136 protein-coding genes, 1 pseudogene and 1 riboswitch (1 of these 138 running past the window's edge) are annotated in these 163,620 nt (G+C 67.3%); of the genes and pseudogenes, 59 read left to right on the top strand and 78 right to left on the bottom strand.

The window, feature by feature from the left end:
• Nucleotides 1–156: 156 nt before the first annotated feature.
• Both hxlA and hxlB read right to left on the bottom strand, forming a co-directional pair.
• Entirely contained in the window at nt 157–780 is a 624-nt protein-coding gene (gene hxlA, locus ACFV4R_RS09405; protein WP_377202084.1) for a 3-hexulose-6-phosphate synthase, read from the bottom strand.
• Nucleotides 781–826: 46 nt separating this feature from the next.
• Nucleotides 827–1,426 carry a 6-phospho-3-hexuloisomerase gene (gene hxlB / locus ACFV4R_RS09400; protein ID WP_377202083.1) on the bottom strand — a complete coding sequence of 200 codons (600 nt, stop codon included), beginning with the start codon at nt 1,424–1,426 and terminating at the stop codon, nt 827–829.
• Nucleotides 1,427–1,556: 130 nt separating this feature from the next.
• Between hxlB and ACFV4R_RS09395 the strand changes: the two genes are divergently transcribed.
• Nucleotides 1,557–2,915, top strand: coding sequence for a LuxR C-terminal-related transcriptional regulator (locus tag ACFV4R_RS09395; protein WP_377202082.1), 1,359 nt, complete (start codon nt 1,557–1,559; stop codon nt 2,913–2,915).
• A gap of 59 nt (nt 2,916–2,974) precedes the next feature.
• Here the strand turns inward: ACFV4R_RS09395 and ACFV4R_RS09390 are convergent, their stop codons facing one another.
• Entirely contained in the window at nt 2,975–3,250 is a 276-nt protein-coding gene (locus ACFV4R_RS09390; RefSeq protein WP_377202081.1) for a hypothetical protein, read from the bottom strand.
• Nucleotides 3,251–3,528: 278 nt separating this feature from the next.
• Nucleotides 3,529–4,209, bottom strand: a complete 681-nt coding sequence (locus ACFV4R_RS09385) for a GntR family transcriptional regulator (RefSeq protein ID WP_377202080.1) — start codon at nt 4,207–4,209, stop codon at nt 3,529–3,531.
• A 122-nt stretch (nt 4,210–4,331) separates the two neighbouring features.
• On the opposite strand from ACFV4R_RS09385, the gene purU (ACFV4R_RS09380) reads away from it, so the two are divergent.
• From purU (ACFV4R_RS09380) to ACFV4R_RS09345, 8 genes are all read left to right on the top strand, one after another.
• Nucleotides 4,332–5,252, top strand: a complete 921-nt coding sequence (gene purU / locus ACFV4R_RS09380; protein WP_377202079.1) for a formyltetrahydrofolate deformylase — start codon at nt 4,332–4,334, stop codon at nt 5,250–5,252.
• A gap of 54 nt (nt 5,253–5,306) precedes the next feature.
• The gene (locus ACFV4R_RS09375) at nt 5,307–7,799 is read left to right on the top strand and encodes an FAD-dependent oxidoreductase (protein WP_377202078.1); all 2,493 of its coding nucleotides are present in this window, start codon (nt 5,307–5,309) and stop codon (nt 7,797–7,799) included.
• 2 nt (nt 7,800–7,801) lie between these two features.
• Nucleotides 7,802–8,473 (top strand): cyclodeaminase/cyclohydrolase family protein, encoded by a 672-nt coding sequence (locus tag ACFV4R_RS09370; protein ID WP_377202077.1) that lies wholly within the window; start codon nt 7,802–7,804, stop codon nt 8,471–8,473.
• Nucleotides 8,470–9,351 carry a bifunctional 5,10-methylenetetrahydrofolate dehydrogenase/5,10-methenyltetrahydrofolate cyclohydrolase gene (locus tag ACFV4R_RS09365; RefSeq protein WP_377202076.1) on the top strand — a complete coding sequence of 294 codons (882 nt, stop codon included), beginning with the start codon at nt 8,470–8,472 and terminating at the stop codon, nt 9,349–9,351. Before ACFV4R_RS09370 ends, ACFV4R_RS09365 begins: the two co-directional genes overlap by 4 nt.
• Nucleotides 9,352–9,546: 195 nt before the next feature.
• Nucleotides 9,547–10,866, top strand: coding sequence for a molybdopterin molybdotransferase MoeA (locus ACFV4R_RS09360; protein WP_377202075.1), 1,320 nt, complete (start codon nt 9,547–9,549; stop codon nt 10,864–10,866).
• On the top strand, nt 10,854–11,747 hold the full coding sequence (gene fdhD, locus ACFV4R_RS09355; RefSeq protein WP_377202074.1) for a formate dehydrogenase accessory sulfurtransferase FdhD: 894 nt from the start codon (nt 10,854–10,856) through the stop codon (nt 11,745–11,747). The genes ACFV4R_RS09360 and fdhD overlap by 13 nt, the downstream gene beginning before the upstream one ends.
• Nucleotides 11,748–12,115: 368 nt before the next feature.
• Entirely contained in the window at nt 12,116–13,522 is a 1,407-nt protein-coding gene (locus tag ACFV4R_RS09350; protein WP_377202073.1) for an MFS transporter, read from the top strand.
• Between the two features lie 249 nt (nt 13,523–13,771).
• Nucleotides 13,772–16,279, top strand: a complete 2,508-nt coding sequence (locus tag ACFV4R_RS09345; protein ID WP_377202072.1) for an FAD-dependent oxidoreductase — start codon at nt 13,772–13,774, stop codon at nt 16,277–16,279.
• Between the two features lie 65 nt (nt 16,280–16,344).
• Here the strand turns inward: ACFV4R_RS09345 and ACFV4R_RS09340 are convergent, their stop codons facing one another.
• The 3 genes from ACFV4R_RS09340 to ACFV4R_RS09330 all read right to left on the bottom strand — a co-directional run bounded on the left by ACFV4R_RS09340 (nt 16,345) and on the right by ACFV4R_RS09330 (nt 20,531).
• Nucleotides 16,345–18,696 (bottom strand): FdhF/YdeP family oxidoreductase, encoded by a 2,352-nt coding sequence (locus ACFV4R_RS09340; protein ID WP_377202071.1) that lies wholly within the window; start codon nt 18,694–18,696, stop codon nt 16,345–16,347.
• A 99-nt stretch (nt 18,697–18,795) separates the two neighbouring features.
• Nucleotides 18,796–19,416 carry an MBL fold metallo-hydrolase gene (locus tag ACFV4R_RS09335; protein ID WP_377202070.1) on the bottom strand — a complete coding sequence of 207 codons (621 nt, stop codon included), beginning with the start codon at nt 19,414–19,416 and terminating at the stop codon, nt 18,796–18,798.
• Nucleotides 19,413–20,531, bottom strand: a complete 1,119-nt coding sequence (locus ACFV4R_RS09330; RefSeq protein ID WP_377202069.1) for an S-(hydroxymethyl)mycothiol dehydrogenase — start codon at nt 20,529–20,531, stop codon at nt 19,413–19,415. Before ACFV4R_RS09330 ends, ACFV4R_RS09335 begins: the two co-directional genes overlap by 4 nt.
• Nucleotides 20,532–20,849: 318 nt before the next feature.
• Here ACFV4R_RS09330 and ACFV4R_RS09325 point away from each other — a divergent pair, with 318 nt between their 5' ends.
• The 3 genes from ACFV4R_RS09325 (at nt 20,850) to purM (ending at nt 24,105) form a co-directional block, all read left to right on the top strand.
• The gene (locus ACFV4R_RS09325) at nt 20,850–21,164 is read left to right on the top strand and encodes a hypothetical protein (RefSeq protein ID WP_091723422.1); all 315 of its coding nucleotides are present in this window, start codon (nt 20,850–20,852) and stop codon (nt 21,162–21,164) included.
• 104 nt (nt 21,165–21,268) lie between these two features.
• Nucleotides 21,269–22,951, top strand: coding sequence for an amidophosphoribosyltransferase (gene purF, locus ACFV4R_RS09320; protein ID WP_377202068.1), 1,683 nt, complete (start codon nt 21,269–21,271; stop codon nt 22,949–22,951).
• A complete protein-coding gene (gene purM, locus ACFV4R_RS09315; RefSeq protein WP_377202067.1) occupies nt 22,948–24,105 on the top strand; it encodes a phosphoribosylformylglycinamidine cyclo-ligase in 1,158 nt (385 codons plus the stop codon). Before purF ends, purM begins: the two co-directional genes overlap by 4 nt.
• A 79-nt stretch (nt 24,106–24,184) precedes the next feature.
• Here the strand turns inward: purM and ACFV4R_RS09310 are convergent, their stop codons facing one another.
• Together ACFV4R_RS09310 and ACFV4R_RS09305 are read right to left on the bottom strand one after the other, a co-directional pair.
• Complete coding sequence (locus tag ACFV4R_RS09310) at nt 24,185–24,943, bottom strand: VOC family protein (protein WP_377202066.1); 759 nt, start codon at nt 24,941–24,943, stop codon at nt 24,185–24,187.
• Nucleotides 24,944–25,175: 232 nt separating this feature from the next.
• Entirely contained in the window at nt 25,176–25,409 is a 234-nt protein-coding gene (locus ACFV4R_RS09305) for a DUF3073 domain-containing protein (RefSeq protein ID WP_377202091.1), read from the bottom strand.
• A gap of 281 nt (nt 25,410–25,690) precedes the next feature.
• On the opposite strand from ACFV4R_RS09305, the gene ACFV4R_RS09300 reads away from it, so the two are divergent.
• Complete coding sequence (locus ACFV4R_RS09300) at nt 25,691–26,398, top strand: septum formation family protein (RefSeq protein WP_377202065.1); 708 nt, start codon at nt 25,691–25,693, stop codon at nt 26,396–26,398.
• Nucleotides 26,399–26,435: 37 nt separating this feature from the next.
• Here ACFV4R_RS09300 and clpB read toward each other — a convergent pair whose 3' ends face one another.
• The 6 genes from clpB to ACFV4R_RS09270 all read right to left on the bottom strand — a co-directional run bounded on the left by clpB (nt 26,436) and on the right by ACFV4R_RS09270 (nt 33,427).
• Nucleotides 26,436–29,078 (bottom strand): ATP-dependent chaperone ClpB, encoded by a 2,643-nt coding sequence (gene clpB, locus ACFV4R_RS09295; RefSeq protein WP_377202064.1) that lies wholly within the window; start codon nt 29,076–29,078, stop codon nt 26,436–26,438.
• A gap of 272 nt (nt 29,079–29,350) precedes the next feature.
• On the bottom strand, nt 29,351–30,103 hold the full coding sequence (locus ACFV4R_RS09290) for a S1 family peptidase (protein ID WP_377202063.1): 753 nt from the start codon (nt 30,101–30,103) through the stop codon (nt 29,351–29,353).
• Nucleotides 30,104–30,271: 168 nt separating this feature from the next.
• Nucleotides 30,272–31,357 carry a sulfate/molybdate ABC transporter ATP-binding protein gene (locus ACFV4R_RS09285; protein WP_377202062.1) on the bottom strand — a complete coding sequence of 362 codons (1,086 nt, stop codon included), beginning with the start codon at nt 31,355–31,357 and terminating at the stop codon, nt 30,272–30,274.
• Entirely contained in the window at nt 31,354–32,229 is an 876-nt protein-coding gene (locus ACFV4R_RS09280; protein WP_377202061.1) for an ABC transporter permease, read from the bottom strand. The genes ACFV4R_RS09285 and ACFV4R_RS09280 overlap by 4 nt, the downstream gene beginning before the upstream one ends.
• Nucleotides 32,226–33,020: a molybdate ABC transporter substrate-binding protein gene (gene modA, locus ACFV4R_RS09275; protein WP_377202060.1), complete on the bottom strand. Its 795-nt coding sequence runs from the start codon at nt 33,018–33,020 to the stop codon at nt 32,226–32,228. Before modA ends, ACFV4R_RS09280 begins: the two co-directional genes overlap by 4 nt.
• On the bottom strand, nt 33,017–33,427 hold the full coding sequence (locus ACFV4R_RS09270; RefSeq protein ID WP_056080988.1) for a molybdopterin-binding protein: 411 nt from the start codon (nt 33,425–33,427) through the stop codon (nt 33,017–33,019). The genes modA and ACFV4R_RS09270 overlap by 4 nt, the downstream gene beginning before the upstream one ends.
• A gap of 132 nt (nt 33,428–33,559) precedes the next feature.
• Between ACFV4R_RS09270 and ACFV4R_RS09265 the strand changes: the two genes are divergently transcribed.
• Together ACFV4R_RS09265 and ACFV4R_RS09260 are read left to right on the top strand one after the other, a co-directional pair.
• Nucleotides 33,560–34,429, top strand: coding sequence for a DUF4031 domain-containing protein (locus ACFV4R_RS09265; RefSeq protein WP_377202059.1), 870 nt, complete (start codon nt 33,560–33,562; stop codon nt 34,427–34,429).
• Nucleotides 34,426–35,241 (top strand): 2-phosphosulfolactate phosphatase, encoded by an 816-nt coding sequence (locus ACFV4R_RS09260; RefSeq protein WP_377202058.1) that lies wholly within the window; start codon nt 34,426–34,428, stop codon nt 35,239–35,241. Before ACFV4R_RS09265 ends, ACFV4R_RS09260 begins: the two co-directional genes overlap by 4 nt.
• A 25-nt stretch (nt 35,242–35,266) precedes the next feature.
• Here ACFV4R_RS09260 and ACFV4R_RS09255 read toward each other — a convergent pair whose 3' ends face one another.
• The 3 genes from ACFV4R_RS09255 to ACFV4R_RS09245 form a co-directional block, all read right to left on the bottom strand.
• Nucleotides 35,267–35,563 (bottom strand): DUF4190 domain-containing protein, encoded by a 297-nt coding sequence (locus tag ACFV4R_RS09255; protein ID WP_377202057.1) that lies wholly within the window; start codon nt 35,561–35,563, stop codon nt 35,267–35,269.
• A 75-nt stretch (nt 35,564–35,638) separates the two neighbouring features.
• Complete coding sequence (locus ACFV4R_RS09250; protein WP_377202056.1) at nt 35,639–36,040, bottom strand: YccF domain-containing protein; 402 nt, start codon at nt 36,038–36,040, stop codon at nt 35,639–35,641.
• Between the two features lie 105 nt (nt 36,041–36,145).
• Entirely contained in the window at nt 36,146–36,757 is a 612-nt protein-coding gene (locus ACFV4R_RS09245; protein ID WP_377202055.1) for a phosphoribosylanthranilate isomerase, read from the bottom strand.
• A gap of 149 nt (nt 36,758–36,906) precedes the next feature.
• Between ACFV4R_RS09245 and ACFV4R_RS09240 the strand changes: the two genes are divergently transcribed.
• The 5 genes from ACFV4R_RS09240 (at nt 36,907) to ACFV4R_RS09220 (ending at nt 39,757) form a co-directional block, all read left to right on the top strand.
• Nucleotides 36,907–37,494: a HutD family protein gene (locus ACFV4R_RS09240; RefSeq protein WP_377202054.1), complete on the top strand. Its 588-nt coding sequence runs from the start codon at nt 36,907–36,909 to the stop codon at nt 37,492–37,494.
• 107 nt (nt 37,495–37,601) lie between these two features.
• Entirely contained in the window at nt 37,602–38,132 is a 531-nt protein-coding gene (locus ACFV4R_RS09235) for a ferritin (RefSeq protein ID WP_377202053.1), read from the top strand.
• A gap of 90 nt (nt 38,133–38,222) precedes the next feature.
• Nucleotides 38,223–38,288: riboswitch (guanidine-III (ykkC-III) riboswitch) on the top strand.
• 9 nt (nt 38,289–38,297) lie between these two features.
• On the top strand, nt 38,298–38,621 hold the full coding sequence (locus ACFV4R_RS09230) for a multidrug efflux SMR transporter (RefSeq protein WP_015938641.1): 324 nt from the start codon (nt 38,298–38,300) through the stop codon (nt 38,619–38,621).
• A complete protein-coding gene (locus ACFV4R_RS09225) occupies nt 38,621–38,998 on the top strand; it encodes a DMT family transporter (RefSeq protein WP_377202052.1) in 378 nt (125 codons plus the stop codon). Before ACFV4R_RS09230 ends, ACFV4R_RS09225 begins: the two co-directional genes overlap by 1 nt.
• A 132-nt stretch (nt 38,999–39,130) precedes the next feature.
• The gene (locus tag ACFV4R_RS09220) at nt 39,131–39,757 is read left to right on the top strand and encodes a nucleoside/nucleotide kinase family protein (protein ID WP_377202051.1); all 627 of its coding nucleotides are present in this window, start codon (nt 39,131–39,133) and stop codon (nt 39,755–39,757) included.
• 141 nt (nt 39,758–39,898) lie between these two features.
• On the opposite strand, the gene ACFV4R_RS09215 is transcribed toward ACFV4R_RS09220, so the two are convergent.
• Genes ACFV4R_RS09215 through betT (ACFV4R_RS09205) form a run of 3 tightly spaced genes read right to left on the bottom strand, consistent with a single transcriptional unit; the run spans nt 39,899 to nt 45,155 of the window.
• Nucleotides 39,899–41,482 (bottom strand): GMC family oxidoreductase, encoded by a 1,584-nt coding sequence (locus tag ACFV4R_RS09215; protein WP_377202050.1) that lies wholly within the window; start codon nt 41,480–41,482, stop codon nt 39,899–39,901.
• A gap of 2 nt (nt 41,483–41,484) precedes the next feature.
• On the bottom strand, nt 41,485–42,984 hold the full coding sequence (locus ACFV4R_RS09210) for an aldehyde dehydrogenase family protein (RefSeq protein ID WP_377202049.1): 1,500 nt from the start codon (nt 42,982–42,984) through the stop codon (nt 41,485–41,487).
• Complete coding sequence (gene betT / locus ACFV4R_RS09205; RefSeq protein ID WP_377202048.1) at nt 42,981–45,155, bottom strand: choline BCCT transporter BetT; 2,175 nt, start codon at nt 45,153–45,155, stop codon at nt 42,981–42,983. The genes ACFV4R_RS09210 and betT (ACFV4R_RS09205) overlap by 4 nt, the downstream gene beginning before the upstream one ends.
• Nucleotides 45,156–45,453: 298 nt before the next feature.
• Here betT (ACFV4R_RS09205) and ACFV4R_RS09200 point away from each other — a divergent pair, with 298 nt between their 5' ends.
• On the top strand, nt 45,454–45,756 hold the full coding sequence (locus ACFV4R_RS09200) for an antibiotic biosynthesis monooxygenase family protein (RefSeq protein WP_349034557.1): 303 nt from the start codon (nt 45,454–45,456) through the stop codon (nt 45,754–45,756).
• Nucleotides 45,757–45,892: 136 nt separating this feature from the next.
• A complete protein-coding gene (locus ACFV4R_RS09195) occupies nt 45,893–46,543 on the top strand; it encodes an MBL fold metallo-hydrolase (RefSeq protein ID WP_377202047.1) in 651 nt (216 codons plus the stop codon).
• Nucleotides 46,544–46,739: 196 nt separating this feature from the next.
• On the opposite strand, the gene ACFV4R_RS09190 is transcribed toward ACFV4R_RS09195, so the two are convergent.
• Nucleotides 46,740–48,635, bottom strand: a complete 1,896-nt coding sequence (locus tag ACFV4R_RS09190; protein WP_377202046.1) for a DEAD/DEAH box helicase — start codon at nt 48,633–48,635, stop codon at nt 46,740–46,742.
• 326 nt (nt 48,636–48,961) lie between these two features.
• On the opposite strand from ACFV4R_RS09190, the gene ACFV4R_RS09185 reads away from it, so the two are divergent.
• The gene (locus tag ACFV4R_RS09185; protein ID WP_377202045.1) at nt 48,962–49,768 is read left to right on the top strand and encodes an SAM-dependent methyltransferase; all 807 of its coding nucleotides are present in this window, start codon (nt 48,962–48,964) and stop codon (nt 49,766–49,768) included.
• A gap of 9 nt (nt 49,769–49,777) precedes the next feature.
• Here the strand turns inward: ACFV4R_RS09185 and ACFV4R_RS09180 are convergent, their stop codons facing one another.
• Complete coding sequence (locus ACFV4R_RS09180; protein WP_377202090.1) at nt 49,778–51,130, bottom strand: MFS transporter; 1,353 nt, start codon at nt 51,128–51,130, stop codon at nt 49,778–49,780.
• A 39-nt stretch (nt 51,131–51,169) separates the two neighbouring features.
• On the bottom strand, nt 51,170–52,501 hold the full coding sequence (locus ACFV4R_RS09175) for an MFS transporter (protein ID WP_377202044.1): 1,332 nt from the start codon (nt 52,499–52,501) through the stop codon (nt 51,170–51,172).
• A gap of 232 nt (nt 52,502–52,733) precedes the next feature.
• On the opposite strand from ACFV4R_RS09175, the gene ACFV4R_RS09170 reads away from it, so the two are divergent.
• Both ACFV4R_RS09170 and trmB read left to right on the top strand, forming a co-directional pair.
• On the top strand, nt 52,734–53,114 hold the full coding sequence (locus tag ACFV4R_RS09170) for a hypothetical protein (protein ID WP_377202043.1): 381 nt from the start codon (nt 52,734–52,736) through the stop codon (nt 53,112–53,114).
• Between the two features lie 178 nt (nt 53,115–53,292).
• Nucleotides 53,293–54,222, top strand: a complete 930-nt coding sequence (gene trmB, locus ACFV4R_RS09165; protein WP_377202042.1) for a tRNA (guanosine(46)-N7)-methyltransferase TrmB — start codon at nt 53,293–53,295, stop codon at nt 54,220–54,222.
• Between the two features lie 34 nt (nt 54,223–54,256).
• On the opposite strand, the gene ACFV4R_RS09160 is transcribed toward trmB, so the two are convergent.
• A complete protein-coding gene (locus ACFV4R_RS09160) occupies nt 54,257–54,703 on the bottom strand; it encodes a hypothetical protein (protein WP_377202041.1) in 447 nt (148 codons plus the stop codon).
• A 4-nt stretch (nt 54,704–54,707) separates the two neighbouring features.
• Entirely contained in the window at nt 54,708–56,288 is a 1,581-nt protein-coding gene (locus ACFV4R_RS09155; RefSeq protein WP_377202040.1) for a hypothetical protein, read from the bottom strand.
• Between the two features lie 138 nt (nt 56,289–56,426).
• Between ACFV4R_RS09155 and ACFV4R_RS09150 the strand changes: the two genes are divergently transcribed.
• Nucleotides 56,427–57,302: a DUF1206 domain-containing protein gene (locus ACFV4R_RS09150; RefSeq protein ID WP_377202039.1), complete on the top strand. Its 876-nt coding sequence runs from the start codon at nt 56,427–56,429 to the stop codon at nt 57,300–57,302.
• Between the two features lie 89 nt (nt 57,303–57,391).
• Nucleotides 57,392–57,880, top strand: a complete 489-nt coding sequence (locus ACFV4R_RS09145) for an SRPBCC family protein (RefSeq protein WP_377202038.1) — start codon at nt 57,392–57,394, stop codon at nt 57,878–57,880.
• On the opposite strand, the gene ACFV4R_RS09140 is transcribed toward ACFV4R_RS09145, so the two are convergent.
• Entirely contained in the window at nt 57,877–58,665 is a 789-nt protein-coding gene (locus ACFV4R_RS09140; protein WP_377202037.1) for a zf-HC2 domain-containing protein, read from the bottom strand. The genes ACFV4R_RS09145 and ACFV4R_RS09140 overlap by 4 nt on opposite strands.
• Nucleotides 58,662–59,162 carry a sigma-70 family RNA polymerase sigma factor gene (locus ACFV4R_RS09135; RefSeq protein ID WP_377202036.1) on the bottom strand — a complete coding sequence of 167 codons (501 nt, stop codon included), beginning with the start codon at nt 59,160–59,162 and terminating at the stop codon, nt 58,662–58,664. The genes ACFV4R_RS09140 and ACFV4R_RS09135 overlap by 4 nt, the downstream gene beginning before the upstream one ends.
• 178 nt (nt 59,163–59,340) lie before the next feature.
• On the opposite strand from ACFV4R_RS09135, the gene ACFV4R_RS09130 reads away from it, so the two are divergent.
• Complete coding sequence (locus ACFV4R_RS09130; protein WP_377202035.1) at nt 59,341–59,889, top strand: hypothetical protein; 549 nt, start codon at nt 59,341–59,343, stop codon at nt 59,887–59,889.
• Nucleotides 59,890–59,985: 96 nt separating this feature from the next.
• Here the strand turns inward: ACFV4R_RS09130 and ACFV4R_RS09125 are convergent, their stop codons facing one another.
• The 4 genes from ACFV4R_RS09125 to ACFV4R_RS09110 all read right to left on the bottom strand — a co-directional run bounded on the left by ACFV4R_RS09125 (nt 59,986) and on the right by ACFV4R_RS09110 (nt 63,321).
• Nucleotides 59,986–60,789 carry a hypothetical protein gene (locus ACFV4R_RS09125; RefSeq protein ID WP_377202034.1) on the bottom strand — a complete coding sequence of 268 codons (804 nt, stop codon included), beginning with the start codon at nt 60,787–60,789 and terminating at the stop codon, nt 59,986–59,988.
• On the bottom strand, nt 60,782–61,360 hold the full coding sequence (locus ACFV4R_RS09120) for an RNA polymerase sigma factor (protein ID WP_377202033.1): 579 nt from the start codon (nt 61,358–61,360) through the stop codon (nt 60,782–60,784). Before ACFV4R_RS09120 ends, ACFV4R_RS09125 begins: the two co-directional genes overlap by 8 nt.
• A 143-nt stretch (nt 61,361–61,503) precedes the next feature.
• Entirely contained in the window at nt 61,504–62,235 is a 732-nt protein-coding gene (locus ACFV4R_RS09115) for a protein tyrosine phosphatase (RefSeq protein ID WP_377202032.1), read from the bottom strand.
• 234 nt (nt 62,236–62,469) lie between these two features.
• Nucleotides 62,470–63,321: a hypothetical protein gene (locus ACFV4R_RS09110; protein WP_377202031.1), complete on the bottom strand. Its 852-nt coding sequence runs from the start codon at nt 63,319–63,321 to the stop codon at nt 62,470–62,472.
• A 216-nt stretch (nt 63,322–63,537) separates the two neighbouring features.
• Here ACFV4R_RS09110 and ACFV4R_RS09105 point away from each other — a divergent pair, with 216 nt between their 5' ends.
• Complete coding sequence (locus ACFV4R_RS09105; RefSeq protein ID WP_377202030.1) at nt 63,538–67,086, top strand: SNF2-related protein; 3,549 nt, start codon at nt 63,538–63,540, stop codon at nt 67,084–67,086.
• A gap of 174 nt (nt 67,087–67,260) precedes the next feature.
• Complete coding sequence (locus ACFV4R_RS09100) at nt 67,261–68,313, top strand: glycoside hydrolase (RefSeq protein WP_377202029.1); 1,053 nt, start codon at nt 67,261–67,263, stop codon at nt 68,311–68,313.
• Nucleotides 68,314–68,563: 250 nt separating this feature from the next.
• Here the strand turns inward: ACFV4R_RS09100 and ACFV4R_RS09095 are convergent, their stop codons facing one another.
• From ACFV4R_RS09095 to glnT, 8 genes are all read right to left on the bottom strand, one after another.
• Nucleotides 68,564–69,856 (bottom strand): ammonium transporter, encoded by a 1,293-nt coding sequence (locus ACFV4R_RS09095; protein ID WP_377202028.1) that lies wholly within the window; start codon nt 69,854–69,856, stop codon nt 68,564–68,566.
• 259 nt (nt 69,857–70,115) lie between these two features.
• Nucleotides 70,116–70,739 carry a helix-turn-helix domain-containing protein gene (locus ACFV4R_RS09090; RefSeq protein ID WP_377202027.1) on the bottom strand — a complete coding sequence of 208 codons (624 nt, stop codon included), beginning with the start codon at nt 70,737–70,739 and terminating at the stop codon, nt 70,116–70,118.
• 49 nt (nt 70,740–70,788) lie between these two features.
• On the bottom strand, nt 70,789–72,075 hold the full coding sequence (locus ACFV4R_RS09085) for an allantoate amidohydrolase (RefSeq protein WP_377202026.1): 1,287 nt from the start codon (nt 72,073–72,075) through the stop codon (nt 70,789–70,791).
• 11 nt (nt 72,076–72,086) lie between these two features.
• The gene (locus tag ACFV4R_RS09080) at nt 72,087–73,307 is read right to left on the bottom strand and encodes an FAD-dependent oxidoreductase (RefSeq protein ID WP_377202025.1); all 1,221 of its coding nucleotides are present in this window, start codon (nt 73,305–73,307) and stop codon (nt 72,087–72,089) included.
• Nucleotides 73,307–74,701: an FMN-binding glutamate synthase family protein gene (locus tag ACFV4R_RS09075; RefSeq protein ID WP_377202024.1), complete on the bottom strand. Its 1,395-nt coding sequence runs from the start codon at nt 74,699–74,701 to the stop codon at nt 73,307–73,309. Before ACFV4R_RS09075 ends, ACFV4R_RS09080 begins: the two co-directional genes overlap by 1 nt.
• A 9-nt stretch (nt 74,702–74,710) precedes the next feature.
• Nucleotides 74,711–75,460: a protein glxC gene (locus ACFV4R_RS09070; protein ID WP_377202023.1), complete on the bottom strand. Its 750-nt coding sequence runs from the start codon at nt 75,458–75,460 to the stop codon at nt 74,711–74,713.
• Nucleotides 75,448–76,356, bottom strand: coding sequence for a glutamine amidotransferase (locus ACFV4R_RS09065; RefSeq protein ID WP_377202022.1), 909 nt, complete (start codon nt 76,354–76,356; stop codon nt 75,448–75,450). Before ACFV4R_RS09065 ends, ACFV4R_RS09070 begins: the two co-directional genes overlap by 13 nt.
• A 41-nt stretch (nt 76,357–76,397) precedes the next feature.
• On the bottom strand, nt 76,398–77,831 hold the full coding sequence (gene glnT / locus ACFV4R_RS09060; protein WP_377202021.1) for a type III glutamate--ammonia ligase: 1,434 nt from the start codon (nt 77,829–77,831) through the stop codon (nt 76,398–76,400).
• Between the two features lie 399 nt (nt 77,832–78,230).
• Here glnT and ACFV4R_RS09055 point away from each other — a divergent pair, with 399 nt between their 5' ends.
• The 6 genes from ACFV4R_RS09055 to ACFV4R_RS09030 all read left to right on the top strand — a co-directional run bounded on the left by ACFV4R_RS09055 (nt 78,231) and on the right by ACFV4R_RS09030 (nt 84,520).
• Nucleotides 78,231–79,250 (top strand): VOC family protein, encoded by a 1,020-nt coding sequence (locus tag ACFV4R_RS09055; protein ID WP_377202020.1) that lies wholly within the window; start codon nt 78,231–78,233, stop codon nt 79,248–79,250.
• A 6-nt stretch (nt 79,251–79,256) separates the two neighbouring features.
• Complete coding sequence (locus ACFV4R_RS09050; RefSeq protein WP_377202019.1) at nt 79,257–80,219, top strand: fumarylacetoacetate hydrolase family protein; 963 nt, start codon at nt 79,257–79,259, stop codon at nt 80,217–80,219.
• The gene (locus ACFV4R_RS09045) at nt 80,216–81,250 is read left to right on the top strand and encodes a cyclase family protein (protein ID WP_377202018.1); all 1,035 of its coding nucleotides are present in this window, start codon (nt 80,216–80,218) and stop codon (nt 81,248–81,250) included. Before ACFV4R_RS09050 ends, ACFV4R_RS09045 begins: the two co-directional genes overlap by 4 nt.
• A 62-nt stretch (nt 81,251–81,312) precedes the next feature.
• Nucleotides 81,313–82,437, top strand: coding sequence for an FAD-dependent monooxygenase (locus ACFV4R_RS09040; protein ID WP_377202017.1), 1,125 nt, complete (start codon nt 81,313–81,315; stop codon nt 82,435–82,437).
• Nucleotides 82,434–83,510: an amidohydrolase family protein gene (locus tag ACFV4R_RS09035; protein ID WP_377202016.1), complete on the top strand. Its 1,077-nt coding sequence runs from the start codon at nt 82,434–82,436 to the stop codon at nt 83,508–83,510. Before ACFV4R_RS09040 ends, ACFV4R_RS09035 begins: the two co-directional genes overlap by 4 nt.
• A gap of 11 nt (nt 83,511–83,521) precedes the next feature.
• Nucleotides 83,522–84,520, top strand: coding sequence for a fumarylacetoacetate hydrolase family protein (locus ACFV4R_RS09030; protein WP_377202015.1), 999 nt, complete (start codon nt 83,522–83,524; stop codon nt 84,518–84,520).
• Nucleotides 84,521–84,552: 32 nt separating this feature from the next.
• Here ACFV4R_RS09030 and ACFV4R_RS09025 read toward each other — a convergent pair whose 3' ends face one another.
• Entirely contained in the window at nt 84,553–85,116 is a 564-nt protein-coding gene (locus ACFV4R_RS09025) for a DoxX family protein (RefSeq protein WP_377202014.1), read from the bottom strand.
• Nucleotides 85,117–85,244: 128 nt separating this feature from the next.
• Nucleotides 85,245–86,207 (bottom strand): LysR family transcriptional regulator, encoded by a 963-nt coding sequence (locus ACFV4R_RS09020; protein WP_377202013.1) that lies wholly within the window; start codon nt 86,205–86,207, stop codon nt 85,245–85,247.
• Between the two features lie 180 nt (nt 86,208–86,387).
• Between ACFV4R_RS09020 and ACFV4R_RS09015 the strand changes: the two genes are divergently transcribed.
• Nucleotides 86,388–86,525: a hypothetical protein gene (locus ACFV4R_RS09015; RefSeq protein WP_156368405.1), complete on the top strand. Its 138-nt coding sequence runs from the start codon at nt 86,388–86,390 to the stop codon at nt 86,523–86,525.
• Nucleotides 86,526–86,637: 112 nt separating this feature from the next.
• Here the strand turns inward: ACFV4R_RS09015 and ACFV4R_RS09010 are convergent, their stop codons facing one another.
• Nucleotides 86,638–89,328 (bottom strand): LuxR C-terminal-related transcriptional regulator, encoded by a 2,691-nt coding sequence (locus ACFV4R_RS09010; protein ID WP_377202012.1) that lies wholly within the window; start codon nt 89,326–89,328, stop codon nt 86,638–86,640.
• Nucleotides 89,329–89,704: 376 nt separating this feature from the next.
• On the opposite strand from ACFV4R_RS09010, the gene ACFV4R_RS09005 reads away from it, so the two are divergent.
• Entirely contained in the window at nt 89,705–90,790 is a 1,086-nt protein-coding gene (locus ACFV4R_RS09005; RefSeq protein WP_377202011.1) for a hypothetical protein, read from the top strand.
• Between the two features lie 70 nt (nt 90,791–90,860).
• Here ACFV4R_RS09005 and ACFV4R_RS09000 read toward each other — a convergent pair whose 3' ends face one another.
• From ACFV4R_RS09000 to ACFV4R_RS08990, 3 genes are read right to left on the bottom strand one after another with little or no spacing between them, the layout of a single operon-like run.
• The gene (locus tag ACFV4R_RS09000; protein ID WP_377202010.1) at nt 90,861–92,231 is read right to left on the bottom strand and encodes a glycosyltransferase; all 1,371 of its coding nucleotides are present in this window, start codon (nt 92,229–92,231) and stop codon (nt 90,861–90,863) included.
• Nucleotides 92,228–94,120 carry a polysaccharide deacetylase family protein gene (locus tag ACFV4R_RS08995; RefSeq protein ID WP_377202009.1) on the bottom strand — a complete coding sequence of 631 codons (1,893 nt, stop codon included), beginning with the start codon at nt 94,118–94,120 and terminating at the stop codon, nt 92,228–92,230. Before ACFV4R_RS08995 ends, ACFV4R_RS09000 begins: the two co-directional genes overlap by 4 nt.
• A gap of 45 nt (nt 94,121–94,165) precedes the next feature.
• The gene (locus ACFV4R_RS08990) at nt 94,166–95,569 is read right to left on the bottom strand and encodes a polysaccharide deacetylase family protein (protein WP_377202008.1); all 1,404 of its coding nucleotides are present in this window, start codon (nt 95,567–95,569) and stop codon (nt 94,166–94,168) included.
• 385 nt (nt 95,570–95,954) lie between these two features.
• Between ACFV4R_RS08990 and ACFV4R_RS08985 the strand changes: the two genes are divergently transcribed.
• The gene (locus ACFV4R_RS08985; protein WP_377202007.1) at nt 95,955–97,109 is read left to right on the top strand and encodes a chitinase; all 1,155 of its coding nucleotides are present in this window, start codon (nt 95,955–95,957) and stop codon (nt 97,107–97,109) included.
• 38 nt (nt 97,110–97,147) lie between these two features.
• On the opposite strand, the gene ACFV4R_RS08980 is transcribed toward ACFV4R_RS08985, so the two are convergent.
• The 8 genes from ACFV4R_RS08980 to ACFV4R_RS08945 all read right to left on the bottom strand — a co-directional run bounded on the left by ACFV4R_RS08980 (nt 97,148) and on the right by ACFV4R_RS08945 (nt 111,806).
• Entirely contained in the window at nt 97,148–97,771 is a 624-nt protein-coding gene (locus ACFV4R_RS08980; protein ID WP_377202006.1) for a hypothetical protein, read from the bottom strand.
• Nucleotides 97,772–98,177: 406 nt separating this feature from the next.
• Complete coding sequence (locus ACFV4R_RS08975; protein WP_377202005.1) at nt 98,178–99,182, bottom strand: dTDP-glucose 4,6-dehydratase; 1,005 nt, start codon at nt 99,180–99,182, stop codon at nt 98,178–98,180.
• A gap of 29 nt (nt 99,183–99,211) precedes the next feature.
• Nucleotides 99,212–100,597 (bottom strand): nucleotide sugar dehydrogenase, encoded by a 1,386-nt coding sequence (locus ACFV4R_RS08970; protein WP_377202004.1) that lies wholly within the window; start codon nt 100,595–100,597, stop codon nt 99,212–99,214.
• 472 nt (nt 100,598–101,069) lie between these two features.
• The gene (locus tag ACFV4R_RS08965) at nt 101,070–103,739 is read right to left on the bottom strand and encodes a LuxR C-terminal-related transcriptional regulator (protein ID WP_377202003.1); all 2,670 of its coding nucleotides are present in this window, start codon (nt 103,737–103,739) and stop codon (nt 101,070–101,072) included.
• A complete protein-coding gene (locus ACFV4R_RS08960) occupies nt 103,736–106,462 on the bottom strand; it encodes a LuxR C-terminal-related transcriptional regulator (RefSeq protein WP_377202002.1) in 2,727 nt (908 codons plus the stop codon). The genes ACFV4R_RS08965 and ACFV4R_RS08960 overlap by 4 nt, the downstream gene beginning before the upstream one ends.
• A gap of 273 nt (nt 106,463–106,735) precedes the next feature.
• Entirely contained in the window at nt 106,736–108,640 is a 1,905-nt protein-coding gene (locus tag ACFV4R_RS08955; protein WP_377202001.1) for a DUF2264 domain-containing protein, read from the bottom strand.
• Nucleotides 108,637–109,800 (bottom strand): LacI family DNA-binding transcriptional regulator, encoded by a 1,164-nt coding sequence (locus tag ACFV4R_RS08950; protein ID WP_377202000.1) that lies wholly within the window; start codon nt 109,798–109,800, stop codon nt 108,637–108,639. The genes ACFV4R_RS08955 and ACFV4R_RS08950 overlap by 4 nt, the downstream gene beginning before the upstream one ends.
• Nucleotides 109,797–111,806, bottom strand: a complete 2,010-nt coding sequence (locus ACFV4R_RS08945) for a heparinase (protein ID WP_377227107.1) — start codon at nt 111,804–111,806, stop codon at nt 109,797–109,799. The genes ACFV4R_RS08950 and ACFV4R_RS08945 overlap by 4 nt, the downstream gene beginning before the upstream one ends.
• A 152-nt stretch (nt 111,807–111,958) precedes the next feature.
• On the opposite strand from ACFV4R_RS08945, the gene ACFV4R_RS08940 reads away from it, so the two are divergent.
• The 6 genes from ACFV4R_RS08940 to ACFV4R_RS08915 are packed head-to-tail and all read left to right on the top strand — an operon-like array spanning nt 111,959 to nt 118,696.
• Nucleotides 111,959–112,972 (top strand): hydroxyacid dehydrogenase, encoded by a 1,014-nt coding sequence (locus ACFV4R_RS08940; protein ID WP_377201998.1) that lies wholly within the window; start codon nt 111,959–111,961, stop codon nt 112,970–112,972.
• A gap of 52 nt (nt 112,973–113,024) precedes the next feature.
• Nucleotides 113,025–114,305 (top strand): ABC transporter substrate-binding protein, encoded by a 1,281-nt coding sequence (locus ACFV4R_RS08935; protein ID WP_377201997.1) that lies wholly within the window; start codon nt 113,025–113,027, stop codon nt 114,303–114,305.
• A 9-nt stretch (nt 114,306–114,314) separates the two neighbouring features.
• Nucleotides 114,315–115,244, top strand: coding sequence for a carbohydrate ABC transporter permease (locus tag ACFV4R_RS08930; RefSeq protein WP_377201996.1), 930 nt, complete (start codon nt 114,315–114,317; stop codon nt 115,242–115,244).
• Entirely contained in the window at nt 115,244–116,176 is a 933-nt protein-coding gene (locus ACFV4R_RS08925) for a carbohydrate ABC transporter permease (RefSeq protein WP_377201995.1), read from the top strand. The genes ACFV4R_RS08930 and ACFV4R_RS08925 overlap by 1 nt, the downstream gene beginning before the upstream one ends.
• On the top strand, nt 116,173–116,922 hold the full coding sequence (locus ACFV4R_RS08920) for a hypothetical protein (protein ID WP_377201994.1): 750 nt from the start codon (nt 116,173–116,175) through the stop codon (nt 116,920–116,922). Before ACFV4R_RS08925 ends, ACFV4R_RS08920 begins: the two co-directional genes overlap by 4 nt.
• 13 nt (nt 116,923–116,935) lie before the next feature.
• Nucleotides 116,936–118,696 (top strand): beta-galactosidase family protein, encoded by a 1,761-nt coding sequence (locus tag ACFV4R_RS08915; RefSeq protein WP_377201993.1) that lies wholly within the window; start codon nt 116,936–116,938, stop codon nt 118,694–118,696.
• A 126-nt stretch (nt 118,697–118,822) separates the two neighbouring features.
• Here ACFV4R_RS08915 and ACFV4R_RS08910 read toward each other — a convergent pair whose 3' ends face one another.
• Nucleotides 118,823–119,317: a hypothetical protein gene (locus ACFV4R_RS08910; protein ID WP_377201992.1), complete on the bottom strand. Its 495-nt coding sequence runs from the start codon at nt 119,315–119,317 to the stop codon at nt 118,823–118,825.
• Nucleotides 119,304–121,304, bottom strand: coding sequence for a primary-amine oxidase (locus tag ACFV4R_RS08905; protein ID WP_377201991.1), 2,001 nt, complete (start codon nt 121,302–121,304; stop codon nt 119,304–119,306). Before ACFV4R_RS08905 ends, ACFV4R_RS08910 begins: the two co-directional genes overlap by 14 nt.
• A gap of 122 nt (nt 121,305–121,426) precedes the next feature.
• On the opposite strand from ACFV4R_RS08905, the gene ACFV4R_RS08900 reads away from it, so the two are divergent.
• A complete protein-coding gene (locus ACFV4R_RS08900; protein ID WP_377201990.1) occupies nt 121,427–122,017 on the top strand; it encodes a TetR/AcrR family transcriptional regulator in 591 nt (196 codons plus the stop codon).
• Between the two features lie 207 nt (nt 122,018–122,224).
• Nucleotides 122,225–122,401 (top strand): CsbD family protein, encoded by a 177-nt coding sequence (locus tag ACFV4R_RS08895; protein ID WP_377201989.1) that lies wholly within the window; start codon nt 122,225–122,227, stop codon nt 122,399–122,401.
• 90 nt (nt 122,402–122,491) lie between these two features.
• Here ACFV4R_RS08895 and ACFV4R_RS08890 read toward each other — a convergent pair whose 3' ends face one another.
• Nucleotides 122,492–123,094, bottom strand: a complete 603-nt coding sequence (locus ACFV4R_RS08890; RefSeq protein ID WP_377202089.1) for a DUF1345 domain-containing protein — start codon at nt 123,092–123,094, stop codon at nt 122,492–122,494.
• A gap of 255 nt (nt 123,095–123,349) precedes the next feature.
• Here ACFV4R_RS08890 and ACFV4R_RS08885 point away from each other — a divergent pair, with 255 nt between their 5' ends.
• Nucleotides 123,350–124,315, top strand: coding sequence for a helix-turn-helix domain-containing protein (locus tag ACFV4R_RS08885; protein ID WP_377201988.1), 966 nt, complete (start codon nt 123,350–123,352; stop codon nt 124,313–124,315).
• Nucleotides 124,316–124,318: 3 nt separating this feature from the next.
• Here ACFV4R_RS08885 and gdhA read toward each other — a convergent pair whose 3' ends face one another.
• Entirely contained in the window at nt 124,319–125,656 is a 1,338-nt protein-coding gene (gene gdhA / locus ACFV4R_RS08880) for an NADP-specific glutamate dehydrogenase (RefSeq protein WP_377201987.1), read from the bottom strand.
• 204 nt (nt 125,657–125,860) lie between these two features.
• Between gdhA and ACFV4R_RS08875 the strand changes: the two genes are divergently transcribed.
• Nucleotides 125,861–126,499, top strand: a complete 639-nt coding sequence (locus ACFV4R_RS08875; RefSeq protein WP_377201986.1) for an AmiS/UreI family transporter — start codon at nt 125,861–125,863, stop codon at nt 126,497–126,499.
• Here ACFV4R_RS08875 and ACFV4R_RS08870 read toward each other — a convergent pair.
• A complete protein-coding gene (locus ACFV4R_RS08870) occupies nt 126,492–127,982 on the bottom strand; it encodes an APC family permease (RefSeq protein WP_377201985.1) in 1,491 nt (496 codons plus the stop codon). The two genes, ACFV4R_RS08875 and ACFV4R_RS08870, sit on opposite strands and share 8 nt — an antisense overlap.
• Before the next feature lie 253 nt (nt 127,983–128,235).
• Here ACFV4R_RS08870 and treS point away from each other — a divergent pair, with 253 nt between their 5' ends.
• Nucleotides 128,236–130,530: a maltose alpha-D-glucosyltransferase gene (gene treS, locus ACFV4R_RS08865; RefSeq protein ID WP_056081249.1), complete on the top strand. Its 2,295-nt coding sequence runs from the start codon at nt 128,236–128,238 to the stop codon at nt 130,528–130,530.
• Here the strand turns inward: treS and ACFV4R_RS08860 are convergent.
• The 7 genes from ACFV4R_RS08860 to ACFV4R_RS08830 all read right to left on the bottom strand — a co-directional run bounded on the left by ACFV4R_RS08860 (nt 130,461) and on the right by ACFV4R_RS08830 (nt 138,525).
• Nucleotides 130,461–131,822, bottom strand: a complete 1,362-nt coding sequence (locus tag ACFV4R_RS08860) for an MFS transporter (protein WP_377201984.1) — start codon at nt 131,820–131,822, stop codon at nt 130,461–130,463. The two genes, treS and ACFV4R_RS08860, sit on opposite strands and share 70 nt — an antisense overlap.
• Before the next feature lie 26 nt (nt 131,823–131,848).
• On the bottom strand, nt 131,849–132,430 hold the full coding sequence (locus ACFV4R_RS08855) for a TetR/AcrR family transcriptional regulator (protein ID WP_377201983.1): 582 nt from the start codon (nt 132,428–132,430) through the stop codon (nt 131,849–131,851).
• Nucleotides 132,431–132,440: 10 nt separating this feature from the next.
• Entirely contained in the window at nt 132,441–133,022 is a 582-nt protein-coding gene (locus ACFV4R_RS08850; protein WP_377201982.1) for a sugar O-acetyltransferase, read from the bottom strand.
• A gap of 153 nt (nt 133,023–133,175) precedes the next feature.
• A complete protein-coding gene (locus ACFV4R_RS08845; protein ID WP_377201981.1) occupies nt 133,176–134,666 on the bottom strand; it encodes an aldehyde dehydrogenase family protein in 1,491 nt (496 codons plus the stop codon).
• A complete protein-coding gene (locus ACFV4R_RS08840) occupies nt 134,663–136,186 on the bottom strand; it encodes an alanine/glycine:cation symporter family protein (protein WP_377201980.1) in 1,524 nt (507 codons plus the stop codon). Before ACFV4R_RS08840 ends, ACFV4R_RS08845 begins: the two co-directional genes overlap by 4 nt.
• A 3-nt stretch (nt 136,187–136,189) precedes the next feature.
• Nucleotides 136,190–137,083 (bottom strand): 4-hydroxy-tetrahydrodipicolinate synthase, encoded by an 894-nt coding sequence (dapA, locus tag ACFV4R_RS08835; protein WP_377201979.1) that lies wholly within the window; start codon nt 137,081–137,083, stop codon nt 136,190–136,192.
• A 56-nt stretch (nt 137,084–137,139) separates the two neighbouring features.
• Entirely contained in the window at nt 137,140–138,525 is a 1,386-nt protein-coding gene (locus tag ACFV4R_RS08830) for a protoporphyrinogen/coproporphyrinogen oxidase (protein ID WP_377201978.1), read from the bottom strand.
• A gap of 168 nt (nt 138,526–138,693) precedes the next feature.
• Here ACFV4R_RS08830 and ACFV4R_RS08825 point away from each other — a divergent pair, with 168 nt between their 5' ends.
• Nucleotides 138,694–139,440, top strand: a complete 747-nt coding sequence (locus ACFV4R_RS08825; RefSeq protein WP_377201977.1) for a GntR family transcriptional regulator — start codon at nt 138,694–138,696, stop codon at nt 139,438–139,440.
• A 341-nt stretch (nt 139,441–139,781) separates the two neighbouring features.
• Here the strand turns inward: ACFV4R_RS08825 and ACFV4R_RS08820 are convergent, their stop codons facing one another.
• Genes ACFV4R_RS08820 through glyA form a run of 8 tightly spaced genes read right to left on the bottom strand, consistent with a single transcriptional unit; the run spans nt 139,782 to nt 148,947 of the window.
• Nucleotides 139,782–140,033, bottom strand: coding sequence for a hypothetical protein (locus ACFV4R_RS08820; protein WP_377201976.1), 252 nt, complete (start codon nt 140,031–140,033; stop codon nt 139,782–139,784).
• Between the two features lies 1 nt (nt 140,034).
• Nucleotides 140,035–140,931: a formyltetrahydrofolate deformylase gene (gene purU, locus ACFV4R_RS08815; RefSeq protein WP_377201975.1), complete on the bottom strand. Its 897-nt coding sequence runs from the start codon at nt 140,929–140,931 to the stop codon at nt 140,035–140,037.
• A gap of 3 nt (nt 140,932–140,934) precedes the next feature.
• Nucleotides 140,935–142,362: an L-serine ammonia-lyase gene (locus ACFV4R_RS08810; RefSeq protein WP_377201974.1), complete on the bottom strand. Its 1,428-nt coding sequence runs from the start codon at nt 142,360–142,362 to the stop codon at nt 140,935–140,937.
• Nucleotides 142,362–143,012 (bottom strand): sarcosine oxidase subunit gamma, encoded by a 651-nt coding sequence (locus tag ACFV4R_RS08805; RefSeq protein WP_377201973.1) that lies wholly within the window; start codon nt 143,010–143,012, stop codon nt 142,362–142,364. The genes ACFV4R_RS08810 and ACFV4R_RS08805 overlap by 1 nt, the downstream gene beginning before the upstream one ends.
• Nucleotides 143,005–145,947 carry a 2Fe-2S iron-sulfur cluster-binding protein gene (locus tag ACFV4R_RS08800; protein ID WP_377201972.1) on the bottom strand — a complete coding sequence of 981 codons (2,943 nt, stop codon included), beginning with the start codon at nt 145,945–145,947 and terminating at the stop codon, nt 143,005–143,007. Before ACFV4R_RS08800 ends, ACFV4R_RS08805 begins: the two co-directional genes overlap by 8 nt.
• Nucleotides 145,944–146,351, bottom strand: a complete 408-nt coding sequence (locus ACFV4R_RS08795; protein ID WP_091723585.1) for a sarcosine oxidase subunit delta — start codon at nt 146,349–146,351, stop codon at nt 145,944–145,946. Before ACFV4R_RS08795 ends, ACFV4R_RS08800 begins: the two co-directional genes overlap by 4 nt.
• Before the next feature lie 29 nt (nt 146,352–146,380).
• On the bottom strand, nt 146,381–147,601 hold the full coding sequence (locus tag ACFV4R_RS08790; protein WP_377201971.1) for a sarcosine oxidase subunit beta family protein: 1,221 nt from the start codon (nt 147,599–147,601) through the stop codon (nt 146,381–146,383).
• Nucleotides 147,598–148,947: a serine hydroxymethyltransferase gene (glyA, locus tag ACFV4R_RS08785; RefSeq protein ID WP_377201970.1), complete on the bottom strand. Its 1,350-nt coding sequence runs from the start codon at nt 148,945–148,947 to the stop codon at nt 147,598–147,600. Before glyA ends, ACFV4R_RS08790 begins: the two co-directional genes overlap by 4 nt.
• A 124-nt stretch (nt 148,948–149,071) precedes the next feature.
• Here glyA and ACFV4R_RS08780 point away from each other — a divergent pair, with 124 nt between their 5' ends.
• Nucleotides 149,072–149,740, top strand: a complete 669-nt coding sequence (locus ACFV4R_RS08780; RefSeq protein ID WP_377201969.1) for a GntR family transcriptional regulator — start codon at nt 149,072–149,074, stop codon at nt 149,738–149,740.
• A gap of 65 nt (nt 149,741–149,805) precedes the next feature.
• Here the strand turns inward: ACFV4R_RS08780 and ACFV4R_RS08775 are convergent, their stop codons facing one another.
• Together ACFV4R_RS08775 and ACFV4R_RS08770 are read right to left on the bottom strand one after the other, a co-directional pair.
• On the bottom strand, nt 149,806–150,180 hold the full coding sequence (locus ACFV4R_RS08775) for a VOC family protein (protein WP_377201968.1): 375 nt from the start codon (nt 150,178–150,180) through the stop codon (nt 149,806–149,808).
• A 76-nt stretch (nt 150,181–150,256) separates the two neighbouring features.
• On the bottom strand, nt 150,257–151,465 hold the full coding sequence (locus ACFV4R_RS08770; RefSeq protein ID WP_377201967.1) for an ROK family protein: 1,209 nt from the start codon (nt 151,463–151,465) through the stop codon (nt 150,257–150,259).
• A 91-nt stretch (nt 151,466–151,556) separates the two neighbouring features.
• Between ACFV4R_RS08770 and ACFV4R_RS08765 the strand changes: the two genes are divergently transcribed.
• The 7 genes and pseudogenes from ACFV4R_RS08765 to ACFV4R_RS08735 all read left to right on the top strand — a co-directional run bounded on the left by ACFV4R_RS08765 (nt 151,557) and on the right by ACFV4R_RS08735 (nt 160,361).
• Nucleotides 151,557–152,834 carry an ABC transporter substrate-binding protein gene (locus ACFV4R_RS08765; RefSeq protein WP_377201966.1) on the top strand — a complete coding sequence of 426 codons (1,278 nt, stop codon included), beginning with the start codon at nt 151,557–151,559 and terminating at the stop codon, nt 152,832–152,834.
• A 37-nt stretch (nt 152,835–152,871) separates the two neighbouring features.
• A pseudogene (locus ACFV4R_RS08760) lies at nt 152,872–153,812 on the top strand (carbohydrate ABC transporter permease).
• Nucleotides 153,809–154,696 (top strand): carbohydrate ABC transporter permease, encoded by an 888-nt coding sequence (locus ACFV4R_RS08755; protein ID WP_314214892.1) that lies wholly within the window; start codon nt 153,809–153,811, stop codon nt 154,694–154,696. Before ACFV4R_RS08760 ends, ACFV4R_RS08755 begins: the two are co-directional and overlap by 4 nt.
• Nucleotides 154,697–154,747: 51 nt before the next feature.
• The gene (locus ACFV4R_RS08750) at nt 154,748–156,466 is read left to right on the top strand and encodes a glycoside hydrolase family 13 protein (protein ID WP_377201965.1); all 1,719 of its coding nucleotides are present in this window, start codon (nt 154,748–154,750) and stop codon (nt 156,464–156,466) included.
• 2 nt (nt 156,467–156,468) lie between these two features.
• Nucleotides 156,469–157,245 (top strand): polyphosphate--glucose phosphotransferase, encoded by a 777-nt coding sequence (gene ppgK / locus ACFV4R_RS08745; RefSeq protein WP_377201964.1) that lies wholly within the window; start codon nt 156,469–156,471, stop codon nt 157,243–157,245.
• A 231-nt stretch (nt 157,246–157,476) separates the two neighbouring features.
• Nucleotides 157,477–159,393 (top strand): alpha-amylase family glycosyl hydrolase, encoded by a 1,917-nt coding sequence (locus ACFV4R_RS08740; RefSeq protein ID WP_377201963.1) that lies wholly within the window; start codon nt 157,477–157,479, stop codon nt 159,391–159,393.
• 110 nt (nt 159,394–159,503) lie between these two features.
• Nucleotides 159,504–160,361, top strand: a complete 858-nt coding sequence (locus tag ACFV4R_RS08735) for a prephenate dehydratase (RefSeq protein ID WP_377201962.1) — start codon at nt 159,504–159,506, stop codon at nt 160,359–160,361.
• Between the two features lie 26 nt (nt 160,362–160,387).
• Here ACFV4R_RS08735 and betT (ACFV4R_RS08730) read toward each other — a convergent pair whose 3' ends face one another.
• Together betT (ACFV4R_RS08730) and ACFV4R_RS08725 are read right to left on the bottom strand one after the other, a co-directional pair.
• Nucleotides 160,388–162,622: a choline BCCT transporter BetT gene (gene betT / locus ACFV4R_RS08730; RefSeq protein ID WP_377201961.1), complete on the bottom strand. Its 2,235-nt coding sequence runs from the start codon at nt 162,620–162,622 to the stop codon at nt 160,388–160,390.
• A 172-nt stretch (nt 162,623–162,794) separates the two neighbouring features.
• On the bottom strand, nt 162,795–163,620 hold the final stretch of the coding sequence (locus ACFV4R_RS08725; protein WP_377201960.1) for an FAD-binding monooxygenase. 1,073 nt of this gene lie beyond the right edge of the window; 826 of the gene's 1,899 nt are visible here — the last part of the coding sequence; its start codon lies off the right edge, out of view — the gene reads right to left on this strand; it ends in the stop codon at nt 162,795–162,797.

The raw sequence follows: 163,620 nt of genomic DNA, 5'->3' as shown, positions 1-163,620 counted from the left end.
CTCCTTCTTGGGGGGGGGGGCCTGCTCACAAAAAAATTTTTTTAATTGCCGTGGGCGGGCGGGGGCGGGGGGGGGGGGGCGCGGCCCGGCCCCCCCCCCGCGGGCCCCCCACCCCTGGTCCGCGCCCCCCCGCCGCCGTGTTGCGAAAGGAGTGGATCAGCTGATGGCAGCCAGGAGTTCCTTGGCTGCCAGTGCCGGGTCAGCTGCGCCGTAGATGGCGCCGCCTGCCACGGCCACCTCGGCACCTGCCGCCTGGACGGCTGCGATGGTGCTGGCCTTCACGCCGCCGGCCACGGAGAACGGCACCTGTGCTTCCTTGCCTGCGCGGAGGAGTCCGTCCAGGTCGAAACCGGGCTTTGCCTGCTCGTCCAGGCCGGCGTGGAACTCGATGAACGTGGCGCCCAGGGCGCGGGCTTCCCGTGCACGGGTGGCCTTGTCCGCCACTCCAATCAGGTCCACCACGATGCCCTTGTTGTGGGCCTTCGCGGCCTTGACCGCACCCGCAATGGTGGAGTCGTCAGCGCTGCCGAGGACGGAGACCAGGTCGGCGCCGGCCTTGAAGGCAATGTCGGCTTCCAGTTCGCCCGCGTCCATGGTCTTCATGTCAGCGAAGACGGTCTTGTCCGGGTGGGCTTCCTTGATGGCCGTCACGGCGGACAGTCCGGCCGCCTTGATCAGCGGGGTGCCCAGTTCGATGATGTCCACGTACTCGGCAACTTTGCCGGCCAGCTCGAGGGCATCTTCGACGGCGAGGAGGTCGATGGCTACCTGAAGTTTCATGTTGATCGCTTTCTTTTGGTGGGGTGTTGAAATCTTGGGACAGGGGCTATTCGAGGTTCGCGTGCCGCAGCCACAGCTCCTCGGCCGGGACGTCCGCGGTGTCCCACAGGGACTGGAAGAGGGCTTCGGTGGCCACGAACAGCGCTTGTTCGAACAGGCTCCCGGAGTACTGGCGGGACACACCGGAGCCGTGGTCCGTTTTCTGCTGTGCCGGGACAATGACCACGGCGTCGGCCAGCGCTGCGAGCGGAGAACCGGGGTTGGCGGTGAAGGCCGCGATCAGCGCCTGGGACTTGGCTGCGGTCTCGGCGGCCTTGACTACTCCGCCGGTGGTGCCCGAACCGGAGGCAACCAGCAGCAGGTCGCCCTTCCGGATGGCAGGCGTGGTGGTATCCCCCGCCACATGGACCTCAAGGCCCAGGTGCATGAGCCGCATCGCGGCCATCCGGAGCACCAGGCCGCTGCGGCCGGCGCCGGCAACGAAAATCCGGTTGCTGCGTTCCAGCAACCGTGACACCGCGGCCAGTTCAGCTTCGCTGATGGCCGCTGCGGTGTCCGTGATTTCTCCCAGTACCAGGGATAAATTGCTCGAGACCGCTTCCCGGGTTACTTCCAGCCCGGGCGCCGTCATGACAGTGGAATTCACGTGTCCTCCTTCAATGTGGGCCTGACGTCCATGGTTCCGTCATTGCCGGGTAGGCGTAACGCTGATTTGGGATGGTTATACCTACCCGTTCGGATAGTCAGTGGCGGAAGGAGTCCCGTACTCTGGCTGCATGACCCACACCTTGTCAGCCGGTCACACTGCTGCGCCCACCGGCCCCGCAACTCCGTGGCCGCTGCTGCAAGCCATAGCCCGGATCACGAATGCTCCGCTGTCAGGGATTGCAGAGCAGCTCCGCGATGCGGTGCGTCCCTTCGCAGGTGGCGATGCGCTGGTTATTTTTACCGAAGAGTGCACCGGCAGGCCCCAAAAGAAGGCCGGGAACGGGGACATCACCGCGGGTGTATCCATCACCGAACTGCAGCAGCTTCGGGAATCGCTGGCCGGCGCCGGGACCTGGGCCGGTGAGGCGAGGATCGCCGGGAAGGACCGCCCCGTCCTCGCCCTGACCTACCCGCCCAGCAATGCCCTGCTGGTGATCACCAACCCTGATACGCCCGCAGCGCCAGTCCCCGGGCCAGGGGACGGTCCCGGCGGCTCAGGCAGTTCAGCAGACAGTGCAGCAGGCAGCGGGGCCCTGGACATGGTCCGCTACCTGTGGGACCTCGCGGCCCGCCGCATCCAGGAGAAGGTCAGCGACGCGCCGCCGTCGTACCTCGTGGAATCCCGCGCGGCGTCGGCCGAACGCCTCAGGGTGACCAGTGAACTCGTGGACCTGCATTCGACCACCCTGGAGACGCTCCTGGCCGCGTCCCGGTCCACCTCCCTGGATGATGCTGCCGCGCGGGCAGCCGTCACCGACCTCGCCGCCCGGGCATTGGTGGAGCTCAGGACGCACAGCGACCGGACCGCGGAACAGATCGAAGAGCCCGTGGCATCGGCGTTCGAGCGCCTCCGGGACGATCTCCGCCCGCTGACCCGGCTGAGCGGCGTGGACGTCCAGTTCATTGAACCGCCCCTCAATGGCAGGGCGCTGCCCGGCGAGGTGGCCGTGGCGGCGCGTGCCATCGTGCGGGGACTGTTGTTGGCCATGATGGAGCAGCCGGAGGTGCGGCGGGTTCGCACGCAGTGGGACTGCGACGGCGAAAACCTGCTGGTCAGCGTCCGGGACGACGGCAACGGCGGACTGTCCACGGAGGCGCCCGCCATGGGCCGGCTGCAGCGGCGGGTGCAGGCACTGGCCGGGCGCATGGAGGTGGTTCTCCTGCCGGGGTGGGGCTCGGATATTTGCGTTGTGCTGCCGCTCGACCCGCCGGCCGCTCCGGGTGACGTCGCCGGCTGGAACCTGGCCGCCCGGGAACTGGAAGTCCTGCAATTGCTGGCTGCGGGTCAGCGCAACCGCAGCATCGCAGCAGCACTAACCATCAGCGAGAACACGGTAAAGTTCCACGTCCGCAACCTGTTCAGGAAGCTTGGAGTGGCCTCACGCTCCGAGGCGATTGCGTTGGCGCACAGCCGCGGGCTGCGGTAACCGGGAGAATTGCCGGGGACTCCAGGCGGGTTGGCCGCCAAGGCAGCTTCGGTGCCGGCCTAAACCCACATCTGGTAGCCGGTGCCCTTGTCGAAAAGGCGGCGGGTATCGGCGCCGGCGCCGGCGAGCCACAGGACCGAATCGTCGTCCGCGGCCTGGTCCACCACCCCCGTCGCCACATGCTCCCCGAGCAACCACACCTCCACGGTGTGTCCGGGAAGGCGGGCCCAGTCGGCCCGGACTCCCTGCACCGGCACGCTCTTGCCGCGGCCGTTCAGCCTTGCTTCGAGGGTGCTGCTTCCGGCATCTGCGACGGCGTGCACGCTGGGGTTCATCTCTTCCTCCGGGTAGTTTGGTCAGCCCTTACGGTCTCATTGATATTTTTTTGATATATCAATGTCATAAAAGTATGACCCGGGTCACACGGGGCGTCAACACCGTTCCGGAATGTCGGTGGCATCGGCAGGAATTGCGGCCCCGCCGCGCGCAGAACTGAGTGGCAGCGCGACGGCGGGGCGGGATGCTGTGGGTCCATGCCCTAAAGGTGCCTGACGGTCGGCGTGGTGGCGGGCATCCGCCGAAGGGAGTCCCACGGACCGGCTCAAGGAGGCGCTCAGGCGCTGAACAGTGCCTCACGGACGGCGCGCTCGAACCCACTGACGTGCACGCGCGCCAGATCGGCCGCACTGTCCTCATCGCCGTCGATGACCGCCCGCAGCAGGTTCAGGTGCTCATGCACATGGACCGACAGGTCCGGGAGGCGGTCCACCACCATGCACCAGATCCTCGTTGCCAGGTTGTCGTAGCGGATCAGGATGTCTTCGAGGTGGGGGTTGGCGGCTGCCGCATAAATGCTGTGGTGGACCCGGGAATCCAGCTGGAGGGTTTCCACCACGGAGGCTGCACTGACATCGAAGGCCTCAACCTCGGCCAAGATGTCCTTGAGGTTCGCCCGGATAGCCGGGGAGGCAACACGCGCTGCGCGCGAAGCTGCCAGGGGCTCCAGTTGCGCGCGGATCTCGGAGATGAACGAAAGGTCGGTCACGTCCACCCGGGTGGCGAAGGTGCCGCGCCGGGGGTAGGTCACCACCAGCCTGTCCAGCTCCAGCCGCTTGAGGGCCTCGCGAACGGGGGTGCGTCCCACACCCAGTGATTTGGACAGCGCGTCGTCGTTGAGCAGGTCGCCGGGCTTGATGTCCAGCATCAGCAGCCTGTCGCGGATGCTTTCATAGGCTACGTCCGCGAGCGATTTCCTGGCGGCATCTTCCGCGAGCGCCAAAGTTTCAATTGCCATCGCAGGACCTCTCCCCTAGAGCCGAAAAAACCTATTGACCTCACCCACCGACCAGTATACGCTGATCTCCAACCTAATATATCAGTACGCAACACAGGAATATATCTATAGAAGGAGGAGACATGACCCTGGTGGAAACAGCCTCATCGACGGCCCTCGGCGGGACCACGCTCACCGAAACGGTTGAGCAGCCGACGGATCAGAAATTTGTCCTGACCCTGTCCTGCGGCGAGCGAGCGGGCATTGTCCAGGCCGTGACAACCTTCCTGTTCGACCGCGGCTTCAACATTGACGAGCACCAGCAGTTCGATGACAGCCTCCGCGAAACGCTGCACCTGCGTACCGCGTTTTCAGGTTCGCCGGCCCACACCCGGGACACGCTCGAAGAAGAGTTCCGTCCCATCGCAGACCGGTTCGGCATGAAGTTCAGCTTCACCGACCAGACCCAGCAGCGCGTGCTGGTGATGGTGTCCAAGTTCGGGCACTGCCTCAACGACCTCATCTTCCGCTGGCGCGGCGGCACCCTGGGCGGTGACCTCGTGGCAGTCGTGTCCAACCACGAAACCCACCGCGCGATGGCCGAGGCCGCCGGCTTGCCGTTCATCCACATTCCCGTCACGCCGGACACCAAGGCCGAGGCCGAGCAGCGCCTGCTGGAACTCGTGGACGAATACCAGGCGGACCTGGTGGTCCTGGCCCGCTACATGCAGGTCCTGTCCAACGATCTGTGCCGTGCCCTGGAAGGCCGTGCCATCAATATCCACCACTCCTTCCTTCCCGGCTTCAAGGGTGCCAAGCCCTACCACCAGGCCCACGCACGCGGCGTCAAGCTCATCGGTGCCACCGCGCACTACGTCACCGCCGACCTGGATGAGGGTCCCATCATCGAACAGGAAGTCATCCGGGTTGACCACAGCTTCGGACCGGGCACACTGTCCACCGTGGGCCAGGACGCCGAGGCCCTGGCCCTGTCCCGCGCCGTGCGGTGGCACTGCCAGCACCGCGTCCTGCTGGACCAGACCAGCACCGTGGTGTTCCGCTAGCCGGCGCCGCACCCAGCACACAGCACATCAATGACTTTTCAGCAGGAGAACCACATGGAATCGACGCCACGCATTGTCATCATCGGAGCTGGCATTGTCGGCACGAACCTGGCGGATGAACTGGTCACCAGGGGTTGGAACAACATCACCGTCCTGGACCAGGGCCCGCTCAACATGCCGGGCGGCTCAACGTCCCACGCCCCCGGCCTGGTCTTCCAGACCAACCCCTCCAAGTCCATGGCACTGTTCGCCAAGTACACGGTGGAAAAGCTCCTCTCGCTGACCGAGGACGGCGTCAGCTGCTTCAACCAGGTGGGCGGCCTGGAAGTTGCCACCAACGAAACCCGCCTGGCCGACCTCAAGCGCAAGCTCGGGTACGCACAGGCATGGGGCATCGAGGGGTCCATCCTCTCTCCGGCCGAATGCAAGGAGCTCTACCCGCTCATCAACGACGAGGACATCCTCGGTGGCCTCCACGTGCCCAGCGACGGACTCGCCAGCGCTGCCCGCGCCGTGCAGCTGCTGATCAAGCGCACCGAAGCCGCCGGCGTGAAGTACCAGGGCAACACCACCGTCACGGGGATCGAACAGTCCGGCCGCCGCGTCACCGGCGTGCAGACGCCCGACGGCGTGATCCCGGCTGACATCGTGGTCTCCTGCGGCGGATTCTGGGGTGCAAAGATCGGCGAACTGATCGGCATGTCCGTGCCGCTACTGCCCCTGGCCCACCAGTACGTCAAGACCACTCCGGTCCCGGCCCAGCAGGGCAAGAATGAACTGCCCAACGGCGCACAGCTCCCCATCCTCCGCCACCAGGACCAGGACCTCTACTACCGCGAGCACGGTGACCGGTACGGCATCGGCTCCTACGCCCACAAGCCCATGCCCGTGGACCTTGACGAACTCGGCAGCTTCAAGCCGGACGAGATCAGCGAGCACAACATGCCGTCCCGCCTGGACTTCACCCTGGAGGACTTCCTCCCGGCCTGGGAGGCCACCAAGCAGCTGCTGCCCGCCCTGCGCGAAAGCGAAATCGAGGACGGCTTCAACGGCATCTTCTCCTTCACCCCTGACGGCGGCTCCCTGGTGGGCGAGTCCAAGGAACTGGACGGCTTCTTCGTTGCCGAAGCCGTGTGGGTTACCCACTCCGCCGGCATTGCCCGCGCCGTGGCCGAGTTGCTGACCACCGGCAAGTCCTCCATCGACCTGGGCGACTGCGACATCCACCGTTTCGAGGACGTCCAGCTGACCCCTGAATACGTCAGCGAAACCTCGCAGCAGAACTTCGTGGAAATCTACGACGTTCTGCACCCGCTCCAGCCCAAGCTGTCCCCGCGAAACCTGCGCGTCAGCCCCTTCCACGCCCGGCACAAGCAGTTGGGCGGCTACTTCCTGGAAGGCGGCGGCTGGGAACGCCCCTACTGGTTCGAGGCCAACGCTGAACTGCTCAAGGAGATGCCGGCAGACTGGCAGCCGCCGGCACGCGATGCCTGGTCCGGCATGTTCAGCTCCCCCATCGCCGCTGCCGAGGCCTGGAAGACGCGTACCGCCGTCGCCATGTACGACATGACGCCGCTCAAGCGCCTTGAGGTCTCCGGCCCGGGCGCCCTGAAGCTGCTGCAGGAACTGACAACTGCGGAAATGAACAAGAAGCCCGGAGCCGTCACCTACACGCTCCTGCTGGACGAGCAGGGCGGTGTGCGAAGCGACATCACCGTGGCCCGCCTGAGCGAGGACACGTTCCAGCTGGGCGCCAACGGCAACATCGACACCGCCTACTTCGATAGGGCAGCACGGCACCAGACCGCAAACGGCACCGCCGAAGACTGGGTCCAGGTGCGCGACACCACCGGCGGCACCTGCTGCATCGGCCTCTGGGGCCCGCTCGCCCGTGAGGTGGTGGGCGCGGTCAGCAGCGACGACTTCACCAACGACGGCCTGAAGTACTTCCGGTCCAAGCAGGTTGTCATCGGCGGCGTCCCGGTCACCGCCATGCGGCTGTCCTACGTCGGCGAGCTCGGCTGGGAGCTGTACACCAGCGCAGACAACGGCCAGCGCCTCTGGGATGCGCTGTGGAAGGCCGGCCAGCCCTTCGGCATCATCGCCGCAGGCCGCGCCGCTTTCAGCTCGCTCCGCCTGGAGAAGGGCTACCGCTCCTGGGGCACGGACATGACCACCGAGCACGATCCGTTCGAGGCGGGCCTGGGCTTCGCCGTCAAGATGGCCAAGGAGAACTTCGTCGGCAAGGCCGCCCTGGAGGGACGCTCGGAGGAAACGTCGGCGCGGCGCCTGCGCTGCCTGACGGTCGACGACGGCCGCAGCATTGTGCTGGGCAAGGAACCGGTGTTCTACAAGGACCAGGCGGTGGGTTACGTCACCAGCGCAGCTTACGGATACACGGTGGCCAAGCCCATTGCCTACGCCTACCTTCCCGCCGAGGTATCGGTGGGCGACTCGGTGGAAATCGAGTACTTTGGCCGCCGCATCGTTGCCACGGTGACGCAGGATCCGCTGTACGATCCCACGATGTCCCGGCTGCGCGGCTGACCATGGCCGAACAGCAAGCGGACAGCGCAGGTTCCCCCGGCCCGGCGTCGATAGGCGCAGAGACCATCAGCGGCTACCTCGCCCGGCTCGCCTCCCGGCAGCCGACTCCCGGGGGCGGTGCCGCTGCGGCCCTGCATGCTGCGCAGGGCGCCGCCCTGGTGGCCATGGTGGCCCGGTACACCACGGGTCCCAAGTATGCCGAACACGCGGCGCTGGTGGAGCGGATCACCAGCATCGCCGACGAACTCGCCACCGAAGCATTGCGGCTGGCGGATTCGGACGAGCAGGTATTCCAGGCGGTCATCGATTCCTACAAGCTCCCTGCCGACACGGAGGAACTGAAGGCTGCCAAGAGCGGTGCCATCCAGGCAGCCCTCGTCCAGGCTGCGCAGACCCCGGCACAGCTCATCAAACTCGCCGGTTCGGTGGTGCAACTCGCCACCGAACTGGGCGAGGTGGCAAACCCGAACGTCATCAGCGACGTCGCAGCAGCGGCGGATGCCGCCCGGGCCGCCGCAACCACCGCCAGGGTGAACATCGACATCAACCTCGTGGCCATCAAGGACCCGTCCGTCAGGTCGCTGCTGGCAGACCAGACGGATGGCCTCGCGGACAAGGTTGTTGCGGCAGCGGACAGCCTCGCGGCCCGGGTACGGGAAAGGATCCTTGGATGAGCACCTCGACCACCACAACACTGTCCGGAAAAGCGCTGGCCGGAGTCATCCGGCAACGCGCCCAGGATGAGGCCCGGGAACTCGAGCGGGACGGTGCGCATCCCTCCCTCGCCGTGGTCATCGCCACGGACGACGAGTCAACGCACTGGTATGTCCGCTCCATCGAACGGGCGGCCGAAGCGGCGGGCATCGGCTGCCGCATCATCGACCTCGGGCACGATGCCACCGAGCAGGTGCTGGCCAACGTCCTGCGGGACCTCAGCGCGGAGCCCTCGGTCCACGGGATCATCCTGCAGACGCCACTGCCGGCAGGAGTCCGGACCGATGCCCTGGTGGGCCTGATCCTGCCGGAGAAGGACATTGACGGCGCCAATCCGCTCAGCCTCGGCCGGCTTGCCGTGGGGCAGCCGGCCTTCGCACCCGCCACCGCCCGCGCCGTAGTCGAAATCCTCGACCACTACGACGTCCCCGTTGCGGGCCGCAGCGTGGCCGTGGTGGGCCGGTCCGCCGTCGTGGGCAAACCCCTGGCGCTGCTGCTGCTGGAACGCGACGCGGCCATCACCGTGTGCCACTCCCGTTCCGGCCCGCTGGAACGGCACACCAGGCAGGCGGACATTGTGGTGGTGGCCGCCGGAAGGACGGGACTGGTGAACGGCAGCCACATCTCGCCGGACACCGTTGTGGTGGACGTTGGCACCAACGTCCTCCCGGACGGCTCCCTGGTGGGCGATGTGGACGGGGCAAGCGTGAACGGCATCGCCGCCGCGCTGACCCCGGTCCCCGGCGGCGTCGGCTCGGTGACCACCGCGCTGTTGCTGCTGCACACGGTGGAGGCTGCCCGGCAGCAGTCGCCGGCCCAGCTTCTGGAAAACGCCTAGCGTTCAAAAAAGTGTGGACACGGCTCCACCACTGACCTAACATAACTGATATATCTTTAGTCGCAAGAATGAGATATCAGTCGCCCGTTGCTCGTAGACGGTGCTTCGATGGCCTGAAACCTGGGGAGGTATTCCTCGTCGAAGCACCGCTTACGGGCAACGGGCGTTTTCGCTTCAACTCCGCAAGGGGCATCCATGATGACGTTCACGCCCATCGCAGATCCCACGTCCCCAATGGCGGGGACCGGACTGCACTCGATCGATTGGCCGGAAGCCAGGCGCCTGGCCTACGACTGCGCAGGACCCCTCCCCTCCGTTCACGTTCCGCTCCATCAAGCGGCCGGGCGAACCCTTTCCAGCCCGGTGACCGCGTTGCAGGACCTGCCCCACTACGCCTCGTCGGCAATGGACGGCTGGGCACTGAACGGGGACGGCCCCTGGCTGCTGGCCGGCGGGCAGCAACCACTGGCGCCGGGCACGGCAGCCGTCATCGCCACCGGCGGCCTGGTTCCGGACGGCGCAACAGCGGTCCTCCGCAAGGAAAGCGGCCTGGTGGGTGAGGACGGGACGGGGTGCCCCGTCCTTAACGTCCGCGCCGACGCAAAGCCGGGCGAACCCCGGCGGGGCCAGCACGTGCGCCCTGCGGGGACCGAGGCGCTGGCCGGCGAAACCCTGATCCCCGCAGGCACCGTCCTCAACCCCGCGCACCTGGCCCTTGCTGCCGTGGCCGGCCATGACCAGGTGGAAGTGCAGTCACAACCTGTGGTTTCCGTCGTCCTGACCGGCTCCGAGGTAGTGACGTCAGGCATTCCTGCCCCCGGGAACGTCCGGGACACCTTCGGACCGCAGTTGGGCACCGTCATCTCCCAGCTGGGCGGCATACCGGGCCGGTTCACCCGCATTGGCGACTCGTTCGATGCATGGCTGGCGGCGCTGGAGGGTTCAGGTCCGGATTCGGCATCGCGGGCCGACGTCGTCATCACCACCGGAGGAACCGGCAAGTCAGGCACCGACCACTTCCGGGACGCGATGGCCGCGCTGGGCGGGCGCCTGCTGCTGGACGGAGTCGCCATGCGCCCCGGACACCCCGCGGTCCTGGCCGAACTGCCCGACGGCCGTTTCGCCGTCGGACTCCCCGGAAATCCCCTGGCCGCCATGATGGCCCTGGCCACCATCGGCGCCCCCTTACTGGCTGCCCTGGGAAACCAGCCCCTGCCTCAGGTCCGGCATGCCGCCTCCGGCAATGACTTCGGTCCCGACGGTGGCTGCACCGACGGGAAAGGACGGACGCGGCTCATCCCGTGCAGGTTCCTGTCCGGACTGGCCTTTCCCGTGGACCACACCGGCCCGGGCATGATGCGCGGCCTGGCGTGGGCTGAGGGCGTCATGGTTGTCCCTCCCGGCGGCGTCGAATCGGGTCAATCCGTGGCGGTACTGCCGCTTCCCTGGACCCCGGCGGCTGCAGCCACCACGGTGGCCACCGGCGCTGTAAGGAGCGCGCCTTGGCACGCATGACGCAGCGCCGCAAGATCCACCGCTTCCAGCTGGACGGCCAGGGCACCGAATATCCGGTCCGGTTCAGGGAGGATGTGGTCGCCGCCGAAGAGCCGCTGGAGATCCGGCTGGGCGGCCGTTCGTTCGCCGTCACCATGAGGACGCCGGGCGACGACTTCGACCTCGTGGCCGGCTTCCTCGTCTCCGAAGGTGTTATCCGGGACGGATCCGAGCTGGTCTCCCTGCGCTTCTGCGCCGGCGGTCCCGACGAGGTCCAGACCGTCAACGTCGTGGACGCCCAGCTGCGTCCGGACGTGCCCCTGCCCGAAACGATGCGGCACGTCTACACCTCCAGCTCGTGCGGCATCTGCGGAACGGAGTCCATAGAAGCGGTGCGGAAAACCCTGCACTACGATCCCTCCGTGGACCCGCTGAAGGTACCTGTCGACGCAATCGCGGCCCTCCCGGACAAACTCCGGGAAGCCCAGGCCGTGTTCGACAAGACGGGCGGTGTCCACGCTGCCGGCCTCTTCCGGCTGGGTGATGGCGAGCCTGAGCTGCTGTGCCTGCGCGAGGACGTGGGCCGGCACAATGCCGTGGACAAGGTGGTGGGATGGGCCCTCCGGCAAGGCCTGCTGCCCCTGCGCGGCACGGTGCTGCAGGTGTCCGGCCGGGCGTCGTTTGAACTCGTCCAGAAGGCCGCACTGGCCGGTATTCCAGTGCTCTCCGCGGTGAGCGCCCCGTCGAGCCTGGCCATCGACCTGGCGGTCGAAACCGGCCTGACGCTCGTGGGGTTCAGCAGGGGCCACAGCCTGAACGCCTACGCGGGCCGGGACCGGCTGGTCCGGCCCCGCGCCGTAACAGAAGACCTTCTCCAGGCAGGTGCCGCCCGGCAGGGCTAGCGCCCCGCGGCGCCAATTCGGGCCGGTCACTCCCCCGTAGCCAGGGGCTTGATTCGTGCTGCCCATTTTTGGGGCGCGCGCCGGTGCTGAACTCCGCAATTGCCGGCCGACATGTTCTTGACAACAGCTGTGACCTGGCGCACTGTTTTGTTGCATAACACGAAGCTTGTTGATCATCCCGGAACGAAAGCCTTCTCGAATGCGCGTACCCCCTGTTTCCGCGGCACATCCGCCGCGGCACCCGGGACGCGATCAATCACAACGAGAACCCGACCTGCGGTGGCCGCTGGTGGAGGACCCTGTCCCCCACGCCGCTCCCGCTGCGGCGAGCAGCCCGCTGCCGCAACAAAAACCCGAAGGAACTGTTGATGACAATCCAAGGTGGCAGCACCATCGATCAAACCAGAGCAGAAGCAACCAGCTCCGCGTTCAAACGCCGCTTCATGATTCGGCTCGTCGCTGTTTTCATCGGCGGGATGTTCCTTGACGGTTACATCCTCGGAATCATCGGTCCCGTCACCGGACTGATGCGGTCAGACCTTCAGCTCGACGCACTGTCCCTGGGCATGATCGCGGCCGGCCCGCTGGTCGGCATATTCGTCGGCTCCCCGCTGGCCGGCTGGGCTGCTGACAGGTTCGGACGCAAACCCATGTTCCTCGTGGACATGGGCCTGTTCCTGGCCGCCTCAGCGGCACAGTTCTTCGTAACCTCCGGCGACGGAGCCGTGATCCAGCTGGCCATCATCCGGTTCTTCATGGGCGTCGCGATCGGCGGCGAATACTCAATTGGCGGCCCCTTGCTGTCAGAGTTCTCCCCGCCAAAGCTCCGCGGCCGGCTGCTCGGACTGACCCTGGTGGCCTGGTACGTCGGCTTCATGATGGCGTTCATCATCGGCACGCTCCTGCACGACGCCGGCGCACCATGGCGCCTCGTCCTCGGCACCAGCACGATCATCGCAGCCGTCCTGTTCGTCGCCCGTATCGGCCTCCCCGAATCGCCCAGCTGGCTGATTACGAAGGGACGGCGTGAGGAGGCACTCTCGATTGCGCACCGGTACGTCGAATCGCGCCAGATGCACGAGAGCATCACCGAAGAGATAGATCTCAGGATGATCCAGGAAGCCCAGGCCGCGAAGAGCCGGAGCAAAATCAAGACCGCCTCCGTGGGGATGCTGTTCTCGAAGCAGTACTGGCGCACCACCCTCTTCACCTCAGGTTTCTGGTTCTGCGCCGTCACCCCGTACTTCGCCATCGCAACCTTTGCCGATGAGGTGCTCAACCAATTCGGCTTCGGCGGCGGCTGGGCCGGTGGAGTGGGCCTGTCCGCCCTTGCAACCGCGGGTGTTGTCACCTCGGTGCTCCTGATTGACAGGCTCGGCCGCCGGATCCTGACCGTGCCCGGGCAGTGGCTCTGCGCAGGCATCCTGCTGGTCATCGGCGTCTGGGCGGACGCACCGGCGATCCTCATACTCGTCCTGTTTTTCGCGTTCTCCTTCTTCAATGCCGGCTACACCACGATGACCCAGGTCTATCCTTCCGAGGTATTCCCCGGCCACCTGCGCGGCATCGGAACGGGCTTCGCTGCCGCCTTCAGCCGCATCGGCGCCGCACTCGGCACCTTTGCCCTGCCGTGGGCAATCAGCAACATCGGGATGGGCCCAAGCATGGTGGTAGCCGCCGCCGTCGCGCTGCTCGGCGCCGCCCTCTCGCAATGGCTTGCACCGGAGACGAAGGGGCGCACCCTCGCCGAGATCTCGGCGGACTTCTCCCACTGACCCTGGACTGCCCGAAACGGCCCGGGGGATGACCGGACCGTAAAGAAGTGAGGCCTTCGCCGCGTTTGCGGCGGGGGCCTTCTTCCTTGCCCCCCCGACATACTCCTGCCCGCTCCGCAACAAAGCAGGCAGCCCCTTGACATCTGATGTGAGCTGCGCCACCGTGTTGCATATGGTGATGTGCGTTGCTCATAGCGAAGCGACAGCGCAGCTCCCACTCAACACCGCCAACCAGGAGAACCACACGCCATGACCGCATCGCCCCGCGTCGTCATCATCGGAGCCGGCATCGTCGGCACGAACCTCGCCGACGAACTCGCCAGCCGCGGCTGGAACAACATCACCGTGGTGGAACAGGGACCGCTTGAACTCGCCGGCGGTTCCACTTCCCACGCTCCTGGCCTGGTGTTCCAGACCAATCCGTCCAAGACGATGACCGAGTTCGCCACCTACACGGTGAACAAGCTGCTCTCCCTGAGCGCTGACGGCGTCTCCTGCTTCAACCAGGTGGGCGGCCTAGAACTGGCCACCACGGAGGCCCGCCTTGAGGACCTCAAGCGAAAGCTTGGCTACGCCACCTCCTGGGGTGTTGACGGCCGCATCATCGACGCCGATGAATGCGAGAAGCACTGGCCGCTGCTCAACTCCGGTTCTTTGGCCGACGGCCGCCAGGTCCTGGGCGGACTGTTCGTTCCATCCGACGGCCTCGCCTCGGCGGCGCGCGCCGTCCAGCTCCTCATCGCCAAGGCCCGCGCGGCAGGGGTGACCTTCCGCGGCTCCACCACCGTGACCGGCGTCGAGCAGGCAGGCGGCAAGGTGACCGGCGTGCAGACGCCCGACGGCGTGATCCCGGCGGACATCGTGGTCTCCTGCGCCGGGTTCTGGGGCCGTGAACTGGGCAAGATGGTGGGCCTCAGCGTGCCGCTGCTGCCCCTGGCCCACCAATACGTGAAGACCACCCCGGTGGACGCGCTCAATGGCATCAACGACCTGCCCAACGGTGCCAGCAAGCCCATCCTGCGCTACCAGGACCGCGACCTCTACTTCAGGGAGCACGGCAACCGGATCGGCATCGGCAGCTACGCCCACAAGCCCATGCCGGTGGACATGGACCGGCTGCCCCGGGTTGGCGCGGACGAGATGTCCGACCACCGCATGCCGTCCCGGCTCGAATTCACCCTGGAGGACTTCGCCCCGGCCTGGGAGGACTGCCAGGACCTGCTGCCGGCACTTCACCAGGCCCAGATCAACGATGCGTTCAACGGCATCTTCTCCTTCACCCCGGACGGCGGCCCCCTCATGGGCGAGGCACCGGACCTGTCCGGCTTCTTCGTGGCCGAGGCCGTCTGGGTCACCCACTCCGCCGGCGTGGCCAAAGCCATGGCCGAACTCCTGGTCACCGGACACCCGGAGACCGACCTGCACGGCTGCGAGCTCACCCGGTTCGAAAAGGTCCAGACCTCCGATTCCTACGTCAGCGAAACCTCGCAGCAGAACTTCGTGGAGATCTACGACGTCCTGCACCCGCTGCAGCCCCGCGAATCCCCGCGCGACCTGCGCGTCAGCCCGTTCAACGTGCGGCAGAGGGAACTGGGTGCGTTCTTCCTGGAATCCGCCGCCTGGGAGCGCCCGCACTGGTTCGAAGCCAACCGCGGGCTCCTGGCGGAGCTGCCTGAGGAATGGCGTGCGCCCGAACGCGACGAGTGGGCCGCCATGTTCCACTCCCCCATCTCCGCCGCCGAAGCGTGGAAGACGCGCACCGCCGTCGGGCTCTACGACATGACGCCGCTGAAGCGGCTCTCCGTGACCGGCCCCGGGGCACAGGCGCTGCTGCACCGGCTCAGCACCGGCAACATCGCCAAGAAGCCCGGCGCCGTGACCTACTGCCTCCTGCTGGAGCACGACGGCGGCATCCGCAGTGACGTGACCGTCGCCAGGCTCAGCGAGGAGGAGTTGCAGCTGGGCGTCAACAGCAACGTTGACTTTGACTACCTCCGCGTGGAGGCCCGCCGGCAGTCGGCTGCGGATCCGGCCCAGTGGGCGCACGTCACGGACATCACCGGCAGCACCTGCTGCATCGGCCTGTGGGGCCCGCTGGCCCGCGAGGTGATGGGCAAGGTCAGCGAGGACGACCTGACCAACGACGGCCTGAAGTACTTCCGGACCAAGGAGATCACGGTAGGCGGCATCCCCGTCACCGCCATGCGCCTCTCCTACGTCGGCGAACTCGGCTGGGAGCTCTACACCACCGCCGAGTATGGCCTGAAGCTCTGGGACCTGCTGTTCGAGGCCGGCCAGGAGCACGGCATCGTCGCCGCCGGACGCGGCGCCTTCAACAGCATGCGGCTGGAGAAGGGCTACCGGCTCTGGGGCACCGACATGACCTCCGAGCACCACCCCTACGAGTCCGGCCTGGGCTTCTCCGTGGCCAAGGACAAGACCGGGTTCGTGGGCGCCGAGGCCCTTGCCCCGCGCAAGGAGCAGCCCGCCACCCGGGCCCTGCGCTGCCTGACGGTCGACGACGGCACGTCAGTGGTGCTCGGCAAGGAACCTGTCTACGTGGGCGGGGAAGCCGTCGGGTACGTCACCAGCGCCGCCTACGGCTACACCGTGCACAAGCCGATCGCCTACGCCTGGCTGCCTGCCGGCGTCGAAATCGGTGACGCCGTGGAAATCGAATACTTCGGCAAGCGTGTAGCGGCCACCGTCTCCGCTGAGCCCCTGGTGGACCCCGGCATGGAGCGTATCCGCGGCTGACAAAGCCTGCCAGCAGCAGAATGCCCCCGCTTCCTTCCGGAAGCGGGGGCATTTTTGCTGTGAACCTAGACGCTGCTCGCCTGCAGCGACGCGGACTCTTCAGCCACGGCCGCCTCGCCCTTATGCGGTTCAAAGCGGACGAACATGGCCTTGAAGCCGGGGGTGTTGGATTCGCGGGCCACGTTTTCCTTGTGGACCAGGGCGTTGGCTTCGGGGAAGTACGCCGCTGCGCAGCCCTTGGCGGTGGGGTAGGCCACCAGGCGGAACTTGTCCGCCCGGCGGTCAACCCCCTGGAAGGTGCTCACCACGTCCACGAGTTCCCGGTCCTGGAAGCCTTGCTCGGCGAGGTCCTCCGGGTGGATCAGGATGACGCGGCGGCCGCCGGAGACGCCGCGGTAACGGTCATCCAGGCCGTAGAACGTGGTGTTGTACTGGTCGTGGCTGCGGATGGTCTGCAGCACCAGGTGGCCGGCCGGCGGCGTCAGGTACTCCAGCGGGCTGACAGTGAACCGGCCACGGCCGATGTCCGTGGCGAAGGAGCGGGTGTCGCGCGGCGGGTTGGGCAGCACGAAGCCGTTCTTGGTCCGGACCCTGGCGTTGAAGTCCTCGAAACCGGGCAGGACGCGGGAGATGTGGTCGCGGATCACGTCGTAGTCCTCGGCCATGCCGCGCCAGTCAACGGAGTGGTCCTTGCCGAAGGTGGCCCCTGCCATCCTCGCCACGATCACGGGTTCGGAGAGCAGGTGCTCGGACACCGGCGTGAGGCGGCCCTGGGTGGAATGGACCACGGACATGGAGTCCTCCACCGAGAGGAACTGCGCGCCCTTGGGGTGCTTGTCGTCCCTGTCCGTGCGGCCCAGCGTGGGCAGGATCAGCGAGGTGCGGCCGTGCACAATATGGGAGCGGTTGGGCTTGGTGGAGATATGAACGGTCAGGCCGATGCGCTGCATGCCGGCCTCCAGGGCCTCGGTGTCCGAGCAGGCGAGCGAGAAGTTGCCGCCCATCGAGACGAAGACGTCCACCTCGTCGCGGTCGAAGGCCTCCATGGACTCCACGGCGTCGTGGCCGTGGTGCCGCGGGGACGTAATCCCGAACTCGGCATCGAGGGCCGCGAGCAGCCATTCCTTGGGCTTTTCCCAGATGCCCATGGTCCGGTCGCCCTGGACGTTGGAGTGCCCGCGGACGGGGCACGCGCCCGCGCCGGGCTTGCCGAAGTTGCCCTGCAGCAGCAGGACGTTGACCATTTCCTTGATGGTGTCCACGGAGTGCGGCTGCTGGGTGACACCCAGCGCCCAGCAGAAGATGGACGCCTTGGAGGCCAGCAGCATCCCTGCCACCTTTTCGATCTGCGCCCGGTCCAGGCCGGTGGCCTTCTCCGTCTCGTCCCAGTCCAGGGTGCGGCGGGCGTCGCGGTAGGCGTCGAACCCGTCAGTCTGCGCGGCGATGAAGGAATGGTCGACGACGGTTCCCGGGTTCTTCTCCTCGGCCTCCAGCAGCAGGTGGCCGAGCGCCTGGAACAGGGCCAGGTCCCCACCCACCTTGATCTGCAGGTACTCGTCGGCCAGCGGCGTGCCGCCGCCCACCACGCCGGACACCGTCTGGGGATCCCGGAAGTTGAACAGGCCGGCCTCGGGCAGCGGGTTCACGGCCACCACCTTGCCGCCCTTGTCCTTGCACTCCTTGAGGGCAGAGAGCATGCGCGGGTGGTTGGTGCCCGGGTTCTGGCCCACCACGAAGATGAGTTCGGAGTCGTGGATGTCGTCCAGGGACACCGTGCCCTTGCCGATGCCGATGGTCGGGTTCAGCGCGGAGCCGGAGGACTCGTGGCACATGTTGGAGCAGTCCGGAAGGTTGTTGGTGCCCAGGGCCCGCGCGAACAGCTGGTACATGAAAGCGGTCTCGTTGGCGGTGCGGCCTGAGGTGTAGAAAACGGAACGGTCCGGCGTGGTGGCACGGATGTGCTCACCGATCAGCTCAAACGCTTCATTCCAGGAGATGGGCGAATAGTGCGTCTCGCCTTCCCGGATCACCACGGGTTCGCTGAGCCGGCCCTGGTTCCCCAGCCAGTATTCGGTCTTCTCCGACAGTTCAGCAATGGAGTGCTTGGCCCAGAACTCGGCGCCCACGGTGCGGAGGGTGTTCTCCTCGGCCACGGCCTTGGCGCCGTTCTCGCAGAACTCGGCAGCCTTGCGCTTCTTGTCCGATTCAGGCCACGCGCAGCCCGGGCAGTCGAAGCCGCCGCGCTGGTTCAACCGCAGCAGGGACTGCGCCGTCCGGGTCACGCCCGCCTGTGCCACCGCACGCTCCAGCGCCACCATGACGGCCTTGACGCCCGCTGCTTCGGCTTTGGGCTTGTGGACCTCAAGCAGGTCCTCGTTGATGTCCGCCACCGGGGCGGGCTGCTTACCGAACTTCATCGTTCCAACTTCCTTACCGGCATATGTTGATCAATCGCTGATGGAGGCGTGCCGGGGGTTTTCCGGCACGCCTCCACTGCGCGCTCTTCTGGACTGCGCCTACTCCGCGATCTTGGCCAGGGTTTCCTGTTCGGCAGCGATGGTGGTGTTGTCACCGTGGCCGGTGCGCACCACCGTTTCGGCCGGCAGGGTCAGCAGCCGTTCGCGGATGGAGGTGAGGATGGTGGGGTAGTCGCTGTACGAGCGGCCGGTGGCACCCGGTCCGCCGTTGAACAGGGTGTCCCCCGTGAAAACTGTGCCTTCGCTCGCCAGGTAGAAGCACGTGGATCCCGGCGAGTGGCCCGGCGTGTGGATGGCCTTAAGCACCGCGCCGCCCACTTCGAACTCCTCACCGTCCACGTGGTACTGGTCCGGGGTGGCGTCCGGGTATTCCTGTTCCCAGAGGACCAGGTCCTCCCGGTTCAGGATGATCGGTGCGCCAACGGCTTCGGCGACCTCGCGGGCAGCGCCGATGTGGTCGTTGTGCGCGTGCGTGAGCAGGATGGCCTTGACCGTGCGGCCCTTGACCTGGTTGATGATCGCCGCGGCGTCATGTGGGGAATCGATGATCACGCATTCGGTGCCGTTGCCCACGATCCAGACGTTGTTGTCCACGTCCCAGGTGCCGCCGTCGAGCGAAAACGTGCCCGAGGTGACCAGGTTCTCGATGGTGACGCTCATGCGGCGGCCCCCGCGATTTCGGTACCGGCCTGGATTTCGACGACGGAGCGCAGGACCTTGCCCTCGTGCATCTTGCCGAAGGCCCCCTCCACCTGGTCGATGGTGATCCGCTCGGACACGAACGCGTCCAGGTCCAGGTTGCCCTGCTTGTAGTGGGACACGAGCATGGGGAAGTCGCGGGAGGGCAGGCAGTCGCCGTACCAGGAGGACTTCAGGGATCCGCCGCGGCCAAAGACATCCAGCAGCGGCAGTTCCAGCTGCATCTCCGGCGTCGGAACGCCCACCAGGACCACGCGGCCGGCGAGGTCGCGGGCGTAGAAGGCCTGTTTGAAGGTTTCGGGACGGCCGACGGCGTCAATCACCACGTCCGCTCCGTTGCCTCCGGTGAGGGCCTGGATGGCCGCCACGGCGTCTTCCTGCTTGGAGTTGACGCCATGGGTGGCGCCGAGGTTCTTGGCCATGTCGATCTTGTTGTCGTCGATGTCCACGGCGATGATCGTCGTAGCGCCGGCGAGCTTGGCCCCGGCGATCGCCGCGATGCCCACGCCGCCGCAGCCGATCACGGCCACGGATTCGCCGCGCTTGACCTCACCGGTGTTGATGGCGGCGCCGATGCCGGCCATCACGCCGCAGCCCAGCAGGCCCACAGCGGCAGCATCAGCCTCGGGATCCACCTTGGTGCACTGCCCGGCGGCAACGAGCGTCTTTTCAGCGAACGCGCCGATGCCCAGCGCGGGAGACAGCTCGGTGCCGTCCTCAAGGGTCATCTTCTGGGTGGCGTTGGCGGTATTGAAGCAGTACTGGGGCTGGCCCTTGGCACAGGCGCGGCACTGGCCGCACACCGCACGCCAGTTCAGGATCACACGGTCACCCGGCGCCACCTCCGTGACGCCCTCGCCCACGGCGCTGACCACGCCGGTGGCCTCGTGGCCCAGCAGGTAGGGGAAATCATCGCCAATGCCGCCCTGCTTGTAGTGCAGGTCGGTGTGGCACACACCGCAGGTCAGGATGTCCACCAACGCCTCGCCCGGGCCCGGATCCGGGACCAGGATGGTTTCCAGTGACACCGGAGCGTCCTTCTCACGGGCAATGACAGCTTGAACTTTGTGAACCATGGTTCTGTGTTCCTTTCCTGGATCCGGCCGGATCCGGTGAGTCGGCACCAGTTGCCAATCTAGCCGACACGGCAGGGTGGCTGCCCGCCGGCGACTTAGTCGGCATGCGCCGGGTGCATTGCGCATTACACAACACGGCGCACATAGTGCTACTAGAGAATATGACAGCGGCCACAGTTGGTGTCAATAGATATATCAGTCATACCGCTGGGCGGACAGTGCCGGGCCTCCCTCCCGGCGCGCTGCTTACCGGCGCCGGGCCTCCCAGCTCCGTGGCTGCATTACGCGCACCAAATCTCCGGCAGTAGGCTGGATGGCATGTCTTCGAACCAACCCCCCGCCGAGCGGCGCGAGGTAACCGTCCGCCGGGCCCCCAAATTCGTACCATTCCTGGTGCTGGGCGCACTGGTGGGCTTCGCTGCAGCTGCAATCGCGGCGTTCGGGGTTCCCGCGGATGAGGACTTCGATCCGGGCGCGGTTTTCGGCTTCCTCATGATCACGTTCGGCGCCGCCGGAGCCGTCCTTGGTGCGGTCCTGGCGCTGATCCTCGACCGCCGGAGCGTCCGCAGGCAGCAGCGCGTCGTCGTCGAATCCGTTCCGGACTCAGAACCGGACACCGACCCGCAGCCGTGACCCCCGCCACCGGCAGCACGCCCCGGCAACCGGGCGCGTGACGCTGCCGGGTCACAAAGGGGAGCGGGAAAAAGTCCTACCCCATGTCGTGCGATAATCGATCAGTGGCACGCGGCGATGGAAAACTTTCCCATGATCTTCTTCCCGGCGAAAAAGGCCCGCAGGACGCCTGTGGCGTCTTCGGCGTCTGGGCTCCCGGTGAAGAAGTAGCAAAACTAACCTATTACGGGCTGTACGCACTGCAGCACCGTGGCCAGGAGTCGGCTGGTATCGCTACCAGTGACGGCAAACGGATCAATGTCTACAAGGACATGGGGCTGGTGTCCCAGGTCTTCGACGAGACAACCCTGAACACCCTCACCGGGCACCTGGCCGTGGGGCACTGCCGTTACTCCACCACCGGAGCCAGTCACTGGGCCAACGCCCAGCCCACCCTCGGCGCCACTTCCACCGGCACCGTGGCCCTGGCGCACAACGGCAACCTGACCAACACCGCCGAGCTCAACGCCATGATCACTGAACGCAACGGCGGCCAGCTCACCGGCGAAATGAAGCAGGGCAACACCTCGGACACCGCCCTGGTCACGGCCCTCCTTGAAGGCGAGCCCGGCAAGACCCTCGAGGAAACCGCCACCGAACTGCTGCCCAAGATCAAGGGCGGCTTCTGCTTCGTCTTCATGGACGAAGGCACTCTCTACGCGGCCCGCGACACCTATGGCATCCGCCCGCTGGTCCTTGGCCGGCTGGAACGCGGCTGGGTAGTGGCCTCCGAGCAGTCCGCCCTGGCCACCGTTGGCGCCAGCTTCATCCGCGAGATCGAGCCCGGCGAATTCATTGCCATCGACGAAGAAGGCGTGCGCTCCAAGAAGTTCGCTGAGCCCACTCCGGCCGGCTGCGTATTCGAGTACGTGTACCTCGCCCGTCCGGACGCCGCGATTGCCGGCCGTTCCGTCTACGAATCCCGCGTGGAAATGGGCCGCCAGCTGGCCCGCGAAAACACCCACGAAGCGGACATCGTCATCCCCGTCCCGGAGTCCGGCACCCCCGCTGCCGTGGGATATGCCGAAGAATCCGGCATTCCGTTCGCACACGGCTTCGTCAAGAACTCCTACGTGGGCCGCACCTTCATCCAGCCTTCGCAGACGCTGCGCCAGCTGGGTATCCGGCTCAAGCTCAACGCCCTTGAGTCCGTGATCCGCGGCAAGCGCGTGGTGGTGGTGGACGATTCGATCGTCCGTGGCAACACCCAGCGGGCCATCGTCAGGATGCTCCGCGAGGCTGGCGCTGCTTCCGTGCACGTCAAGATTTCCTCCCCGCCCGTCCAGTGGCCGTGCTTCTATGGCATCGACTTCGCCTCCCGTGCGGAGCTCATCGCCAACGGCGCCACCATCGAGGAAATCTCCCAGGCCATCGGCGCCGATTCGCTGGCCTACATTTCCGAAGACGGCATGATCGACGCCACCCGCCAGCCCCGGGAACGCCTCTGCACCGCGTGCTTCACGGGCAAGTACCCGATTGCCCTGCCGGGTGCCGACAAGCTGGGCAAGAACCTCCTGGAACGCACCGACCTTGTCGGAAAGCCTGGCGGCCTGGCGCCGTCGCCGTCCGCCTTGCCGGGCGAAACCGCAGCCCTCGCCGTTGACTCGGACGAGGACCCTGCCGAAAAGGCCGGCGCTACCGGCTGCGATCCCGGTCCGGACTCCGAGTTTGAAAACCTGCTGACCGACGCCGACATGGTGCCAGACGTACACGCCGCCGCAGGCACTGACAAGAAAGAGTCCGTATGACTTCCGCAAACACCGCCGCCGGTTCCGCATCAGAGAAGGCAGGCATCACGTACGCCTCCGCGGGCGTCGATGTCGAAGCCGGCGACCGCGCCGTCGAGCTCATGAAGGGCGCCATCAAGGCGACCCACAACCCGTCGGTGATCGGCGGGGTGGGCGGCTTCGCCGGCCTCTACGACGTCTCGAAGCTGCTGACGTACAGGAAGCCGCTGCTTGCCACCTCCACGGATGGTGTGGGTACGAAGGTTGCCATCGCCCAGGCCATGGATATCCACGACACCATCGGCTTCGACCTCGTCGGCATGGTGGTGGACGACATCGTCGTGGTGGGCGCCGAGCCGCTCTTTATGACCGACTACATCGCCTGCGGCAAGGTGGTTCCCGAGCGCATCGCCGGCATTGTGCGCGGCATCGCTGCCGCCTGCTCCGTGGCCGGTACCGCCCTGGTGGGCGGCGAAACCGCGGAACACCCCGGCCTGCTGGGCGAGCACGAATACGACGTTGCCGGTGCAGCCACGGGCGTCGTCGAAGCAGATGCCCTCCTCGGACCGGACCGCGTCCGCGCGGGCGACGTTGTGATCGGCATGGCCTCCTCCGGCCTGCACTCCAACGGCTACTCGCTGGTCCGCCGCGTGATCAACCACGCCGGCTGGGCCTTGGACCGCCAGGTCTCCGAGCTGGGCCGCACCCTGGGTGAAGAACTGCTCGAACCGACCCGCGTCTACGCCGCCGACTGCCTGGACCTGGCCCGCACCTTCCCGGTCACCGGCGCTGCAGCGGTCCACGGCTTCAGCCACGTGACCGGTGGCGGCCTCGCCGCCAACCTGGCCCGGGTCCTGCCGCAGGGCCTCGTGGCCACCGTGGACCGCGCCACCTGGGAACTGCCGGCCATCTTCAACCTCGTATCCGAACTCGGCAACGTGCCGCTGGCCGATCTGGAACGCACCCTGAACCTGGGCGTGGGAATGGTGGCCATCGTCTCCCCCGAAGCAGCGGATGCCGCCGTCGCGCGTTTGAACGAACGTGGGCTGCCGTCATGGGTGATGGGCACCGTCGCCGCAGACTCGGATTCCATCCTGAAGTCCGGCCCGGACTACGTCCAGGGCGCCAAGGGCGTGGACGGCGGCGCAGTCCGCATGGTCAACGCCTACGCCTAAATCCCCCATCGAGTGCTCCGTACCTGCCCTTGAAGCCTCAAACGGCAGTTACGGAGCACTTGATGCGTTAAGAGGCGCTTTAGACCTCCAGCAGGCTGAATTCGCCGCCCTGCGGGTCGCGGATGGTGGCCGGGCCCTCGCCGGAGCCGTCGTCCGGTTCCACGAGGACTTCGCCGCCCGAATCCCTGACCGCCTGCACGGCGGCGCTGAGGTCCGCCACGCCAAAGTAGATCTGCCAGCCGGCCGGTCCCTCGTCCGGCGCCACCCCGGCCACCTCCGTGCCGTCCAGCATCAGTGTGCTGTACGTGCCGCCGTCGTCCTGCGGGTACTCCGTGACGTCATGCCCAAACAGGTGCTGGAAGAAACCGATGGCGGCCTGGGGCTCAGGGGTGAGCAGCTCGGCCCAGGACAGTGCACCGGGCCCGTTGTACCGTCCTGAGCCGCGGTGTGTTCCGGGCTGCCACACTCCGGTGGTGCCGCCGCCCGGCGGGTCCACGAAAACCATGGTGCCGGTGTCCCCCACCTCTTCGGGACCGAACTGCACGGCACCGCCGGCGTGGACCGCTTCGCTGGCTATGCTGCGCGCGTCCTCCGCGGCCAGGTAGACGTTCCACTGGGCAGCCGAACCAGGCGCCTGCATGGGGCTCTGCGGCGCGATGGTGGCCACCACGTCGTCGCCCAGGAAGGCCATCGCGTAGCTGCGGCCGTCAGGAGTTGGGTGGTCCTCGAAACGCCACCCGAACACCGCTGCGTAGAACTTCTTGGCGGCCCCGACGTCCGGCGTCTGAACGTCAGCCCAGCACGGGGCACCCTGCGGGTAGGTGTTTACAGTTGGCATGGGACCAACGGTACACGGACGCCGGTGGGAAGCCCCGGCCGCTTTCCACGCAGTGTCCGGTCGGTATGCCGTGGTATCGAACGGCAATCCCGGCGAGTGGCAGAGGAATAGTAATTGATGACGACGACGGAAAGGCCCGCGGGCACGCACTGTGAAGAGGCGTACCCAAACGGGCCTTGTGACCGAGGTCAGCAATAATGGTGCTGCAAAAGAATTCGCTCAGCGGTGGCGACTAGCCGATGCGACGGGTGTCTACCTCGTCGTCGTCATCTTCCAAATCATCCGCGTACTTATCCACATAAGCCGAATAGTCCGGTTCCACCGGCTCATTGGCGTAATGGCTCGTTGCACGACTGCCTGGGCCCGTCAGCTCACGCTGAAGTGCCGAGTAGTCAGTGTTCGGGGAATAGTACTTAATATCCCGAGCCTGCTTGGTAGCTTTTGCCTTTTGACGGCCGCGCCCCATGGCGTGACCCCCTTTTGTACTTGGACCGGAGGTGGTCACCTTGGCTATCGGTGAGGCCCCGGAATGTTTGGTCAATTTGTCGTACACCTAGATTACATGCTTTCTGCGGCCCCTGCTTGCCGCCCGACGCGCTCCCGTGGGCGTTTGGGTTACCATTCCCCGGTCCGCCCGCGGGTTTCCGGGTTTTTTCTTCGGTAGAGTCGCTTCAGGCAGCTGCCAAAACCTTTCGGACAGCGGGTTTTTGCAGTACTGACGCGACGACAACGCAGGAGGATGCAGCCGTGAACCCCCAGGACGTCCCGCCGAAACCAGCCTCCCCGCCAACGGCCGGCATTCCCCGGGTAGACGCCGCCCCCGCTCCGGCATCCGTGACGTGGCCCGCGCAGCCTGCCGAACCCGGACACTCGGCCTCCGGAGCCGCCGACTCCACCCCCTCCGGCGCCACCGCTCCCAACCGGGCACCCAGGGCGAAGGCCCTGTGGAAGACACTCTTCGCCGTCGTACTGATTGCCGTGGTGGGCGGCCTCGTGTGGCTGGGCCTGTGGCTCAACTCTGGTGCGGCTTCCCAGGAGGGCCAGGGCGGCCAGGCTGGAGTCCTGGAAACCACCCCCACACCGCGGGCGACGCCACTGCCGCTGCCGAGGGACGGCGTGAAGCCTGCCGACTACGCCGTGGGTGACTGCTTCAAGGACTTTGACCCGGAATCCCTGGCCTCAACCGCGGTGCCCTGCGACACGGGCCATTCCGCGCAACTGGTGGGCGTTTTCCGCTATCCCGCTGGTGAGCGCTACCCCGGCGCAGAAACGCTGAAGGCAAAGGCCTTGGAGATCTGCCAGGCCACCAAACTGGGCCCTGCCGCCAATAACTTCCAGCTCAACTACCAGCGCAGCTTCCCCAGCAGCACCAGCTGGGACGCCGGGGACCGCAGGGCGGATTGCTACGTGACCGCCCCGAACGGCAACGTCATCAACGCGAGCGTGCTGCCCTGACGGTTACCCGCCGGGACAGCACGCCCGTGAGGATTCCCTAGTCCTTCCGGCGCACCGACAGCCCGGCCGACGGGGCACCGGTGAGGGCGTCCACGTTGCCGTCGGCGAGTTCGCCGGGATCGGCCGCGGTGTCCACCAGCACGGTATCGCCGTCGTTGATGTCGCCGGCGAGGATGGCCTTGGCCAGCCGGTCGCCGATCTCGCGCTGCACCAGCCGGCGCAGCGGGCGGGCACCGTAGGCGGGGTCGAAACCGGAAATGGCCAGCCAGGCTTTGGCCCCCTCTGAAACCTCCAAGGTGAGCCGGCGTTCGTGCAGCCGGCGGCCCAGCTCGTCCACGTGCAGTTCAACGATGTGGCCAAGTTCCTCCACCGTGAGGGCGTCGAACAGGACCACCTCGTCCAACCGGTTCAGGAACTCCGGCTTGAAGGACGCGTTTACCGTCGCCATCACGGCGTTCCGCTTGGCCTCGGCATTGAGGGTCTGGTCCACCAGGAACTGGCTGCCCAGGTTGGACGTCAGCACCAGGATGACGTTGCGGAAGTCCACGGTGCGGCCCTGGCCGTCGGTGAGGCGGCCGTCGTCGAGCACCTGGAGCAGGATGTCGAAGACCTCGGGGTGCGCCTTCTCCACCTCGTCCAGCAGCACCACGGAGTACGGACGGCGCCGGACGGCCTCGGTGAGCTGCCCGCCCTCTTCGTAGCCGACGTAGCCCGGAGGGGCGCCCACCAGGCGTGACACGGAGTGCTTCTCGCCGTACTCGGACATATCGATGCGCACCATGGCACGTTCGTCATCGAAGAGGAAGTCCGCCAGGGCTTTTGCCAGCTCGGTCTTGCCCACGCCGGTGGGGCCCAGGAACAGGAAGGAACCCGTGGGCCGGTTGGGATCGCTGATGCCTGCACGCGCACGGCGGACGGCATCCGAAACAGCAGTAACAGCTTTGGACTGTCCGATCAGCCGCCGGCCCAGCTCTTCCTCCATGTGCAGCAGCTTCTGGCTTTCGCCCTGCAGCATGCGCCCGGCGGGGATGCCGGTCCATGCGGAGATGACCTCGGCGATGTCATCGGCGGTCACCTGCTCGGCCACCATCTGGGATGACTTGTCCGTCACGGCGGCCTCGGCCTCGGCCGCGGCGGCGAGCTCGCGTTCCAAGGCGGGAATCTCGCCGTACAGAACCCGGGAGGCGGTTTCGAGGTCGCCTTCCCGGGCGGCCTTCTCATACGCGCCGCGCAGTTCGTCCAGCTTGGCCTTCAGGTCGCCCACCCGGTTGAGTCCGGCTTTCTCGGCTTCCCAGCGGGCCTTGAGTCCGTTGAGTTCCTCCTCGCGGTCCGCCTTGTCAGCGCGCAGCGCGGCGAGCCGTTCCACGGACGCGGCGTCCTTCTCGTCCTGAAGGGCCAATTCCTCCATGGTGAGCCGGTCCACCAGCCGCTGGAGCTGGTCGATCTCCTCCGGGGCGGAATCGATTTCCATGCGCAGCCGGGACGCGGCCTCGTCCACGAGGTCGATGGCCTTGTCCGGCAGCTGCCGCCCGGAGATGTAGCGGTTGGACAGGGTGGCGGCGGCCACGAGTGCGGAGTCGGCGATGGTGACCTTGTGGTGCGCTTCGTAGCGTTCCTTCAGGCCGCGGAGGATGCCGATGGTGTCCTCGACACTGGGCTCCCCCACGTAGACCTGCTGGAAGCGGCGTTCCAGGGCAGGGTCCTTTTCGATATTCTCGCGGTATTCATCCAGGGTGGTGGCGCCGATCAGCCTGAGTTCCCCGCGCGCCAGCATGGGCTTGAGCATGTTGCCGGCGTCCATGGAGGAGTCACCGGTAGCGCCGGCGCCCACCACCGTGTGGATCTCGTCGATGAAGGTGACGATCTGGCCTTCGGAGTTCTTGATCTCCTCCAGCACAGCCTTGAGCCGCTCCTCGAATTCGCCGCGGTACTTGGCACCGGCCACCATGGACGCCAGGTCCAGGGCGATCAGGGTCTTGCCGCGCAGGCTTTCGGGAACGTCGCCCGCCACGATGCGCTGGGCGAGCCCTTCCACCACAGCGGTCTTGCCCACGCCGGGCTCGCCGATAATTACCGGGTTGTTCTTGGTGCGGCGGCTCAGCACCTGGACGATGCGGCGGATTTCGGTGTCGCGTCCGATGACCGGGTCCAGCTTGCCGGAGCGGGCCATGGCCGTGAGGTCGGTGCCGAACTTTTCCAGCGACTGGAAGGTGTTCTCCGGGTCCTGGCTGGTGACCTTCCGGTCGCCGCGGACGCCGGACAGGGCGGCCACCAGGGCTTCGTGGGAGGCGCCGGCTTCGCGGAGGAGGCGCCCGACGGCGTCACTTCCGGCAGAGAGGCCCAGCAGCAGCACCTCGGTGGACACGAAAGTGTCGCCGAGGTTTTCGGCCTCGGTCTTGGCGTTCTGGATGGCCTGCAGCGCCGGGCGCGAAAGCTGGGCCTGCTGGGAGGATCCGCCCGACGCCGAGGGAAGGGACTTGATGGCACTGCTGGCCTGGACACTGACGGCGTCCGGTTCGGCGCCGGTGGCTTTCAGCAGAGCCACTGCCACGCCGTCGCGCTGGTCCATCAGCGCCTTGAGGATGTGGGCGGGTTCCACCTGCGGATTGCCGGCCGTTGAGGCGTTCATGGCGGCAGCCGAAAGAGCCTCCTGGCTCTTGGTGGTGAATTTGACGTCCAAAGAGGGCTCCTTTCAGGGGCGTTTTCTTTAGGTTGAGTGTACTACGCTCAACTTTGAAAAACGCAGTCCTTTGGCCCTGTTTTCCCACAGCGAACCCTCGGCGCTTCCCTGCAGGCCCGGTTCCCGGCAGGACGGAAACCGGCAAGAACGCAAAACCGGCGGGCGGCTCCCCCAACAAGCCACCCGCCGGGCGGCCGGTTCCCGCGGCATCCCCCGGGAACCGGCGCCGCCCGCCCCTTACCGGGAGGGGCGGAAGTCGCGAAGACCGGAACTCAGGAGGCACCCACCCCTGAGACGCTGGTGATCCAGCTGAGGTTGCGGGACACGGACGCATGATCGTTGTAGTACCTGGTGAAGCTGGACGGGTTGGGGCTGGGCAGGATGCTCGACGTCGACAGGACACCTACCAGCTTGCCGTTGACGATGAGCGGGCCGCCGGAGTCGCCGCCCAGGGTGTGCCCGCTTTGGGACTGCGTCCGGACGGAGGCTCCGCCGTAGGTGTCCGTGCCCTGGCCGGCCACGGCGACGTCCGCCGTCTTGAGGTTGTAGGACATGGTGCCCGCGCCCTCGGTCTGGTCGCCCCAGCCGTACACCTTGGCCGGAGCCCCGATGGCGGGGAAAGAGCTGGAGAGCCCTACATAGGAGCCGTAATGCGGGGTGGACAGTTTCAGCAGCAGGACATCGCCGGTACTGGAGGCATAGCGGCCGGCCACGGTCTTCACGGTGCCGCCGGCTTCCAGGTAGGTGGACCCCAGCCGGACAGACTGCAGGGAGGCGGAATTGCAGTGCTTGGCCGTGATTACCCAGCTGGCCGAGATCTGGCTGCCGGTGCATCCTACGTTGGTGCCGGTGGCATCGAAGGAGATCTGCGCTGCATAGGGGGCTGCGGAAATGGTGGTGGTGCTGCCGCCGGCTATGTCGGGGCTTGCCGTGTCACCGCCCGGCGCGGGTGCGGCCTGTGCAGGCAGCGGGCCCATGAGCGCAGCAGTCGCGGCAACGGCGGCAAGGATTCTGGCGATTTTCACAGCGGTGGCTCCTTCGCAAGGGACCCCGCACCGCTGCCGGTTGAGGCGCGGACGGGGTCGGTTCCGGTTGATGGGCGGAGGCGATGGCCTTGCCGCCCATCCGAACGGTACCGGAACATTGTGAAGTTTGTCACTGACTTTGACAGAATATGTAAATAAGTTATTAAATCATGTCGCGTAGATGGAAACCGCAGCGGATTTGATCACGAAGTGGGCCCGGATCCCGGGGGCCAGGCCCAGCTCTGCCGAGGCTGCGGGAGTGATGTCCGCGGCCAGGCCGCCTCCCCGCACCCGGATCTGGTCTCCGTGGGGCTCAAGTTCGGTGACCTGCACGGGGAAGGAATTGCGGGGGCTTCCGTGTGCGTCCGTCAGGAACACGGACACGGCCGACGGCGGAAACACGGCCGCGCCAGGCAGCCCTGCGGCGCCTGCCTGGCCCGTTTCGCCCGGTTCCTCCAGGTGCCCTGCGATCTCCAGGTCAGGAGCGATGCCCTGCCCGCCGGCTGTCCGGATCCCGGAAGCCGTCAGCGTGCCGGTGACGAAGTTGAGCCCGGCCAGGCCGGCTGCGAACGGGCTGCGCGGCCGCTCCAATACCTCACGGGTGGGTCCGTCCTCCGCGATGCGCCCATTCTCAAGGACCACCACACGGTCCGCCAGCATCAGCGCATCCAGAACGTCGTGGGTGACGATGATGGCCTGCCGGTCCGCGAGTACCCGTTTCAGCAGCCGCCGCAGCAGCGGGGCCGAATGGATATCCAGTGCGGCCATGGGCTCGTCCAGCAGGAGGAGGCCGGGGTCGGCAGCGAGGGCACGGGCCACGGCGACGCGCTGCGCCTGGCCGCCGGACAGCCCCGCTGGGCGGCGGCCGGCCAGGGCTTCAGCCTCCACTTCGGCCAGCCACTGGAGGGCGCGTTCCTTTGCCTTGCGGGGCGGGACGCCGGCGCTCCGGGGCCCGAAGGCCACATTGTCCGCCGCCGTGAGGTGCGGAAAGAGCAGGGGTTCCTGGGCCAGGAGTGCGGTTCCGCGGCGGTGCGGCGGCGTCCACTGATGGATCCCGGACCCCAGGTGGAACAGCGTCCGGCCATTGAGCTCAGCCCTCCCGGTGTCCGGCCGGACCAGGCCCGCGATGGTGGACAGCAGGGTGGATTTGCCCGCGCCGTTGGGCCCCATCACCGCCACGGTTTCGGTGGGCCCCAGCGCAAGGGACACGTCGAAATCCCGCCGGGCCACGGCAGCCTGGAACGAAAAGCTCACCGGACCGTCCCGCCCGCGGTGCCCGCCGTCGTCGGGCGCTGCCCGGAACGGCCCCACAACGCCGGGCCTTGGCGCTGCAGTCCGCCGGGGCGGCCGTAGGCGAGGGCCACCACCGCTACCGCGACGGCCACCAGGACAAGTGACAGGGCGACGGCGGCGTCCGGATCGGTTTCCCGCTGGAGGTAGATTTCCAGCGGCAGGGTGCGGGTGACGCCCTGGAGGCTGCCGGCGAAGGTGAGCGTGGCGCCGAATTCGCCCAGGCTGCGCGCGAAGGAGAGCACGGCTCCGGAGGCCAGCCCGGGCAGGATCAGCGGGAGGGTGACGCGCCGGAACACGACGCCCGGCGGTGCGCCGAGGGTGGCGGCCACGGCCTCGTACTTCTGCCCGCCGATCCTGAGCGCACCCTCCAGGCTGACCACCAGGAACGGCAGTGCCACGAAGGTTTGTGCAAGGACCACGGCGGTGGTGGAGAAGGCGATCTGGAGGCCGAGGACCTGCAGGGCGCCGCCCAGGAGTCCCTGCCGGCCGAAGGTGTAGAGCAGCGCAATGCCGCCCACCACCGGCGGCAGCACCAGCGGCAGCAGCACGAGGGAGCGGAGCAGCCGCTGGAAGGGGAAGCTGCCGCGGGCCAGGACGAGGGCGAGCGGGACGCCGAGCACGATGCACAGGAGCGTACTCGCGGCCGACGTTCGCAGGCTCAGGCCCAGGGCGTCCAGCGCGGACTCAGAAGTGACCAGTGGAATGAAGTTTGCCCAGTTGACCCTGGCCACAATGGCTACGAGGGGAAGGACCACCACCAGGGCTGCCAGGACAGCGAGTCCGGAAACCCACCGCGGGATGCCGGTATACGGCTGCCGCGCCCGAAGCTTCATTGTCCGCCTGCGCCGAACCCGGCCTTGGCGAGAACCTGCTGGCCGTCGGATCCCAACACGAGGTCAATGAAGGCCTTGGCGGCTTCCTTGTCCTTTGCCCCGGACAGGGCTGTGATGGGGTAGCTGTTGACGGCGGCACCGGCCTCCGGGAACGGGATGCTGTCCACCTTGCTCCCGGCAGATTTGACGTCCGTGACGTACACCAGGCCGGCGTCGGCTTCGCCGGAGGTGACCTTGCCCAGGACGTCGGTCACGGCGTTTTCCTCGCTGACCGGGCGGAGGGTAACCCCTGCCTTGTCCGCCACCGTGGCGGTGGCCGCTCCGCAGGGCACCTGCTTGGCGCAGGTCACCAGCCGGAGACCGTCCCGGGCGAGGTCCGGGAACCCGGTGACACGTGCGGGGTTCCCGGCCGGGACCGCAATGGCCAGGGTGTTGGTGGCGAAAACCCGGGACTCGCCGTCGGCCAGTCCCGCCCCGGTGACTTTGTCCATGTTCTTGGTGTCTGCGGAGGCGAAAACGTCCGCGGGGGCGCCCTGGTTGATCTGGGTGGCAAGGTCGGAAGACCCGGCGAAGCTCAGGCTGACGCGGGTGCCGGGATGTTGCGCTTCGAACGTGTCCGCCAACTCGGTGAAGCTGGACTTGAGCGACGCCGCGGCGAAGACGGTCAGGGTTGTGGCGGCGGCGTCAGATGAGGTGCCTGGGCTGCCCGCCGGTGCGCTGCTGCCGGCACATCCGGCCAGCCCGGCCGCCAGTGCCAGGCCCGCAGCCGTCGTCGCGATGCTTCGTTTCATACTGTTCCCTTCCCCTGCGGGGTTTCGATGATGACGGTGGTGGCCTTGACGACGGCCGTGGCCACGGAGCCCAGCTCAAGTCCCAGGTCCCGGACTGCTTCGCTGCTCATCAGGGACACCACCCGAAAAGGCCCGCACTGGAGTTCCACCTGCGCCATGACCTTGTCCGCCACAATGCCGGTCACCAGCCCCACGAACCTGTTGCGTGCCGAACTTCCGGTCCGGTGCGGATCGTCGGGAAGCTGGGCGAGTTTCTGGGCGTGCCGGGCAAGCTCCAGCCCGTCCACCGCGAGCCGGCCGGACTCGTCCCTGAGGGCCGTGAGGGAACCGTTGTCCGTCCAGCGCCGCACGGTATCGTCACTGACACCGAGGAAACGTGCAGCCTCGGAAACGCGAATGAGGGTCATGCGCCCACTGTAGTTTGTATTTGCGGATCGAATGACGGATTCAGTCCGCAAATCGGATTGTGACTGCAGAGTCTTTTCCTGCGGGTGCCGCGCTGCCGGGCAGCAGTGGGGCGGCGGCACTACACTTCCTGCATGGCCATTTACCTGGACCCGCCATTGTGGCCTGCCCACGGAACACACTTCTCGCACCTGGTGTCAGACACGTCGCTGGATGAGCTGCATGCCTTCGCCGGTGCTGCGGGCATCCCTGAGCGGGCGTTCGACGGCGACCATTACGATGTGCCGGAGCGCCGCTTTGACGATCTGGTGGCAGCCGGCGCGGTGCCCGTCGAGGCCCGCGTCCTGGTACGGAAACTTATTGCGAGCGGCCTGCGGATCCCGGCGCGGCAGCGGAACAAATCCCTCAAGGTGCCGCTGCTTAACCGGTGGAACACCATCATGGCCGGCCATGACGCCCTCTTCCTGGACCTGCTGGACCGCTGGAGCGAACCGCACCGGCACTATCACGGCTGCACTCACCTGCTCTCGGTCCTCGAGTCGCTGGACCTGCTCACGGAACCCGCCGAACCTCCACGCACGGTGCTGCTGGCCGCCTGGTTCCATGACGCCGTCTACCGCGGAATCGCGGAACAGGACGAAGAGGAATCGGCACGCCTTGCAGAGGACCGGCTGGCAGAGGCCGGGCTCCCCGAAGCGGACGTGGACGAGGTTGCCCGGCTGGTGCGCCTGACCTCTGACCACCGGCCAGAACCGGGAGACGACGGCGGCGCCCTCCTTTGCGACGCTGACCTTTCCGTTCTCGGCGGGGAACCGGACCAGTACGCCCGTTATGTGTCAGCCGTGCGCAAAGACTATGCGCACATTGGTGACGCCGACTTCGCCGCCGGCCGGGCCGCCGTCGTACGCCATCTGCTCGAACTGGACCCGCTGTTCCACAGCCCCCGCGCAAAGGCGCTGTGGGAGGACTCCGCGCACAGCAACCTGAAGGGCGAACTGGCATGAACGCACCGGGCTCGAACCCGCGGCACACCAGGACGGCGAATGCCGCGCACTGGCAGCTTCCCTACACGGTCCGCTTCGAGTGGGGACCCGACGCAGCCGCCATCACGTCCGGCGCCGACCTTGCCGTGGTGGTGGACATCCTGTCCTTCACCACCTGTGTGAGCGTGGCGCTGGACCGCGGCGCGGAGGTGCTCCCCTACGCGTGGAAGGACACCAGCGCCGAGGACTTTGCCGCCCACCACGGGGCACAGCTTGCCGGACCCCGCGACGGCGGCGGGCTGAGCCTGTCCCCCGCCAGCCTCCGCGCCGCGGACTCTTTGGACCGGGTGGTGCTCCCCTCCCCCAACGGCTCAGCTCTCTGCCATGAACTGGCCGGCCACGTTCCGCTGGTGGCCGCGGTGTCCCTCCGCAACGCGGCGGCAACGGCCGACTGGGTGGCTGCGAACCTGCCGGAGGACGCCGTGATCGCCGTGATCGCCGCCGGCGAGCGCTGGCACGACGGAACCCTCCGCCCCGCAGTGGAGGACCAGATCGGTGCCGGCGCCTTCATCGCAGGCCTCGCGGCCACGGGCAGGGGCGGCTACGACGCGGATGAGGGCAGGGACGGCCGGCACGGCTACTCGCCCGAATCCGTGGCAGCGATGGCAGTCTACGAGGCTGCCGAGCCGCGGCTGCGGGAGATGCTGCACGGCTGCGCCAGCGGCCGCGAACTGGCGGGCGCCGGCTACGCCGCGGACGTGGACATTGCCGCGGAACTGGACGACAGCGACGCCGTGGCCATCCTGGCGGACGGGGTATTCCGGCGCAGGTGAGGAATGTTTACTGCGAAGGGGCTGGCTACTGCATGAACTGCTGAACGGCACCTGGTATGAAGCCCAAAGTGCTGATCAGCGCCAACGTGGCAATGCCGTAGCCAATCGTCAGGGCAGCAATTGCCAGCAGCCTCCCCCGTTCGCCCCTGAGGCGGATTTGGTTCAAGGCAACGTGCCCGGCACCCACCGCAAAGACGGCAAGGACAGCCACCCCGAAAATCCACAGCCCCGATGCAGCCAGGACGGCCAAAACTATGGCCGCAACAGCCAGTTTGTTCAGTTGATGTGTTGCCGTGTGCGTCGGCTCCGTCGATGTGCTCATCCTGGTCCCCCAACCTAAGGCATGCATGCGAGTCTAGCCCTGACCCCGACCCTGCCTAGCGACCAGAGCCGGGATTTAGCGGTAGGTGCTCACGAACGGAGTGCTGGTGGGCACGATCTGCTTGCCCAGCGGCATCAGCGACACCGGGATGAGCTTCAGGTTGGCGATGGCCAGGGGGATGCCGATGATGGTGACGGCCATCGCGATCGCGGTGGCCACATGGCCGATCGCGATCCAGATGCCGGCCACCAACAGCCAGATCACGTTACCCAGCAGGGCGAACGGCCCGTTGCCGCCCGGCTTGTCCACCACCATCTGCCCGAAAGGCCACAGCGCGTAGGCCGCGATCCGGAACGAGGCGATGCCCCACGGAATGGTCACGATCAGCAGGCAGCAGATGACCCCTGCCGCGAAGTAGCCCAGGGCCAGCCAGAAGCCGCCGAATACCAGCCAGATGATGTTGAGCAGTGTCTTCATGCATCCATTGTCCACCGGGACTGCGGACCGGAACGTGGGGGATCCCCCTGAGCGGACCCTGAATTGGCCCGGCTGACAACGCCGGGAGCAGGGTTACGGGCAGCCCTAGACCTTCGCGCCGGCCTTAGCCGCACCGACGAAGGCACGGATCTTTGCCAGGTCCTTGACGCCCCGGGATGCCTCCACACCCGAGGACACGTCCACACCCCAGGCGTGGGCTGCCACGGAAGCCTCGCCCACATTGCCTGCGTCCAGCCCGCCGGCGAGCAACCACTGGCGGCCTTGCAGGACGGGGAGATCCGCCATGGACGCGTAGTCCCAGCTCTCACCCGAACCGGGCACGGCGGCATCGATCAGGAGGAGGTCTTCGCCCCAGTCCTCCAACTCATTCGGCCCGGCACCAACGGTGACGGCCCTGACCAGCTTCATGCCGGCGTCGTGCACTGTGGCAACATCCGCGCGGGTGCGCTCGCCGTGCAGCTGGATCCACTGCAACCCTGCGGCGCGGGCGATGGCAATGGCGTCGGCCACGGGTTCGTGGCGGAAGACAGCAATGGGGGAAACATTGGCCGGCACGTCCGCCAGCAAGGTGGCAACCTGCCCCGGCGAAACCACCCGCGGGCTGGCGGTCAGGACGAATCCCACCGCGTCCGCCCCGGCATCCACCGCTTCACGGATGGATTCTGACGTGCTGAGACCACACACTTTGACGAACATTCCCGGGCTCCTTCAGGCTGTTTTCGTGTTGACCCCCCGCAGGAGAGTAGCAGGGACGGGGTCCAACCTGCGATGCGCCCAACGTAATCAACCGCGCACTGGCAGCGCCGCGGAACCGGTCCACCCCGGCCGCGAACTAGGCTGGGCAGATGAAGATCATCCGCTTCGCAGAACTCAAGGCCAAACCCTGGCGCAACGGCGGCGGCACCACGCGGGAAATCCTCAGCGGCCCGGCCGAACCGGCGGATGTCCCCGCAGACCAGGCTGACGGGTGGGGCTGGCGGGTCAGCCTCGCCGATGTCACCAAGGCCGGTGACTTTTCACCGTTTCCCGGCTGTGAGCGCGTGCTCACCGTGGTGGAGGGCGAACTCCTGCTCCTCAGCGTGGACGGCTCCGAACGTCCCGTGGAGAAGTACCGGCCATTCCGGTTCGACGGCGGCGCAGCCACCACCGCCGCGCTGCCCACCGGGGACATCCGGAACTTGAACGTGATCACCAGGTCCGACGCGTTCAAGGGCTACGCATCCGTCATCGAAATTTCGAAGAAGCGGGCCCATCCGGTGTTTGCGGGACAGGTCGCCGTGCTGTTGCAGGGGCAGGCCGCGGTGGGTGACGGGGCCGGCGGTTCCTCTGACCTGGGGCGCTACGACGCTGTAGTGGGATCCGACGACGCCACTCCGGAGGTCACCGGCCGCGGGTTCCTGGCCGTGGTGTCCATCGATCCTGCAACGGACTGACACGCCGGCGAACCGGCCGCAGCCAAGAAACAGGGAAGTGCCATAGGTTTCTGGTCCCGGCATTCCCCCTCTGGTGGGCGCTCCGGTCCGTCCCTACACTCGGCACTATGACCACAACAACGTTCAACGCGCTCCTGTCCACCCAGATCGGCAACGAATTCACGGCGTCCCAGCAGTACATCGCCGTTGCCACGTGGTTCGCCAACGAGGACCTGCCCCAACTGGCCCGCTACTTCTACCGCCAGTCAGTGGAGGAACGGAACCACGCCATGATGATGGTCCAGTACATGCTGGACCGGGACATCCCCTTCAGCATTCCGGGCGTTCCGGCTGTCCGGACCGATTTCGCCAAGGTCACCGAGCCGCTGGCCCTTGCGCTGCAGCAGGAGAAGGAAGTCACCAGGAACATCGAGGACCTCTTCCGTGCCGCCCGCGCCGAAAATGATGCCCTGGGCGAGCAGTTCATGCTCTGGTTCCTCAAGGAACAGGTGGAGGAGGTGGCGTCCATGACAACGCTGCTGAACATCGCCGAGCGCGCGGACAACCTCTTCGACATCGAGAACTTCATCGCCCGGGAAACCGTCGGCGACGGCGGCCGCGACGCCAACGCGCCGGTTGCCGCAGGCGGCGCGCTCTGACCTGCCCCCCGGCCAAGCGGGCGCAGGAAACAGTGGTGAGCTTGGGCACCAAGGGTGGCCGTCCGGCGTCGGGCGTTGCTATGTTGGATGCCAAGGCTCCGCAACCGAGCCTCCGGACGACGGTTCAGTACCCGGTACGCGACAAGACTGGCCAAAGGATCTGTCATGTCGTGGTTAATCCTGGTTCTCTCCGGGGCGCTCGAAGCAGTCTGGGCCGCCGCCCTGCACCGCGCAGCGCAGGCATCCGGCAAACGCCGCATCGCCCCCTCCATCCTCTTCCTGGTCTCCGTCGCTGCCAGCACCGGCGGCCTGGCCCTTGCCATGCAAACCATCCCCACCGGCACCGCCTACGCGGTGTGGGTGGGCGTCGGCGTCGTCCTGACGTCCGCCTACGCGATGGCCAGCAAGGTTGAACGCCCGACGGCGGCGCGCTTGCTCCTGCTGACCGGCATCGCCGCGTGCGTGGTTGGCCTGAAGGTGGTGGCGTGATGTTGAAGCGTTCAGCTCCGTGGCTGGTGCTCCTGGCATCGGCCGTCCTCGAAGCGGTCTGGGCCACCGCACTGGGCCTGTCCGACGGCTTCAGCAAACCGCTGCCCACGGTTATCTTTTTGGTCACCGCCACCCTCAGCATGCTGGGCCTGGGGATGGCGATCCGGTCCATCCCGCTGGGCACCGCATACGCCATCTGGGTGGGGATCGGCGCCGCCCTCACAGTTGGCTGGGCGATGGCCACCGGCGTGGAACCCTTCAGCGTGCTGAAGCTGCTGTTCATCGCCGGAATTGTGGGCTGCGCCGCCGGGCTCAAGGCACTCCCCGCCGAGAAGAAGCAGCCGGCTCCCGCACCGTCCAAGCCCGCCGGGCGCTGAGTCTCCCCACCTTCGAGGCGGGCCGACGGCGTGTCCCGGCGACCCGCCGTCGTCCGCCGCCTTGGTGGGCGCAAAAGTGGGGAGGTTCGGCGGGCCAGGGTGCTGCCGGGCCACAGCCTTTAGGCTTTTGCCATGGACTCCCCCGAGATCGCCCAGGCCCTTGACGCGCTCCGGCACCGGCTGGCCCCGGGAACGCGGACCATCCTGGGCATCGCCGGGGCGCCCGGTTCCGGAAAATCCACCCTGGCTGCCTGGCTCCAGGAGCAGTTCGGCGCCGAAACGGCGGTGGTGGTGCCCATGGACGGCTTCCACCTGGGGAACGCCATCATCGACGGCACACCGCTGCGGGACCGCAAGGGGGCCATGGACACGTTCGACGCCGGCGGGTACCTTTCGCTGCTCCGGCGCCTGGCCGCACGGGACGAGGCAGTCGTTTACGCGCCGGAATTCCGGCGCACCCTGGACGAGCCGGTGGCGGCATCGATCGCGGTGCCGGCCGACGTTCCGCTGGTCATCACCGAGGGCAACTACCTGCTGGCCAACCAGGAGCCGTGGAAAGAGATCCGGGCGCAGCTGGACGAGGTGTGGTTCCTGGAGACGCCCCACGAGCTGCGGATCAGCCGGCTGGTGGCCCGGCACGTCTCATTCGGGATGGCGCCGGACGCCGCGGAGGCCTGGGCCAATGGGCCGGACGAGGCCAACGCCGTCCTGATCAGGTCCACCCGCCACGGTGCTGACCGCATCATCCCCTGGCTCTGACCAGTCAGCGTTCCAAACGGCAAGCCTGGCGGCAGCGCCGCTAAGTCTCCCCACCTTTGAGGCGGGCCGACGGCGTGTCCCGGGAACACGCCGTCGTACCTGCCATCCTCACGGCGAAAGGTGGGGAGTTTCAGCGGCAGATCAGGCCGTGCGGGCCGCCCGGACCAGCTCGGCACACCGTTCGCCGATCATCATGGTGGTGATGTTCGGGTTCACGGTGGTCAGCTCCGGCATGACTGACGCGTCGGCTACCCGCAGGCCGGTGACGCCCTTGACCCGGAGTTCGGGATCCAGTGGCGACATCCGGTCCCCGGTTGCGCCCATCCGGACCGTCCCCGCCGGGTGGTAGACCGTGTTGTGGGTCTGGCGGATGTACTCGGTGATCTGCTCGTCGCTCTGGATGCCGGCGCCGGGATACAGCTCGGTTCCCACCCACTCGGACAACGCCGGCTGGGCCGCGATCTCACGGGCTTTCCGGATGCCGGCCACCATGACGCGCATGTCGTGGCCCTCGGGATCGGTGAAGTAGCGCGGATCCACCTTGGGCTTGTCCCGGAAGTCCTTGCTGCGCAGCTTCACGGTCCCGCGGCTGCGGGCGTGCGTGACGTTGGGCGTGAGGCAGAAGCCGTTCTCCGTGGTGGGGAAGCCCTGGCGCAGGGTGTGCATGTCGAACGGAACGGACCCGTAGTGGAACATCAGGTCGGGGCGGTCCAGGCCGTCCTCGGTGGTGGTGAAGATGCCGGCCTCCCACCACTGGGTGGACGTCTGCGTCATGGGCTGCTTGGCTTCCCACTGGATGACGCCCTCGGGGTGGTCCTGCAGGTGCTCGCCCACGCCGGGTGAATCCACCCGGACGGGGATGCCGAACTCCTCCAACTGGGCCGCCGGGCCGATGCCGGAAAGCATCAGCAGTTTGGGCGAATCGATGGCCCCGGTGGACACCACTACCTCGGCCCGCGCGGTGAGCTGGTGGGTCTTGGCGAAGGCGTTGTCCACCACGGCCACGCCGGTGCAGCGGTTGGCGTCGTCGAACGTGAGCTCCTTGGCGCGCAGGCCGGTCAGGAGGGTGAAGTTCTTCCGGTCCATGATGGGGTGGATGTAAGACACGGAGCTGGAGGACCGGGTGCCGTCGGCGCGGCGGTTGATCTGGAAGAAGCCGGCGCCGTTGATCACCGTGTCGCCGGTGTTGAAGTGCGCCTTGGGGATTCCGGCCTGTTCGCAGGCTTCCAGCATGGCCCGGCCGGTGGGGTCCGACGCCGGGACGTTCATCAGGTGCACGGGTCCACTGTCGCCGTGGTGCGGTGCGTCCGGGCCTGCGTCCTCGTTGGTTTCCAGCTGCTTGAACAGGCGGTAGGCGAGGTCCGAGTTCCAGCCGGTGGCGCCGAACTTCTGCTCCCACTCGTCAATGTCCTCGCGCGGCGCCCAGAAGGCGATGCAGGAGTTGTGGCTGGAACAGCCGCCCATCACCTTGGCCCGGGCGTGGCGCATGAAAGAGTTGCCGTTCTCCTGCTCTTCGATGGGGTAGTCCCAGTCGTAGCCGGATTCCAGCAATTCCATCCAGCGGTCCAGCTGCAGGATTTCGGGGAGGTCGCGGTCGTCCGGACCGGCTTCCACCAGGGCAACCTCCAGCGAGGGGTCTTCGCTGAGGCGGGAAGCCACTGCCGCTCCGGCCGAGCCGCCGCCGATCACGATGTAGTCGAAGTCTGTCTTTGCTGCTGCGCTCATAATCAGTTCCTCCCTGCAGGTGCGGCGGCGTGGTCCGCGAACCAGCCGGTGACCTGCGGATCGATGTTCTGGTAAACGTGCTTGGCTTCCTGGTACTCCGCCAGGCCGGTGGGGCCCAGTTCCCGGCCGACGCCGGACTGCCCGAAGCCGCCCCATTCCGCCTGCGGCAGGTAGGGGTGGAAATCGTTGATCCAGATGGTGCCGTGGCGGAGGGCCCGGGCCACCCGCTGGGATTTGCCGGCGTCCTGCGACCAGACAGCCCCGGCCAGGCCGTAGTGGGTGTCGTTGCCGAGCTTCACGGCCTCGGCCTCGCTGGTGAAGGTTTCCACCGTCACCACGGGCCCAAAGGCTTCGTCCACCAGGACCGACATTCCGCTGGTGACCTGGTCCAGGACGGTGGGCAGGTAGTAGAAGCCCTTTTCCAGGTCCCCGGTTCCCCAGGCGCCGCCGCAGCGCAGGCGGGCGCCCTCTGCAACTCCCTTGTCCACGTAGGCGGTGACCTTGTCCCGGTGGGCTGCGGAAATCAGCGGACCGGTCTCGGCGTCGGGGTCGAACGGGCCGCCCAGCCGGATCTGGCCTGCACGGCGCACCAGCTCATCGACGAACTTCTCCGCAATGGATTCCTCCACAATCAGGCGGGCACCTGCGGAGCAGACCTGGCCGGAGTGGACGAACGCCGCGTTGAGGGCGTTGTCCAGGGCGGCGTCGAAATCAGCATCTGCGAAGACGATGTTGGGGTTCTTGCCGCCCAGTTCCAAGGCAACCTTCTTGACCGAGGCGGCGGCCGAGGCGGCAATCACCTTGCCGGTTTCCAGGCCGCCGGTGAAGGAGACCAGGTCCACGTCGGGGTGGCTGGACAGGACGGAACCCACGGTCTTGCCGTCACCCAGGACCAGGTTGGCGACGCCGTCGGGCAGTCCAAGCTCCTGGAGGACGTCCATCATCAGGATGGACGTGTGCGGGGTCAGTTCGCTGGGCTTGAGGACGAAGCTGCAGCCGGCCGCCAGCGCCGGGGCGATCTTCCAGGCGGCCTGCAGCAGCGGGTAGTTCCACGGCGCGATCAGGGAGCAGACGCCCACCGGCTCGTACTCGATGCGGCTGACCACCATGGGGCTGCCGGCATCCACCAGGCGGCCGGATTCCTGCCCGGCCAGCTTGCCGAAGTATTCGAAGCAGTTGGCGATGTCGTCCATGTCGATGTCGCTTTCCACCAGGCGCTTGCCCGTGTCCAGCGTTTCGGCGCGGGCAAATTCTTCCTTGCGGTCGCGCAGCCGGGCGGCCACCTTGAGCAGGAAAGAGCCGCGCTCCAACGGAGACTTCCCGGACCATTCGCCGGCGTCGAAGGCAGCACGGGCAGCCAGCACAGCGCGGCCGGCGTCGTCAGCCGTCCCCTCGGCGACGGTGCCCACCAGCTCGCCGTCCGCCGGGCAGTGAATGTCCCGCGTGCCGCCGTCGGACGCTCCGGTCCATGTGCCGCCGATGAATAGCGTTGAGGCGCTCATTTCGTTTCCTCCTGCATGTCGAAATCGGATTCCCAATTGTCTTTAGCCACCTGGTCCTCGACCAGGACGGTGTTTCCGGGTGCTGCACGGTTCAGGTGCAGGAATTCAAGGTGCTGCTCGTAGTGGTCCAGGACATCCGTGATGACCTGCTCGCGGGTGTATCCCATGAGGTCGTAGCCGTGGCTGCCCTCCTGCGAGAACACTTCCATCCGGTAGTAGCGGTCCTCCGGATCGGCGCGGCGGGTGGCGTAGCTGGGCGTCTCGTACTGGACCGGGTAGATCTGGTACTTGAACGCCCGTTCCTCCCCCATGGCAAGCTGCAGGTCGATGCTTTGGATGCCGCAGGGCTCCACTGTGGTTACGGTCAGGGACGTCTCGGCACCCTGGGACTTGAGCTCCGCCTCCACGTCCTTCAGTGCCGGCATGGCCACGGTTTCGGCGAAGCGGGTTGTCTGTTTGCGGCCCGGGTAGCTCATGGCGCGGCTGAGCCGCTGCCGCCAGGTCCGTCCGCCCCGCTGGTCCAGAGACCTGCCGGTGATGATGCCGGGCAGGCTGGCGCGGTAGCTGTCATTGAGCGAGTTCTCCACCCGCAGCGCCTTGTAGAGCCCCAGCATGATCAGCACCAGCAGCAGCGAGAGCGGCAAACCCATAATGATGGTGGCGTTCTGCAGCGTTGGAACGCCACCCACCGTCAGCATGGCCAGGGTCAGCAGGCCGGTGGCCACTGCCCAGAAGACGCGCATCCACTCGGGGCCGTCGGAATCGGCATCCTTGAGGTGCGAGGTGAAGTTGGACATCACCAGGGCGCCGGAATCGGCCGAGGTCACATAGAAGAGCAACCCGGTGAACGTGGCCACTGCCGCGGTCACGGGTACGGCGGGGAACTGTTCCAGCAGGCTGTAGAAGCCGCGTTCCGGGTGGCTCATGGCCGCCTCGCCGAACGCCGCGTTGCCGTTCATGATGAGGTCGAGGCTGGAGTTTCCGAAGATGGAGATCCACAGCACGATGAAGATGAAGGGCACGGTCATGGTGCCCAGGACGAACTGGCGGATGGTGCGGCCGCGGGAAATACGGGCCAGGAACAGCCCGACGAACGGTGCCCAGGCGATCCACCAGGCCCAGAAGAACAGGGTCCAGGCGTTCATCCAGTCCGTAGGCCGGTCGTAGGCGAACGTGTCCAGGGTCATCGCGGGGAACCGGCTCATGACGTCACCGATGTTTTGGGCGATCCCGTCCAGCAGGAAGCTGGTCTTGCCGGTGACCAGGACGAAGAGCATCAGTGCGACGGCCAGGATTACGTTGAGTTCGGAGAGCCGCCGGATTCCCTTCTCGACGCCGGAAACCACAGAGACGGTAGCCATCACTACGGACAGGACGATCAGGCCGATCTGCACGGCCAGGTTCTCGGGAATGCCGAACATGAAGTTGAGCCCGTAGTTGAGCTGGACGACGCCGATGCCCAGTGAGGTGGCGATCCCGAAGATGGTGCCAAGGAGGGCCGCGATGTCCACCGCGTGCCCCACGGGCCCCTCGATCTTCTTGCCGAAAATGGGGTAGAGGGCGGAGCGGATGCTCAGCGGCAGGTTGTGCCGGTAGGAGAAGTAGCCCAGCGCGAGCCCCATGAGGGCGTACAGCGCCCAGCCCGTGATGCCGTAGTGGAACAGTGTCCACACCAGGGCCTGGCGGGCGGCCTCCGCGGTTCCGCCCTCGCCCTGCGGCGGGGCCAGGTACTGGCTTACCGGTTCAGAGACGGAGAAGAACATCAGGTCGATGCCGATGCCGGCGGCAAAGAGCATGGCCGCCCAGGTGAACATGCCGAACTGTGGCTTGGAGTGGTCCGGCCCGAGCTTCGTCTTTCCCACCCGGGAGAGGGCGGCTACCAGGACGAAGATGACCACCGCGGTGACGATCATGAAGTAGTACCAGCCCATGTTGGTGGACACCCAGCCCACCATGGCCCCGATGACCGCCTCCGCGTTGTCCTTGGCCAGGATGGCCCACAGGGCAATCGCCACCACACCGGTGGCGGAGCCTAGGAAGACTGTCTTGTTGACCCGGGTTTTGGCCGCCGGGACGGCGCTGCTATTGGTGTCTCCGCCGTTCGCGGGTGGCTTTCGTTCTTCTTTCTCAGGACCCGTGGTGTCCACGGGCGGTACTGCATTCTGGCTCATCAGATCCCGTTCCAGTTTTGAGGCTGCGGTCCAGACGCCGGGCGTACGGTGCCGTTGAGGGCACACCGAATGAAGATCAGGCCGGGCGTCGCATTGAGTCTGGCTTGGCTTTCGACGCTATCAACGGGTCCACGGAAGGGCAGACTTTTATGAATCCGGTCACGGCGGCCCGTGATGCGGCCAACGGCCGAAATCGCGCGGATGCACCCGGTTCGCAGGGGAAGAAAGCGGTCCCGGCGCTGGTTGCAGGCAGTAGGGTTGGCTGGACCGGCCCTACTCCCACAAGCCAAGGAGCACTATGCCCGCCATTGTCCATTTTGAGGTCCGGATCGATCCCGCACGCCGGGACGAGGCCGCGAAGTACCTTGCCGAGACGCTCGCGGCCACCCGCGCCTGGCCGGGCAACCAGGGCATCGAGGCGCTGGTGGACGACGCCGATCCCTGCCACATCCTGGTGGTGGAAACCTGGGCCACCACGCAGGACCACGACGACTACGCGGCCTGGCGGACGACCCCCGAGGGCAAGAGTTCCCTGGGCGAGATCCTGGCCGCGCCGCCGTCCAAGCAGGTCTACTCGGAAACCTTGCCGCTGGGGCTTTAACGCCTATAGGGACTGCCGCTGGGCATGCTGGGCCTGCATCGCCTGCACGACAGCATGCGCGCCGGCGCCCCGGCGCCCGGCGCCCGGCGTCAGGGCACCCGGCGTCAGGGCACCCGGCGTCCCTAGACTGAAGCCTATGGACTCACTTCTGTACGACCTGCCGGCCCTGACTATCCGCAGCATTTCTGTCAGCGAGATGGACAACAACGTGTATCTGCTGACGGCGAAGGCGAGCGGTGCCCAGCTGCTGATTGACGCCGCCGACGACCTCCCGGCCATCCGGCAGCTGATAGCGGACGGCGCTGCGGACACCAAGGCCGAGCCGCACCTGGCCCTCATCGCCACCACGCACCAGCACTGGGACCACGTACGGGCCCTGAAGGAACTGGTGGAGGCTACGGGGGCGCGCACCGCCGCGGGAACGGACGACGCCGAGGCGCTGCCCGTTCCGGTGGACGTCCGGCTCAGCCACGGCGACGTGGGTACCTTCGACGGCTTCGACGTGACGGCGGTGCACCTGCGCGGCCACACCCCGGGCTCAATCGCGTTTGTGTACGAAGACCCTGATGGGCCGGCGCACATCTTCTCCGGTGACTCTCTGTTCCCGGGCGGCGTGGGCAACACCCAGAAGGACCCCGAGCGGTTCGCCCAACTCCTGGACGACGTGGCGGAGCGGCTGTTCAACGCCTACCCGGACACCGCCGTCGTCCATCCCGGCCATGGCAAGCCCACCACCCTGGGCGCCGAACGGCCGCACCTGGAGGAATGGCGCGCCCGCGGCTGGTAAGGCGTTAAAAACGAGTGCTCCGTAACGGCCCTATCAAGCTTCAAAAGGGCAGTTACGGAGCACTCGTTGGTGTTAAAGCGTGGGCCCACGACCGCCGGGTTCCCTGACCGTGGAGCCGCGCCGGCGAGGGCCCGGACCCGAGCTTGCGAGGGCCGGGAGCCGGTGCGGACTTGCGAGGTTCGGGAGCGGTTGGGGATTAGCGGCCGCGGCGCTCGTTCGATGCAGGCGCGGAAGCGCGGCGGGGACCACTGCGTGCCGGACGTCCGGAACCGTTGCCCGAGCCGCCGTTGCCGGCGCTGTAGGAACCACCCGAGGTGCCACCCGTGTTGGAGGACCAGACTGCCTTGGAACCGCCGCTGGCTGCTCCGGCGGAACGCTGGCCACGGCCACCGGATGCACCGGCTGCTGCACGCTGGCCGGTAGCCGGACGTCCGCTGCGCTGCCCGCCGCCCGAAGCGGGACGGCCGGAGCCGCCGCGGGGTGCCTCGCTGCGGGTAATGCGTGAATCGGTGCGGCCCTCCGAAGAGCGTCCGTCCGAACCGCGGCCGGCAGCTGCGCGGCCGCCTGCTGCAGGGACGTCGTTGCGGTGGGTGCTGGCGGTGCCACGGCCGCGGGCATTGCGCCTGGCAGCTGCTGCCGCCACGGAGCGGTCCTCGTTCTGCTCCCGCACGGCGTCGACGGCTGCCCGGGCCTCGGTGCGGCCTTCGAAGGCAGCAGCGCGGCGCTGGGCGCGGGGAACGTCGGTACGGGCGGGCTCGGCGGAGACCTTGCCCCTGCCGCCACGGCCGCCGCGGCCACCGGCCGACGGGGACGCCTGGCGGCGGGCGCGCTTGCGTTCGGCGTTGGCACCGGTGGAGGTGCCGCCGCCCTGCTGCGCAGCCTTCTTGGCCAGCAGCGCAGCGCGGGTCCGCGGATCGATCTTGTCAGCCATTTCGCCCACCAGTTCGGCGACCAGCGGGGAGTTTGCGGTGACGCGCTCGAAGCTGACCTCAACGCCGGCGGCCTTCATCAGCTTCTTCACGTCGGACTGCTGCTCCGGCAGGGTCAGCGTGACCACGGTGCCGTCGGAACCGGCGCGGGCGGTACGGCCCGAGCGGTGCAGGTACGCCTTGTGCTCGGTGGGCGGATCGACGTGGATCACCAGTTCGACGTCGTCCACGTGTACACCGCGGGCGGCGACGTCGGTGGCCACCAGGACGCGGACGTCACCGTTGGAGAATTCGGCCAGGTTGCGGTCGCGGGCGTTCTGCGAGAGGTTGCCGTGCAGGTCGACGGCGGGGATCCCGGCATCGGTGAGGGTCTTGGCCAGCTTGCGGGCGTGGTGCTTGGTCCGCATGAAGAGGACGCGGCGGCCGGCGCCGGAGGCGAGCTCCACGATCAGCTGCTTCTTGACGGTCTGGTCGTTGACCACCAGCACGTGGTGTTCCATGGTGGTCACCGCGGCCTGCGGGTCGTCCACGGAGTGGGTCAGCGGGTTGGACAGGTAACGCTGGACGATCTTGTCCACGCCGTTGTCCAGGGTGGCGGAGAAGAGCAGGCGCTGGCCCTGGCTGGGGGTCATGTCCATGAGCTTCTTGACCACGGGCAGGAAGCCGAGGTCCGCCATGTGGTCGGCCTCGTCGAGGACGGTGATTTCCACGGCTTCGAGGCTGAGGATGCGCTGGCGGATCAGGTCCTCCAGGCGGCCGGGGCAGGCGATGACGATGTCGACGCCGGCGCGCAGCGCCTTCTCCTGGCGGGCCTGGGAGATGCCGCCGTAGATCACGGTGGTGTTCAGGCCGGCGGCCTTGGCCAGCGGCTCGATGGTGGCGTTGATCTGGGTAGCCAGCTCACGGGTGGGTGCCAGCACCAGGCCCATGGGGCGGCCGGGCTTGCGGAAGTGCTTGGCTTCCCGCTCAGCGAGTCTTGCTACAAGCGGGATAGCGAAAGCGATGGTTTTACCGGAGCCGGTCCGGCCGCGGCCCAGGACGTCGCGTCCTGACAGCGTGTCCGGAAGGGTCTTGACCTGAATGGGGAACGGCTCAACAATTCCCTGCGCGGTAAGGGTGTCTGCAAGCGCCTTGGGAGTTCCGAGGGCAGCGAAAGTAGTCATGTATTTATACGGTCTTTCAGGCGGTATCCAGGCGGATATCGGCCCCCGGCGCCGGTTGGACCAGGGGTTCGCCGAAGAAAAGTCAGGTGATCAACCGTTCTGCTGCATAAAGGGGCAGCCAGCCGGGACCAAATGGAACGCGTTCATCGACGCAGGATGTGCCTCTCACATGAAAAAAGCCCTGTCCCTAAATGAAGGGTTACCAGGGCATCACTGCACATCAAGTTCCACCATCGTAGCATCCCTGCCCCATCGACGTATAAGTGGCGGCCTCCGGGGCCCCTCGGGGCGTTGCCCTGCCGGGTGGCACAAGGCAGGGTTGAGGCATGAGCGAACATGCGGCGCACCACCATGACACGCACGACGACGGCGCCTCCCCCGCCGGGCACGGCACCAACGCGGACGTCACCAACGCGGCCGGCACCAGCGGGGACGTCACCAACGCGGACCATAACGGAGCCGAAGGCGCCAGGGCTGCCATCGATCCAGCCGCGGCCTGGGACGAGCGGTACCGCACCAGGACGCAGCTCTGGAGCGGAAACCCGAACCCGCAGCTGGTCCGCGAGGCCGGCGGCCTGAAGCCGGGGCGTGCGCTGGAACTGGGCTGCGGCGAAGGTGCCGACGCCATCTGGCTGGCCCATCACGGCTGGACGGTCACCGCCGTCGACGTTTCAGCGGTTGCCCTGGACCGGGCGCAGTCCCACGAGAAAGCCGTGTTGGCGCGCGCGAGCGTGCAGGCTGCAGAGGGTGCGCCGGCCAGCCGCATCACGTGGCAGCAGGCCAACCTGGAGCAGTGGCAGCCTGAGGGCGCCTTCGATTTGGTGACCTCGCAGTTCCTGCACTCCGAGGAACTCGACTGGCGGCTTCCGCTGCGGACCGCAGCAGCGGCGGTGAAACCCGGCGGGACGCTCCTGGTGGTTGGGCACCACCCGGACCGGCTGCCGCCGTGGGGCGGCGGGCACCACCACGGGGACATGTTCTACAAGGGCGAGGACCTGGTCCGGGAACTGTCCCTGGCGGGCCCGGGCTGGCAGGTGGAAGTGCTGACCAGCCGTGAGCGCCCCGTCACGGGGCCGGAGGGCCAACAGGCCACCATCGCGGACGTCGTGCTGCGGGCCACCCGCCTCCGCTGACCGGCGCGTTCACCCCGCGCGGGAGGTGACCCGCGGCGCCACCACCGCCGCGGCGACGCCCACCAGCGCAGCGAAGGTGAAGACGCCGGCGAAGGAGGCCGCCGTCGTCGTGAACGCCGTGAAGACGATGCCCGTGGTGGCCAGTGCCAGGGCCCCGCCGAGGGAGTCGGAGATGGACATGGCCGAGGAGTTGAAGCCTTCGTTGTCCTTCGTGGACAGGGCCAGGGTCATCACGCTGAGCCGCGGATAGAGCAGGCCCATGCCGCCGCCGGCGAAGATCCAGCCTACGATCGCGACGGCGGCGGGCCAGTGCAGCGCGGTGGTGGCCAGCGCGAGGATGACCGCGCCGAGGACCATGAATGCCCCGGTGCTGACCGCGCCCGGGTGGGACAGTCGGTCACCCAGCCGGCCTTGCACGGCGGCGGCCGCCGCCCAGGCCAACGCGCCGCCGGTGAGGGTGAGCCCGGCGAAGGTGGGCGAGAAGCCATACTGCTCAATCAGCAGGTACGGCAGGTAGACCTCGGCGCCGAAGAACGAGGCTGACGCGAGTCCGCGGGCCAGGATGACACTCGGCAGCCCGCGCCGGGCGAGGAGGGTGCCGCGGGGAACCAATGGCCGGACGGCGGCAAGGGCAAGCGAGACGGCGGCGACGGCCAGGACCGCGGTGGCGGCCGGAAAGCCCTCGATGCGGACCTCGGCGGACAGGTTCAGCCCCAGCACCGCGACGGCGGCGAGCGCCGCCCAGCCCAGCCGGCCGATGGCCCAGGGCGTTGCGGGTGCCGCCGCTCCCGGCCGGTCCATCCCCTTCAGCACCGGGGCGATCATGAGCAGGGCCGGAATGACGAGCCCCACGACGCCCAGGAACACCCAGTGCCAGCTGAAGACCTGCGCCACGATGCCTGCGGCAAACGGTCCCACGAGCGAGGGGATCACCCAGGCGGCGGAGAACGCCGCGAAGATCTTGGGGTGGAGCGCGCCCGGAAAAATCCGCGCCACCAGGACGTACAGCGCCACTGTCAGGGCGCCGCCGCCGAGGCCCTGGACCAGCCTGCCGGCCACCAGCATCGGCATGGACACGGCGGTGCCCGCGATCAGGAGGCCAACCACGAACAGGGCAACGGAGGCGTAGAGGGGGACGGTGGGGCCGCGGCGGTCGGACCAGTTGCCGGCGGCCACGTTGCCGATTACCCCTGTTGCCAGGGGGCCGGCGAAGGCGAGGGCGTAAAGGCTTGCGCCGTCCAGTTCGCGGCTGACCAGCGGCATGATGGTGGTTACCGCCAGCGATTCGAAGGCAGCAAGGAACACCAGCGCGCAGGTCCCCACCGTGACCCACAGGTAGGGCCGCTGGAGGATGCCGGCCATGGGCTCTGTTGCGGGCAGGGTGGGGCGGCGCACTGTCCCCTACCCCACATACCTGTTGCGGCCGGCGCGGTAGCCAAAGACGGCGGCCAGCAGCCCCACCATAAGGAACAGGAAGCCTGCGGCGGCAAAGGATCCTGTTCCCTGGTGCAGCTGCCCCACCATCAGGGTCCCGGTGGAGCCCAGGCCGTACCCGACGCCCTGCATCATGCCGGACAGGTGCGCGGCGGTATGCCCGTCGCGGGTGCGGAGCATGATCATGGTGAGGGCCACCGCGGTGAGGCTGCCCTGCCCCAGCCCTAACAGCCCTGCCCACACCCAGACCAGGTCCAGCGGCCCGAAGATGCTCAGCGCGAAGCCGCCTCCGGTCATCAGGGCAACAACGGTATTGATGGCCCGCTGGTCCCGGAACCGTGCCGCCAGGGCGGGTGCGAACAGCGAACCCAGCATCTGCAGCACGATGCTCACCGAGACGATCAGCCCGGCAGTGGCGCCGTCCACGCCGCGTTCCCGCAGGATGGGGGCCAACCAGGCGAAGACACTGAAGGACATCATGGCCTGCAGCACCATGAAGATGGTGACCTGCCAAGCCACCGCTGAACGCCACACGTTCACGCCGTCCCTGACGGCCTGGTGCCGGGCCGGGTGCTGGCGCAGCGCCACCGGCAGGAAGAGGAGAAGGACGACGGCGGCCGGCAGGGCCCAGGACCACAGCGCCACGGTCCACTCCCCCGCAGCCGAGTAGACCGGGTAGGTGAAGCCGACCCCCAGCGCGGCCGAGGCACAGATGGCCGTGGTGTACAGCCCGCCCATCAGGCCCAGCCGATGCGGGAAGTCGCGCTTGACCAGTCCGGGAAGCAGGACGTTGCACAGCGCGATGGCCGCACCGCACGCCGCAGTTCCGGCGAGGAGGCCGGGCAGGTGCCCGCCGGGAAGTCCAGGGTCAGCAGGGCGGAGCAGCAGCCCCGCGGTCAGCACTGCCATAGCCCCGAGCAGCACTCGTTCGGCGCCGAACCTCCGCGCCAGCACCGGCGCCATTGGCGCGAACACCCCCAGCAGGGTGACCGGCACCGTCGTCAGCACCACCACGGCCCAGCCGGGGAGCGACGCCTGCGCCGTGATCTCGGGAAGTACCGCCGAGAAGCTGGAGAACACGGTGCGGAGGTTCAGCCCGATCAGCACCAGGCACAGTCCCAGGTAGGCCAGTTGCCTGCGGCTGCCCACCCGGGTTGGTGCCGCGGCCGGCGTTTCGTCGATCTCGGCATCAACCAGGCTGCTGCCGCCTGGGCGGCTCGTGGGGCTCAGCTCCCCGGGTTCCTGTTGCTGGTGCTGTTGCCGTTGCTTCCTTGCCCCGGCACTCGTTGCTTCCGTCACCCGCCCATTCTTGCAGCACCGGCGCTGGCGGGTCCCCGCCAGGGCCCCGGCGACTTGCCGCTGCCACCCCGCACCCGGAGGTTATCCACATACGGGAGCCGGTGGCTTTTGGAGCGGCCGGCGCTTTCCTAGTTTGGAGACGCGGACCGTTGCCAAACGAAGTCCTTTGCCCGTCCGCTGCCCTACCCGTCCACTGCCCAACTACCGGCCAATCCGGCCCAGCAGGGAGAACATGAGCGTGCAGCCCCTCCAAGAGTCCATTCCGCCCGTCCCCGGACAGCGGGTTTCCGGCAAGGCCATCGCCAGCCTGGTGCTGTCCATCGTGGCACCGGCCACACTCTACATTTCCAGTCCCCTGGCGTTTATGGCCGTGCTGATGACCTACCCGGATGAAGGCCCGTCGCCCGCTCCCTGGGTGGCGCCGTTGGTCTTCCTTAGCCTGCCGCTTGCCTGCTGGCTCGTGGCCGTCCCGTTGGCTGTATCCGTCATCAGGAAGTCCACAGGCCGATCGGGCGGTTGGGGGCTGGCGGTGGCATCACTCTGGGTGTCCGGCGTTCTCTTCGTGATCGCCCTGGTCCTCTCGCTGAGGTACGTGCCCATGCTGTTCTACTGATCCCGCAGGGTCCATCCGGGTTCGCGGGTCCATCCCGGCGGCGGACGACGGGGCCGGACGGCAGCTGCGGTGGAGCGGCCGGCGGGGCATGACGGCTGCTGCGGTGGAGCGGGTGGCCGGGGGCGGCCAAGCAGGGCCGGGCGGGCGGGCGGCGTTGCCTGCCGGTATTCTGGAGGGGATGAGCGATTCCCCCGAAAACCCCCAGCAGCCGCATGTCCCCAGGCCCGTGACGCCCGGAACACAGGCGTCCTTCGGCACCTACGGTGGCCGGCCGGTCAGCTTCGTGCGCCGCGGCACCCGCCTTCAGGGCCGGCGCCAGACCGCCTGGGAGGAGCACGCAGAACGGTGGGCCGTGGACGTCCCCCGGCACGTCGCCAACACGTCGGTCCACCCGGATTACACGTTCGACGCCGAGGCGGAGTTTGGCCGCAAGGCGCCGCTGGTGGTGGAAATCGGTTCAGGCCTGGGCGATGCCATCTGCCACGCCGCCGAACAGAACCCGGACACGGACTTCCTGGCCGTTGAGGTTTACACGCCCGGCCTGGCCAACACCATCATCAAGATCAACGGCCGGGGCCTCACCAACGTCCGCGTGGTGGAGGCCAACGCCCCTGAGGTGCTGGCCACCATGCTGCCCGAAGGTTCCGTCGATGAACTCTGGGTCTTCTTCCCGGACCCCTGGCACAAGTCCCGGCACCACAAACGCCGGCTGATCCAGCCCGAGTTCGCCGGGCTGGCCTCCCGTGCGCTGAAGCCCGGCGGACTGTTCCGGATTGCCACGGACTGGTCCAACTACGCCATCCACGTCCGCGACGTGATGGCAGGGTCCGCCGATTTCGAGAACCTGCACACCGGCGAGCGCCGCGGACCGGAGAGCCCGCTGACCCAGGTGTGGCAGTCCGGCGTCGAATCCGTGGTGGGCGGCGCCCCCGTCCGCGAGGGCCGCGCCCCTGTCAGCACCGGCCACACCGGTCCCAACGAGGGCGTGGACGAGACCGGCGGCTGGGCTCCCCGGTTCGAAGGCAGGATCAAAACCAGCTTCGAGGCGAAGGCCCATGAAGCCGGCCGGCTGATCTTCGATCTTTGCTACCGCAGGCGCCAGGCCTGACAGCCGGGCGCTGAGACCTCGCCGGCTGAACGATTCAGCTGACGCTGATGGCGGAGACGACGTCCTTGAGCAGGTCCAGGCGCGGCTCCGCTTCGGGGCTGGTGTAGGGCCAGATCACCACGACGCCGATGAACCGGCCGTTTTCCAACACGCCTACGGTCGCGGCTACTTTGGGTGATCCCTGGGCGTCGCTGTAGCCCGCCACCACGGCGTACGCGGACTTGCCCGGCAGGCCGAGTTCGCCTTCAGCCAGCAGTGTTCCGCCGCGCTCCTCCAGGTAGAACCCTGCCATCAGGTGCGCCCAGCCTGTGGCCTGTGGCGCGTCCTGCACCGAGTTGTCGTCCTTGATGACGGTGACCAGGACTCCGCCCAGCAGCCCGTACTGCTCAGTGTTGGGACCGGCGCTGGAATAATCCAGGACCTGGGTGTACTCAGGAAAGTCTGCGGTAAACCCCAGCGGGGATTCGATGTGCACTGACATGGGTTCAGAGCCTCTCGAGCTTGGTGTCGTTGGGGACCTTATAGTACGTGGACACGTTGGTGGTGGCCGAACTTTCGGTCTTGACCTCCACCTCGCCCAGCTTCACGTCGAAGCCGGCCTCGTTGGACGCGGTCACCACGCTGTTGACCTGGACGGTGGCCGAGCCGGCCTCGTACAGTTTGGCGGCGTCCTGCGCTGCACCGTAGTCGTTGCCCAGGGCGACGTTGCGCAGGTAGCTGTCCACCACGGCGCGGTTCTCCGGGGTGTAGTCCACGTTGATCTTCACGGTGCCCTGCGTTCCCGCGGACACGGAGGATTCCACCTTGGCTGCCTTCACGTCGGTGCCCTCGGTAACGCCCTGCGCCACGGTGCCTTCCATCGAGACCGTCACGGAATCGATGTTGTTGCCCTTGTCCATGTTGACCTGCAGGCCGCCCTTGCCGGAGGCCTCGAACGTCCGCCCGTCCAGGTTGAGCTTGCCCTGGGCCGACACTTCGCCGCTGGCGGTCGCCGTGCCGTCCGTGAGGTTCCGTTCGTAGGAGAGGTCCAGCTTGGCTGAACCGGAGGCTGCCCCGCTCTCGCCCTCCGCTTCGAGGGACAGCGTGCCCTTGGCCTTGTCCGTCTGGCCGGTTGAGCCGTTGTCTCCGGCGGCATCGTTGATGGTGTCCAGGACGTAGCCGGGCGGGTTGCCGGCAACATCCTTGATGTCGCCGATGCTGTCCGGCGGCAGGTCCCGGTACATCTGGGCCCGCGCAGCCTGGGCTTCCTCCACGCTGCCGAACTTGTACTCCCGCGAGACTTCGCCGCTCAGGGTGACACCGGCAGTGCCCGAGGTGTCATTGACGCCCAGGCCCATGTTTCCGTAGACCTTCATGGTGGCGGAACCGTCCGCGTTCTCCACCACCTCGGTGCCCACTTCGGCACCGCCGTGCACCCAGGCGACGCGCGCTTCGATGGAGGCCTTGCCGGTCTCCGTGTAGACCGGAATGTCCGCCTTGGCCAGTTCCTGCAGGTGTTCCTTGGCCAGCTGCTGCGCGGACTCGGGAATGCCGCCGTCCATGCGCATGAGGTCCTTGGCGAAGGGGCCGTCCGAGCCTTCGCCCTCGATCAGGTACTTCCGGTCCGCCTCGGACAGGCTTGCCCACCACTTGGCCTGCTCCTCGGGGCTGGCGTTGAGCATCCGGTCCAGGCCGGACTCAAGTTCCTTGCGGTGTTCGGCCGCGGCCGCGGCGGCTGCTGCCTGCTCCTGCAACCAGTCCCGTGCCTGCCCCGCCAGGGACTTGATCCGGTCCCAGGTGCCGCCCCCGCCGCTTCCGCCGGAGGAGTTGGAGGATTTCTCCTGCTCGTCCGCGTGCTTCATCAGGATCTTGGAATTGGCCCGGAGGCTGGACACCACCTTTTCCAGGTTGGGCCGGTGGCTGGAGCTCCAGTCCTGGCGGAAGCGGGCGCCGTCGGCCCCTTTCCACGGTGCTGACTGGATCTGGCCCTGCAGCGAACCTGCGCGGCTGCTCAGCAGGGAGGCGGCCTGGTCCACTGCCTTGGCCAGCGCCCGCAGCTGGCTGACGTCAGCGCCGTAAAAAGTCATGGTGTTCCCCCGGGTGGTTCGCGGTGAGTGTGAATCGCTGAAGCTTATGGTTGCACAACCACCGAACAGGGGCGATGGGGATCCCTCCCCATCACCCGGACCCGTGGCACGATTACCTTATGTGGGGCACGCATACCGGTGAACCACAGCGCCGCCGCCCGGCGCACGCACAAAGGAACTGCCATCAAAAGAGAACTTAAGCAGGCCGCCGATGCGGCTGAAGACGTCACCAACTCCCGGGCACTGGAAGTGCTGGCCAGGGCGGGATTCGCGGCCAGCGGCATACTGCACCTCCTGGTGGGTGCCATAGCCATCCGCCTCGCCACCGGGGGAACCGGCAGCGCGGACTTCAGCGGGGCCGTGGCCGAGCTTGCCACACAGCCCGCCGGACCGTTCCTGCTGTGGGCCAGCTTCGCCGCCTGCGCAGCCCTGGCCATCTGGCAGGCCAGCGATGCGATCTTCGACTACACCCACCTTGCCGCCAAACAAAAGGCCGCCAACAAGGCCAAGGCGGCAGCGCAGGCAGTGGTGTTCGCCGGCATGGCCCTGACGCTGATGTCCTTTGCCATGGGCACCGGCTCCGACGAAGACAACCGCAAGGCCGCCAGCGACCTGACTTTCTCGCTGATGAAGGCTCCGGGCGGCGTCGCCCTCCTGGTACTGCTGGGAACCGCCATCGCCGTCACCGGCGTCGTGTACGCCATCCGCGGGCTGCGGAAATCCTTCGAAAAGCACCTGGTGTTGCCCAGCAATCCCACCGCCGGGACCGCCGTCACGGTGCTGGGCGTGGCCGGCTATGTGGCTAAGGGAACGGTGCTGTTGCTGACCGGGCTGCTGATCGCCATCGCCGCGTGGCAATCACATCCGGAGCAATCCACCGGCCTGGACGGCGGCCTGCGTGGCCTGCGGGACCAGCCCATGGGGATCTACCTCCTGGCTGCGGTGGGGGCAGGGCTGATTTGCTACGGCGTGTTCATGATCGTGCGTGCCAGGATCGCCCGGATGATCAAGTAGTCCTGCGGGAAGTACTTGAGGTTGCGGGGCACGGCCGGCTCGAAGCCCCGGCGCGGCCGGGTTGCTGCCCGTGTCGCTAGGGTTGGACCATGCCCCAGGTACGCGCTGAACGCCATATCCGCACCGACCCGGAGTCGGCGTTCGCCTTCTCCCAGACCACGGGTTCCTTCCGGTTGAAATGGGATCCGTTCATCTCCTCGCAGGGTTTCCTGGACGGCGCAGCCCAGGCCGGCAAAGGAGTCAGGACCCGGACGCGGTCCCGCCTGGGCCTGGTGATGGTCAGCGAGTACGTCTCCTATGCGCCGCCCCGGAACGTGGGCATGACCATGGTGTCCGGGCCCTGGTTCTTCGAAAACTTTGGCGGGGGCTGGCGCTTCACGGTGGACGACGGCGGCACCCGGGCCGTCTGGAAGTACACCTTTTCCTGCCGCCCGGCGCTGCTGCGGCCGGTGATGGAAAAGGTCGGCACCTGGCTGCTGGGCCGGGAGATCGAGAAGCGGATCGAGGCGTTTGCACGCGCTTGCGAGGACGCCGCCCTCCAGGCGGAGTTCCGGGAACTCCACGGCCGTACAGCCTAGGGAACGGTGATGACGGCGACCGCCTGCTGCGTCCCGTCCCGCAGTTCCACACTGGAGATTTTGCCCAGCTGGATCGGCGTGGCTCCGGTGACCTTGACCCGGCCGCTGGGCGTAGCCGTCCAGGCGCACGCGCGGTCCTCGCCGCCGTCGCGGTCCCTGACCCACAGCGAGAGCGTCCCGTCGGACGGCAGGCTGCTGCCGTTCACCGCCAGTTCGGTCCCCCAGGTCTTCCGGGCCAGGTCGATGCTGAACTGCAGCCCTCCCCCGGACTGCACCGAGTAGGTAGCGTCCGGCTGCGGCGCCCGCACCAGCAGCGGCCCCACGGCGAGGCCTACTGCAAGGCAGGCAGCGGCGGCGGCGCCCGCGAGCGCTACCCACCGCCGTCGCATTGTCCGGCGACGGCGCGCAAGTTCGTGCAGCAGCGGCTGCGACGCAGGAGCCTGTTCCGCGGCCGGGCGGGGAAACGCCGCGGGCAAGGCGTCCGCCAGCCCGGCCGCAGGCACGGGCCCCATGGCACCGGGCTCAGCGGCACCGGGCTCAGCGGCACCGGGCTCAGCGGCACCGGGCTCAGCGGCACCGGATTCCGTGGCGCCGGGAACCGAAGTGAGGGCCAGGGCGTCCGGTGCGGGAAGGACGTCGAGCAGCGCGGGGAGTGTCTCCAGCCCGGCGAGTTCATCCCGGCATTCGCGGCACTGCCCCAGGTGAGATTCGAACATTGCCCGGTCTCCGGCGTCGAGCCCGCCCAACAGATAGGCACCCAGCAGGTAGTGGGGGTCCGAGGTCATGGTTCCACCCCCATCTCGTCCAGGATGGTCCGCAGGGCCCGCACGGCGTAGTAGGCGCGGGACTTCACGGTGCCGCTGGGGATGTTTAGCTGGGCGGCCGCCTCGTTGACCGTGAAGCGGCGGTAGTGCAGCGCCACCAGGACGTCCCGGTGTTCCTTGCTGAGGCGCAGGAGGGCCTCCTCGATCAGCACCCGGTTCAGCAGGCCGTCCACGCGCTCCATGACCCCGGCCTGGCGGGCGGGTTCGCCCTCCAGCGTTTCGGCGGGGCGGCGCTGGGAGCGCCGGTAGTTGTCGATCATGATGTTCCTGGCCGTCCGGTAGAGGTAGCTGCGGATGCTGCCATTGATGTCGGGTGCCTGCTGCCAGACCCGCAGCACGGTTTCCTGCACCACGTCCTCGGCCAGCTGCGGGTCCCGCGATGCACTGAGCACGAACCGGCGCAGCGCCGTGCCGTGTTCACGGTAGAGGGACTCCACCGCATCCTCGTCGAGCGGCATCCCATCCTCCTGCCCGCGTTCACCCGCTGTTTGTCCATTCAGACGCCGTATCCGGGCAAATGGTTCAACCGCACCGGCCTACCCTGTTTTGCCGCCGCCTTGAACCATTCTTCACCCGGAGGCGTCATACCGGTTAGCGCCCGGTGATCCGACGCCGGACACCAGCAAAGGAGCAACCATGAAATCCCGTTTGGGTGCAGGTTTCGCCATTTTGGCCCTCACTGCTGCGCTGGCCGCCTGCGGCGGAAGCAGCGGAACCACGCCGGCCTCCACTCCGGCCGGCACGGCAAGCGCCCCGGCCACGTCCGCTGCGACCGCTTCACCGTCCGCCACCTCCACCGGTACCTCAAGTGCCGCCGTCGACCTCAAGACGGCGTCCTCCAGCGCGGGCACCATCGTGGTGGATGCCAAGGGAATGAGCGTCTATTTCTTCACGAAGGACACCAAGGACTCAGGTACCAGTGCGTGTGCTGATGCCTGCCTGAAGGCGTGGCCGCCGCTGACCACCACGTCCTCCACACCGTCGGCCGACGGCGTGACCGGGAAGCTGGGCACCATCACCACCGCGGACGGCAAGCAACAGGTCACGCTTGAGGGCATGCCGCTGTACTACTTCGCCAAGGACACCAAGCCCGGCGATGTCCTGGGCCAGGGCGTCAACAACGTCTGGTACCTGGCAAACCCGTCCGGCAGCATGATCCAGACGGCCAGCGGCGCTGCCTATTAGGGATGGACTGCCAGGTCCTTGGCTTGGCGGAAACGGCTTTTCGTGGGCACAGGGCCTCAGGCAGGGTCCTCAAGCACAGAGACGGGCTGCAGGCGCCTATTGGTGGGGGGCTGCAGGAAGTGTGGTGGGCAGCGGAAGCTGCGGCACTTCCGGCAGTGGCACCTGCGGCCGCTGGGGCAGCCTGTCCGTGACCTCCGTGGGGACGGCTGTGGGCAATGGCCCTTGCCCTGGCACGCCCGCAGGCTTGCCCGGTGTCGCGGCCGGGGACGGGACGCCTTCCGGAACAGCGGGAGCGTCCGACGCCGGCGCCCCGGAAGGTGCCTCAGCCGGCGCAGGTGTCGTGGGCACCGCGGCCGGGCTCACCGGCGCGGCCGGGGCAGGCGCCGCCGGTTCCGCCGGTTGCGCCGGGGGTACGGGGGCCTGCCGTTGTCCGGCGGGCCCGGATCCGGTGACGAAAGAGGTCACGGCGTGGTTCAGGTGGGTGAACGAATCGCGGATGCCCTGATCGGACGCGGCGGCAACAGCGCCGCCGGCGGTCAGGGTGACGCCCAGTGTCAGCGCGGTGAGGGCGGCCCGGCGCTTCGCCCGGCGCCGCGCGGCAAGCTCGTCGCCGGGTGAGCCTGTTGCGCCGGTTACGCCATGCGCGTCATCGGCCAGGGCAGGGGAATCCGCAGCGGCGGGTTCAGCCGGGGTAGCAGACTCGGCAGCGGTTCCGCCGGACCCGGCAGTGCGGGCACGCTCGAGCAGCGCTGCGACGGCGGCCGAGGGCTCGGGAACGTCGGTGCCCAGGGCGCGGAGCTGCAGAAGCGCGGGGCGGAGCTGGCCGTCGTCGTCCAGGTCTGCCTCGAGCAGCAGCTGGTCAACGAATCCTTCACTGCGGGATCCTGCGGTGTCACTCATGATTCGCCTGGTTTCTTTTGAGCGTCTGTGCCTTGAGGTTTTGGAGGGCCCTGCGCTGGAGCTGCTTGATGGCTCCGGCGCTTTTGCCCATGATGGCGGCCACCTGTTCGATGGACAGGTCCGCCACGATGCGGAGGGCCAGGACTTCCTGGTGTTCATCGGCCAGCCCTTCGAGCATGGCGGCCGCCCCTCCGGTGAGTTCCACCGCGTGGTCTTCCGCGGACGGGGATGTCCGGGCGTCGTCGTGGGGATCGTATGGCGTCAGCTGCGGCCTGCGCTCCAGCCGGCGGTAGTGGTCCACCATGCGGGCGTGGGCGATGGAGAAGATCAATGATTTTGCGCCCTGCAGGCCGCCCGTGAGGCTTTCGATCCTGGGGTAGAAGGCAAGGAAGACGTCCTGGGTCACGGCCTCGGGATCATCGACGCCGCGGGCTTTGAGGTAACCCTGAACCGGGCCGGCGAAGGACCGGTAGGCAGCAGCAAACAACACAGCGGGATCTGCTCCGGCTGTGTTCTCGAATTCTTCGGTTTCTGCTTGGGCCAAAGTGTCCAGCACCAGCGGCTCCTCCATTCCGGGACTCGGCGTGCGCACGCCCTCCCGGTTCTATCTGCAGGCTGCCGGCGCGTTGCCCCGGCTGCGGCTTACCTGCCGCGGTGGACTGCGGGGGCAGGCGGCAAAGGCCGTTTCCCGCAGTCCACCCTAGCCAACTGCTGCTAGCGGGCGGAAACGGAAGGTACGTCTACGCTGTTGCCCGGAATGGCGGGAACTGCGGGCACAGCCGGAACCTTGGGGGCGTCGTCAAGGCCGGGGACGGCGGGAACAGCAGGAACGGCCGGCACGGTGGGGACGGCCGGGAGTTCCGGGCGGTGGGCGTCGACGGCGGCGGAACCGTTGGCGGATGCGGCAGCCTTTGCTGCGGCATCCGCGTCAGCCGCGACGTCGGCGCAGTAGCTCTCGATGTTGGCTTCGCCGTCGGCGGCGAGCTTCAGCGAGGAGAAGCCCTCGGAGGAAGCGTTCAGGCCACCGTGGGTGAAGGCGGTGCACAGGCCGATTGCTGCGGCACCTGCGGCGTCCACGGCGGAGTTGGCGGCGGCGGAGGCCGAGCCCTTGGCAGCGACGCTGTCCTCGCTGACCTTGGCGTCGGCGTCAGCGGAAGCGGTTGCGTCTGCGGAGGCGGTGGCCTTCGCCGTGGAAGCAGCGGCAGCCTTAACGTCTTCAGCATCAGTGTTGGCTGCGGCGCCGGCGGTGCCTTCGAGAGCGTCTGAAGCGGCGTTGGCAGCCAGCTTCGGGGCCGGAGCGCCGAAGAGTTCGTGGGCGGTCTGCTGGGCTTCGGTGGGGAGGACACCGGAGGCGGCAGCTGCGCCGGTTCCACCTACTGCCAGGGTGCCTGCTGCCAGGACTCCGGCGGCGACTTTACTGGTGGCGAGAACGGTGAACAAAGACATAAAACACTCCAAACCTTGGCGACTTGCGGGTCGGGGCCGGTGGGCCCATCACCTCCTACATCGCCTGACGGTCCGCAAAGGTTACGGGTGCTGTGAAAGTTTTTTCGGACGAACGGTTTCCAGGGCCCCGGTCAGCCGCTTCTTTGGCGGGAAGGGCCCGCATTCGCTGTTGTGCTACAGCGGATGCGGGCCCCGGACGCTCAACGGCCGTGAGCAGGACAGACAGGCCTGTTCCTAGGCGTCGAGCAGCCCGGCGTCAGCCTCTTCGAACTCCACGGCTGCCACGATTTCCTGCGTCTCGGGGTTGATCATGAAGGCTTCGTCGTCCTCCTCGACCATGAGGAAGTCGCCGTGGTCGGTACTGAAGTACCACGCGAGGGTCTTTTCACCGTCGTGCACGTAGTTGGGCTCACCCATGGTGATCCTGGCCAGCTCGTAGCCGGCAATGCTGCACAGTTCACGGATGATGAGTTCGAAGTCGGGTGCATCCTCCAGGGCCTCCTGGGCCGCCCTGGCCTCGCGCTCGGGCAGGTCCGGGATCTGGGCGGCGAGCTGCTGGATGTAGGCGCCCACCTCTTCGTCATCGAGGACCAGCAGGTCTGCCTGGCCGCGCAGCCACGCCGCGTTGAGGGCGGTGATGTTCTCCCGTTCCAGCAGTTCCTCGAACTCGCCATCGAGCTCTTCCATGGCGAGGACCCCGGCCGGCACCTCGTCGTCGTCATCCAGCGGTCCGTCCAGGTAGTGCTCCGCGTCCTCTTCGGACAGGGCCTCATAGGCTTCCACTGCGCGGTTGAACAGGTCCAGGTGCGCCGTGGCGCCCATGCCGGCCATGCCCTCCCGGATGAGGGTGTCCGTCTCGTTTCGGTCAACGGACATGAAGGCGTACTGAGCGAAGCCGCCCTCCAGCGCCTGCGTGAGGTAGAAATCGACGTAGTAGCTGCGGACGGCAACGGGCGACATTTCATCCGTGGCCAGGAGCGCGGTGTGCATGGCATCCACCACGCTGACGTTGGCCGCCACCGCTTCCTCATCACTTGCTTCGATGCTGCTGCTGGTCAGGACGACGGGCTGCTGGGTGGTGATCATGGAATCCCTCACTGCTGGCTGGTGCTGCGGACATTTTTCACGCTACGTCCGCAAAACTGCCGCCCCGTGGAGGGGGACATGAACGTCAGGCGAAGTTTTCATGGGAGGCAGGTGCCGGGGCCGCGGCACGGCCGGGCGGCCGGGCGAACTAAGATGGATCAGATAACCACCCGACGGACCCGGCCCTTCCGTGGGCTGCTGAAAGTAGCGCGCACCATGCCATCCCAACCGGACGAGAGTGCGGCACTGGCAATACAGACCCCCGCCATCAACGACCGCTCGCTCGCGGCCGGGCTTGCCTATGCCATGGGCAGCCGGGTCACCGGGATATCGTTCGACGCCGGCACCGGGCTCATGCTGGGCAAGGTCAGGGGAAGCGCGGACACACCGTATTCCACCACCGCCAAGCTGGTCCGCAAGGGCGGCGGGTGGAGCTGCACGGTGGGTGTGTGCAGCTGCCCGGTGCGGAAAGACTGCAAGCACGTTGCGGCCCTGCTGTTCGCGGCTGAAGACAACCCGGCAACACGGGTCCAGCTGCTGGCCCCGTCAACGTCCACGCAGGTCTCGCACCAGCCCGGCGGGGCTGTCCTGTCGGACTGGGAGCAGGCCCTGAACCCGCTGATTGCCAAGCCGGGATCGGCTCCTTCGGGCAGCGGGGTGCCGCTGGCGCTGCAGTTCGAGGTCGAAGAACCTGCCCCGCACTTCTCCTACACCGGCCGGCGGGACCCGGTGCGCAGCGTCCGGCAGCTCAAGGCCCGGCCTGTGATCATGGGCGCCAAGGGCAAGTGGATCCGCGGCGACGTCTCCTGGAATACCCTGAACTACCTGAATTTCCGGCGGGAATCGAACCAGGAACACGTGGAGTGGCTGCAGGAGTTCCTGGCCTCCCACTCGGCGGCGGCCAGCCGGATGCACAACGCCTCCGGGCTGTGGCTGGGGCTGAACTCCTACTCGGGGAAGAACCTGTGGAGCCTGCTGGCCGACGCCCGGAAGATCGGGCTCGTCCTGGTCAACTCGCGCGGCTCTGAGCCCGTGCGGCTCGCCGAGGCGCCTGCCGCCGTCGCGCTTTCCCTTAGCCGGTACGGCGCGCCCGATACCGAGCCCGCCACCCCGGCCAGCAGTACGTCCGACGGCGGACTGGAGCTGGCGCCCACCATCACCGTGGAGGGCGAAGAGATCGATCCGGCGGCCGCGGGGACCATCGGCCGGCCCGCGCACGGGATCTTCTTCACCACCGGGGAGGCCTCGCTGCCGGGCGTACCCGATCCGGACGGCATCCTCACGCTGGCCCCGCTGGAGAGCGGGCTCAGCGAGGAACTGCTGGCGTTCGTCACAACCGGCAGCACGCTGCACATCCCGGCGAAGGATGAATCGAGATTCCTCACCGGCTTCTACCCCAAACTGAAGCAGACCGCGCGGGTCACGGCCCGGGACGAATCGGTGGAGCTGCCCACGCTTGCCGTTCCGTCGCTGTCCCTGCTGGCGAACTACGGCAACGACCACCGGGTCCGGCTGCACTGGGAATGGCACTACAAGAGCGGCAACCACGTGACAGCCCAGCCGCTGTGGCGCCACCCGGGTGACCAGGGCTACCGCGACGACACCGCGGAGTCCCGCATTCTGGAAGGCATCGGGCAGCCGTGGGACGTTGTGGCCGCGCTGGGCGAGTCCTCCACCGGCGGCTGGGGCACTCCCCGGCTGGCGGCCTCCGCCGAGCTGAAGGGACTGGACACCCTCGCCTTCACCGAGGAGGTACTGCCGCGGCTGCGTGAAGCACGGGACGTGGACGTGGAGACGGCCGGTGACATCGCGGACTACCGCGAGGCCGAGGAAGCGCCGGTGGTGTCCATCTCCACCAAAGCCACCGAGCAGCGCGACTGGTTCGACCTCGGCATCCAGATTTCGCTGGAAGGCCAGCCGGTGTCCTTCGCCGCAGTGTTCTCCGCCCTGGCGTCCGGGCAGACCAAAATGCTGCTGCCCAGCGGCGCGTACTTCTCCCTGGACCTGCCGGAACTGCACCAGCTGCGCGCCCTCATCGAAGAAGCCCGTTCGCTGCAGGACAACAAGGATGCGCCGCTGCAGATCAGCCGGTTCCAGGCCGGGCTCTGGGATGAGCTGGCGCACCTGGGGATCGTGGACCAGCAGGCGGCCACGTGGCGCTCTGCGGTGGGCGGCCTCCTGGAGGGCGGCATTGACGGGCTGCCGCTGCCGGCTTCCCTGAACGCCGAGCTCCGCCCGTACCAGCTTGAAGGGTTCAACTGGCTCAGTTTCCTGTACAAGCACAGCCTGGGCGGAGTCCTCGCGGACGACATGGGCCTCGGCAAGACCGTGCAGGCGCTCGCCCTGATGTGCGCGGCGAAGGAACTGGCTGTCGAGGCCGCCGCGGCGCTCCCGGACGCTCCGGTTTCGGGGGCAGCGGTTTCGGCGGCCGCGGTTCCGCAGGATCCGGCCGCGGCTGGTGGCTCGTCCGACGACGGCCCTGGCACGCCGGGTGCGCAGCCTTCGGAAACCCGGCCCGCCGCCGCCGCGCCCTTCCTCGTGGTGGCCCCCACCAGCGTGGTGGGCAACTGGGCGCTCGAAGCCGCCCGCTTCGCCCCTGGCCTCACCGTCCGCGCGGTGGGAGAGACCTTCGCCAAGAGCGGGCAGGACGTGGCGGATTCGTTGGGCGGGGCCGACGTCGTGATCACCTCCTACGCGCTGTTCCGGATCGACTACGAGTCGTATGCCTCCCGCGAGTGGTCCGGACTGGTGCTGGATGAAGCGCAGTTTGTAAAGAACCACCAGTCCAAGGCGTACCAGTGTGCCCGGAAGTTACCGGCGGCCTTCAAGCTGGCCATCACCGGCACCCCGCTGGAGAACAACCTGATGGAGTTCTGGGCGCTGACGTCCATCGTGGCCCCGGGCCTGTTTTCCAGCCCCAAGCGCTTCGCCGAGTACTACCAGAAGCCGGTGGAAAAGAACGGCGACAAGGGCCAGCTGGAGAAGCTCCGGCGCCGGGTCCGGCCGCTGATGATGCGGCGCACCAAGGACCAGGTGATCAAGGACCTGCCGCCCAAGCAGGAGCAGATCCTGGAAGTGGTGCTGAACCCGCGGCACCAGAAGGTCTACCAGACGCACCTGCAGCGCGAGCGGCAGAAGATCCTGGGGCTGATCGAGGATGTGAACAAGAACAGGTTCACCATCTTCCAGTCGCTGACGCTGCTGCGGCAGCTCAGCCTGGACGTCTCGCTGGTGGATCCTGCCTTGTCCGCGGTGCGGTCCTCGAAGCTGGATGTCCTCTTCGAGCAGCTCGAGGACCTCGTGGCAGAGGGGCACCGGGCCCTGATCTTCAGCCAGTTCACCGGGTTCCTGGGCAAGGTCCGGGAGCGGCTGGACGAGGAGGAAATCGAGTACTGCTACCTCGACGGCGGCACCCGGAACCGTGCCGACGTGGTCAGCGAATTTAAGAACGGCAGCGCCCCGGTGTTCCTGATTTCGCTGAAGGCCGGTGGATTCGGGCTCAACCTCACCGAGGCCGACTACGTCTTCCTGCTCGATCCGTGGTGGAACCCTGCGTCCGAGGCACAGGCCGTGGACCGGACCCACAGGATCGGCCAGGCCCGGAATGTGATGGTGTACCGCCTGGTCGCCAAGGACACCATCGAGGAGAAGGTCATGGCGCTGAAGACCCGGAAGTCGCAGCTGTTCGCCGACGTCATGGAGGGCGATGCCCTGTCCGGCGGCGCCATCACTGCCGAGGACCTGGCGGGGCTGTTCAAGGAGTAAGACTCCCGCGGCTGCTCCGGTTTCGACCCGCATACGCATTTTCGACGCGCACATCCGGTGTCGCGGCCCGGATCTGCGGCGCGCCAGCGAATCTGCGCAGCGCCAACGCATTCACGCGTCCGAAATCGCCGTCTATGCTGGTATCCAACCGAAAACTACAACGTTGGAGAACACGTGCCCCAGCCACAGCAGGCCGAGCAACTTGCCCCTGATGCGCCGGCCCCGGCAGCCCCGCACGCCCTCCCGCATCTGAGTCCTGACGCGTTCACGGTCCCCTACCGCGATCCCGTCTGGGACGGCCCCACCGATCCCATCCTGGTGGCCGACCACCTGGCCAACGAGTGGGTGCTGCTCTACACCCAGCGCCGCGCCACCGCTCCGGGACTGACCGGCGTCGAGTGGGTGCACGGGACCGGCATCGGCGTCGCCAGATCGTCCGACGGCGGCGCAACCTGGCGCTACCAGGGCACCGCGGAGGGCCTCATCCCGCCCGGAACGGACCTGCCGGCAACCCTCTGGGCGCCCGACGTCGTGCGCATCGGGGACCAGTGGATCATGTACCTTTCCGTACTCGGCGGACGGCGCACGGACTGGACGGGGAAGGCCGAAATCATCCAGTTCGCCAGCCGGGACCTCAACCATTGGGAGTACCTCGGCCCCATCGACCTCGACTCCCCCAGGGTCATCGACGCCGCAGTGGCACGGTGCGGGGACGGCCGCTACCGGCTCTGGTACAAGGACGAGACCCGGGGTTCGAACACCTACAGCGCGGTCAGCGACACCCCGGAAGACCCGGCGTCGTGGGACCTTGAAGGCATGGCGATCCCAGGACGCCCGCATGAGGGACCCAAGGTCTTCCGGCTGGGCGGCAGCTACTGGATGATCGTGGACGAATGGCGCGGCCAGGCCGTCTACCGTTCCGAAGATGCCGCCGGCGCCTGGACCCGGCAGGAACACCTGGGCGGGTTGATCCTCACGGCGCCGGAAACCGTGGATGGGCGGCCCGTCGTCGGACGCCATGCGGACGTGGTCCCGCTACCCGTTGCGCCTGCAGCAGGAACGGACGACGGCGGCGCGCAGCAGGCGCTGCTGGTCTACTTCACGCACCCGCACTGGGGCGGTGAGGACATTGGCACCATGGCACCGGACCCGCGCACCCATCTGAGCCACGTCCGCGCAGCGGTGCTGGAGGTCCGTGACGGCATCCTGGTGTGCACCGAACGCTAGGGGCCGCGGGAACGCGGCAGGCCACCCCGGCCAGCCGCCGCAGGCATGGCGAACGCAAAGCGAAGGCATGGCGAAGGGCCAAACCCTGGAACTATAAGCCGGTACTTGCCGGCACCGGTCCAAGGTTTGGCCCTGACTCGTGCACTGGGACGCGCGCTCAACTGCGGGTTGAGCAGGATACCGGGCGCCGCCCCCAGCAGGCGGGCGCCCGGTAGCTGATGCGGGTCCGGGTTGCGCCGGACCCTTCGGGTTAGACCCGCTGCGGCGAGCCCAGGTCCACCGGGTCTTCGTCCGTCAGGTAGGCCAGCTCGGAGTGTGCCGCGAGGTCGATGCCGCGCAGTTCGTCCTCGGGCTTGATGCGGAGGCCGCCCATGGTCTTGTCCAGGATCTTCGCCAGGATCCAGGTGATGCCGAACGAGTAGGCCAGCACCGTGACGGTGGCGAGGGCCTGGACTCCCAGCAGTTCGAATCCGCCTCCGTAGAAGAGGCCGCTGACCCCGTTGGGGGCGGCGTCGGTGGCGAAGAGGCCGATCAGCAGGGTGCCCAGGATGCCGCCCACCAGGTGGACGCCAACGACGTCGAGCGAGTCATCGAAGCCCAGCCGGAACTTCAGCTCGATGGCCAGCGAGCAGACGGCGCCTGCAATGGCACCGATGGCCACGGCACCGAGCGGGCTGACCGCACCACAGGCCGGGGTAATGGCCACCAGAGCCGAGATCAGGCCGGACGCGGCGCCCATGCTGGTGGCGGCGCCGTGCCGGAACCGCTCAACCAGTGCCCAGGCCAGCAGGCCGGCGGACGCGGCCACGGCCGTGTTCAGGAAGACCACCGACGCCGAGTGCCCGGCGGAAAGTGCGGAGCCGGCGTTGAAGCCGAACCAGCCCACCCACAGCAGGCCTGCGCCCACCAGGACCAGCGGCCGGCTGTGCGGCTTGGCGTGTTCCACCTTGGGCCAGCCGGAGCTCTTGCCGAGGACAAGGGCCAAGGCCAGGGCGGCTGCGCCGGCATTCATGTGCACTGCGGTGCCGCCGGCGAAGTCGATGGCCTTGATGCCGTTGGCGATCCAGCCGCCCACCGTGCTGCCGTCCGCGGAGTTGAAGGCGAACACCCAGTGGGCGATGGGGAAGTAGACGATGGTGGCCCAGATGCCGGCGAACACCATCCACGCGCCGAACTTCATGCGGCCCGCGGCGGCACCTGCAACCAGCGCAGTGGTGACGCAGGCGAAGAACAGCTGGAACGCGGCGAACAGGATGACCGGGATGGACGCCTCCTTGTCCTCGGCCATCAGCTGTCCCATGCCGGGGAACTCGGTGACGTCACCGATCAGTCCCAGCCCGCCCACGGAGTTGCCGAAGGCCATTGAGTACCCGAAGAGTGCCCACAGGACGGCCACCAGGCTGGCGCCGCCAAAGCACATCATCATCATGTTGAGAATGCGGCGCGACCCCACCATGCCCCCGTAAAAGAGTGCGAGGGCGGGAATCATCATGCAGACCAGTGCCGAGCTGGCCAATATCCAAGCGACATTTCCCGAATCCATGGGAAACCCCTTTCGTGATGCGACGAAGAGAACGGAAAATTTTGCCGTCAGAAACCGCTCCGGCGGAAGGGACGCGGGGTCTGTGCCATCTTCAGCGGAGGGCGGCAGTTTGCCGTCGTGATCCAACTGTATGGCGGGCATTTCGGGCTGGGTTTCGGGCGTGTTAAATGCTGGTTTCAGTCATCCACGCGCGAGTTTCAGGAGTAACAGGGCAGGCGAAAATGCCCGGTATTGCGGGGTTTCTACGCAGCTGCCGAAGCTATTTGGCGGAGATGGCCAGGAAGCTGATGGGGAGGTCCAGCAGCTCCAGCGGGCCGTGGGGTCCTTCGCCGTCCAGCAGCAGGGAATCGCCGGCTTCCATGGCGTATTCGTAGGAGCCGTGGCCGTAGACCATCCGGCCCGAGAGCATGTAGATGAACTCGGTGCCCGGGTGCTGGAACAGCGGAAACACGTCGCTGGCGTCCGTAAGGGTCACCAGGGTTGGTTCCAGGGCGTCGGTGTGGCCCTTGAGGGTTCCCAGCACACGGTATTCGTGGCCGTGCTGGGTTCCGCTGCGGACCGTCAGGCTGCCTTGGCCGCTCTTGGTGAACGTGGCGTCACGGTCCGTGTCCGCACCGCGGAACAGTGCCGTGACGGGGACTTTCAGCCCGTCCGCCAGCCGCTGCAGGGTGGTCAGGGAACAGGAGGTGGTGGCGGTTTCCACCCGCGAGATCATGGCCTTGGACAGTCCCGTGCGGGCCGCGAGTTCTGCCGAGGAGAGACCGGCCGCGGTGCGGTAGTGCCGGACCTGCGCGGCGATGACCTGCTCCAGCTTCCCGGTGACCTGGTCTGCGACGGCCTCGGCGTGCTGGTCTTCTGCGCGGTCCCCGGCCTGTTCGGTCATGGTTGCCATCTTAGGCGGGCCGCGCGGGCTCCGGAGTACGACGCCGGCGCTAGCCAAGGACGCGGGCCTCGCCCAGGAGCCCGGCCAGGGAGTCCGCCAGGGCAACGGCGCCGGCTTCGGCGTCCCGGTCCTCCACCAGTTCGTCGGGCGAATGCGAGACGCCGGTGGGGTTACGGACGAACAGCATGGCCGTGGGCAGGTGCGCCGCCAGCACCCCGGCGTCGTGCCCTGCACCGGTGGCCAGCACCGGGGCGGCAGGCAGGAGCTGCTGCAGCCGGTCCCGGAGGCCGCCGTCGAAATGTACCGTGGGGCTCAGCGACTCCATGGTGAGGGCGGCGGAACAGCCTTCCTCGGCGGCGAGGACCTGGGCGTTCAGTCCGATGGCCTCCACCAGTGCAGCGGTGACCGAATCCTCCGGGTGCCTGACGTCGATCCAGATGTCAACCCGGGAGGCTATGACGTTGGTGCCGCCGGGGACGGGCTGCAGCCGGCCCACCGTGGCGCGGGCGTCACGGTACTTGCGGGCGGTGTCGCGGATGCCCACCACCACCTTGCTGGCCGCGATCATGGGGTCCCTTCGGTCCTTCATGAGTGTGGTGCCGGCGTGGTTGCCCTCGCCGGAGATGGCCAGTTTCCAGCGGCCGTGGCCCAGGATGGACGAGCCAACCGCCACCGGCTGGTCCAGGTCGATCAGGCCTCGCCCCTGTTCAACGTGCAGCTCAACGAACAGTCCCAACTGCTGCAGCGCCTTGAAGTCGGCGCCGATGAACCGCGGGTCCTGTCCGCTGGCTGCTGCGACGTCGGCATAAGTGTTGCCGTCCGGATCGCGGAGGTTGCGGGCCTTGTTGGGGTCGAGTTCGCCCGTGAGGAGCCGCGAGCCCAGGCAGGCGATGCCGAACCGCGAGCCCTCCTCTTCCGGAAACACAGCTATCGCCAGGGGGCGGCGGGGGCGGAAGTTGCGTGCTTTGAGGAGGTCGACGGCCACCAGTGCTGAGGCGACCCCCAGCGGACCATCGTATTCGCCGCCTCCGGGGACGGAATCGAGGTGGCTGCCAGTGGCCACGGCGTCCTTCCGTACGCCCGTCGCCGTGTCCCACCAGGCCCAGATGATGCCGTTGGCGTCGGTGTGGACGTCCAGCCCGCGCCGGGCGGCCTGCTCGATGAACCAGCTCCGCAGGTCCGTTTCGGCGGTGGAGAACACCGGGCGGGAGTAGCCGCCGCGCGTCCTGTCACGCCCGACGCCGGCAATGTCGTTCAGCAGGCCGGCAACGGTGGGTGCGCCGGTGGTTTCGGCGGGTACGGCGGGCGGCGCGGGTGCTGTCTGGGGAAGGCTCACGGGGATCCGTTCTACGTGGTGAGTGCTGGCAAGGTGGCGCCGCGGAACCGTTCCGGAACGGCCGCTGCGCCGGTGGCCAGGTCCGCTGCCCACTGTCCGATCAGCGGGGCGAACTTGGCGCCATGCCCGGAGCAGGGCGAAACGACGGTGAGGTTGTCTGCCCGGTCGATGAGGAAGTCCTCGGTGGGGGTGTTGGTGAACAGGCAGGTGGTTTCGGCGTACGGTTCGGGGTCCAGGCCCGGCAGGTAACGGCTGACGTAGTCCACCACGCGGGCGCGGTTGGCGGGGTCCACCCGGCCGGTCTGGTCTGCGGCAGACGGGATCAGCGGTCCGCCGTTGTACTCGGCCACCTTCTGGCCGGCGAATCCGGCGTCGCGGCCGCCGGGGAGCCCGTAGGCCTGGATGTCGGCGGCCTTGTGGATGAACGTGGGCCAGGTGGCGGAAAAGCCGGAGCCCTCCCGGTACCTGAAGTGGAAGGCCTGCTCCTGGCGGACCGTGAATTCCGGCAAACCGGCGAGGAACCCGGCCGGCAGTGGCAGGGAGTCCAGCAGCCGGGGCAGCCAGCCGCCGGCGCTGATCACCACGTTGCCGGCGTCGAGCGTTTCCCCTGTGGCGGAGTGGAGCCGGTAGCCGGCGCCGGTACCGCTGCCCAGGCGTTCCACCCGCTGCAGGGTCCATCCGGTCAGCAGCCGGGCGCCGTTGCGGACCGCGAGCGCCACCATCGCCTTCACGGACGTTTCGGCGTCGATGACCCCTGCCCCGGGGTGCCAAAGGACCTCGGTATCGAACGCGATCTGCGGCCAGCGGTGGCGGGCTTCGGCGGCGGAGAGCAGCTCGTGGTCAATCCCGGCCCCGGCCAGGACGCCTGCCAGGAGGGCGGGCTGCCGCGTGGGGCCGTAGTCCACCGCGCCGAAGGGTGTGATCAGTTCGGTTCCCGTTTCTGCGGCCAGGCCGTCCCAGAGGGCTTTCGAGTCCAGCACGGCCTGCGTGTAGAAGGGGTCCGGGTAGGCATAGCGGAAGATCCTGGCGGAGCCGTGGGAGCTGGCGTCGTGTGCGGCCGGGACGTCACGCTCCAGCAGGGTGACCTGGTGCCCGCGGGCGGCCAGCTGCCAGGCGGTGGCGGCACCGGCCAGGCCGGCGCCCACCACCACATAGTCCGACGGACCTGACGCCTCGCCCGCTAAACCGCCGCCGGCCTCCCCGGATGGTCCGCCAAGGGCGCCGCCTGCCATCAGAAGCTTCCCTGCACGCCGGGGATCCAGCTGGTTCCGGCCAGGGGCACGCGGGCCATGGCGGAGGCCTCGATGGTCAGTGCAACCAGGTCCTCGGGTTCCAGGTTGTGCAGGTGGGACTTGCCGCAGGCGCGGGCAATCGTTTGGGCTTCCATGGTGAGGACGCGGAGGTAGTTGGCCAGGCGCCGCCCTGCGGCCACCGGGTCCAGGCGGGAGGACAGCTCCGGGTCCTGGGTGGTGATGCCGGCGGGGTCCCGGCCGTCCTGGAAGTCGTCGTAGAAGCCGGCCGCGGACCCCAACGAGGCGTATTCTGCGGCGTAACGGGGATCGTTGTCGCCCAGGGCAATCAGCGCGGCGGTGCCGATGGCCACGGCATCCGCACCCAGGGCCATGGCTTTGGCCACGTCGGCACCGGTGCGGATGCCGCCGGAGACGATCAGCTGGACCTTGCGGTGGACGCCGAGTTCCTGCAGCGCCTGCACAGCCTGCGGGATGGCGGCCAGCGTGGGGATGCCTACGTTCTCGATGAACACCTGCTGTGTCGCTGCCGTGCCGCCCTGCATGCCGTCCACCACCACCACGTCCGCACCGGACTTCACGGCGAGCGCGGTGTCGTAGTACGGCCGGGACGCGCCGATCTTGACGTAGATGGGGGTTTTCCAGTCGGTGATTTCGCGCAGTTCGCCGATCTTGATTTCGAGGTCGTCCGGGCCGGTCCAGTCCGGGTGGCGGCTGGCGGAGCGCTGGTCGATGCCCACGGGCAGGGTGCGCATCCCTGCTACGCGTTCGGTGATTTTCTGGCCGAGGAGCATGCCGCCGCCGCCGGGCTTGGCGCCTTGGCCGAGCACGATCTCGATGGCGTCGGCCTTGCGGAGGTCGTCCGGGTTCATCCCGTACCGGGACGGAAGGTACTGGTAAACGAGGTGCTTGGACTGGCCGCGTTCCTCAGGCGTCATGCCGCCGTCGCCTGTGGTGGTGGACGTTCCCACCTCCGAAGCGCCACGGCCCAGTGCTTCCTTGGCGTTGGCGGACAGGGCACCGAAGCTCATGCCGGCGATGGTCACCGGGGTCTGCAGGTGCAGCGGTCGGGTAGCGTGCCGGTCGCCGAGGACCACGTCGGTATCGCACTTTTCGCGGTAGCCCTCCAGCGGGTAGCGGGACATCGAGGCGCCGAGGAACAGCAGGTCGTCGAAGTGCGGGAGCTGGCGCTTGGCGCCCCAGCCGCGGATGTCGTAGACGCCGGTGGAGGCGGCGCGCTGGATGTCCGCGATGGTGGCGCGGTCGAAGGTGGCGGACTCGCGGAGACCGAGTGCAGCGATGTCGGAAGCAGCCAGGTTCTGGGCGGGAGCTGCAGCAGGTGCCTGGGCGGGTGCGGGGAGGGAGGTGATGGTCACGGGGGCCTCCTAGTAGGCGGTCGAGTTGTCGACGTGGAAGTGGTAGAGGTTCCGGGCGGAGCCATAGCGCTTGAAGTCGGCCGGGTTGTCGGTGCGGCCGGCGGCTGCGAGGAGTTCGGCGAGCTCTGCGAGGTGCTCTTCGCGGAGCGGCTTTTCGATGCAGTCCGCGCCGAGTGAGGCCACGGTTCCCTTGACGTAGATCCGGGCCTCGTAGATCGAGTCGCCCAGGGCGTCACCGGCGTCACCGCAGACCACCAGACGGCCGGCCTGCGCCATGAATGCGGACATGTGGCCGATGTTGCCGCCCACCACGATGTCCACGCCCTTCATCGAGATGCCGCAGCGTGCCCCGGCGTTGCCGTCGATGACCACCAGGCCGCCGTGGCCGGTGGCGGCGGCGGACTGGGACGCGTCACCGGTTACGTGGACGCGGCCGGACATGATGTTCTCGGCCAGCCCGACGCCGGCATTGCCGTTGACGGTGACGCTGCCCTTTTGGTGCATCCCGGCTGCGTAATAGCCCGCATGGCCTTCGATGGTCACGGCCACGCGGGCGGTGATGCCGACCGCGAGGCTGTGCTTGCCGCCGGGGCTGGTCACGGTCCAGGACTGGCCGTCCACGGCGTCATGCAGGGCCTGGTTGAGGCTGCGGACCGGCGCGTTGGCGAGGTCCACTACTGTGGGTGCGGCCCCGCCGTCGGACGCCGCGGGTGCAGCTGTTTCAGGCGCAGCGGTTTCGGGGGCTGTCAGAGTGACCATGTGTAGACCTTTCCGGGTTCCGGTTCAAAGATGCGGGCGTTGTCGATGCCGGGCAGGGCTGCCAGGGCGCGGTATTCGGAGGCCATGGCCACGTAGTCGTCCGTTTCGGCGATGATGGCGGGCTTGCAGGCGATGGGGTCGCGGACCACTGCCATGCTGTCCGCCGTGGTGACCACCAGGGTGTAGAAGCCGTCCAGGACCTTGCCCAGGTTCACCAGTGCTTCCTCGAGGGTGTCGCCCTGTTTCAGCCGGGAGGCGACGTAGCGGGCGCCCACCTCGGTGTCGTTCTCGGAGTCGAACACCACGCCTTCACGCTTGAGCTCGCGCCGGACGGTGGCGTGGTTGGAGAAGGAGCCGTTGTGCACCAGGCAGAGGTCGTCGGCCACGGAGAACGGGTGCGAGCCGCCGGCGGTGACGGCCGATTCGGTGGCCATCCGGGTGTGGGACAGGCCCTGGCTTCCGGCCATCGCCTCCAGCCCGTGGTGGGCGGCGATCTCCATCGGGTGGCCCACGCTCTTCATCACGGCCACGTGTTCGCCCCGGCCAATGATGGTGGCGCCGGGCACGGTTTCGGTGACGGCCTTCACCAGCAGGTCGGTCCCGACGGCGGCGCTCACCAGGGTGGTGTCGCCCACCACCTGCACCGCTGCCTGTGCGTCCGACGCAAGGAGCGCCGCGACGCCTGCGGTGAGTGCCGACGTCGGGATCCCCTGGTCCGCGCCGAGCAGGCTCAGCGTTGAGGTGCCCGGGGAGACCAGGCCCGGCGTGTTGTAGACCGCGAGTCCGGCGGAGTCCGGGCCGCGGTCAACGATCTGGCAGAGCATCGAGGACAGCAGGCTGCCCATCTGGGGGTGCAGCGAGGGATTGCGCAGCTGCAGCGCGGCGATTCCGCACATGGAAAGTCCTTTGCTTGGGTTCTTGGTGGCGGGGTGGAGAGCTAGATGGACGTGAGGTAGGTCCGGATTTCCCAGTCGCTGACCTGGTTGTGCCAGCTGAGGAACTCGTCTTCCTTGGCGTCGGCGTAGTACGCGCCGATGGCGGCGTCGCCGCTGAGGCTGGCCAGGATGACCGGGTCCCTGCGGAGCGCTTCGACGGCGTGCAGCAGCGTGGCGGGCAGGAGGTGGGCGTCCGGCCTGGATTCCCCCGGGCCGGACGGCGTGCCCGGGTCGATCGACCTCTCCACCCCGTCCAGGCCGGCTGCAACGGTTGAGGCGATGGCCAGGTACGGGTTGGCGGAACCGTCGCCGGAGCGCAGTTCGATCCTGTTGTTGTCCGGCACGCGGATCATATGGGTGCGGTCATTGCCACCGTACGATGCCTTCCGCGGCGACCAGGTGGCGCCGGAGGAGCTGGTGGTGGCGCCGGTGCGCTTGTAGGAATTCACCGTGGGGGCGAGGAAGGCCTGCAGCGCCGGGGCGTGGTCCAGGACGCCGCCGATGAACGAGTAGGCGAGGCCGGACAGCCCAAGGCCGCGGCCGCCGTCGTCCGCTGTATCTCCCGCCTCCGGGAACAGGGCCGCACCGTCGGACCACAGCGAGAGGTGGAAATGCAGGCCCGTGCCGGTGCGGTCCGTGAACGGTTTGGGCATGAACGTGGCGGTCATGCCGCGCTGTTCGGCCAGGATGTTCAGGATGTAGCGGAGCGAGACCACGCGGTCGGCCGTTGTGAGCGCGTCGGCGTAGTTGAAGTTCTGCTCGAACTGGCCGGCGGCGTCCTCATGGTCGTTGGCGTAGTTGCCCCAGCCCAGGCTGTTCATCGCCTCGGAGATGGCGGTCAGGTGTTCGTACATGCGGGTGACACCGCGGGCGTCGTAGCAGGGCCGGGGCGAATCGTCGCGGGCGTCGGCGGTGCTCAGCGTCCCGTCGTCGTTCCTGTTGACCAGGAAGTACTCCACCTCCGCGCCCACCTTGGCCTGCATGCCCTGGTCCGCGAGGCGAGCCAGCGCGTTCTTGAGGATGACGCGCGGGGCGTAGGGCCAGGGCTTGCCGTTGACGTGCGGATCGCAGTGGATGATGGCCAGGCCCTCCTTGATGAACGGCACCGGGGTGAAGGACGTGAGATCCGGGACGGCGATGAGGTCCGCGTCCTGGGGCTTCTGGCCGATGAGCCCCGCGGCGTAGCCGGCGAAGCCCATGGCACCCTTTTCGAGTTCGTCTGCGGCTTCCACCGGGACCAGCTTGGCGCAGGGCTTGCCGGTCATGTCCACGAACGTGGCCAGGAGGAAGCGGACGTTGTGGGCACGGGCGATGTCCGCGAGGGAAATGGTGGGTGCGTCGGCGGGAGTCTCCTGGCGGGCTGCCGGCGGCTCGGTGCGTGCGGACGTGGTGTACTCCGCCGCTGGGGTTACAGCAGGGGTTGCGACACTGGTCATCGAAACATTCCTGTCCGGGTTGGTGTTAGCTAATAGTAAACCTTGTTGCACCAGAGTATCCAAGCGGCGTTTCATGCGTCGGGCGGGGAGGTTAACTCGACGTTTCTCCGGACTCACGGTTTCGGCAGGCTGCTCGCTCCCGGGCTTGTTCGCGGGCCAGAACCGTCAAGGTTCGGACTTGCGAACACGCCTCGGAAATGTGGAGTATTCGCCCCTGCCATCCCTTATTCGCGGCGTGCCCGAGGGCTCGTCGTGGACTCGGGAATAGCAATCTCAACTATCTGCTTGACGGATGGCTGCCATAGCTAATTAGTGCTTCCCCGAATACATGAAGTGGATCACAGTTGTTACAGGACCTGCAGCAAACCGATAGCAGCCAGTACACAGAAGGAATTCAACGTGGAAACTCCCCTCTCCCATCTTGCCCACCTTGAGATCACCACCCCCGACGTCGAAACCTCAGCCAAGTTCTACGAGGAAAAGTTCGGGATGCGCATCATCGACCGCGTGGATGGCAACGTCTACCTGCGCTGCTGGGGCGACTACTACCGCTACAGCCTGGTCATCACCGAAGGCCCGGAAGCCACCCTCGGCCGCATGGCTTGGCGCACCAACTCCCAAGACGCGCTGGAAGCGGCAGCAGCCCGCGTTGAATCCACCGGAGTCCAGGGCACCTGGACCGCCGGCGGCCACGGCTACGGCAAGGCCTACGAGTTCACCGGCCCCTACGGCCACCACATGCGCCTGTTCTATGAGGTGGAAAAGTTCGTGGCCGAGCCCGGTTTCGAGTCCACCTACCCGGACCGCCCCGAGCGCCGCAGCAGCCACGCTGCCGCACCGCGCTTCCTTGACCACGTCACGGTCGCCACGCAGGATGTCCGCGGCTTTGCCAAGTGGTACAACGAGGCCCTCGGCTTCCGCGTCATGGCGTTCGTGGACCTGGACGAAGCCCCCATCACCGTCTTCTCGGTCCTGACCACCAACGAAAAGTCCCACGACCTCGGCGTCGTCCTGGACACCTCCAACCGCCCCGGCCGCGTCAACCACATCGCCTTCTGGGTGGACGCCACCGAGGACCTGCTCCGCACCGCTGACGTCATGATGGAAAACGGCACCCCCATGGAATACGGCCCCTCCATCCACGGCGTGGGCGAGCAGAACTTCCTCTACTTCCGTGATCCCTCCGGCATGCGGGTCGAGCTGAACTCCGGCGGCTACCGCAACTATGTCCCGGACTGGCAGGCCAACACCTGGAAGCCGTCCGAAGGCTCAAACAACTTCTACAAGAACGGCGCAATGCCGCACTCCATGACCGAATCCTTCCCGCCGGCCGAAGGCTTCACCGCCACGGAGGAAGGCGCCTCCCCGGAAATGAAGGAAGCGCTCCTGAACCCCTACGCCCAGCAGGGCCGGGGCTAAGTCGCCATGGCTGACACCACGTATTCACTCATCCGCTTCCAGGAACCCGGTGACAGCAAGGCCCGCGCGGGCCTGCTCGTTGACGACCGTGTCCTGCCGCTGGATTCGGACATCAATTCCCTGATCCAGCACTGGGACAGCATGGAAGCGGAGCTGGACGCCCTGGCTGCCTCCGCAGGCGGGGACACCGGCCTGGACCGCACCGCCGTCGAAATCCTTGCACCCGTTGAGCCGGCCCAGGTCCTGCAGACCGGCGCGAACTACCGCAAGCACGTCATTGACCTGGCAGTGGCACATCGCGAGGAAGGGCAGGATGCGGAGGAAGTCCGTGCCAAGACGGCAGCCATGATGGACAAGCGCGCGGGCCAGGGCACGCCGTACTTCTTCATCGGGCTCCCGACGGCGGTCGCTTCCGCCACGGATGACCTCACCTTGCCGTCCTACTCCACGTCCAACGACTGGGAACTGGAACTTGCGGCAGTGATCGGCAAGACAGCGTTCCGGGTGACCCCCGAGGAAGCGCTCGAGCATGTGTTCGGCTACACCATGGTCAACGACATCACCACCCGTGAATATGTGTTCCGCAAGGACATGCCCGCCATCGGTTCGGACTGGTACCGCGCCAAGAACGCCCCCGGCTTCCTGCCCACCGGCCCCCTTCTGGTGCCGGCCAAGTTCTTCGGCGACCCCCAGGACGTCCAGGTGACGCTGAAGCTCAACGGCAAGGCCATGCAGGACGAATCAACCCAGGACATGATCTTCGGCGTGGCCAAGCTGGTCAGCGAGGCATCGCAGATCATGCCGCTGCGCGCTGGCGACCTGGTCCTCACCGGCAGCCCGGCCGGCAACGGACAGCACTGGGGCCGGCTCCTCCAGGACGGCGACGTCATGGAAGGCACCATCACCGGCCTGGGCACCCAGCTCATCCACTGCAAGGACGAAACCACCACCGAAAGCAGCAAGCAGTGACCGCCCAGGACACAGCACCCGGCACCGGGGAATCAGCCACTGATTCCCCGGTGATCCGGCGTGAAGACCCGCTCGGCAGCATCCGCGCCATGGCCGCGGCCCACAACAACTGGGGCCGCTGGGGCAACGACGACGCGTTGGGCACCCTGAACTTCATCGACGCGGCCAAACGGGTCGAAGCCGCCACCCTGGTGAAGACGGGCGAGGCGTTCTCGCTGTCCCAGCCGTTCGACACCAACGGCCCGCAGAAAGGCTGGCGCCGCCGCACCAACCCGGTCCACACCATGACGGACACCGGAGTGGACGCCGAACGCGGCAACCAGGGTTTCCCCCACGGATTCGGCGGGGCGGACGACGTGATCGCCATGCCGCTGCAGTGCTCCACCCAGTGGGACGGCCTGGGCCACATCTTCGACCAGGGCAAGGCCTGGAACGGCCGCGCCGCCGGCGATGTGGTGACCTCCGAAGGCGACCTGGTCACCGGCATCGAAACAGCCGCCGCCAAGATCGCCACCCGGGGTGTGCTTCTCGACGTCGGCCGCGCCCTGGGCCCGACGCTGGGCCGGGACGACGGCGAACTGCCCGACGGCTTCGCCATCACCCCGGAACACCTCCAGCGGACCATCGAGCTGCAGGGACCGAGCTCCCAAGTGCGCCGCGGTGACATCGTGGTGATCCGCACCGGCCAGTACACCCGCGTCCGGCGCGGCGGCTGGGGCGACTACGCCGGCGGCGCCGCTCCCGGGCTGTCCTTCAGCACAGCCCCCTGGTTGCACCGCAGCGAAATCGCCGGGATCGCCACCGACACCTGGGGCTTCGAGGTCCGCCCCAACGAGTTCGACGGCGCGTTTCAGCCCCTCCACCAGATCGCCATCCCCAACCTGGGACTGTTCCTAGGCGAGATGTGGGATCCGGACGCCCTCGCGGAAGCGTGCGCGGCGGACGGCAGGTACGACTTCCTGCTCACCGCGGCGCCTCTTCCCATCACCGGCGCCGTCGGCTCACCCGTCAACCCGATCGCCCTTCGCTAACAGCACCCGGGTGGGTTCACTCAACAATCACCAGTAACGCCGTCAATACAAGGGAGTCAGCGATGGCAGCAGTACAGAACGTCGGAATCGTTGGGGCGGGGGCCGCCGGGCTGGCCGCTGCCATCATCCTGGCCGATGCAGGAATCCGGGTGGAGATCCTGGAAAAGGCAGAGGCCCCGCAGATTCTCGGGTCCGGAATCACCCTGCAGGGGAACGCCCTCCGGGTCCTCCGGCAGCTCGGCGTCTGGGACCAGGTGGAGGCCAAGGGCTACGGGTTCAGCACCCTGGGCCTGCGCGCCCCGGACCCCAACGGCACAGTCCTGGCAGTCCTTGAGGACATCCGTACCGGCGGTGATGACCTTCCGGCCACCATGGGCATGTACCGGCCGGATCTCACCGCCATCCTCCGCGAACGCGCCGAGCAGGCGGGCGCACGCATCAGTTACGGCAAGAGCGTCACGGAGATCACGGACCACGGCGGGTCTGTCACCGTACGCTCGGCCGATGGCACCGCCGCCAGCTACGACCTCCTGATCGGCGCTGACGGGCTGCACTCCGCCGTCCGCAAGGCGATCGGCATCGACGTCGAGCCCAGGCCCACGGGCATGGGCATCTGGCGCGCGTTCGTCGAGCGGCCCGAAGAAGTGGTCCGCACCGACCTCACGTACGGCGGCCCCTGCTTCATCGCCGGCTACTGCCCCACGGGCCCGGACACCATCTACGCCTACCTGGTGGAAAAGGCGCAGGAGCGCAAACATGAGGACGGCCCCCGCATCATGGCCGAACTCGCCGCAGCCTACGGCGGACCGTGGAACGGGATCCGCGACACCCTGGACCACAGCGCCCGCATCAACTACACCTGGTTCACCACCCACCTCGTCGACGGACCGTGGAACCGCGGCCGCACCGTCATCATCGGCGACGCCGCGCACAGCTGCCCGCCCACAGTGGCCCAGGGCGCTGCCATGGCTTTGGAGGACGCCGCTGTCCTGGCCGAACTGCTGATCCATGCCGACCACGTCACCGAAACCCTGTTCAAGGAGTTCACCGACCGCCGCCTGGACCGTGCCAAAGCAGTGGTCAACGCTTCGGTCCAGCTGGGCCAATGGATGCTCGACGGCGTCCGCGACGCCGATGTGCCGGGCCTGATGTACTCACTTTCCACCATGTTGAAGGACCCCGCATGAGCAACCTTTCCCCGGACGCGCCATCCCCCATCATCGACGTCCACGCCCACATCCTGCTCCCGGCCCTGCAGCAGCTGGTGGCTGAGGCCGACCCCGAGGGCTTCGGTGCCCAGCAGGGGCTGGAGGTGCGTCGCAACGGGCCCGAATCGATGGCCGCGTCCGGGAAAATGATCAAGGAGCGGTGGCCGCAGCTGACGGACCTGGACCGCCGGCTTGCTGACATGGACGCCCAGGGCGTGGACGTGCAGCTGGTCTCGCCCTCGCCGTCGCACTTCTACTACTTTGCCGGCGAGGAACTCTCGCTCCAGCTGGCCCGTTCAGCCAACCAGGCCGTGCGGGACTTCGTGGACCGCGCCCCGGACAGGCTCAACGGCCTGGGCCTGGTTCCGCTGCAACACCCGCACCTCATGGTGGAAGCCCTGGAACACGCAGTACTGGCGTGCGGGCTGCTTGGCGTGGAAATCGGTTCTTTCGCCGCCACTCCCGGCGGGGACCGCACCACCGTTGAGCTGAGTGACGCACGGCTGGAACCGTTCTGGTCCCGGGCCGAGGAGCTTGGCGCCCTGGTGTTCCTGCACCCGTTCGGCTGCTCACTGGATGAGCGGCTGGACCGCTTCTACCTCGCCAACACGGTCTCGCAGCCCGCCGAAAACGCCGTGGCCCTGTCCCATCTGATCTTCTCCGGCGCCCTGGACCGCCATCCGGACCTCAAGGTCCTGGCCGCACACGGGGGCGGGTACCTGCCCACCACCCTGGGCCGCTCCGACCGCGCCTGGCGGGTCCGGCCCGAGGCACACGGGTGCGCCGAACCGCCGTCGTCCTACCTGAAAAAGCTCTACTTCGATTCCCTGGTGCACAGTCCCGCCGAGCTGCAGGCGCTTGTGGCCGCCGCCAGCCCGGGCCAGGTGCTGCTCGGCTCCGACTACCCGTTCGACATGGGCTCAGACCAGCCTGTGGCGGAGGTTGTCGATGCGCAGCTCCCGGCGGAAGACCAGTCCAAGGTCCTCGCCGGAAACGCCGCCGCCCTTGGCATCACCCCAGCGTCCGCCCGTACCGCCAGCCGCACAGCCTAAGGAACAGATTCATGGTCAAGATTGCCCGGTGGAATCACGACGGCGGGACGGAGTCCGGCTTTGTCAGCGACGGCGCCTGCCATCCACTGCCCGCGGGCCAGGACGTGCAAACCCTGCTGGACGCCGGATTGGAGGAGACGCTGGCCATTGCCCGGCGGACCATCGGCTCCGGCCCGGCGGTTCCGCTGGCGCACGTGCAGCTGATCGCGCCGCTGGCGCCGGCCACCATCCGCGACTTCGTGGCCTTCGAAGAGCATGTTGAGGGAGTCCGCAAGAGCATCGACGGCGTCGCCGGCGTGGTCCCCGAATGGTTCGAGGCACCCACGTTCTACTTCACCAACCCGCACACCGTGACCGGCACCGGCGAGGTGATTGGGATCCCGGCCGGGTGCGTGGACCTGGACTTCGAGACTGAGGTGGCTGCCGTCGTCGGACGCGTTCCCGGCAGCGACGGCCGGAACCTGGACGCGGACACAGCGCACCGGCACATCTTCGGCTACACCATCCTTAACGACTGGTCCGCCCGCGATTTGCAGCGGCGGGAGATGAAAGTCAGCCTGGGGCCGTGCAAGGGCAAGGATTTCGCCAACACCCTGGGCCCATGGATCGTCACCGCGGACGAGTTCGAGGACCGGCATGACGCCGAGGGTTTCCTGCCCATCTCCATGTCCGTGGAAGTCAACGGCGAACAGATCGGCCGGGACCTGCTCTCCAACATGGGCTGGCCGTTCGCCGAACTGGTGGCTTATGCCTCCCAGGACTCGGTGGTTCGGCCGGGCGACGTGCTCGGCTCCGGAACCTGCGGCAGCGGCTGCCTGGCCGAGCTCTGGGGCCGCAACGGCTCCCAAACGCCCCCACCACTGAAAACCGGCGACGTGGTGCGCATGACCGTCCAAGGCATCGGAAGCATTGAAAACACCGTGGGCACCCGGCGCGAGGCCCTGACCAGGGTCCCCGCCCGGACCCGTCCACGCAACCGGGTCGCTGCTGCGGCTCCTTCCGGAATCTAGGGGTTTCCCTCCAGCGCTGCGCGGGTGACGGCTCAGGCGTCTTCCGCGGCAGTGCCAGCGGCCGGAGCGCCAGCGTCTGCGGCGAGGGCTTTCCGCCGGCGGGAAACCTGGATTGCGATGGCGGTGGGGATCGCGGCCAAAGCGGCGATCCGCATCCACGGCCGGTCCAGGACATGGCCGGTCAGCGCATCCAGGGAGTAAGGTCCGGAGCCCCCAATCGTGAATGCGGCGGCGGCCAGGCCCAGCACGGCCGGGTACTCGAGGCCGCCTTCCTGGGCGAAGAAACCGTTTGGAGCATGGACGCTGGCCGCTACGCCCATGGTGGTTGCGGCAGCGGCGCCGGCGGCAGGGGTGGCCAACCCCAGGGCCAAGGCAAGCCCGGCTCCTGCTTCACCTACACCCGCAAGGACGGCGCTTGTTTTAGCGGGGCGGAACCCCATGGCGTGCATGCCCTTGCTGGTGCCCTCAACGCCTCCCCCGCCGAACCAGCCAAAGAGCTTTTGGGATCCGTGAGCCACAAGCACTCCTCCCAAAGCCACCCGGAACAGGGTCTGCGCGGCGGCTGCCGCCTCAGGGCTGGTGGTTGCATTGCTCATGGCAGTCCTCCTGGAGTTTGTTTGAGTCGCTGCACGGCTCGTTCCAGCACGAGTCTACGGCTGCGCAACCACCCCGTCACAGGGATGAATCATGCAGGGCCCCCAGGGAGCTGGTCAATGCCCTGGGTCTACGGGGTACCCGCCGCGTGGATGGCCACGGGATGGGCGCTGACTGGGAAGAGTTCCTGCAGACGGCCGCATGAACGCTGTACCACGGACCGCAGCCAAAGGCTTGCCGGGTCCTCCGTCTGGGACGGATGCCAGTACATGGCCTCCACCAGGGACGCCTCCGTCCCCTCGGCAAATTCCAGGACCGCGATGTTGGCGCCCCGACCGGCGCGTGCGGCCAGCATCCGCGGAACCAGCGCCACAAGATCCGTCCCCTCCACCAGCAGGGGCAAGGACAGGAACCCGGCCACCACGGCGGCCACCCGGCGCTGCAGGCCAAGTGACTCGAAGAGCTTGTCCGCCGGGGTGCTGACGCCCTCCCCGAAATACCCCACGGCGTGCGGCACCGTAATCAGGTCTGCCGGTGTGAGCCGGGGCCGCTGAAGCAGGGGATTCCCGGCGTCCGCCACCACCACAAAGCTGTCCCGGAAAAGCTGCCTGCTGGCACCTTGCATGTGGTATCCGGTGGGCCCCACCAGAAGGTCGATCTTCGAGTAGTCGGCCAGCTGGCCTTGGATTCCCGTTTTGGAAGTGGGCATGAAATCCACTGACACCCCGGGAGCCTCATCACGGAGGATCCCCCGCAAGGGGCCAACAATCAGCGCGGCGGCGTAATCCGAGGCGGCGATGATGAACTCCCGCTCGCTGGTGCCGGGGTCGAAACCTGACCGCACCCGGGTGGCCCGCTGGATGTGCAGCAGGGCTTCATCAACCAGCGGGACCAAGGACTGGGCAAAGGGCGTCAGATCATAGGTGCGGCCGTTGCGGACCAGGAGTTCGTCGTCGAAATGCCGCCGAAGCCTCGCCATCGCAGCACTGGTGGCCGGCTGGCTGAGCTGGAGCCGTTCCGCCGCCCGGGAGATATTCTTCAGCTCCAGCAGGACCTGCAAAGGGGGCAGCAGGTTCAGGTCCAGGTTTTTCATACCCACAGGTTATCCGCGCCCCGCATCCGCAAAGACCGGGCGCCTCCGCAACCAGCTCCCGGGCTACCTTCCGGGCGCGCCCGATGCGTAAGTAGCACGTGGGTGATTCGAGTGCCCCCAACCCGCAAAAGGGTGGCGGGCACCCTTTCCCAGCCGCACTCCCAAGCCAACAATGGCTGCATGGATGCTCAGGAAATGGAGCGGGTGTGGCATGGAAGCCACCGGAAGGGCCAAGCCAAGATGTGGCAGCTGGCCTTTGTCTGGTGCGTCCTTGGCCTCGTGTCGATTTCGGTACTCATGACGTCCCTGCCGCTGTAGCGGGGACGCCCGGCACCACCAGGGCCCGGCCGGAGAGCTGCACTGCAGCCCACACCGGCGGGGCCCCTTTGTGTGGGGGGACCTTGGTGCGGCCTTCCTGGCGTGCCGGGCTCTACTCCGGGAAATCCTCTCCGTGGTTCCACACCTCGGAAAGCTCCTGCCGGCTGGAAACCCCGAGTTTTCCGTAGGTCCGCTGCAAGTGGGCGTTGACAGTATTCACGGAGATCCCCAGGCGGACAGCCGCCTCCGCGCTGCTCAGCCCGGAAGCTATCAGCCCGGCCACTTCCCTCTCCCTGTTGGACAGCTTGCCGAGGTCCGGGAGGGCAGTAGCGGGCCGTCCGGCAGTGGCCCCTGCCGCCGGCACATCCCCGGCGCCCAGGACATCATCCTGGTCAAAATCGTCGTACCCCGGGAAGGCTACCTCCGGGTGCGACGCCGGCACATCGTCCTGCGGCTCTCCCAGCATTGCCGGCGGTACGCTCCAGATGAGGTCCGCCACGCCCACCTCGTGGGACCTTAATCCGCGCGCTCCCGTCCGTGCCGCAAGTCCCAGGTTCAGGTTCTCCAGGGCGCGGTGTCCCCGTTTGCCGGCGGTATCCGCCAACTGCAGCAGCCTGCGGTTGGACGAGCCTGCACCGCTCACCACCGAGCGGGCCGCCGAAGAGTAACTGTCCGCCAGCCGGGCAGCCAGATAGCTGCCGGACTGCCTTCTCGCGTCGTAGGCTGCCAAGGCGCGGCGGACCTGCCCCACGTCCCCCAACAGCCACGCGGCAGCAGCAAGTCCACCCAGCGTGACCGGCAACAACCCTTCCGGGTCTGCTTCATCGAAACGCACCTTCGCTTGCCGGAAATGCTCACAGGCCAGGTCGAGGCTGCCCTGCCGTGCCAGGACGAAGGCCCGGTACAGGTGCGCCGGTCCCTCAAAATAGCTGAGCCGGCCCACTGTCTGCCGCGGCGCCCCCGAGCACACCATTTCCTTGCCACCCCATTGGCCCCGCCAGATCAGGTTGGAGCCGTGGATGATCAGCACCACCGCGTGGAAGTCCACAGTGCACCGGGCCAGGCGTTCCAGTGATTCCAGGGCGGCGGTGGACAACTCCACCGCCTCGGCAAACCGGCCGCCAACGGCCAGCCCCTGCGAGACCAGCGCCATGAGCAGCACACCCGCCTCGGTAGTCGGCAACGGAGGCGGGCCCCCAGTTTCCCCGCTGGCCCCGCCGGACCGGTGATCGCCGCCCAGTGCAGCGCCTACGGTGTGCTGCCGGCTGAGCCGCTGGTACAGCGCATCCCCGGCGCGCGGCCAGGTGCCGGACTGGGCATCAAGGTACAACTGCAGGACATCCAGCTCGTCCCGCGACTCCTGCCCGCCAAAAGGTTCGGCATCGACGGCGGCCTCCACCCGGCGTCGCGCATCGTCAACGAGCGCATGCAGAACGTTGGGGTCCGGGGACGTGGGATGCAGCGCCCGCACCAGCAGCCAGACCGCCCGCAGGAATTCCCTGTTGTCCGCGCCGTCCGAGGATGCCAGCAGACGCCTGAGCAACTGGACGCTGCCATAGATGTCCCCCATGAGGTACAGGGCCCTTGCATGTTCGACGCCGGCCGGGAGCCTTAGTTCCGGCGCCGTCACCCCTGCGGCGGCGTGCCGGGCCCTCTGGCTGTCATGCAGGTCGTTGGCGGCGATCGCGACGGCCAGCAGGTCGGCGTCCGGCGTAGGCAGGCCGCTGACCTGCTCCAGGGCAACGCGGCGGAACAGGTCCCACAGCGAGCCGGCATCGCCGTGGGACATCTGGCCCAGGAGGGCCAGCCGCAGTTCACGCTGCTGGTCCGGTGCCAGCTGCTGCAGGGCAGCACCGGCTTCGAGGACATGGTTGAGGGTTGCGGTGGCGGCAGCGGGATCCGGCAGCCCGGCGTCCTGGATTCGGACGGCTCCAGCGGACCGGAGCTCAGCCAGGGCTACGCTGCCTGCCAGTGCTTCGGCGACGCCGACGGAGAGCGGCTCGCCGACGGCCAGGAAATCTATTAGCTGCCGCTGCTGGTGCGGATACGCTGCCAGCCGGCGCGTCACGAGCTCCTGGATTTGGGTGCCCCCGCGCGTGTCGCGGGTCATCGACCATTCGCCGCCGGAGCAGGCCACACCGCCGCCGGCCACCGCCGCATCAAGGAGGAGCCTCGCGGCCAGCATGTTGCCCGCTGAGGCCGCCTGGATATTCCGGACCAGGCCTTCGGAAGGCCGGCCCTGAAGGCGGGACGCCAGGAAGTCCCGCATCCGTTCCGGACCAAGCTCGGAAAGGTTGACCACGGACAGTTGGCGGGCCACCACCGACTCCATCAGTTCCATGCGCAGCGGCCTGTCGGAACGGTGGGTTGCCAGCAGCCGGATGTCCGGTTCGGACACCACCCTGTTGAGAAGCCAGAGCGACAGGTCGTCCAGGAAATCTATGTTGTCCAGGGCCAGCAGCACGGGCATCCCCGGGGGCCCTGCGCTGCGCAACGCCTGGCACGAGGCCTGAACCAGGAACCTGGGGGAAGCATTCGATTTCGCGGGCAGGTCCGGAATCAGCGCCATGGCAATGCTGAACGGAACATCGGTGAAGGAACTGGCCGCGGTGCGCGCAACGACAGAGAACGTGCCCTCCAGGACGGAGGCCGCGGCGTCCAGCAGGGTTGTCATGCCCGAACCGCCGGCGCCGGAGATCAGCACGCCTGCCGGTTCCGGCCCTGACAGGGCGACAACAATGTCATGCAGCTCCGCTGCCCGGATGATTCCCTGAGAAGGGTGGTTGCCTGCCGCGTTGTCCATGGTCCTGTCTTAGGTGAGGGCCACCGGGCGCATTTCCTGGTGGCCGCGGTAGGACCGTTGTCGAGATGCTCACACGGTATCGGGCCATTTCAGGCAGGGATTGAGTGTGTACTACTTGGATTTTCGGGCCCCGGACCGGGTATTCCCGATTCGGGCGCTGGACCGGGCCTGTGTAAGGTTGGTTGGCGTGGGCAGGTTCCGGCGCCTGCGGCTGGGGAGTTGACGAGCGCCGATTGATGTAGCTGCCCCCACCGCGATCCACCATCCCGGGTGATAAAAAACCGACGTGCAGCGTTGCCGCTGCGCGCTACTTTTGCGCGCCCGCGGCGGGTCGCCATGGTCTCGGAGTCCATGCACCCAACAGATATGACACCCCATGAAACACCTGATCACAGCTCTGGCAGCAGTGCTGCTACTGGCCGTCGGTGGACTGTTCACGGTTTCGGCCACTCAGTCGTCCGCCACCACATCCGCAGCAACCAAAGCAGCCGGACAGCGCCCGTCCGAGTCCCCGGCCAAGGACAAGGCACAGCCCAAGCGGACCGCCCCCACGCCAAGCAGCACGCCGGTTGCCGCACCGGAAACCTCCCCTGCGGCCGCCGCTCCAGCTCCAGCCACCCAGGCGCCGGCCCCGGCAGCACCGGCTCCGGCGCCCGCTCCGGCCATTGTTCCGGCGGCAGCCACCGGGAGCGGCAGCAGCGCGTACCCCCTGCACAGCAACATCATCAGCACCACGTTCTGGGTTGGCGAGATCTTCAACGCCAGCCTCTCGGACGGTTCGCAGGTCTGCTCCACCTACAACAGCCAGTGGGCCTTCCAGCACACCGGTGTAAAGCTCGGCACTGTTGACGCCGGCGCTGCCGGATGCCCCGGCAGCTATTACGGCGGGTGCGACGGAGTGAGCTCCGGCTCCGGCGCCAACTTCAAGTGCGCTACCGAACGGCGCGTTGCCAGCAACGGATACTTCCCGCTCAACCAGCCCACGCCGCTACAGAACCCGTTCTACCTTGACCTGCCGTACGACGACCTGAACGACGGCGTCGCCTTCCAGGAGCGTTGCCGGGTCATCCCCTGGGCTGCAGCGGACAACGCCGCCACCGGGGTGGACCACTGCGCAGACCAGGGCTACAGCTACATGAAGAACCGGTGGGTCCAGATCACGGGCCCGAACGGCAGCACCTGCTACGGACAGATCGAGGATGCCGGCCCCTCCAGCGGCTCCGAATACCACGATTCCGCCTACGTCTTCGGGGCCGGCGACGCACGCCCGGTCAACCAGAGCTTCTCCGCCGACGCTACCCAGGGTGCCGGCATGGACGTCTCCCCCGCCCTGAACGGCTGCCTTGGCTTCGCCGAACTGGACGGCAGCAGCGACCGCGTCTCGTGGCGCTTCATTGACCGTGCCAACGTTCCGGCCGGACCGTGGCTGACCGTTGAGACCACCTCAGGAGTCAGCAACTGACGGCAGCAGGCGCCAGAACCTCGAGCGGTGCCGCCTGACGGAGCCTCCTGAGAGAGTCTCCTGACAGTTGTCAGGAGACTCCGTTCCCGGCCGTCACCGGGGTCAGCTCTTTCCCCTGCACCCTGCGGGCGGGGCTGACCCAGGTGCCGGTCGAAGCCGAGGAGAACGCCTTCGGGAGTACCTGGAGGCACAGGAAGGCATCCAGGATCCGCATCAGCGGGAACAGCGGCGCCATCAGCAGCATCCCCGGCTTGCGCAGGGAAACCGCCGCAAGGATGGTCAACAGGAAGTCCGGCAGCAGGACACCGAACAGCACGTCCTGCGGCCGCAGCAGGCCGGACAGGAAGACAGCAACATCCCAGTCGCTGCCAAAGGCCGTCACCTGGATCGCGGCAAGCATGGATACGAGAAACACCGGCAGCAGCAGCACAAAGAAGACGCAGCTCATCAGCAACTCGAAGATATACGTTGCCAGGACCAGCCAGAACCGGCCGGTCTGCTTCCGGTGGCGCCGGACCGTCTGCCAGAATCCCAAAATCCACCGGCGCACCTGCTTCATATAATCCTGCAGCCTGTCCGGGTCCTGGGTATAGGCCACCGCTGCGGACGGGTGGAACGCGATCCTGCCGAGTTTCCTGGCGTGGATCTCGAACGTCATGTTGAAGTCCTCGATGACCAGGCCGGGCGCGACGACGTCGATCTCCTGCAGCGCACTGGTCCGGTACATACTGGCAAACCCCGGAACGATGGACACCACGTTGGCACCGCGCGCGGCCTGCCCGTACTTCAACAGGAGCTGCACCACGATGTACAGCCGCTCCCGGTACGCCACCAGGAACCGTCCCATGGCGGTGGGCGACGGCGGATCCATGATGGATTTCGCCCTCCCGGCAACGGCCACCACCGTTGGATCGGCGAACAACGGCAGGCCGGTCCGGAGGTAATCCTCGGTGGGCCGGGTATCGGCATCCAGCAGCATCACCACCTTGAACCGCCGGCACAGGTCAAAGTGCGCGATCCCGGCGGCCAGGGCACCCGCCTTGCCCCGGTTCGGGTCAAGCTCCAGCACTTTAACGCCGGCTGCGCGTGCCAGCTGTGCCGTGTTGTCCGTGGACATGTCTGAAACCACGTGGATGTTCCGGCGCGGTACCAGCCTCGACGCCGCACGGATGGTCTCGTTGATCACCAGTGCCTCGTTATGGGCTGCCACCAGCACGGCAACGTGGGACGGCAGGATGCGGACGCCCGTCCCCCTGTGGCGGCCCCTCCGGGGCCGGGCGGCGACGGCCGGCAACCCTGCCCTGACGGACCGCCACGTGCGGTACCGGTGTTTCCACTCCTCCCACAGCCAGGAGTTCTCCCCCGCGAGGCGTACCAGCCCCACGACGGTCCAAAAGATGGTGCTGACACCAAGGACAAGGATGATGGAAACAGCTATCACAGCGCCGGGGCCCCCACAGTGTCGTACATCGCGTAGTCGTCCGTGACGAGGGTGCCGTTGCTGAAGAGGTTGAGGCCGAAGCTGATGGCTGTGGCCCCCGCCGGCAGTGCCGGCGTGGTGAAGCTTGCCTGCGTGTAGGTGGCGGTTGGTGCGAGCCAGGGGCCCGAAGTCCAGTACACCCACGTCCCTGCGGAGTTGCGGTAGTAGACGGCGAACTGGGTGGTGGCCGTGGAGGTGTACCAAGCCCGCAGCGAATAGGTCTTGCCGGCGATGGCTGGTGGGGCGCAGGAACCGGAGTCCAGGGACGGAAGCAGCTTGCTGTCACCGTTTGAGTAGTTGCTCATCACCAGCCGGACGGCCTTCGTACCGGAGTGCGCGCCGGTGGCGAGCGTGGCGTAGGTGGGCGTGTTGGTACCGAAGCCGGCCGTCTGCCAGCACTGCGGCAGGGTACCCGTGCCCGCAGTTTCCAGCCCGGCGTTCTGCACAAGGTTCGCGCCCGCCGCCGGTGGTGGCGGCGGCGGTGTTGCGGCGGCGTCGAACATCTCGGCGTCATCGGTGACGAGCGTGCCGTTGCTGAAGATGTTCAGGCCGAAGCTGATGCCGCTGGCCCCGGCGGGAAGCGCCGGGGTGGTCCAGGTCGCCTTCTGGAACGTTGTGGCCGCGGCGAACCAGGGGCTTGAGGTCCAGTAGGTCCAGGAGCCAAGTCCGCTGCGGTAGTACAGGGCGAACTGCGTTGGGACCGTGGATTTGTACCACATGCCCAGGTTGTAGCTGTGCCCGGCAGTTCCTGCGGGCGAGCATCCGCCCAGGTCGAGGGACGGCAGCCATTTGGCGTCACCGTTGGCGTAGCTCCGCATCACCACCTGGGCTGCCCTGCCGGTCCGGCCCTGGTTGACGGTGCTGAATGTGGGGGTATTGGTTCCGTATCCGCCCTGCTGCCAGCACTGGGGAGCGCCGTTGGTGAGCGTTTCAAAGCCCGGGTTCTTCACCAGGTTGCCCGTGCCGGGCGGAGGGACGGCCGGTCCGTTGACCAGGGGCTTGACCGTTCCGCCGATGACCTGGTCAACGGTCTTGACGGTGGTGGTGGCGGGACGGGTCTTCAGCCAGTTGGCGAACTGGTTAAACAGGGTGGGCGAGATGGTGATGGGGTCTGAGGGGTTGTTGGCGATGTGGTGGAAGGTGAGTTGCACCCATCCTCCCGCCCCATTTTCGGCCTGCGTGACGCTTCGCTGAAGGTCGGCAAGGGTCCAGGTGTTTTCCACCTGGTCGGGTGCCTTCGTGTAGTAGGGGTCCGCTGGCGGCATCGACTCACCTACCGCGCATGTACCGCAGCTGAACCGGGTGCGGATATCGCCCAGCCCCCGCGCGCTGTTGTAGCCGCAGTTCCGGACAATTGTTTCGGTGCTGGCGTTGGCCGCCGCAAAGGGGTGGGCGAAGCTGGTCACCCGGAAACCCCAGTTGCTGAGGTTGACGCGGTCATTGCAGACCTGCCGCGTGGCTTCATCGCTGGGCAGGGTGGTGAGGTCCGGGTGGGTCACGGTGTGGCCGCCGATTTCATGACCGGCGGCGGCCAGTGCCTGGACCTGGGCGAGCGTGAAGTAGTTCGGGGTGTTTACGACGCCGGAGGTCACGTAGAAGGTGCCCTTCAGTCCCAGCGAGTTCATGGTCTGGGCTGCGGCCAGCTGGTCCGCGTGGCCGTCGTCGAACGTCAGGCTGACCACGGTGGGCGCGGCAGCATGGGCCGCGGGCGGGCTCATCGCCAGGCCGGCGACGGCCAGGGCCAGGGCGGCCGTCACGGTGACCAGGGATTTTGCCCGACGGAGCAGTCCCTTCCGGGCACCCCCGCGCGGAGGCAATTCTTCCACGGGCTCGCAGCCGGTAGTTTTCATGGCGTACCACTCGATTCATCTTGGGAAGGCCCCGTGGCAGGGGACTCACTGGGCAGGAGGCGGCGCCCCCACGGTGTCGTACATTTCGTAGTCATCGGTGGCCAGCTGGCCGTCGCTGAAAAGGTTGAGCCCGAAGCTGATGGCCTTTGCCCCGTCTGGGACAGGCGGTGTCTCCCAGACCGCCTGCCCGTACGTCGTCCTGGCGGGGAAGTACGGGCTGGCCGTCCAGAACTGCCAATCTCCCATTGCGTTGCGGTAGTACACGGCGAATTGGGTCCGCGCGGTGGACTGGTACCAGGCGCGGAGCGAGTAGGCGTGGCCCGGGGTGACACTCGGCGCGCAGGCTCCCAGGTCCAGGACCGGAAGGAGTTTCACGTCGCCGGATTTGTAGGCCGTGACATCCAGCCGCCGGGACGTTCCATCCCGGAAGCCGGGAGCCAGGGTGGCCAATTCGGACGAATTCTCCCCGTAGCCTGCCACCTGCCAGCATTCCGGCAGGCCATACTTTCCAGGTGTTTCCAGTCCGGGATTCCGCAGGGCGTTCACGCCCGGGCCGGCAGGCGGTGCATCTGCTCCCGGAACCACTGGCTTGGCCACTTTCCCAATGACCTCGTGGACGGTCCGCACCCCCATGGTGCCCTTCGCTGTCCGCTCTTCCAGCCAGGCGGCAAACTGTTCGAACACGGCCGGGCTGATTGACAGCGGACTTCCGGAGTCATCGATGTCGTAGAAGGCCAGCTGCAACCAGCCGCCTGATGCCTCAGCCTGTTCCACAGTCTGCTGCAGTCCCTGCAGTGTCCAGTCCCGGCCCACCTCGGCGGTGGCACGGGTGTTGAAGGGATCCTCGGGACGTACGGTCTCGGCCGGGGCGCAGGACTCGCAGGAGTGCGGGCTGCGGATCCGGTCCTGTCCCCGGGCGCTGTTATAGCCGCAGCCGGACACGATGTCCTCGGCGGCGGGGGACGACGCCCCGAAGGGGTAGGCAAAGCTGGTCACCTTGAAACCCCATTCACTGAGCTTCGCCCGGTCACTGCACACCTGCCGTTGCGCTTCGCCGGGTTCGACGGCGGTGAGGTCCGCCAGGGTGACCGTGTATCCGCCGATTTCGTGGTGCTGATCGGAGAGGCTGTGCAGGTCCTCCTGGTTCAGGAAGCCGGCGGCGCCAACGAAGCCTGAGTTGACGAAGAAGGTGCCGCGCAACTGGTGGTCTGCAAGGATGCGGGCCGCTTCCCGCTGGCTGGACCGGCCGCCGTCGAACGTCAAGGAAACTGACAGCAGCGGTGCGGCGCCGGAGGTGGGTGGATCGGAAGTTTGTGGGCCCGCCGCTACATCGCTACGGTCGCCGCGGTTTGCTGTCATGAGTGACGCACCGCCGGTCAGTACGGCAAGGACGGCAATCCAGGACACGGCGAGGAGGCCCACCCTCCTGCGCGAAGCACGGGCCTGCACAGACGCCAGCCTGCCATTCCCAGGGCCGGCGGTCCCGGAACCGGGATTTTCGCCGGTCACGGCGCGGACCTGCCCGCAGCGGCGCGCGGCCATCGGAGGGCTACGCCCTTCATTGACGAGATTTCCATGGTGAGACCCGTTTCTCCACCGACCGGTTTCAGTCGTTCACAGCCTCAGCCTATGGAGGGCCGTTCCCACCGGACACGAGTAGGCAGTACCCGTATTTGGCTTGTGGACCACGTACCTGCGCGAAGCCACTACTCGGCGCTGCCTACCCAGCCACTACGGCCCGTCATGCATGGAATCCTGGCCTGAAAACGGGGCGCCTATGGTCAAATGGTGGTTCAGGAGAGTGGACAGGAAATCCGACCAACACGGGGGACATGTGGCAGCCAAACCGGGCACCGGCCAGGTCAGCAGGGCCGCCGCGTCCCCGGCACCACCGCGGGCGGGAAGGGTGCATCTGCCTTCGGGCAACCGGCGTTCCAACACCCGGCTCGCCGTGGTGGCCGCAGCAGTATCGCTGGCCCTGGTTGGCGCTTTCTTCCTATGGCGTTTCATTGCGGAGGCGGGCATGGCACAGCAACCGTGGTTTTCGGGATATGCGGACGTGACGGTAGACCCGCCGTACGACTTAACCGGGACCGGACGGCCGGACAGCCGTAACGTCACCCTCGCCTTCGTCGTCGCCGACTCCTCACAGCCGTGTGCTCCCAGCTGGGGCAACGCCTACAGCCTCGATGCTGCCAGGGACGCGCTCAACCTTGAGCAACGGATCTCCGCCCTGAAGTCCAACGGCGGCGCCATCGCGGTTTCCTTTGGCGGCTCAGTTAACACTGAGCTTGCCGTCGCATGCCAGGACCCGGTCCAACTGCAGGCTGCCTACCGCTCAGTGGTGGAGCGTTACTCCCCCTCCACCATCGATTTCGACATCGAGGGGGATGCGCTGCTCAACGGACCGGCCGGGGAACGGCGGGCAGCGGCGGTGGCCGCCCTTCAAAAGGAAAAGAACGGGTGGGGCGGCGGACTGGACGTGTGGCTCACGCTCCCGGCATCACCACGCGGGTTGACCGACGACGGCATTGCCGTGGTGGACCAGATGCTGGCCGCCGGAGTCGACCTTGCCGGCGTCAACATCATGACCATGAACTACGGGTCCAGCCGCGGGCCCTCACAGAGCATGCTGGACGCGGCGGTGGCGGCCGCCGGTTCCACCCACGACCAGCTGAGCCTCAGCTACCAACGGGTGGGGACCAGCCTCAGCAGCCAGGAGATCTGGTCGAAGATGGGGCTGACTCCGATGATCGGCGTCAATGACCTGCCGGGCGAAGTCTTCGGCTTGGACGCGGCCAGCGGCCTTAACTCCTTTGCCGTCCAAAAAGGCATCCAGAGAGTATCCATGTGGTCGCTCAACAGGGACCGGGAGTGCGCGGCCGCCGCTGCCGATGGCCAGGCGAGCCACGTGTGCAGCGGAGTCCAGCAGGAGCCCGGCCATTTCGCCAAGGCCCTCGCCGCAGGATTTGAGGGCAAGCTGCGCTGACGCCGCGGGCGGGCTGCCTGCTGGAGTTACCTGCCGGGTCAGCGGACCTGGCTGGTGGTGACAATGTCGAGCCACGGGCCTTCCGGCACCTGGTCCCGTGTCACGAATTGCCAGTCCACGGTGTCCGATTCGCCGTTAATATCTTCAAAGCCCAGGCACGCGTTCAACGCCGGAGAAACGTCCATTCCAGCCCCGTTGAATTCCTTATTGGCAGGGCGGGCATCATCGGAACCAAAAACATATTCCTTGTCGTGGTACTGGCCGGGACCTGCGTCCTGGATCTGGCCGTAGCATTCCTGGTTTCCCTTGCGGATCCGGACCCATTGGTTCTTCATATAACTGAATGATTTGTCCTGCTCACGGCCCGCATAGGCAGAATCCTTGGCCCAGGGGATGACGCTGGCCCGTTCCGCGAACGCCTTGCTGTCGTTGACGTCGTCGTAGGGCAGGTCGAGGTAGAAGGGGTTTTCCTTGGGTGTCATGCCGGTGGGCATGTAGCGGTTGGCTTCCGTCCGCTGCTCCGTCTCGCAGGTCCCTGATTTCATCACCCCGTCGCAACCGCCGTAGTTCCGCATCCAGCCGGAGTCGTAGGTGGACATGACCTGGCTGCCGTCGTCGGCTTTGGGATCGAAAAGTTCACCCACCCAAAACGTGGTGGCCACGATGTTGGTGTGCCACGGATAACCGCCCTCCCCGGAGGAGCTTCCTCCGTCCGGCGGGGCGGGAGGTGAGGAACAACCCGCAGCGATGAGCGCCACCGAGGACAGTGCGGCGGCGAAGCCCCACCGTACCCGAATGCTGTGCCGAATCCGCCACGTGCGCGATCCCGCTGGTGAAAGCAGAAAATTTGGCGCTGCCGCTCTTTTCAACCCGGACTCCTTCGTATGCCGTGACACTTTATTTTCCTTGAGATCCCGTGGCATCGGCGAGGGAAATGCGCACATTGACAGCCAATTCATAGCTTTCCGGACATTCCCGACATTTCCGGAATTTCGCAGCCCAATGGCCGGGCCGGGAAATAATCCCGGTCCGGCCAATGGAGTAATCGGACTTCCTGGCCCTAGGCCATCAGGAGGCGAGAATAACCTTCCACCGTGAAGCGTCCGCCGTGTTCGCCGTCCGGTTGTCCGCGGCGACGTTGGTGATGATCTGGTCCACGGTGGTCTTCGGGTCGAAGCCCACCAGGCCAAAGGCCTTGGTGTTGTCCGGCACCCGCCGCCGCATGTCCTCGTAGCCTTCGGAGTAAGCCTGCTCGTAAGGCACCAGGGTGATGGGGCTGTCGCTCCCCACGAGTTCCACGATCCGCTCCGCGAGGGCGAGGATGGAGATCTCGTGGTTGCCACCGAGGTTGTAGGCGTTGCCGTACGCGCGCTCGTCCTCGGAGATCCGCGTAATGGCGGGCACGATGTCACCCACGTAGGAGAAGCAGCGGGTTTGGTGCCCGTCTCCGTAGACGGTCAAGGGTTCGCCCGCGAGCGCCTGGCGTACCAGGCGCGGCACTACCATTCCGTAGCGTCCGGTCTGGCGGGGACCCACGGTGTTGAAGAGCCGGACAATCGCCACCCGCAGCCCGAACTGCCGCCAGTAGGCGTGGGCGAAGGCTTCATCGATGCCCTTGGCCGCAGCGTAGGTCCAGCGCGATTTCAGGGCCGAGCCCAGGATCCGGTCCGATTCCTCGGAGAGGCTGTCCGAGGTGTTCTTACCGTAAATCTCGCTGGTGGATGCCAGCAGGAGGGTGGCTCCGGCTTCAAGGACGGAGTCCAGGACCACTTCCGTGCCGTGGATGTTGGTGCGCAGGCTTTCCAACGGATGGTCAACGATCAGGTTGACGCCTACCGCGGCGGCCAGGTGGAAAACCCGGTCCGCCCCCGCCACGGCTTTGTCCACGGCAGCCCGGTCAAGGATGCTGCCTTCGATGAAACGGAACCTGCGGTGTCCGATGACGCCCTTGAGGTTCTCAAGCCGGCCGGTGGACAGGTCATCCAGGACAATTACCTCGTCCCCCGCTGCCAGGAGGTGTTCCACGAGGTGGCTCCCGATGAATCCGGCACCGCCGGTAATTGCTGTTCTCATGCTTCCTGCTTCCAAATGGAGTGGTGTGGTCAGAGCCTGGTGACGTTGTCTGCCTTGGGCAGCCGGTAGGTGGTGTCCAGCACTGCCGTGGCGTCCTCCAGCCAGTCAAGGTCCGTCTGGCTGTGCCTGGTGTGCAGGATGACGAGGTCCGCTTCCCACAGTTGGGGTGCGGGATTGGAGATCAGTGTCCCGCCCCTGCCGTCCGGCGCGGTGAGGCACCACGGATCCGAGTAGGCCACCTCGGCACCGTCGGCGATGAGCTCGGCGATGATCTCGAGGGCCGGGGATTCACGGAGATCCTCGACGTCGGGCTTGTAGGCCACGCCCACCACCATCACCCGTGCGCCGGCCAGGCCGTGGTTCCGCTCGGAGAGGATCCGCCGCGCCTTTTCCACTACCTGGTGCGGCCTGCCCGCGATCCCGATCATTGCCTGCTCGATCACCGGCGCCGTCACGCGGGCCTTGCGCAGCTGCCAAAGGAGGTAGTGCGGGTCGCAGGGAATGCAGTGTCCGCCGACTCCCGGGCCGGGGGTAAACGGCATGAACCCGTACGGTTTGGTGGCGGCCGCGTTGATCACGTCCATCACTTCCATGTCCAGTTCGTGGCAGATCTGGGCAAACTCGTTGGCCAGGGCAATGTTGACCGCCCGGAACGTGTTTTCCACCAGCTTGGTCATTTCCGCGGCGTCCGCGGACGGGACCACGTGGACCAGCTTGGTGCTGGCGCTGAGCAGCCGTTCCGCTGCCTCACCGCAGGCGGCCGTGACACCGCCCACCACCCTGGGCACGTCCTCGTGGGAGAAGGAGTCGACGCCGGGATTGATGCGTTCCGGCGAGAAGGCCACGTACACGTCGCGTCCCGGGATGAGTCCCTTCGCCGCGAGAGGCATCGCCAGCAGGTCCCGTGTTGTGCCCACGTAGGTGGTGGAGGTCAGCATCAGCAGCTGCCCCGGCACCGCGTATTCCACCACTGAGGCACACGCTGCGCGCAGGATGCCAAGGTCGGGAACAAGGTATGCGTCCACGGGAGTGGGAACGCAGACCACGACGGCGGCGGCGTGGGCCAGCAGCGAGAGGTCGCTGGTCAGCATGAATGAGGGGTCCAGCAGCGCGGTCTTCAGCCGCTCCTTGTCCGAGTCCAGCAGGTCCGCCTGCTGTTCGCGGATCACTGCCAGCCGCCGCTCCGAAACGTCGAGCCCGAGGACCCGCCGCCCGGAGGCGTTGATGGCCAGGGCGGTGGGCAGTCCCACGTAGCCCAGGCCGACGATTGCGACGTCGAATGTGAACACCTGGTCCTGGGCGGGAATTGCCCGCGCCGCGGTGCCCTCAGTCCACTCCACTGCCTCAGCCGGCAGGGAATGGGATTCAACGGCGACCTGTTTCTTGAGGGTTTTTACCTTCGTGTTCGGTGCCATGGTCAGTCGACCTCCCGGTGCATTTTGTCTCCAGAGTGAATAAAAGCCGGCGGCGAGAAGCTGTGTGCCCGGGTCTCAGGTGGCACGTCGCCTTTCACCGCCGGCCCGTTTTGGGGGGTCCCCGCCAATGGCGGGAGACCTGTCGCATCGGAACTGCCTTCCGGCCGGACTGCCATCAGGCTGTCCCCCGCAAAGGAAATCTTCCTGCGCTTCATGTCGAGGCCCACTTCCCCTCGTGCTGGCGGTTGCCAACAAGACGAGGGTATTAATCAAGTCCTTTGCCCGGCGCGAGTGTGGTGTACCCGTCTTTGACCCCGCCCGACGCACCCGGCGGTGAGACTACGTGGCTTGGGGCTGCCCACCACTCGCATTGGTACTCGGTAGGGCGGGTGCCCCTGGATTGCCCGGATTTCCGCGGAACCAACACCGAAAACCAGCGCGGCAGCAGGCGCTGGTTAACGAATACGGCTGGTTAGATGGTGTGTTCGCCGCTGATGAGCTTTTCGCGGTCGCTGATTCCGAGCTTGGCGAACATCCGGTACAGGTGGCCTTCCACTGTCCGGAGGGAGAGTCCGAGGCTGAGTGCGATGTCCCTGTTGCTTGAGCCCGTCTGTACCAGGGCAACGATCTCCTGTTCGCGCCGCGTCAGCTTTGACAGGTCCGGCATCCCCTGGCCTGTGGCCGCGGGAGCCTTCCCCAGGGCCGCGGTGCGCCGTTTAAGGAGCCGCTGTGCTTCCAGCTGGCGGGACTTGTCTCCCCGGCTTTCGAGGATCCTGAGCGCATGGCCCGCGTAGTCCGCTGCTGCGAGCTCCAACCCCTCCCTGGCTGCGGCCTCACTCAGGGCAATGAGCCCGGCGGCATCCTTGGCGTCCAGGGCCTGGCTGTAGCTGAAGGCGAACTCGGCGGTACGGCCTTCGCTGGTTTCTGCCAGGGATTTCAGGCGGCGCACCACGGAGAGGTCCCCCGCCCGTAGGACCAGGACGAGGATATCGATCTCCGGCCCCACTGCCCCGTTGGCCGCCGCGGTGTCGGCGAGGGACATCAGCCGGGACAGTGTGGGGCGCAGCCCCACCTGCTGGACCTTGGCCATGGCGGCGTGGGCCCGGCCCAGCAGGGACGATTCCATCCCGTCCCGGGCCAGCGACTCATGCTCCAGCGTGTAGGAGGACGCGACATCCCGGAACTTCAGCAGGGAAGCAGCATAGGCAGCGGCAGCGACGGCGTCGGGTAGATCGCTTTGCAGGTCCGACACCCGGAGCATGCTCACCGCCTGGCGGAGGCACGGCAGCGCGGCCCCCAGGTTGCCCCGGCGCAGGTCCACGCTGCCCGCGCTGAAATGCAGCGCACCGCCGTCGTAGATCAGCGAGTTGGGCGCCTGGGACACGTGGTTCTTCAGATACTCCTCAAGCACTGTGAACTCGCCGGCATGGAGCAGGGCAAGAATGTAGCGGCGCATGAAGAACCCGGTGTGCTGCAGGCCCCAGTAGCCGGCAGCATCGAGGATGTCCTTGACGTCGGCCAGAACCTGCAGGGCCGAGAGGGGCTTGCCTGTGACGGCCATCGATTCAGCCAGCAGCGTTCCTGCGAGCAGTCGGGTTTCCCCGTCCCCGCCCTGTTGCCAGATCTGCCGCAGCTCGCGTTCCGTTTCCACGTGGCGGCCCTCCGCCTGCATTCCCTCCAGGACCAGCAGGCGGCTTCCGAGGCGTCCCAGTTCAAGCTCCTGCGCGTCAATTCCCCGGGCGGATTCCGCGATCCGGGCCAGGGCAGCCTCCCATTCGTACGCCGCCTGCTTCACCGCGTTGGGGCCCGCCCCCTGGCGTCTGGCGAGTTGCGCGGCGAGCATGGACACCTGCCGCAGGGTGGCAGGATGGTTGGTCCTTTCGACGATCCCGCTGATTTCCCAGGCCGTTCCCCGGATATCCCCCCGGTACCATTTGGCACGGGCCACCTCCACCCGGGCCGCGAGCTTGAGCGCCGGGTCCTTGATGGCTCCGGCTACCCGTTCGACGTAGCTGGGGATGAAGAGCCGGTTGGCCAGCTGCGCGGCCTCCAGGATTTCGGTGTCCGGGATCCTGGCACCGGCTTCGAGCCCCCAGGACACATAGCGGAGCAGGCCGTCCATGGTCTGCGGGCGGCTTTCAAGGAGCTGCAGGATGCGCTGGCGGATCCGCAGGCTGCGGGCGGCCGGCACAATCTGGCGGAGTACTTCGCCCACCAGCGGCTGGACCAGGCGGACATGCTGCTCGGCATCGGAATCGATGGTGATCAGCCGCATTTCCTGCAATTCGTCCACGGCGTGGTGGTCACTGGCCTGCCGCAGCACATCCAGCGGCAGGGGTTCGGCCAGGGCGACGGTATCCAGGGCCTCACGCTGCAGATGGTCCAGGTGGACAATCTGGTTCCGGACCAGGTCCAGGAGCCGCAGGCTGTTGCCGCGCAGCTCGGAGGTCAGCATCCATGCCCCGTTCCGGTTGACCAGCTGGCCGGCGGACCTGGCATTGCCGATGAGTTCCAGCAGGAACATCGGGTTGCCTCCGGATGCCCTGCGGAGCACAGCGCCTGCGCTGGGGACCACGGGTGCGCCCAGCACCTGGGCGCACAGTTGATCGACGTCCTGTCCGTTCAGCGGCTGCAGGTCGAAGCGGTCCAGCAATCCTTCGGACCACATCGAAAAGATTTCACCGGGCGGCGCCGGATGGGGGCGGCAGATGAAGACCACTTTGGCCGCTTCGGCAGCAGTGAGCTGGGCCAGGACGGCGACGCTGCCCTCGTCGAGGTGCTGGGCATCCTCCACCACCAGGACGGCGGGCACCGATTCCCGTTCCCTGGCTGGGTTCAGGGCGGCGGTCACGGCCTTCATCACGGACAGCGGCTCATTGATCTGGCCAGGCGTCAGCGAGGTGATCAGTGGTGCGAGGGCGGCGAACGGGACTCCGGCCAGCGTGGCCCCGGCGAACACCCGGAAGGGCCGCACGCGGTGGCCCAGTTCCTGGATCACCGCGTTGACCAGTGCCGTTTTACCCAGCCCGGCATCACCCAGCAGGAGGATGCCTGGCCCGTTGCGGTCAAGCAGGCAGTCCGCGACGGCGGCCAGGATGCCCGAGCGCCCAACGAGCGTTTCGCTTGCCAGTACCTCGGTCATTGCTGGTTCCCCTCAGCGAGGCCCAGGGCAAACGGCAGCTCCGAGCGTTCAACGATCTTCAATTTGCCGTAGATCTGGTAGAGGTGTCCCTCCACCGTCCGTACCGACAGGTGCAGCCGGGCGGCGATGGCCTTGTTGCTGTGGCCCCTGGCGGCGAGGGTGGCGATCTCCAGTTCCCGCGCTGTGATGCGGTCTTCCTGCTGGACCGTGTCCTCCGGCGCCCGCATCCTGTGCCGGCAGGTTTCCGCGATCCGGCGGGCCTGCAGGAGCAGGGCGCGGTCTTCCAGGGCATGCGCGCCGCGGATGACAGCCTCTGCGGCATCGAAGGCAAACCGGTCATGCTGCAGGTCCTGGGCGAGCTGGGCGACGGCCACCTGCTGGGCCACGTCATGGGCGAGTACCGCATTGGCGTAGGCTGCGCACAGTCCGGCGAAGTCGCCGTCGCACCTTAACGCCGTTTCAAGGAGACGGGAAGCCGCGGCTGTCCGTCCCAGCCTGACGGCCGTGCTCAGCGCGAGGACCTCAAGTCCGTGGTTGCCCGCCGCATGGTCGTCGTCGGCCAGCCGCACCAGTGCCTCGCTGGCGGCCTGCGGCCTGTCAACGCCGTCCATGGCGAGGATAGTGAAATAGGCCGTGATCCACTCCATCGGCCGTCCGGGCCGCGCGGGCCCCGGCCTTTTCTGTGCAAGGTAGCTGCCGGCCCGGTCCGGTTCGCCTTGCAGGGCCGAGGCGTAGGCAGCCGCTGCGGTGGCCACGCCAAGGATCCCCTCGTCATCCCGCACCCGCAGCTGCCCGATCAGCGGAACCAGGGATTCCAGCCCCTCATGTGCCCTCCCCTGCAGGCACCGCAGGACGGCCAGTGCCAGGTCGAAGGAAGCCGGGAACGGCTGGCCGGCGGGGAGCGGAGAGTCCCAGTGCGGCTGCAGCATCGATGCCGAATCTTCCCAGCAGCCTGCCAGCAGCAATGCGAACCGCAATCGCCCTGCGGCCGGCCATGCAGCAGCTGCGGACACCATCGGATTCCGGCCGTCGGCCAGCAGCTGCCCGGTCATGTCAGCTGCCTCGGCCTGCCGCCCGGTCAGTGCCCACGCCTCACACAACAAACTGCCTGCCATGAAGCGGAATTCCGGTCCGTGGGTTTCAAAGTCCTGCAGCGCATCCTCCAGCAGCGCGGCGGCTTCTGCGTAACGGCCAAGGTGGCCCGCAACCCTTGCTTCGGCGAGGACCAGCTCTTCCCGTAAGAACCTCTCAGCGTCCGGCCCACCATGCATTCCCTGCGTCAGGCCAGCGGGGGCAACATCCCCCGGCATCAGGTCCCCGTCCAGCATCTTCCGGACATGCCGGAGGCGTTCCGCAGCCTGGTCCATGGTTGCCCGGTCGGATTGCAGGACCGCGGCCTCCGCCAGCTGGAACCGAAGGGTGTCGGCGGAGGCCGGCACGTCCGCGTCGTTGCCCTCCTCGCCACCACCGGCTTGTTCCCGGTACTGCCGGATCAGGGCACGGGCTTCGCTGACGGCACCGAGGGCTGCGAGGGCCGTGGTTTCCTCGGCGACCGCCGCGGCGCTGCGTGAATGGCCGGGTACTGAGCGGACCAGCCGAAGGGCCAGCGGGTAGTCAGCACGCGTGTTGGCGATCGTGGCGGCGTGCAGGGCCTCCGGTTCGGTGAGCGGCGAGCCGCATTCAAGGGCCCACGCGGCAAGGGCCACCCTGAGCGCGGGGTGCATCAGCGCCGGCTCCACTGCCTCGCAGAACCGTCGCCGGAGATCGCTGCTGCGGCCTGTGGGGATGTTGGCGCGGATCACGTCGCGCAGCAGCTGGTTCTGCATCCCCACCATGCGTGGCAGGGAATCGTCCACCACCAGGATCCCGCGTTTTTCCAGGGCGTCGACGTCGTCGGGCAGCGCGATGGCCAGCAGCGCTTCCAGCGGCACGGTCCCGGCCAGGGACACGATCTCCATCGCCATGCGTTCCCCGGGTCCCAGCTTGCCCAGCCGGGTGACCACCAGGTCTGTAATGGCAGGGCCGTGGGGCCTGTCCGTAGCGGTAAGGACCCAGACGCCGTCGCGCACCGCCAGCGCCCCGGAGTCAAGCAGTTCTCCGGCCAGCATTTTCAGGTAATGCGGGTTTCCGCCACTCGCCGTCCAGAACTCGTGCGCCGCGGATGCCGAGATGCGGCCGCCGAGGCTCGCTTCCAGCCAGGTAATGGCATCGGGCAGCGGGAGCGGTTCGAGCTCGATCCGCGCAAGGTACCCGTCCGTGCAAAGCCGGGACAGTTCGCTTCCCAGCCGCTGCGGATCGGTGCACGTCAGGATCAGGCCTGCCGTTCCGTTGCGGGCGAGCTGGGAGATGACAGCCCCCGCAAACTCATCCACGTCCCCCGCGTTTTCAATCACCAGGTACACGGGTTTGCCCTCGGCCCGCGCGGTGAGCAGCGCCGTCAGGGCGGAGAGGACCAGCGCAGGATGGGACAGGAACTGGGAATCCAGGTCCCTCAGCAGAACATTCAGGGCACCGTACGGGCTTGCGGTGAGGCCGGCGCTGGCCCGGAGCACCACAATGTAGGCGTCATCGCGGATTTCCTTGGTCAGGAGGCTGGTGAGGTAGCTTTTGCCGCTCCCCGAGGCTCCGGTGATGAGCACTCCGGCGCGTGACTCGTCCAGGGCGCGGATGAGGTCCTCTCCGGTGGTCCTGCCGCCAATCTGCGGCCAGGTCCTTGAGCTCACCCCGGTGCCCCCTCTGCTGGTAGACGTCGCGATGCCCGATCCTCCGACACCCCCTTGTCCGGGCGTCGGCGGATCAGGCTTCCGGGGGCCCCTAATGCGCCAACCGCCACCCTGACTGGGTCCCCGCCAATCAAGTAGTGACAGCCCCAATTAATCAGCTGGACTCTTGACAGGCACCAGTAGCGAGTACTCGTCTTAAGTACCCCTCCGACTACTTTGCTACTCGCGAGTACTCGTCAACGTTGAGAGGTTGACGAGTGGACCCAGGGGTTCCTACGCAGGATTGAGCTGCGCGAACACCGCGTCGACGTCGATCGTGGCACCGTCCGCGAAGGCGAACAGGCCGTCCGCCACGAAGCGCGCCCCGCACGTTTCGGCAAGGGAGCCTTCTCCTGAGAGCACGACGACGGCGGCGTAGTCCGCGTCGGCCACGGCACCGGCGGTGCCAATCCAGGGGATGGCCAGGTGCTCCCCCACCGGGTGCGGTGCCTCGCGGCGCCAGGTGCCGGCGTCGTCAAGGACCCCGCCCCACTCAACGGGGCGGACCTCGCTGGCCAGGCCGGCCGCGGTGTCCACCGGCCAGCCGCCGATCCGCAGCCGGGCGCCGTTGCCTGCGGCGTTGCGGACCCGCACCAGCCGCAGTTCCACGGCACCCCGCGTCACGGATGCCACCGTCACTTCGGGCCCCGGCGTGGCAACTCCCGCAGCGCCGCTCCCGTGGTCCGGGCCGCCGTCGGGATCCACCTCGATCCAGTGTGCGGTGAAGCGCGAGGCCCCCACCTGCACCCCGTCCTGCCTGAAGTGGCCAAGGAACTCGAATCCGGTCCGGTGCGTCAGCCGGCCTTCCGCATCGGCGAACGCGACGGCGTTGTCCACGGATTCCGGGGCAAGGTCCGGGAAGGTGGCAGTGGAGTAGCCCAGCCGCGCATACAGCGGGGAATCGGCCACCCGGACGCCGGCGTTGGCATGGTCGGTGCCGTGGTTGCGGATCCGCACCACACCGTCCGAGGCGGTCCCGTCCACTTGCCAGCCCGGAGCCGTGATGAAGCGCTGCGTGTCGCCGGTTTCCACCGGCAGCGGCTCCTCGACGGCCGTCCACACCGGATGGCCGGCGGGGAGGGCGAGGCCCATCATTCCCTTGGCGGCCCAGTAGGGGGACCCCGCGCCGGAATAGGACTGTTTCATGCCCGGGAACTCGGAGTGGAAGCCGATGGTCAGCAGTCCGTCAGCGTTGTGGGCGCCCCGGTTTAGGAAGTACTTCAAGATGCCGGAGGCCGCCCGCCGGGTCACGCCGGGCGTCAATCGGGTGTGCCCCGCGATCTGTCCCGCCCAAAACGGGGCCGCCGCGGCGAAGCGGTAGATCAGGCTGCGGCCCTGGACCAGCGGAGCACCGTCAGCCCCCACCAGGTGGATGGCGTCGTCCAGGAAATCGGCCAGCCGTTCGCCGTCCAGCTCGGCACGGGCCTTCACTTGGGGGTCCTCCGGCGCCATCAGCTGCAGCAGTTGGGGATAGACCTGGAACGCCCAGCCCACGTAGTGGTCGTAGGCGCGCTCAGGGCCATCGGCAAACCAGCCGTGGCCGCGGTACAGGGAGTTGTGGATGGCCAGCCCGGCGTCGATGTCCGCATCCGAGTATCGTCGGCCCACGCCGGCGAGGAACTTTTCGACGACGATCTGGAACCACACCCAGTTGATGGGCGGGTACGCCTGGCCGATCACGGTCTCGAACCAGGCCACCAGCTGCTCCTGGACGCGCTGCGGCAGCCGGTCCCACAGGACGTCCCGGGTCAGCGCCAGTCCCACGGCCAGCGATGCCGCCTCGACTTTGGCCTGGTCCAGTTCACCCGGGGTGGGCCAGCGGTCAGGGTTCGCGGGGTTGGTTCCGGCGTCGAGGCCCTTGGCGTACCAGTCGGCCAGCCACGCGGTGCCCTCCGGATCACCGGCGATCCGGAATGAGGCCAGCAGGAAGGTCCGGGCAAAGGCTTCCAGCGAATCGCTGTTCCGGCCATAAGCGCTGGTGGCTCCGGGGAGGTACAGGTTGGCGTGGTCTTCGGTGGCGTGGCGGTGCGCGGACCGCAGCAGGTAGTCGGCGTACGCACACCAGTGGTCCCGGGTAAGGCCGGTATACGGCGAGGCGCTGAAGTCCAGCGGGGGCATGGCCAGGGGCGCGGCGTTCACAGGGAATCCTGCAGTACGCCGGCAGCCGGAATCCGCGGAGCCCCGATGGACGATTCCCGCAGGATCAGGTCCGGGTTCAGCTCGATCCGGTGCACGGGACGTATCCTGCCCTCGGCCAGCCGTGCGGCCATGAGCTGCACCGCCACCTTGCCCACGTACTGCTTGGGGGGCCGGACGGCGGAGATGGCGGGCTCGGCCAGGTAGGCCACTTCGTCGTCGTACCCCACGATCGCCATGTCCCCCGGAACGGTGAGTCCGCGGTCCACGCAGTGCTGCACGAATGCCACCGCCTGGGTGTCCGAATGCACCAGCATCGCCGTGGTGCCGGTCTGCGTGCACAGGTCCAGCACATGATCGAAGTGGCCGGCCCGGCCGCCGTTGCCGCGGTTGGCGGGGTCCTGTTTGGCTGAGTCCTCGTGCACCGAGCCCTCCAGCGGAATCTTCAGTGCGGCCAGGGCCTGGTGCCAGCCGCGGACCACGTGCGGGCTGGTGGGGCTGGACGAATCGGTGAGGCAGCCGATCCGCCGGTGGCCTTCCTGCCACAGGTGCCGCACGGCCATACCGGCGCCAAACGCGTGGTCCGTGGCCACCCATTCAAGGCGGTGCGCCGGGATCTCGGCCGGTGCACGCCGTTCGGCGAGCACCACCGGGATGGGCAGGGCGTTCAGCCAGCGGATCAGCTCAGGGCCGTGGTCACCGCCCATGTCCGGGGCCACGATCAGGCCGTCGATGTTCTGGGTGTCCAGCAGGGCCTGCACCTGCCGGCGGTTGTCTGCGGCGTCATATGCGGACCCGCGCACCATGATCCGCAGGTTACGCTCTTCCGCCTCGGCCCGCGCCCCGCTGATGACCTGCGGCCAGTAGTAGTCCAGTGACGGCACCACCATGCCGATGGAGTAGCTGTGCTGTGCTGCCCGGCCCGCTGCCGAGCGGTCCAGCGGGCTGGGCAACGTGGCGCCGCCATGCACGCGGGATACCAGGCCCTCGTCCGCGAGGATGTTCACGTCGCGGCGGATGGTCAGTTCGCTGACGCCCAGCTTCGCCGCGATGTCGCGGACGGTGATGGCACCGTGCGCCCGCAGTTCCTCCATGAGCCGTTCCCGGCGCTGCAGCGAAAACAGAGACTTTCCGGTGGGTTCGGACGGTTGCTCAGGGCTCATGGTGTTGCCTCCACAGTGAGGGTGAATGCGCCGGCGGCGCGGAAATCAGGGGACGGTGCAATTGCAGCCGGCGTGCGGAAACGCAGCCGGGTCAGCCGTGCTCCCCACGCGGCGGCGAGGAGCGGATCGTCCAGCTGCCATTCGTCCACGAGGACGACGACGGCTGCCGGGTCCCAGCGCAGGGCAGCTCCCCGCGGCGTCGCGTTTGCCGCGTCAACCGCCGGGATGCCGTCCGGACGGACGGTCGCCGATCCGTCCGGGCCAAGGATCACAGTTCCGGCCGTCAGGAAGGTGATGTCGACGTCGGCCGTTCCGCCCGTGGCCGGTGCAGGAAGGTCCCAGCTGTCGGCGATGGTGATGCGGCCGGAGGCCCGGTGCAGTTCCGCCGCCCGGATCCAGGCCCGGGGTTCGAAGCCGTAGGCCGCTCCCAGCGCGAGCTCCAGCAGCGGCCGCTCCGGGGTGGGCGCATTGAGGACGCCGGCCGCGAAGTCGCTGCCGGTTCCCTGTTCAAGGCCGAACGGGGCAGGGACGCTGTGCCAGTTGCTCTGCATCGCGCGGATGCCGTAACGGTCCGGGCCGAACGTCTGGGCGGTGTAGGTGGGCTGGCCGGCGTCAACCAACAGGGGAACCCCGTCCACGGCAACCACTACCGAGCCGACGTCGCGGTGGTTGTGGTGCTCGCCGTTATGGCCTCCCTTCGCGGCCAGGAGCAGTCCCTCAGCCGTTCCCGCGGTTTCCCGGGCCACCATGATCTGGACGGATGGCAGGTACGTGGTGGCCACCAGCGGAGGGTGGGCCGGAGTGGCGGTGGAAGCGGGTTCCGGGAGTTCGAGGAGCGTGTGCAGGACCCGGCCGAGCCCCGCGGCGGGATCCGGGCCGCGGGTGGCCATGGCGGCGGCGTGGCCGGCCGCCTCCGGATCGCCCAGACGGACTGCCCAGCGGTGCAGCATGTCCCAGGGAAGGGCAGCCGCAGCGCGCGCCGGACCGTCGGCCACGTTGAGGAACCAGGCGCCGCCGATGTGCATGCGGTGCGGGAAGGCGACCATTTCACGGACCACCGGGAGGCCGCCGTCGAGCACGCCGCCCGTGGCCTGTTCCAGCAGGGCCAGCCCCTCCAGCGCCCGCCCGGCACCGTTCCACCAGTAGGCGAAGCCCTCGTCAATGGCGCCGTCGGCCGGGATGGATGCCAGGAAGCGGTCCAGGCCCTCGATGCAGCGGGCCACTGCCCGCGCTTGGGTGATGGGGTCATCCACCAGGAACAGCGCCGCCGCAATGAGGTTGGAGTGGATCCAGGGATTCCAGTTGTGGACATCCCCGTCCAGGCCCAGCCAGTGCCAGTCCAGCCGGTCAAGGAAAGGCCGGATGACGCGCCCGGCGACCTCCTCCCGGATGCGCCGCCGCAGCCCCGGCGCCCGGTCATCGAGCTGCCCGCCCAGGACATGGTCCAGCCATGCCAGCTGCGCGGCCACCTCCCCCGCGCCGAGGTCCAGGTACGGGGTGGCCAGGTCCGGAACAACGCAGCCCGTGCGGCGGAAGACGTCGTCGTGCGCGGCCCAGCTCCACGAGCTCTGTTCGCAGAGCAGGAACGCGCCGTCGATGACCTCGTCCAGCCACGCCTCCGCCTCGTCGCCGTCCCCTTCCTGGCGGCCGGGATTACTGGCCAGGGCCATGACGACGGCGCGGGTCAGCCGCTGCTGGCGCGCAGCCACCAGGCCTTCGTAGGCAGTCCGGTTTCCGTCCCGGAAATACCGGGCGTAGTGGGACACCAGGGGTTGGGGCCACGGCGTTCCCCGTTCCCCCTGTGCTTGCCGGACAACAGGAGCGGGCAGATTCAACACCGCGGTATGCCAGGCTTTGCTGCCCGCTGCGGGAACACTGATGCGCGCGGCCGCGCCGGCCAACAGGGGAAGGAGCGCCGGCTGGGAGCCGTCGGGTCCCCAGGCAGTGACCAGTGGCGCTGCAGGTGCCGGCAGCGTGGTGTGGGGACTGAAGGGGGACGTCATCATCGGCTCTCATGTTCGAATACGATCGTTTTGGATCGAAGGTGAATAACTTGGTTGTTCTATCTTGTTCATGAGTATCTACTGATTGTTAGATGTGATGCAAGACATGAATTGCGGTTGTGAGCGCAAACGAACACGAGAGAAGGGAGGCCCGGATGTCGCCAAAACCCAAGGCCCTGCTGGTCATGAACCGCGGAACCTTTACTGACCAGTTCGATTCCACCCGGTTGGACCGGTTGGCGGGGCTGGTGGATCTGGGCGGGCAGCCGTGGACCGACTCGCTGGAGGATCCGGCGGTGGCGGGCCGGCTCGCGGACGTGGAGGTCCTGCTGACCAGTTGGGGCGTGCCGCGGCTGGATGCGGCGGCGCTGGAGCGGATGCCGAACCTGCGGGCGGTGTTTCATTGCGCCGGGACGGTGCGCAGTTTCGTCACACCGGAGTTGTGGGACCGGGGCATCCTGGTGACCAACGGTGCTGACGCGAACGCCATCCCGGTGGCCGAGTTTACGTTCGCTTCCATCGTGCTGGCCGGGAAGAAGGCGCAGGTGCTGGCCAACGATGCCCGCACCTGGCGTGAGGACTGGTCCTACACGACGGCGCGCGGCGAGGTGGGCAACATCGGCCGGGTGATCGGGGTAGTGGGGTTCTCGCGCATCGGCCGCCGCGTGGTCCGCCTGGTCCAGCAACTGCAGGACGTCACCGTCCTGGTCCACGATCCGCACGCCGATCCCGCTGCCGTGGCCGCTACCGGCGGCCGCCTGGTGGGCCTGGCCGAACTGCTGCGGGAGTCCGACGTCGTGAGTATCCACGCCCCGGCGCTGCCGGAAACCCGGCACATGATCGGGGAAGCGGAACTGCGGGCCATGAAGGACCACGCCACTTTGATCAACACCGCCCGCGGCTCACTGGTGGACACCCGGGCGTTGGAATCCGAGTGCGCCACAGGGCGGATCCACGCCGTCCTGGACGTCACCGAGCCCGAGCCACTGCCGAAGGATTCGGTCCTCTATGACCTGCCCAACGTGGTGCTCACGCCCCACATCGCCGGGTCGCTCGGCACCGAAACCCGGCGGATGTCCGACGCCGCGCTGAACGACCTCGAACGGTACCTCACCGGAGAACAGCTCGTAGCCCAGGTGGTCTCCGAAGACCTCTCCCTGAGCGCCTGAACCAACCCCGGCCGCGGACGCGGCAGACCAAAAACCCAGTAAGGAGCACGCAATGAAGCGCACCACCCTCGCCGCCATCGCACTGGCAGTAACCGCAGGCCTGGGCCTGTCCGGTTGTGCCGGCGCCGCCGGACCGGCCGAACCACAGGGCCAGGAAGGCAAGACCCGGCTGACCGTTTCGGTATGGAACTACGAAGGCACCCCGGAGTTCAAAGCCCTCTTCGACAGCTACGAGGCAGCCAACCCGGACATCGACATCGAACCTGTAGACATCCTCGCCGATGACTACCCGCAGAAGGTCACCACCATGCTGGCCGGCGGGGACACCACGGACGTCCTCACCATGAAGAACGTCATTGACTACGCCCGCTACGCCAACAACGGCCAGCTGCAGGAAATCAACGGCGTGGTGGACACCGTTGGCAAGGACAACCTCGCGGGCCTGGACGCCTTCGACATCGGCGGCAAGTACTACGCTGCCCCCTACCGCCAGGACTTCTGGCTCTTGTACTACAACAAGGACCTGCTCAAGGCTGCAGGCGTGGAGAACCCCGCTGACCTGACCTGGGACGAGTACACCGCGCTGGCCAAGAAGCTCACCACCGAGGCCAACGGCAAGAAGGTCTACGGTACCTACCACCACATCTGGCGCTCCGTAGTGCAGGCCATCGCGGCCGCCCAGGACGACGCCGACCAGAACAGCGGCGACTACGGCTTCTTCGAGGACCAGTACAACACCGCCCTGGACCTGCAGAAGAGCGGCGCCACCCTGGACTTCGGCACCGCCAAGAGCCAGAAGACCAGCTACCGCACCATGTTCGAGACCGGCCAGGCCGCCATGATGCCCATGGGCACCTGGTACATCGCCGGCATCCTGCAGGCCAAGAAGGATGGCAAGTCCACCGTGGACTGGGGCCTGGCCCCGATGCCGCAGAAGAACGACGACGGCAAGGTCACCACGTTCGGTTCGCCCACCGCGTTCGCCGTGAACAAGAACGCCGCGCACTCGGACGCAGCCAAGAAGTTCATCGAGTGGGCGGCGGGTGAGGAAGGCGCCAAGGCCATCTCCAAGATCGGCGTTGTGCCGGCCCTGCAGAACGACTCCATCACTGCCGAGTACTTCAAGCTCGCCGGCATGCCCACGGACGAACTGTCCAAGAAGGCCTTCACCCCGGACAAGGTTGCCCTGGAAATGCCGGTCAGCGACAAGTCTGCCGCCACGGACAAGGTCCTCAACCAGGAGCACGACCTGATCATGGTGGGTGAGCGCTCGGTGTCTGACGGGGTTGCCGAGATGGGCAAGCGCGTCAAAAGCGAAGTCCTGGGCCAGTAACAGGCAGCCATGAGCACTGACATTATTCCTTCGACGGTTGCCCCGGCTGTCCACAGCCGGGGCAACCGGAAGCAGGCCCGGCGCAACACCCTGATCGGCTGGACGTTCATCCTGCCGAACTTCCTGGGGTTCCTGGCCTTCACCCTCATCCCGGTCCTGGCCGCGTTCGCGCTTTCCTTCATGGAATGGACCTCCTTCACCGCCCCCAAGTGGGTGGGACTGGCCAACTTCCAGCGGATGTTCGCCTCAGATTCCTTCTGGATCGCGCTGCGCAACACAGTTGTCTACGCCATCGGCCACGTCCCCCTCACCATGGCCCTGGCGCTGCTCCTGGCGATGCTCCTGAACCGCAAGCTCAAGGGCATCGGCTTCTTCCGCGTCGCCATCTTCTTCCCCTACATCACCTCACTGGTGGCAGTGGCCGTGGTCTGGAACATGCTCTTCAGCCCTGATAACGGCCCCATCAACCAGTTCCTCACCACCATCGGCATCGCCAACCCGCCGGGCTGGACCTCCAGCTCCGACTGGGCCCTGCCCGCGGTCATCATCACCAGCGTCTGGCGCGACATGGGCTACTACATGGTCCTCTACCTCGCCGGCCTCCAGGCCATTCCCGCCGAACTCTACGAAGCCGCCGAAGTCGACGGCGCCTCCGCCTGGCAGCGCTTCTGGAATGTCACCATCCCCTCGCTGCGCCCCACCACGTTCTTCGTTGTGGTCATGCTGACCGTGTCCAGCTTTAAAGTCTTCGACCTCATCGTCGTCATGACCAACGGCGGCCCCGGCCGCTCCACCACCGTGCTGTCCCAGCTCATCTACCAGGAAGGCATCGGCGAAGGAAAGTTCGGCTACTCCTCAGCCATCTCCCTGGTGCTGTTCCTCATCGTGCTGACCGTCACCGTGCTCCAATTCAAGATCCAACAGCGGAGGGAACGCTGATGACCAACATGGCCGAAGACCTCAAAACCAGTCACCTCAACGACGCAGCCACGCCCCAGAACACCGCGGAAGAGGACCGCCGCAGCGAACGCCGCCGCTCCCCGCGCGAAGCGAAGAAACGCACCACAGACCTCGTCATCTACGCCGCCCTCGTGGTCCTTGTGGCGGCGCTGATGGTGCCGTTCATCTGGATGGTCTCCTCCTCCCTGAAGGAAAACAACCAGGTCCTCACCGTCCCCATCCAGTGGATCCCCACCGAGTTCGTGTGGAGCAACTACACGGATATCTGGACCCGGATCCCCATGATGGGCTACCTGCAAAACTCACTGTACTTGGCCGTGATCATCACCTGCCTGCAGGTCCTCACCGGATCCCTGGCCGCCTACGGCTTCTCCAAAGTCCGCTTCCCCGGCCGGGACGTCCTGTTCCTGGCCTACATCGGCACCATCGCCGTGCCCTGGCAGGCCTACATGGTCCCGCAGTACATCATGATGCAGAACCTGGGCCTGACCAACAGCTTCAACGCGCTCATCCTCCTCCAGGCCTTCGGCGCGTTCGGCGTGTTCCTCATGCGCCAGTACTACATGACCATCCCCGACGAACTCTGCGAAGCCGCCCGGATCGATGGCCTCAGCGAATACGGCATCTGGGCCCGCGTCATCCTCCCCCTCTCCAAACCCGCCCTCGCCAGCCTGGCCCTGCTGACCTTCGTCAACACCTGGAACGACTACATGGGCCCGTTCATCTACCTCACCAGTAACCGGCTCTGGACCGTCCAACTCGGCCTGCGCTCCTTCGTAGGCCAATTCGACGCCGAGTACGCCATGATCATGACCGGCTCCGTGATCTCGGTGATCCCCATCCTCGCGATCTTCCTCATCGGCCAGCGCTACTTCATCCAGGGCATCGCCACGAGCGGCATGAAAGGATGACCACCGTGGCACAGCACCCCGCCGGGCACTCACCAAACACCGGCCAACACCCCCGGCAACGCGGCCTGGCCGGCCGGATCCCCAGCCCCGGCTTCGAAGCCTTCGGGAACATCTTCGGCTTCATCTACACCTTCCTCGCCGGAAACGTCCTCCTGGCCCTGGCGAACGCGCCCCTGGTGCTGTGCCTGGCCCTCGTGGCAGACCCCGCCGCCGCGTGGCCCTTCTTCCTCGCCCTCACCATCACCATCCCGCCCTCCCTCGCCGGGATCTTCGCCACCTTCAAAGCCCTGCACGACGACGGCGCCGCAGTAAAACCCGTCGCGGCCTACCTCCGCGGCTACCGCAGCGGGTTCCGGCGGACCGCCCCGCTCGGGCTCGCCGCCGTCGCCCTTCTCCTGTTCCTCGGCGTGGACCTGGCGATCGTCCAAACAATGCCCGCAGCAGCCCTCCTGGTCCCCGTGATCCTCACAGCAGCCGCCGCAACACTGGCCGTAACCGTCACAGCGACCGCCGGCGTCGTCCTCCTCCCCGAAACACGCCTCAAAAACCTGCTCAAAGCCGCCCTCTACCTCACCGTCCAACGCTGGTACCTCAGCCTCGCCGCCCTCGTACTCCTCGGCATCATCGCCTCCGCCGCCATCCTGCAGCCGGTGCTGGGCATCGCCCTGGCACCTGCACCACTGCTCTTCGTCATCTGGAGCAACGCCTTCTACGCCTACACCGCAGCCCTCCGCACCGCCAACTGATTTGGGATCCACCGTGCATACCTTTGCCATCGGCAGCCGCGACTTCCTGCTGGACGGAGAACCGTTCCGCATCCTCTCGGGCGCCATCCACTACTTCCGCGTCCATCCGGACCTGTGGGCGGACCGGATCCGCAAGGCGCGCCTCATGGGCCTGAACACCATCGAGACGTATGTGCCATGGAATGAGCACTCCCCCACTCCCGGCAGCTTCCGGACCGACGGCGGCCTGGACCTGGCCCGCTTCCTGGACCTGGTGGCAGCCGAGGGCATGCACGCGATCGTCCGGCCCGGGCCCTACATCTGCGCGGAGTGGGACAACGGCGGCCTCCCGGCGTGGCTGTTCACAGACCCCGGCATCGGCGTGCGCAGCAGCGAGCCCGGTTACCTGGCGGCCGTGGACGGGTTCATGGACCAGCTGCTGCCCATCGTGGTGGAGCGGCAGGTCACCCACGGCGGTCCGGTGATCCTGTTCCAGATCGAGAACGAATACGGCGCCTATGGCTCGGACAAGGCCTACCTGCAGCACCTCGTGGATTCGGCCAAGCGCGCCGGCGTCGAGGTTCCCCTGTTCACCTGCGACCAGCCATTCGGGACCATGATTGAGGACGGCTCGCTGCCCGGGCTTCACAAGACCGGCACGTTCGGTTCACGCGCGGACGAGCGGCTGGCCTTCCTTCGGGAGCGGCAGCCTGACGGGCCGCTGATGTGTGCGGAATTCTGGAACGGCTGGTTCGACAACTGGGGCACCCACCACCACACCACCGACGCCGCCGCCTCAGCCGCGGAACTCGACGCCCTGCTGGCCGCCGGCGCCTCGGTGAACATCTACATGTTCCACGGCGGCACCAACTTTGGCTTCACCAACGGTGCCAACGACAAAGGCATCTACGAACCCACCATCACCTCCTACGACTACGACGCACCGCTCACCGAGGACGGCCACCCCACGGCCAAGTACTTCGCGTTCCGGGACGTCATCGCCAAGCACTTCCCGGTTCCCACGGAGGTGCCGGAACGCCGGGCCGCTGTTCCGGCGTCGGCTGTGTCCGTAACGTCGAGTGCCCCGCTCCTGGACGTCGCCGCGGCCTTCCCCGCTGTGCCAGTCCCCGGTTCCGTGCCGCCCTGTGAAGCCACCGGCCAGTACCGCGGCTTCTTCCTTTACGAACGGCAGTTGGACGACGGCGGCGTCCTCACCTTCAGCGAAATCCGCGATCGCGCGCAGTTCTTCCTGGAGGGATTCCCGTTGGGGACGCTGAGCCGGGAGCTCGGCGAGCGCTCCATCGTTGTACCCCGCGGCGGCCTGCTGCAGGTCCTCGTGGAGGACCAGGGCCGGGTCAACTACGGGCCGCGGATCGGGGAGGCGAAGGGCCTGACCGGTCCGGCCCTGCTGGACGGTGTGGAAGTGCAGGACTGGAGCGTCCGGCCCGTGGACTTGTCGTCGCTGGCGGCGTTCCGTGCCGCTGCGGGGGAACTTCCCGCCGGGAAACCCGGCGGGACCGGAGTTGCCGGGCCGTCGGTTTCGTTCGCCACGTTCGAGGCCGAGGGTCCGGGCGACAGGTTCCTCCGCCTGGACGGCTGGACCAAGGGCAACGCCTTCATCAACGGCTTCAACCTGGGCCGCTACTGGAGCCGCGGCCCGCAGCGCACCCTGTACGTACCCGGCCCGCTGATCCGCGAGGGCGCCAACGAGCTCGCCGTCCTGGAACTGCAGGGCAGCACCACCCGGGAGGTCCGCTTCGTGGCCGGCCCGGACCTGGGGCCGGACGAGAAGTAGCCCGCGGGACCGGGACGCGTCACGCGCAGCATCCTTTCGGAGGGCGCCCGACGGCGGAGCCCGGCTTTTGCGCGGAACACCGGGCCTGGGGAGGCCAAAAGCGTGCCCTGCGTGACGGCGGTTGGCTCAGCCACGCCGGTGTGCGGCACGGAGCCGCGCCACCAGCGTGGCCGCGAGCAGCGCGGTGGTGAGTTCCAGTCCGATGACCAGCAGCAGCTGCGTGCCGGCTTCCGCGCCAACGCCGGGAGCGGCAGCGGACGACGCCGGCCCTCCCCCGTGGGTGTGCCCCGCACCGGCCGCGCCCAGCAGGAGGACGGCGTGCACGGCCACCATCACCACGGCGGATGCCGCCACCTGGTGCAGGGCCCCCACCCGGCCGTGCCGCCAGATGTGCATGGTGCAGGGAACACAGACTGCTGCGAGGGCGATCATCAGGAAACCCAGCCAGGGTCCGTGCTGCCCCGAGACAGCCAGCCACAGGTGTGCAGCGCAGGAGACTGCGGTGACCACCGCGCAGAGGCGCCGGTGCAGGACGGGACCCTCGGCGCGGACCCGAACGCCCGGCGTCGTCCGCGTGGCTGCGCTGCCCGGCGCGGCGGGCGCGAGGCTAGTGGCAATCACCGCTGCCGCCCTCGCTGTGGCAGGAGGACGCCTGCTGGTTCGGGTTCGCGGGAACGTCCAGGACGGGGCTCCTGGCGAAGAAGCCCTCGGGGCGGAGCTTGAACCCCACGGTATCCACGGGCATGATGGGCCAGTCCTCCACCCGCGGGAAATGGGTGAGGCCGAAGGTATGCCACACCACGATGTCCTGGCCATCGATGTCCCGGTCCTGCGCCACATACCCGGGCAGGCCAGCTCCGCCGCCGTGCTGGTTCACGAAATCCCCGGTGGGGTACCGCTCCTCCTCCGCGTAGCGGGTGACCCACAGGTCCTTGGTGGCGAAGGCGGCGCGGCGGGCAATGGAGGAGTCCGGATCGGCCAGCAGCGTGGGCTGGTTCTGCGAGTGGAGTTTGTAGCCCACCGGCTCGCCCAGCCGGTTGCGGGATTCGGGGTTGGAGATGATCCAGGTGCGTCCGGACCGCGCATCGGCTTCCCGGACGCCGTCGGACTCCCGCGCCAGCAGCGTGCGCTTCCGGGAGAACGCATTGCCGCGCTCGTTGCCGGGGCCCATGGCCTGCCGGATGACGTCTTCTTCCTCCACCCGGTTGGTGAATCCGTCGATGGCCATGTCCAGGCGGGCACTGAAGAGGTGCTGGTGGAACGGTGCGCCCAGGCCGGGGGCGAGCTGGGAGATGTTGTCCGAGCCACCCTCCGGAAACGCCGACGTGAACACCACGCCGGTGGCCTTGGCCTCGAACTCGATGGTTCCGTCCAGGTAGAGGTACCAGTAGAAGCCGTAGTCGTAGTTGCCGATGGTGGTGAAGAAGGAGATCACCAGGCGGCGGTTGCGGCGGGTGTAGGTGACTCCGCTCCACAGGTCGGAGTGCTTGGCGAGGATGCTCCAGTCTTCCTCGTGCATGCATATGCCGTTCCGGATTTCCCGGGGGTTGCCGAACGCGTCGCTGATGACGGGGCTCAGGTAGGTGATCTCGCCCAGGCAGTCGCAGCCCAGTTCCAGCGAGTTGGCGTACTGGCCCACCAGGTATTCGCCGGTGTCGAAATAGTTCTGCCAGGACCGGATGGGGGACGGGTCGCCGTACGGAACCACCATTTCGGCGATGGAGCCCCGGTTGATGATGGGCCGTTTCCGGTCACCGTCCTGGAATGCGAGATTGTGGAGGACCACGCCTTCGCGGGAATCGAACCCCACGTCCAGGCTCCACTTTTCCCATTCCACGTGGTTGCCGCCGGTGACGGTGAAGCTGGGCCCCTCCGGCTGGGTGATGCTGATGGGCTTCTGCGTGGTGCGGAGCGGGCCGGTCAGTTCGGGATCGGTGTAGTTGCCGTGTTCGGCCGGGACGGGAACGGCGCCGGTGTCGATCACCTGGGTGACCTCCTGGCTGACCACGTCCACGTATGCCACCAGTCCGTCCACCGGGTGCGCCCAGGCGCTGTCCTCCGGGAACTCCTGGACAAACGCCAGGCCGCGGAGGATGCGCCGGCCCTTTTCCTCGGGGTACTCGAAGACGCCGGCGGAGAGCGGTGCCACCCGGACCTTTTCGACGTCCAGGTTTCGGTCCGCGAGAGCCTGCAGCCACCTTTCGTCAGTGGCAAGCAGTGACTCCACCACCTCGAACTCCTCTTCGAGCACCGGCAGTTCGCCGGTCACCGCGGTATCGAGCTCGACGGCGGTTTCCACCGTCCGCTGCGTCACGGAGACCACGACATCGCGCGGCGCAGCGCCGGAGACATCGTGGATGAAGGCACGGAACCGGCGGTTCACTGCGCCGGCGTCACTGTGCGGGTCCGTGCCGTGTGGGTCCGTGCCGTGCGGTTCCGCGCTGCGCACTGGATCCAGCAACCCCAGGTAGGCGATGCGGTGCTGTGGGCCGAAGAGCCCCTCGGCCCGGAGGATGGCACGCACCTCAAGGATCTCCGGCGCCGTGACCGGCCCAAAGGCAGATGCAACGGCCGGTGCCGTGGTGGTTTCAGTGGGGGTAAGAGTCATGGGAAACCTTTGATCGGGCCGTCGACGGCTGCCGGTGGTTTATTTTCTATAGTTGTAGAGAATAAAGGTCCGTAACATGGCCCACAAGAGTCTGAGCCAAAAATTTCCGGGAGTGGGCCGCGGTGCCGAAGATTGTTGACCACGACGAGCGGCGCCTGGAGTTGGTGGATGCCACCTGGCGGATCATCGCCAGGCAGGGCATGGAGGGTGCCACCATGCGGGAAATCGCCCTGGAGGCCGGTTTCGCGAACGGCGCCCTGAAACCCTACTTCCCCACCAAGGACACGCTCCTGGAGTTCGCCTTCGGCCATGTGTTCAACCGGACCAACCGGCGCATTGCGGAAGTCACCGGAGGCAGATCCGGCCTGGACGCCCTCAAGGCCTTCTGCCTTGAGGTCCTCCCACTGGACGAGGAACGCATCAACGAGGCCCGCATCGTGATCCCGTTCTGGCAGAAGGCGGTCACCGATCCCGGGAAAGCGGAAATCCACCGGCAGTCCATGGAGGAATGGGTGGGCACCATCCGGCGCTACCTCGCGGAGGCGCGGAACAGCGGCGACGTGCGTGCCGCCGTCGACGATTCCCTCCTGGCCCGCCAGCTCCTGAACATGCTGCTCGGCGCCCAGATCGAGGCTGCACTCGCCCCGCCGGGCCAGGCGGACTTCAGCCACGGCGAGCAGCTGGACGGCTACCTGGCCCTGCTGCGCTGCTGAACCGGACCACGCTGCCCACCCCGGTAGCGCCGGCTAAGGCCGCCGCCGGAAAATGCCGCAGCCGGGACACCCCAGGCGCCCTACCCAAATCCTGTGAGTTTGCCTTAAACCCGCCGGGAAAGGGGCGCGGGCAACTCAAAGCATGCTTAGTATTGAGAGTCAGGTTCCGGGACTTCCCGGAGCGGGTACCAAGGCAAGGAGCAGCTCATGGGTTTGGGTGACAAGATCGGCAACGCCGCGGAAAAGCTCGGAGGCAAGGGCAAGGAAGCTGCGGGCAACGCCACGAACGATGAAGGCCTGAAGGCCGAAGGCCAGACCGACCAGGCCAAGGCTGACCTGAAGCAGGCCGGCGAGAAGGTCAAGGACGCCTTCAAGAAGGACTAGCCACAGACCGGACCCCGGTACAGCAATGGGTGCAGTTCCCCCCGAGGGACTGCACCCATTCGCATGTCCGGGGCATGCACCCGGCGCCACCTAGCGGACGAGGCCTGAGACCAGGTTGATGGTGGTGGCCAGCACGATGGTTCCCAGGAGGTAGGACAGCAGTGCCTGCCGGAGGGCCGTGCCGCGGATCGCCCGCGTCTTGAGGCTCGTGTCCGAAACCTGGAACGTCATGCCCACCGTGAAGGCCAGGTACGCAAAATCCTTGTAGCGGGGAGGTTCCTCCCCGTTGAAATCGATCCCGCCCCGGTCCCGGTAGAAGATGGAGGCGTACCGCAGCGTGAAGAGGGTGTGCACCAGGAACCAGGACAGGGCGATGCTGCCGAGGGCCATGGCCACAATGGCATCCTTGGTGAAGCCCTCCGCCTTGGACGCATCGACAAGGATCAGGCCCACGCCGGCGAAGCTTGCCACGGTGGCGGTCAGCACCAGAGCGTCGGAAAACACCCGGCCCGGGTCTTCACGCCGCGCATGGGCGGCGGTGGCCTCCGGCCCCAGGCGCCCGATGACACTCCAGACCCAGGCCAGGTAGGTGGCGGACGCCGCGGCCCAGCCGAGCGCGGGCGCGTAGGCCCAGCTTCCCAAGACCCCCACCAGCACCGCCGTTGCCAGCCCGACGGCGAGCATCACCAGCATCCGCAGGCGGGAGTGATGCGAGCGCGCATTGAAATCACGCCGCGTCCCGCCTGAACCTTCCATGGCTCCCATGGCCTGATCATGCCACGCCGTTGCGCCTCCAGGAGAGTCCGACGGCGGTACGCTGGAAAGTGCCGAAGTCATCTTTTTTCGCCAAGTGTTGAAAAAAGATTCCACGGACCCTACCCTGTTGTCACTGTGTTCCATGACACAGTTCCGGGGGAATGTCCGAGTGACCACTCGTCAGGAGCAGCCATGCCAGCACCCGCCCGGGCTACGGTCCCCGCAAGCCAGGCCCTCACCACCAGCATTACCGCATCGTTCGGCCACTGGAAGCACCTGGTGGCGGAGTCCTTTGTGCCGCTGATGGCCGAGACGGCAGACGCTGAAGGTTTTCGCGGACAGCTCCGCTCCAGGGTGCTGGACCGGATGTCCATCGTGGAGGTCACGGCCACATCCCACGAAGTCCACCGCACGCCGGCGCTCATTGCCCGGGCCCACGAGCGGTACTTCAAACTGAACCTGCAGCTCGAAGGCACCGGCCTGCTGATCCAGGACAACCGGGAGGCTGTGCTGCGGCCCGGCGACCTCGCAATCTACGACACCAACCGGCCCTATACCCTGGCCTTCGAGGACACCACCCGGATTATGGTGGTGATGTTCCCGTGCGATGCCCTCGCCCTGCCCACGGAGTATGTGGGGCAGCTGGCGGCAGTGCGGATGGCTGGCGATGGCGGCCTGAGCGGCATCGTGGGACAGTTCATCCGGCAGCTCTCCGAGAACCTGGACATGCTCAACGGACCCAGCGGCTCAAGGCTCTCGGCCAACGCCCTGGACCTGGTGTCCACCATGCTGCACGCCGAAATGGACATCTCCCCGGACCGGATGAAGCCGCAGGCCCTGCTGGCAGTCGCGGTGCGGGAGTACATTGACGCGAACCTGTCAGATCCGCTGCTTTCGCCGGCCAGCATCGCCGCGGCGCATTTCATTTCCACCCGGCACCTGCACAACGTCTTCCACGAGTCCGGCACCACGGTGGCCAGCTGGATCCGGACGCAGCGGCTCGAAGGCGCCCGCCGCGACCTCCGGGATCCGCTGCACGCCGGGGTGCCGGTCGGCGCCGTGGCCGCCCGCTGGGGTTTCCTGGATGCGGCACACTTCAGCCGCACGTTCCGGGATGCGTTTGGCGTGCCGCCGTCGGACTGGCGCCGCGGAACGTAACGGCTAGATCAGGCCCTGCGCCAGCATGGCATCGGCCACTTTGACGAACCCGCCGATGTTGGCGCCCAGCACATAGTTGCCCGGCTGGCCGTACTCGTCGGCGGTGGACGCGCAGCGGTGGTGGATGCCCACCATGATCTCGGTCAGCCGTTCCTCGGTGTGTTCGAAGGACCACGAGTCCCGGCTGGCGTTCTGCTGCATTTCCAGGGCCGAGGTGGCCACCCCGCCTGCATTCGCAGCCTTGCCGGGCCCAAAGAGCAGCCCGGCGTCCTGGAAAACCGCCACAGCATCGCGGGTGGAAGGCATGTTGGCGCCTTCTCCGACTGCCAGGAGGCCGCCGCGCACCAGGCGGGCGGCAGCATCGCCGTCGAGCTCGTTCTGCGTGGCGCAGGGCAGCGCCACCGTGGCATCGACGTCCCACACGGAGCCGCCGTCCACGTAGGAGACTCCGCCACGGCGTTCCGCATAGTCCTTCAGGCGGCCGCGCTCAACTTCCTTCACCTCACGCAGAAGCGCGACGTCGATGCCCGCCTCGTCCACCACGTAGCCTGACGAGTCGGAGCAGGCCACCACGGTGGCGCCCAGCGACTGCGCCTTGGCGATCGCGTTAATGGCCACATTGCCGGAACCGGAAACCACCACGCGCTGGCCGTCGAAGGAGGATCCGCGGGTCTTCAGCATCTCCTGGGTGAAGATGACCGTGCCGAACCCGGTGGCCTCGGGGCGGACCAGGGACCCGCCCCAGGAGATGCCCTTGCCGGTGAGGACGCCTGACTCGTACCGGTTGGTGATGCGCTTGTACTGGCCGAAGAGGTAGCCGATTTCGCGGCCGCCCACGCCGATGTCGCCGGCCGGAACGTCGGTGTATTCGCCAATATGCCGGTAGAGCTCGGTCATGAAGGACTGGCAGAAGCGCATGACTTCGGCGTCGCTGCGGCCGCGGGGATCGAAATCGGAGCCGCCCTTGCCGCCGCCGATGGGCATGCCGGTGAGGGCGTTCTTGAAGATCTGTTCAAAACCCAGGAACTTGACGATGCCCAGGTATACCGACGGGTGGAACCGCAGGCCGCCCTTATACGGCCCCAGGGCTGAGTTGAATTCCACCCGGAAGCCGCGGTTGATCTGGACGCGTCCGGCGTCGTCGGTCCACGGGACGCGGAAGATGATCTGCCGCTCGGGCTCGCACAGCCGTTCCAGGATGGCGGCTTCGAGGAACTCCGGGTGCCTGTCGTGGACGGGCCCCAGGCTCTCGAAGACTTCCACCACAGCCTGGTGGAATTCCGCTTCGCCGGGGTTCCTGGCCAGGACGGTGTCCCTGATGGCCTCGAGCCGAGCATCCATGATGTTTTCCTTACCGTGGCCGGACGCGGGACGGCACACGAGAGGCGGCGCTGTCCCAAGAGGTTTACGTTTCAACCTAACCGATTGCGACTGCCGCCCGCCAAATAGAACCCTAATTCTGGGCTAATCTCCGTATTGTGACAACAAAATTCCATTCAGCGATATCCGACTCCCGGGGTCTCCGCTGCCCACAGGGCGCCTGACATGGCGTACCTCTGCCTCTTGCTCTCGGGCGCCGTCCTGCTGGTCAACGGCCTGGCCACCCTGAACCGGCTGCCGTGGCGGGATGCCGCCATCCTGAACCTGGTGGTGGGGTCCGTCCAGCTGCTGCTCGGCCTCATGTCCCTCGCGGGCGGCGCGGTGCCTCTGCTGACGGTGGCCGGCATGTTCCTGTTCGGCATGACCTATGTCTACGTGGGGCTGGACGCGCTGCTGCACCTGGGGTCGAAAGGACTGGGCTGGTTCTGCGGCATGGTGGCCGGGCTGGGCCTGCTCCTCGCTGCGGCCTGGCTCGGGTCCGATCCCCTGCTCGCGGTCCTGTGGCTGGCCTGGGCTGGGCTCTGGGGCTCCCTGTTCGGGTCCCTGGCACTGGGCCGGAGCCGGCTGGACCCGTTCATCGGCTGGGCCCTGGTGCTGGCCAGCCCCGTTACCGCCACCGTTCCGGCCTTCCTGGGGCTGGCCGGCACCTGGCCGGCCGGCCCGGAGGCGGCATGGGTGGCAGCTGTGGCCATGGCAGGGCTGTTCTGCGCCGCGCACCTGCTGGCCCGGCGCGAAACGTTAGCTGCGCACCGGGCCAATCCGCTGCCGCCGGGTCCTGCAGCCGGCCGGGCAACGCTCAGCTGACGCGCGGGTCCGGGTTGGCCGTTCCGCGGCCGGCGCCGTCCAGGTGGCGCTGCACCCTGGCTTCCACCAGCACCCCCGCCACGAAGACCACGGGGACGGACGCCAGCAGGGCCGCTGCCGTCTCAGCACTGCCGCCGATCAGGGCAGTGAAGTTGCTGACCACCAGGTAGAGGACCCAGACGAGCAGGACGGACGCGAGCGCAGGGGCGATCATCGTCTGCCACAGCCCGGCTCCCGCGGATTCGCGGCGGAAAAAGCCGACGACGGCCACGGAGCACAGCATGTACAGCACCAGCAGCGCCGCCACGGCCAGCCCGCTGAACCAGGAGAACAGGGTGAGGACGGGGTCCAGGGCAAGTGCCGCGAACGGCATCACCAGGACGACGGCGGCGGCAGTCTGGATCCAGGCGGCGACGGCGGGTGCGCGGTGCCGGTTGGTCCGGGCCACCCGGGCGGGCATGGAACCGCGGAGCGCCAGCGAGTGCAGGTAGCGGTTGATACCGTTGTGGAAGGCGATGATCCCTGCCAGCAGCGACGTCACCAGCAGGACGCCCGTGACCGTCCCCGCCCACGGACCGAAGAGTTCCACCATCGGCCCGAGCACGAAGGAGGTGGCATCCCCGGATTCCAGCGCTGCCCCGGCGGCGTCCATCACCCTGGAGGGCCCGTAATAGCTCACCAGCATCCAGGAAATGAAGGAAAAGAAGACCGAGATGACGCCCACGGAGAGGTAGGTGGCCCGTGCCACCGTGCGGTGCGGGTCCTTGGCTTCGGCCGAGTAGATGGCAGTGGATTCGAACCCGAACATGGACGCCACGGCAAACATGATGGCCACCCCGGGGGCGCCCGCGCCGATGGCCTGCGGCGAGAAGGAGGCCGCAACGCTGATGCCCTCCGGGCCGCCGCCACTGAAGAGCACGGTGAAGCCGAACAGCAGCAGCACCGCCACCTCCAGGCCCACCAGCAGGGCCAGGATGCGGGCGCCGAGTTCTATATTCAGGGAACCGAGCACCTGGACGCCGGCCATGGTGGCCAGCGCCAGCAGCCACCAGGGAACGTCAAGGCCCACGGAGGCGAGCAGCCCCGAGAAGGCCGCACCGTACAGCCCGTACATGGCCGCCTGGATGGTGTTGTAGGCCAGCAGGGCCAGCCAGGCCGCACCTGCACCGGTTCTCCGGCCGAACGCGGCCGTCACATAGGCGTAGAAGGCGCCGTTGGCCTGGATCCTGCGGCTCATGGCGACGAAGCCCACCGCGAAGATGACAATCACGACGCCGACAATCAGGTAGGCGCCCGGGGCGCCGGCGCCGTTGCCGAGGGCCGCCGCGAGCGGTGAAGCGCCCACAATGCCGGTCAGCGGCGCCTGGGCGGACAGGACAAAGAAGAGGATGCCCATCACTCCGACGCTTCCGGCGCGGAGGGCGGTGGAATGCTCCCTTGCCGGAGCGTCAGTGGTCCGGGATTCGGAATTCGAAATACTCATAAGGGTCCTTCTCACTGTCATGAGCGGGGAAGTTGTTGAGGAATCCAGCTTCGCAGCGGGGATCCTGCGGCCGTTTGTCCGCCAGCGACCGGTTCTTGTCCGTGAGCGCAGCGGTGCGTATGACAGTCCTTTACTGCCGCTCCGCCGCGGTTCCGCGAATAGCCCTTGCCCCGCGGGGTACGGTGAATTCGTGCGCAAGGTGTCCCGGGGCTTCGCCTCCGGGCCATGGAAGTAACCTTCGGAAAGAGGAACCATGAGCGAACCGACCACCAGCGAGGGGATTTTTGAAGCAGATGCCCTCGACGTCGAAGAAGGCCAGGAGACGGCCGCTGCCACCGAGCAGGCAGCCGACGCGGAGATCAGTTACGACGAACAGTTCTACCCGGCACGCCCCAAGGCCCTGAGGCCCATCGCCCGGCGCCGCCAGTACCTTGCCACCCGGCCGTCTTTTGAGTTCGATGGACGCAACGCCGCCTATGTCGAGTGGCTGCGGAACCAGGCGATGCTCGGGGACGCCAACACGCTCGCCCGGCAACTTTCGGGCCAGGCCAGCATGTGGCAAAACTCCTACGCGCACCCCAACCCGCGTGCCGCCGTCGAACGCGCCCCCGTATGGTTCACCGCCTATCCCCTGTCCTTCATCACGCAGCCCGGCCAGTCCTTCCTGTCCGCACTGGGCGACGAGGGAATGTGGGAGGCGTTCCGGAACATCGGCATCCGCGCCATCCACACCGGCCCCGTGAAGCTGGCCGGCGGCATCAGCGGATGGATGCAGACCCCCAGCGTGGACGGCCACTTCGACCGGATCAGTATGGGCATCGATCCGGTGTTCGGCGATGAGGATGAATTCCGGCGGATGTGCGAGGTGGCCGCGGAGCACGGCGGCACCATCATCGACGACATCGTCCCGGGCCACACCGGCAAGGGCGCCGATTTCCGCCTCGCCGAAATGAACTTCCGGGACTACCCCGGCATCTACCATATGGTGGACATCCCGGAGGAGGACTGGCACCTGCTGCCGGACGTCCCCGAGGGCAAGGACTCGGTGAACCTCAGCCCGGATGCGGAACAGGCCCTGCAGAAGGCCGGCTACATCATCGGCCGCCTGCAGCGGGTGATCTTCTACGAACCCGGCGTGAAGGAAACCAACTGGAGCGCCACCCGGGCCATCGTGGACACCACCGGCAAGACCCGCCGCTGGGTCTACCTCCACTACTTCAAGGCTGGCCAGCCGTCCATTAACTGGCTTGACCCCACCTTCGCCGGCATGCGCCTGGTGGTGGGCGATGCCCTGCATTCGCTGGTGGACCTCGGCACCGGCGCCCTCCGGCTCGATGCCAACGGCTTCCTGGGCGTGGAGAAGAGCGCCGAGGAGGAGCCCGGCTGGTCCGAGGGGCACCCGCTGTCCGAGGCCGCCAACCAGCTCATCGGCTCCATGATCCGCAAGGTGGGCGGGTTCTCCTTCCAGGAACTGAACCTGACCATCGATGACATCAAGGCCACCTCCGAATCCGGTCCCGATCTTTCCTACGACTTCATCACCCGGCCCGCGTACCACTTCGCGCTGGTGACCGGGGATACCGAGTTCCTGCGGCTGACGCTGCGGCTCTCCAAGGAGATCGGGGTGGATCAGGCCTCGCTGGTCCATGCCCTGCAGAACCACGACGAGCTCACCTACGAACTCATGCACTTCGCCGCGGGCCACCGCGACGACGTCTTCGAGCTCGGCGGCCAGGAAATGACCGGTGCCCAGATCGCCGAGCACGTCCAGCAGACCATGCGGGAGCGGCTCACCGGCGAAAACGCCCCCTATAACTCCGTGTTCACCATGAACGGGATCGCCTGCACCACTGTCAGCTTCATCATGGCCACGCTGGGGATCCAGGATCCGGATGCGCTGACGCCGGAGCAGGAGGCGCAGGTCCTGGACGCCCACATCCTGCTGTCCATGTACAACGCGCTGCAGCCGGGCGTCTTTGCACTGTCCGGCTGGGACCTGACCGGGATTTCGGTGCTGGACCGCGGCACCGTTGGGGAACTGATCGCGCAGGGCGACACCCGCTGGATCAACCGCGGTGCGCACGACATCATGGGCACCAGCCCGGACGCCACGGCCTCATCCTCCGGAATGCCCCGCGCCCGCAGCCTCTACGGGCCGCTCCCGGAACAGCTCGACAACGAAAACTCCTTTGCCCGCAGGCTCCAGCGGATCCTGGCGGTGCGGGAGGAGCACGGAATCGCTACCGGAACGCTCCTGGACGTGCCGGACGTTTCGCACCGCGGGCTGCTGGTTCTGGTGAACGGGCTGGCCGGCGGTGCCGTCGAAATCACCGTGCTTAACTTCTCCGGCCAGGACATCTCCGGCAGCGTCCGGTCCACCCACCTTCCGCCGGGAGCCAGCGTGCGCGACCTCTTCAGCGGCGAAACCGTGGGCCAGGTGGATGACCTGCACAGCTTCTTCATCGACCTGCCGGCGTATCAGGGCACCGCGCTGCTGCTCGAGGTTGAGGAAGCGGACGACGACGGGTCCCCGGCAACGGAGGCCTGATCCCCGGGGCGGGGCTGCTTCGGTAAGTGGAGCACGCCCCGCCGTGGCGGGAGCACCTGGGCGAGGAAGATGACCAGGACCCCGGCGAGCGGCACCACCAAAAGGCCGGTGCGCACGCTGGTGGCGTCGGCAATGAGCCCCACGACGGGCGGTGAGCAGAGGAAACCCAGGCGCATCAGCCAGCTGACCAGCGTCAGTCCGGTGCCGTGCCGCAGCCCGGGCAGCTCATCTGCGGTATGCATGGCAGCCGGGACCAGGGTGGCCACACCCAGGCCTGCGGCGGCGAACCCGGCAATGGTTCCGGGGACTGTGGGCCAGGCCAGGGCTACTCCCATGCCGGCGAGCACGATCAGGCCGCCGCAGCGGGCCACTGCACGCTGGCCGAAACGGTCCACCAGGCGATCGCCCACCAGACGCCCGACGAACTGGGCGCCGGTCAGCGAAACGTAGCCCAGGGCCGCGAGCGAAGCGGCGGCCCCCAGGGAACCGGACAGGTAGACGGCGGCCCAGGTGCTGCCGGCGTCCTCCACCAGGCTGCCCGAAACGGCAATGAGGACCAGTGCCGCCAGGATTGCCCAGATCTTCAGCGGTGGCCGTCCGGCGCTTTTCGCCGTCCCTCCGGCCTGGGCTTCCTGCGCTGCGGCCGCAGGATCATGGCCCGGCAGGAGCAGCTTTGAGGCTGCAAATGCCACCGCGGCGAAGACCAGGCAGGACAGGCCCAGGTGAAGCCCGCGGGACATCCCGGCCAGGATGGCACCGGCGCCCATGAGCCCGCCCAGGACAGCGCCGATGCTCCACACCGCATGGAACGAGTTAAGGATGGACCGGCCGTACAGGCGCTGCACCCTGAGTCCGTGCGAATTCTGGGCAACGTCCGTGATGGCATCCGCCGCCCCCGCGGCAAAGAGCGCGCCGGCCAGCAGGGCCCAGGATGGTGCCACCCCGGCCGCCAGCACACCGGCCCCGGTCAGCACCGTGCCGACTACCGCCACGGCTGCGCTTCCGAAGCGCCGGATCAGCGCGGCGGCACCGAGGCCGGCCACCAGAGCACCCAGCGGAAACGCTGCCACCGCCAGGCCGAACTGCGCATTGGAGAGGTTCAGTTCATCCATGATGGCCGGGTAGCGCGGCAGGAGGTTGGCGAACAGGGCGCCGTTGGTCAGGAACAGCAGTGCTACGCCGGTGCGTGCCCGGCGGAGCCGCGCTTCCGGGAGTGCTGTGCTGCCGGGACGGGCATCTTTGCCGGAGGAAGCAGGGCCTTCGGGAGGAGTGGGGCTTTCGGAGGAAGCCATGGGGCGGCCTTTCTGGGGGCGTTACGTCAGTTGTGTGCTGCGTCAGCGGCGCGGGCCGCGGCGGGCGTGGTGATGCGGGCCACCGCCTCGGCCGTGGCAGTGCGGTGGTGTTCCTCGATGTCCAGCGCTGCGTGGAGGGACAAGCCTTCAATCAGGGCGTCCAGCATGCGGCACGTGGCGGGGTCGAAGTGCCGGACCAGCGCGTCGCGGCTCTGCTTCATCCAGGCGTGGGTGATCTCGCGGTAGAGCGGTTCGCGGGCCGCCAGGGTGTACAGCTCCTGGGTGAGGACCAGTTCGCGGGCTGAGCCGGTGAGGTCCTCGTGGATCAGGTCAACCACGGCGGCACGGGCCTCATCGAAGGTGGTTGCCTGCGCCATCCGGGCTTCGAAGCGGACGGCGATGGTGGCTGCGAAGCGGGTGAAGGCTTCGCGCAGCACCTCTTCCATGCCGGTGAAGTGGTAGGTCATGGAGCCCAGCGGCACATCTGCCCGGGCGGCGATTTTGCGGTGGGAGGCCCCGGCCACTCCAGCCTCGGCGATGACGTCCAAGGCTGCGGCGATGATGCGGTCACGCCGTTCCGGGTCGAAACGCCGCTGACTCACTGCCACCGGAATACCCTCACGGCAGGTCCCTGACTACGCGGGCCGGGTTCCCCACGGCCACCACGTTGGCGGGGATGTCCTTGGTGACCACGGCCCCTGCACCGATCACGGTGTTCTCCCCGATGGTCACGCCGGGCAGGACGATGGCGCCGCCGCCCAGCCAGACGTTGTCCCCGATGGCGATGGGCTTGGCCGCTTCGAGCTTGTCCCGGCGCGGCTGTGCTTCGAGCGGGTGGGTGGGGGTCAGCAGCTGCACGTTGGGGCCTATCTGGCAGTCGCGTCCGATGGTGATCGCGGCGACGTCCAGGGCCGTCAGATTGGAGTTGATGAACGTGCCTTCACCCACGGTGATGTAGCTGCCATAGTCCACGGTGATCGGCGGCCGGACATCCACGTTGTCCCCCACGGACCCCAGCAGTTCCGCCAGGACGGGCCGCGCCGATTCCGGGTCCTCGATGTAGGCCGCCGTGTACCGGGCCTGCAACTTCAGGGCACGGTGAAACGCTGTGGCGTTGTCCGGGTCATCAGCGATGTAGAGGTCCCCGGCCAGCATCCGCTCGCGGTTGGTGCGCGGATCGCCCGCAAAGTAATCGGTCATGCGTACGATCGTACACAACGGCGTCTCCTACGGACAAGGCCGTGCGCTGACAAGGTGCTTGGGGAAAGCACCGTGCGCAGGCTCGGCGCATGGAAAGACCCGCCGCAGCACCGGAGGTGCCGCGGCGGGTCTTTGGAACTGCGGCGGGATGCCCTAGCCGCGGTTGTACATCACGTGCTTGGTCCGGGAGAAGTCGTCCAGGGCGTAGCTTGAGAGGTCGCGCCCGTAGCCGGAGCCCTTGAAGCCGCCCCACGGCATCTCGGTGGCGATGACCAGGTGGGAGTTGACCCAGACCGTGCCGAAGTCCAGCTTCCGCGGGACGGTCAGCGACCGGGCGGAGTCCTTGGTCCACACGGAGGCTGCCAGGCCATAGATGGTTTCGTTGGCCCGGGCCACTGCTTCCTCGTCAGTGCTGAAGGTTTCCACCGATACCACGGGCCCGAAGATTTCGGTGCTGGTGATGGCGGCGCCGGCGGGGACCCCGGTGACCACGGTGGGCTCGATGAAGTAGCCGGGCCCTTCGATGGCGTTGCCGCCGACGGCAATGGTCAGTCCGTCCTTGCGGATGTCGTCGAGTGCTTCCAAGACGCGGTCGTAGTGTGCCTTGGAGATCATGGAGCCGATTTCGGCGTCGCCGGCGCCGGGGGTGCCGATGGTGATGCCGCTGATCTCGTGGACCAGCAGCTCGGTGAACTTTTCTGCCACGGATTCGTGGACCAGCACGCGGCAGGCGGCGCCGCATTCCTGGCCACCGTTCCAGAACCCGGCACTGCGGACGCCCTGTGCGGCGCCCGCGAGGTCGGCGTCGTCAAACACCACCACGGGCGCCTTGCCGCCGAGCTCAAGGTGGACGCGCTTGACCGACGCGGCGGCGCTGGCGGCCACCTTCTGGCCGCTGCCCACGCTGCCGGTGATGGCCACCAGGTCCACGCCGGGGTGCTCGGAGAGCCGGTTCCCCACCACGCGGCCGGGGCCGGTGACGATGTTGATGACCCCCGCCGGGACCTCGCCTGCGATGAGTTCGGCCAGTTTGAGGGTGGTCAGCGGCGTCTGCTCGGAGGGTTTGAGCACCAGGGTGTTTCCGGCGCCCAGGACCGGGGCGATTTTCCACGCTGCCATCAGCAGCGGGTAGTTCCAGGGCGTGATCACGCCGACGACGCCCACGGGTTCGCGGTGGATCACCGAGGTGTGGTTCTCGGCGTAGTCGTCCGAGCCCAGGGTGCTGAAGGCCCGGGCTGCGCCGGCGGAGAACCGGAAGGTGTCGATGGCGCTGGAGATGTCGTCCTCGGCCACCGCGGCCGGCTTGCCGGTGTTGGCCGACTCAAGGGTTTCGAAGGTTTCGCGGTTGGCTTCGATGATGTCCGCGATCTTCAGCAGGACGGCGGCCCGGTCCCGCGGCGTGGTGGCGGCCCAGGCGCCCTTGGCGGCGACGGCGGCCGCAACGGCGGCGTCGACGTCCTCCACCGTGCCGGCGGGCACCTTCATGAGGATGCCCTCGGTAGCCGGGTTGACGACGTCGGCCGTCTCGGCGGAGCTGGAGGGGACGAACTTCCCGCCGATGAATTGGCCGAAGGGCGGGAGGGCGGGTACCGGGGGCGTCTCCGCCCGGAGGACCGTGAAGAGTGTCTTTTCTGCGGTGGTCATGGCGTGCCTGACGTCCTTTCGCTGGAATGCTGCTGGGGGTGGTGCTGGTGGTGTTCGACCGGAACCGGCTTTTCCCAGAAGTCGGCGCCCTCGATGCCCAGGGCTTTGGGGTCGAAGGTGGGGTCCAGGCCGAGTTTGCGCTGGCGTTCGTAGTCCTTGTAGATCTTGCGGACCAGCGGGAAAAGGAATGCCAGGCAGATGAGGTTGACCCAGGCGATCAGGCCGAGGCCGATGTCACCGGCGGCCCAGACAATCTGGGCGTTGATGATCGAGCCGAGGAACACGATGGCCATGGTGCCCACCTTGAGGATGTTCTTCCAGAGGTGGCCGGGCCTGCCGTCCAGCAGGTAGAGGAGGTTCGAGTTCGCCACGTAGAAGTAGGCCAGCAGGCAGGTGAAGCCGAAGAGCAGGACGGCGACGGCCACGAACCCCGCTCCCCACCCCGGCACGAGGGTGTCGATGGCTTCCTGGACCCAGTTGGCGCCCACCGGGACGCCGGGCAGGTTGTTGACCAGGTAGCCGCCGGATCCGTCGGAAACGTTGTACTTGCCGGAGACCACCATCATGAGCCCGGTGGCCATGCAGATCAGCAGCACGTCGATGTAGATGCTGAAGGTCTGGACCAGGCCCTGCTTGCCCGGGTGGGACGTGCGGGCGGCGGCTGCGGCGAAGGTTGCTTCGCCGAGCCCGTTGGAGGAGGCGAAAACTGCCCGGCGGACGCCCCAGGCCACTGCGGCGCCGGCGATGCCGCCCAGAACGGGGTGGATGCCGACGGCGGACTGGAAGATGAGTGCGACGGCGGCGGGAACGCTGCCGATGTTGATGCCGATGACGGCCAGGGCAAGCACCAGGTAGCCGACGGCGAGCAGCGGCACCAGCGCTTGGGTGACCTTCACGAGGCGGGAGGTTCCGCCGAAGATGACCAGCGCGATCAGGAAGGTCACCAGGATGGCGGGGATCCAGCTGTCCAGGCCGAACGCGAGCTTGGCGGTGGCGGCAATGGTGTTGACCTGCAGGCCGGGGAAGACCAAGCCGTAGCCGATGACGCCAAGAACGGCCACGAGGGCTCCCACTTTGGGGAGCTTCAGGCCGTACTTGATGTAGTACGGCATGCCGCCGATGTCCTCGTTGGCGTTGCGGCGGTCCTCGTCCTGGACCTGGCGCTTGAAGGTCTGGGACAGTGCTGCCTCGGCGTAGCCAACGGTGCAGCCCACCAGGCCGGTGATGGCCATCCACACCAGGGCGCCGGGTCCGCCGGCACCCACGGCCGTGGCCACGCCGGCGATGCTGCCGACGCCGACCCGGCTGGCCAGCGCCAGCACCAGGGCCTGGAAGGAGGACAGGCCGCCTTCTCCGCCTTCACTGTCCTTGAGTTGCCGGAGCATGTCCGGGATGCGGCGGAACTGGATTCCTTTGGTGGCGATGGAGTAGGCGACGCCCAGGCCCAGGACCACGTATGCCATGGGTGCCCAGATGGCGTCGGAGACAGTGGACAGGAAGGCGCCGAATTCGGTATCCACGGGCTAGCCGACGGTCTGGTACAGGGCGGACAGGGCCTGCTTGACCCGGTTAAGGTCGTCGCTGCCGAGGTCCGCGGTGGGGCGGCGGGGTGATCCGGCAGGGAGGCCCTGGAGGGTGAGGCCAGCCTTGACAGCGGGGATGAACGGCACGGACAGGAGTGCGTCAATCACGGGGTAGACCTTCTTCCACTGATCCAGTGCACCCTGCAGGTCACCCCCGGCGATGCGGCGGCTGACGTCGACGATCTCCGCCGGGACAACGTTGGCCGTGCCGGCCATGACGCCTGCAGCGCCTTCAACCAGGGCGCTGTAGAGGTAGACGTCCCAGCCGATGAAGGTGCCGATGACGTCGCTGTGGTGGTGGATCAGCTGCAGCGCCTGCTCCCAGTTGGCACTGGAGTCCTTGATGTAGCGGATGTTTTCCACGTCTTCGGCGAGCGCGCGGACGGTGGCCGGGTCAAGGTTGACGCCGGTGACGGCCGGGATGTTGTAGAGCATCACCGGGATGGTGACGGCGCGGGCCACGTCTTTGATGTAGGTGACCGTTTCCTCCAGCGTCAGCGGCTCGTAGTACGGCGTGACCAGCATGAGCACGTCGGCACCGAGTTTCTCGGCTGCCTGGGAGAGGCGGATGGCCTCGGCAGTGGAGGTGGCGCCGGTGTTGGCGATCACCGGGACACGGCCGTTGGCCTGCCTGATGACGGTTTCGATGAGCAGCAGCCGCTCCTCGGAGGACAGCGCGCCCACCTCGCCTGTGGATCCTGCGGCAACCACACCGTCAACGCCGGCGTCGATGGAGCGGTCAACGACCAGGCGCAGGGTTTCGACGTCGAGGGATTCGTCCTGCTTGAAGGGGGTGGTGAGGGCGGTGAGGACACCGCGGAGTTCGTGGGACATGGAGTGTTTTCCTTACTGAAGTTCGGGGGCAGGGGTGGAGGTTCGGGGGCCGGGGGTCAGGCGACGATGGACAGGCCGGTCAGCGGCGGTGCCTGGCGGTGGGTTGCCAGCACGCTGGCAGCTTCCTGGGCTGCGGAGAAGCCGGTGGTGATGGAGCTTTCGGTGTAGAGGGTTCCCAGGTAGTCGCCGGCCAGGAAGACGCGGTCGGTTCCGCGCATCAGGGTGGATTGGATCTTTGCCCGGCCCGGGAAGCAGTACGGTGAGGCGTTCTTCCACCGGTCCACTTTGGCTTCGACCACACTGTCCGCGAAGCCGTGGCCCAGCACCTGGTCCAGGTCGGCCAAATGGGTTTTGATGACCTCCTCCTCGGGCTTCTCCAGCAGGGCTTTGCCGAGGCTCGCCGGGGAGAAGGTCATGAAGCTGCCGCCGGGTTTGCGGACGGATTCGGTGCCGCGCACGATGCTCGCCTGGTTCAGGGCGATCGCGAAGGAGCGCTTGGGGGCGGCGATCGCGTAGATGTCGTCCCACGGTTTGGCGGTGGTTTCGTTGGTCAGGAAGGCGGTGCTGACGTGCGGGCCGTATTTGATCTGGCCCAGCGCCCCGCGCAGCTCCTCCGGCAGGTCCACGCCGATCTTGTGCGAGACATCTGCGGTGGTGGCCAGGACCACGGTGCGGGCCTCAACTTCGCGGTCGACGCCGTCCTGGCGGTACCGGACCAGCACGGATTCCTTCCTGTGGACTACTTCCTGCACCACCGCGCCGAGCTCGATGCGTTCACCCAGTGCTGCGGCGATGGATTCGGTCAGGGTGGACGGGCCGCCCACAATGCCCTGGCTGAGGCCCTGGCCGAACCCGAGGACCAGGCTGAAGTAGCCGATGCCGGCGCCGGCGGAGATCTGGTCCATGTCACCGGCGGACCGGGTCACGGTGGTCTTGAACAGGGCGGCCGCATCCTCGGACAGGTTGCCCACGAAATCCTGGAAGGAGGAGCTGTTCTCGAAGTCGTAGATCCGCTGCTGGCGCATGGCCCCGGATTCGCCAACGCGCTTGCGGACCACGCCGGTGTACTTGGCCACGCCGCTGACCACCTTCAGGCCGGCCCGCATGGTGTCAACACGGGCGGCCAGGGACATCGGGATGCGGAAGGGGTAGGTGGCGATGTGGCCCTTCTTGATGAACGCGCCGTTCATGGACAACCCCTGCAGGGAGCCGGGGATCTGGACGGCCATGACGCCGACCTCGTTGAGCAGGGCGTCGGTGGAGGAACCGGCGCCGGCAAAGACGTGCCCGCCCCAGTTGAGCCAGTAGTCGCCGCGGCGTTCGGAACGGATTCGGCCGCCCACCCGGGTGCCGGATTCGAGGACCACCGTGTCCCAGTGCCGCAGCCGCCAGGCCGCCGAGAGCCCGGCGAGTCCGCCTCCAACGATTACTGCGTCTTTCATCTGACCGTTCCTTGCTGTTGTTCGTGTGCCGGGTCCGCCGCCGTCGATGGCTGCGTCGTGAAGTTGTGTGGGCTGGCTGGGTCCGTGGTTCCGGAACGCTCGCGCCGTGTGACTCAAACCACCATAAGATGTGATCACAGATCACACAAGACTTTTCTGGAAGATTTCTTGAGCTTCGGAGGCTCGCTGGCTGAGCCGTCGGACCGGATCTCCACCCGGCCGTATATTGGACGGGTGGTCATATCCAAGCGCGTCGAGCCCACCCTGCTGACGGATCAGGTCTTTGCGATGATCCACGCCTCGATCCTTAGCGGTGACCTTCCGGCCGGCTCGCGGCTCAAGGTACGCGACCTTGCCGAGCAGGTGGGCACCAGCGTGATGCCCGTGCGTGAGGCGATCCGACGCTTGGAGGAGATAGGCCTTGCGGAACGCGAGCCACACAAGGGCGCAGTGGTCAAGAGCCTGACTTTTGAGGAACTCATCCACGTCTACGGCGTCCGCCGCCTCCTCGAAACCGAGGCGGCCAGGCTGGGCAGCGAGAACATCTCACCTGAGGACTGCCAAAGGATGCAGTCCGAATACGAACTCATGCGCAAGGCCATCGACGAGCAGCGGGTGATCGCCCTGCTGGACCACGATGAGGCGATGCTGGCCATCCTCTACGAGGCCAGCGGCAATCCGGTGCTGCTGCAGATGATCCGGACGTTGTGGCAGCAGTGCCGGGCGTACAAGATTGTCGGCGCGCAGGGCTCGCTGGACTCAGGCACTGACGATTCGCTGTGGCGGTACCAGCAGGACCTGGTGACGGCGGCACGCAATGGTGACGCGGCTGCCGCGGCAGCGGTGAACGAGGCCTCCCTGGTGGATGCCACCGAGCGCATCAGGGCCCGGCTTGCCGAGCAGGCAACAACGTAGTGCTCGAGATCCGGCCCAACGAATCCATTAGCGAGGCCCGGCGGAGCGCGTCGGGGAAAGGGCCACCACAAGTGAGCGCGCGTCGGGGGTGGGGTAGGAACCTTGATGCGCCTCGCACCCGACGCCGCTGAATCTCCCCAGGTTTGGCCCGTGGCACCAAGCGGACGACGGCGCGTGGCCGGGACACGCCGTCGACCTTTCCCAAAGGTGGGGAGACTCAGCGCTGCCCGCCATCTCCCGCCACGGCACCAAGAGGCAGGGCACGGCAACAGGGCAACACAAAAGCGCGGCCGGCCACCCATCAGGGCAACCAGCCGCGCTTCAGCTGTAAAGATGTCCGGTCAGGCGCTGACCGGGGCGGCCACCTGCAGGAGGTGGTGTGCTTCGAGAAGCTCCGGCTCGATCCAGACCTCATGGCCTTCGTGGTGGCTGTACAGGGTCCTGCCCTGCAAGGCGTCTGCCATCAGCCACACCATGGATGAATCGGGCATGGCGTCATCCACCACACCGTTGCGGACGGCGCGGCCGTGTTGCCGGATCTCGACCGGGACGCCAATCAGGCGGTACCAGTCCTGGTAGCGGCGGAGGCCCATGCTAGCGGAGCACCACCGTGCGGTTGCCCTGCAGGATGACCCGGCCTTCGCAGTGCCACTTCACCGCGTTGGAGAGGGCCTTGCATTCGGTGTCGCGGCCCGCGGCCACCAGGTCCTCGGGACCGTATGTGTGGTCCACGTCCACCACCTGCTGGGAGATGATGGGCCCCTCGTCCAGTTCTGCGTTGACGTAGTGCGCGGTGGCGCCCACGGTCTTGACGCCGCGTGCGTACGCCTGGTGGTAGGGCTTGGCACCCTTGAAGCTGGGCAGGAAGGAGTGGTGGATGTTGATGGCCCGGCCGTCCAGCTTCCGGGTCAGGTCATCGCTGAGCACCTGCATATAGCGGGCCAGCACCACCAGTTCGACGTCGAGCCCGTCCACAAGATCCATCAGCTCGGCTTCGGCTGCGGGCTTGGTGTCGGCGGTGACCGGGATGTGGTGGAACGGGATGCCGTGCCACTCCACCAGGGCCTGGTGGTCCCGGTGGTTGGACACCACTGCCACCACGTCCACGGGCAGTTCGCCCACGCGTGCACGGAACAGCAGGTCGTTGAGGCAGTGTCCGAACTTGGACACCATGATCAGCACCCTGCGCTTGGAGCCCTGGCGTTCCAGCTGCCAGCGCATTCCGAACTTCTCCGCCACGGGAGCGAAGGAGTTCCGCAGGACGTCCAGCGTGGAATCGTCACCCTCGGAGACGAAGTGCACGCGCATGAAGAAGTGGCCTTCGGAACGTTCACCGAACTGCTTGTTGTCGATGATGTCGCAGCCGTGCTCCAGCAGGAAGCCGGATACGGCGTGGACAATGCCGGGCCCTTCCGGGCAGTCCAGGGTGAGGACATGTTCCACGGTGGTGGGCGCCTTGGGCGCGGGGACGTGGGTTTCAGTGGCAGTCATGGTTCAGCACTCGATCACATTCACGGCGAGTCCTCCTCGGGAGGTTTCCTTGTACTTGGTTTTCATGTCGGCTCCGGTATCGCGCATGGTCTTGATCGCCTTGTCCAGCGAGACCTTGTGGCTGCCGTCCCCATGCAGGGCCAGCCGGGCCGCGTTGATCGCCTTGACGCTGGCGATCGCGTTCCGTTCGATGCAGGGGATCTGCACCAGCCCGCCCACGGGGTCGCAGGTCAGGCCCAGATTGTGTTCGATCCCCACCTCGGCGGCGTTCTCCACCTGCGGGGGCGTCCCGCCGAGCACCTCGCAGAGCCCTGCGGCGGCCATGGAGCAGGCCGATCCGACTTCACCCTGGCAGCCCACTTCGGCGCCGGAGATGGAGGCGTTGGTCTTGAACAGGATTCCGACGGCGGCCGCCGCCAGCAGGAAGCGGACCACACCGTCGTCGTCGGCTCCCGGAACAAACTTCACGTAGTAGTGCAGGACGGCGGGAACAATGCCCGCTGCCCCGTTGGTGGGGGCGGTGACAATCCGCCCGCCGGCGGCGTTCTCCTCGTTCACGGCCAGCGCGAAGAGGTTCACCCATTCCATCGCCAGCAAGGGATCGGCCGGCGCCTGGACGGGCGACGGCGATGCTGCCGCTGCCTTCGCGGACGCCTCGGCCGTAGCAGCGGAGGCAGTCAGGGTGCGGAACAGCGAGGGCGCCCGCCGGGTGACCTTCAGGCCGCCGGGGAGGATGCCTTCGGCGTTGCAGCCGTTCTCCACGCATTCCTTCATGACCGCCCAGAGCCCCAGCAACTGCTCCCGGAGTTCCGCTTCGCTGCGCCAGGTCAGTTCATTGGCGAGCATGACGTCGGAGATGGACATGCCTTCGCGGCTGCAGATCTCGAGGAGTTCGTCAGCCGTGGAGAACGGGTACGGCAGCACGGTGTCATCCGCCACCACCTTGTCCGCGCCCTCGGCGTCGCCGTCCACCACGAAGCCGCCGCCGATGGAGTAGTAGCTCCGCTCGCTCAACACTGCACCTGCGTGGTCCAGCGCCCGGAACGTCATGCCGTTGGGGTGTGCAGGGAGGGACTTGCGCCGGTGGAGGACCACGTCCTCTTCCCAGTTGAAGTCCACCCGGTGCGTCCCGGCGATCTGGAGTTCGGCATTGAGTGCCGCGGCAGCCACCTGGTCGTCAGCGGTGAAGGTGTTGACCGTCTCCGGTTCCAGGCCCTGCAGCCCCAGCACCACTGCTTTGTCCGAGCCATGGCCGCGGCCGGTGGCGCCCAGGGAGCCGAACAGTTCGGACTGGACCCGGGTGGTGGAGGCCAGGTGGCCATCGCCCTTCAGCCCGTCCGCGAAGAGCTTTGCCGCCCGCATCGGGCCCACCGTGTGTGACGAGGAGGGCCCGATGCCGACAGAGAAGAGGTCAAGGACGCTGAGCGCCATCAGGGGACCTCTGGCGAGGCGTACTCCCGCATGCCGTCCAGGAGCCAGCGGCCCAGGAACTCGGCGAACGAGGCCCGCGGGAAGACCCGGAAGGACTCTTCGCCGGTCTTCCACAGGAGGGCGGGGATGTTCCCGATTTCCGTGGAGTACGCGGTGCCGGCCTTGAAGACGCGTGGGTGCAGGTCCAGCGAGCAGCCCTTTTCCAGGACGGAGCGGGCCTGCGGGCCGGTCAGTTCGAAGGTGGTGCGGTTGGCCGATAGGTCAACCACCTGGCCCGAGTCGCCGCCCAGGGCGTCCCGGAGCGACTGGATGAGGCCGCCGCCCAGGGACTCGTGGGCTTCGGTGGGCGCAACCACCAGGAACTCGGCCGGGCCCAGCCACAGGACGGAGGTGTCGCCGCTGCCGGCCACTGCGCCGGACCCGGCGGGCAGGCCGCCGGTCACCGCGGCGATGCGCTGCGCAGCGTCGGAGCCTGCGGCCGTCCGGATCCCCACCATGGTGAGGAAGGGAAGCTCGGAAATTTCAACGGTTCCGGCCAGCGAGCCGGCCGCGAACGCGTCCCGGAGCACTCCGGCCGGGCTGGTGCGGACCGCGAGGTCCTGGTCCGCCGGAGTCTTTGCGGGGGTGGGGGAAGCTGCTGTCTCAGCCATCTTTGCGGGTCCCTTCGGAGTCAAAAAGCACTGTCTCTGCAACAACCACGTCCACCAGCTGGTCGCCGGCGGCGGCAATCAGCGTTTCGCCGATGCGGTTGCGTCCGTTCTTGATCAGTGCCAGGCCGAATGAACGGCCCAGCGCTGCGCTGTGGTAGCTGGAGGTGACGAACCCTTCCATCGGCACGGGGCCGTAGGCGGGGTTGGTGGAGCGTCCCTTTTCCACCAGCTGGGTGCCTTCGGGCAGCCGCAGCGTACGGTCCACGGGGAGAACGCTGACCAGGTGCTTGCGGTCTTCACGCTGGGCGTCCACGCGGGAGTAGGAGCGCTTGCCGATGAACTCCTTGGCCTTGGAGACGATCCACTCCATACCGGCATCCTGCGGGGTGACGGTGCCGTCGGTGTCCTGCCCGACAATCGGGTAGCCCTTCTCGGCGCGCAGCACGTGCATGGTTTCGGTGCCGTACGGGGTGATGTTGAATTCGGCGCCGGCAGCGGCCACGGACTCCCAGGTGTTCAGGCCGTACCAAGCCGGAACGTTGATCTCGTAGGCCAGTTCACCGGAGAACGAGATCCGGCAGACCCGGGCCCGGACGCCGGAGGCGAGGGTGGTTTCACGGAAGGTCATGAACGGGAAGTTCCCGGCGTCGAGTCCGCCGTTGGCGGCCAGTTCCGGGGCCACCTTGGCGATCACTTCGCGGGACTTGGGTCCCACGACGGCGATGGTGTTCCACTGCTCCGTCACCGAGGTGCACTGGACGTCCAGCTCAGGCCATTCGGTCTGCAGCCATTCCTCGAGGTGGTCCAGCACCTTGGCGGCTCCGCCGGTGGTGGTGGTCATGAAGAAGGTGTCTTCGTCCAGCCGGAGGGTCACGCCGTCGTCGAAGATCATGCCGTCAGCGAGGCACATGACGCCGTAGCGTGCCGAGCCCGGGGCGAGCTTCTTGAAGGCGTTGGTGTAGACGCGGTTCAGGAACTCGCCCGCGTCCTTGCCGCGGATTTCGATCTTGCCCAGGGTGGTGGCGTCCATGAACCCCACGGAGTCGCGGACGGCGGCGCATTCGCGCAGCACTGCGGCGTCCATGTCTTCCCCGCCCTGCGGGTAGTACCAGGGCCGCTTCCACTGCCCGACGTCCTCGAACAAGGCGCCCTTGGCTACGTGCCACGGCTGGATCGAGGTGATGCGGGCGGGGTCGAAGAGCTCACCGCGCTGGCGGCCGGCCAGGGCCGCGAAGGCCACCGGGGTGAACGGTGCGCGGTAGGTGGTGGTGCCGATGTCGCCGATGCCGCGGGAGGCCTCGCCGGCCGTGCGAAGTGCTGCCGCGATCACGCCGATGGCGTTCACGCCGGAGGTCTTGCCCTGGTCGTTGGCGGTGCTGATGGAGGTGTACCGCTTGATGTGCTCCACGGAACGCATGCCGGCACCGGTGGAGCGGAGGACGTCCGCCACGGACTGGTCGCGCTGGAAGTCCACGAAGTGGTGGTGCCAGTCGTCCGGGGTGCCGCTCTCCCCCGGTACCAGCCAGAGCTGGCGGGTGGGGGCGGCGGCCTTCGGCTCGGAGAGGACGGAAGGCTCGACGGCGGATTCGAAGCCCGCGGCGATGGCCGCCTTCGCGCCGGCGGAGATGCCCTCCGCGAGGCAGTCGGCGGTGGCGAACGAGCCGCGGCCGGAGCCGATGGTCTGCTGGTTGGGAACCTCGGTGCTGGGCACGAAGGCTGCCAGTTCGTCGTCCCAGCGCAGCTTGCCCTGCCGCTGGGAGTGCAGGTGGACCAGCGGGCTCCAGCCGCCGGACACTGCCAGCAGGTCTGCGGCGATCTGCTCCACGCCGGAGGTGAGTTCGCCGTCGTCGTTGATGCTGCGGACGGTGACGCCGTCCAGGCGGCCCGCGGAATCAGCGGAGGTGTTGGCCACCGCGCTGCCGATCAGTACCCGGATTCCGGATTCGACGGCGGCAGTTGCCGCGGCGGAGAGCTTGGGACGGGCGTCCACCACGGCTGCCACCTTGACGCCGGCGGCGGAGAGGTCGGCGGCGGTGGCGTAGGCGCTGTCGTTGGTGGTGCCGATGACCACGCGGCTGCCGGCGGCCACCGCGTACCGGTTCAGGTAGGTGCGCACGGCCGAGGCGAGCATGACGCCCGGGCGGTCGTTGTTCTCGAACACCAGGGGGCGCTCGTGGGCACCTGGCGCCAGGACCACCTGATTGGCGCGGATGTGCCAAATCCGCTGGCGGGAGACGCCGGGTGCTGCCGGGCTGGTGAGGTGGTCGGTGCGGTTCTGGACAGCGATGACGTAGTTGGCGTCGTAGGCGCCGAACGCGGTGGTGCGGTTCAGGACCGTGGATTCCGCGCCGGAGACCAGTTCAGCTTCAACGTCGGCAACCCATTCCAGGGCGGGCTTGCCCTCGATGGTTTCGGCCAGGCCCTCGGCTGTGGAGCCGGAGAGCAGGGATCCGCCGAGTTCGGGCTGGTCGTCGAGCAGCATGACGCGGGCACCGGTGCGGACGGCTTCGCGGGCAGCAGCAAGGCCGGCAGGGCCGCCGCCGATCACCAGGACGTCGGTGTGGACGTACTTCTTGTCGTATTCGGCGCGGTCCTCGGCCGGATCCAGCTTGCCCAGGCCGTTGAGCTGGAGGGCCTGGAGCCCGTCAACGAGTGAAACGGTGGTGGCAGGGAGCATGGATTCGGCCACGTGGCCGGGGAAGCGGGCTTCCACGCGGACCAGGGCGTTGGCTTCTTCCACACCGGCGGACATGATGCCGCGGTGGCGGTCCTCGTAGAGCGAGTTGCCGGCGGCGATGCGGCCGTTGGCGAGCAGTGCGGAGGCAAGGGTGTCGCCGGGGTGGCCGGTGAGCTCCTCGCCATCCACGGTGAAGCGCCAGGAGATGGTGCGGTCGATGCGGCCGCCGGTGGCCAGGCGGGCGTTCTGGGAGGTCACTTGGTGGCTCCTTCCGGGGCTGCAGTGGTGGAGGAAAGGCTGGTGCCTGAGGTGCTGGGTGCGGCGGTCCCGGTGGTGGTGCTGTCCGCGGCAAGGCTGGCGGTACCGGACTCGGCGCCGGTGGTGCCGGCCCGGTCAGGCCGCTGCGCTCCCATCGGGTAGATCGCCTGGATGTCGTAGCTCACGGTGTCGCGGAGCATGTTGAACCACTGGCGGCAGCCGGTGCTGTGGACCCAGCGTTCGGCGAAGGTGCCCTTGGTGTTGCTGCGGTAGAAGAGGTAGCGGGACCACTCCGTGTCGCTGAGCTCGTTGGGGTTCTCGGGGTAGGCGACGTGGGCCTGTCCCCCGTAGTGGAATTCGGTTTCGTCCCGCGGGCCGCAGTTGGGGCATGGGATCAGCAGCATGTGCGTTAGTCCTTATCTCGTGGCAGCGGCTAGTGGGCCACGGCGGCGGCGCCGTGTTCGTCGATGAGCGCGCCGGTTTCGAAGCGTTCCAGGGAGAACGGCGCGTTCAGCTTGTGCGGGGTGCCGGTGGCGATGGTGTGTGCGAAGGTCATGCCTGCCGCGGGTGTGCCCTTGAATCCGCCGGTTCCCCAGCCGCAGTTCACGAACATGTTCTCCACCGGGGTGGTGCCGACAATCGGCGAGGCGTCCAGGGTGGTGTCCACGATGCCGCCCCACGTCCGGAGCACGTGGGCCCGGGCAAAGATGGGGAAGAGCTCGACGGCGGCCGCCATCTGCTGCTCGATCACGTGGAAGGAGCCGCGCTGGCCGTAGCCGTTGTAGGAGTCCACGCCGGCACCCATGACCAGTTCGCCCTTGTGCGCCTGCGAAACGTAGACATGGACGTGGTTGGACATGACCACGGTGGGGTGGACCGGCTCGTGCAGTTCGGAAACCAGTGCCTGCAGCGGGTGGGACTGGATGGGGAGTTCGAAGCCCGCCATCTCGGCCAGGACCGAGCTGTGGCCGGCGGCGCAGAGGCCAACCTTTTCGGTGTTGATGGTGCCGCGACTGGTCTTGACGCCCACCACGCGGTCGCCGTCCTTGAGGAAGCCGGTGACTTCGCAGTTCTGGATGATGTCCACGCCCAGCTCGTCGCACTTCCGGGCGAAGGCCCAGGCAACATGGTCGTGCTTGGCGATGCCGGCACGGGGCTGGTAGGTGGCGCCCATGACCGGGTAGCGGATGTTGTCGCTGATGTTCAGGATGGGGCAGAGTTCCTTGACCTGCTGCGGGTCCAGCCATTCAGCGTCAACGCCGTTGAGCTTGTTGGCGCCCACGCGGCGCATGCTTTCGCGCACGTCGCCCAGGGTGTGGGCCAGGTTCATCACGCCGCGCTGGCTGAAGAGGAAGTCGTATTCGAGTTCCTCGGGCAGGATCTCCCAGAGCTTGAGGGCGTGCTCGTAGATGGCGGCGCTCTCGTCCCAGAGGTAGTTGGAACGGATGATGGTGGTGTTGCGGGCCATGTTGCCGCCAGCCAGCCAGCCCTTTTCCAGGACCGCGATGTTGGTCATTCCGTGGTTCTTGGCCAGGAAGTATGCGGTGGCGAGGCCATGCCCGCCGCCGCCGACGATCACGGCGTCGTAGGAGGACTTGGGTTCCGGGTTGCGCCAGAGGAATTCCGGGTGTTCGGGGAGGTGGGGGGCGCTCACTGGTTTGCTCCAATCAGGTCTGCTTCTGCACCGGCCAGGCTGGCGTCGCTGCTGTTGTCGGAAAGATGCGGGTAAAGGGGGAACTGCCCGGCGAGCGCCGTGACGCGTGCGCGGAGTTCGACGGCGGTGTCCCCGGGCAGTGTGCCCGTGGACGCGGAGGCGATGAGCGCCGTCGCGATGATGTCCGCAACCTCGGCGAATTCGGCTGCGCCGAAGCCGCGGGCGGCGAGGGCGGGGGTGCCAATGCGGAGGCCTGAGGAGACCATCGGCGGGCGGGGGTCGAACGGGACGGCGTTGCGGTTGACCGTGATGCCGATGTGGTGGAGGGCGTCCTCGCCCTGCTGGCCGTCGAGTTCGGAGTGCCGGAGGTCAACGAGGACCAGGTGCACATCGGTGCCTCCGTTGACCACGGAGATTCCGGCTTCCTGGACGTCCGGCTGCAGGAGGCGTTCGGCGAGCAGCTGCGCACCCTGCAGGACGCGCTCCTGGCGTTCCTTGAATTCCGGAGTTGCCGCGAGCTTGAAGGCCACAGCCTTGGCGGCGACAACGTGCTCCAGCGGTCCGCCCTGCTGGCCGGGGAACACAGCGGAGTTGATCTTTTTGGCGTACTCCTCCTTGGCGAGGATGACGCCGCCGCGGGGGCCGCCGAGGGTCTTGTGCGTGGTGGTGGTGACCACGTCCGCGTAGGGGACGGGGTTCGGGTGCAGGCCTGCGGCCACGAGGCCGGCGAAGTGTGCCATGTCCACCATCAGGTAGGCGCCCACCAGGTCGGCGATCCGGCGGAACTCGGCGAAGTCGAGCTGGCGGGAGTAAGCGGACCAGCCGGCAACGATCAGCTTGGGCTTGTGCTCCAGGGCCAGGGCTTCCACCTCGGCCATGTCCACCCGGAGGTCGTCCTCGCGGACGTGGTACGGGACCACGTTGTAGAGCTTGCCGGAGAAGTTGATCTTCATGCCGTGGGTGAGGTGTCCGCCATGGGCGAGCGAGAGGCCCAGGATGGTGTCGCCCGGGTTGAGCAGGGCGAACATGGCTGCGGCGTTGGCCTGCGCGCCGGAGTGCGGCTGGACGTTGGCGAATTCAGCACCAAACAGGGCCTTGACCCGGTCAATGGCCAGCTGTTCGATCACATCAACGTGCTCGCAGCCGCCGTAGTAGCGCTTGCCGGGGTAACCCTCGGCGTACTTGTTGGTGAGGACCGAGCCCTGCGCCTCCATCACTGCCGAGGGAGCGAAGTTCTCCGAGGCGATCATTTCCAGGGTGGACTGCTGGCGGTGCAGTTCCCGTGCAACGGCGGCGGCGACGTCGGCGTCCACCGTGGCGAGCGAGGCGTTGAGTGCGTCCTGCATGTTTCTCCTTCTAAACCTGAAAGTCCTGATCCGTAACTGATCTGTAACTGATATATTAGAACTGACGTAATAGTATGTTCCAGATCACGTAGCAGTCAATAGTCACCATGGAAGAGAGCTCAACATGGGCGTAATGCTGGAGAACTCCATCGCCGGCGATGAAGACCTCTCACTCGCCGAGCGGGCGTACCGGCATCTGCGGGACCGCCTGATCATGCTGGAAATCCGCCCCGGCGAGGCCATCAACGACGGCAAGCTCGCGGCCGAGCTCGGCATCGGGCGCACGCCCGTGCGGGAAGCGCTCAAGCGCCTGGAAAGCGACCACCTGGTGGTGTCCTACCCGCGCCGCGGAACGTTCGCCACCATCGTCGACATCACCGAACTCGCGGATGTCTCCGAACTGCGCGAGTCGTTGGAGCCCCTGGCGGCCAAGCGGGCAGCCAAGCTGGCCACGCCGGCACTGCGGGCGGAGATCCGGGAAACCGCCGCCGCAATTGCCGGTATGGACGGCGACGACGACCCCTACGACCTGATGCGCTATGACATCAAGGTCCACCGGCTGATCTACCGGGCCTCGGCAAACGCGCACCTGGAAGACGTCCTGATCCGCTACGACAACCTGGCCACCCGTATCTGGTGCATGGTGCTGGAGAAGGTCCCGTCCGTGTCGTCGCACATTGCCGAGCACGTTGAGCTGCTTGAAGCAGTGGCCGACGGCGATTCCGAGCGGGCGGGCAAGCTCGCCCTGGAGCACGTCACCAGCTTCGAGCAGGCCATCCGCAACGTGCTGTAAGCGGAGACACCGGGCACCTGCCCCGGGTCCGGCCACTCGGAGTCCGGGCGCTACCGGTCCGGGCGCTACGGGTCCAGGCGCTTGCGCAGGAGGCAGAACTCGTTGCCCTCCGGGTCCTGCAGGACGTGCCAGTTTTCGTCGCCGGTTTGGCCCACATCGGCAGGCCGGGCGCCCAGGGTCAGCAGGCGTTCCAGTTCGGCGGCCTGGTCCCGGTCCACAGGATTGACGTCGATATGCAGCGGCAGCCGCCCGGTGCGCGGATTGCTGCTGGGGCTCAGGATGATGGTGGGCTGCAGTCCGCCGAAACCGGCCGGAGGCCCGATCTCGATAGAGCCGTCTTCCCGGTCGAGCTCCACGTAGCCGAGCACCTCACACCAGAACCGCGCCAGCAGCTCGGTATCGTTGCAGTTCAGGACCAGTTCACTGATGCGGCATGACATGGTGGCCAGTGTACGGGCAGGCGGACTCCAACCGGCCGATTTCCCTCAGTTGCGATGCCCCGGTGAAGGCTCGGCCTCAGGGGCGGGTTGCCCGCGGGAGGAACGCCGTGGGTTCGCGCCTGAACTGCGTCAGCGCCGATTCAATGGCCCCGTGGACCACGGACTCTGCTCCGAAGGTGCTGGCAACGAGGTCCGGAAGCGGCAGGCCGGAGTTGGCCGGCAGCAGCGTGCGTGCGTGCTCCAGGACCGGCTCGATGGCGCGGGAGATCCCGCCCGCTATGACCACCCGTTCGATATCCAGGAGGCTTGAGAGCACCACGGCGATCCGCGCCAGCCGGGTGCCAAGCCGGGCGATGATGTCGAGTGCAAGTGGATCTCCCTCGCGGGCCGCCTGGAACACATCCTCTGCAGTGATGTCGTCTTCGGGGATCCGGCGCAGCGTCGTATCTCCGTCATAGGAACGGACCAGCGTGCGCGCCCACTTCCGGGCCAGCGCTCCGAACCCGTCCGAGGTTCCTTCTTCAGGTTCGAGCTTGCTGTCCGAAAGAATGTCCAGGAACCGCATTTCGCCGGCGCCGCCCCTGCGTCCGCGCAGCAGGCGCCCATCGACGATCAGTCCGGCACCGAACCGCTCCCCTGACAACAGGGTTGCCACGTTGGCTGACGGCTCCTGCGCGTGCTCAGCGATGGCTGCGAGGTTGGCATCGTTTTCGATGGTGACTGCGCCCTCAAGGTGCTGGTCGAACCCGGAATTCATCAGCTGCCAGAATTCTCCGGCCCCGGGGGACCTGCCGTCCGCGTCCACCGGCGCGGGTACTCCCACTACGGTCAGCAGCACGTCGCCGGGTCCGCAGCCCACATCGGCCAGCGCCTGGTGGATCAGCTCCCGGGCGCCGGCAACTCGGCCGGAGCGCCCCAGCGCATGAGAGTCGATGCTTTGGCGCCGCTTGGCGAGCTCACGGCCGCGCAGGTCCGCGACGATGGTGGTGAGGTGGCCTTCGCCGGCGTCGAGCCCCACCACAACCCCCGCGGCCTCGCGCAGCTGGTAGCGGCGCGCAGGCCGGCCTTTAAGCGCACGGCCGGCCTCGCCGCCGTCGGTCACTTCCTCCAGCCAGCCGGCGTCAACCAGGCCATCACAGACGCCCAGCACCGTGGCACGCGTGAGCCCGGTGGCACCCATGGCTTCCCCCGCCGTGAACACCTGCTCCTGGAGGGCGAAGCGCAGCAGCGCCCCGGAGTTGATCTGCCGTAACAGTTGCGTCGAGCTCGCCGTAGTTCCGTCCACCCCTTGACGATAGCCCCTGCGTCCCCCATCCTCGTATAGGACCTAAATATAAGATCCAAATCAATTCTGATTGACCCCCTCTGAGGAGCCGATGTTGCCACCTTTGCCGTCCGCCGGGACACGACTCTCCCGGCGCACTTTCCTTGCCGCCGCCGGAGGCACTCTGGCCGCTTTCGGGCTTGCGGCGTGCAGTCCGGCCGAAGCCCAGCCCACCATCACGTTCCACCAGTCCAAACCTGAAGCGGTCCCCTACTTCCGCGACCTCACAGCGAAATTCACGGCGTCGCAGGACCGCTTCCGCGTCCTGCACGACATGGCAACGAACCTCTCTGCCAGCTTCGTCCGCAGCAGCCCGCCGGATCTTGGCTGCCTCAACTACAACCTGGAGATGGCGCGGTTCATGGAGCGCGGCGCCCTCTCGGACCTGGCAGACCTTCCGGAAGCGGCATCCATCCGCGGCGACGTCCTCGACCTCACCAACTGGTACCCCACCTACCCGGGCCGCACCAGCGTGATCCCCTATTCGGTCATGGCGGCGTCGGTCATCTACAACCGGCGCATCTTCGAGGCGAACGGCCTCTCGGTCCCCACCACCTGGGACGAACTCCTTGACGTCTGCGAACGGCTCAAGGCCGCGGGGGTCACTCCGATTTACGGCACTTTCAGGGATCCCTGGACCATCGCCCAGGGCCTGTTCGACTACACCGTGGGCGGGATGGTCGATGTTCGCGGCTTCTACCAGTCGATGCACGAGGCGGGTGAGAAGGTCGGACCGGATTCCGAGGTCTCCTTCCAGAAAACACTGCTGGAACCTGTCCGCCGCATGGTCCAGCTCAAGAAGTACGTCAACGCCGATGCCGCCAGCCGCGGCTACGGGGACGGCACCACCGCCATGGCGCAGGGGCAGGCAGCCATGTACTTCCAGGGGCCGTGGGCCTTCGGCGAAATCGAAAAGGCCGGCACCGACGTCGACCTTGGCACCTTCCCCCTGCCGGTAACCGACAATGCGGCCGACCTCAAGGTCCGCGTCAACATCGACCTTTCACTCTGGGTCCCCGAGGTCTCGAACGGACAGCAGGGGGCACGCGCCTTCATCCAGTACCTGATGCAGCCGGAGATCCAGGACACCTACAACGCCAAATTCCTGGGCTTCGGAACGGTCAAGGATGCCCCGCCGGTCACCGATCCCAGGATCGTGGAAATGCAGAAGTACTACGACGAGGGCCGCTTCTACATGGGCGCGTCACAGTTCATCCCCAACACAATTCCCGCCGCCAACTACATCCAGTCGATCATCGGCGGCGCCGATGCCGAGGGCACGCTGCGCCGGATGGACGCCGACTGGGCGCGCCTGGCATTCCGCGCGTAACCACCCAACAGACCAAGGCACGAAACGAGGACCATCCATGTCATCAATGACGAGACCTTCCACCGCGGCGGTGGTGACAGCGCCCCCAGCAGCGGCAAACCCGCCACGGACGCGCAAACGCCGGGTTGACCCGCTCTACTACTTCTTCCTGTTCCCGTCCCTGGCGATCTTCACGCTCGCCGTCACGCTGCCCGCCGTGCTGGGCTTCGTCTACAGCTTCACCAACTCCGTGGGGTTCGGCGACTTTGAATTCATCGGCATCCGGAACTTCATCGCCGTGTTCCGGGATGACGGGATCCTCGGATCCTACGGCTTCACGCTCGCCTTCTCGCTCGTGACGGTCATCCTGGTGAACGTTGTGGCCTTCTTCCTCGCCCTGGGGCTCACGTCCCGCATCCGCTTCCGCGCCGCGCTGCGCACCGTGTTCGTGATCCCGATGGTGATATCCGGCATCGTCATCGCCTTCGTATTCCAGTACCTCTTCTCGAATTCGCTGCCGCTGGCGGGCCAGAGCCTGGGCATCGAGCCGCTCGCCACGAGCATTCTGGCCAACCCCGACCTTGCCTGGCTGGCGATTGTCCTCGTCACGGCATGGCAGTCGATTCCGACGCCATGCTGATCTACATCGCGGGGCTCCTCACCGTTTCCCCGGAGGTCTACGAGGCAAGCTCCATCGACGGCGCAACCCCCTGGCACAACCTCCGGCACATCACCCTGCCACTGGTGGCCGGGTACGCCGTGATCAACATGGTGCTGGGCTTCAAGAACTACCTCAACACCTACGACATCATCGTGGGCCTGACCGACGGCGGCCCCGGAGTCTCCACGCGCAGCGTGGCCATGGCGATCTTCCGCGGCTTCGAAGGCGGCGATTACGCCTACCAGATGGCCAACGCCGTGATCTTCTTCCTGATCAGCGTCACCATCGCACTCATCCAGCTCCGCTTCACCCGTGGCAAAGGAGGGATCGCAGCATGAGCACCGCGACCCGCACCATCCCAGCAAAACCATCGGCCACCGGGAAGCGGCGGTTCGGCGGCGGCCAGGAGCGCACCAACTGGCCGGCAACCGCCATCCTGATCGTCTGCACCCTCGGCGTGCTCGTCCCGCTGTATGTCACCGTCAGCATGGCGTTCAAGACCACCGGCCAGGCGGTCGACGGCAACGCGTTTTCGCTGCCCAGCCCCCTGACCTTTGACAGCTTCGTCCAGGCCTGGACCCTGACGAACTTCTCCCGCGGCTTTGCGATCTCCGTCTTCGTGTCCGTCATCGCGGTGGTGGGGGAGATCGTGGTGTCGGCTCTGGCAGCCTACGCAATCGTCAGGAACTGGGACCGCAAGCTCTTCCGCTGGTCCTTCTTCTACCTCTTGGCGGCAATGTTCATCCCGTTCCCCGTGGTGGCACTCCCGCAGATCCAGCTCACCGGCCTGGTGGGACTCGACAACCCCCTCGGCGTCGCCATCCTGCACATCGTCTTTGCCCTGGCGTTCAACACCATGCTGTTCACGGCCTTCCTCCGTTCCATCCCGCTCGAGCTGGAAGAAAGCATGCGCATGGACGGCGCCGGGACCTGGCAGGTGTTCTGGCGGCTCATCTTCCCGCTGCTCGGGCCCATGAGCGCCACGGTGGGCATCTTCGCCTTCATCGGCTCCTGGAACGACTTCATGATGCCGTCGCTCATCATCTCCGACCCCGAGATGCAGACCATTCCGGTACTGCAGAAGATCTTCCAGACGCAGTTCAGCAACAGCTACAACGTGGCATTCGCCTCGTACCTGATGGCCATGGCACCGGCCATCGTGGTCTACCTGTTTACCCAGCGCTGGGTCATGTCCGGCCTCACCCAGGGCGCCGTCAAGTAACTCTCCCGCCCGGCCCCAAACCCCAGAACACCAGACTTTAAAGGAACTTTCGTGACCACCACCGCCATCACGGCACCCCGTACCGCCGCCACCTTCCAGGACGATCCGAACTGGTGGCGCCAGGCCTCTGTCTACCAGATCTATCCCCGCAGCTTCTCCGACTCCAACGGTGACGGCATCGGCGACCTCAACGGCATCACCGCCAAAGTCCCGTACCTGACGGAACTGGGCGTCGACGCGGTGTGGCTGAGTCCCTTCTACCCCTCCGCCCTTGCCGACGGCGGCTACGACGTGGACGACTACCGCAACGTGGACCCCAAGCTGGGCACCCTCGACGACTTTGACGCCATGGCCGGCGCCCTGCACGCGGCAGGGATCAAGCTGATCGTTGACATCGTGCCCAACCACTCCTCCGACCGCCACGAGTGGTTCCGGGAAGCCCTGGCCGCGCCCAAGGGGTCCGCGGCCCGCAGCCGCTACATCTTCCGGGACGGGCTGGGCGAGAACGGTGAGCTGCCGCCGTCGGACTGGGACTCGGTCTTCGGCGGCCCCGTGTGGGAGCGCATCACCGAACCGGACGGGACCCCGGGGCAGTGGTACATGCACATCTTCGCCAAGGAACAGCCCGACTTCAACTGGGACAACCGGGAGGTCCGCGCGGACTTCCTGAAAACCCTCCGTTTCTGGTCCGACCGGGGCGTGGACGGCTTCCGCATCGACGTCGCCCACGCACTCACCAAGAACCTCGAAGGAACCCTGCCCTCCAAGGCTGACCTCGAGGCCCGGGGCGAGGCGCTATACCTTGCCGGCGAGCACCCGTACTGGGACCGCGACGAAGTCCACGGGATCTACGCCGAGTGGCGCACGCTCTTCAACGAGTACAACCCGCCGCGCACCGCCGTCGCCGAGGCCTGGGTGCACGCGGACCGCCGGGCCAGGTACGCCAGCCCGGACGGACTGGGCCAGGCGTTCAACTTCGACCTCCTGCAGGCAGATTTCGACGCCGGACAGTTCCGCAGGACCGTCACCAAGAACCTCGCCGAAGCCGAGGCGTCCGGCGCATCGTCCACCTGGGTCTTTTCCAACCACGACGTCGTCCGGCACGCCACCCGCTACGGGCTCCCCGCCCCCGCGCCCTCGCAGGGCGGGGAGATCATGGCAGGCCAGGCCGGCAAGCGCTGGCTGCTTGAGGGCGGCCGGCAGGAAGACGTGGACATCGAGCTGGGACTGCGCCGAGCCCGCGCCGCGTCGCTGCTGATGTTCGCCCTTCCCGGATCCGCCTACCTGTACCAGGGCGAGGAGCTGGGCCTGCAGGAAGTCGGCAGCGAAATCCCCGATTCCGAACGCCAGGACCCGTCCTTCTTCCGCAACAAGGGCGTGGAAATCGGCCGCGACGGCTGCCGAGTCCCGTTGCCCTGGAGCGCAGGCGGCAGTTCCTTCGGGTTCGGTCCGGGCGGTTCCCACCTGCCGCAGCCCGAATGGTTTGCCGGCGCCTCGGTGGAAGCCCAGGAAAACCGGGAGGACTCCACCCTGTCCCTCTACCGCCGGGCGCTGTCCCTGCGGTGGGAACTGCAGTCAGCCGAGACGCTGGAATGGCTGGAAACCGGGCGGGATGACGTGCTGGCTTTCCGGCGGCCCAACGGCTGGACCTCGGTAACGAACTTCGGCACCGAGCCCTTCGCGCTGCCCGCCGGCCGCCTGCTGGTGGCCAGCTCACCGATTGACGGCGGCGAACTGCCCGGCGCGGCCACCGCCTGGCTTGAGGCCTAGCCGTGGGGTTCGGGCTGGGGATCGACGTCGGAGGGACCTGGATCAAAGGGGCCGTGGTCGACCTTGACAGCGGCATCCCCGCCGGCGCCGCCCGCCGCCTCCGCACTCCGGCGGGCGGCACCGTGGAAGCTGTCGCGGACACCCTGGACCGATTGCTCGGCGAGCTCGAAACCCAGGCGCCCCTAGCTCCGGGCCGGCCCATCGGCGTCGCCATCCCCTCCATTGTCCGGAACGGGGTGGCGGCATCCGCGGCGAACATGGACCGCAGCTGGGTGGGGCTTGATGTGCGGTCATTCCTCGAGGTCCGGCTGGGACGTGCGGTGAGCGTGGTCAACGATGCTGATGCTGCCGGCCTGGCGGAAGTCCGTTACGGCGCGGGGCAGGACGTCCCCGGCACGGTGCTGGTCCTGACCCTGGGAACCGGCATCGGCTCGGCACTCATCGTCGACGGCCGGCTGGTGCCCAACCTCGAGCTGGGACACCTGGAAGTGGGCGGCTGCAAGGCCGAATCCCGGGCATCCGCCGTTGCCCGCGAGAATGAGGGGCTTGGCTGGCCGGAGTACGCCGTCAGGCTGCAGCAATACCTGCAGCACGTGGAGTTCCTCTTCTCACCGGACCTCATCATCCTGGGCGGCGGCATTTCGGCGTGCAGCAGCGAGTTCCTCCCCCGGCTGTCCCTGCGCACCCCGGTGGTCCCCGCCGCGCTGGAGAATTCCGCCGGAGTGGTGGGCGCCGCCCTGTACGCCGCGGCAGGACGGGACACGCTGCTCCCCGCCTGATCCCGAACCGGTACACGTCGCAGGGCCGCTGAATTTCCCCTGGTTTGGCCCGCGGCGCAGGGCGGACGACGGCGCGTTGCCGGGACACGCCGTCGTCCGCCCTGAAAGGTGGGGAAAGTCAGCGGCCCGCACCTGCCGCGCCACACCCCAAAGTGTGACGTGGCATACTTCGGTACAAAAGCCGGCTGCTTCATTCAGGGCACGCCCGGCGTCAGCGGAAAGGGCCGTGACATGCAGGAATCCGTCGGCGTGGAGGACGACAGCCCGCGGCAGCAGGTTCTGGCAGCACTGGCCAGCGAACACGCTGCCGGTCTCGCGGCGGACCCTGCGTTTGAGCGGCGGCTGGACCGGTACCTCCCGCTGCTGACCGGCCTGTTCCGCCCGCTGTACGGCACCCGGGCGGACTGGCAGGACCAGCTGGCAGCCCTGGTGGTCCAGGCCGCCCGGTCCTGGCAGGAGCGCGCCCCCGAACTCAAAGCCCTGGACGCTGAGCGGGAGGCAAACCCGCACTGGTTCCAGTCCAACGGCATGCTGGGCGGCGTCTGCTACGTGGACCGCTACGCGGAGAGCCTGGAAGGAGTTCGCAGCAGCATCCCCTATTTCAAGGAACTCGGGCTCACCTACCTGCACCTGATGCCGCTGTTCCTGGCACCCGAGCCGCATTCGGACGGCGGCTATGCGGTGTCCAGCTACCGGCAGGTCAACCCCAAACTGGGCACCATGGAACAGCTGCGTTCGCTGGCTGCCGAGCTGCGCAGCAACGGAATCAGCCTGGTGGTGGACTTCATTTTCAACCACACCTCGGACGAGCACGAGTGGGCCCGGAAAGCCGCCTCGGGAGACCTGGAGTACAGCGACTATTACTGGATCTTCCCGGACCGGACCATGCCCGACGCCTTCGAGCAGGACGTCCGGGAGATCTTCCCCGAGAACCACCCGGGGTCCTTCATCCGCATGGAGGACGTCCGCTGGGTGTGGGCCACGTTCCACACCTACCAGTGGGATTTGAACTACTCGAACCCCGACGTGTTCCGGGCCATGGCAGGCGAGATGCTGTTCCTGGCCAACCAGGGCGTGGACATCCTGCGCATGGACGCCGTGGCGTTCATCTGGAAGCAGCTGGGCACCACCTGCGAGAACCTTCCCGAGGCCCACACCCTGCTCCGGGCCTTCAACGCGGTGTGCCGGCTCGCGGCGCCGTCGCTGCTGTTCAAGTCGGAGGCAATCGTGCACCCGGACGAGGTGGCGCTCTACATCGACCCCGCCGAATGCCAGCTCTCCTACAACCCGCTGCAGATGGCGCTCATCTGGGAATCCCTGGCCACCCGGGATGTGTCCCTGTTGGCGCAGGCGCTGGAACGCCGGCACAACATCCCGGACGGCACCGCCTGGGTTAACTACGTCCGCAGCCACGACGACATCGGGTGGACCTTCGCCGATGAGGACGCCGCCGAACTGGGCATCAACGGCTTCGACCACCGCCGCTTCCTGAACTCGTTCTATGTCAACCGGTTCCCCGGCAGCTTCGCCCGCGGCGTGCCGTTCCAGGACAACCCCCGCACCGGGGACTGCAGGATTTCAGGCACGACGGCGTCGCTCTGCGGCCTGGAGGACAGCCCGGCGGAGGCGGTGGAACGGATCCTCCTGGCCCACTCGGTGCCTTTCAGCACCGGCGGCATCCCGCTGCTGTACCTGGGCGACGAGGTGGGGCAAACCAACGATTACGACTACGCCGGCGAACCCGGCCACGGGGAGGACAGCCGTTGGGTGCACCGCCCGCACTATCCGGCGGAGCAGTACAAACTTCGCAACAACCCCTCCACGCCCGCGGGTGCGGTCTACGCGGGGCTCCGCCGAATGACAGAGGTCCGGGCCGGCACCCCTGAACTGGCGGGTACGCAGCTGATCGACTTCGCCACGCACAACCGCTCGGTGTTGGCGTACCAGCGGCCCGGCCCTTCTCCGGAAGGCACCCGCGTGCTGGCCCTGGCCAACTTCAGCGACTCCGCCCAGACCCTCCCGGCTGAAACGTTCGGCGGCTTCTCCCCTGCCGCCGTCGACCTTCTCTCCGAAGCAGCCATGCAACTGGACGACGGCGTCACCCTCCTCCCCCGGCAATACCTCTGGCTGCGCGTCACTCCCCTCTGACCTCCCCCAACCCCAACCAAGTAGCGCTAAGTGCCGTTATGAGCCCCCAAAACGGCACTTGGCACTACTTAGTTGGGAGGGCGGGGCCGGGCCGTGAAAGCATACGGACCATGGCCCAAAAGATTGCGTACCAGGGTGAGCCCGGCGCCAACTCCAATATCGCGTGCAAGCAGATGTTCCCCGAGATGGACAGCGTCCCGTGCGCCAGCTTCGAGGACGCCTTTGAACTGGTCTCCAGCGGCGAGGCGGACCTGGCCATGATCCCCATCGAGAACTCCATCGCCGGCCGGGTGGCGGACATCCACATCCTGCTGCCGCAGTCCAACCTGCAGATCGTTGGCGAATTCTTCCTCCCCATCCACTTCGACCTGCTGGGCATTCCGGGCAGCACCATCGAGGGTGCCACCGAGGTCCACAGCCACATCCACGCCCTGGGCCAGTGCCGGAAGCTGATCCGCGAGCACGGCCTCAAGCCCGTCATTGCCGGCGACACCGCCGGGTCTGCCCGCGAGGTGGCGGAGTGGAACGATCCCCGCAAGCTTTCCCTGGCTCCCCCGCTGGCCGCCCAGATCTATGGCCTCGACGTGCTGGCCTCCAGGGTGGAGGACGACCCCTCCAACACCACCCGCTTCGTGGTGCTGGCCCGTGAAACTGAGCTGCCTGCCCGGGACGAACTTCCCGGCCCGGCAGTGACCAGCTTCGTGTTCCGCGTCCGCAACGTTCCGTCGGCCCTGTACAAGGCGCTGGGCGGTTTCGCCACGAACGGCGTGAACATGACGCGGCTGGAGAGCTACATGGTGGGGGACGAGTTCGCGGCCACCATGTTCATGGCCGACGTCGAAGCGCACCCCGAGGACACTCCGCTCCGGCTGGCGCTTGAGGAACTGGACTTCTTCACCACCGAGGTGCGGATCCTTGGGGTGTACGCCGCAGCGGACCACAGGGCGGATCGGACCCCGGCGGCCTGAAGCCAGGGCTGGCTCAGGCTCCGGTTCTATTCCGCGCGCTGGCCGTCCACCGGGTCCACTACTGCCATGCCGCCTGTGGCCACTGGTGGGGTGAGTACTGACGCAAAATCGTGCTGGGTGGAGTAGGTGAGGAAGCCAAGGTGCGCCTCGTAGCGGTCCAGGACGTCGTCGATCACCTGCTGGTGGGACAGGCCCATGAGGTCGTACCCTTCGGATCCTGTCTGTGCGAAAACCTCCACCCGGTAGTAGATGTCCGTCTGCCGGGACATTCGCCCGCCAAACATGGGCACCGGCGCTTCCACCGCCTGCACCTGGTAATGGAAGTCGCGGTGCTCCGGAATGCTGACTACCAGGGCGTGGCTGGAGATGCCGGCCTCCGGATTCGGCACCACGTCCAGGGTGGCGTGGTACCCCTGCCTGGTGAATTCCTTGACTACATCCGCGAGCGCCGGCTGCACGGTGCCTTCCATGAAGAGTGCCACCTGCTTCCTGGACGGGTAGGCGCGCATGTTGGCCAGCCGCTGCCGCCAGGTGCGGTCCGGCACCTGCCCTCCGTGTGCCGCCGTCGACTGCCGCCGCAGGACCTGCCCTTCGCGCTCGGCGCGCTCCATCCGCAGTGCCTTGGAGAAGGACGCCATCACGAGCCACGCGATGATGGTCACCGGCAGGGCGAAAATGAGGGTGGCGTATTCCATGGTGGTCACGCCGCCGGCCACCAGCATGGCGATGGTGAGCAGCGCCGTCAGGACCGCCCAGAAGATGCGCAGCCATTTGGCGCCGTCCTGCGATGGGTCGGGGATCGACGAGGAGAAGTTGGACATCACCATCGCGCCTGAGTTGGCGCTGGTGAGGTAGAACAGCATGCCGGACAGTGTGCCCAGCCCGATCAGGAAGCTGGCGCCCGGGAACATGTTCAGCAAGGCGTACCAGCCTTCTTCCGGGCTGGCCATGGCGAGCTGCGCGAATTCCGCGTTCCCACCCAGGACCTCGTGCATGGCGCTGTTACCGAAGATGCTCACAATCAGGAAGTCGCACAGCACCGGCGCGGTGATGGCGGCAATGACGAATTCCCGCAGGGTCCGGCCGCGCGAAATGCGGGCCAGGAACAGGCCGACGAACGGGCCCCACGCCAGCCAGAAGGCCCAAAAGAAGAGGGTCCAGCCGGCCATCCATTCCGAGCCGCCGTCCTGGTAGGCGAACGTCTGCAGGGTGCGGTCCGGCAAAGTAAACAGGAAGCGGCCGATGTTTTCGACCATCGCGTTGAGCAGGAAGGAGGTCTGACCGGTCACCAGGATGTAGAGCAGCATGGCCGCTGCGCTCCAGATGTTCAGCTCGGAGATCCAGCGGATGCCTTTGTCCACGCCGGAGGTGCACGCGGCCACGGTGAGGATGACGGCCACAACCACCAGGGCGATCTGCAGCGCCAGGCCTTCCTGCAGGCCGAACAGGATGGCGAAGCCGACGTTGAGCAGCACCACGCCAATGCCCATGGATGTGGCCACGCCAAAGACGGTCCCCACCAGGGTGACGACGTCGATGGTGTCGCCGACGCCGCCGCGGACGCGTTTCCCGAGCAACGGGTACAGGGCGGCGCGGATGGACAACGGCATTCCCCAGCGGTACGCGAAGTACCCCATGGCCATGCCGAGGAGCGAGTACATAGCCCACCCGGCAACGCCGTAGTGGAACATGGTCCACACCACGGCGTCCTGCGCCGCGGCTGCCGTCTGCCCTTCACCGGCGGGCGGTTTCATGTACTGGGTGATGGGGCCAGTCACGGAGTAGAACAGCATGTCGATGCCCACTCCGGCGGCGAACAGCATGGCCACCCAGGTGAAGAGTTTGTACTGCGGCCTGGAGTGGTCCGGGCCAAGGCGGACGGAGCCTTCTTTGGACAACGCCACCCACAGGACGAATCCGATCACCACGGTGACTGTGAGGACGTAGAACCAGCCCACGTTCGTGGCGATCCAGGCCACTACTGTCTTCATGGTTGCCTGGGCGCTGGCGGGCACCAGCATGGCCCAGACGGAAAACGCCAGGATGATGGCTGACGCGATGATGAACACCCGCCAGTTCACCTTTGGCTTGGATTCCTCGGCGAGCTCAGCCTTGGCCCTGCTCAGTTCCTGGCTGGAAACGGGCGGGCGGTTCTCCCCGTCGGGGACGGGCCGCCGCCGTTCCGTGCCGCCAAGCTGGCTGCGCTGAATTGTCGCTTTCGGCTGGCGGTCCCCCGGGCTGTTTTCCAATTCTTCGGCCAATGAAGTCCTCCTCCGATCGGCAGCGGGCCGGCCGGGCACCCGTGGCGGGTGGCCGCAGAAGACCCCGGTCCGGAAAAGGGAGGGAGGCCGTGCACAGAGGGGCACTCGCCGAGCGGGCTGCATGCCAATGGTAGTACACGACCCCCCACCTATGGCAACCGGTTGCCTGCCGCTAGACCTTAGCGCGCTGGCCCGCCGCCAGGAGGGGAGCGAAGAACTCCGCGAGCTCATCCGTCGCACCGAGCGGCAGCACGTTCGCGACGTACTGGTCCGGGCGGACCACCACCACGACGCCGCCGCGGTCGATGCCGCGCAGCTCGAAGATGTCCGCGATGGGGTCCGTCGCGTAGACCTTCTCGTAGTCGGTGAGCTTGAACGGCCCTACCTGCGGCTTGAAGACCGCGGGCACGGCTCCGATGTCGACGGCAGTATGCGGCTGCTGGTGGATGACCTTCAGGTCGAACCACGCATCCGGGTCGGCGTCCGGCGGCGTTGCGGCCAGCGGTGATTCCGGCGAGGCAGCGAGCCACTCAGCGAGCTTGGCAGTGTTGGACTGCTCACCGGGCGTGGCGGCGTCGGCGAAGACGTAGATCCGCCAGCGGCCGTCTGCGGTGGCGTGGTGGCCCAGCTGCAGGGGATTGGTGTCGCCCACCCGGACCACGGGGGCGGACTTGAAGCGCTTGCCCACGGGGAATCCGCTGGCCAGCTCCTGGTGGTCGGCGGAGCCCGTCACCACCGACGGCGCGTACTGGGTCATGAACCCGGCCGGGAACTCGGCCGTGCGGACATAGAAGTCTTCAAGGTCTGACGGGTTTTCGAACTCCTCCGGCTTCTTGGCCATCATGGTGGACCATTCTTTGTCGAAGTCGATGAGGTTCTTCGCCACCACCTGCCGTTCTTCGGAGTAGGTGCTGAGCAGGCTTTCCGGGCTGCGGCCTTCCAGGACGTGGCCCAGCTTCCAGGCAATGTTGAATCCGTCCTGCATGGAAACGTTCATG

It is taken from the genome of Pseudarthrobacter sp. NPDC059871, assembly GCF_042731175.1.
Taxonomy (GTDB): Bacteria; Actinomycetota; Actinomycetes; order Actinomycetales; family Micrococcaceae; genus Arthrobacter.
The sequence above is the reverse complement of the archived record's forward strand: the minus strand, read 5'-3'. Positions and strand labels throughout refer to the sequence as shown.

Excerpts from the sequence above, each read along its gene's own strand:
- hxlA (WP_377202084.1), bottom strand. The coding sequence starts at position 780 with ATGAAACTTCAGGTAGCCATCGACCTCCTCGCCGTCGAAGATGCCCTC.
- ACFV4R_RS09395 (WP_377202082.1), top strand. The coding sequence starts at position 1,557 with ATGACCCACACCTTGTCAGCCGGTCACACTGCTGCGCCCACCGGCCCC.
- ACFV4R_RS09390 (WP_377202081.1), bottom strand. The coding sequence starts at position 3,250 with ATGAACCCCAGCGTGCACGCCGTCGCAGATGCCGGAAGCAGCACCCTC.
- ACFV4R_RS09385 (WP_377202080.1), bottom strand. The coding sequence starts at position 4,209 with ATGGCAATTGAAACTTTGGCGCTCGCGGAAGATGCCGCCAGGAAATCG.
- purU (WP_377202079.1), top strand. The coding sequence starts at position 4,332 with ATGACCCTGGTGGAAACAGCCTCATCGACGGCCCTCGGCGGGACCACG.
- ACFV4R_RS09375 (WP_377202078.1), top strand. The coding sequence starts at position 5,307 with ATGGAATCGACGCCACGCATTGTCATCATCGGAGCTGGCATTGTCGGC.
- ACFV4R_RS09370 (WP_377202077.1), top strand. The coding sequence starts at position 7,802 with ATGGCCGAACAGCAAGCGGACAGCGCAGGTTCCCCCGGCCCGGCGTCG.
- ACFV4R_RS09365 (WP_377202076.1), top strand. The coding sequence starts at position 8,470 with ATGAGCACCTCGACCACCACAACACTGTCCGGAAAAGCGCTGGCCGGA.
- ACFV4R_RS09360 (WP_377202075.1), top strand. The coding sequence starts at position 9,547 with ATGATGACGTTCACGCCCATCGCAGATCCCACGTCCCCAATGGCGGGG.
- ACFV4R_RS09350 (WP_377202073.1), top strand. The coding sequence starts at position 12,116 with ATGACAATCCAAGGTGGCAGCACCATCGATCAAACCAGAGCAGAAGCA.
- ACFV4R_RS09345 (WP_377202072.1), top strand. The coding sequence starts at position 13,772 with ATGACCGCATCGCCCCGCGTCGTCATCATCGGAGCCGGCATCGTCGGC.
- ACFV4R_RS09340 (WP_377202071.1), bottom strand. The coding sequence starts at position 18,696 with ATGAAGTTCGGTAAGCAGCCCGCCCCGGTGGCGGACATCAACGAGGAC.
- ACFV4R_RS09335 (WP_377202070.1), bottom strand. The coding sequence starts at position 19,416 with ATGAGCGTCACCATCGAGAACCTGGTCACCTCGGGCACGTTTTCGCTC.
- ACFV4R_RS09330 (WP_377202069.1), bottom strand. The coding sequence starts at position 20,531 with ATGGTTCACAAAGTTCAAGCTGTCATTGCCCGTGAGAAGGACGCTCCG.
- ACFV4R_RS09325 (WP_091723422.1), top strand. The coding sequence starts at position 20,850 with ATGTCTTCGAACCAACCCCCCGCCGAGCGGCGCGAGGTAACCGTCCGC.
- purM (WP_377202067.1), top strand. The coding sequence starts at position 22,948 with ATGACTTCCGCAAACACCGCCGCCGGTTCCGCATCAGAGAAGGCAGGC.
- ACFV4R_RS09310 (WP_377202066.1), bottom strand. The coding sequence starts at position 24,943 with ATGCCAACTGTAAACACCTACCCGCAGGGTGCCCCGTGCTGGGCTGAC.
- ACFV4R_RS09305 (WP_377202091.1), bottom strand. The coding sequence starts at position 25,409 with ATGGGGCGCGGCCGTCAAAAGGCAAAAGCTACCAAGCAGGCTCGGGAT.
- ACFV4R_RS09280 (WP_377202061.1), bottom strand. The coding sequence starts at position 32,229 with ATGAAGCTTCGGGCGCGGCAGCCGTATACCGGCATCCCGCGGTGGGTT.
- modA (WP_377202060.1), bottom strand. The coding sequence starts at position 33,020 with ATGAAACGAAGCATCGCGACGACGGCTGCGGGCCTGGCACTGGCGGCC.
- ACFV4R_RS09270 (WP_056080988.1), bottom strand. The coding sequence starts at position 33,427 with ATGACCCTCATTCGCGTTTCCGAGGCTGCACGTTTCCTCGGTGTCAGT.
- ACFV4R_RS09265 (WP_377202059.1), top strand. The coding sequence starts at position 33,560 with ATGGCCATTTACCTGGACCCGCCATTGTGGCCTGCCCACGGAACACAC.
- ACFV4R_RS09260 (WP_377202058.1), top strand. The coding sequence starts at position 34,426 with ATGAACGCACCGGGCTCGAACCCGCGGCACACCAGGACGGCGAATGCC.
- ACFV4R_RS09255 (WP_377202057.1), bottom strand. The coding sequence starts at position 35,563 with ATGAGCACATCGACGGAGCCGACGCACACGGCAACACATCAACTGAAC.
- ACFV4R_RS09250 (WP_377202056.1), bottom strand. The coding sequence starts at position 36,040 with ATGAAGACACTGCTCAACATCATCTGGCTGGTATTCGGCGGCTTCTGG.
- ACFV4R_RS09245 (WP_377202055.1), bottom strand. The coding sequence starts at position 36,757 with ATGTTCGTCAAAGTGTGTGGTCTCAGCACGTCAGAATCCATCCGTGAA.
- ACFV4R_RS09240 (WP_377202054.1), top strand. The coding sequence starts at position 36,907 with ATGAAGATCATCCGCTTCGCAGAACTCAAGGCCAAACCCTGGCGCAAC.
- ACFV4R_RS09235 (WP_377202053.1), top strand. The coding sequence starts at position 37,602 with ATGACCACAACAACGTTCAACGCGCTCCTGTCCACCCAGATCGGCAAC.
- ACFV4R_RS09230 (WP_015938641.1), top strand. The coding sequence starts at position 38,298 with ATGTCGTGGTTAATCCTGGTTCTCTCCGGGGCGCTCGAAGCAGTCTGG.
- ACFV4R_RS09225 (WP_377202052.1), top strand. The coding sequence starts at position 38,621 with ATGTTGAAGCGTTCAGCTCCGTGGCTGGTGCTCCTGGCATCGGCCGTC.
- ACFV4R_RS09220 (WP_377202051.1), top strand. The coding sequence starts at position 39,131 with ATGGACTCCCCCGAGATCGCCCAGGCCCTTGACGCGCTCCGGCACCGG.
- ACFV4R_RS09215 (WP_377202050.1), bottom strand. The coding sequence starts at position 41,482 with ATGAGCGCAGCAGCAAAGACAGACTTCGACTACATCGTGATCGGCGGC.
- ACFV4R_RS09210 (WP_377202049.1), bottom strand. The coding sequence starts at position 42,984 with ATGAGCGCCTCAACGCTATTCATCGGCGGCACATGGACCGGAGCGTCC.
- betT (WP_377202048.1), bottom strand. The coding sequence starts at position 45,155 with ATGAGCCAGAATGCAGTACCGCCCGTGGACACCACGGGTCCTGAGAAA.
- ACFV4R_RS09200 (WP_349034557.1), top strand. The coding sequence starts at position 45,454 with ATGCCCGCCATTGTCCATTTTGAGGTCCGGATCGATCCCGCACGCCGG.
- ACFV4R_RS09195 (WP_377202047.1), top strand. The coding sequence starts at position 45,893 with ATGGACTCACTTCTGTACGACCTGCCGGCCCTGACTATCCGCAGCATT.
- ACFV4R_RS09190 (WP_377202046.1), bottom strand. The coding sequence starts at position 48,635 with ATGACTACTTTCGCTGCCCTCGGAACTCCCAAGGCGCTTGCAGACACC.
- ACFV4R_RS09185 (WP_377202045.1), top strand. The coding sequence starts at position 48,962 with ATGAGCGAACATGCGGCGCACCACCATGACACGCACGACGACGGCGCC.
- ACFV4R_RS09180 (WP_377202090.1), bottom strand. The coding sequence starts at position 51,130 with ATGGCCGGCATCCTCCAGCGGCCCTACCTGTGGGTCACGGTGGGGACC.
- ACFV4R_RS09170 (WP_377202043.1), top strand. The coding sequence starts at position 52,734 with ATGAGCGTGCAGCCCCTCCAAGAGTCCATTCCGCCCGTCCCCGGACAG.
- trmB (WP_377202042.1), top strand. The coding sequence starts at position 53,293 with ATGAGCGATTCCCCCGAAAACCCCCAGCAGCCGCATGTCCCCAGGCCC.
- ACFV4R_RS09160 (WP_377202041.1), bottom strand. The coding sequence starts at position 54,703 with ATGTCAGTGCACATCGAATCCCCGCTGGGGTTTACCGCAGACTTTCCT.
- ACFV4R_RS09155 (WP_377202040.1), bottom strand. The coding sequence starts at position 56,288 with ATGACTTTTTACGGCGCTGACGTCAGCCAGCTGCGGGCGCTGGCCAAG.
- ACFV4R_RS09145 (WP_377202038.1), top strand. The coding sequence starts at position 57,392 with ATGCCCCAGGTACGCGCTGAACGCCATATCCGCACCGACCCGGAGTCG.
- ACFV4R_RS09140 (WP_377202037.1), bottom strand. The coding sequence starts at position 58,665 with ATGACCTCGGACCCCCACTACCTGCTGGGTGCCTATCTGTTGGGCGGG.
- ACFV4R_RS09135 (WP_377202036.1), bottom strand. The coding sequence starts at position 59,162 with ATGCCGCTCGACGAGGATGCGGTGGAGTCCCTCTACCGTGAACACGGC.
- ACFV4R_RS09130 (WP_377202035.1), top strand. The coding sequence starts at position 59,341 with ATGAAATCCCGTTTGGGTGCAGGTTTCGCCATTTTGGCCCTCACTGCT.
- ACFV4R_RS09125 (WP_377202034.1), bottom strand. The coding sequence starts at position 60,789 with ATGAGTGACACCGCAGGATCCCGCAGTGAAGGATTCGTTGACCAGCTG.
- ACFV4R_RS09120 (WP_377202033.1), bottom strand. The coding sequence starts at position 61,360 with ATGGAGGAGCCGCTGGTGCTGGACACTTTGGCCCAAGCAGAAACCGAA.
- ACFV4R_RS09115 (WP_377202032.1), bottom strand. The coding sequence starts at position 62,235 with ATGTCTTTGTTCACCGTTCTCGCCACCAGTAAAGTCGCCGCCGGAGTC.
- ACFV4R_RS09110 (WP_377202031.1), bottom strand. The coding sequence starts at position 63,321 with ATGATCACCACCCAGCAGCCCGTCGTCCTGACCAGCAGCAGCATCGAA.
- ACFV4R_RS09105 (WP_377202030.1), top strand. The coding sequence starts at position 63,538 with ATGCCATCCCAACCGGACGAGAGTGCGGCACTGGCAATACAGACCCCC.
- ACFV4R_RS09095 (WP_377202028.1), bottom strand. The coding sequence starts at position 69,856 with ATGGATTCGGGAAATGTCGCTTGGATATTGGCCAGCTCGGCACTGGTC.
- ACFV4R_RS09090 (WP_377202027.1), bottom strand. The coding sequence starts at position 70,739 with ATGACCGAACAGGCCGGGGACCGCGCAGAAGACCAGCACGCCGAGGCC.
- ACFV4R_RS09080 (WP_377202025.1), bottom strand. The coding sequence starts at position 73,307 with ATGGCAGGCGGCGCCCTTGGCGGACCATCCGGGGAGGCCGGCGGCGGT.
- ACFV4R_RS09070 (WP_377202023.1), bottom strand. The coding sequence starts at position 75,460 with ATGGTCACTCTGACAGCCCCCGAAACCGCTGCGCCTGAAACAGCTGCA.
- ACFV4R_RS09065 (WP_377202022.1), bottom strand. The coding sequence starts at position 76,356 with ATGTGCGGAATCGCCGCGCTGCAGCTGCGCAATCCCTCGCTGCACCCC.
- glnT (WP_377202021.1), bottom strand. The coding sequence starts at position 77,831 with ATGACCAGTGTCGCAACCCCTGCTGTAACCCCAGCGGCGGAGTACACC.
- ACFV4R_RS09050 (WP_377202019.1), top strand. The coding sequence starts at position 79,257 with ATGGCTGACACCACGTATTCACTCATCCGCTTCCAGGAACCCGGTGAC.
- ACFV4R_RS09040 (WP_377202017.1), top strand. The coding sequence starts at position 81,313 with ATGGCAGCAGTACAGAACGTCGGAATCGTTGGGGCGGGGGCCGCCGGG.
- ACFV4R_RS09035 (WP_377202016.1), top strand. The coding sequence starts at position 82,434 with ATGAGCAACCTTTCCCCGGACGCGCCATCCCCCATCATCGACGTCCAC.
- ACFV4R_RS09030 (WP_377202015.1), top strand. The coding sequence starts at position 83,522 with ATGGTCAAGATTGCCCGGTGGAATCACGACGGCGGGACGGAGTCCGGC.
- ACFV4R_RS09025 (WP_377202014.1), bottom strand. The coding sequence starts at position 85,116 with ATGAGCAATGCAACCACCAGCCCTGAGGCGGCAGCCGCCGCGCAGACC.
- ACFV4R_RS09020 (WP_377202013.1), bottom strand. The coding sequence starts at position 86,207 with ATGAAAAACCTGGACCTGAACCTGCTGCCCCCTTTGCAGGTCCTGCTG.
- ACFV4R_RS09015 (WP_156368405.1), top strand. The coding sequence starts at position 86,388 with ATGGATGCTCAGGAAATGGAGCGGGTGTGGCATGGAAGCCACCGGAAG.
- ACFV4R_RS09010 (WP_377202012.1), bottom strand. The coding sequence starts at position 89,328 with ATGGACAACGCGGCAGGCAACCACCCTTCTCAGGGAATCATCCGGGCA.
- ACFV4R_RS09005 (WP_377202011.1), top strand. The coding sequence starts at position 89,705 with ATGAAACACCTGATCACAGCTCTGGCAGCAGTGCTGCTACTGGCCGTC.
- ACFV4R_RS08995 (WP_377202009.1), bottom strand. The coding sequence starts at position 94,120 with ATGAAAACTACCGGCTGCGAGCCCGTGGAAGAATTGCCTCCGCGCGGG.
- ACFV4R_RS08975 (WP_377202005.1), bottom strand. The coding sequence starts at position 99,182 with ATGAGAACAGCAATTACCGGCGGTGCCGGATTCATCGGGAGCCACCTC.
- ACFV4R_RS08970 (WP_377202004.1), bottom strand. The coding sequence starts at position 100,597 with ATGGCACCGAACACGAAGGTAAAAACCCTCAAGAAACAGGTCGCCGTT.
- ACFV4R_RS08965 (WP_377202003.1), bottom strand. The coding sequence starts at position 103,739 with ATGACCGAGGTACTGGCAAGCGAAACGCTCGTTGGGCGCTCGGGCATC.
- ACFV4R_RS08950 (WP_377202000.1), bottom strand. The coding sequence starts at position 109,800 with ATGAGCCCTGAGCAACCGTCCGAACCCACCGGAAAGTCTCTGTTTTCG.
- ACFV4R_RS08945 (WP_377227107.1), bottom strand. The coding sequence starts at position 111,806 with ATGATGACGTCCCCCTTCAGTCCCCACACCACGCTGCCGGCACCTGCA.
- ACFV4R_RS08940 (WP_377201998.1), top strand. The coding sequence starts at position 111,959 with ATGTCGCCAAAACCCAAGGCCCTGCTGGTCATGAACCGCGGAACCTTT.
- ACFV4R_RS08935 (WP_377201997.1), top strand. The coding sequence starts at position 113,025 with ATGAAGCGCACCACCCTCGCCGCCATCGCACTGGCAGTAACCGCAGGC.
- ACFV4R_RS08930 (WP_377201996.1), top strand. The coding sequence starts at position 114,315 with ATGAGCACTGACATTATTCCTTCGACGGTTGCCCCGGCTGTCCACAGC.
- ACFV4R_RS08925 (WP_377201995.1), top strand. The coding sequence starts at position 115,244 with ATGACCAACATGGCCGAAGACCTCAAAACCAGTCACCTCAACGACGCA.
- ACFV4R_RS08920 (WP_377201994.1), top strand. The coding sequence starts at position 116,173 with ATGACCACCGTGGCACAGCACCCCGCCGGGCACTCACCAAACACCGGC.
- ACFV4R_RS08905 (WP_377201991.1), bottom strand. The coding sequence starts at position 121,304 with ATGACTCTTACCCCCACTGAAACCACCACGGCACCGGCCGTTGCATCT.
- ACFV4R_RS08895 (WP_377201989.1), top strand. The coding sequence starts at position 122,225 with ATGGGTTTGGGTGACAAGATCGGCAACGCCGCGGAAAAGCTCGGAGGC.
- ACFV4R_RS08890 (WP_377202089.1), bottom strand. The coding sequence starts at position 123,094 with ATGCTGGTGATGCTCGCCGTCGGGCTGGCAACGGCGGTGCTGGTGGGG.
- ACFV4R_RS08885 (WP_377201988.1), top strand. The coding sequence starts at position 123,350 with ATGCCAGCACCCGCCCGGGCTACGGTCCCCGCAAGCCAGGCCCTCACC.
- gdhA (WP_377201987.1), bottom strand. The coding sequence starts at position 125,656 with ATGGATGCTCGGCTCGAGGCCATCAGGGACACCGTCCTGGCCAGGAAC.
- ACFV4R_RS08875 (WP_377201986.1), top strand. The coding sequence starts at position 125,861 with ATGGCGTACCTCTGCCTCTTGCTCTCGGGCGCCGTCCTGCTGGTCAAC.
- ACFV4R_RS08870 (WP_377201985.1), bottom strand. The coding sequence starts at position 127,982 with ATGAGTATTTCGAATTCCGAATCCCGGACCACTGACGCTCCGGCAAGG.
- treS (WP_056081249.1), top strand. The coding sequence starts at position 128,236 with ATGAGCGAACCGACCACCAGCGAGGGGATTTTTGAAGCAGATGCCCTC.
- ACFV4R_RS08860 (WP_377201984.1), bottom strand. The coding sequence starts at position 131,822 with ATGGCTTCCTCCGAAAGCCCCACTCCTCCCGAAGGCCCTGCTTCCTCC.
- ACFV4R_RS08850 (WP_377201982.1), bottom strand. The coding sequence starts at position 133,022 with ATGACCGATTACTTTGCGGGCGATCCGCGCACCAACCGCGAGCGGATG.
- ACFV4R_RS08845 (WP_377201981.1), bottom strand. The coding sequence starts at position 134,666 with ATGACCACCGCAGAAAAGACACTCTTCACGGTCCTCCGGGCGGAGACG.
- dapA (WP_377201979.1), bottom strand. The coding sequence starts at position 137,083 with ATGTCCCACGAACTCCGCGGTGTCCTCACCGCCCTCACCACCCCCTTC.
- ACFV4R_RS08830 (WP_377201978.1), bottom strand. The coding sequence starts at position 138,525 with ATGAAAGACGCAGTAATCGTTGGAGGCGGACTCGCCGGGCTCTCGGCG.
- ACFV4R_RS08820 (WP_377201976.1), bottom strand. The coding sequence starts at position 140,033 with ATGGGCCTCCGCCGCTACCAGGACTGGTACCGCCTGATTGGCGTCCCG.
- purU (WP_377201975.1), bottom strand. The coding sequence starts at position 140,931 with ATGACTGCCACTGAAACCCACGTCCCCGCGCCCAAGGCGCCCACCACC.
- ACFV4R_RS08810 (WP_377201974.1), bottom strand. The coding sequence starts at position 142,362 with ATGGCGCTCAGCGTCCTTGACCTCTTCTCTGTCGGCATCGGGCCCTCC.
- ACFV4R_RS08805 (WP_377201973.1), bottom strand. The coding sequence starts at position 143,012 with ATGGCTGAGACAGCAGCTTCCCCCACCCCCGCAAAGACTCCGGCGGAC.
- ACFV4R_RS08795 (WP_091723585.1), bottom strand. The coding sequence starts at position 146,351 with ATGCTGCTGATCCCATGCCCCAACTGCGGCCCGCGGGACGAAACCGAA.
- glyA (WP_377201970.1), bottom strand. The coding sequence starts at position 148,947 with ATGCAGGACGCACTCAACGCCTCGCTCGCCACGGTGGACGCCGACGTC.
- ACFV4R_RS08780 (WP_377201969.1), top strand. The coding sequence starts at position 149,072 with ATGGGCGTAATGCTGGAGAACTCCATCGCCGGCGATGAAGACCTCTCA.
- ACFV4R_RS08775 (WP_377201968.1), bottom strand. The coding sequence starts at position 150,180 with ATGTCATGCCGCATCAGTGAACTGGTCCTGAACTGCAACGATACCGAG.
- ACFV4R_RS08765 (WP_377201966.1), top strand. The coding sequence starts at position 151,557 with ATGTTGCCACCTTTGCCGTCCGCCGGGACACGACTCTCCCGGCGCACT.
- ACFV4R_RS08755 (WP_314214892.1), top strand. The coding sequence starts at position 153,809 with ATGAGCACCGCGACCCGCACCATCCCAGCAAAACCATCGGCCACCGGG.
- ACFV4R_RS08740 (WP_377201963.1), top strand. The coding sequence starts at position 157,477 with ATGCAGGAATCCGTCGGCGTGGAGGACGACAGCCCGCGGCAGCAGGTT.
- ACFV4R_RS08735 (WP_377201962.1), top strand. The coding sequence starts at position 159,504 with ATGGCCCAAAAGATTGCGTACCAGGGTGAGCCCGGCGCCAACTCCAAT.